This is a genomic window from Pseudomonas sp. OTU750018, assembly GCF_011636575.1.
Classification (GTDB): Bacteria; Pseudomonadota; Gammaproteobacteria; order Pseudomonadales; family Pseudomonadaceae; genus Aquipseudomonas; species Aquipseudomonas peli.
Map to the genome: position 1 here is coordinate 856,562 of NZ_JAAPAU010000002.1, position 229,644 is coordinate 1,086,205.

Genomic DNA, 229,644 nt, shown 5'->3' on the forward strand with positions numbered 1-229,644 from the left:
ATGGTGCCGGAGGTGACCATCAGGGTCGAGAACAGCGTCGTCGGGGCCAGGCGGTAGGGTTCGCCGGAACGGCGCAAGGTGGCCAGCACGTCGAATTCCCAGGCGGTCAGGCCAAAGCTGCTGAACAGTTTGTCCAGTTCACGCCGCAACAGCGCCGCGCAGCGCCCCAGCCGACCGATAACGCCCATCGGGCTGACATCCAGGTCCGGCCGCTCGCGGTGCCACTGCTGAAGAATTGCATCGACCGCATCCATCTGTCGCTGGACTGCCATTGGCTTACCTCTGGAAATTTATCTTGAACTCAAGACAAGTTGCTAATAGCCTCGCATTTTATCTTGAATGCGAGACAAATGCATGGACCGCTCAGCATCGCGTAGCACCTGGATGGATGTGTTGATCACCGCTCTGGCGCCTGCCATCTGGGGCTCGACCTATATCGTCACCACCGAGATTCTGCCGCCGGACCGGCCGTTTACCGCCGCGCTGCTGCGCGCCCTGCCCGCCGGTCTGTTGTTGGTGCTGTACAGCCGCTACCTACCCTGGCGCAGCGAGTGGCCACGCCTGCTGGTGCTGGCAGCGCTGAATATCGGCTTCTTCCAGGCGTTGTTGTTTGTCGCCGCGTATCGCTTGCCGGGTGGCTTGGCCGCGGTGGTCGGAGCGATTCAACCGCTGCTGGTGATGGGCTTGGTGTGGTCGATGGATCAGCAGCGTCCGGCCTCTGTGGCGGTTGCTGCCAGTGTGGTGGGTATCGCCGGGATGGCTGCATTGCTGCTGGCACCGGGGGCGAGTTGGGACCCGATCGGGATTGCCGCCGCCTTTGTCGGCACCGCCTGTATGGCCAGCGGCACTTACCTGACGCGACGCTGGCGGCCGACTGTGCCGCTGCTGGCGTTTACCGGCTGGCAGTTGCTGATTGGCGGTTTGCTCCTGCTGCCGGTGGCCTGGCTGATCGACCCACCGCTGCCGCCACTCAGCCCAGTGCAGTGGCTGGGCTACGCCTACCTGTCGTTGTTCGGCGCGCTGCTGGCTTATGTGTTGTGGTTTCGCGGTATCGCTCGCCTCGCACCGGTGGCGGTGTCGTCCCTGGGCCTGCTTAGCCCGCTGGTGGCGGTGCTGCTGGGCTGGGCATTGCTCGGGCAGAGCATCACCGGTGTGGCGCTGCTGGGGCTGATCGCGGTACTGGGCAGCATCCTGGCGGTGCAATGGGCCGCAGCGGCCAAGCCGGCAGTTGCCGCGCCACATGTTAAAGTCGCACGCTGCACAACCCCGACGGCCCAAGGCGACAACTAGCGATTATGCAAACCCCGGCATTTACTGGCGAACTGGAAGACTGGAACACCCTGAACAGCAGCATCGGCTTCCCCGAGCTGCTGATCGGCAATGGCGCGAGCCTGGCGGTATGGCGCAAGTTCGCCTACTTCTCGTTGTTCGATGAAGCCCAGACCACCCGTAATCGCCCGCTTAGCGCGACCGAGCTCAGCGTGTTCCGCGCCCTGGATACCAGCAACTTCGAACAGGTGCTCAGCGCGCTGAAGAACAGCATCCGGGTCAATGCCGCTCTGACCATCAACTCCTCGTCGCCGCGCCATCGCTACTTCGCCATCAAGGAAGCGCTGATCCACGCCGTGCGTTCGGTGCATATTCCCTGGAGCCAGATGCAGGCCGCTAGCCTGGCGCGGATCAACACTGCGCTTAGCCAATTCCAAACGGTGTATTCCGGCAATTACGACCTGCTCAACTACTGGGCCGCGATGCAAGCGCCGGACGCGTTTGAAGATATGTTCAGGGGTGCGGATTCAACCTTCGCCCCCGGCGACTGCCAGCGCCAGGGCAACGCCACGCGCATGCTCTACCTGCACGGCGGCATGCACCTGGTGAAGAACATCGATGGCAGCACGCGCATTCTCAATTCATCGGAAAGCACCTTGCTGGCCAGTTTCGCCATCAACCAGCTGGGCGATATTCCGCTGTTCGTCAACGAAGGCAGCAGCGCGGACAAGCTCAAGGCTATTCGCAGCAGCGACTATCTATCGTTCTGCTACAGCCAGCTGGCGCAACCCAAGGACAAGCTGTGCATCTTCGGCCACAGCCTGGCTGCGCAGGATCAGCACCTTATCCAGGCCTTGCAGCAGGCCGGATTGAAAACCCTGGCGATCTCGATCTACCCGCACAACCCGCTGTTTATCACGCAGCAGAAGCAGCACTACGCGAGCCTGTTCGCCGAGCAGCAGGTGGAGCTGCGCTTCTTCGATGCAATCAGCCACCCGCTGGGTGACCCTGCGCTGCGCATCCCCACTGGCGTTTAAACCTGGATCGAACGCACCAGACTTAGCTCAGCCGGCGCACGGCGCTGGCTGAGGTAGCGGGTGCAACTGACGCGCAGGAACGAAGCGAAATTCACCACTTCACCGCGGTAGTCCATGACCTCGTCATACAGCTTGGTAATCAGCTGATTGGTGGTCATGCCATCGACTTCGGCGATTTCGCGCAGGATGTCCCAGAACTGGTTTTCCAGGCGCAGGGTGGTGACCACACCACGAATGCGCAGCGAGCGGGCACGGGATTCGTAAAGAATCGGATCGGCTTTGACATACAGCTCGCACATGGCGGCTCACCTCCCTGAATGTTGGGGCCTAACTGGCCCCAGCAGTTTACAGCGTGATCTGCGTACCCAGCAGGCCGAGGAACGCCGCCAGCCAGTTGGGATGCGCCGGCCAGGCCGGCGCGGTGACCAGGTTGCCCTGCACATGGGCCTGGTCTACGGCGATATCCATATAGCGCCCGCCGGCCAGGGTGACTTCCGGGCCACAGGCCGGGTAAGCGCTGCACTCGCGACCTTTAAGCACGCCAGCAGCGGCGAGTAACTGCGCGCCATGACAGACCGCCGCAATCGGTTTGCCGGCCTTATCGAAGGCCTGTACCAGCGCCAGCACCTGAGCATTCAGGCGCAGGTACTCAGGGGCGCGGCCACCGGGGATCAGCAGGGCGTCGTAGTGTTCGGCTTTGACCTGGTCGAAGTCGAAGTTAAGGGCAAAGTTATGCCCCGGCTTCTCGCTGTAGGTCTGCTCGCCTTCAAAATCGTGGATGGCGGTGCGTACGCTCTGCCCGGCGGTCTTGTCCGGGCACACCGCGTGCACCTGATGACCGACCATCAGCAGTGCCTGAAACGGCACCATCACTTCGTAGTCTTCGACGTAGTCGCCGACCAGCATGAGAATCTTCTTCGCTGCCATGTGCCTGCTCCCTTCAATGAATTGAGAAGCACAGAGTGTTATCCCGATCCGTCAGGCGCGGGTAATAACCCGGTACTACAGGGCAAAAAGCGAATTAGCGAGAATATGGAGCAAGGCAGGTTGTGGCTGGGCTTCAGCAAGAAGCCCAGCGCGGTGGCCGGATTATTCCAGCACCTCTTCATCACGCAGCAGCACATAGGTGCAGCCGGTGTCGTCTTCCAGATAATCGTGCACATAGAACATGACGACTTCCCCCAACCCCGGCTGGGCGGCCACGTAGTCACCGATGTCCACGGTGAAATGGCTGCTTGAGCCCGGTTTGGCTTCACACTCGATGCGTGCATTGACGAACAGCTCAGGCGCGCTTTCACCGAAATAATCTTCACGTTCTGCCGCATCCCAATCGGCCGGGGCTTCGAACGGGCCACAGAACAGCACCTTGGCATCACCCAGATCCACTTCCTCGGCGTCCGGGTCCTGATCATCGGCGCGGTAGACCGTGCAGTCCTGCGCTTCAGGGTTTTCCAGGATGGCCAGACGGGCCGCCAGTTGTTGCTCAGTATCCATAGGGGGCATAACTATCTCCGAGCGTTTGGCGATTAAGGTCAGGGCTGATCAACTTACCGTCATTCGGCAAGTCAGGCTTTGCAGGCTATGAGCTGTGGTGGCTGCAACGCAAGCAATGAAATGCCTGCGACCGTCTCACGGCTGAATATTGTGTGACTTAATTTAGCGTTAAGACTGGCGGCAGACACTCACACCCAAGTTCTCAGATGAGGTTCCGGTTATGGAGCTGCCTTGGGTGTATCACAACACTGCACTTGCACAGATCGGCCGCGAGCAGCCGCTCAGCCTTTTCCTGGCCAACGCCGACAGCCCGCGCCGAGCAGGAATTGAGGCGTTTATTGGCGAGCGCTTTGCCGCTCAACATCAGGCGCGCATCCGTCACTTCATGCCCTGCCTGCTCAGCCTGGAAGACAGCAGCGGTCAGTTGCTCGGTGCGGTGGGCCTGCGCAGTGCCGCCAGTGGGCCGCTGTTTCTGGAACGCTACCTTGAGCAACCGGCGGAGCACGTTATTGCCGCACGCCAGGTGGCCAATGCACCGCAGCGGGCGCAACTGGTCGAGGTCGGCAACCTGGCGGCGGGCAGCCCAGGCGCCGCGCGCTTACTGATCGTGGCCCTGACCGACCTGCTGGTGGCGCTGGGTTATCGCTGGGTGACCTTCACCGGCACCCTGGCCCTGCTCAACAGTTTTCAGCGCCTGGGCCTAACGCCCGTACCGCTGGGCCCGGCCAATCCGGATTGCGTGGGCGATGAGCTGGCGGACTGGGGCAGCTACTACGACAACCAACCGCACGTGATGGCTGGCGACATCTACGCCGGCCATCAGCGTTTGCTGCAGTTGGGTGCTTACCCACGCCTGGCTCATCAAGCCTTTTATGCCCTGGAGGACATGCCTGATGTGGCCTGCCGCTGAATCCCTGTTTAACCGCCTGGCCGCCTTTGGCGAGGCGATTGCCTTGCGCGAAGGTGAGCAACAGTTGAGCTACGCCCAGCTGCTGAGCGAGATCGCACAGCGCAGCGTATACCTGCAGCACCTCGGCGCCCGACGTGTCGCCCTGGCGCTGGATAACGGAATCGACTGGGTGCTATGGGACCTGGCCACTCTGCATGCAGGGCTGGTCTGCGTGCCACTGCCAGGTTTCTTTTCCAGCGGCCAGCAGGTGCATGTCCTCGACAGCGCGGGCATCGACTGCCTGATCGGCCCGGCCAGCCCGCTTTTCAGCGCACTGGGTTTCAACGCAAGCGCAGCGGCGAATGCAACAACCGCTACCACCACTGTGCTGCAACGCCCGCGGATGCAGGTCAGCGCGTTGCCGGTCGGCACCTGCAAAATCACCTACACCTCCGGCACCACCGGGCAACCCAAGGGGGTGTGCCTGGATATCGCCACGCAACTGGCGGTGGCGCAGAGCCTGGTGCAGGCCAGCGCCAGCTGCGCGGTCGAACGCCACCTGTGTGTCCTGCCGCTGGCCACCCTGCTGGAGAACATTGCCGGGGTCTATGCCCCTCTGCTGGCCGGCGCACGGATTGAATTGATGCCGATGGCGCAGATCGGTCTGCTCGGTGCCAGCCAGTTCGATCTGCCGCGCTTTCTCGGCGCCCTGGCTCAGGCGCAGCCCAATAGCCTGATCCTGCTGCCGCAACTGCTGCTGGCGCTGGTCAGCGCCGGTGAAAATCGCCTACCCCTGCCGAGCAGCCTGCGTTTTATCGCCGTCGGCGGTGGCCGCGTCGCCAGCCAATTGCTGCAACGTGCTGACGCCCTGGGGCTGCCAGTGTTCGAGGGCTACGGCCTGTCCGAGTGCGCCTCAGTGGTGTGCCTGAACACCCCGGAAAACCGCCGTATCGGCACCGTCGGCCTACCGTTGCCACACCTGCAGGTACGCCTGGCTAAAGACGGCGAGGTGATGGTCCAAGGCCCACGCCTGCTTGGTTACCTGGGCGAACCATGCCCTGACGAGGAGTGGCTGGGCACCGGTGATCTGGGCCATTTCGACGGGCCGTTCCTGGTGCTGCACGGGCGCAAGAAACACCAGTTCATCACCGCCTTTGGCCGCAACGTCAACCCGGAATGGGTCGAGGCCGAGTTAGTCCAGCAACTGCCAATCGCCCAGGCCTGGCTGCATGGCGAAGCACTGCCCGGCAACGTTGCCGTGCTGGTGCCGCGCTTCCCGAATACCCCTGACAGCCAATTGGCCGAAGCCGTGGCGACGGCCAACCAGGCCCTGCCCGACTACGCCCGCGTGCACCACTGGCTGCGCGCCGAACAACCTTTCAGCAGTGCCAATGCGCTGGCCACCAGCAATGGCCGCCTGCGGCGTACAGCCCTGCTTAACCACTACCAGCACGCCATCGAGCAATTGATGGCCACCGAATCCTGCTATGGAGATGCCTGATGAGCTTCTACGAATCCCTGCTTGAACACACCAGCGCTGAGCGCAATTACCTGCTCAGTGCGCCGATCATTGCCCAGGCCATGGCTGGCACCGTCAGCCTGAACAGCTACGTGGCCTTTCTCACAGAGGCCTATCACCACGTCAAACACACCGTGCCCTTGCTGATGGCCTGCGGCGCGCGTTTGCCAGAACGGCTGGAGTGGTTGCGCGAAGCTATCGGCGAATACATCGAGGAAGAAACGGGCCACCAGGAATGGGTGCTCAACGACATCGCCGTGTGTGGTGCAGACAAAGAAGCGGTGCGCCACGGCACGCCCAAGCTGCCGACCGAGCTGATGGTCAGCTACGTCTACGACCGCATCGCGCGGCACAACCCGGTGAGTTTCTTCGGCATGGTCAATGTGCTGGAAGGTACCAGCATTGCCTTGGCTACCCAGGTGGCCGGAGTGATTCAGGACAAGCTGCAACTGCCGAACAAGGCCTTCAGCTACCTGAGTTCCCACGGCAGCCTGGACCTGGAACATATCGAATTCTTCAAAAAACTGATGAATCAGCTCGACAACGACGACGACAAAGCTGCCGTGGTGCACACCGCCAAAGTGGTCTATCGCCTCTACGGCGATATGTTCCGCAGCTTGCCGCTGAGCGCCTGAGGACTAGCGATGAACATTCCTGAATGCCGCGCCGTGATAACCGGGGCCAGTGGTGGAATTGGCCAGGCACTGGTCGCCGAACTGCTGCGCGACGGTGCCCACCTGCTGCTGGTTGGCCGCCAGCCCGAACCCCTGCAAGCGCTGGCCGAGGCCCATGCCGGCAAAGTCACGCTGGTGACTGCGGACATCCGCGAACGCAGCGGCCGTGAAGCCGTGGTCGCCGCCGCTCAGCGCTTTGGCGGCATCAACACGCTGATCAATGCTGCGGGGGTCAATCACTTCGGCCTGCTGGAGCAGCATGATGAAAGCGCCATCGCCGAGCTGATCGAACTCAACGTAACCGCCACCTTGCAGCTGACTCACCGCCTGCTGCCACTGCTGCGGCAACAGGGCCGAGCCCTGGTGGTCAACCTGGGCTCGACGTTCGGCTCCATCGGTTACCCCGGCTTCACGGCCTACTGCGCCAGCAAATTTGCCCTGCGCGGGTTTTCAGAAGCGCTGCGCCGCGAGTTGGCCGACACCCTGGTCAAGGTTCTCTACTTCGCCCCACGCGCCACTCAAACCCGCATGAACGGCGCCCAGGTGGTGGCCATGAATGACGAGCTGAACGTCGCCATGGACGACCCACACAACGTTGCTCTGCAATTGCTGGCAGCCATACGCCGTGAGGAAGAGGAGCGCTACCTGGGCTGGCCGGAGAAACTCTTCGTGCGCCTCAACAGCCTGCTGCCGCGCCTGGTCGATCAGGCCCTGCGTAAACAACTGCCCATCATCCAGCGCTTTGCGCGCAGCAAACCTTAAAAGGACACACCCCATGACGCTTTTCCGCACCGCCGCCTGCACCCTGCTCTGCCTCATCAGCCTGCCCAGTTTCGCCTTGAGCGAACAAGGCCAGGCGCAGCTGCAAAGCCTGCAAGACCGCTGGGCCGAGATCAATTATCAGCTGCCCCAGGAACAGCGCGAGAAAGCCTTCGCCAGCCTCAGCGAGCAGGCGCAAAAAGCCGTCGCCGCCGAGCCTAACGCCGCCGAACTGCAGATCTGGAACGGCATCATTCTCAGCACCTACGCCGGCGCCAAAGGCGGCCTGGGGGCGCTGGGCCTGGTCAAGGAAGCCAAGGCCAGCCTGGAGCAGGGCCTGGCGCTCGACCCCAAGGCGCTGTCCGGCTCGGCCTACACCAGCCTCGGCAGCCTGTACTACCAGGTGCCTGGCTGGCCGGTAGGCTTTGGCGATGACGAAAAGGCCGAAGCCATGCTCAAGCAGGCCTTGGCGATCAACCCGGACGGCATTGATCCCAACTATTTTTACGCGGACTATCTGACCCGCGCCAAACGCTACGCTGAGGCTAAAGTGGCACTGGAAAAAGCCTTGCAAGCGCCTGCACGGCCTAATCGCCTGTCTGCCGACGCCGGGCGCAAAGCGGAAATTCAGGCGCTGCTGGCCAAGGTCAACGCCGAATTGGAGTAATCTCGCCCACGCGAGTTTGGATAGAACACACCGGGAATCACTGCATGCGCATTCTGCTGGTCGAAGACGACAACGCCCTGGGCGAAGGTATTCGCACCGCCCTCAAACCCGAGGGGTACACCGTCGACTGGGTACAGGATGGCAGCAGTGCGCTGCATGCCCTGACCAGCGAGAGTTTTGAACTGGCGATCCTCGACCTGGGCCTGCCACGCATGGACGGCCTGCAGGTGCTCAAGCACCTGCGCGCGGCCGCCAACCCGGTGCCCGTGCTGGTACTGACCGCCCGTGACTCCACCAGTGATCGCATCGCCGGGCTGGATGCCGGCGCCGACGATTACTTGGTCAAACCCTTTGATGTAGCTGAACTCAAAGCCCGCCTGCGCGCCCTGCTGCGGCGTAGCTTCAACCGTCCGCAGCCGGCGCTGGAATACCGTGGCATTAGTCTTGACCCGGTCAGCCAGGCCGTCAGCTATCAAGGCCAGCCGGTCAATCTGCCGCGCAAGGAGTTTCTCCTGCTGCACGAACTGCTCGCCCAGCCGGGCCGGGTGATGACCCGCGACAAGCTGCAACAGGCGCTCTATGGCTGGGACGAAGAGTTGGAGAGCAACGCCCTGGAAGTGCACGTGCACCACCTGCGCAAAAAATTCTTTCCCGAGCTGATCCGCACCGTGCGCGGCGTCGGCTACCTGGTGGATAAATAACATGCCGAAGGTGTTGCGCTCGATCCGTGCGCGTTTGCTTGTCCTGCTGCTGTCACTGTTGAGCGTCGCCCTGGGGCTGATCAGTCACAAGATCTACAGCGATGCCAGCCATGAAGTGGAAGAGCTGTTCGACGCCCAACTGGCGCAGACCTCACGCGTGCTCATGGGCCTGGTGCGTCATGAGCTGTCCGCCGACTCGCGCCGCGACCTGCAGACTGCGCTGGATGAAGCCCTGCTGCTGAAAAACAGCCCGCGTAACCTCGACGGCCTGCTCGGGCACAGCTACGAAAGCAAGCTGGCCTTCCAGATGCTTAACGACAACGGCGAGCTGGTGTTCCAATCCGCCAGCGCCCCGAAAGGCCTGCTGATGGAGATGATCGCCCAGCTCGGCCTCAACCTGCCGGCCGACTCACAACCGATCAGTGAACGCCTCAATCGTCTAGCCAAGTACCTCAGCGGCTATCACACCCTGACCTTGGGCGAGCACCGCTGGCGGGTGTTTGTGCTGCACGACAACGTCGATCACCACTGGGTGCTGGTGGGTGAGCGTGAAGACGTTCGCGGCGAACTGTCTGGCAAGATTGCCCGGCGCACCCTGCAACCGCTGCTGATCGGTTTGCCGCTGCTGGCTTTGCTGCTCTGGCTGGCCGTGGGCTTTGGCTTGCGCCCACTGCAGCGCATGGCCGAATCGATCAAGGCCCGCGCCCCTGACAACCTCGCGCCGCTGACTTTTGGCCCGTTGCCACACGAGCTGGAGCCCATGGGCGCCTCGCTCAACCGTTTGCTGATGCAGGTCAACCACCTGCTGGACCAGGAAAAACGCTTTATCGCTGATGCGGCCCACGAGTTGCGCACCCCCTTGGCAGTGCTGCGTATTCACGCCCAGAACGCCCTCGACGCGCCTGACCCGCAAGACCGTAACGATGCCCTGCGCCAGCTCGGCAGCGGTGTCGAACGTGCCACTCGGGTGGTGGCTCAACTGCTGACCCTGGCGCGCCTGGAACCCAATGTGGCGCAACTGGCCATGCGCGAGCTGGACCTGCTCGGGTTTGTGCGCAACGAGCTGGCAGAGCTGATTCCACTGGCGCTGGAGCGTCATCAGGAACTTGACCTGGATGCCCTCGAGCCAGCGGACTATCAGTTGCTGGCGGATGGCCCAAGCCTCGGCACCCTGCTGCAAAACCTGATCAGCAATGCCGTGCAATACACCCCTGACGGGGGCCGTATCCGGGTTCAGCTAGAGGCTCAGGCAGATGCCATCGTGCTGCGCGTGCAGGACAGCGGACCCGGCGTCGCGCAGGTGCAGCGGGAAAAACTCTTCGAACGGTTCTATCGCCTTGGCGCCGGCCAGGGCGCTGGCCTTGGGCTGTCCATCGTGTTGCGCGTGGTGGAACTGCACCGCGCCAGCATCAGCCTGGGCGACTCCCTCCTCGGCGGCCTGGAAGTCGCGGTGCGCCTCCCCAGACGACGCTAGCGCGTAATGCCTCGGCGCTGCGCCCGCTCTTCGCGGCGGGCCTGTTGCTGCACGTCGGCGAGCACTTCCTGCACGTAGTCGATGTGCCGGTTGGACAGCGCACGGGCGTCCTCGGCACGGCCTTCGATAATGGCCTGGAACAAGGCGCGATGCTGCTCAATCAGCATGTCGCGGGTTTCATCACGCTGGGCATACATGCCGCCGATGTTGGTCACCACGTTGCGCTTGAGCAGGTCGAACAGCCCACGAATGGTGTGCAGCAGCACGGCGTTATGGCTGGCCTCGGCAATCGCCAAATGGAAGTTGGCATCGGCGGCACCCTCTTCGGCGCGGGTCACCTTGCCACTGCGGCTATAGCAATCCTGCAGCGCAGCGAAGGCGTCAGTCAGGCGCTGGCGATCCAGTTCGGTGGCGCGCTGGGCAGCGTAAAACGCGCAGGAACCTTCCAGGGTGTGGCGAAACTCGAGCAGGTCGCGCTGCGCTTCGGGGTTGCTTTCCAGTAGGTGCAACAGTGGATCACTGAAAGTCGAGCCGAGGGTTTCCGCCACATAGTTGCCGCCGCCATGGCGGCTGACCAACAGGCCCTTGGCCGCCAGCTTCTGAATCGCTTCACGCAGCGACGGCCGGGAGACGCCGAACTGCTCGGCCAGTACCCGCTCCGCCGGCAGGCGTTCACCGGCCTTGAGCGTGCCTTCGAGGATCATGGTTTCCAGTTGGCTGACGATATCGTCCGACAAACGGCGCTGCCGCACCGATCCCACTTCCATAGCCCGCACTCCACTGGTTTGACCACCTGCTATGGGCCTTTGCGGCCCGCTGCCGGCAAGCCTATCGCCGCCATCACAGCCAAGCAAGACGCACCCTTACGACCAAAGTCGTAAGGCAGCTAATTGACAGGCTGGAGGCCGCACTTTTACCCTGACCGCGCAGTCTTGTAAATTGGTATTACCAATTAACCAAACTAAAACAATTCCAAGAATCCAACGAGGTGTCCCCATGCCGGCTCTATTGCTTATACCCGCCGCAACGCTGCATCACGATGCGCACCCGCATTCACCCATGCGCAACGCGCAGCGTTAAGGGGAGACCACCATGTCGACAGGTCTTCTTGCTCTACTGGCGTTCTCGCCCATCCTGCTCGCCGCTGTGCTGCTGATCGGCCTACGCTGGCCGGCCAAACATGCCATGCCCCTGGTCTACCTGCTGACCGCCGGTGTCGCACTGTACGCCTGGGACATGAGCTTTAACCGCGTGCTGGCCTCCACGGTGCAGGGGCTGCTGATCACCCTCGGTTTGCTGTGGATCATCTTCGGCGCGATTTTGCTGCTTAACACCCTCAAGCACTCCGGCGGTATCACGGCGATTCGCGCCGGCTTTGCCACCATCAGCCCGGATCGGCGCATTCAGGCGATCATCATCGCCTGGCTGTTCGGCTGCTTTATCGAGGGCGCGTCTGGCTTCGGCACGCCTGCGGCCATCGCCGCACCACTGCTGGTGGCCATCGGCTTCCCGGCCATGGCGGCGGTCATGCTCGGCATGCTGGTGCAGAGCACGCCGGTGTCCTTCGGCGCGGTGGGTACACCGATCATCGTCGGCATCAACACCGGTCTGGATAGCGCCACCATCGGCGCGCAGCTAGTTGAACAGGGTTCATCCTGGGCGCAGTTTCTGCAGCTGATCACCAGTGAAGTGGCGATCATCCACGCCATTGTCGGCACCGTGATGCCGCTGGTGATGGTGCTGATGCTGACGCGCTTCTTCGGCGCAGAGAAAAGCTGGAAGGCTGGATTTGAAGTGCTGCCATTCGCGATTTTCGCCGGCCTGGCCTTTACCGTGCCTTATGTGCTGACCGGAGTGTTCCTCGGGCCTGAGTTTCCGTCGCTGGCCGGTGGTCTGATTGGTTTGGCGATTGTCACCAGCGCTGCGCGCCTGGGCTTTCTGCTGCCAAAAACCACCTGGGACTTCGCCCCGGCGGACAAATGGCCAGCCGAGTGGTTGGGCACCGTGGAAATGAAGCTCGACCAACTCACCGCCAAACCGATGAGCGCCCTGCGCGCCTGGTTGCCCTATGTGCTGGTCGGAGTGCTGCTGGTGATCAGCCGGGTATTCCCCGAGGTCAGCGCCGCGTTGAAAGCGGTGATGCTGAACTTCCCCGACCTGCTCGGCGAAACCGGGATCAGCGCCAACTTCCAGCCGCTGTACCTGCCGGGCGGGATTCTGGTCACCGTGGTCATCGCCACCTTCTTCTTCCATGGCATGAAACTGCGCGAGCTGGGTACAGCGGTGAAAGAATCATCCAGCGTGCTGCTGAGCGCCGGCTTTGTGCTGCTGTTTACCGTGCCGATGGTGCGCATCCTGATCAACTCCGGGGTCAACGCCGCCGAGCTGTCGAGCATGCCGATCCTGATGGCGCGCTGGGTGGCTGACAGCGTGGGCGGTATCTATCCGCTGCTGGCGCCGAGCGTGGGTGCCCTGGGCGCCTTTATTGCCGGCTCCAACACCGTCAGCAACATGATGTTCAGCCAGTTCCAGTTCGGCGTGGCCAGCAGCCTGGGCATCTCCAGCGCGCTGGTGGTCGCGGTGCAAGCGATTGGCGCTGCAGCCGGCAATATGGTGGCGATCCACAACGTCGTCGCCGCCTCGGCTACGGTTGGCCTGCTGGGCCGCGAAGGCAGCATCCTGCGCAAGACCGTCTGGCCTACCCTGTACTACGTGCTGTTTACCGGCTTGATCGCATTGTTTGCCGTGTATGTGCTGGGCGTTAGCGACCCGCTGATGGCGAGCTGATACACGCCTGAATGCGCGCCGCTTGGGCGGCGCGCATTGACGTTTCGCTGCAACCCTTTTTCCTGCTTGGGTGATTCCATGATCATTTCTGCCTCCACCGACTACCGCGCCGCCGCGCAACGCCGGCTGCCGCCGTTTCTGTTTCACTACATCGACGGCGGTGCCTATGCCGAGCACACGCTCAAGCGCAACGTCTCCGACCTGGCGGACATTGCCCTGCGCCAGCGCGTGCTGCGCAATATGTCGGAACTGAGCCTGGAAACCCGCCTGTTCAATGAGACCCTGAGCATGCCGGTGGCCCTGGCCCCGGTCGGCTTAACCGGCATGTACGCCCGCCGTGGTGAAGTGCAGGCTGCCAAGGCCGCCGCCGCCAAGGGCATTCCCTTTACCCTGTCCACCGTGTCGGTGTGCCCGATTGAAGAAGTCGCACCGGCCATCGACCGGCCGATGTGGTTTCAGTTGTATGTTCTGAAAGACCGCGGCTTTATGAAAAACGCTCTGGAGCGGGCCAAGGCCGCGGGCGTCACCACTCTGGTATTTACCGTGGATATGCCCGTACCCGGCGCCCGTTACCGCGATGCCCATTCCGGAATGAGCGGCCCGAATGCGCCCGTGCGGCGCATGCTGCAAGCCATGACCCACCCGCGCTGGGCCTGGGATGTCGGCCTGCTCGGCAAACCCCATGACCTCGGAAATATCTCCGCTTACCGGGGCAACCCCACCGGTCTGGCCGACTATATCGGCTGGCTGGGCAACAATTTCGATCCTTCGATCAGCTGGAAGGACCTGGAATGGATTCGCGAGCTCTGGGACGGCCCGATGGTGATCAAGGGCATCCTCGACCCGCAGGACGCCAAGGACGCGGTGAGCTTCGGCGCCGACGGCATCGTCGTGTCCAACCACGGCGGCCGCCAACTCGATGGCGTGATGTCCAGCGCCCGCGCCCTGCCGGCGATTGCCGATGCAGTGAAAGGTGAGCTGGCAATTCTCGCCGACTCCGGCATCCGCACCGGTCTGGACGTGGTGCGCATGATCGCCCTTGGCGCCGACACGGTGATGCTCGGCCGCGCCTTTATCTACGCCCTAGCCGCTGCCGGTGGCGCGGGGGTGAGCAACCTGCTGGACCTGATCGAGAAGGAAATGCGCGTGGCCATGGTGCTGACCGGGGCCAAGTCGATCAGCGAGATCACTGCCGACTCACTGGTGCGCGAACTGCACCACGCCGCATCCTGACTTTCGGAGCCTGCATGAGCCTGCCTGCCGCCTTTCTCACCGCCGTCGAACGCCTAATCCCTGCCGAGCGGCGCTTCGACGATCCGCTGTCGACCCTGGCCTTCGGCACCGATGCCAGCTTCTACCGGCTGATTCCCAAACTGGTGGTACGCGTCGAGGCGGAGCTGGAAGTGGTTGACCTACTCAAGCTGGCCAGCACCCATCAGGTGCCTGTGACCTTCCGCGCCGCCGGCACCAGCCTGTCCGGCCAGGCCATCAGCGACTCGGTGCTGATCGTGCTGGGCGACAACTGGAACGGTCGGGAAGTCCGTGGGCAGGGCAGCCAGATCCGCCTGCAACCGGGCGTAATTGGCGCTCAAGCGAATGCCGTACTGGCGCCCTTCCAACGCAAGATCGGCCCTGATCCGGCGTCGATCAACGCCTGCAAGATCGGTGGCATCGTTGCCAACAACGCCAGCGGCATGTGCTGCGGCACGGCGCACAACACCTACCACACCCTGGCTGGCATCCGCCTGGTGCTGGCCGATGGCACGGTGCTGGACACCGAAGATCCTCTCAGCGTCACACGTTTTTTCGCCACCCACGCCGACCTGCTGGCACAGCTGAACGAGCTGGGCAAACAGACCCGCGCGAATAGCGCGCTGGCGGCCAAGATCCGCCACAAGTACCGGTTGAAGAACACCACCGGCCTGTCCTTGAATGCACTGGTGGACTTCGACCAGCCGCTGGATATCCTCAGCCACCTACTGGTCGGCTCAGAAGGCACGCTGGGCTTTATCAGCGCAGTGACCTACAACACCGTGCCCGACCACCCGCACAAAGCCAGCGCCTTGTTGGTGTTCCCCGATGTGGAGAGCTGCTGCCGTGCGGTGACGGTGCTCAAGCAGCAGCCGGTGTCCGCCGTGGAGTTGCTGGATCGCCGCAGCCTGCGCTCGGTGCAGAACAAGCCCGGCATGCCGGAATGGGTCAAGGGCTTGTCCGACAGCGCCTGCGCGTTGTTGATTGAATCGCGCGCCGCCAGCCAGAGCCTGCTGCATGAACAGCTGCAACTGATCATGGCGTCCATCGCTGACTTCCCGCTGGAAAAGCAGGTGGATTTCAGCGAAGACCCGGCCGTTTACAACCTGCTGTGGAAGATCCGCAAAGACACCTTCCCGGCCGTCGGTGCCGTGCGCCAGACAGGCACCACGGTGATTATCGAGGACGTGACCTTCCCCATCGAACAACTCGCCGAAGGCGTCAACCGCCTGCTCGCGCTGTTCGATAAACACGGTTACGACGAAGCGATCATTTTCGGCCATGCCCTGGAAGGCAACCTGCACTTTGTGTTTACCCAGGCCTTCGAAACGCCTGAGCAGATTGCCCGCTACTCGGCCTTTATGGACGACGTGGCGCAGCTGGTGGCCGTGGAATTTGGCGGCTCGTTGAAAGCCGAGCACGGCACCGGACGCAATATGGCGCCCTTTGTCGAGCTGGAGTGGGGCAATGACGCTTACCAGCTTATGTGGCAGATCAAGCGCCTGCTCGACCCCCAGGGCATCCTTAATCCGGATGTGATCCTCTCCGAAGATCGTGACATCCACCTGAAAAACCTCAAGCCGCTGCCGGCCGCCGACGACATCATCGACAAGTGCATCGAGTGCGGTTTCTGTGAGCCGGTCTGTCCATCGAAAGGGCTGACCCTGAGCCCACGCCAGCGCATCGTGATCTGGCGCGATATCCAGGCGAAAAAGCGCGCCGGCATCGACACCCGCGAGTTGGAAGCTGCCTACCAGTACCAGGGCATCGACACCTGTGCTGCCACCGGCCTGTGCGCCCAACGCTGCCCGGTGAGTATTAATACCGGCGATCTAGTGCGTCAACTGCGCTCCCGCGACGCTAAAAGCCCACGCAGTGCCGACTGGCTGGCGAATAACTTTCGCCGCGCCATGCAGGGTGCACGGGTGATGCTGCATGTGGCCAACGGTGCACGCATGCTGATGGGTGCACCGCTGCTTAGCCGCACCTCGGCGGCGCTTAGCAAGGCCAGCCAGGGTCGCGTGCCGCAGTGGACGCCAGCTATGCCGCAACCGGTGCAGCGCCTGCAACTGCCCAAGACGAATGATGATGCGCGGCCACGGGTGGTCTACCTGGCCGCCTGCGTATCCCGTGCCATGGGCCCGGCGGCCAGCGATAGCGAGCAAATGCCATTGCTCGACAAGACCCGCGCACTGCTGGAGAAAGGCGGCTTTCAGGTGGTGTTCCCGGATGAGCTGGACAACCTCTGCTGCGGCCAGCCGTTTGCTTCCAAGGGCTATGCCGAACAAGCCGAGCGCAAGAAGCAGGAGCTGATCGACGCCCTGCTCAAGGCCAGCCGTGGCGGCCTCGATCCGATCTACTGCGACACCAGCCCCTGCACCCTGCGGCTGATTCAGGACGGCCTAGACGCCAGATTGAAACTGCATGACCCGGTGAAATTTATCCGCGAGCAGTTACTCGACCGCCTGCACATCACCCCGCAGGACAAACCCGTCGCGGTGCATGTCACCTGCAGCACCCAGCACCTAGGCGAGGCACAAGGTTTAATCGATATCGTACGGCGCTGTACGTCAGAAGTGGTCATCCCGGAAGGCATTCACTGTTGCGGCTTTGCCGGCGACAAGGGCTTCACTACGCCCGAGCTGAACGATCACGCCTTGCGCAGCCTGAAGTCCGCCGTCCAGTACTGCGAGGAAGGCATCAGCACCAGTCGTACCTGCGAAATTGGCTTGAGCCAGCACGGAGGCATTGATTACCACGGGCTGGTATACCTGCTGGATAGGGTGAGCAGCGCCAGGGTTTGAGTGACCAGCGGCCCAGTCAATGAGTGAGGGTTTTCTATACTGAATACCCTACACACTCGCTGGAGCCACGCCATGCGCCGTCTTGCCACTTTCCTTGCTACCGCACTCCTCAGCACCTCGCTCTGGGCCATGCACTGCCCGGCGGATATGGCCAAGATTGATGGCCTGCTGAAAACTGACCCGCCGAGCGATGCCGCAGTACTCGCGCAAGTACAAAAGCTACGCGCCGAAGGCGAAACCCTGCACAAGGCCGGCAATCACGGCGAGTCGGTCAAGGTGCTGGGTGAGGCTTTGCAATTGCTCGAAGCCAGCGAATAGTCCGGGTAGCTCAACGCCTTCGGCAGAACTGCCGAAGGCACTTTTTAGAGCGCCTGCCCCAGAAGACTGAGCGCCACGCGGCGCACCTGAGCCAAGTCAATCGGTTTAGCCAAACAGGCTTGCGCACCGCGCCGACGAGCCTCGGCAAACACCGCCTCATCTGCCGCCGCACTGATCACCAACACTGGCACCGCCTGCAACCGCGGGTTGAGGCGCATGGCATCCAGCACCTGCATGCCGTTGCCATCGGGTAGATCCAGGTCCAGCAACAACAGGGTCGGCGTGCATTGCTCCAGCTCCGCCAGTGCCCGCTGCACCGAGCCAGCGCCACGTACCTCGGCAAATTCACGCAGGGCTTCCTGAACCACCTTGAGGCAGGCAGGGTGATCTTCCACGCACAGCACTTCGGCCAGCTGCCTGGGCTGCTCTGACACCGACTCCTCATCAGCCGCCGGTTGTGCCGCCGGAGCCGCGGCGCCGGGCAGGTCAATCCAGAAGCGACTGCCCACACCGGCACTGCTACTAAAGCCCATTTCACCGGCCATCAAAGCTGCCAGCTCGCGGCACAGCACCAAGCCAATTCCGGTGCCAGGAATGCTGGAGTTCTCCCGGCCCAAGCGCTGGAACGGCTGAAACAGATTGGCTTGCTGCTCGGCTGTCAGTCCTGTGCCGTTGTCCTCAACCCATAACCGCACGCAACTGGGACGCACCTCATAACCCATGCGGATCAGGCCCTGCGGGCTATTGTACTTGATCGCGTTGGACAGCAGGTTAAGCACTACCTGGCGCACCCGGCGCATATCCGCCTGCACATACAGGCCGGCGTCGGCGTCAGCCAGCACCTGCAGCTGTAACTGACGTTGCTGCACTTCAGGCTGCACCAGCTCAGCGCAACCGTGCAGCAGCGCGCCCACCTCCACAGACTCCAGCTTGAGTTGCTGACGGCGGCTTTCGATGCTCGACAGGTCGAGAATGTCATCCACCAGTGAAGTCAGGTGCCGACTGGCATTGACGATCTCACGGGCGTAATCGCTCTCCAGCTTGGCTTCGGGTTTGTCCTGCGCCTCCATCTCTATCAACTGACCAAAGCCATAAATCGCATTAAGCGGCGTACGCAACTCATGGCTCATGCTCGACAGAAAGCGACTCTTGGCCTGGCTGGCGGCCTGAGCGTCCAGGCTCGCGCGGCGCAGGTCCTCCTGCACCTGTTTAAGGCGGGTGATATCCACATGGGTGCCGGCCACGCGCAGGGCTCGGCCCTCGCTGTCACGCTCCAGCACCTTGCCGCGGCTCAGCAGCCAGACGTAATGGCCGTGGGCATCGGCGTAGCGGTATTCGGCCTCAAAACGGTCCTCGCCACTGCTGGCGAACAGTTGACGCAGGTGGCGAATACGCTCCAGATCATTGGAGTGCACACGCTGATTGAACTCACTGAAGGTGATGCTCGGCTGCGTGAGACCGAAGCGCTTGAGGAAGCGCTCACTCAGCGTGATGCTCATGCTGTGCGCTTCAACTTCCCAGAGGCTTTCCGTGGTGCTTTCCAGTACCAACTGAAGAATCCGCTGCGCTTCTAATCGCTGCACTTCACTGGCCTGCAGTTGCTCACCCGTCTGCTGCACCGCTGTGGCCATACTCATCAGTTCATCAATCTGGCTGGACGGCGCACTGGGCTGGTAATGGCCCTGCCCCAGCTCGCGCATCATCCCGACCACCCCATCCATCGGCTGCACCAACTGATCACTGAGCCGCCGTGAACGCACCCACATCAACGCGAAGAACAGCAGATAGAACAGCCCTAAACCGACAATCAGCAGGTAACCGATGTGCAGGTAACGCTCCGCCAGGCGATTGGTCTCACTGAAAATATTGGCCTCATCGACCACCAACAGCAGCTGCCAACCCGTTTGCGGAATCTCGCTCCAGGCAATCAACTGTTTGCGACCACCAAGTTCAACTTCCTGCACATTGCCCTGGCCTGCCGCCATGGCCTTCAGCAACGGCTGCATCTCGGTGCGTTTGGCCAAGTTAAAGTCTTCAGGCTTGAGCACTTCACGCCGCACCGCCTCGGCATAGGAGTACTCGGTCAGCTCGCGCAGGCCAAAATCCTCTTCGCCTGCGCGCGGCAAGGCCATGATGTTGTGATCGCGGCTGACCAGCATGGCGTAACCGTTCCAAGGCACATCCAGCTCACCGATTTCCGCGAGCATCTGCCCAACCGTGATATCCAGGCCCACAACCCCTTCGAGAAAATCATCGCGGTACACCGGCGCCACGGCCGACATCATCCAGCCCATGCCTGCCGGGTCGAGGTAAACGTCGGTCCAGGCCACCTTGCGCTCAGGATTGTGCTTGGCGTCAGCCAGGTAATAGAAGTTGTAATCGGGTATCACCATGTCATGGGGATACTGCTCGGGCGTCATAAAGAAGGGGTAAATGCGGTTGTAGCTGTCCCAGGTATTGAAATAGGCCGCTGCCACCCGTGGGTTGGCAGCCTGAATTGAGCGCATCAACGGGTCGAGCTGCGACAGGCGTAACGCCTTGGCGTGGTCCTGCTTGGCCAGCGGCGTGCTGTTGGCATAAAACGAGGCCGCGCGGCCATCATCGCTGCGGCTGTAGAACACTCCGCTGTCTGTCAGCGCATGCCGCTGACGCTCCAGCGCATCAGGTTCAAACGTGCGGTTATCCAGAGCATTGAGTGCCGCATCACGGAAAATCTGTACCTGCGCTTCAACTGAACGCAAACGGCCATCGATCACCTGACCTTCACGCACCACCGCGGCCGACAGGTCATCCAGTGCGCTCTGCTGCAAATGCTCAATTTGCGCATCGCGAATTGCGGCATTACTCAACAGGTACACCGTGATCAACACCGACTCGACCAGAATCAGCGGTATCAGGGCACTCTGCACAAAAGCGCGCCAGATCCACTGACGCAAAGGGTAACGCGACGCGCGCGGCATACGAGGGTCTCATCCTGAAGGCAAGGCGAATGTGCAGGATGCAATCATAGCCGGCAAGCACCCTAAACGTCCGCCAGGCAATTGCCGGGTCGACGCTGTGGAACCTTTGGCGTAAACTCACGTCCCAGTACCAGCAACACAAGTTTCGGGGCCGATTAGGATTCGACGCCGGTAGCGAAGCTCTAGGTGCATGCCGACTTGGTAACAGAAGTCGTAAATCCACTGTTGCAACTTTCTATAGTTGCCAATGACGAAAACTACGAGGGCTACGCTCTCGCTGCGTAAGCGGCGCGACTAGTCCTTCTGGTAGCTTCGGCTCCAGCGATCACTAGGGGATGCCTGTAAACCTGAAGTGATTGTCATGCAGAACAGGATCGCCGCGTAGTACGTTGTGGACAAAGCGGCTAAAACTTACACAACTCGTCCAAAGCACCCTGCCCGTCGGGCGGCTGCGGATTAACTCAATAGACACGGCTAAGCATGTAGTACCGAAAGTGGAGAACTGGCGGACGGGGGTTCAAATCCCCCCGGCTCCACCAATTTGAAACACCTTAAGCCCCTGATTTTCCTAGAGAAAGTCAGGGGTTTTTGCTTTCGACACTTATCGACTGTCCCGAAAGTGTCACTCTTCAATCAAGAGCTGCTGATTGAACGATCACTAGTGAGTGAGCAGGACGCGATGCCAGGAGGCGATTATTTATGTTCAGTGTGATGATTCTCGGCTTTTTCTGCCTGCTGCTAGGCATCGGCATTGGCATTTCCGCCTTTCTGGATATATCAAGCGGCTCCGTCCATATCCCCGGATACCGCGGCTCACCTTCGGCTTGGTACAGCGCGGAGCACAATCCCGAAGAGTTTGCATCAGCTATCCAGCTCAGCATTGGATTCGCCAGTGTTTCGGCCATCATTGGTCTGGTGCTGATCGCGGTCGCGGTCAGAATGGCATTCCCTAAGCGCAAACAGTACCGCGGGCTGATTTGACCATCGCAAGGAGGCAAAACTGACGAGCTACAGCGTTGGGTCGTTCGCTGACAGCCAGAGCTACATAGCATGAAGCCCAAGCTAGAAATGAAGGGCATGGCAATCTAGTGAGAGCGAAGGATGTGCCCTGCCAACGGACTCAACCTCACCGCCTCCGCCAGATGCTCTGGAGCCAGATGCGAATAGCGCATTGTCATAGCCAAGCTGGAGTGACCCAGGATCTTTTGCAGGGTGAGGATGTTGCCGCCCTTCTGTATGAAGTGACTGGCGAAGGTGTGGCGTAGCGCATGGCTGGCCTGCCCTTTCGGTAGCTGGATTCCTGATCGAACCAGGGCACGACGAAACGAGCTGATTGAGCCAGTGAACGGGCCATGACGCTTCCAGTGATCCCTTATAAATGTCTCCAGGGCTGGATCGATGGGCACCGTGCGGACGCGGCTGGATTTGGTCTTGCTGTAAGTCACTGAGCCATTACGCAACCGGGCCGGGATTAACCCTTCTGCCTCAGACCAACGCGCACCCGTTGCAAGACAAAGCAGAGTGATCGGTTCGACATGCGGGTTGTCGGAGTGCTTGCGGATGGCGTCCAGCAGAATGGTTACCTGATCATCTGTGAGCCAGGACAATTCACGCTCATCAATGCGGAATGGCTTCACCAGCTCCAATGGGTTGGCGTAGTCGATCTGGCCAAGGCCGCGAAGCTCATTGAACACCGCACGCAGGTAGCCCAACTCGTTGTTGAGGGTCTTAGGACTGGTGCCGTTTTCAGAGCGTATATGCCGATCATGGGCGTAAACCGAAGCATCGAGCTTGGCAGCTGCCGGGTTACGAAGCCGAACGCACAGAGCATCGAGCTTAGATTTTCTACGCACACCATCCTTGAGCATGTGACCGTGCAGGTCATACCAGAGCGTCACCAGTTCAGAGAGCTTGCGACGGTCTGAAGCCTTAGGGTTCCAGCCGGCATCCTTGGCTTTGTTGGCCAGAATGAACGTCTCGTAACGCTGGGCTTCACCCTTGGTATCAAAGAGCTTGCGGAAGCGTTGACCACGGATCGGCTGAACATCTGCCAACCAACGGCCATCATCGCGCCGTTTCACACTCATACAGCACGGCCCCAACGGACGTTGCGCTCTTCCAGCAGCTTCTTAATGTGCTTGTAGATGTCGTGCTCGGTCATGTCCTTGGCGGCATAGTGATCACGAATGACCGGCCAGCATTCCCAAGTTTGCAGCCGATCAAACGCCTTTTTTGCGCCCACTCGCTCCCTTGCCAGCAGGCTTACGAAGTTTCCCAGGAAGAGTTCGACGTTTTTGCCCGAGAAGCCACGGGAGGTCTTGTAGTAGCGCTTGTATTCAGTGTTCTCAAGCAGGGAATCAACTGGTAGGTCCACACGTACGTCCTCGCGAATAAGTGTCCAAATAGGGGCGAAGTAGCCCGGTCGGCTTAACAACTTGAATTGCCCCAGCCCATAGCGCCACAGGCCGTCCAGATGCCCGGAGAAAGCCGCAAACGAGCGGGTGTCGATGGCTTCACCGGTTTTCACATCCAGGGAACCGCTGGCAAATTGCTGGATGATCGAATGGTGATAACGCAGCTCTACGCGCCATACCGGCTGGGCTGGCTCATAGTTCTCGGGGTCGTTGTCGTCGAAGCTGTCACGGCGCTTCCAGACGCTTTCCCAGTAGTCGAGCTTGTCCGTGGCCTTGGCCTGCTCGGTCTTGTTGTAGATACACAGCTGGATGCCACTGGCTGAACCAAACATCGAGGTTTCACCGCGGCCATAGGTGCTGGATTTGGTCGCCCAGTTGATTTCACTGATACCCGATATGTCGCGTTGAGTCCGGGCTTTGCAGTGCATGCGGGCCACCAGATCGGCGGGAGGCGTCCAGCCCTGCAGGTCTAATGCAAGGTGGACGGCACACTGGTTGATTTCCACATGCGTCATCACCTGGGACGCATAGAAGTCCAATCGATCCTGCAGACGCTCAGGCGACAGGCTGTCGATTGCATGAGGTGACACTTCGATTTTCAGATGGGGGCCGATGTTCTCCAGCTTGGCGTTGAAGTTCTTCACCAGCAGGATGATGCCCAGGTCTGCATTCTGCAGCTTGTACTGGTAGCCGGAGTCACGCCCTACCCGTCCCGAGTGCCAACGCTGGCCCGCGAAATCAACCAGGGTGCCCGGCACCTCAAACAGCGCCATGACCTCGGGGCGGATCAGCCCCTTGTACAGCTGGCGCACGGTATCGACGCCGCAACGGAGCAGGCGAACGCCTGACAGGTCGGTGAACGTGACGTTGCCAGGGTCAACAAACAGACGTCCGTGTTTGTCATCCTCTGCCGTCAGAAGATTCAAACGCTGATGATCTTTTACCATTGTCATTTCTTCACCTAATGCCAGTTATTGCGGAAGTTCTAAAGTCGTTATCTGACGTGTTACAGGGACGTCAGCGCACCGGCGCGAGCCTCGCTCGCGCCGTCGTTCTGAACCGAGCCACTCCCGCGCTCGCGAGTACGCGCCTCACCGCTGTCGCGCGCTCGCGCGCCTCGTGCCTCGGCGTGCGAACGAACGACAGCCGTGGCGCACAGCTCTTGCTCAATAAGGGTTATGGGGTTTGTTACGAGGTTGGTCGGTTGTTCTGGGCAGGCGTGTTCCAGGGTGATTGGGAACAGCTGCGGGCGACCATCGGGCGGCAGGTTGGCAAACCACAGAAAGGCGCTGAGCAGCACCAGAAACAGCATGTGCAGGCAGTCAGCGAAATGCAGCGGTGCGGGCTGGGCAAAGCACACCAAGGGCGCAGCCCTTGTCATCCCGCTCTTGCCGCCGAGGGCTCGGGAGCATGGGGTGATAAAGCTACCCCACACTCCCGTTGATAGGCTGTTCATAGGCATTCCGCGTCAAGGGTGCGCTACGCCCGTGCTTCCGTTCGACGGAACGGTGGAGCTGTTCCGACGAGCCGGGAGCGCGGCCCCTGACTCAGCCGAGTTAGGGTGGGCGATGCAGCCCAGTACGTTGCCGGAACCATGCCGGTCGCGGTGCTGCACCACCCAAATGTTGCGGATTTCATGAAAGAAGACCCGCTCGGGGTAGGGATCAGTCGTGTCGAAATACACGGCCATGAAGCAGGCATGGTCACAGACACCTTCCATCGGCAGGACTACGCCAACAATGTGCATGACCTGAAATATCGATTCCGGCTCATCATCCCAGCGCAATTCCATGAGCGCGGTTTTGCCGATGTAGCTGATAGCAGTGGCAGCATCGGGAGAGAGGCAGGGGCTAGGCATGGCTGAAGCCCTCAATCTGATCGGCAATGCGGATGGAACGTATGTCCTCTAGGTAGGCTTCCACGGGGAAGTCTTCGCCAGGGCTCATGACCATCAAATAGGCCTGTTCCTGCACACCTTTAACCGGCAGGACGATGCCGATGACATAGCCCGAGCGGCAGAACGGCTCGGGGTCGTTGTCCCACTCCAGCTCAACGTGGACAGGCTTGCCGATGTAGCCAACAGCGGTGACGGCATCCAGGGTATGACTTGGGCTAGGCATGGCTGTAGTCCCCCGCTTTGAACTCGGTTTTTCCCTTGAGCAAGTCAGCACGCAGGCGAGCTAGGTTGACCATGCGGAAGTCGGCCAGGCGCATGCTGGGGACGGTGCCGTTATCCACCCAGTCGATTGCCTCTTCGATGGATATACCGCTCATTTCGGCGAAGGTCTTCACGCTGCAAAGGTCCAGGCTGTCATCACTGATCATGGGGTTTCTCCTGCAGGGGCTGTTCCTTGGCGAAGCTGGCTTCCAGGCGCACGACCATTTCGGCGTTCATTGAACGGCGCGAAGCGTGGGCGGCTTGTTCGATCTGCAGGCGCAGTGCGGCAGGCACACGCAGCTTGAATTGCGGGTCAGTTCGGCTCATGTGCCTTACTCCTCATCAAGCAGCTGCTGCACCAGCCGCACGACGTTAACCATGGTGCGTTTGCCGACCTTCTTCGAAGGCAGGTAACCGCGCTCCACCCAGGTGCGGACGACGATTGGCTCATCGCCCATGCCGATCCACTCGGCGAACTTTGGCCAGGGCATCAGGGGTGGCGCACCGTGCAGCTTTTGAGGGTCGAGACCTTCCGTATCCATAAGCTTTAATCCACTATGTTCGGCAATACACAGAATTGGCACTGCAATAATTGCAGTGCATTAAGTGAAATGCACTATGCCCCCACGGCGGGGCTCACTGCAATAGTTGCAGTGCACTTTATTTAGATCAAAATGGAATCAATACAAGCTAGAGCTAGGCTGCTTATAGATAAGGCAGGATTTGAGAAGCTGATCAGGGAAAGCCAGATCGGCTTAGTACGTTGGCAAACGGTTCGCTACAAAGCGATAAGGATGAGCACGGAGGAAATTGAGGAGCTGGTGAAGCTATTTCCTCAATACACCATGTGGCTAGCAAGCGGCCAGATCGCACCAGAAGTCGGGCAGACCAGTCCGGAATACGACGAAGCCAACCGAAACTTGAGCCAACCCAACGCGGGATAGCGATCACCAAGGAAGTGACTAGGCGCTGGTATGCCCGAGCATAGGGAACCAAGTTCAATAAGAGATCTGAAGGAAGAAGGACTGTCCAATGAAAGATAAATTTCCAGGCCACTTCGCCACCGCCATATCAACCCAAGATATATGGAACAGCTGCATTTTTGTTTTTGATGCCAATATCCTTCTAAACCTTTACAGATATTCTGACGAAACCAGAGCTTTATTTCTTAAAACACTTGAAGGAATAAAAGACAGAATATGGATACCCAACAGGGTAGCCATGGAGTACCTAGAGAACAGATTAGACGTAATCCATGAGCAGCAAGAGGAGTACGAAAAAGCAATTGCTGAAATAACAAAGCTAAAAGCTAAACTGGAGAATTCTAGACAACACCCATTCGTATCCACAAAAACAATGAAAGAAGTAAGCTCAAGTTTAGAAAAAGCATGCAAAGAGCTTAGTGAAAACAAAGAAATCCATAACAAGAGAATAAATTTTGACGAGATTAAAGACGCCATCTCGGAGATATTTAATGACAGTCGTATAGGTGATAAATTTGATAGCAACAAATTAGAAGATATAATAAAAGAAGGTGCAGGAAGGTATGCGCAAAAAATACCTCCTGGCTATTCAGATATAAAAAAGCAAAGCACTGAAGAGTCATTAGCAGCCAGATGCCGCCCTTACGGCGATCTAATAATCTGGAAGGCTATCCTTGAGAAAGCCAATGAGCGCAACTCATCTGTAATATTTGTAACAGACGATGGGAAAGAGGATTGGTGGCAGCGCTTCAAAGGAAAAACACTAGGTCCTAGACCAGAGCTGATTGAAGAGTTCAAGGCGGAGGTAGATAAAGAGTTCCATATGTATCTGCCAGAACGATTCCTATCGTTTGCTAGCCAAAACAACAATAAGCCATCAAAAGAAATACTCGACGAGATCGTCGACATAAGAAAAAAAGAACAAGCTGCAGGGGCGGTACTCCCTTCATTCAAGGTGAGCAGCAAGAACGCCAGCAAACTCCGCGTACCCAGCCTGGACGATATTAAATTTTATCTCCGTGACGAACATAAAAATAAAGAAGACAGTATCGTCATATCGTGGAAGGATGAAACAGCAAACATAAGACAAGAGCTTGAAGCCATATCAGCCAAAATAAACTATCTAACCATAAAATCAGATAACCTCAGGAGAGATGGGCTAAGGCTCATCGAGGAGTATGGCGACGCTACAGACCCTGAGGACGAGCCAAACTATTTAAGCATAAAATCTGAACACGCATATATTTTGGGCGAAATAAGATCTCTAAACGCTAAGCGAAGCAGGCTTGTAGAGCGGATTATAAACCTAGACAACAACAAAGCTGACTGGCGAGATATTTAGTCTTATTAAAACTCTATCAACCAGCAGTACATATATTCCGATAAAGCGGACATGGCTACTGAGCTATGTCACAAGAAAACAAAGCACCTAAACGCTGCTTGACCTATTTGCTAGCAGGAAGTCAAAACCAAGGAGGGTTCAATATGTCGCTCGCACTCAGACGTCGCTCCGGCGAAAGCATTTACCTACACCTGAAGCCCGGCTCAGATGTAGAGCAGTTATTGAAAGTACTCGCTACTAAAGGAATTGAAATTAGACTAGGCGAGATCAGGGATTCAAAAGCGATCATAAGCATTGATGCGCCTGAGTCTATTTCGATCCTCAGAGAAGAGTTATTATGGGAGTAGTCTATACAACCAAGAGACTCCTAGTGCAGTTAGGCGTACTCTGTCACACAGGCGCTCGACTCCCCTCGTACTCGACGATATTTTCCAAAAGCTCAGGATACTTATCTTTCAATTCTAACAATTTCCCATAGAATGCATCATCCTTAGTGTTAGGGAACATATAATCTGGGGTCCTTACCCCGTCATAATCAAAATCCTTGTCGAGATAGATTATAAAATCCAAGTCCGTAATTGCTATATTTCGGTCATATTCACTAAACAATGGCAATCCGCAATTCTGCCTTAGAATCCGTTCCGGCTTATATGTTCTAAATAAATCAAAATCCCTTACCAAAAACTCCGTCTTCTTAACTGGCGGATCTCTAAAGCAAAATCCATAGATAACTCCTTTGTGGTCGCCTTTTTCAATTTTTGTATGATAGGCCCGGCCAGCCGTGTTTAATTGAAACTTGTAAGTCGCAAAAAATATTGCTGTTTCAATATCAAATGAAACATCCAGCCCGGATGTTTGTGTAGCGTAATGCTGCTCCACACGCATAATGTCATATGCGTATGCGCTATCCAAATACACACTAGGATTATTGGGCTCTAGCTCGCGAAGCAAGTATTTAAGGCTTCTTCTTTCCCTATGCTCGACATTAAAAGAGTAAAACTCCCCGCTTTGTCGGAACACACCAGGAAATATGGATATTTCTCTGCCATGCTTATCGGCCCTAACAGGGCTAGGTATTTTTCTTTTATATGTATATTGTGATGTCTGACCTCGAAATGACATTCTTCCTTCATCTATATAAAACTTACGCCTAGGCTCATCAAGTATATCTTCAATCTCCTTGAAGCTCTTAACAGTATATTCCACAAAAGGCGGAAGCTGAGGGAATTCATAACAACCATGGATATATGAAACAAATTTATCTATATCAAAAATACTAGAAAATTGTTTGCTTCCAAACATTTTATCACTTACTGACTCGACAGATTCAGAACCAAACCCACCGAAACGCCTAATTATATACCCAGAATCAACTACATCTCTTATAAGCTCTTCCGATACATTTCTTTCTTGTAGTACTTTTACAAGTCTTTCTGTAAACAAAATTTATCACCCCTATTTATTACGCGATATATCTATTGATGTTTAGCGCTCGACAAAGTTACTACTGCACACACTCACGATTTGAGCCGATTGTTAGACGCTACTGATCGGCTTCAAGGCTGTCTAGCGTACGTGTCGAAATTACTGCAAGGCATAGCGAAAAAATGCAGTAAGGATCAGAAAAGAAGGCCAGAAAAGCAGGGCTTTGCGGGATAAGCAGACAGAGGCAGAGGGTTCGACTTCCTCGGCGTAAACGAGGGCGTCCCAAAAGTGTCACAGTCACAGCAAGGGTAAGCCGACCAATGCGGGATAGCGCGAAGCGTAACCATCTGATTTACTTGGTATAGCGGATTTTAGCGGTGTATTGCGTGGTGCTTGGAATGGGTTCAAATCCCCCCGGCCCACCATTACAACATCTAGAGACGTCCACGGACGTCTTTTTTTGTGCCTGAAATCCAGTAAATACGGGCTTTCAGCGCCATAACCATCCCGTAGCGTCCAGCACAAGCCATGGCCATCGGCATTCCAAGACTACTGATGTTAATTTTTGGAATGCCAAACCACGCTCGGAACCACCATGTGCGCTCAAGCAACCCGTCTATCTGAACTTAGAGTGAAATCTGCCAAACCATCAGAGAAGGACTATGTCCTATTCGATGGAGCCGGCCTTCAACTGAGAGTGAGAAGCAATGGCTCTAAGCTGTGGAACTTCAACTATCGGCATCCGATAACGAAGAAGCGGATCAACATGGGCTTGGGAACCTTCCCCGAGGTTTCATTAGCACAAGCGCGCAAGAAAACTCTTGATGCCAGAGAGGTGCTTGCTAATGGCACTGATCCGAAAGAGATACGTGATGCTGCAATACAAGCTAAAAAAGCAGCGACAGAGCACACGCTCCAGAACGTAGCGACGTCCTGGTATGAGCTCAAAAAAGATGTGGTGACGCCCGCCTACGCCGAGGACATTTGGCGCTCGCTTACGCAGCATGTCTTTCCCGATCTGGGCGGTACACCGATAACATCCATCACAGCACCGAAGGTCATCAACCTTCTCAAGCCGCTCGAAACTAAAGGCAGCCTGGAAACCGTCAAACGCCTTACGCAGCGCCTCAACGAGATCATGACGTACGGGGTCAACTCTGGCCTGATGCCTGCCAACCCACTCAGCGGGATTGGTAGCGTGTTCAAGAAGCCGAAGAAAAAGAACATGCCGGCCTTACACCCCGATGAACTCAAAGAGCTCATGGTTGCAATCGCGAACGCCAGCATAAAAAGAACCACTCGATGCCTGATCGAGTGGCAACTGCACACGATGACTCGCCCCGTTGAGGCTGCCACTACTCGCTGGGCCGAGATCGATTTCGAGAAAAGGATCTGGACGATCCCGGCTGAGCGCATGAAAAAACGTCGCCCGCATGCAGTACCGCTTACAGATCATGCATTGGCCATTCTTGCAGCAATCAAACCCTACAGCGGGCAGCGTGAATACGTGTTCCCTGCTGACCGCAATCCGCGCACTCACTGCAATAGCCAAACGGCCAACATGGCCTTGAAACGTATGGGCTTTGAAGGACGCTTGGTCAGCCACGGAATGCGCTCAATGGCCAGTACAACGCTCAACGAGCACGGCTGGGAGCCAGAGCTGATTGAAGTAGCGCTGGCGCATGTGGACAAGGACGAAGTGCGCAGTGCCTACAACCGTGCGGACTATATCGAGCGCAGACGCCCGATGATGGCCTGGTGGGGTGAGCATATTCAAAAGGCTGCAACCGGCAGTCTTTCAGTATCTGCGACCCAGGAGAGAAAAGTCGTTTCGATACGCTGACAACTGGCGGCTATCGGCCAAAAGCAGCCAGTCATTGGGAGCATTGTCTAGCTAGTTCGTTTGACACGACTGTGAGGATTTATCTTACGAGTGACAGCTCGCTTCGCGCGTTAGCCGATTGCGCAATGAGATTGCCATCATTAGAATGAGAAAAATTCGCATTTACTCAGCTAGGCAACTCTCCGGATTACCCCGTGCGCCCATTCAGTACAGCAGTTACGCACCCTCAGAGAGCACTGCACGCCCTTTACAGTGATCACCATTCCTGGCTTTACGGATGGCTGCGTAAACGCTTGGAAAATCGCTGCGATGCGGCTGATCTGGCGCAGGATACCTTTATGCGCATCCTGGTCAGCCAGCATCCGAACACAGAACTGCAATTGGCTGAGCCCCGTGCCTATTTGGTCACTGTGGCTAAACGGCTGATGTTCAATCATTTTCGCCGGCAGAGTCTGGAGCGCGCCTACCTGGAAGCACTGGCGCAGCTGCCTGAGCAAGCCACGCCAAGCCTTGAAGATCACGCGCTGATTCTTGAAGCCTTGAACGAAGTGGATGCTGTGCTCAACACCTTACCCACCAAGGTGCGTAAAGCATTCCTGCTGTCCCAACTCGAAGGTCTGACGTACGCACAAATTGCCGATGCGCTGAAGGTTAATGTGCGCACCGTCAACCGCTACATGGTGCAGGCCGTTGAAGCCTGCATCATGCTTTCCGCCAAGACGGACGTTGCCTATGAGCGCTAAGCAACTGGATAGGCACATCGCCCATCAAGCCGCGCAGTGGTTCGTCAAACTACACGATGACCCGAAAAACGCAGTCAATAATGAGGCGTGCGCACAATGGCGGGCCAGTAACCCGGATCATGAGCGCGCCTGGCAGCTTGCTCAGCGGTTTAGTTGCCATGTGCAAAGCATCCCTCAAAACGTTGGTATGCACACGCTGGATCGGCCACAAGGTATTGATCGTCGCTCTACCATCAAGGCTTTAGCGATCTTGGTCAGCGCAGGGCCGGCCGCTGTTCTTGCATACCGCGCCACGCCTTGGCAAACCTGGCTGGCAGAGCAGCGCACGGCTACAGGCGAACAGCGCCAGATGGTGCTTCCAGATGGCACGCATGTTCACCTCAACACCAGCAGCGCCATGGATGTGCGCTTTGATGACGAGGCGCATCGAGTAAGGTTGTTCGAGGGTGAGATCCTTGTAAGCACTGCTCAACGCTCTGACTCAGCACGTGATCTGGTCATCGAAACACGTGACGGTAGTATCCGACCAGTTGGTACCCGCTTTCTGGTGCGCCAGCGCGAGGACTGCACGGACGTTGCTGTATTCGAAGGCAGAGTGGCAATCCAACCCTCCCACCTGCAACTACCACAGTGGGTTGAGGCCGGCCAACAGCGCCGCTTTACCCAACGAGCGATCAACCCAGCACAAGCCAACGACCGCAACGCGGATGGCTGGTCGCAGGGTGTTTTACGCGTAGAAAATATGCCGCTGGCGCGTTTCTCTGAGGAGTTGAGCCGTTATCGTCCGGGCATTCTGCGTTGCGACCCAGCTGTTGCCAGCGTACAAATTTCAGGTGTATTTCAGCTCCGCGACACGGATCAGGCCCTTGCGGCGTTGACCAAAACCTTACCTGTCGATGTCCTCTATCGCACCCGTTACTGGGTCACCATCGCCCCTAGAAACGCCGCGTACCCATCTTAAATACGCCACTGCGAATTATTTTCGTAAAGTAATACGAATTAATGTCATCTTCTTCGGCGCTCGCGTGTCATCCCCCTAAACATCACATTTTTATTACTGTATCGGGGGAGAAAAGCACATGCAGTACCAGCCGACTTCAATTGGGCATTCAACCACTCCACTCGCCAGGGCGGTACGCAGCGCTGCGCTCGCGTTGCTCGTGGGTTCATTCGGCGCGATCAGCACTATCGCACTGGCAGAGAACCAACTTGCCGAGCAGCAAAGCCAGGCGTTCAACATTCCCTCAGGCCCTCTCAGCGATGCACTCGCCAGTTTTGCGGCCACGGCTGGAATTAGCGTTCCATTTGACACCAGCATGGTCGAGGGGCGCACTTCGCCAGGCTTAACCGGCAGTTGGTCGGTATCTCAGGGCCTTGAGCAACTGCTGCGCGGGACGGGCGTGGTGGCCGTTAGTGAGGGGCCAGGTATCTATACGCTTCGTAGCGCCCCCTCAACTGAGGGCGCGGTGACGATTGATCCTGTGACTGTTATCGGCAATAAGGCCGATCAACTGCCGCCTGCCTATGCGGGCGGGCAGGTTGCAACAGGCGGACGTGTGGGCATATTCGGCAACCGAGATATTTTTGATATTCCCTACTCCCTGGTTTCATTCACCCGCGAAACCATCGACAACCAGCAGGCACGCACTGTCGCAGAGGTATTGCGCAACGACGCATCGGTGACCATCACGCAAAACACTAACTCCGGCGGCACCGACGATGTCTACAACATCCGTGGATTTCTAAGCGCCAGTGGCTCGTCGACGTTTGATGGCTTGGCTGCACTCACGGGACGCTCACAAGCCATGGAAGCTATAGAGCGCGTTGAGTTGCTCAAAGGGCCTAGTGCATTCGTTAACGGGGCTCCTGGGCTTGTCGTAGGGGGCTCGGTGAATTTTGTGCCCAAGCGTGCCACTGACACTCCGCTGACCCAGCTGACTACCCGTTATTACTCCGACAGTGTGGTCGGCACCCATCTTGATGTAGGCAGGCGTTTTGGCGATGAGAACCAGTGGGGGGTTCGCTTCAACGGTGCATACCGAGAAGGCGACACAGCCATCGACCACGGCAACAAACAGAACAAGGTCTCTACGCTTGCACTGGATTATCGTGGTGAAAGCATCCGTCTCTTTGGCGACTTTGAGTATTCCTACTCTGCCACCGAGAACTATATGGGGGGTACAGGAATTGCTGCCGGGGTTGATGTCCCTTCTGCGCCTGAAAACACCAATAACTGGATGCAAGCTTGGGGGTTTAGCTATCCGCAAACCAAAAAGCGTGCGGTCGTGCGCGGTGAGTGGGACTTTGCTGAGAACTGGACTGCGAGTGCAGCCTATGGACAGCTCGATCAACGCGATGGCACTTACACCTACTGTGGTTCGACCATTGCAAACGAACGCGGTGATATTAACTACGACTGCTATGTAGGCGGTTCGCAAGGTGACTTTCAATCGGGTGAAGCCAAGCTAAATGGCCTGGTTGTCACCGGTCCGGTCACGCACCGGATTGCACTAGGCGCGACTCGTTACAAACAGGAGTTTGGTGGGCCATTTGTCAACTTCACCATTCCTGGCAGCACAGGGTCAAACCTATACAACCCTATCTATTACCCTCGCCCAACTACTCCTGAGGTTACCTATGATGGAAAATCCTCCGAATCCATTCTGGAAACCAAATTCATTGCCAACGAAATGGGCTTTCTGGACGACCGCCTACTGATCTCAGTTGGCTTGCGTCGGATGGAGTTCGACTTTGGCAATTTCAACGCCATTACCGGAGCGAGAACTTCTCAAACCACCAAAGCAGCAACCACCCCGGCATACGGCATTGTTTATAAGCTGAACTCCTATGCATCGCTTTACGGCAATTATGCCGAAGCCATTGAGCAAGGCGGCACCGCGCCAAACAATGGCACGGTGGACAACCCTGGTGAGGTGATAGAGCCCCTGCGCTCAGAACAGCTGGAGGCCGGCATCAAGCTCGATTTCGGCAGCTACGGAACAACCCTGGGCGTCTTCCAGATCACCAAAGCCAACACAGCCATCGTCAATCGGATATATGGCAACAATGGCGAGCAGGTCAATCGGGGGGTCGAGTTGTCGGTATTCGGTGAGCCGGCAACGGGAGTACGTGTGCTTTCCGGTATGAGCTACATCGATGCAGAGCAGACCAAAACCCAAGGCGGTTTGACTGACGGGAAAACTGCGATTGGCGTGCCCAAGTTCCAGGCTCGTCTTGGTGGGGAGTGGGATATTCCCTCGGTCATGCAGGGCCTGACATTAACCGGCCATGTGGCGCATAACGGCAGCAGTTATGTCGACGCCAACAATAGCCGTTCAATCCCAAGCTGGACCCGGTTGGATGCAGGGGCCCGCTACACCACTCAGGTCAGCAATCTGCCAACAACGCTGCGGCTTAACGTAGAAAACCTGACCAACAAAAATTATTGGGGCAGCGTTGATCGTGGGTTTCTGTACGTAGGGCAGCCGCGCACCCTCTCTCTGTCCGCGACGGTGAACTTCTGAAACCCGTGTTAGCCACCAGTGCACGAGTAGTCTTGGCGTTAGTCGTGGGCTACTTCCTGGCTGCCGGCAGCGTTGCGCTGCTGGCAGCTGGTTTCCATACCTTAGGGATGGCACGCAGTGAAGCCGTGGTGTTGAGCGCAATGCTCGGCTTCCTAATCTACCTGGCGCTGCTAATTTGGGCCTTTGCCGAGCCACGCTTGTGGCGCATTGCGCTGTTGCTGATTGGCGGTGCGCTGGTGACACAGCTCGCCGCACTGTTTATGGCGGGATTTTGAAATGCAGGGCACCTTTCGCAAGTCCATGACCTGGTTGCATACCTGGGCTGGTGTCGTCATCGGCAGTGTGTTGTTCGCGATTTTCTGGATGGGCACGCTAAGTGTCTTCGACCGTGAAATTGATCGCTGGATGCAACCCGATACTCGCCTGCAACTACCAGTAAGTGCTGCTCCACTGGATACGGGAGTTGTACCCGTGGCCAGTGAGCTGGCACGCGGGTCTACTCAGTGGGGGCTCACTCTTCCTACCGAGCGGGTACCGGTCTATCGGTTGTTTTATGCAACCGCCGACGGGGAGCGCAGTACGCGTCATCTGCACCCTGAAAGCGGCGCTTTGATTGACGACCAAGGCAGTGAAGCCGGCACCGGCTTTATCTTTCCGTTCCACTTTATGCTGCACCTCAAGTGGCTCGATATTGGCTATTGGCTCGTCGGTTTGGCAGGCATGAGCATGCTGGTTTTGCTGGTTTCTGGGGTGGTGATTCACAAGAAGATTTTTGCTGACTTCTTCACCTTCAGGCCGCGTAAGGCACTGCAACGCAGCAGCTTGGATTTGCATAACCTGAGCGGAGTCGTCGCGCTTCCTTTTCACTTTATGATTGCCCTCTCGGGGCTGATCATTTTTATGAATATTTATTTTCCGCAGCCTCACTTAGCGACCTACGGAAAACAGGCACAGGCGCGCGCCGAGTTCCAATCGGAGGCTTACGGTCAGTACATCCGAGACAAATCTGAACAGCCTGGGGCAGTGGGCTCAATAGATTCGATGTTGGCTCAGGCCGAACACGAGTGGCAGGGAGGCAAACCCTACTTCATCAGGGTCTGGCATCCGGGTGATGCAAACAGCTATGTCGAGGTGCGGCGCGCGTATGCAAACGACATCACCATGCACCTGGACACTCTTTACTTTGATGCGAGTAGCGGTGAAGTGCTGAAGCGCTTTGCTGCTGGCCCAGTAATGACCGTTCAACGATTTATATCTGGCCTGCATTTCATCCAGTTCGAGCATTGGCCTTTGCGTTGGCTCTACTTTATTGCCGGCATAGCGGGCTGCGTGATGATTGCCACCGGCTTTCTGTTCTGGCTTGGCGCACGCCGTGCCAGCCATGCCAAGAAAGGTTTGCCGGGCGTGCGAATTGTTGAAGGTCTGACCATCGGCAGCGTCAGCGGTATTGTCTTGGCAACATTGGCCATGCTGGTTGCCAATCGTTTGCTACCACTTGGCTTTAGTGTCGCCGGCATGGAGCGGGCAGAGGTGGAAATCTTGGTGTTCTACTTGGCCTGGCTGGCGACATTTGCCCATGCATGGTTATGGCCGGCTAAAGCATGGCGTGAACAGGTCTGGGGAATTGCTGCTTTATCCCTGGCATGCCCGCTGCTTAATGCTTGGAGTACGGGCGATCATATTCTGCGAAGCCTGGCGGATCGCCAATGGGCGGTCGCAGGAGTAGACATCGCCTTGATACTGACTGCCGTATTGGCGGTTTGGGTCGCTCGCCGCTTGGGCCAACCCGCACGTGAGCCTCTTCGCAGGACTCGTAAGCAAGCAGCGGAATTACGTCATGAATAGCGTGCTGGAGTTATTACTGTCCGGGTTCGTAGGCTATGCCGGGTTCGCTTGTTTGGCGCTGGCTATGCCGCGTCACTGGAAGGATTTAATGGCGCAACGCTTCGGTCCGATACCCCCTAGGCGCTGGCTTCGTCCTGCCGGCTTTAGCCTGCTTGGAGTTGCCTACCTCCTCTGCATCATGCGCGACGGTCCGAGCTTCGGGTCGCTGCTCTGGCTGATGTTGATCAGTGCTTCGGCAGCCTGCGTGGCCTTCAGTTTGAGCCTGAAGGCGGATGCAGGAAAAAGGTAGAGCGTGTCTCTAGGAAGCACTCATTGTCGTTAGTGCGCGCTGTACTTCTCCGTTTCTTTGAATGGCCGCTATTTGGCCGACAGCTGCCGGTCATGAAAGGCAGGAGTCGGCCAAGTCCTCCACGTGCGGGAGAACAAGCATGGCTAGCCTAAGCAGTGGTCGCTAACCCACCAGAATCGACCATTAAAACTAGGTACGAAACTAGAGGCGACTCACAATACATATACCTCTTATTCTATTTAGATCTATGCATAGAACAGAATAAACATGTAGCCTAGATCTCAAATAAATACCCCTAGGGGTATATTGAGGAGACGGCCATGCAAGTCAATGTCGAAGCGTTTTTTGACCCCGCCACGTTCACCTACAGCTATGTAGTAATCGACCCCAGCAGCCAGCGCTGCGCCATTATTGACTCGGTGTTGGATTATGACCCGGCCTCCGGGCGCACTTCCTTCGCCAGCGCTGATCGGATGATCGCGTTCGTTAAAGAGCATGACTTAAAGGTGGATTGGCTGCTAGAAACCCATGTGCATGCAGACCACCTCTCGGCTGCGCCCTACCTGCAACGCGAACTGGGCGGCCAGTTGGCGATTGGTGAAAACATCACCGTAGTGCAAGACACATTCGGCAAGTTGTTCAACGCCGGCACCGAGTTCGCCACCGATGGTCGCCAGTTCGACCACCTGTTTAAAGATGGCGATACCTTTCAAATAGGCAACATCGCTGCCCAAGCCATGCACACCCCGGGGCACACGCCGGCCTGTATGACCTACCTGATCGGCGATGCCGGCTTTGTGGGTGATACGCTGTTTATGCCGGATTACGGTACGGCGCGGTGCGACTTCCCCGGTGGCGATGCGCGCACCTTGTTCCAATCAATTCGCAAGCTGTTCACCTTGCCGGGTAGCACTCGTCTGTTTATGTGCCACGACTACAAGGCACCGGGGCGCGATGATTTCCGCAACCAAACGACCGTTGCCGAAGAGCGCGCGCACAACGTGCATGTGCATGAGGGCATTGATGAAGCCAGCTTTGTCGCCATGCGTAGCAGCCGTGATGCGACGCTGAGCATGCCCACGCTGATTCTCCCGGCGGTGCAAATAAACATGCGCGCGGGGCAACTGCCACCCGCCGAAGACAATGGCACTCGCTACTTGAAAATCCCCCTCGACGTGCTCTGAGGTGCTGACCATGGATGCACTAAAACACCTCAGCCCGTTTATCGCCGTCGCTGGGCAGTTGCAACCAGCAGACATGGGCACACTCGCCGCGGCAGGGTTTCGCAGCGTGATAAATAACCGCCCCGACGGCGAAGGTGAAGACCAACCCAGCTCAGCCGAAATTCAAACGGCAGCGCTGGCGAGTGGCCTTGAATACTTCTTCCTGCCAGTGACGGCGGGGCAGATCAGCGATGAACAGGTGGCGGCTTTTACTGAGCTGCTCGGCCACGTGCGCGGCCCGGTGCTGGCGTTCTGTCGCACCGGCACACGCTCCACAACGCTGTGGGCATTGAGTGAAGCGCGCCACTTAGACCCGCACGCGCTGCTTAAAACGGCGCAGAACAACGGCTATGACCTCAGCGGCCTGGCGCCGCGCTTAGAGCAGCGTTGGCAGAATGCCCCCCTCGCCACAGCGCAACGCAGCACGCCGCCTACCCAGCGCTATGACGTGGTGGTGGTTGGCGGTGGCGCCGCCGGTTGCGCGGTGACGGCCAGCCTGCTACGGCGAGACCCGCACTTGCGCATCGCCGTAGTCGATCCAAGTGAACATCACTACTACCAACCTGGCTGGACGCTAGTTGGCGCTGGTATTTTTGACCGAGCCCACACCGAACGGCCGATGGCCCGTTGCATTCCCCGAGGTGCGCAATGGATTTGCGCCGCAGTGGCCGGCTTTGAGCCCGAGCAGCAATGTGCGGTGCTTGAAGACGGCAACCGGATTGGCTACCGCGCCCTGATCGTCTGCCCCGGTTTAAGCCTGCACTGGGATGCCGTCGAAGGCCTCAAAGAGACGCTGGGGCAGAACGGCGTCACCTCCAATTATCAATTTGAGCTGGCGCCCTACACCTGGCAACTGGTGCAAAATTTACGCAAAGGCAACGCGCTTTTTACCCAGCCTCCAATGCCGATCAAGTGCGCCGGTGCGCCGCAGAAGGCGCTATACCTGTCGTGTGACTGGTGGCAAAAACAAGGGGTACTGCCTGACATTGACGTCGAGTTTTGCACCGCTGGTGCGGTGTTATTCGGCGTGCCGACCTTCGTTCCGCCGCTGATGAAATACATCGAGCGCTACAACGCCCAGCTTCACTTCAACACCACCCTAACGGCAGTGGACGGCCCGGCGCGCAAAGCATGGTTTAACCAGGTGGATACGGCAGGCAACAGCCAAACCATCGAAAAATCCTTTGACATACTGCACGCCGTGCCGTCCCAACGCGCGCCTGAGTTTATTCGCCAAAGCTCTTTGGTTAATGCCGAGGGCTGGGTTGAGGCAGACGCAGAAACCCTGCGCCATCCGCGCTTCGGCAATATCTTCAGCTTGGGTGACGTTTGTGCATCACCCAACGCCAAAACCGCTGCCGCCGTGCGCAAGCAAGCGCCGGTGGTCGCGGAAAACGTGATCTCTGTTCTCGCCGGAAAAGGGCCACGCGCGCTGTACGACGGTTACGGCTCATGCCCGCTGACGGTTGAGCGTGGCAAAGTGCTACTGGCGGAGTTTGGCTACGGCGGCAAACTGCTGCCTACCTTCCCGTTAGACCCCGCCATACCGCGCCGCTTGGCTTGGGAGCTGAAAGTTAAGCTGATGCCCAGCATCTACTTCGACATGATGCTACACGGCCGTGAATGGCTGGCCGCACCCAAACGTTTGCAGCATGAACCCGCTGCCGTTCAAGCAGCAGCGGCCTGTGATTTTGGAAAGGACCAGGCCAAATGAAACTGAGCCACTGGCTGCCCTGCCTCGAGTGGGGGCGCTGTTATGACCGCAGCAGCGCGGCCCAAGACGGCCTGGCCGCACTGATCGTAACGCTGATGCTGATCCCGCAGAGCCTGGCCTACGCCATGCTCGCCGGTTTGCCGCCGGTGACGGGCCTGTATGCGAGCATTTTGCCGCTGTTGGCTTATGCCGTTTTTGGCTCCAGCCGCACCTTGGCCGTAGGCCCAGTGGCGGTGGTGTCGCTGATGACTGCCGCAGCGCTCGCGCCACTGTTCCCTGCGGGCAGCGAAGCCTATATCGGCGCGGCGATGCTGCTGGCGCTTTTGTCTGGGTTGCTGCTCAGCAGCATGGCGATGTTGCGGCTGGGCTTTTTAGCGAATTTCCTCAGTCACCCTGTCGTGTCTGGTTTTATCAGTGCCTCCGGCATTCTTATCGCTGTGGGTCAGCTTAAGCACCTGCTGGGCATCAGCGCCTCGGGTGAGAGCCTGCGGCAGATAATCCCGCAGCTGTGGTTAGGGCTGCCGAGTGCGCACTGGCAAACCGTGCTGATCGGTGTGTTCAGCCTGGTATGGCTGTGGTGGGCGCGGGCGCGCCTAAAACCTGTTCTGCAACGGATGGGGCTGTCTGTGCAAATGGCCGGCAACTTAGCCAAGGCCGGGCCGGTGATGGCGATTATTGCCGCCATTACCGCGGTGTCACTGCTGCAACTGGAGCACGCTGGGGTGAAAGTGGTCGGGGCCATCCCACAGGGCTTACCAGGGCTTATGTTGCCCACACTGGATATCGCTTTAGCCATGCAACTGCTGCCCGCAGCGCTGTTGATCAGCTTGGTAGGTTTTGTTGAGTCGGTGTCGGTAGGCCAAACGCTCGCAGCAAAACGGCGCCAACGTATCGAGCCCGACAATGAGTTGCTCGGCTTGGGGACAGCCAATCTGAGTGCAGCCTTTAGTGGTGGCTTTCCTGTTACCGGTGGTTTTTCTCGTTCGGTGGTCAACTATGACGCCGGCGCGCAAACTCCCATGGCCGGAGTGTTCACCGCCGCCGGTATCGGCCTCAGCGTCATGCTGCTGACCCCGCTGCTGCATAACCTGCCGCAAGCCGTATTGGCCGCGACGATTATTGTCGCGGTGCTGAGTTTGGTTGACCTTGGTTCGCTGAGCCGCACCTGGCGATATTCGCGCCCTGACGGCGTCGCGCAGTTGGCGACGATTATCGGTGTGCTGTTGATCGGTGTTGAGGCTGGCATCCTGATCGGCGTGGGGCTCTCACTGTTGCTGTTTCTTTGGCGCACCAGCCAGCCGCACATGGCGGTTGTCGGCCAAGTACCGGGCAGCGAGCATTTTCGCAATATCGAGCGTTTTGCGGTTATTGAGTCGCCCAACGTGCTGTCGCTGCGGGTCGATGAAAGCCTGTACTTCCCCAACGCCCGCTACCTCGAGGATCGGATTGGCGAACTGATAGCCAATCGACCTCAAGTTCGCCATTTGGTGCTGATGTGTTCGGGCGTCAACCTGATTGATGCCAGCGCCCTTGATTCGCTGGAAGCCGTTGTTGAACGCCTAAAAACCGCCAACATTCAGCTGCACCTGTCCGAAGTTAAAGGCCCGGTGATGGATCAGCTGCGCCGCTCAAGCTTTCTCCAGCACTTTGGTGGCCAGGTGTTTATCAGCCAGTTCGAGGCCCTAAAAGCTTTAGCGCCGCAGCTTACCCAGCAGACCTTACTGCCGAGCAATCTGCGCGCCGACACCCAACCCCATGCATAAGGACATTCTGATGAAAACTGCCCATGACTTGGTAGCCGCCGCTAAAAAGCGCATCCATGAAATTGACCTGCAGGAGGCTGACGCTGCTATCAAGGCGGCTGATGTAGTGATCGATGTGCGCGAAGCCGATGAATTTCACGCCGGGCACATCCCCGGTGCCATCAACATCCCCCGCGGCTTGCTGGAATTCAAACTGAGCAATGAACCTGAGCTGGCGCAACGCGACCAGAAGCTGGTGCTCTATTGCAAAAACAGCGGCCGCGCGGCGTTAGCCGCGTGCTCATTAAAAGAGATGGGCTACCTGCACGTGCTGTCAATTCAAGGTGGCTTCGAGGCGTGGAGCGCTGCCGATAAGGCTATCGACACACCGCACCTTCCTGCATTCGATTAAGGCCATTGGCCAAAGGAGCACTCATGCAACGCCTACTGACTGCTATTTGCCTCAGCCTGCTGACCTTCGCCGCCCACGCGGTGGATCTTTCCGCCAATGCACAAGAGGTGCACAAGCGCCTGCAGCAAGACGTAACGCAACTGCTGTTTGTCGATGTGCGTGACCCAGTCGAGATCATGTTTGTCGGCTTTACCGATGACGTGCACACCAACATCCCCTATCTGCTGGTTGACCGCAGCGCGTGGGATGAAACACGCGGCACTTACTCAATCGCACAGAACCCCAATTTTATTGCCGAGGTAAAAGCTGCGTTGGCCAAGCACGGCCTAACTGCCCAAAGTGAAATTATTACCATGTGCCGTTCCGGCAGTGAGCGCGGTAAGCCAAGTGCAGATTTTCTTCGCGCTAACGGCTTCCCCAATGCCCGCTATGTGGTTGATGGCTTCCAAGGCTCGGCTCTCAAAGAGGGCCCGCAAGCCGGCATGCGCCTGCAAAGCGGCTGGCAAAACGTCGGGCTGCCATGGAGCGCAAAAATGAACCCCGCCAAGATGTATCGCCCTTAAACGCTTGCCAGCCCAGGGTTAGTCACCGCTGGCTTAGCGGCTCATGTACCCGGCCATACACCGAGTTTTAACGCTGTATTGTTTGTGCCTATGCCATCGATAGAAACGCTTCGGTTTAATCACTAGACGAATTTGCTAAGCTGGCCATATATACCCCAGGGGGTATTCATGGCGACTGCAGGAGGACTATGTTGATGACCACTGACGTCGCTACCTTTTCATCCGGCCACATCGCCCAAATACGACCGCTGCACCTAATCGTATTCATCAAAAGGAAATGCACCATGGAAAATAGCCCGCAGATGAGCTTCCCTCGCCTCAACGAGCCAGCACCTCCGTTCACCGCTCGCACCACGTCCGGTGACCGTTCGCTGGAAGACTACCGTGGCAAGTGGCTAATTCTGTTCTCCCACCCGGCAGACTTCACGCCGGTGTGCACCACTGAATTTATTGGCTTTGCTAAAGCCGCACCAACGTTCGCTGAAATGAATTGCGAGCTGCTGGGTCTGTCCATCGACAGCCTGTTTTCGCACTTGGCCTGGATGCGCAACATCAAAGAAAAGTTCGACGTCGAAATCCCCTTCCCGATCATTGAAGACATCTCCATGAAGGTGGCCAGTGCATACGGCATGGTTCACCCGGGCGCGGCGGATACCCAAGCGGTAAGGGCGACCTTCTTTATCGACCCCAACGGCATTCTGCGCGCGATGGTGTACTACCCAATGAGCAACGGCCGCAGCATTGATGAGTTCGTGCGTCTTCTGCAAGCCATGCAAACAGCCGACGACAACAGCGTGGCAACTCCGGAAAACTGGCGTCCGGGCCAGCCGGTTATCGTACCGCCGCCAAAAACTGCAGAAGCTGCCGAGAAACGCGCCGCTGAAGGCTACGAAACAGTGGATTGGTACTTCTCCACTAAAACGCTGTAACGCTTAGCAAAAGGGCTTTACTGCCCTCAAACCGCTGCATATGCCTTCGCATATGCAGCGGTTTTCTGCATCTCAAGTCGAAAAGGATTCTCCGGTCATGCGTACAGAAATCACCGTCGACGTTGCCATTATTGGTGCCGGTACAGCCGGACTCTATGCACTGCGTGAGGTGCGCCGCGCCGGGCGAAGTTTTGTCCTTATCGACCACGGCCCGCTCGGCACCACCTGCGCCAGAGTGGGTTGCATGCCCTCCAAGTTGGCGCTGCATGCAGCCGATCTATGGCAGTCACGCTTGGACATGCCAGCCATCGGTGTGGCGTATAGCGAGGAGCTACAGCTTAATAACGCCATCACTTGGGCAGCTCTGCGTAAGCAGCGTGATTTCTTCTCTAACAACGCCGCTAACAAAGCCCGCGCCGCGGCGGGCAAACAGCTGATCGAGGGGCGCGCACGCTTTCTTGAACCCACCTTGCTGGAAGTTGAAAGCGCTGAAGGTACGCACGTCATCCGCGCAGGCGCGGTGATTATCGCCACCGGCTCGCGCCCGTTTATCCCCGACTGGCTGGCTCCGTTTGCAGACCGGATTGTCACCACGGACACGCTGTTTGAGATGGCAGAATTGCCGGCACGCATCGGGGTGTTGGGTTTGGGCGCGCTGGGGCTGGAAATGGGTCTGGCGCTCAGCCGGCTCGGCATTGAAGTCACAGCGGCTGGCGGTTCAAGCCTGGCAGGTATTGACGACCCACAGGTGGCCGCCCGTGCAGTCGAGGTTTTCTCGCAAGAGATGCCAATCTGGCTCGGCCAACCCGCCAGCGTTGAACGTGCAGAGCATGGGCTGGTGCTGCGTTCAGGTGAGCGCTGCGTAACTATTGACCTGCTATTGGTGGCAACCGGCCGGCGCGCGAACACCGATGAGCTGAATCTGCAGGCTGCAGGTTTTACCCTGCAAGAACGTGGCGAGCCGCTGTTTGACCCGGCCACTCTGCGGCTGGACGATTGGCCGGTGTACATTGCCGGTGACGCTAACGGGCAGCGCGCTTTGATGCATGAAGCGGCTGACGAAGGTGCGATAGCCGGCTATAACGCAGCGCGGACCACTCCCACACGCTTCCGGCAAAAAACTTCGCTGTCCATCGCCTTCGCTAAACCTGATGTCGCGACCATTGGTAAACGCTTGAGCGAGCTAGAACCCAGCCGGATTATCGTTGGCAGTGCGTCGGGCGAAGCGAATGGCCGTTTGCGCATCTTGGGCGGTGAACGCAGCCTGCTGAATATTTACGCCGATAGCACCAGCGGTTTACTACTCGGCGCCTCGCTTCTCAGTATCGACGGCGAACACTTGGCGCATCAACTAGCGTGGGCCATACAGCGCGGTGAAACGGCGCAAAGCCTGCTGCAAATGCCGTTCTACCACCCTGTGGTGGAAGAGTTGCTGGCCACAGCATTGCAAGAAATCGCCAAACACTTCACTGACCCTCAAGGCTTGCCCCTTGGGCTCTCGGCCGAAGAGTGAGGCGCTACGACGGCTGCGCCAATTTTTGGCGTACGCAGCCGTTAGGTGTACTTGGTGAAGATGGCCCTGACTTGCGCCAGCTTGTCTTGGTTACTGTGGTCAGGGGTGAGGATGGCCTCTTCGGCCAAGCAGATCAGCATCTCCTGATAAGCCTTATCCAGCGCCTTACGGGCGGCGCTGAACTGCTGAGCAATAGACTCGCATTCATCGCCGCGCTTGATCATGGCTTGAATGCCACGCACCTGGCCCTCGACGCGGGCCAGACGCTTTAACAGAGAGTCACGATGTTCTAACTGCGTTAATTCAATCATTTCCAACTTCTAAAGTACGCCGCAAAGTAAAAGCACCTCGCAATTCACCCAAAGCGAATCCACGAGCCTCATCCTCTGGGTAGCGTACATCAATCACCGCGGCAAGAGACGGCTGAATGTTTTTGCCATGACAGGCTAGGCATGGCTCACCAGTGGCAATGGCTTTCATCATGCGGAACTCGCCGCCAACAACCTCGGCATGACTGAGCTCAGTCACCGGTTCACCTGCAGCTGCACGCTCGGCAAATTGCTCGAGGACCTGTTTTTCCCAGGCATCTGCAGTATTGGCCGGGTTACGTACCTTCAATGAGGTACGTCCAACCTTCCAAGGTTGCTTGCTGTGCTGCCCAGCAATCTCTGGAGCCAATAACTGGCAAGCCTCTACGGCCTTTACAGGCCCGCCGGACTCCATCGCAGACTTTACGGTAGACATCAAATGCTGCCCGAAAGGTGGTATTAGCGCTGCGCCCTCTGCCTTTAAAGCCTGAAAATCCTCAGCGTAAGCAGCCATGCTCAACGAACCTATAAGAACTGCAGTGATCAATCGCATAACGTCTCCAGAGAAATAGCCTTCCACATACCCATGGGAGTATAGCCATGACTTAGCCAAGGTGACTACTCAGAATCAACTAAAGGGACGCGCCATTGCATGCAGAAAAACCATGTCGTGTTCATGCCAATGACTAAACACACAAAATTACTGGCCTGAAGACGGGATAGCTGAAGACTCACTGACAAACAGATACGCTTTTCATCTGCATGAAGTGATTACCTGACGGTGGCAGAAAGTGTGCTGCGCAAGGGAGTGCGGCATTTCGCCCACATACCCCCAGGGGTGTTATGAGTTAGACTGAAATGGCCGAAAAAGGCGACTGCTTAATCGGTTTTCAGTCAGTTCCAAACACAGGATCGACTCAGATGGAATTAGACCCGCTCTTCCTCTCGCGACTGCAATTTGCCTTTGTGGTTTGCTTCCACGCCATCTTCCCGGTGTTCACCATCGGCTTGGCCTCATTCATCGCCTTTTTGGAAACCATGGCCTTTCGAACGGGTGATCTCGTTTGGGTAAGGCTGTCGAAGTTCTGGACGCAGGTTTTTGCCGTGGTATTCGGCATGGGGGTAGTGTCGGGCATCGTCATGGCCTTCCAGTTCGGTACCAACTGGAGCAACTTCTCATATGCGGCGTCTAACTTCCTCGGCCCAGTGCTGAGTTATGAAGTGATCACTGCATTCTTCCTTGAAGCGGCGTTCCTCGGTGTGTTGCTGTTTGGCCGCGATAAAGTACCGCCAGGCGTACACCTGCTGGCTGCCTGCATGGTGGCGTTGGGCACCTTTATCTCCTCGTTCTGGATTCTCTCGGCCAACAGCTGGATGCAAACGCCGGTTGGCACCGAGCTGCGTGACGGCATGATCCATGTCGTGTCCTGGTCGCAGGCGCTCTTCAGTCCCTCGTTTATCTACCGTTTTATGCACATGGGCCTGGCCTCGTTCCTCACCGGTGCCTTTGTGGTGGCGGGCGTTAGCGCCTGGTATTTACTGCGCAAGCGCGAGGTGGAGGTGAACCGCAAAGCCCTGTCGGTCAGCCTGTGGATGATCCTGGTTATCGCCCCTACCCAAGCGGTTGTAGGTGATTACCATGGTTTGAACACGCTGCAACATCAGCCGACCAAAGTGGCAGCCATGGAGGGTAACTGGGAGCGCGCTTCTGGCGTGCCGCTGCTGCTGTTTGCCTGGCCGGATCAAGAGGCGCAAACGAACCACTTTGAGATTGCCATTCCCAAACTAGCCAGTCTTATTTTGACTCATGACTGGGAAGGTGAGCTGCCTGGTATTTCCGAAGTGCCCTATGCCGAGCAACCGCCTGTGTTTGTTGTGTTCTGGGCGTTCCGAGTGATGGTGGGTATTGGGTTGCTAATGATTGCCTTCGGTTTGACAGGGTTCGTACTGCGCCGTGGCGGTCGTTACTGGCAAACCCCTTGGTTTCTCAATGGCATGCGCTGGATGAGTGTTACTCCTTTTCTGGCTGTGCTCGCCGGCTGGGTTGTAACTGAGGCCGGGCGTGCGCCCTGGCTGATCTACGGAGTGATGACACACGCGCAAGGGTTAACGCCTTCACTTACTGGCGGCATGGCGTTGTTCACTCTGATTGGTTACATCCTGGTCTATGCCGTGGTCTTCAGTGCCGGGCTGTATTACCTATTCCGCGTGTTGCAGGACGGACTCGAAGAAGACTTAAGTGCCGAAGAAACCCACGAAGTGGAACGCCCAGCACGTCCGCTGTCGGCCACCCATGTACGTCTAGAACAGGGGGACAATTGAAATGGTGCCTTTTGACCTTACACTCATTTGGGCAGGGATCATTGCCTTCGGCATCATCATGTATGTGTTGATGGACGGTTTTGACCTGGGCGTGGGGATTCTCTTCCCCTTCGCCCCGGACGAGCAGGCCCGCGATGTTATGATGAACTCGGTGGCACCGGTCTGGGACGGTAACGAAACCTGGCTGGTGCTAGGCGGCGCGGGCCTGTTAGCGGCCTTTCCGCTGGTGTACTCGGTGTTGCTGCCGGCCATGTACATCGGTGTGTTTTTGCTGCTGGCGGGTTTGATCTTCCGTGGCGTGGCGTTTGAGTTTCGCTTCAAAGCAAACACCTCGCGCTACCTGTGGAACTGGGCCTTTGCCGGCGGTTCGATCATTGCTTCGTTCGCCCAAGGTGCGGTAGTGGGCGCCTACATTCAGGGCTTCAATACCGAGGGGCTGGTGTATGTGGGCGGTGCGCTGGATTGGTTGACGCCGTTCACCGTGCTCACCGGCATCGGCCTGCTGGCCGGTTACGCCTTGCTCGGCTGCACCTGGTTGATCATGAAATCCGAAGGCTACATTCAGGACTGGGCCTTCACGCTGGCACCGAAGCTATTAGCGGCGGTGTTGGTGGTGTTTGTCGCCATCAGCGTCTGGACGCCATCGGTAGACCCGAACGCCTATGCTCGCTGGTTCACCTCAATTAGCCTGATCTGGGCCTTCCCTGTATTGGCCGGCTTGTGCGCGCTACAGATTTTCCGCAGCCTGCTCAAGCGTCGTGAAGCCATGCCGTTTATGGCAACCATGGGCCTATTTATCTTCACCTATTTGGGGTTGTTGATGACCAAATGGCCATACATTATCCCGCCTAATCACACTATCTGGGACGCTGCATCGGCACCCGAGTCGCAATTATTTCTGCTGCTGGGTCTGTTGTTCGTCATCCCTATCGTGCTGACCTATACCGCGTGGACCTACTGGGTGTTCCGCGGCAAGGTAAAAGCAGGTGTCGGCTATCACTGATAAAACCCGCAGCCAGCGCAGCCGCCACTGGCTGACCCGCCAGCAGCATGCCGTTCGCCCGTTGCTGCATGGCGCGGTGGCGGCCGGCATGCTGGGCGGTGTGGCGATTGCGGCGCAAATGGGATTGATGGCCTGGCTGGTGCACGCCTTGCTGATCGACGCGGCCCCGGCGCATAGCCTGTGGCCAACGATGGCTGCGTTGCTGTTGGCGGTGTTGCTGCGCGTGCTAGCGGCTGCCGTGCAGGAGCGACTAGGCCAACTGGCTAGCGCCAAGGTTCGCCAACAGGTGCGGGGGGAATTGAGCGCCTTGTGGGCCCGGCTCGGGCCGGTGCGTTTGGCAGCGCTGCCCAGTGCAAGCCTCACCAACCAATGGGTCGAGCAAGTCGACGCCCTCGATGGCTATTACGCCCGTTACCTGCCGCAGCAATGGCTGGCGGCGCTGGTGCCGTTGATGCTGGTGGCGCTGGTGTTCTGGCTGGATTGGCTTGCGGCGCTGTTTCTCTTGCTGGCCGCACCGCTTATTCCGTTATTTATGGCCCTGGTCGGCATGCACGCCGAACGCATTAGCCAGCGCCATGTGCTGCAGGCCGGGCGCATGGCCGGACAGTTTCTCGACCGGGTGCGCAACCTCACCAGCTTGCAATTATTCGGTCAGGTTGAGCGCTCAGTCAGTCGTATCGAAGAAGCTACTCAGGCGTACCGTAAGGTAACGATGGAGACGCTGAGGGTGGCGTTTCTCTCGTCGGCGGTGCTGGAGTTCTTTGCCTCGGTGGCCATTGCGGTGGTGGCCATGTACATCGGCTTTGGCTTGCTCGGCTACATCAGCTACGGCCCATCGCCGTCGCTGACCCTCTTTAGCGGCTTGTTTATCCTGCTGCTGGCACCGGAGTTCTTCCAGCCGCTGCGCAGCTTGGCCCAGCATTATCACGACCGCGCAGCGGCGTTGGCAGCAGCTGATGCATTGGCGGAACTGGAGGCACTGGGTAGCACCATCCCGGAACTAACCGCGCAACAGCCAGGCGGCGACGCCAACGGCATCACCGTGCAGAACCTGCAGCTTGGTTATGTCGGTCGCGGCTTAATCCTGCGTGACGTAAACCTGAGCATTAAGGCCGGTGAGGTGGTGGCTCTGGTCGGCCCCTCTGGGTCAGGCAAGTCGAGTCTGCTGCATTGCCTAGCCGGTTTTATCCAGCCAGATGCCGGTCATATCAGCCTGTTCGGCCGCCCGCCGGGTGAGCAACCACTGGCGTGGATGGGCCAGCGGCCGTTTCTGATTAAGGGCAGTTGGGCCGATAACCTGCGCCTCACCGCGCCCCATGCAGACGCGGCCGCCTTGCAGCGGGCACTGGCGGCTGTGGGCTTGAGTAAACTGTTGGCCGCTCAACCACAGGGCCTCGATAGCCTGCTGGACGAAAGCGGTCGCGGGCTTTCAGGCGGCCAAGCGCAGCGCTTGGCGTTAGCGCGGGTGTGGCTGAACGACGCCGCCTTGGTGCTGCTAGATGAACCCACCGCGAGCCTGGATGAAGAGAGCGAAGCTGACGTGGTCAAAGCCTTACAGGCGCTGGCAGCAGCCGGCCGCACAGTGGTCATCGCCACCCACCACCCGGCCCTGATGCACATGGCTGATCGCGTTGTACGCTTGAACAACGGAACGTTGGCCGATGACTGAGTTATTGCCCTGGCTGCGCGACATGCGCCATTGGCGCGGGCGCCTGTTAGCAGGCGCCCTGCTAATGCTGCTGACCGTACTAAGCGCTATCGGCTTGCTGGCCTTGTCGGGATGGTTTATTACCGCCACCGGAGTCACTGCATTGCTTTGGGCCGCGGGGCAAAAAGTATTTTTTGATATTTATGTGCCGGGCAGCGGCATCCGTTTTTTTGCCCTGTCGCGCACGGTAGCGCGCTATGCCGAGCGGGTGTTTAACCACAACACCGTGCTTGGCTTGCTGGCCGATCTGCGCGTTCGCCATTTTAGCGCCTTGGCGAAATTGGACGGTGCCACCTTGGGTCGGCTGCGCGCAGCGCAGTGGCTCAACCGCTTGACCGCCGATATTGATGCGCTGGATACGCTCTACCTGCGCCTGCTGGCCCCACCAGCTGTGGCTTTACTGGCGATTGTGCTGGTGTGCGGGCTGGTCGCGCTTTTTCATCCGATGCTGGCGCTAACGCTGCTGTTAGTGCTGCTGGCGCTGTTGCTACTGGTAACCGCCGGCATGGCCACCGCCGGTCTGCGCCTGAGTGCTAACCGCGTCGAGCAGTTGGATGGCTTGCGCGTGCAGTGCATCGAGCAACTGCAGGGCTTAGCTGAGTTGTCTGCTGCCGGTAGTCTGGCCATGCATCAACAAGCTCTACTTAGCCGCAGCCAACAGTTATTGACTGAGCAACTAAGCCTGCAAGGCCGTGTGGTGCTGTTTCAAACACTAGGGTTATTCGGTGTCTTAGGGGCCAGTCTGCTCGGCCTGTTCGCTGGCGTATTTGCCTACCAGCAAGGGCTGCTCAGCGGACCGCTGATGGTGATGATCGCCTTGGCGCTGATGGGGCTTAACGAAGCCTTTAGCGTGTTACCCGCCGCCTTCGCCCAGTGGGGCGCAACCACCGCTGCCGCAGCACGGCTGAACCAACAGGTGGCGATTGTTGGACGCTTGCCCCGCGCTATAGCGCCGCTACCGGTACCTGCGGTCATGGTCCTGAGCTGGAAGGCGGTAAACGTGGCGTATGCCGGTATTAGCCAACTGAAATTGAACATAGCGGCGGGTAAGCGCCTAGCGGTAATTGGACCATCCGGTTGCGGAAAATCAACCTTAGCTGCACTGGCCGCACGCTTGATCGACCCCGACAGCGGCGAGGTGTGCGTAGCTGATATAGCGTTAACGGCGCTTGATCTCGACGCTTGGCGCAGCAAAGTAGCTTACCTGACCCAAGAGACCGAACTGCTACACGGTAGCATCGCCGACAACCTGCTGCTCGGCCAGCCCGATGCAAGTGATGACCGAATGTGGTGGGCACTGGAGATGGTCGACCTCGCCGACACGGTTGAAGGCACGGCTAACGGCCTGAATACCTGGGTAGGCGAAACCGGCAAACAACTCTCGGGCGGTGAAGGTCGGCGCTTAGCGCTGGCCCGTGTGCTGCTACGTAACGCGCCGTTGGTGATACTCGACGAGCCCTACTCCGGGCTTGATCTGGCCACACGCGAACGCATCAAACCGCGCATTGACGCGTGGTTACAGGGCCGCACAGTGCTGCTTCTGGGCCATAGTGAGCAAGCACTACCCAAGGCCGATCACCTAATAAGCTGGCGCGATATTTAAGTTACTCAGCACGCTCCGTTAGCGATTGGTATTTGATTCGATTTCGTTCACGCATCGCTGAAGTATAGCTCTGGTAGCTACGATCCAATTTTTCACCGCCTCAGGCCTGCCACCTGAATCGCCCATAATTTTGTATAAGCCGGATGACTGCTGTTGGCCGACTGCTGCCGATTGAGACCGGCCAATATCAGCCAAAAGCGCCCGTTGAGCGATAGCCCAACATCAGGGGCACGTCATCTTTCACAGTATTCACGACGCAGATTGACCCAACGGAACCAAGCTGCGTGTACAGCAGGTAATCCACCCCAAAAAGTTTACTGTCACGCTAGGCACACCAAGCTATCGACGGTGCTGGATAATCTCGTAAAGCGTCGCTAGAATTGCGCACTTTTTGATCAGCGGTGCCACACAGAGCACCCGATGAGGTAAGCCCAATGTCAACTACCACACCCAAAGTGGGGTTTGTAAGTCTCGGTTGCCCCAAGGCGCTGGTGGACTCTGAGCGCATCCTGACTCAGCTGCGCATGGAAGGTTATGAAGTGGTGTCGACTTATCAGGACGCTGATGTGGTGGTGGTCAACACCTGCGGCTTTATCGACAGTGCTAAAGCCGAATCCCTGGAAGTGATCGGCGAAGCGATCAAAGAAAACGGCAAAGTGATCGTCACCGGCTGCATGGGCGTGGAAGAAGGCAGCATCCGCGACGTGCACCCCAGCGTGCTCTCGGTGACAGGCCCGCAGCAGTACGAGCAAGTGGTCAACGCCGTGCATGAAGTCGTGCCGCCGCGCCAGGACCACAACCCGCTGATCGACCTGGTGCCGCCGCAGGGCATCAAACTCACCCCGCGTCACTATGCCTACCTGAAGATTTCCGAAGGCTGTAACCACAGCTGCAGCTTCTGCATCATCCCGTCGATGCGCGGCAAACTGGTCAGCCGCCCGGTTGGCGAAGTACTCAGCGAAGCTGAGCGCCTGGTCAAAGCCGGCGTCAAAGAGCTGCTGGTGATTTCTCAGGACACCAGCGCCTATGGCGTCGACATGAAATACAAGACCGACTTCTGGAACGGCCAGCCGGTGAAAACCCGCATGACCGAACTGTGCGAAGCACTCTCCAGCCTGGGCGTATGGGTGCGCCTGCACTACGTCTACCCCTACCCACACGTCGACGAGCTGATCCCGCTGATGGCCGCTGGCAAGATCCTGCCGTACCTGGATATTCCCTTCCAGCACGCCAGCCCGAAAGTGCTCAAGCTGATGAAGCGCCCCGCCTTCGAAGACAAGACCCTGGCACGCATCAAAGCCTGGCGCGAGATCTGCCCGGAGCTGACCATCCGCTCGACCTTTATCGTCGGCTTTCCCGGCGAAACTGAAGAAGACTTCCAGTACCTGCTCGACTGGTTGACCGAAGCGCAGCTCGATCGCGTCGGTTGCTTCCAATACTCCCCCGTAGAAGGTGCGCCGGCCAACCTGCTCGACAACCCGGTACCCGATGACATCAAACAGGATCGCTGGGACCGTTTCATGGCACACCAGCAAGCCATCAGCACCGCCCGCCTGCAACTCAAGGTCGGCAAGGAGATGGACGTGCTGATCGATGAAGTCGACGACCAAGGCGCCGTTGCCCGCTGCTACGCTGATGCGCCGGAAATCGACGGCAGCGTGTTTATCGCCAGCACCGACGTCAATCCGGGCGACAAGGTCCGCGTGCGCATCGTCGATGCCGATGAATACGACATGTGGGCCGAGCTGATCTGACCCAACGGATAGTTGCCCGCCACACAAAAACGCCCCGCATTGCGGGGCGTTTGCGTTCAACTGTCAGTGCAGCAGCTAGACCCGGAAACGACTCACCATCATCTGCAGCTGATTACCCAGACGCGCCAGTTCAACGCTGGCCCGTGCCGTTTCATCACTGGCAGAGGCCGTCTGCTCGGACACATCCCGCACGCTGATGATGCTGCGACTGATCTCTTCAGCCACCGCACTTTGCTGCTCAGCCGCCGCTGCAATCTGCTGATTCATCGACTGAATATTCGACACTGTACGGGTAATGCTTTCCAGCGAATCACCCGCGCGCCGGGTCAGCTCGACACTGCTGTCCGTCAGGGTACGGCTGCTCAACATGATGCTGGCCACCTGCTGCGTGCCATTCTGCAGCCCCGCAACCAAGCCCTCGATCTCCTCAGTGGACTTCTGCGTGCGTTGAGCCAAACCACGCACCTCATCCGCGACCACCGCGAAACCTCGACCCGCCTCACCGGCGCGCGCAGCCTCAATAGCCGCGTTGAGTGCGAGCAGGTTCGTCTGCTCAGCCACGGCCTTGATGACATCCATCACACTGCCAATCTTCTGACTTTCTTGCTGCAGAGCCGTCATGGCGCCAGTGGAGCGCCCCACTTCCTCAGCCAGACGCTCAATTTGGGCAATGGCCTGGGCTACCACTTTGTCACCTTTACGCGCCTCACTGTCAGCGTCCGTCGCGGCGTGAGACGCCTGCTCGGCATTGCGCGCAACCTCCTGCACGGTGGCAGACATCTCGTGCATGGCGGTGGCCACTTGATCGGTTTCACTCTTCTGGTTATTGGCCCCAGCACTGGTCTGCGCGGTTACGGCAGACAGTTCCTCGGCAGCACTGCTGATCTGGCTCACACCGTCACGAATTCCGCCAATCAACTCACGCAAGGTGCTGGCCATACGCTGCACGCCTTGCTGCAACACACCCAACTCATCCTGACGCACCACTGCGGCACTCGGTGTCAGATCGCCACTGGCAATGCGCTCAACGTCCAACAGCGTCGCACGCAGTGGGCGAATGATCTGCCGTGTAATCAGCCATGCAGCAAGCAGCCCAAGCAGCAAAGCCAGCGCTGTAGCCGTCACCTGCAGGTAGCGCGCCGCCGCACTTTCGACCGCCAGACGGTCAAGCTGGAAGCTGTAAAGCTCGTCGCTGATTTTGACAATCTCAGCCCCCTGCACGGTCATTTCCTGACGCGCACGCGCAATGGCCTGCGTGGCATCACGCAACGCCAACACCGCATCCCGGTACTGCGCCAAACTACGCTCAACCTGCAACACAGCGGCTTGCTGTGACCCGACGAATGCACGACTCACCTCCGCCAGCCCTGCCATGATCGCCTCAACCCCCTGAATCATCGCCGACTCATTTGCGGGGCTGGCATTGTTACGGAACACACTGACCAGGTGTTGCACCTGTAGCAACTCGGCCCTGCTGTCAGTAATCGCCTGATACTGAACAAAGCGCTGCGGATCAAATTCGGGTAATTGCACGACAATCGCCATGATCTGGCGAACTTGCTCAACGGCCTCGGCCGCCCTCAGGGCCAACACCTCATTAGCTGCATTGGCTTCTTTATAAGCGACCTTCATGGCATTCAAGGACACTTGGTACTCATCGTTGATCGCACCCTGCTTCTTGAGTAACGCCACATTGACCGGATTCTTGAACGAAGCCTGAAGCGCCTCTTGCTTGGCAATGTAAGTGCTTAAGGTCGACTGTAGGCGTTCAGCGGTGGGCAAATCGCCGTTAGCGATCATGTACTGCAACCGCGCAATACGCAGATTGGTGAGGCTGCTGTTCAGGTAAGTAATGTCGCTCATCCAGTTAGCGCGCTGAATCACACTGCCCAGCCCACTCCAGCCCGTCCAGGCCATCAACACTGTCATCGCCAGCACAACGCCAAAACCTATCAGCAACTTGCGGGTGACGCTGATATTGGCAAACCAGGTATTCATAAAACGGCCTCTCTCCAACGTACGTATCAAAAGCCAAATCAGCAGCTGGAGTTATTGTTGTGGCAGCGCGTCTGGACGGGATTGCCGAGGACTCGGCGAACTGTAGCTAGAAAGGAATCAGCAAGTATCACGCTGAAACCACACGCCAGGGATTACCCGGAGTGCACAGCATGACGACGAGACTCACCAGAGCGTCACATTAATAGCGCCAAATTTATAACGCGCAGATTAAATCGATGACAACACATGCAGACGCCGATGCTGCGGGGTTTTAGCTCGCTCGCCACTCAGGCCCTATCGAGCGGACTTAACACGGCGAGTCCGCCACAAACGCGGCTGAAAATGCCGTCGTCAGGGGCGGCATGCCCTTGTGATACGCCAGGGGCCTAGGTAACGTGAGCGCACTTTTCAGGAGTGCCACAATGCGTTTCAGCCGCCCTTTTTGCTTTGCCTTGTTGCCACTGCTCGCCAGCTGCCAGGTGTTTACCGATAAACCCGCCGAGCCGGTGATCGAGCAGACGCGCATGCAGGGCGAGCTCAGCCTGAATGCGGGCCAATTGCTGTTTCGCCCCTGCCAGGAACAACGTCAATTTATCCTCAAGGAAGACAGCGCCGCCGAGCTGAGCAGCGATGCCAGCACGCTGTTCGCTGACGGCCACGCCACGCTGTATGTCGATATGCGCGGCCAGCTGCAGGCCAATGCGCAGAAAGGTGTCGATGGCCAGTTCGTGCCGAGCCAGGTGTACCGGGTACAGGCTGAAGGCCATGGCTGCACAGACATCAACTTTGCCCGCACCCTCCTGCGTGCCAGCGGCCACGAGCCGGACTGGAATATCGCGGTAAGCAATCAGGGCCTGATCCTCAACCGCCCCGGCCAGGAGCCACAGGCGCTGCCGTATCTGGAAGAGCAATTGCCCGAAGGCCGCCTCAACCTGAGCAGCGAAGCCAACGGCCAACGCCTTGATTTGTGGGTTGCCCGCCAGCGCTGCGTCGACGGCATGAGTGGCGCGGTGCAACACCTGAGCGCCGAGTTGCGTCTTAATGGGCAAGTCCTGCGGGGCTGCGCCTACCTCGGCGGCGCGCGCAACGATTAGCAATCAGATAGCTGAGATAGATCAGCCGAGCGGCAGACGATTGGCCTAAGCTGCAAGTGAAGACAGCCAAAGGGATATCGTTATGCTGCGCATTGCTATCAATGGATATGGACGGATCGGTCGCTGCCTGGTGCGCGCGTTGTTCGAGCGCAAACTGGAGCAGCAGATCCACCTCACCGCGATCAATGACCTGGGTGAGCAAAGCACCCTCGCCCACCTCACCCGCTTCGACTCCACCTTCGGCCGCTTTCCTGGCGATATCAGCCTGGACGGCGACACCTTGCGGGTAAACGGCCACCCGATCCAGCTGCTGCGTGAGCGCGAAGTGACTAATCTGCCCTGGCGTGAGCATGCGGTGGATCTGGTGCTCGAATGCACCGGCAAACTGAAAAAGCGCGAACAGGTCGAACAGCACATCAGCGCCGGCAGCCCGCGCGTGCTGCTCTCACACCCACTGGACAGCGCCGACCTGACCGTGGTCTACGGCGTTAACCATCAACTGCTGGGCGATCAAAAGATCGTATCCAACGCTTCCTGCACCACCAATTGCCTGGCGCCGATGGCCAAGGTGCTGCACGAAGCCGTGGGCATTCGTCAGGGGCTGGTCAACACCATCCACTCTTACACCAATGACCAGAACCTGCTGGACAAGACCCACAGCGACCTCTACCGCGCCCGTGCCGCCGCGCTGTCGATGATCCCCACCAGCACCGGTGCGGCCAAAGCCATCGGCCTGGTCATGCCGGAGCTGATCGGCCGCTTGGATGGGCTGTCGATACGCGTACCGACGCCCAACGTGTCGCTGGTCGATCTGACCTTTACCAGCGAACGCCCGACCAGCCGTGAAGCGATCAACGCCGCGCTGCAGGCCGGCGCGGCGCAGTTGCCGCCTGGGGTGATGGAGTGCAACGAGCTGGCACTGGTGTCCACCGACTTCAACGGCTACCCGGTGTCCTGCGTGGTCGACCTCAGCCACACCCGCGTGCAGGGCGATCTGGTCAAGGTCTTGGCCTGGTATGACAACGAGTGGGCCTTCGCCAACCGCATGCTCGACGTGATGCTGGCTTGGGTAAAGCCTGAGGTGCGCTAGCACTATGGGTTGAGCGCGCCCCATGACGGGTCGCTGCCGTTTATCGGCAGCGGCCTTTAACCACTGATCAGGCGTATAATCGCCGCCTTTTAAAAGCTGCCGGGTTGCCTCCGGCCCTGAAAGTGGATCGTCCCTCATGCTTCGTATCACCGAACTCAAGCTGCCCCTCGACCATCCCGACGAGGCCCTGCGCCCGGCCATCGTCCAGCGACTGGGGATTGCCGACAGCGAGCTGCTCGACTTCACCTTGTTCAAGCGCAGCTACGACGCGCGCAAGAAATCCACTGAAATGCACTTCATCTACACCATCGACTGCGAGCTGCGCGATGAAGCGGCGCTGCTGGCCACGTTCAGCGATGACCGGCATATCAGCATCACCCCGGATACCGCCTACAAACCAGTCGGCATGGCGCCCGAGAACCTCGCAGAGCGTCCGCTGGTAGTCGGCTTTGGCCCGTGCGGGATTTTCGCCGCGCTGATTTTGGCCCAGGCCGGACTCAAACCCATCGTGCTGGAACGCGGCACCGAAGTGCGCCAGCGCACCAAGGACACCTGGGGCCTGTGGCGCAAGAACGTGCTCAACCCCGAGTCCAACGTGCAATTCGGCGAGGGCGGTGCCGGCACCTTCTCCGACGGCAAGCTGTACAGCCAGATCAAGGACCCCAAACATTACGGACGCAAGGTGCTGCAGGAGTTCGTCAAAGCCGGCGCGCCAGAGGAAATTCTCTACGTCAGCAAGCCACATATCGGCACCTTCCGCCTCACCGGCGTGGTCGCCACCATGCGTGAAGAGATCAAAGCGCTGGGCGGCGAAGTGCGTTTTCAGCAGCGCGTCAGCGATGTGCTGATCGAGGATGGCCAGCTCAAAGGCGTGGTGCTCGACAGCGGCGAGCAGATTCTCAGCCGCCAGGTGATCCTGGCCCTGGGCCACAGCTCGCGTGACACTTTCCGCATGCTGCACAAACGTGAAGTATTTATGGAAGCCAAGCCGTTCTCGGTGGGTTTTCGTATCGAGCACCCGCAAGGTCTTATCGACCGTGCTCGCCTCGGTAAATACGCCGGCCACCCTAAGCTCGGCGCTGCAGACTACAAACTGGTGCACCACGCCAAGAACGGCCGCTCGGTCTACAGCTTCTGCATGTGCCCGGGCGGCACCGTAGTCGCGGCCACCTCGGAGCCGAACCGCGTGGTGACCAACGGCATGAGCCAGTACTCACGTAACGAACGCAACGCTAACGCCGGCATTGTCGTCGGCATCACTCCAGAGCAGGATTACCCAGGCGGCCCACTGGCCGGTGTGGAATTGCAGGAGCGTTTAGAGTCTCAGGCCTATCTGCTCGGCGGCAGCACCTACGAAGCGCCGGGGCAACTGGTTGGCGACTTTATCGCGGGCAAACCATCGAGCGCGCTGGGTAGTGTTGAGCCCTCGTACAAGCCGGGTATCAAGCTGGGCGATCTGGCCCTGGCCCTACCTGACTTCGCCATCGAAGCGATCCGCGAAGCGCTGCCGGCCTTCGGCAAACAGATAAAAGGCTTCGACCTGCATGACGCGGTACTCACCGGCATCGAAACCCGCACCTCCTCGCCGCTGCGCATTACTCGTGGCGCGGATATGCAAAGCCTCAACGTTCGCGGCCTATACCCGGCTGGTGAAGGTGCCGGCTACGCCGGCGGCATTCTCTCTGCCGGGGTGGATGGCATTCGTGTGGCCGAAGCGCTGATTCGCGACTTGCTCGGGATTGCAGAAGCCTGATACGCCGCTGCTGGTTACTGATCAGCCCATGGCGCAACTCAGACCGCCCGCCGGTTTAAGCTACAGACCGGCGGTGGGCAGGTCAGCAGGCAAAGGAATGCCACGCTCGGCACAGTCCGCAACAGCAGTTATTAACGCGGCCAAATCGAACCCCAGAGCACTGAGCCAGGCGAAGTCGTAGTAGGTGTCGGCATAGCGCTCGCCACCATCACAGAGAATCGCCACCACCGAACCCGACTCCCCCGCCGCGACCATCCGCTGCGCAACCAGCAGCGCGCCGATCAGATTAGTACCGCTGGAGCCGCCCACTTTCCGACCCAGGCGCTGCGCCAGGTAATGCATGGCGGCCAACGACAAGGCATCCGGCACCTTGCACATGGCATCGATCACCGTCGGCAGAAAGGACGCCTCGACCCGTGGCCGGCCAATACCTTCGATACGCGAACCATGGTTCAGGCACAGGCTGGCATCACCGCTGCGGTAGTAATCGAAAAACACCGAACGCTCGGCATCCGCGCACAACACCTGGGTGTTGTGGCGGCGATAACGCACATAGCGCCCTAGGGTCGCCAAGGTGCCGCCAGTGCCGGGACTGGACACCAGCCAACTCGGCTCAGGGAAACGTTCACTGCGCAGCTGCTGGAAGATCGACTCGGCGATGTTGTTGTTGGCGCGCCAGTCGGTGGCGCGCTCGGCGTAGGTGAACTGATCCATAAAATGCCCGCCGGTCTCTCGCGCAAGGCGCTCAGACTCGGCGTAGATTTGCGTCGGATCCGTTACCAGATGGCTCTGGCCGCCGTAGAAAGCGATCTGTGCGATCTTCTCCTTCGAAGTGCTGGCCGGCATCACCGCGATAAACGGCAGCCCCAGTAAGCGGGCGAAATAGGCCTCGGAAATCGCCGTGGAACCGCTGGACGCCTCGATCACCGGTGCGCCGGGTTTGAGCCAGCCGTTACACAGCGCGTAAAGAAACAACGATCGCGCCAGCCGGTGTTTGAGGCTGCCAGTGGGATGACTGGACTCATCCTTGAAATACAGCTCGACGCCGGGCAAGCCCGGCAGCGACAGGGGTATCAGGTGGGTGTCGGCGCTGCGCTGAAAATCCGCCTCGATGATGCGGATTGCTTCGCGCGCCCAGCTTCTTGAATCGCTCATACCTTATCCCCTAATCCAGAACACCAGCGGGCACCACGCGCGCGCCTCGCCACTGACTCAACAACACGCCGGCAAACACAAAGGCGGCTGCCAGCATCTGCATGCCATTCAGGCTTTCGCCCAATAACAGTATGGCGAACAGCAAGGTGAACACCGGGATCAGGTTGGTAAAACCAGAGGCCTGGCTGGCCGGCAAGCGGCTGACGCCGAAGTTGTACAACCCGTAAGCGCCCACCGTGACCAGAATGCCCAGATAGGCCACCGCGCCCAGGCCCATGGGACTGATGCTGGTTGGCAACGGCGCGCTGAACCAAGCCAAAGGCAGAAAGAAAATAGTGCCGACAAAGGCCACCATGGCGGTCAGCAGAAAGGGCGAATAGCGCGATGACAAGTGCTTGAGCAGCAGGGTGTAACCCATGGCGCAGAGCATCGCGAGCAGCTCGTAGAAGTTGCCGAGGATGGGGTTACTGGCGTGCTCGTCGGCGCTGCCGGCCAGGCTCAACCATACGGCGCCGACCAGGGCGATCAGAAACCCCAACAGGGTGATGCGACTGATCCGTTCACGCAGGAAGACAAACGCCCCCACCGCCACCAGCAGCGGCAGCAAAGCCGTGACCATGCCCGCTTGCGCGGCGCTGGTGTGCTGCAGCGCCAGGGCTTCAAAGAGGAAATACAGGCAGGGTTCGCAGGCCGCCAGGCCAAGCAGGTACTTCCAGTCACCGGCGCGATAATGCATCTGTCCGCGCCAGCGCCAGGCCAGCAGAAACACCATGCTGCCTAGGGCCATACGGCCGAAGATCACCCACAGCGGCGGCAATTCGGCAAAGGCCAGTTTCAGCGCAATAAAGGAACTGCCCCACAGCGCCATGGCGATCACTAGGCAGATGATCGCGATGCCCCTTTCCCGCTCTTGCATACCCAAGCCCCTGACTAAAGGCTGCAGTGTAGAGAGGCATACGCGACGCCGACAGATACAGTCAGCGCCTTGAACTGTGTGGGCTTATTGTTCCCAGGGCTTACCGCGAGTTTGCTCGCTGATTCGCAGCTTCTGCTGCAGTGCGGCTTTGGCCAACATGTGGGCGCTGACCGGTGCGGTGATAAACAGAAACAGGGCAATCAGCAGCTCATGCAAGCTAATGCCCTCACCGCGAAAGCTGAAGTAGATCAGCGAAGCGATCACCATGCCGCCCACGCCCAAGGTGCTGGCTTTGGTCGGGCCGTGCAGGCGCATAAAAAAGTCCGGCAGGCGGTACAAGCCAATCGCACCGATCAAGGCGAATAGGCTGCCGATCAGCAGAAACAGCGCCACCAGCGCTTCGATCCAGGTATCCATTCAGCAGTCTCCGTAGAACGTTGTTACTCGATGATGTCGCCGCGCAACAAATACTTGGCCACTGCCACTGTGCCGATAAAACCCATCACCGCAATCAGCAGGGCGGCTTCAAAATACAGGTCCGATCCCAGCCAGATACCGAGCAATACCAGCATGGCAATCGCGTTGATATACAGGGTATCCAGGGCCAGGATACGGTCGGGCAAATCCGGGCCGATGATCAGGCGCGCCATGGTCAGCACCAGGGCCACGCCAATGATCATCAGGCACAGCGGGATCACGTAGGCGAGCATGTGAATACCTCCAGCAGGGGGGCTTCGTAACGCTGTTTGATTTCTGCGACCAAGGCGTCAGGGTCCGGCACATCCAGACCGTGCACCAGGAGCATCTTGCGGTCGTCACTGAGGTCGGCAGAGACCGTGCCCGGGGTCAGAGAAATAATGCTGGTGAGCATCGTCAGGGCCAGTTCATCTTCCAGCAGCATGGGAATTTCCACGAAGGCTGGGCGCAGCTTGGCGGTCGATCCAAGGATCAGCTTGGCCACCTGCAGGTTGGCCGTGATGATATCGCCGAGGATGCGCAGCAGAAACAGGCACAACTTGAACGGTTTGTGCACCCGTGGCGGGTTGATCCAGAACACCTGGGTCAACAGCGGAATGGCCCAGCCGAGCAGCGCACCGAGTAGCCAGTGCCCCAGGCTCAGGTCATTCATCAGCAGCAGCCAGACCAACAGCAGGCACACGCTCAGCAGCGGATGGGGTAACCAGCGACGTGCTTTCATCGTGCAGCTCCCGATTCGATGATTTGCCGGTACAGCGCCAAATCATGCAGTTGGCTGGCGGTAGCCTCGACATAACTCAGCAGCGGCGCGGCACCAACCATCAGCACCAGGCTGAGCAGCAGCAAACCAGCGCAGGCTGACAGCCGACCGTAATCCAGCTCGGCACTGTCCAGCTGGCTCAAGCCGACACGCCAGAACAGCATGCTACCGGCACGACTCAGGGCCACCAGGGTCAATAGGCCGCCGCCCAGCACCACGGGCCACAGCATGAGCGCCTGCACGCCCGGCTCCAGCGAGCGCAGCAGCAACAGCTTGCCGAGAAACCCAGACAGCGGCGGCAGGCCGGCCACGGCAATCGCGCCGAAGAAGAACAGGCCGCCGAGCAGGTGCGGGTTCTGCAGCGCCGGACCTTGCACCAGCAGCGCCTGCTTATCGCCGCGCTGACGGGCAATCAGATCCGCCAGCAGGAACAGTCCACCGGCCACCCAGGTGCTGTGCACTAGGTAATAAAGGGCTGCGGCCAGGGCTTGCTCAGTGCCGATGGCAATGCCGGCGAGCAAAGTGCCCACCGATACCACCACCAGATACGCCAGGAGCCCCTGCAAGCTAACGGCTGCCAGTGCACCGATCACACCCAATGCCAAGGTCAGCAAGGCAATCGGCCAGAGCCAGTCGTTGGCCATGTTGGCCAGGCTGCCGGCCTCATCACCAAAGATCAGTGTGTACACCCGGATGATCGAATACAGGCCAACCTTGGTCATGATCGCAAACAGCGCCGCGACCGGCGCAGTGGCCGAGGCATAAGCCTTGGGCAGCCAGAAATACAGTGGCAGAAACGCCGCTTTGAGGCCGAATACCACCAGCAACAGCAAGCCAGCAGCGCCCAGCAGCGCCGCATCATCCGGCCCGGCAGCCGCCACGCGAATGGCCATATCAGCCATGTTCAGGGTGCCGGTGATGCCATACAGCACGCCCACGGCGAGCAGGAAGAACGCCGAGCCCACCAGGTTCAGCACAACGTAATGCAGCCCCGCGCGCACTCGTTCTGCCCCACCGCCATGCACCAGCAGCGCATAGGAGGCAATCAGCAGAATTTCGAAGAACACGAACAGGTTGAACAGATCACCCGTGAGGAAGGCGCCGTTGATGCCCATCAGCTGGAACTGGAACAGCGCATGAAAACTCTGCCCGCGCTCATCGTCGCCACGCACCGCATACAACAGAGCAAAGCTACCCAGCACCGCCGTGACCATCAGCAACAAGGCGCTCAGCCGATCGAGCAGCAGGATGATGCCAAACGGCGCCGCCCAGTTACCGGCGGCATACACCTGCAGCACGTCCTGATCAGCCAGCCAGAGCAGATAGCCGCTCAATGGCAGCAGCAACAGGGTTGCCACCAGCGACAAGCTGCGTTTAACCCGCAGGCTCAAGCCCGCACCGAGCAGCAACAGGCTGCCGGCAAACATCGGCAGCAGGATGGGCAGGATCACGCCATGATTCATTGTGCAGGCTCCTGGCCGTCAACATGGTCGGTCTGGGTTTCACCCACGCTGCGCAGTGCCAGCACCACAACGAAGGCGGTCATGGCAAAGCCGATCACGATGGCGGTCAGCACCAGCGCCTGCGGCAGTGGGTCCGCGTAGACACTGCCCTTGCCAATCACCGTGACCACACCGCCCTGCAAGCGGCCCATGGCAAACAGGAACAGGTTGACCGCGTAGGAAATCAGCGTCAGCCCCAGCACCACTGGGAAGGTCCGCGCACGCAGCAGCAGATAAACACCGCTTGCGGTGAGGAGGCCCAAGGTTGCGGCAAATATGGCTTCCATTTCAAAGCACCTCTTCTACAGCTTTTTCCTGGGTCAACTTGCCCAGGTTGGCGAGAATCAGCAGGGTCGCGCCGACAACTGTCAGGTACACGCCCAGGTCAAACAACAGGGCGGTAGCCAGCTCAATTTCTCCGACCAGCGGGATATGGAAATGACCGAAGGCCGAGGTCAGGAACGGCCGATCAAACAGCCAGCTGCCCAAACCCGTCAGGCCGGCGATCATCACGCCGAGGCCCGCCATGCCTTGGTAATTCAGCGGCAGGCGCGATTGCGTCCACTGCACGCCGCTGGCGACGTATTGCAGGATCAGCGCCACGGCCGTCACCAAACCGGCAATAAAGCCGCCACCGGGCAGGTTGTGGCCACGCAGGAAGATAAATACAGAGACCAGTAGCGCCATCGGCAGTAGCACCCGCGACAAGGTGGCGAGGATCAGCGGATGGCGGTCCCGCGCCCAGTTGCGGCCTTGTGCATCGACCTTGGGTTGGAACAGGCGCAAACCATCAAGCAACGCAAAGATGCCCACGGCCGCAATCGCCAGCACAGTGACCTCACCGAGGGTATCGAAGCCACGGAAGTCCACCAGAATCACGTTGACCACGTTGGTGCCGCCGCCGCCCGGTACGCTGTTCTCCAGGAAGAACGCTGAAATGCTGTCGTACGGCCGCGTCAGCACGGCGAACACCAGCATCGCCACCATCACCCCACTGCCAACCGCCAGGGTGAAATCGCGCAGGCCGCGCAGGCTGCTGGACTCGATGCGCGTCTGCGCCGGTAGGAAGAACAAGGCGAGCATCAACAGGATGATGGTCACCACCTCGACCGAGAGCTGGGTCAGGGCCAAATCTGGCGCCGAATAGCGGGCGAAGGCCAAGGCCACCATCAGACCGACCACGCTAAGCATCAACAACGAAACCAGACGCTGCCGGTGGAACACCACCGTTACCAGCGCGGCAAACGCCATGATGCCCAGCCCCAGAGCAGTGATGCCGTCAATCTCGGTCATCGCCACCGGCCCACTGATCTGCGGCAAGGAGCTCAGCCCCTGAGTCACCACCAACAAGGCGGCCGCCAGCAACAGTGCCAGATAGCGCTGCAGCGAAGCATTCTCCAGCCATTGGGTAAAGCCACTGCACGCCTTGACCAGCAACTGTATGCCGCGCTCAAAGATCAACTTGGCATCCACACTCGGCAGCCCGGCATACCAACGGAATAGCGGCTGGCGGAACACGTACACCAAAATCCCGCCGAACAAGGCAATAAAGCTCATCAGCAGCGGCAGGTTGAAACCATGCCAGATCGCCAGACTGTAACTTGGCACATCACCGCCCAGGGTGGCGGAAGCGGCAGCAGCCAGCAACGGTGCCACGGTATAGGCCGGAATAATCCCCACCAGCAGGCAGAGGAACACCAGAATCTCCACCGGCACTTTCATGTAGCGCGGCGGTTCATGCGGCGGGTAATGCGGCAGGTCGACCGGCTCGCCGTTGAAGAACACGTCGTGGATAAAGCGCAGCGAATAGGCCACCGAGAACACCCCGGCCAATGTGGCCGCCGCCGGAATTACCCAGTTGAAGCTGCCCAGCAGGTGCTGATTGAGCGTTTCGGTAAAGAACATCTCCTTGCTCAAGAAGCCATTGAGCAACGGCACCCCGGCCATCGCCGAGGCTGCCACCATCGCCAGAACCGCCGTGTGCGGCATGTACTTCCACATACCGTTGATGCGCCGCATATCGCGGCTACCGGTTTCGTGGTCGATGATCCCTGCCGCCATAAACAGCGAGGCCTTGAAGGTGGCGTGGTTGATGATATGGAACACCGCTGCCACAGCGGCCAAGCGGGTATCGAGGCCGAACAGCAAGGTAATCAGACCCAGGTGGCTGATCGTTGAATAGGCCAGCAGCCCCTTGAGGTCATGCTGAAACAGAGCCATCCCGGCACCAACCAGCAAGGTCACCAGGCCGGTGATACTGACCAGGTAGAACCACCACTCCGACCCTGCCAACGCCGGATACAGACGCGCCAGGAGAAACACCCCGGCTTTGACCATGGTCGCCGAATGCAGATACGCCGACACCGGCGTCGGCGCGGCCATGGCATGGGGCAGCCAGAAATGGAACGGGAACTGCGCCGACTTGGTGAATACGCCCAGCAGCACCAGAATCAGCGCCAGCGGGTACAGCTCATGAGCGCGGATCGCATAACCGGCCGCCAGCACCTGGGACAACTCGAAACTGCCGGCGATATGGCCGATCAGCAGAATCCCGGCAAAAAGCGCCAGACCACCGCCGCCGGTCACGGCCAAGGCCATGCGCGCGCCTTTGCGGGCATCCGAACGGGCGCCCCAGAAACCAATCAGCAAGAACGACGACAGACTGGTCAGCTCCCAGAACATCAGCATCAGCAGCAGGTTTTCCGACAGCACCACGCCGAGCATGGCGCCCATAAACAGCAAGAGGAAGGCGAAGAAGCGCCCCATCGGCTCCTTCTTCGACAGGTAGTAACGCGCGTAAAGAATCACCAGCAGGCCAATGCCGAGAATCAGCAGGGCAAACAGAAAGCCCAAGCCATCGAGCCGCAGGCTGAGATTCAGGCCCAGGGACGGTAACCACTCCAGCTTGACCTTCAGCAGCTCGCCAGAGAACACCGCCGACTGCTGCGAAAGCAGCAGTACCAAAGCCGTAAGCGGCGCCACACCAGCTGCCGCTGCGCAGGCGGAACGGCCCAGACGCTCGGCCAGTAATGGCAGAAAAATGCCGAGAAATGGCAAGGCGATGATCAGCGCAAGCGTCATAGAAAAACCCCTTAATACGAACCCGGCACGTTACCGTGCCCGGCTGACTCCCTAACTTGCTTACTGGCGGCCCGCCATAGCACTGACCGAAGCCGCACTCACACAAAAGTATTGCACCGCGGCGTTACGAGCGCCTGCCGGGACAACAGCGAGCGCGATTATCCATAACTATCGGCTAACCGTCATGAATAGAATTATTACTAAACACTCCGTTTTCCGCGAAGTCACCTGAAAATCCCTTAAAACACGGATAACCATCTGGTTTATCTAGAAAAAAGGCAATAAAAAACCGGATCAGTCAGCACTGATCCGGCCTTTTCAAAACTCAGTGAGAAACGCGGCTGGTGCCATTTACCGTCAGGATGCGCACGCGCTCGCCAACGCGGAAGACCTGATTTTCTTCAACGGCCTGAACATAGGCACGCATGCTGCCATCGTCTTCGCGGACGGTGATTTCCACACCTTGGGTGCGGGTCAGCCCTTCCTCGGTCATCGCGCCGAGCAAACCACCGGCCACTGCACCGATCACGGCCGCCACGGCACTGCCGCGACCACCGCCCACACCACTGCCGGCGACACCGCCGATAACCGCACCGGCACCGGCGCCGATTGGGGTCTTGGTGCCTTCGATCTTGACTGGGCGCAGTGCTTCGATGGTGCCCATGCGCACGGTCTGCACGGTTCGCGCCTCATCACGCGAATAGGTGTCACCAGTCAGGCTGGAGGCGCAGCCGCCCAACAGGGTCAGCACGGCGAACGAAGCGGCCAACAGAACAGGGTTACGCATGATCATTTCTCCAGTTAGGCAGGTGTTCATTAAACCGCCTGCGCAGCTTAGCTGTCACCCGCCAATATGCAGCAAATCTTTACCCAAGCTGCGATGCTGAGCGTTAGCGCGACACCACGCCGCGTGCAACCTCAATACCCAATCAGCCTAAGCTAAGACTTGGCTTGGAGGACTTATGGATTACTTTATCGTCGCCATCACCAGTGTGGCTGGGCTGTACTTCCACTGGTGGCTGTATGTGCGAATCAAACGCTGGATGGACCGCGACCTGGCGTTATCACTGGCGGGCGACTGCGCAGCCAAACGCAGCTATATGCTTACTTGCCTGGCTGAAGCCCAGGCCGCCGGTATCACGCGCAGTAACCTACCCGCCTGGCTTGAGCAAGCCGCCGGAGAATATGCCGGCGACTGATGAGAACTCAGGGAGCCAAGCGCTCGCGGAGCCAGTCGGCGCCCTGCAAACGGAAGTTGAGGCGGTCATGCAGACGACTGGAGCGACCTTGCCAGAACTCGATGCGCTCCGGCAGCAGGCGATAGCCACCCCAGTGCGGCGGGCAATGTGGCGCGCGATCCAGGAAGCGTTGTTCGGTCTCGGCCAGCAGGGCTTCCAGTTCAGCACGATCAGCGATCACCCGGCTCTGCGGCGAAGCCCAGGCCCCCAGCCGACTGCCCAGCGGACGCACCTGAAAGTAAGCATCGCACTCATCGGCCGTGACCCGCTCAACACGCCCCTCAATGCGCACCTGACGCTCCAGGCTGGGCCAGAAGAAGGTCATGGCGGCAAAGGGGTTGGCAGCCAGATGCTGACCTTTGGCGCTGTCGTAGTTACTGAAGAAGGTGAAGCCGCGCGCATCCAGCCCCTTGAGCAACAGCACCCGGCAGTGCGGGCGACCGTTGGCATCAACGGTCGCCAGGGTCATGGCATTGGGTTCGACCGGTACCTGCTCGGTTTTCACCGCCTCGGCAAACCACTGCTCAAATAATGCAAACGGCTCGAGCGGCGCCTGCGTTTCGCTCAAGCCATCACGGGTGTAGTCACGGCGCATATCAGCCAGGGTTTGAGTCATGGGCACATCCTCTCGAACAGATGGTGCCTAGCTTACCCGCGAGCGCTCTATTTGGCTTGATCTGCGGCAACACGCCGCGACACTGCCCTTACTGGCTGCTGGCAGGCTTGTCGGCCTTAGCAACAGTTTTGGCGTTTTTGTCTGCTACGGGTTTGCTGGCCGCAACTGCTGGGGCGGGAGCCGCTGCCGGCTGGCTGTATTTGGCGATCAGCGCGTTCAGGGTGGCTTTCGAGGTCAGGAGAATTTCCACCCGGCGATTCAGCGCACGGCCTTGTTGGCTGTCGTTGGCGGCACGCGGCATGTCCGAGCCCAGGCCCTTGACCATTAAACGGTTCTGCTTGAGCCCGCTAAGGCGGAAAATCGAGGTAAATGCACGGGCGCGCTGCTGGCTAAGGTCACGGTTGGCGTTTACTTCACCGCTGCTGTCAGCATGGCCGAGAATCAACACCCCGATGGTTTCATCACTTTCCAGCAACTTGGCCATGCGGCTCAGCGGGGCCAGGGTGGCTGGCAGCATCATGTGCGGACGGTCCGGATTGAAGGAGCCCTGCACCGGCGCAGTGACCACCAGCAGATTTTCCCGACGCTCAAACTCGAAATGGGTACCTTTGATCGCTTCACGCACCTTCGGCTCGTACACATCCAACCAGGCCTGAGTCACTGCCGGCGGCGGCATTGGCACTGCTTTCGGCGCGGGCTTTTCAGATTTCTCGAAAAGGCTGCAACCGCTGATCAGTACACACAAAGCGATGGCGAGAGTTTTGTTGGCGAGCATCGGGTATCCACACGTGGTAAGCAAAAAGAAGCCGGTCAGTGGCCCGCGCGGGCGGCGGGCCATGCCATGTTGCGCAGCAGTTTAGCCGAGCTGGCTATAAACAATCAGCCAATAGACGCGCAAGTTTCTGCGCACGAGGGTCCATCAAGACGAACGGTCCTAGGTTGTTGGTGACAAACCCGAAGGCCACATCCCGATCCGGGTCGGCAAAGCCAATGGAACCGCCGGCTCCAGGGTGACCAAAAGCGCGCGGCCCCATGCCATAGGTGGCGTTGGCAACCTCGGGCTGATCCAGCATGCAGCCCAGACCGAAGCGGGTGCGGGTCAGCAGGGTCTTGTCTTCACCTACCGCGTGTTCACGGGTCAGCTCGGCCAGCAACTCGCTTTCCAGCAACTGACCATCCAGCAGACCGCTGTAGAAACCGGCCAGACTACGGGCATTGCCATGGCCATTCGCCGCAGGCTGCTGCATGCGCCGCCACTCAGGCTTATTGGTACTGGTCATGATCGACGGCGGGTTGGTGAAGGCCCGCGTGCTCATGGCCGCTGGTTCGCTCATCATGGTTTTGAGCAGACGCTGGGCTGCGGCGTCGCCAAAGTTACCCTTGCCACGGGAGATGATCGCCACCCGGTCGAACTCTTCATCCGCCAGACCGACATGGAAATCCAGACCCAGTGGTTTGGCCGTACGCGCGACGATGGACTCGCCCGGCCCGCGCCCTTCGACCCGGCGCAACACCTCACCCACCAGCCAGCCATAGGTGATCGGCGCATAACCGTGGCCCTCACCCAATAGCCACCAAGGCTGTTCAGCGGCCAGAGCCGTGGTCATCGCATGCCAGTCGTATAAGGCTTCGGCCGGCAACATCTCGCGCAAGGCAGGCAGCCCGGCCTGATGGCTGAGCAAGTGACGCAGGGTGATCTTGTCCTTGCCGGCGGCGCCGAACTCGGGCCAGTAGCGTGCGACTGGCGCATCTAGTTCGAGCTTGCCCTCACCCACCAGCTGCAAGGCGGTGACTGCAGCAAAGGTCTTGGTACAGGAGAACAGGTTAAGGATGGTGTCGCTGTGCCAGGCCTGCTGACCCTCCTTGTCGGCAACCCCGGCCCACAGATCAACCACGGTTTCACCGCCGACCTGCACGCAGAGCGCCATCCCGCGCTCTTGCGGCTCATCGAACAGTGCCGCAAAGGCGTCTCTCAGCGCTTCGAACTTGAGGTCGAAATAACCCTGTATCTGCACCACCCTGCCCCCTTTTTATACTCGGCCAAATGTTCAGCAGATTGTTTCAGCTCTGACGCCTGCGGTGAACCCAGCACAAGGCTGGTAATCCTACTATCAGCTAGGCGAATAGCCCTTTACGGAGCCGCAGGAACTGGCGCAGTTACAGGCTTGAGCAGCGTTTTAGGCACATCGAGGTTGGCTTTGCGCACGGCTTTGACAAAGCCATTCCAAGGCCGGTCGGTAATGGCGACCAGACCCAAATGACCATTCTCGCCATCCAGCAAACGCCCGGTAACCGGCTGATCGAGGTACTGGAACCAGTGCAAACCGACGATCTGCGGCTCTTCCAGGGCCTTGGCCAGGAAATGCGCATAGGCCGGGCCACGCTCTTCTTCCTTATAAACCTCGGCAACACCGCCCCAGAACGGCCCACGGTCACGCGAGCCGAAGTGAAACTCGGTGACCATCAGCGGCTTGTCCAACTCGCGCAGTGCAGCAAAGTCATACCCGTGCTGCGGCTCACGGGTATAGAAGTTGAAACTCAGCACATCGCAGAAGGTCGCACAGGCATTCACCGCCTCGGGAATACTGCTGGCGAAACGACCACCCAGCAGCAAATGATTGGGCGCGTGCCAATCAAGCGAGTCGGCGATGGTTTTGAAGTAGGTCTCGGCATATAGACGCAAGAATGCCTGCATGTCTTTCTCGATGGCCGGGTACTCGGCGCTTGGCAGCGGCGCCTTAAAGCCAGGGTCTTCCATCAGCTCCCAGGCCGGCAGCTCGATACCCCAGGCGCGAGACAGGCCATTCTGATTGCGATACTTGTCGCGCAGCTGCTTGAGGAAGGCGCGCTTGGCCGGCACATCGGTGGTCAGGCGCAGCGTGGCGTACGCCAGGGCGTAACGGCCGTTGGGGTCATCCGCCGGGCCAGCCCAGGCCAGTTCGTTATCAGCGAAATAACCGAGCAGCCAGGGATTGTCGCGGTGATCGCGCGAAGCAATCGCCACTGCGCGCTCGGTGGCCATGGCAAAACGCGGGTCGAATGGATCAGGCATCGCGCCCCACCAATCGACGCCGGTGCTGATGGTGGCGTAATCGCCATGAATCGACAGCGGGATGCTGAACGGCATGCGGGGATCGCTGCCAAAGGCCGGCTCGCTCCAGTTCCCTAGGGTATTGAAACCCCAGGCCTGCAAACGATCCTGGCTCAGCGTACGCCAGGCCGCGGGGTCAACCTGGCCATAGCTGCGCTGCAGGTTGGCCTTGTAGAAATCGAACCAGCGCCCGCTGGCAAAAGCCCGGCCCTGGTTGGCGCCGGTGTCGCTGCGGCTGTCGGACGTGCCGAAATAGGCAGCCAGCGCCTCACCCGGTTGCGGCAAGCCGGCAAACATCGCCTCACGCCCCTCAACGTAAGTAGCGCTCTGCTGCGCGGTGACCGCATTGACGCCTAGCGAGTAGAACGGATGGCCCTCTGGCGTTACCAGATACCAACGGCCGTCGCGTTTCTCGGTGCGAAAGAAGCCGCTCGCCTCAAACGGCATCCCACCGGTCCAGCCTGCAAACTTGTCCTGCGCAGGGCGTTCAGCCAGCCAGGTATGCAATTGCTTCTGCTCCTGGGCTACAGCCTGCTGCAATTGCTCGTCGTTCTTGACCTTGCCCGGCCAATCGGCCCGTGTGTACTGGCCATAACTATCGACAATACCGGCATAGGCCGCCGCCGAAAACTTCTCAGTGCTCACGCCAAACTGGCTGATCAGAATATGTTGCGCGGCTTTCGGCTGCGGCATGGACAGGGTAACCGCGCTGACCTTGCTCAGGTCCAGCGCTCCCGTGACGGTGTCCGCCAACAGCAGCCGCTGGCCCTTGTGCGTCCAGGGCATCGGTACACCGGCGCGCATGCCGTGATCACGGGGCGACGTGGCTTGTAAGGGTATCAACAGGGTTTGCGCGGGACCGGCAGGCAGGGCAATGCGCGAACTCAGGCGTTGACCATCCGTGCTCTCGATCAGCACATCCAGGGTCAGCGCCCAATCCATGGCGTTCTGCACACGCAGGCTCATTTGAGTTTGCTGCGACCAGTCCCAGCTGCCGCCTTGCGGAGTCAGCTTCACACTCGGCTGTGCAGCGGGGTGAAAGGTCACACGGCGCAGCACCTCGCCTTGCGGCGTCGGTTCGCCAATCCGATTAGGCAGGTCAGCATCTTGCGTGGTGACCTGCACAACATCCATCGGCCGCACAAAGTTGAACAGCTCCTGCGGCTCTTTCGCCATGGCTGCACCGATAAAGCCCGCGAGCGCTGATACCAGAACAGCCGTTTGCAGCCTGCGCTTACCCTTCACGAACCACACTCCCCCATTGCTTCAACCACCTTGGGCAGTAATGCCCAAGGCCAAATTCAGGTCCTGATGTGTACCAGGACGTTGTTTACGCGTCACTTGGAACCGACATGGCGTGATGAGTTGCCAAGCCAGTGAAGTGTTAACTGATTTCCCGACGAAATGGCGGCAAAGCATTAAGAATCGACTTGCCGTAGCGCTGGGTGACCACACGCCGGTCCAGCAGCGTAATAATGCCGCGATCCGCTTCGGTGCGCAGCAGTCGACCGCAGGCCTGCACCAGACGTAGCGAAGCATCCGGCACGGCAATTTCCATAAAGGGATTGCCGCCACGCGCTTCGATCCACTCGGCCAGGGCCGCTTCCACCGGGTCATCTGGCACGGCGAAGGGTATCTTGGCGATCACTACATGCTCGCAGTAGGCACCCGGCAGGTCGACACCCTCGGCAAAACTGGCCAGGCCGAACAGCACGCTTTCTTCACCGCTGTCGACCCGCGCCTTGTGCTTGTTCAAAGTTTCCTGTTTGGACAAATTGCCCTGGATAAACACCCGCTTACGCCAGTCACGCTCTAGGCCGTCGAAGACTTCCTGCATCTGCTTGCGCGACGAAAACAGCACCAGGGTGCCGCGTGAACCCTCTACCAGACCAGGCAGCTCGCGAATAATCGCAGCCGTGTGCGCCACCGCATCACGCGGATCGGCGTTCAGGTTGGGCACCCGCAGCACACCGGCGTCGGCATGATGGAACGGGCTCGGCACCACCGCTGTGACCGCTACTTTCGGCAAGCCGGCGCGCATACGGTAGCGATCAAAGGTGCCCAGCGCCGTCAGGGTGGCCGAAGTCACCAGGGCGCCATAGGCGACATTCCACAGATTACGCCGCAGGGTTTCCGCCGCCAGGATCGGGCTGGCGTTAACCTCGATATCAAACAGTGCACCGCTATCGGCCAGGGTCAGCCAACGCGCCATGGGCGGGCTTTCCTCCGGGTCTTCAGCGGTAAAGGCCAGCCACAGCTCCCAATTGCCCTTGGCCCGCGCCAGCAGGCTGCCGAACAGCGGGTACCATTCCTCGGCCTGGTGACTGGCGATACCGACAGAGCCCTCACCATCCATGGCCTCCTTGAGCTGTTCTGTTACGCCAGTGAACAGATCATTGAGCTTGGAAAAACCCTTTTTCAGCTCCAGGCCCAGCTCGGTCAAGTGCTCCGGCACCACCCCGCCGATAAAGCGATGGCGCGGCCGCTCGCGGCCCTGCATATCTTCGCCCGGTTTGAAGTCGGCCACCTGCTCACAGGCGGCGAACATAAATTGCTGCTGGGTTTTAAGCTCCCGCGCCAATTCCGGCACCTGCTCGATCAGCCTACCTAGATCCCCGGGCAGCGGGTTCTGCGCCAGCAACTTGGTCAGATTCTTGTCGATCTGGATCAGCCAATCGGCAGTCGAACGCAAACGGGTAAAGTGGGCGAAATGGCCAATGGCTTTATCAGGCAGGTGATGGCCTTCGTCGAACACGTAAAGGGTGTCGCGCGGGTCCGGCAGCACCGCCCCGCCGCCGAGGGCCAGATCGGCCAGGACCATGTCGTGGTTGGTGACGATGACGTCGACCTTACCCATGCCCTCGCGTGCCTTGTAGAAGGCGCATTGTTGAAAGTTCGGACAATGGCGGTTGGTGCATTGGCTGTGATCTGTGGTCAATTGCGACCAGCGCGTGTCTTCCAGCTCTTCCGGCCAGCTGTCACGGTCGCCATCCCATTTATTGCCGGCGAGTTTTTCGATCATCGTGGTGAACAGCTTCTGGCTCTGCTCATCCACATCGATCTTGAAGCCTTCTTCCTCGAACAGCTGGGCGGTGGCGCTTTGCGCCTGGCCTTCTTGCAGCAGAATATCCAGCTTGGACAGACATAAATAACGTCCCCGCCCCTTGGCCAGGGCGAAGCTGAAATTCAGCCCGCTATTGCGCATCAGGTCCGGTAGATCCTTGTGCACGATCTGCTCTTGCAGAGCCACGGTGGCCGTGGCGATCACCAGGCGCTTACCTGCGGCCTTCGCCGTGGGGATCGCCGCCAGGCTGTAGGCCACTGTTTTGCCCGTACCGGTGCCAGCCTCAACCGCTACGACGGCAGGGTCACCCAGGCGACGGCCTTCATCGTCCGTTTTAATCGCCCCCAACACTTTGGCAATTTCGGCAATCATCAGGCGCTGGCCATAGCGCGGCTTGAGCGACTTGGCCTCGAGAAAACGGGAGTAAGCGCCCTGGATCTGGGACTTGAGTTCGGTACTGAGCATGGGGATTTTGACGCGAAAAGGCTGGATAAATTTTCAGTGTTTGTAATCGGCGGCTATCATAGCGCGCTAATCGATCCAGCGCTGAATCGCTTAGGCCCTGTTTACGAACTCGCGAGCGAGAGCCTGTATCTATCGCTGCAGGGCCGACGCGCCGCAGATCGCAAATAGCGCCTCAACCAACAGGAGTGCTTGCATGACCCCATACGCTTTCGTCTACAGCCTGCATCTGCTCGCAGCCCTAATCTGGGTGGGCGGTATGTTCTTCGCGTGGATGATCCTGCGCCCAGCCGCAGTCGCCGCCCTGGAAGCCCCACCGCGCCTGAAACTCTGGCTGGAGGTCTTCCCACGGTTTTTCTACTGGGTATGGGCGGCAGTGATTGTGCTGCCGGTCACTGGTGTAGGCATGTTGCACCTGCGCTTTAGCGGCTTTGATACCGCACCGCGCTACGTGCACATCATGATGGGGCTGTATATCGCCATGCTGGCGCTGTTTCTGCGGATTCAGGCACTTCAACTGCCTGAGTTACGCCGCGCCGTGGCGGCAGAGGATTGGCCGAATGGTGGCGCCGTGCTTGGGCGTATTCGACGACTGGTTGGTATCAACTTGTTGCTGGGATTGTTGGTGGTAACAATCGCGGGCCTGCGCCCTTCGCTCTAAACCTACTTACGCAGCCGCTGCTTTCGGGCAGCGGCTAGCACTCAACGCGACTTAGAACTGCACGATATTCAGCGCACCTGCAGGGCCTGACTCACCGGCCCGCCCTGCTTGCCCTGGCTTGCCGTCGCGAGCGCCATCGGTGCTGTACAACCAGCAACCCTTGCTCACGCCGCCTTGACCGCCTGCACCAGGCGCGCCGGGCTGACCGCCACTGCCACCATCCAAACGCACCTGTACCTGCTCAACAGGGAAATCCTGTGGCACCTCCAAGCGCACCTGCGCACCGGCAGCACCTGGCTGGCCGTCGCCTCCATTCAAACCATCATGACCGCGACTGGCTTCACCCCAGGTGCAGCCACCTGGCTTGCCATCAGCACCAGCTAGACCTGCATAGCCTGGCGCACCTGTGCCGCCGCGGGCATCCAGCACTAAATTTTCCAGGGTAACGGCCTGCAGTCGCAGACTCAGGTTGCGTCCCGGCAACGCCGGCTTTTCAGCACTGCCGCGTGCGCCACGCGCGCTGATCTGTGCGCCACTGGCAATATCGGCGGTTTCAATTTCAAGGCGCAACACCTGATCACCAGGGGCAATCGCCAGCCGCGCGTCACGCCCCAGGTGCAGCTGTGCGACACGAATTTCGGTCAAGCCGGATGGAATCAGCAAGGTGCCATTATCGGCAATCGCCAGACGGTCTAACAGCAACACGCTGGTAGTGCTGGGTAGACGCATAACCGCATGGGAATCAACTTCAATCACCGCCTGGGCTAATGCCAGCGGACTGAACAGCGCAGCGAGGACGATGAGCTTACGCATTTTCGGCCTCCATCTGCTGCGCTGGCTCAGGCTCGGCTACTGGCTCAGCGGGCAGCCCCAGCAACTGAAACACACCGAACAGCATGACATGCACACGCTCGTGAGCCGGTTTGGGGCAAGCGGCGATGCGCTTGCTAAAAAGCCACAGTTCAAGGGCATGGATCAGCAGAATAAAAGCCCCAGCGCCGTTCAACAGCAGCGCAAAGGGTTGTGCAAAGGGCTGCAGCAGGTTTGCCAGTACAACCCCCCAGAATAATGCCGTCAGTACCTTACCCAACGTCAGAAATACCTTCATATCCGCCCCCGGCAGTTTTTTATTTCGCTGCACCTTATCTGCTTTGGGAGTGAGCTGCCAGAAGACCAGTAAAAACCATGGGGAACGAATGCCTTCACAGCTTTTACTGGTTTAAAACTACGCTTCGCTGTTAGGCCGTTGCGAACATGGCTGATGGGTTCGCAACGGCCTGACAGCGCATCACGTCGGTTATGGCTGCGCTTCAACCTCCGCTTCAACACGACGATTAATTGCACGCCCGGAGTCAGTATCGTTATCCGCTACCGGTCGCGATTCACCATAGCCGACCGACGAAACCCTGCTGCTGTCGATACCATGTTGATTGACCAGTACATCACGCACAGCATTCGCCCGCCGTTCGGAAAGTCCCTGGTTGTATGCATCACTGCCTACCGCATCGGTATGCCCTTCAACAGTCGTGGTGGTTTGCGGGTACTGCTTCATGAAGTCAGCAAGGCTTTTGATATCGGCCTGGCTGTCTTCTTTAACATCGGACTTGTTGAAATCAAACTTAACATCCAGCTCTACCCGAACCGACTCCACCATTTGAATGGACTCAGGCTCTGCTTCGGCAGGCGTACCGGCATATTCCTTGATCGGGCAGCCGTTATGGTGAACCGGTGTATTAGGCGGGGTTCCTGGGCAACGGTCACGGCGGTCAAACACGCCGTCGTCGTCTTCATCACCATCCTGGGCGTAGCAAATCAGCGTGCCAATGACCGCACCGGCCACCGCTCCACCTGCTGCCCACGTAGAACTTTCGATTGCACCCAGACCTGCACCGGTCAGACCGCCAATCGCACTGCACAGGGGCCAGTTCCCTTGGTTGAGCGGCGCATCTCCCGTACTGGAAGTTGTGACGCAACCTGAAAGAACACTGCTGACCAAGAGAATGGGGGCTAGCCCCACGATGGATCTAACTCTCATGGTAGGAATCTCCTGTAATACCGGCTACTGCCGGTAACTTAGGAGTAAAGACCTACCCTGGAAGCTACACAAGCCAGACCCCTAGAGGGCCTGGCTTGTTTTCTTCAGAACGTCTGGAGTCAGACGATCAAGGACGAGCTTCTACTTCTGCTTCTACGCGGCGGTTCACGGCACGACCATCAGCGCTGGCGTTGTCCGCAACCGGACGAGTTTCGCCATAGCCCACAGCGTTAACGCGATCGCTGCCTACGCCGTACTGGTTAACCAGTACATCACGCACAGCATTGGCACGACGCTCGGACAGGGTCTGGTTGTATGCGTCGCTACCGACGGAGTCGGTATGGCCTTCAACCACGGTGGTGGTTTGTGGGTATTGAGTCAGGAAGTCAGCCAGGTTTTTGATGTCACCGTAGCTTTCTGGTTTGACCTGAGCCTTGTCGAAGTCGAACTTGACGTCCAGCTCTACACGTACGGCTTCAGCTGGTTCAGCAACGACAACTTCTTCAACCACCTCTTCAACCACAACAACCTGCTCATCGCTGGCGCCATGCACCCAGCAATATGCAGCTGCCATACCCGCACCTACGACGGCACCACCACCGGCCCACGAGGAGCTTTCAATAGCGCCCAGAGCAGCACCACCTACACCGCCGATTGCGGCACAGGTTGGCCAATCCGTTTTTTGTAGCCCGGCACAACCGGTCAAAAAGGTACTCGCGACAATCAGGGGTAATGCTTTCCTGGTGATGCTCATATATACGTCTCCTATTGGTAAATCGGCAAAAACCGATACTGACGAAGTAAAGACGCCAGTAACAAAATATGCCAGAGAATATGCAAACACATTACTAGCACGATCCGCACTAGGCCGCATTACTGCAGCACGTTAGTCTCTGCACACTTGAGCGAGGAGCCGTTATGCCTGCAACCCCATCCACCCGAACACCCCAGCAAGCCCTTGCCGCCCTGTTGGCACGCTACACGCCAGAACGCCTGTTGGTAGTCGGTAGCCGAAAACTACCTGCCATTGAAGCATTTATCCAGGCTCATCCAAGTTGCCACTTGGTGCACGCGGATGCAGGCGTTCTATCTAATGAAGTAGCCGCCCAACGTTTCGATCTGGCGCTGATTGTCGACTGCCTTGAACACCTGCCAAAACGTGCCGGGCTGGAGCTGCTTGGAGGAATTCGCAACCTGAATGCCAGCCGGATGGCTGTGCTGGTCGATCTGCAGGCCTGTGAGTGGCAAGCAACCGACTTCTTTGCCTTGGCTCTTCAGGCTAGTGAGCGTTTCCAGCGCGATGAGCAGACGCTCAATCTATTCACCTACGACCTGCTGGAATACAAGCAAGTACCTGACTGGCTGAACGCTAAGTTCTGGGCCAACCCGGAAAATTTTGGCAAGTACTGGTGGTAAAGCCATGAGCAGCACACCTTGCCCATGCGGCAGCGACCAACCGCTGGCATCCTGCTGCGGTCGTTATCACGCAGGCATTCCAGCCCCTAGCGCAGAAGCGTTGATGCGCTCACGCTATAGCGCCTACGCCCTGGGACTGATCGATTATCTGGTGCGCAGCACACTTGCCGCCCAGCAAGCTGGCCTCGACCGTGACGCCATCTTGGCCTGGAGCCTGGGCAGCACCTGGCTCGGGCTTGAGGTTGAAGAAGCGCAGCTAATCGAAGGCGAACCGCAGCACGCCTACGTCACCTTTACCGCGCACTGGCGTGATGAAAGCGGCACACACAACCACCGCGAACGCTCGGCATTTGTGTGCAATAACGGCCACTGGTATTTCATTGACCCTACAGTTGAGCTGAAACTTGGCCGCAACGATACCTGCCCGTGCGCCAGTGGACTGAAATTCAAGAAGTGCTGTGCGAGTTATTTCTGATCACTGACACCCAGTGTTTCGTCGAGAGCCTCCTCCTGGACTCTCGGCGCATAGCACGCTAATCCTGCAGTTTCAGATGAGAAATATCCGGTGGTGGTCCGGCTGGGGCTTTTTTAGCCTCACCCATGTCACTGCCGGGCGGCGCCAAGCTGAACTGTGACAGGTCTAGGGCTGGCGCCTGCACCTGCGGCTTGCCGTCCTGAACGTCGTCGCCCAGTGGCGCAATGCCAAAATCCGGAGCATCAACTTCGCTAAATGCGGCCATGTACTCATCTCGCGGCGCAACCTTCAGGCGCCCAGCAGGCTGGCCACTTCCCGCCTGCACTGATGCAGCAGCCGGAGACACAACCGGCGTGACGGCCATCGCCGGCGGCGCAGTCAACTCGATTTCCTCGATCTCATCATCCAGGCAAGCCACTTCAGCAACGGCGCCCGCCCGCTCTAGGGTCGAGCGGTATTTTTCCGCACCCGCAGCATCCAAGTTGCTTTTGATCACGATCCGTCGCCCCGAGAACAGCAACGCCAGGCGCTGTTCATCCGCTTGAAACAGCTTGGCCAGGTTGGCCTTCACCAGCTCCAACTGGGCACCCGGAACCAGCTGCGCACTGAAGGCAATTTCGTAGCGAGCCATGGTCATACTCCTGTCCTATTAGTTGCTCAGTATGGCGCAGGTTTTTTTACCGTCACAACAGGTGGCAGCCAAGCACTTGCTTGTTACACTGATGCGTCATTCGGAGTATGCAATGTTTTATCAGGCGCAAACGATAAGAATTCTCAGCCTATTGATGTTTTTTGGCCTTCTGTCAGGCCTTAGCGGATGCTCCTCTCCAGGCGATCTGAAGTCGCCCGAAGTACGCCTCGTTAAAGTCGACGTCGTCAAAGCCAAGCTGTTGGAGCAGCACTTCACGCTGCGCTTTCGCATCGATAACCCCAATAATTTCAGCCTGCCTGTCCGCGGGATGGACTATTTGGTGCATCTGAACCAGGTCAAACTGGCTGAAGGCGAATCGAGCGTTTCATTTACTGTTCCGGCCCATGGCCACCACAACTTTTCCATACCGGTACGCACCAACCTTTGGCGCCACCTGCGACAGATCGTCAAGGCCCTGGATAAACCGGACCAGCCCATCCCTTACCGCCTTCAAGGTGCAGTAAAAACCGGCTGGCTTTTCGGACAGAGCGTGCACATGTCGCGCAATGGCGAGATAATTCCCGGCGATTACATTCCGGAGTAACTCGCATGACCCAGCAAGAACACGTCCACGGCCCTGACTGCAACCACGACCACGATCATGCACACAGCCATGATCACGGCCACGTGCATGGCCCGCACTGCAACCACGGCCACCAGGAACCTGCGCGCAACGCCCTGAAAGACGTTGGCCGCAACGACCCATGCCCATGCGGCAGCGAAAAGAAATTCAAGAAATGCCACGGCGCATAAGCCTGTGATGAACAACCTCACCCTGCTTGTCCTGCTTGGCAGTGCTGTATTGATTGCCGCGCTCGCGCTCTACGCCCTGCATCTGTGGCGGCGTGTCTGGGCCCAGGAAAAAATCCAGGCTCAATCACTCAATACACAGCGCGAACGCATTGGTGGTGATCTGCGCATCCTTGCCAGCAGCTTACTTGAGGGTCAGCTTCCGCTGATTGAAGGCGCTATTCGGATCAAGGTATTGCTGGATAACTACGACAGCAGCCTCAGTCAGGACCCGCGCTGTGAGGTTTTTCACTTGCTGTTTACCGCCACCGCCCAGGTGCCAACCCACGCCGACTGGAAAGCGCTTGAAAGAAGCGTACGCCGTCAGCATGAGCAACGTTTCAGTGAGCTTGAGTTGCAGCACAAGGCAGCCGCCCGCGCAGCCGCTCGCTGGCTACTAAAAGAGGCTTTACCGCCTTTTCGGCAAAGCGCCTGACTCACTCACCATGCGCCTTGTCAGGTGCATGGCGGCTGGCTAACTTAGTAACTCCTCACCTGCGCGCTTACGCTTCTGGAAAGCGCACACTCCAACCGACCGTTTTCCATCCGCAAGGAGCCTGCTGCATGCTAGCGCGCGCGTTACGCCCCATGGCCCATCTAAGCCTCGCCGCCTTACTGACGGCCGTCGTCGCGCTTACGGGCTGTCAGTCATTTCTGAACAGCCGCTACAGCGACAGCGTGCACCCTGATCAGGGCATCGTGAGGGTCAAGGGCCTGGCGCAAAGCGTGGTGATTCGCCGCAATCCGCTGGGTATGCCACTAATCGAAACCACCACCTTCCATGACGCGTTGTTCGCCCTGGGCTACGTGCACGCTAGCGATCGGCTTAGTCAAATGGTAGGCCTACGGCTGATGGCTGAGGGCCGGCTTGCCGAAATGGCCGGCCCCGGTGTGCTGGAAATGGACCGTTTCATGCGCGCGGTTAACCTGAAAAAAAGCGCTGAAGTGCTCTACAGCAACGCCTCGCCTCGGATTAAAAAATTCTTCGAAGTCTATGCCCGCGGGGTCAACGCCTACCTGTTCCGCTACCGCGACAAGCTGCCAATGGACCTGGCCGAGTCTGGCTACCGCCCGGCGTACTGGAAGGCTGAAGACTCGGTACTGGTGTTCTGCCTCCTGAATTTCGGCCTAGCGGTCAACCTGCAGGAAGAAATAGCCTCTTTGGTACTGGCGCAGAAGGTCGGGAGCGAGCAGCTTGCCTGGCTGCTGCCAACCTACCCCGATGAGCCGTTACCCCTAGAAGAAGCAGCCAAACTCAAAGGACTCGACCTTAACGGTCAACTGGCGGGCTTGAGTGATGTCAGCGCCGCTGTCAGCCAGTTTGCTGACGCTCATATGCTAGGCGTGGCTGCCTCCAATAATTGGGCCTTTGCCCCGCAACGTACGCGCAGCGGCAAAAGCCTGTTGGCCAACGATACCCACCTACCGCTATCGATGCCGTCCGTGTGGAATTTCGTACAAATTCGCTCACCCAAATATCAGGCAGCGGGCGTGTCGATTGCAGGCGTACCTGCGGTGGTCGCTGGCTTCAACGGCAAGCTGGGCTGGGGCATGACCATGGTCATGGGCGACAACCAGGATCTGTTTCTTGAGCAAGTCAAACAACAAGGTGGCCGTCTGCACTACCTGGCCGACGGCAAATGGCTACCGGCGCAGGAACGCCAGGAAACCTTCTTTATCAAAGGTGAGCGGCCGATTCGCGAAACCATTTTCGAAACCCGCCACGGCCCGCTGCTGAACTCGGTACTGGGCGAGCGTAAACACATGCTGCAGCCCATGCAGCTGACCAGTCGCTACGGTTTGGCCCTGAAAACTACGCAGTTTGAAGCTGACAAGACCCTGGATGCCTTCTTCGACCTGTCGCGAGCGCAATCAGTCGAGCAAGCCTTCGAGGCCACCCGTGAAGTGCGTGCCATGCCATTGAACATTGTCTTCGCCGATGCGCAGCATATCGGCTGGCAAGTTACCGGGCGCTTCCCCAACCGCCGCTCAGGGCTGGGCCTGATGCCCTCCCCCGGCTGGGACAGCCAGTATGACTGGGACGGCTTCGCCGACCCGATGCTGCACCCCTACGATCAGGACCCGCCAGATGGCTGGCTAGGCACCGCCAACCACCGCACTGTACCGCGCGGTTATGGCATGCAGCTGTCCAACTCCTGGTTCTACCCGGAACGCGCCGAACGTATCGCCGCGCTGGCGGCAACGGGCAGGCATGACACCCAAAGCATGATTGCCATGCAATACGACCAGACCTCGCCCTTCGTTGCCAAACTGCAGAACATGTTCAGTGCACCAGGCATGGCTGAAGGCCTGAAAGCCGCCATTGATGCATTACCCGCCATCGAGCGCAGCAAGGCACGCGAAGCGCATGACCGACTGATGAAGTTTGACGGCAAAATGGCCGCAACATCCGCGGACGCCGCGCTCTACAGTGCATTCCTCCACCAAAGCGCGCGGGAGACCTTCCTCGACGAACTCGGCCCCGACAGCACACCTGCCTGGAAAGCCCTGGTCGATACCGCTAATAACTCCTACTCCGCTCAGGCCGATCATTTGCTCGGCCGCGAAGACAGCCCGTTCTGGAATGACACCCGCACGGCGCAGCGCGAAGATAAACCGACCATCTTGGCACGCAGCCTGGCCGGCGCCGTCACCCTGCTTGAAACCAAATTGGGCAGTGAGCGCAGCGCTTGGCAATGGGGCAAGCTACACACCTACAACTGGACCACCGAAACCAGCCAACTGGCGCAATACATGAGCTCCAGCCAACGCACCAGCATCAACGCCATCAAAAGCTACCTGGATCGCGGCCCCTACCCTGCGGGCGGTGACCACGGCACACTGAATGTGGCGGCTTACAACTGGGGCGAGAACTTCGATACCTGGCTCATTCCAGCTATGCGCATCGTCGTCGACTTCGGCCGCGAAGAGCCCTTAATTGGGCTCAACAGCTCCGGACAATCCGGCAACCCGGCCAGCAAGCATTACGCAGACGGCATCGACGCCTGGCTCAAGGGCAGCTACATGAGCTTCCCGTTCCAATCGCAGAATCTCGACAAGGTCTATGGCAATAAACGTTTACTGCTGATGCCTGCAAATTGAAGCTCACCAGCGGCCGACTACCGTTCGTCGGCCGCCACTGAACCAATTCTGCGGCATAGCACTCTGATCAAGTGGACTTACTCCATAGATCATCATCGTTTTAGGGCGCTTTTTAGCGCCCTTTCTTTTGCCCGCGATTCAGTGCAACGCCTGCGCAGCCCTCTCTCATACCGTTTTCGATCACGGCTGAGCATTTTTCTTCGACTGGCTCTAAGCCTTAAAGTTATGCAGCTCTAGCGTGCACTTCACAGCCGGTTCAACGTAAGCTTTGTCATTACGCTAACGCTTGATGCCCTACCGTCAGCATTTCTGCTGCGCGACCTGCATAAGCCACTTGTTCTGCTCCCAGTGAGGACTTTGAAATGAGCAACCGCCAAGCCGAAATCGCTGCTGAACTTGACGTTGTGCCGCCCTTTGCTGACTCCGCCGCACTGGTCACGCAAATCGACAAGCGCAAGGCGTTTATCAAGCAATGCCTGCGCAACTCGGGCCTCAAGGTGCTGGTATTGGGTATCAGCGGCGGCGTCGACTCGTTGACCGCTGGCCGCCTGGCACAGCTGTCTGTGGAAGAGCTTCGGGCTGAAACCGGTGATCAGGCCTATCGCTTTATCGCCGTACGCCTCCCTCACGGCACCCAGCACGATGAACAAGACGCCCAAGACTCACTGAAATTCATTCGCGCCGATGAAGAAGACACGGTGAATATCGCGGACAGCGTATCGGGACTCGGCGAGCAAGTCACTCATCTGCAGAAGCTCAGCGATCCCCGCCGCGACTTCGTTACCGGCAATATTAAGGCGCGCATTCGCATGGTTGCGCAGTTTGCCATTGCCAACGCCAACAACGGGCTGGTGATTGGCACTGACCACGCCGCTGAAGCGGTGATGGGCTTCTTTACCAAGTTCGGTGACGGAGCCTGCGACCTCGCGCCACTGTCGGGCCTGGTTAAAGGCCAGGTGCGCGCCATCGCCAAGCACCTAGGCGCACCGGAAAACCTAGTATTTAAAGTACCGACAGCTGATCTGGAAGAACTGCGTCCCGGCAAGCCGGACGAAGAAGCGCATGGCGTCACCTACAGCGAAATTGACGCTTTCCTGCACGGCCAGCCAGTTCGCGACGAGGCATACGCCATCATCGTGCGCACCTATGACGCCACTCGCCATAAGCGCGAACTGCCACTGGTTCCCTGAGTTTCCGATACACATGAAAAAGCCGGGCATTGCCCGGCTTTTTTCGTTCCATCAACCGCTTAGGCTCTAGGCAGGGTTACACCCAGCTGCCCTTGGTACTTACCGCCGCGATCCTTATAGGACACTTCGCAAGGCTCATCGGACTGCAGGAAAAGCATCTGTGCCACACCTTCGTTGGCATAGATCTTCGCTGGCAAAGTGGTGGTGTTGGAGAATTCCAAGGTCACATGACCTTCCCACTCTGGCTCCAGCGGAGTGACGTTGACGATGATGCCGCAGCGCGCATACGTGCTCTTGCCCAGACAGATGGTCAGTACATCACGCGGAATACGGAAGAATTCAACGGTGCGAGCCAATGCGAACGAGTTAGGCGGAATGATGCAAACATCGCTTTTCACATCGACAAAACTCTTTTCGTCGAAGTTCTTCGGGTCGACAGTTGCCGAGTTGATGTTGGTAAACACCTTGAACTCATCGGCGCAGCGTACATCGTAGCCGTAGCTGGAAACGCCATAGGAAATCAGCGGCTGGGCACCTTCAGCGCGCACTTGGCGCTCAACAAAGGGCTCAATCATGCCGTGCTCTAGCGCCATGCGGCGAATCCACTTATCCGATTTGATGCTCATGGCGGCTGTCCTGCTGTAGCGAAGGGTGAAAAGTGCACGCATCTTACCGGGGCCGGCGGCAGGGTTCAAAGGCTCTTGAGCAAGCACGGGACGTAAAACGGTAAACCGTCTATCTGTCGCCAAATAACAGAAAGATGCACAGAGCATTCGCGCTTAGCGTTAAAAGCGAGTATGGTTGGCCCACTGTGCTGCATGTGTCACCGCGAATCGCTACTTGATGCCTAGATTTCGATCCAAACATCGTCCGACTCCTAGTACTCGTTGCACTCAGTCCCGGCCTGGGCTTTTCCAGGGCTGTTAATAAATTTGTTAGGAGACATAACATGTCGAATCGTCAGAATGGCACCGTCAAGTGGTTCAACGATGAAAAAGGCTACGGCTTCATCACCCCACAGTCCGGTGACGACCTCTTCGTACACTTCAAAGCTATCCAGAGCGATGGCTTCAAGAGCCTGAAAGAAGGCCAGCAAGTGACTTTCGTTGCCACCCGTGGTCAGAAAGGCATGCAAGCTGAGGAAGTTCAGGTTGTATAACCTGCACTAACCCGCTTGAGAAAAAGCCCCGCCTAGTGCGGGGCTTTTTTATGGGCGCTTGTTTATCTGTGAGCAGCATGTGGCGCACCTGCGTGCGCCACACCCGATTTAGTCTTCACTGATCACGATGGTTGGCATTACCTGTTGCACACCACCCTGAGCAATGCGCGCACCGACGTTGCGTGCGGTTTCCTGGTAGATCATCGCGATCTGGCTTTCCGGATCGGCGATGGTAGCTGGCTTACCGCCATCGGATTGCATGCGAATGGCCATCGACAGCGGCAGCGAGGCCAGCAGATCGACACCGAACTGCGCCGCCAGTTTCTCGCCGCCGCCTTCGCCAAACAGATGCTCGGCATGCCCGCAGTTCGAGCAGATATGCACGGCCATGTTTTCCACCACGCCGAGCACAGGGATATTCACTTTACGGAACATCTCCACGCCCTTCTTGGCATCCAGCAGCGCCAGATCCTGCGGAGTGGTTACAATCACCGCACCGGCCACCGGCACCTTCTGCGCCAAAGTCAGCTGGATATCGCCGGTACCTGGCGGCATATCGACCACCAGGTAATCCAGGTCATCCCATGCGGTCTGGGTGATCAACTGCAGCAGCGCGCCAGACACCATTGGCCCACGCCATACCACCGGAGTATTTTCGTCGGTGAGAAAAGCCATGGACATCACTTCCACGCCATGCGCCTTGAGCGGCACAAACCACTTCTGATCCTTCACCTGCGGCCGCGTACCTTCCGGGATACCGAACATGATGCCCTGACTCGGCCCATAGATATCCGCATCGAGGATGCCGACCTTGGCACCTTCACGAGCCAGTGCCAGCGCCAGATTGGCTGCGGTGGTAGATTTGCCCACACCGCCCTTACCGGACGCCACGGCAATCACATTCTTCACATTGGCCAGCGCCGGCACTTGATCCTGCGCCTTGTGCGCCTCGATCACGCAGTCGACCTGCACCTGCGCACGCTCGACGCCGTCGAGGCTTTCCAAGGCCATCTGCAGCATCTGCGCCCAGCCGCTCTTGAACAGCCCTGCGGCATAACCCAACACCAGACGCACCTTGACCTGCCCGCCCTGAATATCCACCTCACGCAGGCAACCGGCGCTGACCGGGTCCTGATTCAGGTGCGGGTCGGTGTATTGGGACAAGGCGGCTTCGACCGCTGCGCGGGTAACGACACTCATGGAAGGCTCCGAAAGGCTGAGTAAAGCAGGTGGGCATCTTACCCCAGGCCAACCGCATCGGGTCACACCGGCAGGCATTGCCTGCGCAAGGATGAAAAATATCCGCCGCACCTATATAGTTGCCGGCTTCCCTGAGTTACCAGTGCAGCCGATCCCATGAGCCAAGCCCGCAAAATTCTCGTTACCAGCGCCCTGCCTTACGCCAACGGTTCGATCCACCTTGGCCATATGCTCGAGTACATCCAGACCGACATGTGGGTGCGTTTCCAGAAGCTGCGCGGCAACCAGGCCATCTACGTCTGTGCGGACGATGCGCACGGCTCAGCCATCATGCTGCGCGCCGAAAAAGAAGGCATCACCCCCGAGCAACTGATCGCCAACGTGCAGGCCGAACACACCGCCGACTTTGCCGATTTTGGCGTGGCGTTCGACAACTATCATTCAACTCACTCGGACGAAAACCGCGAGCTGGCCTCTTCGATTTACCTCGCGCTGCGCGACAAAGGCCATATCGCCACCCGTTCGGTGACCCAGTATTTCGACCCTGAAAAGGGCATGTTCCTCGCCGACCGCTTTATCAAAGGCACCTGCCCCAAGTGCGCGGCCGAAGATCAATACGGCGACAACTGCGAAAAGTGTGGCGCGACCTACGAGCCAACCGAGCTGAAGAATCCGCGTTCGGCCATCTCCGGCGCCGTACCTGAACTACGCGACTCCAAGCACTTCTTCTTCAAGCTGCCGGACTTCGAGGCCATGCTCAAGCAATGGACTCGCAGCGGCGCTCTGCAAGATGCCGTGGCCAACAAAATTGCCGAATGGCTAGATTCCGGCCTGCAGGAATGGGACATCAGCCGCGACGCGCCTTACTTTGGCTTTGAAATCCCCGACGAGCCGGGCAAGTACTTCTATGTCTGGCTGGACGCGCCGATCGGCTACATGGCCAGTTTCAAGAACCTCTGCGCCAAGCGCCCGGAGCTCGACTTCGATACGTTCTGGGGCAAAGACTCTACCGCCGAGCTGTACCACTTTATCGGCAAAGACATCGTCAACTTCCACACCCTGTTCTGGCCAGCCATGCTCGAAGGCGCGGGCTACCGCAAACCTACCGCCGTGGCCGTACACGGTTACCTGACCGTCAACGGGCAGAAGATGTCGAAGTCGCGCGGCACCTTTATCAAGGCGCGCACCTACCTTGATCACCTGAACCCCGAGTACCTGCGCTACTACTACGCAGCCAAGCTGGGTCGTGGCGTGGATGACCTCGACCTGAACCTGGAAGACTTCGTACAGAAGGTCAACTCGGACCTGGTCGGCAAGGTGGTGAATATCGCCAGCCGTTGCGCCGGCTTTATCCACAAAGGCAACAACGGCCTGCTGGTGGCTGGCAATGCCGCACCCGAGCTGACTGAAGCCTTCCAGGCCGCCGCACCGAGCATTGCCGAAGCCTACGAGGCCCGCGATTTCGCCCGTGCCATGCGCGAGATCATGGCCCTGGCCGACCGCGCCAACGCCTGGATCGCCGACAAAGCGCCCTGGTCCCTGGCCAAACAGGACGGCAAGCAGGACGAAGTGCAGGCCATCTGCGCCTTGGGCGTAAACCTGTTCCGCCAGTTGGTGATCTTCCTGAAACCAGTCCTACCGCAGTTGGCCAGCGACGCCGAGGCCTTCCTCAATGTCGCGCCGTTGACCTGGGACGATCACCAGACGCTGCTGGCCGACCACCAACTGAACCCGTTCAGCGCTCTGCTGACCCGTATCGAGCCTGCGAAAATCGACGCCATGATCGAAGCCTCCAAAGAAGACCTAGCCGCCAGCGAAGCCGCTCCAGCACCCACTGGCAATGGCGAGCTGACGAAAGACCCATTGGCCGCCGAAATCGCCTTCGACGCCTTTGCTGCGGTCGACTTGCGCATCGCCCTGATCGAGAAGTGCGAGTTCGTTGAAGGTGCCGACAAGCTGCTGCGCCTGACCCTGGATATCGGTGACGCCAAGCGCAACGTGTTCAGCGGCATCAAGAGCGCCTACCCGGACCCGAGCAAACTGGAAGGCCGCCTGACCCTGTACGTGGCCAACCTGGCCGCGCGTAAGATGAAGTTCGGCATCAGCGAAGGCATGGTCCTGGCGGCCGGCCCTGGCGGCGAGGAAATCTACCTGCTCAGTCCGGACAGCGGTGCCAAACCAGGCCAACGGGTCAAATAAACCTGCGACCCAATAGCGCAGCCACTCTGATCAGGCTGCGCTAGCCTTATGGCAGCACCTCAGGAAGGCTGATCCGGCTTGTATGGCAGGATCGGCTTACCGATAATAGCCACCACTTTCCTGCGGCCTTTGCCCGTCCATCAATGGAACCCGCAATGACCGAACTCGCCTTGATCATGGTCAGCGCCATCCTGGTCAACAACTTCGTGTTGGTCCAGTTCCTTGGCCTGTGTCCCTTTATGGGCGTCTCGAAGAAAATCGAGACGGCTATTGGCCTGTCGCTGGCCACCACCTTCGTGCTGACCCTGGCCGCCATGTGCAGCTACCTGGTGCAGCAGTACGTGTTGAAGCCGCTGGATATCGAATACCTGCGCACCATCAGCTTTATTCTGGTGATTGCCGTGGTGGTGCAGTTCACCGAAATGGTAGTGAACAAGACCAGCCCGCTGCTGTACCGCGTACTGGGCATCTTCCTGCCCCTGATCACCACCAACTGCATCGTCCTCGGTGTGGCCCTGCTCAACGCCAACAAGGCCGAGTTCACCTTTATCACCGCCACCGCTAACGGCTTTGCCGCCGGCCTCGGCTTCTCCCTGGTGCTGGTATTGTTCGCCGCCATGCGTGAGCGCATCGCCATCGCCGATGTGCCGAAATCCTTTCAGGGCGCGGCCATCGGCATGATCACCGCCGGGCTTATGTCCCTTGCGTTTATGGGCTTTACCGGGCTGATCAAGCTATGAGCCTGGTGCTGATCGCCGTTCTCGCCCTGCTCGCCCTGTGCCTGGTGGCCGGCGCCATCCTCGGTTTCGCCGCAGTGCGCTTCAAGGTAGAAGGCAACCCGATTGCCGAACAGATCAATGCCCTGCTGCCGCAAACCCAGTGCGGTCAATGCGGCTACCCCGGTTGCAAGCCCTACGCCGAGGCGATTGCCGGCGGCGACAAGATCAACAAATGCCCACCCGGCGGCGAAGCGACCATCCAGGCGTTGGCGGATCTGCTCGACGTTGAAGCCGAGCCGCTGGACGCCGTAGAAGGCGAAAAGCCGCAAATGGTCGCCTATATCCGCGAAGCTGAGTGCATTGGCTGCACCAAATGCATCCAGGCATGCCCGGTGGACGCCATCGTCGGCGCGGCCAAGCAAATGCATACGGTGATCGTCAGCGAGTGCACCGGCTGCGACCTGTGCGTCGAACCCTGCCCGGTGGACTGCATCGACATGCTGGAAGTCGGCAGCACCGTACAAAGCTGGAAATGGGAAAAGCCCCTGCTACCCGGCCAACTGATTGCCAGCGACCGGGAGCAAGCGGCATGAGCGCATTGCACAAGGCAGAAGCACTGATCTGGGATATTCCCGGCGGCATTCATCCGGCCGAGCGCAAGGAGCTGTCCAACCGCACGCCGATCCAGTCGGCGCCGCTGCCCAAGCGCCTGACGCTGCCGCTCAACCAGCATATCGGCGCGCCCGCAGAACCTGTGGTCGCCGTGGGTGAGCGCGTGCTGAAAGGCCAGCTGATCGCCGCCGCCAATGGTTTTGTCAGCGTGCCTGTGCATGCGCCGACCTCTGGCACCGTGAGTTTTATCGGCCCGCAGCCTTACCCGCATGTCTCGGGCATGCTCGCTCCAGCCATCGTCATCGACAGCGATGGGCTGGATGAGTGGATCGAACTGACGCCCTGCGCAGACTATCGCCACCTGGAAAACAGCGCCCTGCTGGAGCTGATTCGCCAGGCAGGGATCAGCGGTCTTGGCGGCGCGGGCTTCCCCACCGCAGTGAAACTCAACGCGCGGCCGACGCAAAAGATTCACACGCTGATCATCAACGGCACCGAGTGCGAGCCCTATATCAGCGCCGACGATCTGCTCATGCGCGAACGCGCCAACGAGATGATCAGCGGCATCGACATTCTGGTACAGCTGATCCAGCCGGATCAGGTGCTGATCGGCATCGAAGACAATAAGCCCGAAGCCATCGCCGCCGTGCGTAACGCGCTGAACGAGCGCAGCTATCAGCTCAAGGTATTCCCCACCAAGTACCCCTCCGGTGGCGAAAAACAGCTGATCCAGATTCTCACCGGCGTGGAAGTGCCCAGCGGTGGCCTGCCGGCGGATATCGGCATGCTCTGCCAGAACGTCGGCACCTGCGTAGCCATCCATGACGCGGTGATGCACGGCAAACCGCTGATCTCGCGCATTACCACCCTGACCGGTGAGGCCCTGGCCCGACCGATGAACGTCGAGGTATTGCTCGGCACGTCGGCGGGTGAATTGCTGGAGTTTGCTGGCCTCGATCGCGGCAAGCTGAACCGCCTGATCATGGGCGGGCCGATGATGGGCTTTACCCTGCCCGACTTCGCCGTACCCGTGATCAAGACCACCAACTGCCTGCTGGCCTCGACCACAGCCGAGCTGCCGCCACCACCGCCAGCCATGCCGTGCATTCGTTGCGGTGAGTGTGCCGAAGCCTGCCCGGCCAGCCTGTTGCCGCAGCAACTGCACTTCTTCGCCATTGGCCAGGAGCATGAGCAGCTCAAGGCACATAACCTGTTCGACTGCATCGAGTGCGGCGCCTGCGCATATGTCTGCCCGTCGAGCATTCCCCTGGTGCAGTACTACCGCGCGGCCAAGGGTGAGATTCGCGACCTGGAGCAGAAACAACTCAAGGCCGAGCAGTCGAAGCAGCGCTTCGAGCTGCGTCAGGAACGCCTGCGCCGCGCTGAAGAACAGAAAGAAGCCGAACGCCAGGCCCGCGCAGCTAAAGCAGCCCAAGCCAAGGCAGCTCAGGCCCAAGCCACACCCGCTGCAGCCAGCAGCGATGTAGCAGCGGCCAAACCGACCGGTCTAAGTGACGAGCAAAAGAAACTCAAGATCGAAGCCAGCATGGCCCAGGTAGCCCTGAAAAAGGCCGAAAAGCAGCTGGCAACCCACGCCAGCCCCGAGCTACAGGCCCAGGTCGACGAGCTGCGCAGCGCAGCGGCCATCGCCCAGCAAGCGCTCGACATGGCCATGGCCGCCAACCCACCTGCCATGGCGGCGGCCACCCCAGTTGCCGACGATGGTGCAGTGAAAAAAGCCAAGATCGACGCCGCCATGCTCCGCGCCCAAGTTCGCAAACTGGAGAAGCTTGAAGCACCCAGCGATGAGCAGCAAAGCGAACTGCAACAACTGCGCAGCCAGCTGGAAGCCGCAGAAAAACTGCTGGCCAGCCTGGAAGCTCAGGCGCCAGCACCAATCGCCAAACCGGCTGCCGACGACGGCGTATTGAAAAAGGCCAAAATCGACGCTGCCATGCTACGCGCGCAAGTACGCAAGCTGGAGAAGCTCGAAGCACCCAACGACGAGCAGCAAAGCGAATTGCAGCAGCTGCGCAGCCAGCTGGAAGCCGCCGAAAAACTGCTGGCCAGCCTGGAGGCCCAGGCACCGACCGCCCCCGCAAAAGCGCCCGATGCAGAAGCCTCCGATCCGCTGAAAAAAGCCAAGGTCGAACTGGCGATGAAACGCGCCGAACTGAAAAAGGCCGAAAAAGCCGGCAGCGATGAGGTCACGCTTGGCAGCCTGCGCGAAGCATTAGTGGCCGCCGAGCAGGCGCTACACCAGGCCGAGGACGCCTCCGGCAAGCCGGCACCTGAGCTGGTGCGCACCGACAAAAAACCGATTGATGAAACCACTCGTGCGTTGAAGACCGAAGTAGCCTTTGCCCGTGCGGATCTGCGCAAGCTTGAACGTGACGCCAACAGCCCAGCAGACGCCCTGACGGCTGCATGTCAACGCCTGGCCGATGCCGAACGCCAATTACAGGAGCACGCAGGCAGCTGATAACAGCCCTGCGTAGCCAACTCAACAACCGGAGTGCCAATGGCCCTGCCCCGCATCACATCGCCCCACGCCAAGGGCAGCAATCACACCCAGCAAGTGATGCTGCAGGTGCTGCTGGCTACGGTGCCGGGGATTCTCGCCCTGACCTGGCTGTTCGGTGCCGGCACGTTGATCAACCTGCTGTGGGCCAGCGCCTGCGCACTGGGTTTTGAAGCGGCTATCCTGGCCCTGCGTAAACGCCCGGTGCTGTTCTTCCTCAAGGACTACAGCGTACTGGTGACCGCTGTACTGCTGGCCCTGGCGCTGCCGCCCTATTCGCCCTGGTGGCTGACCTTGGTGGCGACCGGGTTTGCCGTGGTGTTCGGCAAGCAGCTGTATGGCGGCCTCGGGCAGAACCCCTTCAACCCGGCCATGCTCGGTTATGTGGTGGTGCTGATTTCTTTCCCGGTGGAAATGACCAGCTGGCCAGCGCCGCATACGGTCGGCCTGCTTGAAGGGCTGCAACAGATTCTCGGCATCGCCAACCTGCCTGACGGCTGGGCCCAGGCCACTGCGCTGGATGCACTGAAGGTCAATAAAAGCCTGACCATTGACGAGCTGTGGGCGCAGAACCCCGCGTTCGGCTACCTCGGCGGAGCCGCCACGGAAGCGGTCAATCTGGCCTTCCTCGCCGGCGGCCTGTACCTGCTGCACAAGCGTCTGTTCACCTGGCATGCGCCAGTGGGCATGCTCGCGGGCTTGGCCGTGGTGAGCCTGCTGTTCTGGAACGGCTCGGGCTCGGACTCTAACGGCTCGCCGCTGTTTCATCTGCTGACGGGCGCGACCATGCTCGGCGCCTTCTTTATCGTCACCGATCCGGTCAGCGGCGCCACCAGCAACCTCGGCCGGCTGATTTTCGGCATAGGCGTTGGCGTGTTGGTCTATGTGATCCGCGCCTGGGGCGGTTACCCGGACGGCGTCGCCTTCGCCGTGCTGCTGATGAACCTGGCCGCCCCGACCATCGACTATTACACGCGGCCGCGCACCTACGGCCACCGCAAGCCGACTCGCGGCTTCAAGTTGGGAGAGTAACCGTGGCCCTGCCTGAAATTAGCCGCTCGATGCTGAAGAACGCCCTGGTGCTCGGGCTGTTTGCCATCGCCACCGTGGGCCTGGTGGCCGTGCTGCAACAAGCCACTGCCGGGCGCATCGCCAACGCCGAGCGCGAAGCTCAGGTGCGCGCTCTGAGCGAAATCCTGCCCCAGGGCAGCTACGACAACCACCTGCTGGACAACAGCATCCAGCTGCACGACCCGCTGCTCGGCAGTAAATCGCCGCAGACCGCCTATATCGCCCTGAAAGACGGCAAACCCAGCGCGGTGATCCTGCGTGCCACCGCGCCGGACGGCTACAGCGGCGCGATCCATTTGCTGATCGGTATCCAGGCAGATGGTCGCCTGGCCGGTGTGCGCGTCCTCGGCCATCGGGAAACCCCAGGCCTGGGTGACAAGATCGAGCTGGCCAAGAGCGCCTGGATTCGCAGCTTCGACGGTAAGTCACTGAGCAATCCCGGCGAGGATGGCTGGGCGGTGAAGAAAGATCGCGGCGAGTTTGACCAGTTTGCCGGTGCCACCATCACCCCGCGCGCGGTGGTCAAGGCCGTGCATAAAGCCCTGCAGTATTTCGATGCCAATCAAGAGCAGCTGTTCGCAGCCCAGGTGAAGTCCAATGGCTAGTCCCAGCTACCGCGAAATCACTCTTAACGGCCTGTGGAAGAACAACCCGGCGCTGGTGCAGCTGCTAGGCCTCTGCCCGCTGCTCGGGGTAAGCAACTCGGCGGTCAACGCCCTCGGCCTGGCGCTGGCCAGTGCCGTGGTGCTGGTGTGCTCCAACACCGCCGTATCGCTGGTGCGCGGCGTAGTCAACACGGCGGTGCGGCTGCCGGCCTTTGTGATGATCATCGCCGCCCTGACTACCTGCATCGAACTGCTGATGCAGGCCTTTACCTACGAGCTGTACCAGATTCTCGGCATCTTTATTCCGCTGATTACAACCAACTGCGTAATCCTCGGCCGCGCCGATGGCTTCGCAGCGAAGAACGACCCGGCCCGCGCCGCCTATGACGGCTTGATGATGGGCCTGGGTTTTGGCATGGTACTGGTGATGATAGGCGCGCTGCGCGAGCTGTTCGGTACCGGCGCGGTGTTCGCCAATATGCACCTGCTGTTCGGGCCTATCGCCGCCAACTGGCAGCTGACACTGATCCCCGAATACAAGGGCTTCCTACTGGCCATCCTGCCGCCAGGCGCCTTTATCGTGCTGGGCCTGCTGATCGCCTGCAAAAACCGCGTGGACGAAGTGCTGGCCGAGCGAGCCAAGGCACAACAGGTTGATGCTCCAGTGCAGAGCCGCCGTGTGCGGGTGACCGGAGTGATCGAGTGAACGCCGCCAAGCGCTACGAGATCTTCCGCCGCCTGCACGAAGACAACCCCGAACCGAAGACCGAGCTGGCCTACAGTTCGCCGTTCGAGCTGCTAGTAGCGGTCACCCTGTCCGCCCAGGCCACCGACGTCAGCGTCAACAAGGCCACCGCCAAGCTATTCCCGGTCGCCAATACCCCGGAGGCGATCTACGCCCTGGGCGTCGAGGGGCTGAGCGAATACATCAAGACCATCGGCCTGTACAACAGCAAGGCCAAGAACGTCATCGAAGCCTGCCGTATCCTGATCGAGAAGCACGGCAGTCAGGTGCCGGACAACCGCGAAGACCTCGAAGCCCTGCCCGGGGTCGGGCGCAAGACCGCAAACGTGGTGCTCAATACGGCCTTCCGCCAGCTTGCCATGGCGGTGGACACGCATATTTTCCGCGTCAGTAACCGCACCGGCATCGCCCCCGGCAAGAATGTCGTGGAAGTGGAAAACAAGCTGATGAAGTTTGTGCCCAAGGAATTTCTCCTCGACTCACACCACTGGCTGATCCTCCATGGCCGCTATGTGTGTCAAGCGCGCAAGCCGCGCTGCGGCAGCTGCCGCATCGAAGACCTGTGCGAATACAAACATAAAACCTCCGACGATTGAGCCACTATTTAGTCGCTCAATAAGCTCATTGAAAAAATCTTTTTTACCCGCCCAGGTTTTGCCGTTATAAGGTGCGCAAATGGCCCTTGTAGCCTGGAGCAGAACTAATGAGCACTGACAAAGAAGAACTTGAGCTCGACGAAGATTTTGTTGCTGAAGAAGCGGACGATGCCGAAGCACCGGTCGAGGTGGCCAAGACCAACCTGACCAAGCGCCGCATCATCGATAACTTCCTTGAAGAGCGCCGCCTGCACAAGCAATTGGCCGAATACGACTTCGACCTTTAACGATATAGCCAACAAAAAAGCCCCGCTATACTGCGGGGCTTTTTTGTGGCTCAGTTGACTCAGCCGGCCTTAATCGGCGCGCGACGGCGACAACAGCTCAATCTTGTAACCATCCGGATCTTCGACGAACGCCAGAATGCTGGTGCCGTGCTTCATCGGCCCGGGCTCGCGAGTGATCTTGCCGCCGCGGGTGCGAATGTCTTCGCAGGCCTTGTACACATCGGCCACTTCCAGGGCGATATGGCCATAGCCAGTGCCCAGCTCGTAACTTTCCACGCCCCAGTTCTGGGTCAGTTCGATCACGCTGTTGTGCGCTTCATCGCCATAGCCGACAAAGGCCAGGGTGAACTGCCCTTCTGGGTAGTCTTTGCGGCGTAGCAGGGTCATGCCGAGCACTTCGGTGTAGAACGCGATGGATTTATCCATATCGCCGACGCGCAGCATGGTATGCAGCAGTCTCATCAGGTGTCTCCTCATCAATGCCCGGCTGTGTGGGCTTATAAATGCAAACCCCGGCTTATGGCCGGGGCTTGGTGTGGCTCAGGTGCTCAAGTCTATCAGAGCATCTTGCGGCCTTTGCCCGCAGCGATGCGCATGCGCAGAGCGTTGAGCTTGATGAAACCGCCGGCGTCCGCTTGGTTGTATGCACCGCCATCTTCTTCAAAGGTGGCGATATTGGCATCGAACAGCGAATCATCAGACTTGCGACCAGTGATGATCACGTTGCCTTTATACAGTTTCATCCGTACCACGCCGTTCACGTTGGCCTGAGACGCATCGATCATCTGTTGCAGCATCAGACGCTCAGGGCTCCACCAGAAACCGTTGTAGATCAGGCTGGCGTATTTCGGCATCAGCTCATCTTTGAGGTGAGCGACTTCACGGTCCAGGGTGATCGACTCTATGGCGCGGTGACCTTTTAGCATGATGGTGCCGCCAGGGGTCTCGTAGCAGCCACGGGACTTCATGCCAACAAAGCGGTTTTCAACGATATCCAGACGACCGATGCCGTTTTCGCCGCCGATGCGGTTCAGCTCAGCCAGGACGGTGGCCGGGCTCATGGCCTTGCCGTCGATGGCGACGATGTCACCGGCGCGGTAGGTCAGCTCGATATAGGTTGGGGTATCCGGCGCGGCTTCTGGCGACTTGGTCCAACGCCACATGTCTTCTTCGTGCTCGGTCCAGGTGTCTTCCAGCACGCCGCCTTCATAGGAGATGTGCAGCAGGTTGGCATCCATGGAGTACGGCGACTTTTTCTTACCGTGACGCTCAATCGGAATGGCGTGCTTCTCGGCGTAGTCCATCAGCTTCTCGCGCGACAGCAGGTCCCACTCGCGCCATGGGGCAATCACTTTTACGCCGGGCTTGAGCGCGTAAGCGCCCAGTTCGAAGCGCACCTGGTCGTTACCTTTGCCGGTGGCGCCGTGGGAAATGGCGTCGGCGCCAGTTTCGTTGGCGATTTCAATCAAACGCTTAGCGATCAGCGGGCGAGCGATGGACGTGCCCAGCAGGTACTCACCTTCGTAGACGGTGTTGGCGCGGAACATTGGGTAGACGAAATCGCGGACGAATTCTTCGCGCAGGTCGTCGATATAGATTTCCTTGACGCCCATGGCCTGTGCCTTGGCGCGTGCCGGCTCGACTTCCTCACCCTGGCCGAGGTCAGCGGTGAAGGTCACCACTTCGCAGTTATAGGTATCTTGCAGCCACTTGAGGATCACGGAAGTGTCCAGGCCACCGGAATATGCCAGGACTACCTTGTTTACGTCGGCCATGCCATCAACTCCACGGGGTTGTGCGGGAAAACCGACGATTCTACTGCCCATGCCGCCTGATTTACAGAGGCGCGACAGCTTGTGACGACCAAGCGACGGATAATTGTTGGACAACAGACGAGTTGCAGGTGCTAGGAGGTGGCCGCAGGATCCGCAGCAGCAGGCGCCGGCTCCGCTGCTGGCGCAGGAGGCACTGCAACTTCCGGCACCCGGTCAAGCAGAATGGTTACTCGGCGGTTCTTCGCCCGATTGGCTTCGTTGTTATTAGGCGCCACCGGGTAGCGCTCACCATGAAAACGCATGGTGATCTGCTCGGCAGGAATGCCGTTGGCCTTGAGGTACTCCATCACAGCCAACGCACGGCGGCGCGACAAATCGCGATTAGTCAGGCGATTACCGCCATTGTCGGCATGGCCGTCTAGCTGAATGCGATTGACGCTGGGGTCGGCCTTGAGAAAGCTGAGGATGATATCGAGTTTGGCCTGGGCCAGCGGTTCCAGCGCCACCCCCCCACCTGGAAAGCCGACCTGGCTCTTGCGCACTTGATCGAAATTCACCGGCAGCAGCTTGGCCGTGCAATCCAGGTACTCGTGGTAGGCCTTATTGAATTTGGCCGGCAGCAGGCGCACCTCAACCGCGTCACCACCCATGGCTGCGCGGTGGCGTACCAGAGGACTGCGCCCCTCCAACAGACCAGTCAGCAAGCGCGTGCCTTGCTCTTGCGAACTGTTGAACAGCACTTCGGCCGGCATCACATTGACTGAGCCCAAGTTGATATCACCGCGCCCCGGCTGCCAGGGCGCCGCCGCCGCCAGCAAGGTTGCATTGCCGGACCCCAGCCAGCGCTCACGGGCTTTTAGGCTGAAGGTGACCTGTTCGCCCGCACGGCGTACAAACACCCCAGAACCGAAATCGGTGATCGGTTGCGACAGGCGGCACTCGAACTGATCGCCTTCGACCTGCCACTCAATCTTCTCCAGACGAGTCTGGAAGCTGATGGCTAGGACAGGCTGGCTTGCCAGCAGGCAGAGCACCGCGAGTGGGTAGGGTCGCACGACAGACTCCAGGGAATACGGCTTACCTTCTGTCTATCGGTGCCACGGCGGAAAACTTGAGCAGTGCTTTATGGCTATTGCTCGGGGCGGACCATAAACCAACCCCGCCTTCAATCCGCTTTACCCGCGACAGCCGCTTTCAGCGTGCTGCCAAGGGGCTTTTCCGGTAGCATTCTCACTACGTTTTGCCCGCCTGGAAGCTTCCATGACTGACCGCCTTACCCTGCTGCGTCCCGACGACTGGCACATCCACCTGCGCGACGGTGGCGTTCTCCCGCATACCGTCGCCGATGTTGCCCGCACCTTCGGCCGCGCCATCATCATGCCCAACCTGGTACCGCCCGTGCGCAATGCCAGCGAAGCCGATGCCTATCGCCAGCGCATTCTCAGCGCCCGCCCTGCCGGCAGCCGCTTCGAGCCGCTGATGGTGCTGTACCTCACCGATCTGACCCAGCCTGACGATGTGCGCACGGCCAAGGCCTCGGGCTTTGTGCATGCAGCCAAGCTCTACCCGGCCGGCGCGACTACCAACTCCGATTCTGGCGTGACCAGCATCGACAAGATTTTCCCGGTGCTCGAAGCCATGGCCGAAGTCGGCCTGCCGCTGCTGGTGCACGGTGAAGTGACGCGCAGTGAGATCGATGTATTCGACCGCGAGAAGATCTTTATCGGCGAGCACCTGAGCCGTGTGGTCGAGCGTTTCCCGACCCTGAAAGTGGTGTTTGAGCACATCACCACCCGTGATGCGGTGGAGTTTGTGCAAGGCGCTTCGGCCAACGTCGGCGCCACCATCACTGCCCATCACCTGCTGTACAACCGCAACCACATGCTGGTTGGCGGCATTCGCCCGCACTTCTATTGCCTGCCGATTCTCAAGCGCAACACCCATCAGGACGCCCTGCTGGATGCTGCCACCAGCGGCAACGCCAAGTTCTTCCTCGGCACCGACTCGGCGCCACATGCCAAGCATGCCAAAGAAGCCGCTTGCGGCTGCGCCGGTTGCTACACCGCCTATGCGGCCATCGAGCTGTATGCCGAGGCTTTTGAGCAGCGCAATGCGCTGGACAAACTGGAAGCCTTCGCCAGCCTGAACGGCCCGGACTTCTACGGCCTGCCGCGCAACACCGACAGCATCACCCTGGTGCGTGAAGACTGGACCGCACCGGCCAGCTTGCCATTGGGCGAGCAAACCGTTATCCCGCTGCGCGCCGGTGAAACCCTGCGCTGGCGTCTGCTGGAGAACCACGCGTGAGCGAAGACCTGTACGACGACGAACTCGAGAGCAGCAGCCACTCCGGCCCGCGCCACCCGATGGCCGCGCGCTTTCGTGGCTATCTACCGGTAGTCGTGGACGTGGAAACCGGTGGTTTCAACTGCGCCACCGATGCCCTGCTGGAAATCGCTGCTACCACCATCGGCATGGACGAAGGCGGCTTCCTCTACCCTGAGCACACCCAGTTCTTCCGTATCGAGCCGTTTGAAGGCGCGAATATCGAACAAGCGGCGCTGGACTTTACCGGCATCAAGCTCGATCACCCGCTGCGCATGGCCGTCACTGAAGAGCACGCACTGACGGAAATATTCCGTGGCCTGCGCAAATCGCTGAAAGCCAACAGCTGCAAGCGGGCGATCCTGGTTGGCCATAACAGCAGCTTCGACTTGGGTTTCCTCAATGCCGCGGTAAACCGCACCGGCATCAAGCGCAACCCGTTCCACCCATTCTCCAGCTTCGACACCGCCACCTTGGCTGGTCTGGCGTACGGTCAAACCGTATTGGCCAAAGCCTGCCAGGCCGCCGACATCGACTTCGACGGCAAGGAAGCACACTCGGCACGTTACGACACAGAGAAGACTGCCGAGCTGTTCTGCGGCATCGTAAACCGCTGGAAAGAGATGGGCGGCTGGATGGATTTCGACGACTAAAACCCATAGTCGCCGCATAACCATCGCTCATAAAAAAGCCCCGCACTAGGCGGGGCTTTTTATTGGGTCAGGAACAGCGCAGGCCAAGCCTGCGCTGCCTTTATCAGGCGCTTTGCGCCAGGTCCATCAACTCGCGGTTCGCCACAGCGTACATGGCGTAATCGGTGTTGGTGGCCGCGCGCAGCTCGCCGAGCATGACCTTCCAGCGATCCACCAGACGGCGGTGCTGATCCAGCCAAACGCCGACCCGCTCTTCGATATCCGCCGGGCCTTCGGCCATTTGCAGTACCGACACGGTGATGGCGCGCTGCTGCCAGTCCAGGTCATCGCGGAAGGCTTCACGGGCCAGCGCTTGCCAGTTGTTTTCCACCGGCAGGCTGGTGATCTGCTGCAGATACCAGGACAGCTCCAGCGACCCGCCAATGGCAAAGTACGCCGCCGCAACCCGAGCCGGCTCCTGCCCGGTCACGTCCGACGCTTCGATGATCGGCAACAGGGTGTACAGATGGCTGGTACCGGCGACCACACGCGCCAGCTCTTCCGGCACGCCGGCCTCGACATAACCCTGGAAGCGCGCCAGCCACTGTTCACGGGCTGGGCCTTCGAGCAGTTCGTCGAGCCGGCCGACCAGGGCCTCGATACGCGGTGCGAAATGCGCCACGTCACGGGCCGCATCCAGCTCGTTGCGGCGGCTGCGCAGGAACCAGCGCGTCGCACGGCGGCCCAGACGCATCAGCTCATCCATCAACTGCAGTTGCAGCTCAGCTGGGACCTGGTAGTCCAGGGCCTCGATCTGTTTCCACCAATGCGGCAAGCGGAACAGGTCACGCACAATCACATAGGCGCCGGCGACATTCGCCGCGCTCATGCCGGTGGACTCCTTCAGGCGCTGCACAAAGGTGATGCCCATGTGGTTAACCAAGTCGTTGGCAATCTGCGTGCTGACGATTTCGCGCTTGAGGCGATGGCGACGCATCGGCTCACCGAACTTCTTCGCCAACAGCGGCGGGAAGGCGGTTTCCATCTCACGCGCCAGGTACTCATCGTCCGGTACCAAGGATTTCAGCAGCGATTCCTTGAGGTCAATCTTGCTGTAGGAGATCAGCACCGACAGTTCAGGACGAGTCAGACCCAGACCATTGGCGGCACGTTCGTTGAGCTCGTCGTCGGTAGGCAGAAACTCCAGGGCACGATCCAGCTTGCCGGCCGCTTCCAGAGCCGTCATCAGGCGCTTGTACTCACTCACCCGCTCACGCGCACGGCGCTCAGCCAGCGACAACGCCTGGGTCTGCTTGTAGTTGTTGCCCAAAACCAGGCCACCAACAGCATCGGTCATTTCCACCAGCAGCTTGTTGCGCTGCTTGCCGGTCATGTCACCCGCGCCGACGATTTCGCCGAGCAAAATCTTGATATTCACCTCATGGTCGGAGCAGTCCACACCACCGGCGTTGTCGATAAAGTCGGTGTTGCTCTTGCCGCCATTGAGGCCGTACTCGACACGACCCAGCTGGGTCATGCCGAGGTTACCGCCCTCACCCACCACTTTGGCACGCAGTTCGCGGCCATCCACGCGCAGCAGGTCGTTGGCCTTGTCGCCGACATCGGCGTGGCTTTCCTTGCTGGATTTCACGTAGGTGCCGATGCCGCCGTTCCACAGCAGATCCACCGGTGCTTTGAGCAAGGCGTTCAGCAGTTCGTTTGGCGCCAGCTTGTCAGCGCTGATGTCGAAGCGCTCTTTCATCTGCGGGCTGATGGCAATGCTCTTGGCGCTACGCAGGAAGATCCCGCCACCCGCCGAAATCAGCTTGGCGTCGTAATCGGCCCAGCTGGAGCGCGGCAGATCGAACAGGCGCTGACGCTCAACAAAGCTCTTGGCCGCATCCGGGTTGGGGTCGATAAAGATATGCATGTGGTTGAAGGCTGCGACCAGCTGCAGGCTTTCCGACAGCAGCAAGCCGTTGCCGAATACGTCGCCAGCCATATCGCCGATGCCGATTACGGTGACGTTGTCTTTCTGCACGTCGATGCCGCGCTCGCGGAAATGGCGCTGTACCGAGACCCAGCCGCCCTTGGCGGTGATGCCCATGCCTTTGTGGTCGTAACCGGCCGAGCCGCCCGAGGCGAAGGCATCGTCTAGCCAGAAGCCGTATTCGGCAGCAATGCCGTTGGCGATATCGGAGAAGGTCGCGGTGCCTTTGTCGGCCGCCACCACCAGGTACGGATCGTCGCCATCGTGACGCACCACGTTCTGCGGTGGCACCACGGCGCCGTCTTTCAGGTTGTCGGTGATATCCAGCAGGCCGCTAATAAAGATCCGGTAGCAGGCAATACCCTCGGCCAACACATCATCACGGCTGCCGCCAACCGGCAGGCGTCGTGGGATAAAGCCGCCCTTGGCACCCATCGGTACGATGACCGCGTTCTTCACCTGCTGCGCCTTGACCAGGCCCAGCACCTCGGTGCGGAAGTCTTCCTCACGGTCCGACCAGCGCAGGCCGCCACGGGCGACGTCGCCAAAGCGCAGGTGCACCCCTTCGACACGCGGCGAGTAGACGAAGATTTCGAACTTCGGCGTCGGCCGTGGAATATCCGGAATCGCCCGCGGATTGAGCTTGAAGCTGAAGTAGGACTTGTTCTGCCCGGCCGCATCGGTCTGGTAGAAGTTGGTGCGCAGTGTGGCTTTGATCAAGTCCAGGTAGCGGCGCAGGATGCGGTCTTCGTTAAGCACCGCAACGTTGTCCAGCGCGGCGAGAATCGCCTGCTCGAGCTTCTGCTGCTTGTCTTCCAGGTCATCAGCGGTGAGCTTGCGCGCCAGGTAGAAACGCGTTTTGAACAGGCGCACCAGCTCCTTGGCGATATCAGCGTGGTTGACCAGGGTGCTGGCGATATAGCTGAGGTCGAAGCCCAGTCGAATCTGCTTGAGGTAGCGGGCGTAAGCACGCAGCAACGCCACATCACGCCACGGCATGGCGGCCATCAGCACCAGACGGTTGAAGCCGTCGTTCTCCGCTGCGCCGCCAACGATATTGACGAAAGCGCCCTGCAGGGTGTCGTTGAGCTGCTGGATATCAACATCCAGGCCTTCGGCATAGGTGAAGGCGAAGTCGTGAATCCAGAACTCGCGGCCATCAGCGCGGCGCAGTTTGTAAGGGAACTCGCCCAGTACGCGCAGGCCGAGGTTTTCCAGAATCGGCAGCACGTCCGACAGCGGCAGCGGCGTATCAGCGTGATACAGCTTGCAGTGCAGCTGCTGCTCACCCTGGGTCAGCGGCTGGTAGAAGCTCATCACCAGCTGACGCTCATTGTTCAGGCTAAGCAGATGCTGCATGTCCACCACCGCCGAGTGCGGGGCGAAACGCTCGCGGTAACCGGCCGGGAAACCGCCGGGGAATTCGCTGAGCACTTCGGTGCCCTGGGCTTCGCCGAGGCTTTCGACGATCAGGCTGGTGTAATCGTCCTTCCACGAACGGCAGGCCTGAATGACTTCTTTTTCCAGGCGCAGCGGGTCGATCTGCACGCGGTTCTTCGGGTCGACCTTGAGGATGAACTGCACCCGCGCCAGTACCGACTCGGAGAAGAAGGTCCAGAACTCGCAATCGGTGGCCTGCAGACGCTCCATCAACACCTGCTGGATCTTCATGCGGGTTTCGGTGGAGTACACGTCGCGTGGCACATAAGCCAGGCAGTAGCAGAAACGGCCGTACGGATCGCGGCGCAGGAACACGCGAATCTTGTTGCGTTCCTGAATCTGCACGATCGCCATGGTGGTGTTGAACAGCTCGTCCACCGGGGTCTGGAACAGATCGTCACGCGGCAGCACTTCCAGGACTTGAGCCAGCTCTTTGCCTAGGTGCGCGCTGCTGTCGAAACCTGAACGCTGCTTGATCACCGCCACCTTGCGGCGGATAAACGGAATGTTCCACACGCTCTCGGCATACACCGCCGAGGTGTACAGGCCCATAAAGCGGCATTCCTTGATCACCTTGCCTTTGGCGTCCAGCTCGCGAATCGACACCAGGTCAGGATAAGCCGGACGGTGCACGCGGCTCGGCACGGCAGCCTTGGCGAAGGACAGCAGCTGCGGCTCGCGCAGGTAGGCCACGGCTTCCGGTTCGATATGCAACTCATCGGCCTTGAGGCCGCTGCGCAGGCGCTTGGACAAGCCCAGCAGGGACTTCTCGTCATAGACCATGCTGCCGCCGCCAGTGCTGTCGGCAACGGTGAATTCTTCATAGCCGAGGAAGGTGAAGTGGTCGTCGAGCAACCAGCTCATGAATACCTTGATCTCTTCCAGCTCGGCGCCTTCAACCTTGAGTTTGGCCTTGTCCAACCAAGCCAGCAGTTCCTTGGCCTTGGCTTTCATCGGCTGGAAGTCGGCGACGCTCAGGCGTACATCGCCAAAGACTTCTTGCAGGTCCTTTTCCAGGGTCTTCAATTCACCGGCGTTGGAGCAGCGGTCAATCTCCAGGAACATCAGGGCTTCCTGCTGCACATCCTTGCCCTGGGCACCCTTGGGCAGAATTTCCTGCAGCTCGCCGCTTTTGTTGCGGCGCACGCTGAACACGCTGTTCTGCAAGGTGTGGATGCTATAACCGCGACGGTTCAGCTCCATGCGCACCGAGTCGACCAGAAACGGAATATCGCTGTGCAGAATTTCTACGGCAGTGTGGGTGGACTGCCAGCCGTGCTTTTCATAATCGGGGTTGAATACCCGCACTTCAGGCTTGGCCGGTTCAAAACGCTCCAGCAACCGCCAGGACGACAAGGTGCAACCGACCAGATCAGAGAGACGACGCTGGGTCAGCTCCTCGAGGGCGATGATGCCGAAGAATTGCTCGGCGAACAGGGCTACTTGTGGCAAAGCCTGTTCACTGACGTGCTGCGCCAGCGCCGTTTGCAGGTGGTGCTGAAAATCGGCTTTGCTGGCCGCCGTAAAGAACGCCATGGGTTTGCTCCGTTTGGCTTGTTATTCGTCAGGGGACTCGATCAAGGCAGTCACGAGTAATGACCTTCGCCACAACCTTGTTGTTCAACGTTAGTCTAGGAGGCCGCGATTGCATTAAAGTGGCTGCCACTTAACTCTGGCGAGATTCAAGACTCGCTGGTCACATTTGCCGGATGAGCTTAACGATGGAACACCGTGAAGCGCTTGTCGCGCTGCGACATTTTCTTTCAAGTCAGATCCTCGGCCAGGAAAAACTCATCGAAAGGCTGCTGATTGCCTTGCTCGCCGATGGCCACATGCTGGTCGAAGGCGCTCCCGGTCTGGCCAAGACCAAGGCGATCAAGGAGCTGGCCGAAGGTATCGAAGCCGAGTTCCACCGCATTCAGTTCACCCCTGACCTGCTCCCGGCGGATATCACCGGCACCGAGATCTATCGCCCGGAAACCGGCAGCTTCGTGTTCCAACAGGGGCCGATCTTCCACAATCTGGTGCTGGCCGATGAAATCAACCGCGCCCCGGCCAAGGTGCAATCGGCGTTACTCGAAGCCATGGCCGAGCGCCAGGTCAGCGTCGGCCGCAGTACCTATCACCTGTCGCCACTGTTTCTGGTGATGGCCACGCAGAACCCGATTGAGCAGGAAGGCACCTACCCGCTGCCCGAAGCCCAGCTCGACCGCTTTCTCATGCACGTGAAGATCGGTTTCCCCGATGCCAGCGTGGAACGCAAGATCCTCGCTCAGGCCCGTGGTGAAGCGCTGAATGGTGAAACCAAGCCCGAGCAATTGGTTAGCCAGCAGGCAATCTTTGCCGCACGCCAGGAAATTCTCGGCCTGTATATGGCCGACGCAGTGGAAGAGTATTTGGTGCAACTGGTGATGGCCTCACGCACACCGGCCAAATTCGACCCGGAGCTGGCCGAGTGGATTGCCTACGGCGCCAGCCCGCGCGGCTCGATTGCCCTGGACCGCTGTGCACGGGCCCACGCCTGGCTCGCCGGGCGGGATTTCGTCAGCCCGGAAGATATCCAGGCGGTGCTGTTCGACGTGCTGCGCCACCGCATCATTTTGTCGTTTGAGGCAGAAGCCGCCGGCATCGACCAGGACCGCGTGGTGCAGCGCATTCTCGACGTTGTGGCGGTCGCCTAACCACCATGCACGACCAACCCACGCAGCCCGGCATTCGCGTCAGCCTCGGTGAACTGATCGAGATGCGCCACCGTGTGCGTGAGGTGCAGCTGTTTTCCACGCCGGCGCGGCGCAGCCCGCTGATTGGTCTGCACCACTCCAAACTGCGCGGGCGCGGCGTGGACTTCGACCAGGTGCGCGTGTATCAGCCCGGCGACGACGTGCGCACCATCGACTGGCGAGTGACCGCGCGCACCCAGGAACCGCACACCAAGCTGTTCCACGAAGAGCGCGAGCGGCCGATTTACATCATGGTCGAGCAGAGCAAACGCCTGTTCTTCGGCTCCGGGCTGATGTTCAAGTCGGTGCTCGCCGCACAGGCCGCCAGCCTGATCGGCTGGGCCGCGCTGGGCCATAACGACCGCATCGGCGGCTTGGTCTTTGGCGATCTGGAACACCACGAAATCAAACCACGACGCAGCAAGCAGAGCCTGCTGCAACTGCTCAGCCGCCTGGCCAAAGCCAATCAGGCCCTGAGCAACGACAGTCAGGGCGGCCGCGACAGCTTCGGCCTGGCCTTACGCCGCGCCCGCGAAGTGCTGCGCCCCGGCAGCCTGGTGGTGATTTTGTGTGATGAGCGCACACTGAACGACAGCAGCGAACAGCAGTTGCTGCTGTTGGCGCGGCATACCGACCTGCTGTTGCTGCCGCTTTCCGACCCGCTCGACCATGCCCTACCCAATGCCGGCCTGCTGCGCTTTACCGAACATGGTGCGCAACTGGAGCTGGATACCCAGGACGCCGAACTGCGCCAGGCCTACCGTAGCCTGGCCGATGCCCGCCAGGCGCGCTGGCAGCGCCTGGCGCAGAAGCTCGGCGTGCCGCTGCTGGCCCTGAACACCCAGAGCGAGATGATCGAACAACTGCGCGAGCACCTGAATGCCCAGCGGCCGAGGAAAGCCCTGTGAACCCGCTGGACCTACTCGAACCACTGATCGCCCCTGCGCCAATCAGCTGGTGGCCGCCGGCACCGGGCTGGTGGCTGCTCGCGGTGCTACTGCCGCTACTCTTGTGGGCCGCGTTCAAACTGCTTAAACGCCTGCCGCGCAAAGCGGCCGGGCAGTTGGCCGAAGCGCCGCTCGACCCATTGCGCCAGGCCGCGCTGAACGAACTCGAACGCCTGAGCAAACCTTACGACGGCGTCGATGCCGGCCCCTGGCTGCAACAACTCAATGCCATCCTCAAACGCCTGTGCCGCGAACGTTACCCACAAAGCAACAGCCATATTCTGAGCAGCCGCGCCTGGCTGGCCTTTCTCGACAGCCGCTGCCCAGCCGCCGGCCTGACTCGCTGGATGATTCTGGTGGAAGGCGCCTATCGCCCGCACTGCAACCTGGATGACAAGGCCATCGCCGGGCTCAACCAGGCCGTAGCGATCTGGATTCGCAAACATGTTTGAGTTTGCCTGGCCCTGGGTCTTTCTGGTCGCCCCGCTGCCCTGGCTGCTGCGGGCCTGGCTACCGCCTGCGGACAGCGGCGAAGCAGCGCTGAAAATCAGCTTCCTGGCCGAACTGGAAGGTTTGAGCGGCCGCCGCGCCCGCGTACGGCTACCTGCCCTGCGACAACAAGCACCGTTTGCACTGATCTGGCTGTTACTGCTGCTCGCCTGCGCGCGCCCGCAATGGCTGGGTGAGCCGCTGCCGTTGCCGGCCAGCGGCCGCGACCTGCTGCTGGCGGTGGATGTATCCGGCTCCATGGATTATTCCGACATGGTGTGGGAAGACCAGGAAGTCAGTCGTCTGACCCTGGTCAAACACCTGCTCGGTGAGTTTATCGATGGCCGTCAGGGTGATCGGGTTGGTCTGATCCTATTCGGCAGCCGCGCCTACCTGCAGTCGCCGCTGACCTTCGACCGGCAGACCGTGCATACCTGGCTGGATGAAGCGCAGAAAAACATCGCCGGACCACAGACCGCCATCGGCGACGCCATTGGCCTGGCGGTCAAGCGCCTGCGCGAGCGTCCGGCGCAGAGCCGCGTACTGGTGCTGGTGACTGACGGTGCCAACAATGGCGGCGAAATCGATCCCTTGACTGCCGCACGCCTGGCAGCAGAGGAAGGCATCACCATTTACCCGATAGGCATCGGTGCCGACCCCGAGCAAGGCGGCGTACTCGGCATGCTCGGTTTCAACCCCGGTATCGATCTGGACGAGCCTAGCCTGCGGGCAATTGCCGAAGCCACCGGCGGCGAATACTTCCGCGCCCGCGACAGTGACGAACTGCAGGCGATCGAAGCCACCCTCGATAGACTGGAGCCGGTGGCGCAGAAACCGACTCTGGCGCGGCCGACCTTGCCACTCTATCCCTGGCCGCTGGGCCTGGCCCTGCTGTTCAGCCTGCTGCTGGTCAGCCAAACACTCTGGCCAAGCCTGCAACAACGCTGGCGTACTCAGCTGACACGGCTACGGGGGAAACCGTCATGAGCGAACTGACCAGCCTCTGGCCCCACTGGCAACGCCCCTTCTGGCTGCTGCTGATACCGCTATTGGGCTTTTTGCTCTGGCAGCTTTGGCACCGGGAGAAACGCAGCGGTCGCTGGCAAGCGTTGCTGCCGGCCGCGTTCCAGTCCGCGCTGCTAACCGCCACCGGTGGGCGCAACAGTCGCCTGCCCTGGCTGGCCCTCGGCCTAGCCTGGCTCATTGCACTATTGGCGCTGCTAGGCCCCAGCTGGCAACGCATCGAGCAACAGAACCCCAAGCCGGCCGACCCGCTGGTGGTACTGCTCGAACTGACCCCTGAGATGCTCGCCAGCGACGCCTCACCCAATCGCCTGGCCCAGGCTAAGCGCAAGCTGCTCGATCTGCTGGAAGCACGGCAGGATGCGCAAACCGCCATTGTCGTGTATGCCGGTAGCGCACATACCCTGGTGCCGCTCTCCGACGACCTGGCCACCAGCCGCAACCTGCTTGATGCACTAAGCCCAGAAATCATGCCCGAGCCTGGCAAGCGCGCTGACCTGGCGGTGATCAAGGCGCTGCAACTGCTCGAGCGGGGCGCCCAGGGCAATGGCCGCCTGCTGCTGCTAACCAGCAGCCTCGACGAGACGCAACGCCAGGCCATCACCCAGGCGCTCGGCCGCCGTGGTGAGCGCCTACGCATTCTCGGCATTGGCAGCACCCAGGGCGCGCCGATCATTCAGGAGGACGGCTCATTCCTCAAGGACGCTCAGGGCACCATCCTGCTGCCACGCCTGGACAGCAACGGCCTCAAACGCTTTGCCAACGAGCTGGGTGGTCTGTATCAGGGCGTAACGCTGGATGAGCGCGATCTGCGCAACCTCGGCCTACTCGATGCGCCACAACAACTGCGCCGTGACGGTGAGCTGACCCAGCTGCAAGCCTGGGCAGACCAGAGCCACTGGCTGCTTCTGCCCCTGCTGTTACTCGCTGCCTGCGCTGCACGCCGCGGCTGGCTGCTGTGCCTGCCGCTGTTGCTGCTGAGCATGCCGCAGAACAGCTATGCCTTCAGCTTCGATGACCTCTGGCTACGTGCCGATCAACAAGGCCAGCGCCTGCTTGAGGCGCAACAACCGGCAGAAGCCGCGCAGCGTTTCCACGATCCACGCTGGCAAGGCCAGGCGCTCTACCAGGCCGGCGATTACGCTGCGGCCGCCGAACGCTTCGCCAATGGCGAAAGCGCCAGCGACCACTACAACCGTGGCAACGCCCTGGCGCGTAGCAACGAACTGGAAGCGGCCCTAGACGCCTACACCCAGGCGCTGGAACTGCAACCCGACTTGGCTCAGGCGCAAAAGAACAAAGCTCTGGTCGAAGAGCTGCTGCGCCAAAACCAGCAGCAACAGCAGAATCAAACCGACGAGCAGCAGAATCAGCCCAGCAGCCAGCCGCAGGCAGGCCAGTCCGATCCAGACGCACAACAACAGGCAGAGCAATCGCCGGCCAAGCCGTCCGAGCCAGAGGACAAGGGTGAAAAACCCGCACAACCTGGCGCAGATGAAGACGCGGATACACCGCCGAAACAACCAGAAGAAGACGACAGCGACAGCGGCGAAGAACAGATCGCCAGCGCCGAGCCGAGCCTCGACGGCGAGCGGCGTCAGGCATTGGAACAATGGCTGCGGCAGATCCCCGACGATCCGGGCGAGCTGCTGCGGCGTAAATTCAGGCTGGAACAACAACAGCGCCAGGAACAACTGCAATGAGCCGACTGCTCTGTACCCTTCTACTTGGCCTACTGGCCCTGAACGTCAGCGCGCAAAGCCTGACCGCCAGCGTCGACCGTACGCGCCTGGATGCCGGCGAGAGCGTTGAGCTGACCCTGGAATCGGATGACGCTACGCTGTTCGGCAAACCCGACCTGCAGCCGCTCAATGAGCTGTTTGAGGTGCTCGGCACCCGCCAGGTCAACCGCCTGACCAGCGGCAGCAACGGCGCCCAGGCGAGCACGCGCTGGATCGTCACCCTGCAACCCAAACACAGCGGTTATGTGGTGATACCGCCGCTCACACTCGGCCAGCTACAAAGCGAGCCGATTACCCTGCATGTTCAGCAAGCCGCGAGCGCCGAAGACAGTCGACTGGCACCGGTGTTTATCGATGCCAGCCTGGACCAGGAAAGCGTCTACGTGCAGGCGCAAACCGTGCTGACACTGCGCATCTACCACTCCGTTTCACTGTACGACGACAGCAGCCTGACCCAACTGGAGATGCCCCAGGCGCGCGTTGAAGCACTTGGTGAACCGCGCACCTACGAGAAGGACATCAACGGCATACGCCATGGGGTAATTGAACTGCGCTACGCGATTTTTCCCCAGGAAAGTGGTGACCTGCTGATCCCCTCGCAAGCCTTTACCGCCACTGCTGTTGATCGCTCCGCCAGCAATGCCTACAACCCGTTCGGTCCACGCCCCGGCAAAGTGGTGCGGGTCCGTTCGCCGGAAATTCCGCTGACGGTGAAAGCCAAGCCAGCCAGCTACCCGGCCGACGCGCCCTGGCTGCCGGCGCGCGCACTTAGCCTGAGTGAAGTCTGGAGTCCACAACCGGAGACGGCCCGCGTCGGTGATTCGCTGACTCGCAGCCTGCTGCTCAAGGTCGAAGGTTTGGCCAGCGCACAATTACCGCCCTTACCCGCCACCCAGGTTGCCGGCCTGCGCCGCTACCCCGACCAACCCCAATTAGCCAATCAGGCCAACGACAACGGTCTGGTGGCCAGCCGTGAAGAACGTGAAGCACTGGTAGCCAACCGTGAAGGCGAGATCACCCTGCCGGCAATCGAAGTGCTGTGGTGGAACACCACGACCGACCAACTCGAACGCAGCAGCCTGCCCACGCGTAAGCTGCAGGTGGCCGCAAATCCTAACCTGGAAACCCTACCGATCGAGGTAGCAAGCCCAACCGTGCGCGAGGTGGACAATGCCCACCTCTGGCCCTGGCAACTCAGCACTGCACTCCTAGGCCTGACCACCCTGCTCGGGTTTACCCTGTGGTGGCGCGCGCGGCGCCAGCCTCCAGTGCTGCCTAGCCAGCAGACGGGGCCAAGCCAGCGCAACCTGCTCGATGACCTTAAGCGCAGCTGCCTGGCGAATGACTCGCAGGCCACGCGCCATGCGCTGGACGCCTGGGCCCGGCAGCAGCCGGAAACCCTCGCCGATATGGCCGCGCGTTTTATCCCACTGTCTGAAGCCCTAGACGGCCTGAACGGCGCACTGTACAGCGAAAGCGGCCAGCACTGGCAGGGCCGTAACCTGTGGCTGGCGATTCGCAGTCTGCCCCCCACAGAAGACCTTGAGAGCACCACCAATCCGGATACCAGCGCTCTGCCTCCGCTGTATCCGCGCTAACAGCGGCACGCTTTGCCGGATGCGGGCCGGTCATGCATTCACCATCCCACGACATCCTCTTGGTGGCTCACCCGTATAGAGCTCATGCGATTCTGGAGGAATAATCATTAATAGGGTGGAGCGTGGCATAGAGCCCGACTTGGGCATCAATTGCGCAATATTTTCACCGCCTAACCTAGCAAGCACTCATCGACTTATCCTTTCCGGTGGACTACAAGTCCGGCCATATAGGAGCAGACTTGTCCGCGAAACTGCCGGAACCAGGCACGAAGCGCGGGCAAGTCCACACCACAAAGGCCATCTGCAAACCTAACCCTTAGACAATAAAAAACCGCGACCCTAAGGCCGCGGTTTTTCGTGTTGCGACTGCGTATCAGACTTAGGCCTTGTTGCGCAGCTTCTCAGGGTTAATCAGGAAGCGGGCAAGTGCAGGCAGCAGCCAGATAGCGCCAATCATGTTCCAGAGGAACATAAAGGTCAGCATCAGGCCCATGTCAGCCTGGAACTTGATTGCCGAGAAGATCCAGGTGGCCACACCGATCGCCAGGCAGATACCGGTGAACAGCACCGCTTTACCGGTCGACTTGAGGGTCTCGTAGTAAGCCTCCTGCAGCGACAAACCCTGACGCAGGTAGGTTTCCAGACGGCTGTAGATGTAAATGCCGTAGTCGACACCAATACCCACACCCAAGGCGATTACCGGCAGAGTCGCCACCTTCACACCGATGCCCATAAAGGCCATCAGGGCGTTACCCAGTACCGAGGTCAGCACCAGCGGCAGCATCACGCAGAGCGTCGCAGCGAAGGAGCGGAAGGTCAGCAGACACATGATGCCTACTGCGGCGTATACCGCGAGCAGCATGGTGGTCTCGGACTTGGCGATCACTTCGTTGGTAGCGGCTTCAATACCCGCGTTACCCGCTGCCAGGATGAACTCCAGACCGTCCTTGTTGTTTTCCTTGGCAAAGTCTTCAGCAACTTTCACCGCACGCGACAGGGTTTCTGCCTTGTGGTCGGTGAGGAACACCAGCAGCGGCGCCACCGAGCAATCACCGTTGTACAGGCCATCAGCTCGGGCAATGGAGTTGTTCAGCACGTCTTGGTTGCGCGACAGGGTTTCCCATTTCAGGTTGCCCTCGTTCATGCCTTTGATCACCTGACGCGACACGGTGACCATGGAAATGGCCGACTGCACGCCTTCGGTGTTCTCCATCTTCCACATCAACTCATCCATGGCCGACAGCGTCGGATAAGTCGAGCAACCTTCAGCTGCCGTCTTGACCATGATCACCAGTACATCGGAGCTGGTGGAGTAATTACGGATGACGAAGTCGTTATCCAAGTTGTAGCGCGAATCCGGGTGCAGCTCAGGCGCACCCTGGTCGAGGTCACCGATCTTCAGGTTCTGCCCGTACCACACACCACCGGCCAGCGCCGCGACCGCAACCACCACGGAAATCGGCGCTACCATCGGATGCGCGCAGTTGGAGATAAAGCGCCAGAACGGGTGCTCCTTGTCGGCTTCTTCGCGGCTGATCTTCACCGCCTTCTTGCTGATGCCGACATAGGAAATCATGACTGGCAGCAGAATCAGGTTGGTCAGAATGATCACCGCTACACCCATGGATGCGCCGATGGCCAGCTCACGGATAACACCGATATCAATCAGCAGCAGGGTGATAAAGCCCACGGCGTCCGACAGCAATGCCACCAGGCCAGGAACAAACAGCTGACGGAAAGCCATACGTGCAGCGGACAACGAATCAGTTGCTTCGCCGGAGGCCATGGCGATGCCGTTAATCTTCTGTACACCGTGGGAAATGCCAATGGCGAAGACCAGGAATGGCACCAGCATCGAGTAAGGGTCCAGCCCAAAGCCCAGGGTGTGCAGCAGGCCCAGCTGCCAAACCACGGCGATCAAGGTTGCCACGACCACCGCCAAGGTGCTCTTGAAGCAGTGGGTGAACCACAGCAGCAGCACGAAGGTAATGGCGATTGCCACAGCAAAGAACAGCGCTACGCCGATCAGACCATCAATCAAATCACCCACTTTCTTGGCAAAGCCAATGATATGGATTTTGACGTTGGGGTTTTGCGCCTGGTACTTATCGCGGATCTTCTCTTCCAGCTCGTGGGAGAACTTCTGATAATCCAGCGGGATCTGCTTGCTCTGATCGTTCGGATCGGCATAGGTCTCCAGCAATGGCAAGTCAACAATACTCGACTTGAAATTGTTGGCGACCAGACGGCCGATCTGCCCGGATTTGAGGATATTGCTGCGCAGTTCCTCAAGGCTTTCGGAAGAGCCATCGTAAGTTTGCGGGATCACTTCGCCGCCGGCAAAACCCTCTTCAGTCACTTCGGTCCAGCGTACGCTTGGGCTCCAAAGTGACTTCAGCCCGGAACGGTCAACGCCCGGAATATAGAAAGCTTCGTCGTTGATCTGACGCAGCGTCTCCATGTATTCCTTGCTGAAGATATCGCCATCCACCGCTTCCACCGAGATACGCACGGTGTTGCCCAGGTTAGCCAGGTCATTGCGGTGTTCGAGCATCTTCTGGATGTACGGATGCCCCAGCGGAATCATCTTCTCGAAGCTGGTCTGCGGACGCACCTGCGCCGCTTGGTAGAACAGAAACAGACTGATCAACAGGCACAGCAGAATCACGGCCGGGCGATTGTTAAAGATCAACCGCTCCAGGAAGGAGGCAGATTGTTGTTGATGCTTACTCATGCAAAGGCTCCCGGCTTATTGTTGTTGGCCCAGATCGGCGCCAGTAGGCGTAGCAGCATGGACGCCACCCTGCCCTACCAGAATCAGATTGCCGTTTTCCATTGCTGCAACGCCTGCCAGCGAGAGCCGGTCGGCACGATTGGTCACATTGAAAGTGCGGCCGCTGTCGGTGCTCTTGAGTACGGTACCGCCATGCCCAACCACCACGATGGAACCGTCAGCCAGACGATTACCGTCAGCCAGACCAAACTCCAAAGGACCGTTGTTAGCCGTGTTCAAGCTGATTGCCTGCCAGGTCGTACCAAAATCTGCCGAACGGAACAGATGCCCGCGCAGGCCATAGACCAGCAACGCACCGGCTTCATCAGTGCCCAGGGCACCGAATAGCGAACCCTCGTAAGGGCCTTCCAGGGTTTCCCAGGTCTGCCCCCAGTCCGGGGAACGGAACATCGCGCCTTGCTCGCCCACGATAAACAGGCCGGAGTCTTTGACTTCAACAATGGCGTTGAGGTGGTAGGCGTCTTCGTTGTCCATACGGTCGCTGACGTCTTCCCAATTGGCGCCACCGTCAGTGGTTTCCAACAAGGCACCGTAAGCGCCTACTGCATAACCGTTATTGCGATCCTTGAACCAGACATCCAGCAACGGCGCTTCACGCTCAAGGTCTTCAAACTGTTTGACCCAAGTGGCGCCGCCATCAGTGCTGGCGAGAATCTGCGCATCATGGCCGACAGCCCAACCGTGGGTGTCATCAATAAAGAACACGGCCGTCAGCATTTGCTTGGTCGGCACTTTGGCCTGAACCCAGCTCGCGCCATTGTCGTCGGACAGCAAAATATGCCCGCGATCACCGACAGTGACCAAGCGCTTACCTAGACTGGCAACATCCAGCAGCAGAGTTTGATGGGCTTTGGCAGAAGTGACCGAGTAATGACTGGCGTCATCGCTGGCCGCTTGCAGTGGCGCACTGGCGAACATCAGCGCGGATAGCACACTACACAGCGACAGCGCTTTGGCTATCGGTGAGTGGACGCGGAGCACCGGTGCGCGGGACGATCCCACAACACGACCGGCCTGGGTGCGCCGCATGACGGGCTCACTCATATACCTTCCCCCTTATTCTTATAGGTAGCACTACACTTTTAGCAGTGCGCCTATCCTACTGAGCTTTCAAAAGGCCTGACAATCGGCGCGACGTTATGTTTTGTTAAACCCGCCCGTCTACCATGCCCTGTTCGACTGATAAATAGCAAAAGGCCGCTACAACAGTAGCGGCCTTTTGCTCAACCGACACGCGTATTAACGCGTACCGCGACGACGCAGTGCAGCAGGCTTAAAGTAGCCGTCATCCGGCACAGCCTGGCTGAAGTCGATGGTGCTTGGTTCTTCGTTATCCAGGTTCTGCACGTGGTAACGACGGGCTTGCAGATCGTGGAAAGAATCCAGTGCAGACCAGGTGGTTGGCAGGTCGTAGTAGTTTTTCAGGTAGGCAATCGAAACGCGCCACAGCTCGCCTCGACCGTCGTACTGATCAACCACTGCTGCTTGCCAGCTGTCCTCGTCGAGGAACAGGGTGCGCTTGGAGTAGATGTGACGCGAACCCGACTTCAGCGTGCCCTCAACTACCCACACACGGTGCAGTTCGTTGCGCGTAAACACTGGGTTCAAGTGACCAACTTGCAGCAGGTCCTTGTACTTCACGTCCGGGCTAGTGACCTTGTAGCTGTTGTAAGGAATATAGATTTCCTTTTTGCCGATCAGCTTCCAGTCATAACGATCTGGCGAACCGTTGATCATGTCGGTGTCGTCTGCTGTGCGCAGGCCGTCAGCGGCAGCGATCGGGGTGTCATAAGCCAGGTTCGGCGCACGACGTACGCGGCGCTGACCAGCGTTGTAGCCCCAGGCCTGACGCGGCTCTTTTACCTGATCCAGCGTTTCGTGCACCAGCACCGCACCACCGGCCAGTCGCGCAGGGCTCTTGGTGAAGGACAGGTAGTAGAACATGATGTTGTTCAGGTCAGCTGCAGTCCCTTTCGGGTTGTAGAACTTGAACATGGCTTCCTGCTGCGAGGTCACCAGGGAGTAGCTGCCGTTACGCTGCACTGCTACTTCCGAAGCGCGACGCACAATGTACGTACCACGGTAGCGTGCGATGTGGTTCCACAGCGCTTCTACGCCATTTTGCGGGATCGGGAACGGGATGCCGCCGTAAGCGTCGGAGAAGCCGTTACCGCCATCCAGCAATTTTGCAGTAGTAGCGTTCTTGATGGTGTTGTCATACACCCACTGCGGCGCAGAACCGGAGCGACGGGTCTGATAGACCGGCATCTGGTAGCTGTTCGGGTAGGTGTTGAACATCGCAATCTGACCTGGGGTCAGGTTGTCTTTGTACTGATCCAGGTTGGCTTTGGTGATGGTGAACAGCGGCTTGTCATCAGCAAACGGATCGACGTGGTGCTGGCCTGGCGTGGTGTAACCCGCCGGAGCCTTGGTGATACCACCGTTCCACTCAGGAATAGTCCCCGCCGCGTTGCCGGCTTTCTCGGCACCGAACGGGGTGAGGTTTGCGCCCAATTTGGCTGCTTCTGCAGGCGAAACCGCAGCGAACGCGCTGCCAGCGGACAGTGCCAGCGCAATCGCGGCCCCCATCAACGTGTGCTTTTTCAGCATCTTGATTCTCCGTGAAATAAGTCAGCAACCGAGTGCCCGCAGGCACTCGATATTTTCTAGTTATGTTTAGAAGGAATACTTGACGTTCAAGCCAACGTTGTCGCGGTCGCGACCCGAGTTGCTCTGACCGGCGCCCATAAACTCGGTGTATTGAATTTCAGCTTCCAGGCTGTTCAGGTAACTGGCGCGAAGACCTACGGTGTAAGCCTTGCGGTCTTCAATAAAGTTACCAGTCTGATGGCCATTGCCCTGGAAGTCATGTTTGAAGACAGTAAATGGCGACAGGTTTACGCCTGCGTAAACGTCGTTCCAAGTACCTGACAGCACCAGGGTATAACCATATGCATCACTGGAAGCGCAATCCTGCTTAGCCATGGCCGCATCGGTGGCGTAAGAAGTGTTGGCACGCCCCGCGATACAACGCTCGCCATTGACAGAGTTATATTTCAGGCTATCACCACGCAGGTGCTCCGACGCGATTTCTGCAACACCGAACAGCGAATCAAAGCTAATTACGTTACCAAAATTGTGGATAGCACCAATAGAAGCATTAAACGCTTCAACACGGCGAGAGTTACTGACCTGCGAATTGCGATTAACTTGTTGACCCGAAATCAGACCACTTCCGAGACTACCATTGAAATTGTTAGCCAGAGATCCGCCCTGCAGAACGATATCACCCAACAGGTCATTCGTAGCAGAGATACCCACAGGCAGATTCGGGCGATATGCAAGCTCACCGAATACTGAAGTTTCATTCAGCGTGGTATTGAAGCTGAAGCCGTACATCCGGATATCTTCGGCATACTCACGTTTAGCCTGGGTGGAACCAAGCATATCAACAGTAGCCAAGCCACCAGCCAAAGTTAGGCATGACGGCACGCCTGGAATACCAGAGTTACAACCTTGAGTACCTGCAACTTGAGGAACCAGATCTACACCAGTAAGAGCAGGGCTCCGAGCCAACTGGGCAAGATTAACACCCTTATATCCATTCAGATCAGCATAAATAGTCGGCTCTTTGGCATGGTAGTTAACCAAATAAGCACCGAACTCAGTGGAGTTCAGCTCTTCAGCGATATATTTGAATGACAATCCGTACTGACCATCATTCTTCGCGTTCAAATCTTCCGTAACATCAGCAACCTTCAAGATGTTGCCAAATGATGTATTGACACCGTTTTGGAACAGACCAGTCCCACGAAGCAGCGGCAACCCGGGGTTCAGGGGATTGGCTACACCGTTATATACCGGAATTACACCCGCCAGCGCTGTGCCCGCGAAATTGTTATAGGCAGTATTACCACCCTCACCGAAAAGGTCAGTTTCAGAAAAGAAAGTACCTACTGGATCAATCGCTGACTCTTTCCAATTGAACTGGTAGAAAGCATCCATGGAGATGTTATCAGTCAGGCCAACGCTAAAGCTCAGCGCCTCAACCGGAACCAAGACTTCTTTAACTTCTGCACCAGGCAAACGGAACTTACCGGCATCTACCGGGTTGGTAGTGTTTACCCCACCGCGATAGAACAGGCCTTCACCCCAGTTGAATACCTGCTTACCGAAGCGCACGCCAACCGGCATGTCGGCGACATCCCAATTGCCATATACATAGGCATCGAGAATTTCTGCGTTACGGCCGGCCGAGTGACGGGTTCCGCGAGTAAAGCTGTCGTCTTTCGGTACATTCTGGCTTGGCTGATACGCCAGGCTGGAGTCGTAGTAGTCGTTACGCTTGTCCATGATTTGGGTGTCATAGAACGCCGTGCCGCGCACAAAGGCACCGTAATTCTGGTAGGTCACTTCCATATCGGAAGTGACTTTGAAGACTTCAGAAACCAAGCCAGTACCGAAGTTACGGTTACCGTCGTTGGTATTGATATCGTTGTTGGTCTTGTCCTGACCTTGTACGCGCCAGAGCTGACCGTAGGACACGGTGGTATCGATGGAGCCGCTGATTTCATTGTCTGCGAAGCTGAATTCCACAGCTTGGGCATGGGCCGCCACCAGGAGTGGAAGAATGCCGACAAAAGCAAAACCTGCTTTAGCAGGTGCGAAACGCAATACGGGCTTACGGGACTTAATTTCCATCGAAACATTACTCCGTGGACAGATCATCTTTTTTGTACCCCAACCGCTGAGGCACGTTATGGCCATACTGATGACGGCCTTAAATGTTGATTGGAAGGCAATCCCCCAACGCGCTTACACGCACCTCACTGTTTGGCGTGCACCATGACGAGGTCAAATCAATTTAGTTCCTTGCAACCATGGTGCCAATTCAAACGGCCGTATAAAAAAATCAGCAATACACAACTCAAACCATAAAACCATTTCATGACTGATCATTCAGCAACCAATCAACTGTATGCAGTGATGTATTTTTCCTATTTTGTCCTACCATCTGGCGTGATCAGTCACCCCACCCGGGATTAAGCATCCAGACGCTTCAAACAAATCGGCCAAGGTCAAGCCAAGCAGGCCAATTCAGATTGTGCAAACTTTGCTTACATCTAATCGGGTAACACAAAAAGTGTTACCCGATCGAAACGGGTAACACTTTTATGCGACTCGGAAGGACTTCGTGAAGAGCATCTAACCCCGCGCATTGCACACAGGCCTGTTTGATCGGTCTTTAGTATTAACGAATTGATCGAAAAACGATCAAACACATACAGATTTAAGTAGGGGCAACATGACCGCCCCTACTTTGTTACCGCTGATCAATTAACCAGCCAGACTCTTGCTGACCACTTCATACACGTCGCTAGACAGCTCACCCGCAGCCAGAATGCGTTGCAGCTGCTCCTTCATTTGAGCCTGACGTGCGCTGCCATATTTGGCCCAACGAGTCAGCGGCGCCAGCAAACGCGACGCGATCTGCGGGTTGAGGGCATTCAGGGTAATAACCTGGTCGGCTAGGAAGCGATAGCCACTGCCATCAGCCTGATGGAAACCCAGCAGGTTCTGCCCAGCAAACGCACCGATCAAGGAACGAACCTTATTCGGGTTCTTCAGGGTAAACGCCGGATGCTGCATCAGTTGCTCAACACGCTGTAGCGCACCCGGCAAGGCGCAAGCTGCCTGCACGCTGAACCACTGATCCATAACCAGCGGGTTATCCTTGAAGAAATCGGCGAAGCTGGCTAGGGCAGTTGCCTTTTCGGCTTCGAACGGCGAATTAACCAGCACCGCCAACGCAGTCAAACGCTCGGTCATGTTGTCAGCGTTCTCGAACTGCTCCAAACAAGCTGCCAACACCTCAGCCTTGCCGCTGAGCATCAGGTAAGACAACGCGATGTTCTGTAGGCTGCGCCGGGCGAAGTGCTCGGCCTCGGCCACATAAGTGCTGGTACGGGACACCTCACGGTTACGCTGGTAGCGCGCCCACAACAGCTCGAACAACGCATCCGACAGTTGCTTGCGAGCAAATTCACGGGCGGCATGGATGGCTTCGACATCGGCCACCGCGCTGATTTCTGTCAGATAGGCTTCACCTGGCAGCGAGAGCATCTCGGCAACCATGGCTTGATCCAGCGATTCATCGGCCAGCAGCGTACGGCAGGCCTCGACCAGGCGCTGATCAAGCACCAGCGGCTCACCACGTTGATGCTGACCAATCAGCTCCTGCAGCACTTGCACGGACAGTTGCTGCCCAGCTTCCCAGCGGTTGAAGCCATCACTGTCGTGCTGCATCAGGAACATCAGTTGATCACGGCTGTAAGGGAAGCTCAGCTTGATCGGTGCAGAGAAACCGCGCAGTAAGGACGGCAGCGGTTTTTCCGCCAGATTGACAAAGGTGAACGCCTGTTCGGCTTCAGTTATTTGCAGCACGCGGGAAGTGCCCAAGGCGACGTTTTCACTGACCAGTTGCAGCGGCAGCTCACGCCCCTGAGCATCGAGCAAAGCCAGCTCGACCGGGATAACAAACGGTAGCTTCTCAGCCTGCCCGGGTGTGGCCGGGCAGCTCTGGCGAAAGTGCAGGCGATAACTGTTGGCCGCCGCGTCGTAGCTTTCAGTGACCTCCAGCCGCGGTGTGCCAGCCTGGCTGTACCAGCGTTTGAACTGGGTCAGGTCGATGCCATTGGCCTCTTCCATCGCGCGGATAAAATCGTCGCATGTCACAGCCTGACCGTCGTGGCGCGCGAAGTACAAATCGCTGCCTTTGCGGAAGCCCTCTGCACCAACCAGGGTGCGGATCATGCGCACCACTTCCGAGCCTTTTTCGTACACCGTCAGGGTGTAGAAGTTGGAGATTTCCATAAAGGCGTCCGGACGCACAGGATGGGCCATGGGGCCAGCATCTTCGGCAAACTGGTGAGTGCGCAGGTACGCCACGTCTTCAATGCGTTTAACCGTGCGCGAGTGCATATCGGCGCTGAACTCGGCATCGCGGAAGACGGTAAAGCCTTCTTTCAACGACAGCTGGAACCAGTCGCGGCAAGTCACGCGGTTGCCCGACCAGTTGTGGAAGTATTCGTGAGCTACAACCGCTTCAACGCGCTGGTGGGCGGCGTCTGTAGCCGTTTCAGCCTTGGCCAGCACGCAGCTGGAGTTGAAAATATTCAGGCCCTTGTTTTCCATGGCGCCCATGTTGAAGTCGTTGACCGCGACGATCATAAAGATGTCCAGGTCGTATTCACGGCCGTAGACCTCTTCATCCCACGTCATGGATTTCTTCAGGCTGTCCATGGCGTGCTGGCATTTGTCGATGTTTTCCGGCTCGACATAAATACGCAGTGCCACGTCGCGTTTGCTCATGGTGGTAAAGCTGTCTTCCACACACCAAAGATCGCCGGCGACCAAGGCGAACAGATAAGCCGGTTTCATGAACGGGTCTTCCCAGGTCGCCCAATGACGGCCGCCTTCATCGCTGCCGCTGGCAATCGGGTTGCCGTTGGACAGCAGCACCGGGTAGTCATGCTGCGCGGCGCTCAGGGTAGTGGTGAACTTGCTCATCACATCCGGGCGGTCGAGGTAATAGGTGATCTTGCGAAAGCCCTCGGCCTCGCACTGGGTGCAGAACATGCCGCTGGATTTGTACAGACCCTCAAGCGCGGTGTTGCTTTCCGGATGGATGCGCACGCTGCTGTCGATCACGAAGCTGGCGCTAGTAGGCTGCAAGGTCAGATGGCTGTCGCTCAACTGGTAATCGCCAGCACTCAGCTCGCGGTCGTCGAGCGCCACACTGAGCAGCTCAAGCTGCTGACCGTCCAGCACCAGAGGCGGCAAACCAGTACCCGCCGCCGGATTACGGCGCATCACCAGTTGCGCATGCACCAGGGTATGGTCCTCGAACAACTCGAAGGTCAGGTGCGTTTCATCAATCAGATAATCCGGGGCCTGGTAGTCCTTGAGGTAGATCATCTTCGGCTGTTCGGTGCGCATGGCTTGTAGCCCTTTGTCTGCGGCGCGCGGGCGCCGGGTTCGCGAATAAGTAACTCAGGCGGCCAGTTCGTGGACGGCCAGCTGGTAAGCGGTGTATTTGCGGATGTTGATCACGCCGGTATCGAACATCAGGTACTGGCCCTTGATGCCCAGCAAGGTGCCTTCGACCAGCGGATTCTTGTCCAGATTGAAGCTGGTGATCTTGGCCGGGTAGGCGTCAATCGGATAGCTGATCTGCACCACCGGCTGATCACAGAGCGGCTGAATGGCCTGGATGCCAAAGCGCTGCTGCAACTCGGTCAGCCCATAGCTGCACGTGGCAAACAGCTGCTCGCGTACGGCAAGCAGATCCACCGGCGCGGCATCGCCCTTGAGCAAGGCGCGCCAATTGGTTTTATCCGCCACCTGGCTACGCAATAGGTCTTCGACAAAGCCAGACTGCTGACGGGTGGCGACCCGCAGAATCGGCAGCGCTTGCGTCGCGCCCTGGTCGATCCAACGCGTAGGGATCTGCGTGGCCCGAGTAATGCCGACTTTAATGCCGCTGGAGTTAGCCAGATAGACCACATGATCAGTCATGCAGAACTGCTCGCCCCAGCTCGGCTCGCGGCAGGTGCCTGCGTCATAGTGGCAGCGCTCCGGGCTCATGATGCAGATATCGCACTGCGCCAGCTTCTGCATGCAGGGGTAGCAATAACCCTGGCTGTAGCTGCTCTTGGTTTTACGCCCGCAGTGGGTGCAGTGGATCGCGCCTAAAAATTCCAGACGCAGGGTCTTACCGATCAACGGATTAACCGGCAGCAACTCATCGCCCAGGCGAAAGCTGTATTGCACCGGCGCATCCAGCTGCGCCGCCATTTTGCTCAGGGCACCACGGGCCAACTCACTCATTAGTGCAGGGTATCCGAGGATTTGAACAACAGATTGGGGATAGGCGCGGATTTGCTGCTGCACTCCTGCGGGCCCATATAACCGATGCGCTCTTCTTCCGGCAGGTTGTGCGTTTCCCAGGCGATCAGCGCCTGCAGGGTCAGCTCCTTCTGCTCCTGAGTCAGCTTGCGGCCATCGGGCCATTTGCCGATTTCCACAGCCAGCTTGAGGCTCTGGTAGATCTCCGGGGTGATGTTTTCAATCGCTTCAAGAAAGGACGACATGGCGCCTCCAAATGCAAAGTGGCAGTTTACCAGCCTGAAGAACAACTAACTGTGTCGCCGACGCGCCAGCACACCGCCCACCAGCCCGGTCAGACAACCGGCCAGCAGGCCGCCGACATGCGCCGCGTTGGCAATAGCGCCGAATTGCAGCAGCTCGAAGATGCCGGTCATGCAGATCAGCAGCCAGGCCAGCATCATCACCAATACGCCCGGCGGCAGCCGATACGCCGGAGTAGGCGCCAGGCGCTGGAAAATCCAGCAATGCCCGAGCAAGCCGTACAGCACACCGGACAGGCCACCAAACAGCGAGGGGCCAGCATGCAGGTACTGGGCAAAATTGGCCGCGAGGCTAAACAGCAGGGTCAGCCCCAAGAGCATCACGCCCCCCTGACGCGCCTCGATCCGCCGGCCCAGCTCCCAATACCAGAGGCTGTTCATCGCCAGATGGAGGATGCCAAAGTGAATCAGCATCGGCGTCAGCAGCCGCCACCATTGACCGTTGGCCAGTGTGTCATTGAGGTAGCTGAAGTAGATGTAATCGCCCTGAAGGCGGTAGTCGACAAAGCTCAGCCAGCTCACCGCCGTCAGGTTGTCGCCCAGCAAGGTAATGGCCGCGACAATAAAGGTCAGCGCCAGGACTACTGAGGTCGTCCAACTGTTTTTAATCTGCTGGACAAAGCCCGGAGCTGGCGCCACATAAGCCTGCGACGGCTCAAGCAACACGTCGGCATCGCCCTGCGGATAACGCCCATAAAGCTCGCGCACCTGCTCGGCCAACACCTCACCGGGCACCCAGAGCACCTGTTCGCCCGCCTCTTCCGCGACCCGATGCGGCACCTGCAAGCGCTGCAGCAAGGTAATAAAACCACTCAGATCGACATGCTCAGGCAAACGCATTGCCGCGACTGCGCTCATGGCCGCGCCTCCGGACTGTCAACATCGACCCACACAAACTTATTGGCCTCCAGACGCGTCTCTTGATCCAACCGATAAGCCACCAGTTTGCCGTTCAACACGGCGCTGTAATCTAGGCAGGCCAGGTTGCTGCGAATCGGCGCTGGTTTGCCGCTGCGCCAGTAATGGCCAACAAACAGCAGCGGCTGATCAGCACCGTATTTAAGCAGTTCGGTTTTCTGCATCTCGCTGAGCGGCATCTGCGCTGCCAGTTCCGGCAGAGCATCAGGCTGGAAGACGATATCGCCGTAGGTTTGTGGGTCTTCTTCCCAGAATTTGGTGCGAAAGTGCGCGCGGGTAAAGCCGTCATCGCTGGTCAGGGTCATGCCATGTGGCAAACGCATATCAGTGCCGCGCAGCAGTCGATCCAGCGCGGTATTGGCAAAACTGCCATGCACGGCAGCGGCTTGGAGAAAATGCTCATCGATGCAGCCATCGGCAAACTGCGCACGCAGCGGCTCAATCAGGCTGTCATCCCAGCAGGCGTGCACCACACGGAAATGCCCGGCATCGATAAACAGCGGTAACTCGTAGAACCAGTCGAGAAAACCCTGCCACTCCGCCGGGTAAGCATCGAACTGCTCCAGGGTTTCCTTGATCAGCCGAGCATGCCGTGGCGTGTGCTCTCGGACAAACTGCCGACCGCTGCCAGGCGCGGCCGGTGTACTCCAGGCCAAGGCATTGAACTCATGGTTACCCATGATGCAAAGCGCCTGTCCGGCCGTGACCATATCGCGCACCAGATGCAACGCTTCACGGATGCGCGGGCCACGATCGACCAGATCCCCTAGAAAGATCGCCATACGCTTAGGGTGCTGCCACACCCCCGCCTGCTGGCGGTAGCCCAGGGTGCTGAGCAGGCGTTCCAAGGTTTTTGCGCAGCCATGGATATCGCCGATCAGGTCGTAACCGCGAGCGGGATCGAGGTGCATCAAGCCCCCCCGCCAAGCCGGCTACCCCAGCCCAACTTGTTCCGACAGACTTCGTAATAGTTGTGATCCAGCGGATGAATCAGGCGCAGCTTCTGCGGCCGTTTGGCCACGGTGACGGTGTCACCGGGGGCGCAGGTGAAGTGGTTTTGTCCGTCACACGAGACCTGTGGGTACAGCTGCAGATCTTTGGATACGACGATTTTCAGCTCGCTGTTGCCATCCACCACAATCGGTCGACTGGACAGCGTGTGCGGGTACATCGGCACAATCACGATGGCGTCCAGCTTGGGGTGCATGATCGGCCCGCCAGCGGACAGCGCATAGGCCGTGGAGCCGGTCGGTGTGGCTACAATCAAACCGTCGGCCTTCTGACTGCAGACGAACTGGCCATCAATAAACAGCTCGAACTCGATCATCCGCGTGGACTTACCCGGGTGCAGCACCACATCGTTGAGTGCATCGCCCTGGCCGATGGCCTCGCCATTACGGCGCACCTCGGCCTCCAGCAGAAAGCGGTTCTCGGTCAGGTAATGCCCTTCAAGCACCTGGGCCACTTTGACTTCCAGTTCATCGGGGCGAATATCGGTGAGAAAGCCCAGGCTGCCGCGGTTGACGCCCAGCACCGGCACCTTGTGCCGCGCCAACGCACGCGCTGCGCCAAGCATGCTGCCATCACCGCCGACCACGATCACCAGGTCACACACTTCGCCGAGAATTTTGCGCGACGAGGTCTGCAAGCCATGACCCGGCAGCACTTCGGCGATGGTGTCTTCGAGGATCACATGCAGGTGACGAGCGAGCAGAAATTTCTTCAGCCGGCGAATGGTGTCCAGAACCTGGGTGCTGCCCAGTCGACCGATGATGCCGATATTACGAAACTGCTCCATGGTGCTCCCGCCAGGCTCTGGATCTAGTGGTTCGGATTATGGGCGAAAGCCCATGGCAGCGGCAAACCGCAGACTGCCTATGGCATCGATTAACAACCCGTTGAGAACGCGTGAATGGTTTTTAAACCCGCCGTATAAATGCACAGTCGACGCCAATTAGCCTTGAAGCGCTATGCTCGCAACATGACGCCCTTTCCTCTGCTCACCGACCTGCCTTCGCAGTTGCGCCAGCCTGCTGTGCGCGACCTGGCCTGGGCGCTGCTCTCGCCGCCGTTGCTGGCACAGACGCCCTGGCCACAGCGTCATCCACTCAAAGCCAGTCGCTGGAGCCAGCAACCCGACGCTTTGGCGGACTGGCTGCTGAGTCTGGATACCGACAGCCATGATTTGCAGCAGTGGCTAAGCCAACGATCAATCCGCCGCCTGGGGCTGTATTACGAACGGCTCTGGCAGTTTGCCCTGAATGCCGCACCGGGTGTCGAGGTACTGGCCGCCAACCTGCCCATCCGCCAACAGGGTCATACCCTAGGTGAGCTGGACATACTGCTGCGCGACGAGGAAGGCGTGCATCACCTGGAGTTGGCCATCAAGCTGTATCTGGGTCAGCCGTCGTGCAATGGCACGGATCTGGCGCACTGGCTGGGCCCCGGCAGCCACGACCGCCTGGATCTCAAGCTGACGCATCTAGGCCAGCACCAGTTGCCATTGTCGACCCGCGCCGAAGCCCAACAGCGCTTAACCGAGCTGGATATTCATCGGCCACAGGCGGCGCTGTGGCTGGGCGGTTATCTGTTTTATCCCTGGCAGCAGCTTTCCTATGCCGCGCCAGCAGAGGGCAACCCTGAACACCTGCGTGGGCGTTGGCTGCATCGTGCTGACTGGAGCGATTTTGCCATGCACACCCCCGGTCAATGGCAGCCATTGGACCGTCACGCCTGGCTAGCACCTGCGTGTATTGAAGAAGCGTATTTATGGTCGCGGGAGCATTTCAATCAATGGCTTGCGGCACTACCGAGCGATGCTAACGCACAGCTGCTCGTACGCCTGATTGAAGGCCCACAGAATGATTGGCTGGAAGCCGAGCGAGTATTTTTGGTCAATGACCACTGGCCCGCGCAACCGGGCGACTAGCTCAGAGGCTGCGCTCGGTTCGACCGCCCGAGCGCGCGAGATAGCCCGAACCACTCTCACAGAGCAGCGCATCACGCTGGACCGCCGGCAAGGCATCCACCCCATCACGCAGTGCATAGGCGCGATAGCCAAGCTGCGAAAGTAGAAATACTGCACTGCTGCTGCGCTTGCCGCTGTCGCAGTAACACAGATAAGTACGCGTCTTATCCAGTAAGCGCGCTTTCAGACGCAGCAATTGCAACGGCATATTCAGCGACTGCAGCGCATGGGCACGCTCGTATTCTTCCTGCAGACGCACATCCAACCACTGCGCACCCGCCGCCAGCAAACGTGATGCTTCGCCGAGCGACACCTCATCGACCACCGGAGCCTTCAGCAACGCAAAGAAATCCTGACGATCCAGACGCAGTACCACACCATCTTCCAGCATGGTTACCGTGGCATTGCGCGGGCTGTCGGCCAGCAAGGCCTCCTCACCAAAGCAGGCGCCGATCTCCAGCTCGGCCAACACCTGCTGAGCGCTGCCCGCACCGCGGATCACCTCAGCCCGACCATTTTTCAGGAAATAGCAGCTGTCACCGACATCACCCTCCTGCAGCACGGTACTGCCTGCGGCCAGCTCGACACGCTGCAGGCGTGCCAACATAGCGCGCACGTTAGACGGCGGCACCTTGGCAAACAGTGGGTTTTCCAGCAGGCGTTCCAACCATTCGACTTCGGCATGATCCTGCCCCAGTTCGAGTAGCAAGTCCTGATAAGCCAGGCGCCAGGTCAGCAGCCGATTGAGGGTCGCGGTGTCCAACGCCAGCACACTGACATCAGTCAGCGCCCGCGCTTCGTGCAAGCGCGGCAGGCTCGGCGACAACGGGTGACAACTGGCCTCACTGCCAGCCTGCAAGCGCTGCGCCTGGCCATCGACCGATTGCAGCAATAGCTCACCCGCCAGCAGGTAATAGGTCAGGCGCGCCTGATCCCCCGGACGAAACAACAACTGACCCGCCAACAACGGTTGCGGCACTAACTGCGCACGCAATTCGCGCCATTGCTGTTCAGACAGCACATTGAGTGGCGTCAGGCTGCGCAACTGTTCGGGGTTAAGAGGTTCGCTCATGGAGTATCCAGGCTCCGCTGGTGAAATTCAGTGTAGCTGGGTTAATCGGCCGATCATGCTTTCGCCGCCTGCTGCAAGGCCGCGGCACGGCCCTGCAAGCCGCCCGTGTGCACAAACACCAAACGACTGCCGCGAGCAAAGTAACCGGCCTCGACCTGCTGGCGCAACGCCATTAATGCCTTGGCGGTATACAGCGGCTCCAGCGGCACACCACTCTGCGTTTCTGCCGCCTGCATAAAATGGAGCAATTCAGCATCCACCTTGGCAAATCCACCACGGCTGGCCTCATGCAGCTGATAAGACCCCACCGGCATATCGGACGCCTGAATAATCGTTTGCACCTGCTGCTCGACGCCATGATCAGCCGGTACAGCGAGCGCCGCATGCACCGGATGCGCAGCCGCTTCACCGAGCAGCAAACCGGCCAGCGTGGTGCCCGTGCCTGCTGCCAACCACCAGGCATCGTAATCAGCCCACCCCAGAGCTGGAAGCTGCTGGCGAACGTGCTGCACCAAGCCCATACACCCCAGCGCACCCGGCAGACCACCACCGCCCTCTGGCACTGGATAGAAACCCGGATAAAGCGCTTGCCATGGCAACCAGAAATCAGCCGCATGCCGAGCCCGGTAGCCCGCATAACCCAGCCAGTGCAGCTGCATACCGAAGGCCTGCAGATCATCCACAGTCGGAGTCTGCTGCGGATGGCCGCGCATGAGCCCGACCGTCTGGAAATTGAAACGTTTACCGGCAGCGGCCAGGGCATGCAGATGATTGGAGTGCGCGCCGCCCAGGCTGATCACGCCCGAGGCGCCAGCGACCTCTGCAGCGCGCAGATGATGGGTGAGCTTGAACCATTTATTACCGCTGATAAGTGGGTCGAGCAGGTCAAGGCGCAGCACCGCCAGCTCAACTCCAGCAGCCACCGACCAATCCAGCGGGAAGTGCCGTAACGGGGCATAAGGCGCCCACTCAGGCAGGACAACAGACAAGGTTAACTGACAGTGCGCAAACGGCTACTGGCTTTGTGCCGCGCACAGCAATTGGATTCACCCAAAACAAAACGGCTCGGCGTATCGATACGGTCGATGGGGATGGCGCAACGCTCGCCACTGGGCAAAGAAGCCTCACAACTCGGTTTCTGATAATGCGCCAACCAGTGACGGTATTGCTCTTCACTGACAAAACACTTGGCAGCGGCATAAGCCAGCGGGTTGTCCTGGTAGGCAGCGATGTCCTGCAGCGGGATGGTCAGGTGACCCGCGCCTGGGTGATAGACCACAAAGACCACACCGAGCTTGGCCAGGCGCTCGAGAATCTGATCACCGCCCTGACTGGCCAGATCGGCGTATGCGCGTTTGAGGCGATTGATCTCCTGCAACGCTTGCGTGTCCTGCTCGCCGCGATAAGCCAGCTCAACATCGCGAATGGCAATCTGCTCTTTGTATTCAGCCACTGCAGAAGCAATCTTGGCCTGCATCTCGCCTTCGAACTGCGCGCGCAAGCTGTCGCTCTCACTGCGACCATCACGTTCCAGCGCCCGCAGTTGCTCGGTCATCTCCTCACGGGAGGTCTGGAAACTGGCCGCCTGGGCAGCCAGCTGCGCCTTCAACGCAGCATTGTGCTCTTCTTGCTGACGCAAGGCCTGATGCAGACCGTGGATTTGCGCCTGCAAGTTCTTGCTCTGCTCGTCGCTGGCCAACTTGAACTTGGCCAGCTCTTCCTCATGCTGCTGGGTCAGGCTGCTGATGCGCAGACGTTGCTGCTTGATCAGTTGTGCAGCTTTCAGACGTTGTTCCTGATCAAGCTTCTCGGTGGCCTTGGCAGCTTCTTCCTGAGCGGGATCAGGTGCGTACCACTTATCCTCCGAAGCCATTTGCAAGCGCTCAGGGGCCACCGCCTGAGTGCTTTCATCTTCGGCGAGAAGCCCCAAGCTGTTGCGTTTGACCACATCGCGCAGCAGTGCCAGGTCGTTATTGCCTGGGGTCAGGCTGGGGTCCCACAGGTGCATCTGGTGCCAGGACACCGGACACTGGCTGCGGCACGCCAGGCGAATCGGTCCTGCGCCCAGATCAGGGCCGCGCCCTGCCCGCTCGGCCAAAGCCTGCAAGGGGATATTCCAACCGGAATCCGGCGCACCTTTTTCGTCGAAATCGAGGTAGAAAAACACCAGCGCCTTGATCAGCAAGCGCGGGTTGATCAGCACATAGGCCACCCGCATCTGCTCGTCGGCGAACTCCGGCATATTCACTACGCCATCGAGCAACGCTTCGAACTCAGGGAAAAACATTTGCTTGCAGATGCCACCGCGCTCACTGAAGAACAGTACGGCCTCAACCATCTGTGGCTTGTTCTGCATGCTCATCGCTTTTCCTCTAGGCCGAAACGGGGCTCCGCTCAGCGGTGACTCATCTTGATCACGCTGCGCAAAAAATGGCGCACATGACAAGACTGCCAACAATCTGACGGACTAAGCAATACCTATGTTGCAGGCGCTATACCCTTGTTCAGGCAAGTCTAGGGGAAAAACCAAGCCCAGCAATGTGACTGGGTTGGCAGTCAACCTGCCAGCAGACCGCTAAAAACAGGCCGACAGGGCGAAACTGTGATGGGTTTGGTGCAACGTATCAGGCTTTTGCCGCGGCCAAAAAAGGGGCCAGCCGCCGGCCCATTTCTTCACCCAGGGCCTGCAGACCGCTCATGGGGCGCACCATCACTTCAAATTCGACAATTTTGCCTGCCTCATCGAAGCGAATCATGTCAATACCCTTCAGCTCGCGCTCACCCACTTTGGCACTGAATTCCAGCACCACATTGAGACCATCAGCGCTGGCTAGCTCGCGGTGGTAGGCAAAGTCGACAAATACCTTGCTCACCGTGTTGAGGATGAGCGACACCATGGGCGCACCGGCATAGGGCTTGTAGGCCATGGGCGATCGGAACACCGCCTGCGGATGCAGCAATTCCGGCAGGCTGCGCAGGTCGTTGTTCTGCATCAATGCGTGCCATTGCGCGAGCGTAGCGGCGGCGGCCGCTTGTAGTTGAGAATTTTCAGACATAGGCTTCTCCTTATTCTTGTAAGCCGTATGCAAAACGCCCCGCACTAGGCGGGGCGTCGATTGCTTTAGAGTTCGGCGGCGAGGCGCGAGCCCTGGTTGATTGCACGTTTGGCGTCCAGCTCACTGGCGACATCGGCACCACCAATCAGGTGTACGCTCTGTCCGGCGTTTTCCAGGCCTTCCTGCAGTTCACGCAACGGGTCCTGACCAGCGCAAACAATCACCGTGTCCACCGGCAACACCTGCGGCTCGCCACCGGCGATGCTTATATGCAGGCCGGCGTCGTCGACCTTGAGGTACTCGACCGAGTTGAGCATCTGCACGTTCTTGTTCTTCAGACCGGTGCGATGGATCCAGCCCGTGGTCTTGCCCAAGCCATCGCCGACCTTGGATTTTTTGCGCTGCAGCAGGAACACTTCACGCGCCGCCGGATGCGGATGGGCCTGCACGCCCGCCACGCCGCCGCGAGCTTCCAGCGCAGTGTCGATGCCCCACTCTTTCCAGAACTCCTCGCGGTTGAGGCTGGTGGCCTCACCCTGATGGGTAATGAACTCGGACACGTCGAAGCCGATGCCACCCGCGCCAATCACCGCGACCTTCTGGCCAACCGGCTTGCGCTGCAGAATGGCGTCCAGGTAGCTGATTACTTTGGCGTGTTCGATACCCGGAATAGCAGGGGTGCGTGGCGCAATACCGGTGGCCAGGATGATCTCGTCGTAGCCACCCTTAGCCAAATCGTCAGCCGATACGCGGGTGTTCAAGCGCAGATCAACGCCGGTGGTTTCCAGCTTGCGTTTGAAGTAGCGCAGGGTTTCAAAGAACTCTTCCTTACCCGGCACACGCTTGGCCACGTTGAATTGGCCGCCGATTTCGCTGGCCGAATCGAACAGAGTCACGCTGTGACCACGCTCGGCGGCCACAGTGGCCGCTGACAGGCCAGCAGGACCAGCACCGACCACGGCAACCTTCTTCACCGTGGTGGTCGGAATGTAGTTGAGCTCGGTCTCGTGGCAAGCACGTGGGTTGACCAGGCAGCTGGTCAGCTTGCCACCAAAGGTGTGGTCCAGACAGGCCTGGTTACAACCGATGCAGGTGTTGATCTCATCACTGCGACCCTCGGCCGCTTTGTTGACGAAGTCTGGGTCGGCGAGGAATGGACGCGCCATGGAGACCATGTCAGCGTCACCCTCAGCCAGCACTTGCTCGGCCACTTCCGGGGTGTTGATGCGGTTGGTGGTGATCAGCGGAATACTGACCTCGCCGCGCAGCTTGGCGGTGACCTTGGTGAACGCGGCGCGCGGCACCTTGGTGGCGATGGTCGGAATACGCGCTTCGTGCCAGCCGATGCCAGTATTGATCAGGGTCGCGCCGGCTTTTTCGATGGCTTTGGCCAACAGGACGATCTCGTCCCAGGTGCTGCCGCCTTCAACCAGATCCAGCATCGACAGGCGATAGATGATGATGAAGTTCGGGCCGACGGCCTCACGTACGCGACGGACGATCTCCACCGGCAAACGCATGCGGTTCTCGTAGCTACCGCCCCAACGGTCGGTACGGTGGTTGGTGTGGGCGGCGAGGAACTGGTTAATGAAATAACCTTCCGACCCCATGATCTCCACACCGTCGTACTCGGCCTGCTGGGCCAGCACGGAGCAGTTGATGAAATCCTGGATCTGCTTCTCGATGCCTTCCTCGTCCAGCTCTTTCGGCTTGAACGGGTTGATCGGCGCCTGAATGGCGCTCGGCGCTACCGATTTAGGGCTGTAGGCGTAGCGACCGGCGTGGAGAATCTGCATGCAGATCTTGCCGTCCGCAGCGTGCACGGCGCGGGTGACGATTTTGTGCTTTTCGGCTTCTTCCGGGGTGGTCAGCTTGGCTGCGCCGGAATACACACCGCCCTCATCGTTCGGGCCAATACCACCGGTGACCATTAAGCCAACGCCACCACGGGCACGCTCGGCGAAATATGCCGCCATGCGCTCAAAACCATTAGGCTTTTCTTCTAACCCGGTGTGCATCGAGCCCATCAGGGTGCGGTTCTTCAGCGTGGTGAAGCCCAGATCAAGCGGGGCCAGCAGATTGGGGTAAAGAGCAGTCATGGATATCTCCACATCGGGTGTTGGCTTTCACGGATGCCGAAACCTCTTAGCGGGTCGCGGTCGAATATGGTCTAGACGATAATCAGCCGCGCCGAACAGCTCAATGACTAAAAGTAACAACCTAATGATCAAAAAGAGCAGCAGCTCTTGGCAAAACCCATACGCCTGCCTACCCTGGCGGCCTTGTCTAAATGCCCAACACGATTGGGCGCAGTCGGGATAACGACACAATGCTGAAAAGCACACGGGTCAAACTCGGTGACCTGTCGGTAGGATTTGTCGACAGTCTGGCCGACGCCATGCGCCATTGCGACGAGGACCCACAACCGCTGCTCGACAGTTATGGCCTGGATGCCGCACGCCTGGCCGAGCCGCGCGCACGGCTGTCGATTCCGCGTTATATGCGCCTGGGTCATAGTGCCATCCAGCAATGCAGCGAACCCGGCCTGGGCCTGCTGATGGGGCAAACCAGCCGCCTGAGCCAACTGGGCCTGGCTGGCGTGACGGCCATGCAGGCACCGACCGTGCGGGAAGCGGCGCGCGCGCTGATTCGCTTTGAACCGCTGTATGCCAGCAACTACCGTGGCCAATCCAGCCTGCATGAAGACGCTCAGGGGGCCTGGCTGCGCTTCTATTCGATAAGCCCATACAACGCTTACAACCGCTTCGTGGTCGACTCAGTGCTGGCCAGCTGGGCACAGCAACTGTGCAAGCTGGCGCAACAGGCCCTGCCCGTGGAGAAAGTGCAGATCGAATTTCCTGCACCTGACTATGCGGTGCAATACACCGCGCTGTTTGCCTGCCCGGTGGAATTTGCCAGTGAACACAACCAGCTGCGCCTGAGTCAGCAAAGCTTGAACCTACGCAACCCGGAACACTGCCCAAGCACCTGGCGGCACCTGCTGGAAATCTGTGAGCGGGAACTCACGCAGCTGACACGCACCCGCAACCTGCGCGAGCGCATTACTCAGTTGCTCGGCCCATTGCTGCACGGCTGCGAACCGGACCTCGCAGAAGTAGCTGCGCGTTTGCAGCTACCGACCTGGACCCTGCGACGCAAGCTGGCCGAGGAAGGCACACAGTTTCGCAGCATTCTCAACGACACCCGCCGTGACCTGGCCATGGCCTATATCCGCGACACCGAACTGGCCTTCGGTGAAATCGCCTACCTGCTCGGCTTTGCCTCGGCCGAAGCCTTCCAGCGCGCGTTCAAACGCTGGAACCAGCAAACCCCAGGCGAATATCGCCGCGAGCAGCGCCGAGCGCTCTAGCAGCGCTAAAAGGATCAGAGCTCGGTGGCGTCTTCGTCACGCTCCGGCACATCCTGCTCGGTGGCGCGAGCTTCCAGCAGCTCTTCTTGATAATCGTCCATTGCCTATTCCTCCCACTCGATATGTCAGCAACTGCTCATTGCATAAACAAAGAGCATGCCAATAAAGCTAGAGCAGGCAGATGAACGCAAGATGACAGGTTGTCGCGCGACAGCTCCAGCGACGCATGACAAGGAATTGCAGGCAATAAAAAACCCGCTGATATCGCTATCAGCGGGCTTTCTAATATGGCGCAGCGGACGGGACTCGAACCCGCGACCCCCGGCGTGACAGGCCGGTATTCTAACCGACTGAACTACCGCTGCATGTCGGTGGACTTACGTCCGTACAACTCTTGCTTCATCTGATGGATCAGCCTTAAGGGCTTCTTCATCTCAGCCTGAGTGAACCCAAGCTGGAAAATATGGCGCAGCGGACGGGACTCGAACCCGCGACCCCCGGCGTGACAGGCCGGTATTCTAACCGACTGAACTACCGCTGCGCGTCGGTGGACTTTCGTCCGGTTTCACAAGAGTGGTGGGTGATGACGGGATCGAACCGCCGACCCTCTGCTTGTAAGGCAGATGCTCTCCCAGCTGAGCTAATCACCCGCTGCTTGCGAGGCGCGAAATTTACGCAAGGGCCGCACCTAAGTCAACACCCTGCTTCAAGTTTTTCTAAAAAAGTGTAAAAACCGCTGCCCTTGCCAGGTGCTATCACAGGGCACGCTGCACCCTTATTGCGCCACCCGCAGACTGAGCCGAGCAGCCACCTTATTGTCTTCGACGCGATCCAGCCCAGCTTCGGCAATGTTCACGCCCTGCTCCTGCAGCACAGTGAACCACCGCAGCAACTGGGCAAAAGGCGCCGGTTGCAGATTGAGCTGCACAGCGCCATCGCCGGAATTGTCCAAGCGCTCGATGGTCAGCCCCTGGGTTGCCGCCGTGGCCGTGACCATGCCTTGCAGACGCTCCGGATCAATCGCCTGCTGCGGGGTACTGGCTAGATTGCGCGCCGCCGGCGCCTGGCTATGCAGGTAGGCGTTCAACTCGCGCTGCGCTTCAAACGCATTGCGCGCAGCGGCCAGGCGCTCCTGCGTCGGTTGCCAGAGTGTCAGGTAGAGCAACACCAGCAGCAGAAACGCGCCCAAGCTACCAAGCGAGAACTGCTCACGCGGCGCCAGAGCACGCCAGCGCTGCAGCAACAGCGAATTATCCAACTGCGCGGTAAAGCCTTTGCCTTGCGGAACCATACTCATCCTCCGATCACCACACGCGCACTGACGCCACTGCCTTCACGACTAGCCGAGCCCAACTGCACCGCTAAGCCAGTTTCTTGCAAGCGCTCACGCAGACGCTCCAGTTCGGCAAAACCGGCAGCCTGCACTTGCATGGCCAGATCGCCACGCACCTCACTGAAATCCACCTGACTGATCTGCACCTGGCCGCCCTCAGCAGCCAACGCGCCGCTGACCTGGGCGAGCAAGCCGAGCAAGCGGGTTTGTCCGCTGCCCGCACCGGCCTGAAGATGCTGATCAAACTGCGCACGCAAGTTGACCAACTTGCTGTCCTGCGGGAACAGCTCCTTGTACAACGCGGCGCTGGAGGCAGCGTATTCATCGGCCTGACGCTGCAGGTGCCAGCCCTGCGCCAGATTGAAGCCCCACTGCAGCACCAGCCACATGCCGACCAGCCCCAGCAAGGGCCGCCAGCGTTGCCAGTGGCCATTACTGCTTTGCACGGCGAACTCGCCCTGGGCCAGGTTATTGCGCAGCGGCTGTTGAGCGAGCCAAACAAAGGGCTCGGTCACCGCCATGCGTTCATCTACCGGCTGTGGCGCTTGATGCTTAGAATCACACCAGGCCACCTGCGGTTGCACACACAAGGGGCTCAGCTGCGGCCAGTCCTGCGCCTGCAGCGCCATTTGCGAGACATTTTCGCCGCCCAGCAACCAGCGGCCATGCAGCGGCAAGAGCGCAGTACCCGGCCCGGGCAACAGATCGGCATCCACCACAATCGCCTGCGGCGCTGCGGGGCACAACGCCAGCCAGCCGGCCAACCAGCTGCGGCGCACGGCAAACACCCGGTGACGGCCATCGGCCAATTGCTCGCCCAACGCCAGGTGCATCAGTTCGACTTCTTCGGCAAGCAGCTCTTCCACCGCAAACGGCAACGCCTGACGCAGCCAGCGGGCTTTGCGCGTCGGCAGGTTAACCGCGCAGGCCGTTACCGCCTCAACGGGCAGGACCAGGGTCCAGCTAGTGGCAAGCTGCATCTGCGCGTCACCAAACGCCAGGGTTTCACTTACCCCGTCGGCCACCCTGTGCACGGGTAGATCCGCCTGCGCGCCAGCACAGGCGGCGGGAGGCAGAAATACATAGGTCTGACTCATGGTTCGACTTCCTCAACGGGCGCCGGCGGCATACCGCCCTGCCCCAAATCACGGGCTAGAACATACAACTTGCCATCGCTGGCGCGCTGCAAGGTACTGCGTAAAACCTGACGGCGCTCACCCACAGTGACCTCGCTGAGCACCTGAAAATATTGACTACCCACAGCCAACCCTTGGCTCTGCACCTGCAAGCCGCTCAGCTGCGCGGTAAAGCTCGGTAAATCACGATAGCCCTCACTGCCCCGCGCGGCGACCAGGCCCTGAGCAGTACTCAGCGGCAACCCTTCAGCCACGCTGGCCAGCACGTGCGCGCTGGCGGTATTGACGTTAAGCGTGGCATCCGCCGGCAAGGCGCTGACATAAGGTAATAAGCGCTGGTAATCCGCCTCGGTCATTTCCAGCAACAGGCGCAGCTCGGAGACATCCTTCAACTCGCGGTTGCCTGCGCGATAAGGTGGCTGCGCGAGCAGGTACTGATTGTCTTCCGCACCGTAACCGCCGCCTGGCTGATCATCGGCATCCAGCCAATCGAGCAGCCGCTCGGCGTAAGGCGCTTCGATCTGCAACCCCAGCAGCAGACGACGAAATTGCGCCACGGCGGCCTCATTAGGCTGGCCCTGACGCAGCAAGCTGTTGAGGTTGAAACGTGCGGTCAGATCGGTGATCTGCACCCGCAAGGCGCCGCCCTCATCCAGGGCAAAGGGCGCTCGGGCTTTGGCCCAGGCCTCGCCCGGATGATCCACCGGCGCACGCGGGTCACCTTCGCGCAGGTCGCGCTGCAGAATGGCCTTGGCCAGGGTCTCGCCACCCAGGGCGTACTGCCAGGCCTGGCGCACATGCAGCTGATTAGCGCTGCTGCGGATCGACAGTTGCTGACGGGCGATAATCCCGGCGCTGACCACAGTGACCACCGCTACCACCAGCAACACGGTAATCAGCGCCATGCCGCGTTGCCGACTCATGAGCGCGGCTCCTCGGGAATATCGCCGCCGGGCTCCGCAGGATCGTCCGGGCTAGGCTCGGGCGCCTGTTGCAGACGCTCCGGCAAGCCTTCGGGCAGGCGCAGCACACGGCGCAGCTCACCATAACGGCGATGCTCCAGCACCAGTTCAACGGCCTGCGGCAACAGCTTGAGTGCATCGTCCGGGTTGTTGCCCAGGGGCGGCCAACTGGTCTGCCAGCTGCCTTCCTGATCCAGATAACGCAACTGCAGTCGGGTCACCCCATCCAGCGCCTGTTGCACCTGCGGCTGACTGTCTTGCGCCTGATCCAGCACCGTCCAGTACTGACGCTGCCATTGCTCACCACTGAGTTGCCAGCGCACGCGCTGCAGGCCAGAACGCGGCTGCCCCAGGGGATTGCGCCAGCCGCTGCGGGTCAGTTCCAGGGCAGGGTTATCGAGGTCTTCGCCAAGCAACGCGGCGCGCGGATCACCAAAGGGATCACGCGTGGGCCTGGCCTGAACCTGCAACACATCGCGCTCGAATGCGCCCATGGCGCGCACCAGCTCGCGCAGTTGCAGTTCATGGGCACGGGTGACCCTGTCGGTTTGCAGCACGCTGTCGAGCATGCGGTAGGTGCCCAGCCCCAGCAGGGCAAAGATGGCGATGGCGATCAGCAATTCGAGCAGGGTAAAACCGCGCGCAGCCCTCATTGCATCACCCCGAGAAAACCATTCAGGCTGACCACCGCGCGCTCACGCACATCTCCGCCTAAACGCCCCTGCTCTGCGGGCGCGACCCACAGGGTGACGCGGCGCATATCTGCCTCGCTCGTGGCCAGCACCTCGCTTTGCCACTGCCAGCGACGCCCGGCGAAATCCACCTCGCCCTGGTCGCGGCCATCAGCAACCGGAGTCTTCGACAACTGCAATTCAGCCAGCTGATTGTCGGCGATCCACATAGCCAGAGTCTTTTCTTCCAACCGCGAGGCGGTTTGCAGGCTGCGCGAGGTGGCCGTCAGCACGCTAGCGGCGACCAGCGCGAAAATTGCCAAAGCAACCAGCACCTCAAGCAGGGTAAAACCGCCCGCGCGTCTCATCGTTTGCGCCCTGCCGGCTGCTCGCTCTCAACCTTGGGCAGCTGGAAACCATCGCTAACCAATTGCAGGCGCAGTCCATCAGCGCGGCGCTCGGCCAAGCGCAAACGAAACGGACTGATTTCCCCGCTCGAGAGCAACAACAACTGTGGCGTCAGTGCACCTTTGCTGGGTTCTTCGCCCTCAGGCAGCGGTAGCTCCAGCGCCGCACCTTCCAACTCAACACTCAGCTCGGCCCAGCCCGGCAGCTTATGGGGCTTGGCCGACAAGGCCTGCCAACTCTGCTTCGCCGAGTCGTAACGCAGCACTTGGTAGGCCTCGCGGCTGAGCAACAAGCCGTACTCCTGGTTATCCAGCACCGCTTCCTCGGCCAGCACGCCAATCAACCCGGCCAGCCGTTCGGCTTCGTTATGCAACTCGCGCCCCGGACCGGCGATGCCCACGCTGAGCACCGCAATACCGATCAGGCTGCCGAGAATCACCAGCACCACCAGCAGTTCGATCAGGGTAAAGCCCCCAGCCTGGCTCGGTTGCTGGCGCATGGGGATCAGAGGTCCCAGTTACCGATATCGGTATCCTGATCACTGCCGCCTTCCTTGCCGTCGGCGCCCAAGGAATACAGGTCGAAAGCCCCCTTGGTGCCCGGTGCCAGGTATTGGTAGACGTTGCCCCACGGATCGACTGGCAAGCGCTTGAGGTAACCGTCGCGGTTCCAGTTCTTCGGCTGCGGGTTACCGGAAGGCTTTTTCACCAACGCTTCCAAGCCCTGCTGGGTGCTCGGGTAGGCATGGTTATCCAGCTTGTACATATCCAGCGCGGCGGCCACGGCCTTGATATCACCCTTGGCCACGGTGACCTTGGCCTGATCGGGCCGGCTCATCACCTGTGGCACCACCAACGCGGCGAGGATGCCGAGGATCACCACCACCACCATGATTTCGATCAGCGTAAAACCGGATTGACGCTTGTTCACTGCTTACCCCACCAACTGATTGAGAGACAGAATCGGCAGCAGAATGGCCAGTACGATCACCAGCACCACTGCCCCCATAAAGACCAGCATAAAGGGCTCGAACAGCCCCACCAGCAGCGCCACCTGGGCACCCAAATCGTTTTCCTGATTGCGCGCGGTACGCGCCAGCATCTGATCCAGCTCGCCGGAGCGCTCACCGCTGGCGATCATATGCAGCATCATCGGCGGAAACTGGCCGCTAGCCTCCAGCGCGCGGGTCAGGCTGCCGCCCTCGCGCACCTTCTGCGCAGCAATCACCACATCAGCGCGAATCACCCGGTTGGCAATCACCTGTGCGCCGATGCCCAGGGCTTCAACCAACGGCACACCGCTGCGGGTCAGAATGGCCAGGGTCGAAGCAAAACGTGCGCAGTCAGTGGCACGAATCAAGCGCCCGACCAGCGGGATACGCAGCAGGAAGCCATGCCAGCGCGCCTTGACCGCATCATCACGCAACGCCCAGCGCAGGCCGAACACGACAAAGATGACGAGAATCACCGCCAGCCAGCCCCAGCCTTTGACCCAATCGCTCAGGGCAATCAGACCGCGAGTCAGTGCCGGCAGGGTTTGCCCGGAGTCGACAAACACCCGCACCACGTCAGGCACCACATAACCGAGCAGGAAGCCGACGATCAGCAAAGAAGCGCACATCAGAATCAGTGGATAAAGCAGCGCCAGTTGGATTTTCTGCCGCGACTGCTGACGTTGTTCGGTGTAATCGGCCAACTGCTCCAGCACCGGGCCGAGATGGCCGGCATGCTCGCCCGCCGCCACGGTGGCGCGGTACAGCTCAGGGAAGGCCGAGGGGAATTCTTTCAGACTACTGGCCAAGTCATGACCTTCCAGCACGCGCGCACGCACCGCCAGCAGCATGCTTTGGATACGTGGCGAACTGGCTTGAGCGGCGGCCGCGCGCAAAGACTCCTCAATAGGCAAGGCCGCCTGCACCAATGTCGCCAACTGCCGGGTAATCAACGCCAGATCGCGGGCGGAAATACCCCGAGCAAAACTGAAATGCGAGCCTGCACCAACATGTTCACGGGTGCGCGTGGCCTTCACATCCAGCGGCGCCAGTTGCCGTTCACGCAGAATCTGCCGCACCTGACGCGCGCTGTCGGCTTCCAGCACGCCTTTCTGCTGGCGACCTTTGCCGTCGAGGGCGAGGTATTCGAACGCGGCCATTATTCTTCCCCGCTCATTCTTCGCGAGTCACGCGCAGCACTTCCTCAACCGTGGTCGCGCCTTCCAGCACCTTGCGTCGGCCATCCTCACGAATGCTCGGGCCGAGGCTGCGGGCGTGGCGAGTCATGTCCTGCTCGGAGGCGGCGTTGTGAATCAGGGTACGCAGGTGGTCATCGAACACCACCAGCTCGTAGATACCGGTACGGCCGCGGTAGCCCTGCTGGTGGCACTCGGCGCAGCCGCGGGCGTGATACAGCGTCGGTGGCTGTGCAAACGGCACGCCGAGCAATTTGCACTCGGCTTCGTCGGCCTGATAGGCCTCTTTGCAATGTGGGCAGAGCACCCGCACCAGGCGCTGGGCCAGCACACCGAGCAAGGATGACGACAGTAGAAACGGCTCGATACCCATGTCCACCAGACGGGTAATCGCACCGATGGCACTGTTGGTGTGCAGGGTCGAGAGCACCAGGTGGCCGGTCAATGAGGCCTGCACGGCGATTTCAGCGGTTTCCTTGTCGCGAATCTCGCCGACCATCACCACGTCCGGGTCCTGACGCAGGATCGCGCGCAAGCCCCGGGCGAAGGTCATATCGACCTTGGAGTTGACCTGGGTCTGACCGATGCCCTCAAGGTGATATTCGATGGGATCTTCGACTGTCAGGATATTGCGCGTGCGGTCATTCAGGCTGACCAGGCTGGCGTACAAGGTGGTGGTCTTACCCGAACCGGTAGGCCCGGTGACCAGCAGAATGCCGTGGGGCTTGCGTACGGTGGTTTCCATTAAGTCGCGGTCACGCGCACTCATGCCCAGGTGTTGCAGGTTGAGCCGGCCGGCCTGCTTGTCGAGCAGACGTAACACCACCCGCTCGCCATTAGCCGACGGCAGGGTCGAAACCCGCACATCCACCTCGCGGCCGCCAACCTTCAGGGAAATCCGTCCATCCTGAGGAATGCGTTTTTCGGCAATATCCAGCCGCGCCATGACCTTTATCCGCGACACCAGCAACGCCGCCAGTTCGCGCTTAGGCTCCAGCACTTCACGCAGAATGCCGTCCACCCGGAAGCGCACGACTAAGCGTTTTTCGAAGGTTTCCAGGTGGATGTCCGAGGCGTTTTCCTTGATCGCCTCGCCGAGGATGGCGTTAATCAGGCGGATGATCGGCGCGTCGTCCTCCTGCTCCAGCAGGTCTTCGGTTTCCGGCACCTGCTCGGCCAATGCCGCCAGGTCCAGGCTGCCGCCGATGTCTTCAGCCAACTGCATGGAGGCTGAATCATGCTGATAGGCCTTGGCCAGGGCCTGCTCGAAGGCCTCTGCCGACAGCGCCTGCAACGGCAGCTGTGCACCGACAAACCGCTGCGCCTCGCTCAGCGCCACAAGTTCGACGCCTGGGCGATAAACCAGGCTGGATGCGCCCTCAACGCTTAACAGCACCACACCATGGCGCTTGGCAAAGCTGAAGGGCAAACGCCGTAAGGGCACTTCGATAAGCAGCGCATTCATTCGTAACATGCCTTTGTCACAATAACCCGACACCACGCAACAGGCGCCAAACGCAGGACAGCTAGCCAGGGTTCTGTGAATTAATTGTTGTAAGTTGGCGGAAACAGCATGAAAACAGCGCACTATCTTTAGCACATTGAGCGGATCGACACACTACCCCAACGGGGGGCTGCCAAATGCCCGGCAAGTGTCTATGATCAGCGCGCGATCCACGCCACATAATAATAAGTTCCGGAGTGACGCCCCTTGCCCCTTTTGGCCTCCCAACGCTGGCTGCAGCGCCATGCCACCACTCTGGTGGGCTTTGCGCTGGTGATCGCCATGAGCGTTAGCCTTGCCTGGCAAAGTGCCGATTGGCTGCGCCTGTTGCGCACCCCGATCAGTGCGAATGACACTTCGGCTACCACCGTGCAAACCGCTGTACAGCCTACTGAAATCGGCCAGCTATTTGGCACCAGCAGCGCAACCAGCGACAGTCCAGCACCCAGTACTAACCTGCGTCTGACCCTGCTTGGCAGTTTTGTTCATGCTGATCCACAGCGCTCCACTGCGATTATTCGCAGTGAAGGCAGCACCGCCCAGCGCTACACCCTCAACAGCGAGATCAGCAGCGGTGTGCGCCTGCATGCGGTAGCTGCCGACCACGTTGAACTGCTGCGCAATGGCCGCCGCGAAAGCCTTAGCTTCCCGCTGAATAACTCGAGCACCAGCAGTCTGCAGAGCAATACCTCGGAGGCCATAGCGGACCCACTTGAGCAGCTCAGCGAAATGGAATCCGATGACCTGAGCCAATTACGTGAACGAATGGATGCGTTGCGCCAGCAGATGCAGGACTCCAGCACACTGCCGGGTACTGCAGAATCCTCCGAACAGCCCTTGGAAACCAACTGACACGATGACTCCGACTCTCTCGCGCCTCACCTTCGCCCTGCTGGCCGCCGGCCTTGCCTTCAGCTCGCTGCCACTGAGTGCTGCCGTTACTGCTGTAGCGCCCAGCGCCAGCCAGCAGGAAGAAAGCTGGACCATCAACCTCAAAGGCGCCGATATCCGTGAGTTTATCGATCAGGTCGCGCAGATCAGCGGACAGACCTTCGTCGTCGACCCACGGGTCAAGGGCCAGGTCAGCGTGGTATCCAACAGCCCGCTGACGCTGACCGAGGTTTATCAGCTGTTTCTCTCGGTGATGGCCACCCACGGCTTCAGCGTGATCACCCAGGGCGACCAGGCGCGCATAGTCCCCAACGCCGAGGCCAAGGCCGATGCGGACGCCGGACGCAACGCACCAGACCGCCTGGAAACCCGACTGATTCAGGTACAGCATGGCTCGGCCACCGAACTGATTCCGCTGATCCGCCCACTGGTGCCGCAGTACGGCCACCTGGCGGCGATCAGCAGCGCCAACGCCATCATCATCAGCGACCGTACAGCCAATATTGAACGCATCGAAGACCTGCTGCGTCAGCTCGACCAGAAAGGCCAAAACGACTACAGCGTGCTCAACCTGCAACACGCCTGGGTCATGGACACCGCCGAAGTGCTGCGCAATGCCGTAGACCGTGGCCAGGCCAAGGGCGCGTCAGGCACTCAGGTGATTGCCGACGGCCGCACCAACCGCCTGATTCTGCTCGGCCCGCCGGCCGCACGGGCCAAGTTGGTGGCCCTGGCACAGTCGCTGGACACACCCACCAGCCGCTCGGCCAATACCCGCGTGATTCGCCTGCGTCATGGTGATGCCAAGAGCCTGGCGGAAACCCTCGGCGAGATTTCCGAAAAACTCAAACCTGAAACCGGTGGTGAAACCACTGGCAAGCCGCAGACCATCCTGATCCGCGCCGACGAGAGCCTCAACGCTCTGGTGCTGCTGGCCGAACCTGATGTGGTGGCGACCCTGGAAGACATCGTGCGCCAGCTGGATGTGCCACGCGCTCAGGTTATGGTCGAGGCCGCGATTGTCGAAGTCTCCGGCGATATCACCGACGCCCTCGGTGTGCAGTGGGCCGTGGATGGCCGCGGCAGTACCGGTGGCCTGGGCGGCACCAACTTCAGCGGCACCGGATTGTCTGTGGGACGTGTATTACAAGCCATTCAGGACAGCGGCAGCGACACAGATAACAACACCCTGGCCAACCTGCCGGATGGCGCCATCATAGGCCTGGGCACAGACAGTTTCGGGGTACTGATTACTGCGCTATCGGCAAATAGCAAAAGCAATCTACTGTCCACGCCCAGCTTGCTGACGCTGGATCACCAGAAAGCGGAAATTCTGGTCGGGCAGAATGTCCCCTTCCAGACCGGCTCCTTTACCACCAGCGGTTCGGGCGCGGACAACCCCTTCACCACCATCGAACGCCAGGATATCGGCGTGACCCTGAAAGTTACCCCTCACATCAACGAAGGCGCCAACCTGCGCCTGGAAATTGAGCAGGAAATTTCCTCCATTGCCCCCACCAGTCAGGGCGTCAATGCCGTCGACCTGATTACCAACAAGCGCTCGATCAAGAGCACTATCCTTGCCGAAAATGGCCAGGTTATCGTGCTGGGCGGGTTGATTCAGGATGACGTGACCCAGGCTGACTCCAAGGTGCCACTGCTCGGCGATATTCCGCTAGTAGGCGCCCTGTTCCGCTCAACCAAGGAAACCCGCATCAAGCGCAACCTGATGGTCTTCCTGCGTCCAACCGTGGTGCGCGATGGCGCAGGCCTGGCGGCGTTGTCTGGGAAGAAATACAGCGATATCCGGGTACTGGGCGACGTACGTGAGGACTACCGTCCTGGCATTTTGCCGCGCGACCCTGTGCAGCTGTTTGACCAGAACACTCCTGAGGCGATCGACCTGCGCGAGTGATGGTTACGTGTACGTAATCAGGCGACATAGCAATAAAAAAGGCCTCGGTGGATACCGAGGCCTTTTTGTTTACCGCGATGAATCCTTACTTATCTTCGTTACGCTGGTGTTTGAAGAACACACCGCTGTCACCGAAGGTAGACGCGATAAAGGCCGAGGTCAGTTCCATCTCGCCAATCTTCACCGCGCTGTTGCGCCGTTGCGCGGCGTAGTTGCGGCTGATGGATGGAATGATCGAACTTTTGATTTCCATCGAGGTGGCATACACGTCGTAGACCTTGGTGCCGGCATTCAGGGTCAGCAGGTCCGTACGGAAGTCATGGGCTGTGCTGGCGAATCGATTACGCAGCTCGGTGCGCGGCACAAAGTAAATCTGCGTCGGCGCTTTGGGTTTAGCCACGGCGGCGCCTGCCTGGGTGACTTCTGCCAGGTCGTTGAGCAGCAGCAACGTCGGTTTGAGGCTCACCGCGGAGAACAGGATGGTTGTGCCCAGGGTGTCATTGGCTTCCGGCACCACGTACTGCGACAGCTCGTTGGCGAAGAAGTTATGGTTAGCGCCCTGCCCGCTCAGGGTGTACAGCGCGGACACGTTCTCCGACGGCTTGCCATCGACAAAGGCCTTCCACGCCAGCCCCGGTGCGAAACCGCGATCCGCCGGATCACCGGTAACCGACAGCCGCAGCAGGCCGCTGTCAGAGCCCTGGAACAGACCGCTGTAGGGGTTATTGGGCACCGCGACGAACTTGACCTTGGCCATCACACCATGCGGATGAATCGGCTTCTCATAACCGGCCGGGGCCACGTCGCTGCGCACCTTGACCTTGTTCCAGAGGATTGAGCCGATCAACCCGCCAACATTCACCGGCTGCAACGCTGGCAGTTTGTCCGCCGCATACTGGGTGCGCAGCGCGCCGTTGACCCAAAGGTTTTCCTGCTTGTTGGCCCCAGGCCAGCTTTCGTAGTCCGCCGGAATATTCAGCCCCCAGGGTTTGAAGGCATTTTCCACACCGGCCAGGCTGGCTTGCAGCTGCGGGTTATGCCGACGCAGCACATCCACCATGGTGGTGTGTTCGACCCAGTCGATCCCTTCCGGGGTGTAAACCTCGGGGCGGTAATCCTTGGTGTAGAAGCGGTCAGCCATCAGGCGGCGCGAGGCGTTCATGATAAAGATCTGGAATGCCGTTTCACCGAAGGCAAAGCCCTCAGGACGTACGGTTTCCGCCAACTGACCGACCAGGGTGTCGATCTTCTCGATGTCGTTGTTGTACAGGCGCTTGAGCTCAGCCAGGGTCGCGGCATCCTTGGTCAGGTCCTCGAACTTGGTGATCGGGTTGAGGCCGATCTGCCGGCGGAACTCGTTATAGCGCGGCACGCCACGCTCACGGTCACGCAACACATCGATGGCGGCCAGGTCGATATCACCCACCAGCGGCATCGACAGGTTACGCAAGAAGCTCGGGTAGTTGTTCAGCGTCAGTGAACCCGGGTTGGTGATACCGAAGGAGTACCACAGGCGCTCTGGGCGCTCGTCGTTGAGCAGATTTTCGGCGTCGCGGTCACGGGTGTTCTGCAGTGCGATGGTGCGCGCAACCTGGTTCGAGCCGATGTCATACACCTGCACGTTGTCGCGCATCAGCGGGTGCATGCGGTACACCGCGACAAACTCTTCGGTGAGGGTGAACGGCACGCCGTAGTTGTTCGGCGCGGTGGAGCCGACGATGCCGGTCAGGGCGTGGTCGATGGCACTGTTACCAACGCCCGGCGCCACATTCGGGTCGAAGCCGAGGATGCGTTTGACGAAGGAATCGGAGCGCGCCAGGTCCTCCTGGAGCATGCGCACTTCGGCCTGGAAGTCGTCACGCGGGCCGCCCTGGCCGAGCAGGCCCCACCAGTTGGAATACATGGCGCGCTCGGTAATGGGGTTGGCGATCACCGCTGGGGTCCACTCCACGGTGTGGATCTTGGCCATCAGCGCCGAGTTGATCAGGCGTGCGCGGTCATACAGCCACTGGTCGCTCTGCGCCGGGTACTTCTGCTTGAGCTTACTGGCGATGGCGTTGTGTTCGAGGGTGAACAGCTGATGCAGCATGCTCAGGCCCAACCACCAGTTTTCGTTGAACCCGGTGACCGGTTTACCGCTGAGCAGCTCAGTGGGCAAAGTACCGTTGGCGTTGACCTTGAGCTTGCCGTCGACAAACGAGCGCACCTTGTCGTTGGTTTCCTTGCTGCTGCCATACAGCTGCGAGCCGTCCCACCAGTGGGTGTTGTGGTTGCGGTAGGTTTGCGGTTTGCCGGCGTCACTGCTGCTGCGGCTCGGGTCCGGTTGAGTGCGCTTGACCGACATGCTGCCACTGCCCAGCACATCGCCCGGGGGCAACGGGAACTGGATCGGATCAGCGTCGGCATTCGGGCCGTGATCGAACCAGTCGTGCACCATAAATTGAATCCAGGCGGCGGCAATAAAGTTCAGGCTTGGCGCCGGCTTGAACTCATCGCGCGCCATCAGGCTGTTACTCACCTCACGCGGGTTAGGACTAAGCAAGGTGCTGGTTTCGCCCTGGGTCACCGCCGGGTTGACGTTACGGCCAAAGCGCCGATACACCGAACCCTCGGCCGGGTTACTGAGAATGTTGCAGGTACCGTCTTCGGTACGAGCCGCCTGGCTGCGCGCATCACAGGTGATGTTGGCGTTGTAGCCGGCGTAGTTTTCAACATCGAAGAGGTTGCTCTCGAACAACGCCTGGCGTTCAACCGCCAGCACCAGTAGTCCGGAGACTACGCCCAACGTTCCCAGCTTGGTCAAAGCTGGCCAAGTGACCCATACCGACATGGCTAATGCTCCCGTTTTTATTGTTGTACGGACAAGGCGGCTACTGACATAGCAGCGCAGGATCAAGCCTATCGACGGGGACAGCGGATCGCCCCCTTCCAGCGGAGGGGCTATGGCCAATCAGGTGGGCAGAGCGATCTAGTTGAGCGTGGCGCGCGGCCGTATGGCGAGAATCGCCTCGGTGCGGCTGGAGACATTGAGCTTGGAGTAGATGTTTTTCAGGTGCCATTTGGTGGTGGACAAGGCGATACCGGTTTTGTCGCTGATCTGAGTGTTAGACAGGCCGCTGAGCAGACACTCGAAAACCTCCACTTCCCTCCCGGTCAGTAGGCCACAGGCCAACGTATCAAGCGCCGGCGCAACCTGAATACCCTGGAGAAACTCTGCGTAGTGCTCACGGTAGTTGTCCGGTACCACCAATAAGCCGGCCTGCACCAGATCCAGCACACCGGCGGCAAAACCTGGGGCCTCATCGAATACCGAGCGATTGATATTGACGATGCCATAAGCCTCAACCAGCCCCGCCAAAGCAGCCAGTTGCTGGCCCTTGCTCTGGCTGGGCGCCGCCAGCACCAGGCGGTTGGCTTCGACGATCAGCAGCCGCGCACGCATCTCACTTTGCCGCAACGAGGCCGCCAGCACCTTGAGAATCCGCTCGGCCTGCGCCTGCGCACCGCGTGCCTGCAACCAATACACACAGGCCAACCCCTGACGTTCCCAACTTTCGTCATAGGCGCGCACGCGCTCCCATTCCCCGGCCTGCAACCGCCCAGGCAAACAGTAGCGCTGAGCTACGGCATCCATGACGGCACTCTTACCGCTCAGGTACGCCTGACGCATGCTTTCCTGGGCCACCTGGCTGACAAAACGCGCGTAGTTGCCCAGCTGCAGGATGCACGACAGCTGGTCGAGCAAGCGGCTGGAACGCGCCGTCTGCTGCTGGCGATGCAACAACCGCGACAGGGTGATGTAGACCGTGGCAATCGCTTCGGTTGCCGAGGACGAATTGACCATCGCCATCAGCTCGTTACACAGCTGCTGCGCCTCGACCAGCTGATTCTGCTCATACAGCACCACCACCATGGCCGTGGCGCGATTGACCCAGGCCGGAGAAACAGAATCGGTGCTTTGGTAGTCCAGACACACCTGCTTACGCGCATGGGTGGCGCGCCCAGCATTGCGGTGGCAAAGCGCGATAATCAGATCGGTGTAACTTTCCAGAAAGCTGTGTCCACATTGCGCGAGCAACTGCTTGGACTCGCTGGCAAAACGAATCGAATCCTGTAGACGTGCGGCCAATAGATGCTGATAGGCAATCACCGCCAGGGTGCAAGCGCGAATTTCCAGGTCCTGCCCCGCACCCAGCAAGTCGCGCCAGGCCGGCGGCGACACAAAGTCCTTGTCCTGCTCGAACAAGCCCAGCAACAGGGCAAGAAACTGCCGCGTTGCCGGCTCCAGATTTACGCCTGGCGTGGTGTGCTCGAGAGTATCGAGCAACTCAAGGTGGTAATGCGCCTGGTGAAAACGCCGCGACAGTGACAGCGCCGCAATCAGCCAGCCGAGCAACTTGGGTTGCGCCAGCAGCTGCGTCTCCGGCAGCGACTCAAGCCAGCGCAGAATGTCGCCAAACTGCCCACAGCGCACCCATGACGCGCAGCAGTGCTCCAGCAGCCCGAGGAAGATGTGCTGATCGCTACAGTGCCGGGCATGCTGCAACGCCTGCTCGTACTCGCCCAGACTCAGGTAATAGTCGGCGGCGCGGCTGTGCAGCTGATCCAGGCGCGCGTATTCCTCGACCTGCAGGCGGCGGCAGAGAAAATCCTGCAACAGGGCATGAAAACGGAACCAGCCTGGCTGATTGTCCACTGGCAACAGAAACAGCTGGCGCTCAGCCAACTCTTCAAGCAGCAACGCCGAGCCACTGCGCTGCATCACATGATCGCAAAGCGCGCCATCAAAGCGCTCGAACAGGCCACTGCACAGCAGGAATTCACGCAGGTTCGGCGGCAACTGGCGCAGCACCACATGGCCGAAGTAATCGACGATTTCTGGCTGACTGCCGTTAAAGCGCTGCAGCGCCTGAGTGCCGAAGCGCGCATAGGCCAGTAGCGCAATCTTCACCCCCGCCACCCAGCCTTCGGTCATACCCAGCAGGCTGTCGACGTACGCCTGACTCAGCACCTGACCGCCCAGGTGAGTATTGAGCTGCTGCACCTGCTCGACCGACAGGCGTAGATCATGCTGATCAATGCACAGCAGGCGGTTTTCCAGCTTCAGCTGGCTCAGGGCAAAGCCCGGGTGATTACGGCTGGCGATGATCAGGTGGACATGGGCAGGCAGCTTGTCGAGCAGCGCCGCCATCACCTCAAGAATGCTGCGCGACTCGATCCACTGAAAATCATCCAGCACGATAAACAGCGGCCCCTCGACTCGCGCCAGAGCATCAGCGAGCAGATCACCCAACAGCTGCGGCGACAGGCTGGAAGCCACCGCCAGAGGGTTGAACCAGGACGTATCGAAATCGACCACCTGGGCGCGAATGTTGTCAGCCAGACGACGGAAAAAACACAATGGGTCGCTGTCCCGCGCTTGCAGCGGGTAATGCACCACCACCGCAGCGCAACGGCCGCGCCAGTGTTGCAACAACGTCGACTTTCCCGAGCCGGCTGGGGCCAGCAATAAAGTCAAGGCAAAGCGCTCACTGCGCGCCAACAGCTCCAGCAGGCTCTGGCGGAGCACACCATTGGCAGGCAATACGCATGGCTGAAGTCGGTCCATCAGGCAGACCCTGTTCTTATTATTGTTCGCACGGTCAGACGCCGCACTTGGCCATGGATGCTAGCGCCTGCGCACCTTCAGACTTTGAAGTGCGTCATGTTTTACCCGCAGCTAACCAAAGGATTGCCCACAGCCATACGCGCCCGAGAATTTGGCGAGACAAGATAATGAATTTGGGGAGAAATGAAGCAGCCTGGCGGGCCGAGAAGGCCCGCCAGGTGGGGAGAGCGACTTAGAGTGCCGCCAGGCCGCGAGCCAGATCGGCTTGCAGGTCGGCCAGGTCTTCCAGGCCCACCGCGACGCGGATCAGGTTGTCACGAATACCGGCGTTCGCACGCTCGGCGGGGCTCAAGCGACCATGCGAGGTGGTCGCCGGGTGGGCAATGGTGGTCTTGGTGTCACCGAGGTTGGTGGTGATCGAGATCACCCGCGTGGCATCGATAAAACGCCAGGCCGCCTCTTTGCCGCCCTTGACCTCAAAGCTGACCACGGCACCGAAAGCACTCTGCTGACGCTTGGCCAACTCATGCTGCGGGTGGCTGGGCAAGCCGGCGTAGTACACATGCTCAATGCCGGGCTGTTGCTGCAGCCACTGCGCCAATTGCAGCGCGCTGGCGCAATGCGCCTGCATGCGGATACGTAGGGTTTCCAGGCCTTTGAGGAAGATCCAGGCGTTGAACGGGCTGAGTGTTGGCCCGGCGGTACGCAGAAAGCCCACCACTTCGGTCATCAGCTTGGCCGAGCCTGCAACTACACCGCCCATGCTGCGGCCCTGGCCGTCGATATATTTGGTTGCCGAATGCATCACCACGTCTGCACCGAGCTTCAGCGGCTGTTGCAGCGCAGGAGTGCAGAAGCAGTTATCCACCGCCAGTAGCGCTCCTTTGCTGTGGGCGATGTCCGCCAAGGCAGCAATATCCACCAGTTCGGCTAACGGATTGGATGGCGACTCGACAAACAGCAGCTTAGTGTTGGGCTTGAAGGCAGCAGCCCAGCCATCAAGATCAGCCAGCGGCACGTAGTCGACCTGCACGCCAAAGCGCTTGAGGTACTTCTCGAACAGGCTGATGGTCGAACCGAATACGCTGCGCGACACCAGTACGTGGTCACCGGCGCTGCACAGGCTCATGACAATGGCCAGAATCGCCGACATGCCTGATGAGGTCGCGACCGCCTGCTCAGCGCCTTCCAGGGCGGCGATACGCTCCTCGAAAGCACGCACAGTTGGGTTGGTGTAGCGCGAATAAACATTGCCCGGCACTTCGCCAGCAAAACGCGCGGCAGCATCAGCCGCGGTGCGGAATACGTAGCTGGAGGTTGGGTAGATCGCCTCGCTGTGCTCACCTTCTGGCGAGCGGTGCTGACCGGCGCGCACCGCCAGAGTATCGAAGCCGACGCCGTCGAGATCGCTGTCGAGACGCCCGGCTTGCCATTCAATCGTCATTGCCAATTTCCTCAACCGGCCCGCCGCAGCAGGCCGGACTGCAACCTAGTTGTTGTACAGGTCGATAATCGCGCTGACGGCCTGGGACTTGACCTTGGAGGCATCGTTGCGCGCCTGCTCGATCTTATCCAGGTAGGCCGCGTCGACATCGCCGGTCACGTACTTGCCGTCAAACACCGCGCAGTCGAAGTTGTCGATCTTGATCTTCTTGCTGCCACTGACCGCTTCGATCAGATCCGGCAGATCTTGATAGATCAGCCAGTCGGCGCCGATCAGCTCGCAGACTTCCTCGGTGGTGCGGCCGTGCGCGATCAACTCATGGGCGCTGGGCATGTCGATGCCGTACACGTTCGGATAACGCACCGCTGGTGCGGCCGAGCAGAAGTACACGTTCTTCGCCCCTGCTTCGCGGGCCATCTGGATAATCTGCTTACAGGTGGTGCCGCGCACGATGGAGTCATCCACCAGCATCACGTTCTTGCCGCGGAACTCCAGTTCGATGGCGTTGAGCTTCTGCCGTACGGATTTCTTACGGGCAGCCTGGCCCGGCATGATAAAGGTACGACCGATATAACGGTTCTTGACGAAGCCTTCGCGGAACTTCACGCCGAGATGGTTAGCCAGTTCCAGTGCTGCGGTACGGCTGGTATCCGGAATCGGAATGACCACGTCAATATCATGCTGCGGACGTTCACGGAGGATCTTGTCGGCGAGCTTCTCGCCCATGCGCAGGCGCGCCTTGTACACCGAGATGCCATCCATGATCGAGTCCGGACGCGCCAGATAGACGTGCTCAAAGATGCACGGCGCGTATTTGGGATTCGCCGCGCACTGACGGGTAAACAGCTTGCCTTCTTCGGTGATGTACACCGCTTCGCCCGGCGCGAGGTCGCGAATCAGGGTGAAGCCGAGCACGTCGAGCGACACACTTTCCGAGGCGATCATGTATTCCACGCCTTCGTCGGTATGACGCTGACCGAAGACGATCGGGCGAATACCGTTGGGGTCGCGGAAGCCGACGATGCCATAACCGGTGATCATCGCGACTACCGCGTAACCGCCCAGGCAGCGCTCGTGCACGTCTGTGACAGCGGCGAACACGTCTTCTTCGGTGGGCTGCAGCTTGCCGCGCTGGGCCAGCTCGTGAGCGAACACGTTGAGCAGCACTTCCGAATCGGAGTTGGTGTTGACGTGGCGCAGGTCGGACTCGTAGATCTCCTTGGCCAGCTGCTCGACGTTGGTCAAGTTGCCGTTGTGCGCCAGGGTGATGCCGTACGGCGAGTTGACGTAGAACGGCTGCGCTTCAGCGGAGCTGGAGCTGCCCGCAGTCGGGTAGCGCACGTGGCCGATGCCCATGTGGCCTACCAGGCGCTGCATGTGACGCTGTTGGAACACATCACGCACCAGGCCGTTGTCCTTGCGCAGGAACAGGCGGCCATCATGGCTGGTGACAATACCGGCAGCATCCTGGCCGCGGTGCTGGAGGACGGTGAGCCCGTCATACAGCGCCTGATTGACGTTCGATTTACCGACGATACCGACAATGCCGCACATGTGACGCAACCCCTACTCAATGAAACACGATGATTCGCAATGCACTTACGGCAGTTTAGGCTGCTGCAGTGCCTCTTTGAACGGTAACTCCACCGGCGCCGTAACGCCGCTGGCCAGCCACTCACTGGACAGACCCAGAATCAGGTTTTTCGACCAATCAGCAACCATCAGAAAATGCGGTACAAGTGCTGATTCCTGCCACCAGCTGTCTTGCTCCACCGGTGCCAGGCTGATCAAACCGACCAGCACCACGACCAGCAGGCCTCCGCGCGCCGCGCCGAAAACCATGCCGAGAAAACGATCTGTCCCTGACAGTCCGGTCACCCGGATCAATTCACCAATCAGGTAATTGACCAGGGCACCCACCAACAAGGTGACCACAAATAGAATCGCGCAACCTGCAATGACGCGCGCCGAGGGCGTTTCGATAAAATCCACCAGGTGCTGCGACAGCGCGCCGCCGAACATCCAGGCGACCACGCCAGCAATGATCCAGGTAAGCAATGACAGGGCTTCCTTGACGAAGCCTCGGCTCAGACTGATCAGACTTGAAACGGCGACAACGGCGATAATCGCCCAATCGACCCAGGTGAATGCCACGATGCAGGTTACCGACAAGAAAGGCGCTGCATTTTAGCAGAGCACCTGTGCGGGGCGTAAGCAAAGGATTCGCCAACCGCTGAAATGCCCGGCCCGCCTAGTGGCGGGCCAAACAGTTCGGCTTGACGAAGAACGCCAAGCCGCTTACTCAGCTGGCTTCGGGCTGAAAACGCACCACAAAACCATTGAGCTTGTGCTGACGATTGAGCTGATCACGCAGGCGATCCGCCTCGGCACGCTCGATCAGCGGCCCAACAAATACCCGGTTCATGCCATCGACGCTGCGGATATAGGCGTTGTAGCCCTGGCTGCGCAGGGTTTTCTGTAGTTTCTGCGCGCCATCACTGCTGGACAGGCTCGCCAACTGCACCGACCAACTGATCGGCAGACTGTTGGCATCCAGCTTACTCGGCGCAGGTGAAGGCGCAGCCACTACAGGTTCAGGCTCAGCTGCTGGTGTCACTGGAGTTACGGGCGCAGCAGGCTGTTCAGCCACTACAGGTTCGCCGGACTCCATACTCTGTTCAGCATCAGCACCAATCGGCTCATCGGGCAATAGCTGCGGCTCAGGCACGACCACAGGCTGTAATTCAACTTCGGGAGCCTGGAGAGCCGCCGGCATTTCAGGCGCGTCTACCTGCACCCGCTGCGACTCATCCTCACGCGACAACAGCATTGGCAGGAAAATAACTGCCAGCGCCAGCAATACCAGCGCACCGACCATGCGCTGCTTCAATCCCTTATCCAGCAAAGCCATCCTGCACGCCCCCATTGGCTTGGCGGGCCAGCCAATCCAGGGCCTCGGCCACGCAGTAGAAAGATCCAAACAGCAGCACTTCATCCCCATCCGAAGCCTGCTCACACTGAGCTTCAAGCGCTGCCTGCACACTGGTGTAAGCAGCCACTTGCGCACCGCTGTTATGCAGATGCGCCTGCAGCTCGCTGGCTGCACGCGTGCGACTGGTCGGCAAAGCCGCCACCGCCCAACTGTCCACTTCGCTTAACAACGGCGCCACTACACCGGGCAGGTCCTTGTCAGCCAGCAAACCAAACACGGCCAGGCGCTGACCTGCTAGCGAACGGCTGGCCAAACGCTGAGCGAGATACTCGGCAGCATGGGGATTATGCCCAACATCGAGCAGCAGTGTGAGTGACTTACCCTGCCAATTGAGGCTTCTGCGATCTAGACGCCCGGTCACCCGGGTCTGCTGCAACGCCTGACTGATTACCTCAGGCTGCCAGGGCAGCTGCATCACTGCATACGCCTGCAGAGCTAGGGCAGCGTTTTCCATGGGCAGGTCGAGCAGCGGCAAGTGGGCCAGCTTCAGCACTTCGCCTTGATGATTGAGGCCGTACCAGGACCAATCCTGCGCATTCAGACTCAGGTCATAGTCACGGCCACGCAGAAAGAATGGAGTATCGAGCAGTGCCACTTGATCAAGCAGCGGCTGCGGCGGCTCAAGATCGCCACACAGAGCAGGTTTTCCAGCACGGAAAATACCAGCCTTCTCAAAAGCCACCGACTCACGGGTATCACCCAGCCAGTCGGCGTGGTCGATGCCGATGCTGGTAACCAGAGCGATATCGGCGTCCAGTAGATTCACTGCGTCCAGGCGCCCGCCTAGTCCAACTTCCAGCACCAGCGCATCCAAACCAGCTTGCTGGAATAACCAGAAGGCGGCCAGGGTGCCCATTTCGAAATAGGTCAGTGAGGTGTCACCACGCGCGGCCTCGACCACAGCGAAGGCCTCACAGAGCATGGCGTCAGTGGCTTCGACGCCAGCGATCTGTACTCGCTCGTTGTAACGCAACAGGTGCGGTGAGCTGTAGACACCGACTTTGAGGCCCTGCGCTTGCAGCAGCGAGGCAATAAACGCACAGGTCGAACCCTTGCCATTGGTTCCAGTGACGGTAACCACATGCGGAGCCAGCTTGGACAAGCCAAGACGCTGCAAAACGATCCGCGAGCGCTCCAGCCCCATATCAATGGCGCTGGGGTGCAGCTGCTCCAGATAGCTCAGCCAATCGGCAAGGGAGCGCTCGGTCATGCAGTCGCCGGCAGTGCTACAGGCGACGGTAGACCCGTCAGCTGAGCCAGCAAACGCGCGAGACGCGGACGCAGTTCAGCGCGGTGAATGATCATATCTATGGCGCCGTGCTCCAACAGGAATTCACTGCGTTGGAAGCCTTCCGGCAGCTTCTCGCGCACGGTCTGCTCAATAACCCGCGGGCCAGCAAAGCCAATCAGAGCGCGGGGCTCGGCAACAATCACATCACCGAGCATGGCCAGACTGGCCGACACGCCGCCGTACACGGGGTCAGTCAGCACGGAAATAAATGGAATACCTTCCTCACGCAGGCGCGCCAGCACGGCCGAAGTCTTGGCCATCTGCATCAGCGAGATCAGCGCTTCCTGCATGCGTGCACCGCCGGATGCGGAGAAGCACACTAGTGGGCAACGCTGCTCCAAAGCGGCATTGGCGGCGCGGACAAAGCGCTCACCCACAATGGCGCCCATCGAACCACCCATAAAGGAAAATTCGAACGCGCAAGTCACAATCGGCATACCTTCCAGGGTGCCGCGAATCGACACCAGGGCATCTTTCTCGCCGGTCTGCTTTTGCGCGCCAGCAAGGCGATCCTTGTACTTCTTGCTGTCGCGAAACTTCAGGCGATCAACCGGCTCAAGATCGGCGCCCAGCTCTTCACGTCCTTCAGCATCTAAGAAGATATCCAGGCGCGTGCGGGCATCGATACGCATGTGGTGATTGCACTTGGGGCAAACATCCAAGGTCTTTTCGAGCTCGGGCTTGTACAGCACCGAATCGCAGGACGGGCACTTGTGCCACAGGCCTTCGGGCACCGAACTCTTTTTGACCTCGGAACGCATGATCGATGGGATCAGTTTGTCTACCAACCAGTTGCTCATGCTCTTGACTCTCCAAAGCTGTTAACCGGGCGGGCTGCGCTAAATGCGACCAAGCCTAACCGGGAAAATTCATGGGTACAGTCGTTTCAGGGGCCGGTGAAGCTATCCGCAGTACACACCCGCCACCTCAAACGCCCGCCTGCAGCGTTTATCAAACCTGCAACAGGGGTATGGACGGCCAAGCCAGCAGCGTCGTCACATCAACCCTGCGCACCTTAAGCAGTCTTTACCGCCTGCATAAAAGCGCGAATCTTCTCAGCATCCTTGATGCCCTTGGTCTTTTCGACTCCACCACTGACATCCACGGCATAGGGGCGAACCTGAGCGATGGCCTGGGCAACATTCTCAGCCGTCAGGCCGCCCGCCAGAATAACCGGCTTGCTCAAGCCTTGAGGCACCAGCGACCAATCGAAGGCCTCCCCCGTCCCCCCAGGAATGCCTGGCACATAGGTGTCCAGCAGGACACCACTGGCATTCTTGAACAGCGCCACCTGCGCAGCAATGTCATCGCCCGGCTTGACCCGTAACGCCTTGATATAGGGGCGATGGTAGCCATCACAGTCTTCAGGGTTCTCGTCGCCATGGAACTGCAGCAAATCCAGCGGCACTGCATCGAGAATCTCACCCAGCTCACAGCGACTGGCATCGACAAACAGGCCCACCGTGGTCACAAAAGGTGGCAAAGCAGTAATGATCGAGCGCGCTTGCTGCAGCGTGACCGCGCGCGGGCTCTTGGCATAGAACACCAGGCCAATTGCATCAGCGCCAGCCTCGACAGCCGACAATGCGTCCTCTATGCGGGTAATGCCACAAATCTTGCTGCGAACGGCTGACAACAGGATGACCTCGATAAATTCAGTGGAAGCCGGATGCTAGCAAATAGCCTTTCAGGCGTCAGCCGCCACATCAGGCAAGCCGGAAAGAAAGTGCGGCCCCAAGTAGCGCTTGGGCAAGTCGAACTCCTCGGGGTAATCAACCTGCACCAAATACAAACCATAAGGGTGCGCAGTCACTCCACCGGTACGTCGCACACGGGTTTCCAGCACTTCCTGCGCCCACTCCACCGGCCGCTCGCCCGCGCCAATGGTCATTAGCACCCCGGCGATATTGCGCACCATATGATGCAGAAAGGCATTGGCGCGGATATCCAGCACGATAAACCGTCCGTGCTGCAATAACTCGAGGTGATGCACCGTTTTGATCGGCGACTTGGCCTGACATTGCCGCGCGCGGAACGCACTGAAATCATGGGTACCGATAAAACACTGCGCGGCTTGGCGCATGCGCTCGATATCAAGCGGCCGATGATTCCACGTGACCTCTTCAGCCATATGCGCCGGGCGAATCTGGTCGTTATAGATCACATAACGGTAACGCCGCGCCTGGGCACAGAAACGCGCATCAAAGTGCGCCGGCATCGATTTCGCCCACGTCACGCTGATATCACCGGGCAGATTCATGTTCGCGCCCATGACCCAGGCATGCATAGAACGATCGACCGGCGTATTGAAATGCACCACCTGGGCACTGGCATGCACCAGAGCATCGGTACGCCCGGCACAACTCAGGGTTACGGGAACGCCGCCAGCGACTTTCGCCAAGGCTTTTTCCAGCGATTCCTGAATTGAAGGCACACCTGCACGCTGACGCTGAAAACCGCGATAGCGCGAACCTTTGTACTCGACACCCAGGGCTATCTTGAAAACGCCAACGGCAGCCGATTCGGCTGCCGTTGTAGTAAGACCATCAGACATGTATCAAACCAATTTAGCGATCAGCTCACGCGCTTCACTTTGCTGACCTTCGTTACCTTCGGTGATGACTTCATCGAGGATATCGCGAGCACCTTCGGTATCACCCATATCGATGTAGGCACGCGCCAAATCGAGCTTGGTTGCTGTCTCGTCGGTACCCGAGAGGAAGTCGAAGTCATCGTCATTATCCATGCCAGACGAAGCAGTGCTTGCCGGCATACCCAGATCCGCTGGCTGATCCAAGTCATCAGACAACAGGTCCAGCTCAGCGCTAACTTCATCCAACTGAGCAGCGAAACTGTCGCTTGATGGCTGCGCAGGCGCCTCATCATTCAGCGACAGGTCGAAATCAGCCGACAAGTCGAAATCACCACCCGCTTGCTCACTCGGCAGATCAAAACCTGGCTCAGCTACGACCGGCGCTGCACTTAGCTCATTATCCAGACTCAGCAGGAAGTCATCTTCGGCAGCTGCCGCAGGCTTGGCCGGAGTATCCAGATCCAGACTGAAATCAGCAAGATCACCGCTCAGATCCAGACCAGTATCGCCGCTATCAGCCAGGCTCAGGTCAAAACCCAGGTCGTCGTCTTTGTTATCGGCTTGCTCAACCGGCGAGCTGAAGTCCAGATCGTCATCAAGTGACAAGCTATCCAGATCGTCCAGCGAAGCCGTGTTACCGGCTGCCTGAAGATCACGATCCAGCTCAGACTCGAGATCATCCAGGCTCAGATCGAATGCATCGTCTTGATCGCCAGCAGCGGCTTTCGGGCTAGGCTCGTCCAGAGCAAGATCGTCCAGACTGAAGCTATCTAAATTCTCTTCTGCAGCTGCGGCGGCGACAAAGCCAGCACCGGCTGCAACTGCCATGGCCGGATAGCGCGCCTTGATCTGATCAAGCTCTGCAGCACTACCACCAATCTCGCGCAGCTCGCTGTCCTGACGGGCGAAACCATTACGGTCACCCATCTCGGCATAGACTTCCATCAATTTCAAACGCAGATCACTGCGCTGAGGTTCATCATTGATGGCACTTTGTAGTAGTTCAGCAGCCTGAGGGAAGCGACCGTAGGCAATGTAGATATCAGCCTCGCCCAACGCATCGCCAGTTTGCGCAGTCACGCGTTCTTCGCTCGGCAGATCGGTTTGCTGACCATCCAACTCATCAGCCATGCCAGCAAAGCTGTCATCCTGAAGGTCCAGACCAGCATCCAGATCAGACGGGGCGTCATCAGCTGCCAAGCTTTCCTGCAGCTCGGCTTCTTTCAGTGCATTGCGGCGCGACAGCATCATCAGCGCCACCAGCAGTATCAGCAGTGCACCACCACCTGCAGCGCCCAGCAAAATCGGGTTAGCCAACAAATCATCAAGGGTACTGCTTTCAGCTTGCGGCTCAGCCACTACCGGTGCTTCAGCAACAGGGGTGACCGGAGCTGGCTCAGGAGCAGCAATCGGCGCGGGCTCTACCGCAACAGGCGCTGCGGTCTCCGGCTGGGTAGCGGGCTCTTCGCTGTAGTTAAAATCCGTTTCAGGTGTAGCAGCCGGCACTATGGGAGTAGCAGCAGCTGGATCCTGTGGCGCGGCCTCTGGCGCAGGCTCAACCGGAGTAGCCGGGGTTTCAGCTACCGGTGCTACGGGGGCGGCAGGTGCAACAGCTGGGGCTTGGCCTTGAGCAGCAAGATCAGCCTGCAGCTTGGCCATTTGGTCGTCTTTCAACTGAATCAGACGCTGTAGCTTGTCGAGCTGGCTCTGCAGGTCTGTCATGCGGCCTTTCAGCTCATCATTTTCACGACGACTGGAATCCAGGCTTTCCTGGGTCACGGCTAATTTGTCAGTCAGCGCTTTGCTGTCAGCTGCGCCCTTGTCGCTGCCAGTAGTGGCTTTACCGCTGTCAGCAGCAACCAGTTTCAGGCTATCGCCAGTTTCAACCTTGGCTGGAGTCGCGGCGGCGCTGGTGCGTTTGGTGGCATCCAACTGGCGAGCGCTGGCGGCAACACTGCGACCTTCACGCCAGGCTGCATTCTGCTCGGTAACCTGAGCGAGAGCTTCGCCCTGGGCACGGCTCTTGACTTGTTGCTCATCGGGTAGACGCAGCACCTGACCACTTTTAAGGCGGTTGATGTTGCCGCCGATAAAGGCATCTGGATTCAAGTCCTGAATCGCCAACATGGCCTGATGCACGCTGCCACCAGCACGCGCTCGCTGGGCAATTTCCCAGAGGGTGTCGTTGGCGGTGGTTTTGTATTCATTGCCTTCCAGCGGTTTGGCAGCAGGTGCAGCCGGAGCCGCAGGCGCTACTGGCTTAAGTGCAGCTGGGGCCGGACGCTGAGCAGGAGCAGGAGCAGGAGCTTGCACACGTGGCGCAGGCGCTGGTGCAGCTACAGGCATTTGCGCTGCAGCAGGAATGACGCTCTGCGGGGTATACAGCGGCGGATCCAGCAACACGGTGTATTCACGCAACAAGCGGCCATTCGGCCAGAGCACTTCAACCAGGAAGTTCAGGTAAGGCTCACGCATGGGTTTGCTGGAGGTCACCCGAATGACGCTTTTGCCATTGGGCTTGAGCACCGGGGTGAATTTCAGGTCAGTCAGGAAGAACTGACGATCAACGCCGGCTTTAGTGAATGCTTCCGGGGACGCTAGGGTCGGTATAACTTCGTTGGAAGCCAGGTCACGCACTTCCAGCAACTCAATCTCAGCCACTAACGGCTGATTGAGCGCCGATTGCAGGGTCACCTCACCCAGCCCCAGCGCGTGCGCCATACCGGATGACAGCGCCGAAGCAGCTGCGATTGCCAGCACCAGTTTGCGAACCCGAACCATAGCGTTATCCCTTGTTTTATCTTTTTTTCTCGACCAGCGAGAGGATGTTGATAATTGCTGCCTACCACGCCCGAAGACGCAACCCCATCCAGCAATTAACTCAGCCAGTATTGCCAAGCTCGAAAGATTCTTCAAATTTCTTGGTAAGTATCTTTTACAGATAGTGTTTTATCAACAACTCGGCTAATTGCACAGCGTTTAGCGCTGCGCCTTTTCTCACGTTATCAGACGTAATCCACAAATTGAGTTCGGCTGGATCGGCCAAACCGGCGCGCACTCGGCCAACATAGACCACATCCTGGCCGACGGCGTCGCCGACCGCGGTCGGATAATCATCCATTTGCACCAATTCCAGAGCCGGCGCGGCGTCCAGAGCGGCGTATACATGCGTCAGGTCGATGGCCGACTCGGTCTGCACTGAAACACTCAGGCTGTCGCCAAAGAACACCGGAACCTGAATACAGGTCACCGCAACCTGCAAATCGGGCAAGGCCAGCAACTCCTTAAGCTCGCCGGCAATCTGCTGCTCCAGCGCCGAGTGCCCCGAACTGTCAGTCTGTTCGACCTGCGCCAGTAGATTAAACGCCATTTGCCGATCAAACAGCTTCGGCTCGAGCGCCCGCCCGTTGAGCAGCTCGGCAGTCTGCCGCGCCAATTCGGACACCCCATCCCGCCCGCGACTGGAAACCGCCAGGCAGGCCGTCACGGTCACCCGCTGAATGCGCACTTGCCCAGGCAAAGCAGCCAGCACCGCGGCCAGTGCAATACCCGGGGCACTTGGGCTGGTCAACAGATAAGGCGCCGTCAAGCTCGCTAAGACGGCAGGATTGACCTCGGGGATCACTCGTGGCGCCTGCGCGGCTGGCAAACCGCTGGCCAGATCAATCACTGCGCAGCCAGCCGCAGCAGCTTGCGCGGCATACTTCTGCGTCACCTTGCTGCCAGCAGCGAAGAACACCAGCCGCACACTGGCAAAATCAAAGGTTTCCAGATCACGTACGCGCAGGTTCTTGCCCTTGTAGGACAAGGAACGCCCGGCTGACTCACCGCTGGCTACCAGATGCAGATTGGCCACCGGGAACTCACGTTCCTCTAGCAGCTGCACCAGGGTTTCGCCAACGCTGCCGGTGGCGCCAATGACGGCAATATCGAAGGAAAGAGTCATGACAAGGCTCGAAGAAATAAGCCCAGCACTGTATAGACGCACCCGCCAAATGCAAAGGAGCGGACTATTGAGCACTCGATTTGACTCGAACGCCCAACAGCCCGCCCCTCTTAGCCAGCCTGTTTAGTAGTCAGCGCCGCGCGATTAACGCTCCAGCAGGATGCGCAGCATGCGTCGCAGCGGCTCGGCCGCGCCCCACAGCAGCTGGTCACCGACGGTGAACGCGCCGAGGTACTGCGAGCCCATGTTGAGCTTGCGCAGACGGCCGACAGGTACGCTCAGTGTACCGGTCACAGCAGTCGGACCCAGCTCGCGGATGCTCGCTTCACGCTGGTTCGGCACCAATTTGACCCAAGGGTTGTGCTGGCTGATCAGGCCTTCGATGTCCGACAGCGGCACATCCTTGTTCAGCTTGATGGTCAGCGCCTGGCTGTGGCAACGCATGGCACCGATGCGCACACACAGGCCGTCGACCGGGATCGGGTTCTTGAAGCGACCGAGGATCTTGTTGGTTTCTGCCTGGCCCTTCCACTCTTCACGGCTCTGACCATTCGGCAGTTCCTTGTCGATGTAGGGGATCAAGCTGCCGGCCAGCGGCACACCAAAGTTATCGACCGGGAAGGATTCGCCGCGCATGGCTTCGGCCACTTTACGGTCGATATCCAGAATGGCGCTGGCCGGGTCGGCCAGTTCATCGGCTACCGAGGCGTTAATCGCGCCCATCTGCTTGATCAGCTCACGCATGTTCTGCGCACCAGCACCGCTGGCCGCCTGATAAGTCATGGCGCTCATCCACTCGACCAGGCCAGCCTCATACAGGCCGCCCAGCGCCATCAGCATCAGGCTGACGGTGCAGTTGCCGCCGATGTAGTTCTTGGTACCGGCATCCAGCTGCTGATCAATCACCTTGCGGTTGACCGGATCGAGCACGATGACCGAGCTGTCATCCATGCGCAGCGACGAGGCGGCGTCGATCCAGTAGCCCTGCCAGCCGGCTTCGCGCAGCTTCGGGAAGACTTCACTGGTGTAGTCGCCACCTTGGCAGGTGAGAATCACGTCCAGGCTTTTCAGCTCGTCAATGCTGTAGGCGTCCTTCAAGGGCGCCGTTTCCTTGCCAATAGCAGGGCCTTGGCCGCCGACATTGGAGGTGGTGAAGAACACGGGCTCGATCAAGTCGAAATCCTGCTCTTCCAGCATGCGTTGCATCAGCACGGAACCGACCATGCCGCGCCAACCGATCAGACCTACACGTTTCATAACCACTACACCTATATAAGCTGACCGTCGGAGATCTCCGACGGGCCAGGAAGATTACCAGGCTGTTGAAAAACCACCTACGTTGCCATCACTGCGTTAAAAGCCGGCTCAAAATGCTCATTTACAGCTCGTAAACTCCGCTTTCTCGCCTGTTTTTGCCTTGCGCTGGCTGCCTCGCCAACGTTTTTCAACGGCCTGTTACAGACTAAGCAGCGCTTCGACTACCGCATCACCCATTGCCGCCGTGCCGACCTTGGTCGTACCGGCACTATGGATATCGCCGGTACGCAGGCCCTGATCCAGCACCTTGCTTACAGCCAGTTCGATGGCATCGGCTGCAACCGTCTGATTGAAGCTGTAACGCAGCATCATCGACACCGAGAGGATGGTCGCCAACGGGTTGGCAATGCCCTGCCCGGCGATATCCGGCGCGCTGCCGTGGCACGGTTCGTACATGCCCTTGTTGTTGGCGTCCAGCGACGCCGACGGCAGCATGCCGATGGAGCCAGTGAGCATGGAGGCTTCATCCGAAAGAATGTCGCCGAACATGTTGTCGGTGACCATCACGTCGAACTGCTTCGGTGCGCGCACCAGCTGCATGGCGGCGTTATCGACGTACATGTGGCCGAGCTCGACGTCCGGGTAGTCCTTGGCCACTTCAATGACCACGGCACGCCAGAGTTGGCTGGAAGCCAGCACGTTAGCCTTGTCCACCGAGCAAAGCTTCTTGCCACGCACGCGGGCCATGTCGAAGCCGACGCGGGCGATACGGCGGATTTCACTCTCGCTGTACGGCAGGGTGTCGTAGGCCATGCGCTCGCCGTTTTCCAGTACTTTGCTTTCACGCGGCTGACCGAAATAGATACCGCCGGTCAGCTCACGCACGATGAGGATATCCAGACCAGCGACGATTTCGCGCTTGAGACTGGAGGCATCGGCCAGTTGCGGGTAGAGAATCGCCGGACGCAGGTTGCCGAACAGCCCCAGCTGCGAGCGAATTTTCAGCAGGCCGCGTTCTGGACGGATCGCCGGATCAATGGCGTCCCACTTCGGGCCGCCTACGGCGCCGAGCAGAATGGCATCGGCAGCCTTGGCGCGGGCCAGGGTTTCGTCGGCCAGTGGCACGCCGTACCGGTCGATGGCCGCCCCACCTAGGTCATCGAAGCTCAGCTCGAAACCCAGGTTGTACTTATCGTTGGCCAGGTTCAGCACCTTGACCGCTTCGGCCATGATTTCCGGGCCAATACCGTCACCGGGGAGAATCAGAATCTGCTTGGACATGCTTTTCTCAACTCATTAATCGGCGAGTGATGGATGCACTCGCCCGCTGATTATTTGATTGCGCCGAACAGCCAGGGGCTGCGCTGCTGATAAGTGGTTTCAAAGGTCTTGATGGCGTCACTGTCCTGCAGGGTCAGGCCGATATCGTCCAGGCCATTGAGCAGGCAATGCTTGCGGAAGGCATCGACCTCGAAGCTGTACTGCACGCCATCCGGACGGGTCACGGTTTGCGCGGCCAGGTCGACGGTCAGCTGGTAGCCGACAGTGGCTTCCGCCTGCTGGAACAGCGCATCGACCTCGTCCTCTTTGAGGATGATCGGCAGCAGGCCGTTCTTGAAGCTGTTGTTAAAGAAGATATCGGCAAAGCTCGGCGCGATGATTGTGCGGAAGCCGTATTCTTCAAGCGCCCAAGGGGCGTGTTCACGGGATGAACCGCAACCGAAGTTCTCCCGAGCCAGCAGCACGCTGGCACCCTGGTAACGCGCGAAGTTCAGTACGAACTCCTGATTCACCGGGCGCTTGGAGTTGTCCTGATTCGGCTGACCGACATCGTGGTAGCGCCACTCATCGAACAGGTTCGGGCCGAAGCCGGTACGCTTGATCGACTTCAAGAACTGCTTGGGGATGATCTGGTCGGTGTCGACGTTGGCGCGATCAAGCGGTGCAACCAGGCCGGTGTGTTGGGTAAAGGCTTTCATCGTCAGCTCCTTAGGCCTGGATCAATTCGCGCACATCAATAAAACGACCAGTCACCGCCGCCGCAGCAGCCATCGCCGGGCTGACCAGGTGAGTACGCCCACCGGCACCCTGACGGCCTTCGAAGTTACGGTTAGAGGTGGATGCGCAATGCTCGCCACTGCCGAGTTTGTCCGGGTTCATCGCCAGGCACATGGAGCAGCCAGGCTCGCGCCATTCAAAACCGGCTTCAATAAAGATGTGGTGTAACCCTTCCTGTTCCGCCTGGGCTTTGACCAAGCCGGAGCCCGGCACCACCATCGCCTGCTTGATGGTGCTGGCGACCTTGCGGCCCTTGGCCACTTCAGCAGCGGCGCGCAGGTCTTCGATGCGCGAGTTGGTGCAGGAGCCGATAAATACGCGATCCAGCTGGATATCGGTGATCGCTTGATTGGCCTGCAAGCCCATGTATTTCAGGGCGCGGATGATCGAATCCTTCTTCACCGGGTCGCTTTCGGCAGCCGGATCCGGCACGTTCTGGTCAACCGCCAAGACCATTTCCGGCGAAGTGCCCCAGCTGACTTGCGGCTTGATGTCTTCGGCGCGCAGCTCAACCACGGTGTCGAAATGCGCATCGGCGTCGGACACCAGGTCCTGCCACTGCGCCACAGCGGCGGCCCAATCGGCGCCTTTCGGGGCAAACGGACGACCTTCGACATAGGCAATGGTTTTTTCATCCACCGCCACCAGGCCCACGCGGGCACCGGCTTCGATGGACATGTTGCAGATGGTCATGCGCCCTTCCAGCGACAAGTCGCGGATTGCGCTGCCAGCAAACTCCAACGCATGGCCGTTACCGCCGGCGGTGCCGATTTTGCCGATCACGGCCAGCACGATGTCTTTGGCGGTCACGCCGAACGGCAGCTTGCCTTCGACCAGCACCTGCATGTTCTTCATCTTCTTGGCCACCAGGCACTGGGTGGCGAGCACATGCTCGACCTCAGAGGTGCCGATGCCATGTGCCAGCGCGCCGAATGCGCCGTGGGTGGAGGTGTGCGAGTCGCCGCAGACCACGGTCATGCCCGGCAAGGTCGCGCCCTGCTCTGGGCCAACTACGTGAACGATGCCCTGGCGAATATCGTTCATCTTGAATTCGAGGATGCCGAAGTCATCGCAGTTCTCATCCAGGGTTTGCACCTGAATCCGCGACACTTCATCGGCGATGGCTTCCAGGCCACCCTGACGCTCGGCCTTGGTGGTCGGCACGTTGTGGTCCGGGGTGGCGATGTTGGCGTCGATGCGCCACGGTTTACGGCTGGCCAGACGCAAGCCCTCAAATGCCTGGGGCGAGGTCACTTCGTGGAGGATATGCCGATCAATGTAGATCAGCGACGAACCATCGTCGCGGCGCTTCACTTCATGCATTTCCCAGAGCTTGTCGTACAGCGTTTTGCCGGCCATCCGCTATCCCTCATCAACCTGTTTCTATGCCTGGGCAAATAGCCCTTTGGCTTATGGGGTAATCCTATGGGCTTGAGTTAAATTACTCAAATTCATATTTTTCATTCAAAGCATTCCCCAGTGGAATACAAGTGCGATTAAGTTGCGCACACTGCACGTCACATGTCGCACGTCGCCCATCCCAGGAGCAGCACTATGGACCTCGCCACCCTCAATGCCTTTATTGCCATCGCCGAGCTGGGCAGCTTCTCCGAGGCGGCGGAACGCTTGCACCTGACTCAACCAGCCGTAAGCAAACGCATCGCCAGCCTGGAACAACAACTGAGTGTGCGCCTGTTCGATCGCCTGGGCCGCGAGGTCAGCCTGACCGAGGCCGGCCGCGCCCTGCTGCCACGGGCTTATCAGATTCTCAATGTGCTCGATGATACGCGCCGCGCGCTGACCAATCTGAATGGCGAGATAAGCGGCCGCCTAACCCTGGCCACCAGCCACCATATCGGCCTGCACCGCCTGCCGCCGCTGTTGCGCGCCTTTACCCGGGCGCATCCGCAGGTGGCACTGGATATCCAGTTTCTCGACTCCGAGGTGGCCTATGAAGAAGTCCTGCATGGCCGCGCCGAGCTGGCGGTGATCACCCTGGCTCCGGAAACCCGTGAGCCGGTGCATGCCGTGGCCGTGTGGGACGATCCGCTGGATTTCGTCGCTGCCCCCGAGCATCCACTGGCACGTAGCAAGGCGATCAGCCTGGCCGATGTGGCACACCACCCGGCGGTATTTCCCGGCGGCAACACCTTTACCCACCATATCGTGCGGCGCCTGTTCGAGGCCCAGGGGCTGACGCCGAATATCGCCATGAGCACCAACTACCTGGAAACCATCAAGATGATGGTTTCCATCGGCCTGGCCTGGAGCGTGCTGCCGCGCACCATGCTCGACGAACAGGTCGCGCGCCTGCCCTTGCCGGGCATTCAACTGATCCGTCAGCTGGGCTATATCAGCCACACTGAGCGCACCCTTTCCAACGCCGCGCGGGCCTTTATGAACCTGCTGGATGCTCAGCGTGATGGCCTTGCAATGGCCAGCGACTAGGGGCTAACGTGGGCTTATAACGATAAGAAAGGTTTCTGCATGACTCAGCCCCGTAGCTCAGCCAGCGACCAGGAAACCCACGCATACAAAGGAAGAGTTGGTCGTGGCTAAATCCAGTGATCGCCGTCCGCCACTGCCGTTTATCCCGGCACTGGATCCTGCCGAATTCGAAAGCGCCTGGAACGATGCCCCGCGCCTGTTGCGCGCCCTTAACGGCGCCAAACTGGGCACTTGGTACTGGGACATCGAAAGCGGTCGGGTCAGCTGGTCACGCGGAGCACAGGCGCTGTTCGGCCTCGACCCCAAGCAACCGCTGAAAAAACGCATCGACTATATCGAGCTGATTCCCGAGGAAGACCGCCCAGATGTGCTGCGCCTCTTCGAGCAGTTGCTTGCCGGCAACCCCAGCAACCGTGCCTTCCGCCACCGTATTCGCTGGCCGGACGGCAGCTTGCACTGGCTGGAGATCAGCGGCAGCCTGCAACTGGACGCCGATGGCAAGCAGCGTGTCATTGGTGTCATCCGCGACATCAGCAACCAGCAAGCACGCGAACAGGCACTGCGCAGCAGCGAGGAAAAGTTCGCCCAGGCCTTCAATTACAGCCCGGACGCGGTGGTTATCACGGAGAAATCCAGCGGCCGCTTTATCGAAATCAACGCAGGTTTCGAACGTCAATTCGGCTGGACCAGCGAACAGACCCTAGGCCGCACCTCGCTAGAAATGGGCATCTGGGCCTGCCTCAAAGATCGCCAACGGATGATGGATGCGGTCAAAAGCAACACTCTCAACGGCCTGGAAGTACCGCTCTACCACCGCGATGGCAGTATTCGCCGGAACCTGCTGTTTGGCGGCGAAATTATCCTGGATGGCATTCCATGCCTGGTTCTGTCGCTGCGTGACATTACCCAGCAACGCCAGCAGGAGCGCGATCTTCATGACAGCCAGGAGCGCCTGAATCTGGCCCTGGATTCGGCCGACCTCGGCACGTGGGACTGGCACATCCCCAGCAATATGCTGTTTGGCTCCGCGCGCGCCTCAAAACTACACGGTTTGGCAGATGAGCCCTTCCATGATGATTTTCGCAAGTTCTTCAGCTGCGTCCCATTGGAAGATCGTCACGCAATGCGCAAGCACTTCAATAACTTGGCGCAGGGACTCACCGAGGATTACCAGGTTACCTACCGCGCGGTATACGGCAACAAGGAGGTGCATTACCTGGAAAGCACCGCCAAGCTCTACCGCGACGCCGACGGCAAACCTGAACGCATGGCCGGCATCCTCATCGATATCAGCGAGCGTGTGCGCCGCGAACAACGCCTGGCCGCTTCTGAAGCCAAATTCGCCAACCTGTTCCAAGCCAGCCCCGACCCCGTCGCCCTGACCACCCTGCCGGACGGCGTGGCTATGGAAATCAACTCAAGCTTCAGCCAGGCCTTCGGCTGGCAGCCCGAGGAAATTATCGGCCGGCGCATGACCGAGCTGAACTTCTGGGCCAACCTCGACGTGCGAACCGCGCTGTACGACAAGCTCGAACGCGATAAGAGCCTGCATAACGAAGTGGCGGATTACCTCGATAAACAAGGGCGCGTGATCACCTGCGTGGTGTCCACCAGACCCCTGCTGCTGAATAACCAACCCTGCATCCTCACCACCTTCCGTGACATCAGCGAACGGCAGAAAGCCCAGGCCGAGCTGCAGGCCAGCCAGGAAAAGTTCGCCCTGGCGTTCCACTCAAGCCCCGACGCCATCACCATTACCGAACGCGACAGCGGCCGCTATATCGAAGTCAACGAAGGTTTCGGTCGCCTAACCGGCTACAACATTGACGAGGTGATCGGGCGCAGCGCCATGGAGCTCAATGTCTGGGCAGACCTGGCTGAGCGTGACGCGATGATCCAGCGGCTGCAGCGCGACGGTCATGTCTACCACATGGAAATGCACGGCAAGCACCGCGACGGCACGATCAAGCTGGTTGAGGTGTCGGTTGAACCCATCGAGCTAAACAACACGCCCTGCCTGCTGCTCACCGCCCGAGATATCAGCGAGCTCAAGGAAGCCCAGGCTCAGGTGCAGCACCTGGCTTACCACGACTCGCTGACCAACCTGCCCAACCGTGCACTGCTGCTTGATCGCCTGACCCAGCAAATCGCCCTGCTCAAACGCCACGAACTGCGTGGCGCCCTGCTATTTATTGATTTGGACCACTTCAAACACATCAACGACTCACTCGGCCATCCCGTCGGCGATGCGGTGCTCAAGCTGGTGACGGCGCGCTTGGAATCCAGCGTACGTCAGGAAGACACGGTGGCACGCCTGGGTGGCGACGAGTTTGTCGTGCTGATTTCCGGCCTGGAAGGCAAGCGTTCAAAGGTCGTGCAACAGGTCCGCGCCCTGGCGGAAAAACTGCGCCACTTACTCGCCGAACCCATGCTGCTCGACGGCCACCAACTGCAAGTCACGCCCAGCATTGGCATCGCCCTGGTGCCTGACCACGGCGATACACCATCCGATGTGCTCAAGCGTGCGGATATCGCCCTGTACAGGGCCAAAGATTCGGGCCGCAACTGCATCCAACTGTTTCGCAACACCATGCAGAAGGCTGCCAGCGAGCGCCTGCGCCTGGAAAACGACCTGCGCCTGGCGCTCGCCCGGGGTGAATTCGAGTTGTACTTTCAGCCTCAGGTGGATGCACGGAACAACCAGATTATCGGGGCCGAAGCCCTCTTGCGCTGGATGCACCCAACCCTCGGGCCGCAGTCGCCGGCGCTGTTTATCCATGTGCTCGAAGAAAGCGGGCTGATTCTTGAAGTCGGCGCATGGGTGCTTGCCGAAGCCTGCCACGCCTGCGCCCGCCTGATTGAGCAGGGCATGGTCAACGCCGCGCAGTTCAGCCTGTGCGTCAACATCAGCCCTCGACAGTTCCGTCAGCATGACTTTGTTGACCGAGTAGAAAGCAGCCTGACCAACAGCCACCTGCCGCCGCAGATGCTCAAACTGGAAATCACCGAAGGCATCGTGATCCAGAACATCGACGACACCATCGCCAAGATGAACCGCCTTAAGCGCCTCGGCGTGACCTTCGCCATGGACGATTTTGGCACCGGCTACAGCTCGCTGACCTACCTCAAGCGCCTGCCGGTGGATGTGCTGAAGATTGATCAGTCGTTCGTGCGCGACGCCACCCTGGATGCCAACGATGCCGAGATTATCCGCGCAATCGTCGCCATGGCCCGCAGCCTGGGCTTGGGCATGATTGCAGAAGGGGTTGAACAGGTCGATCAGTTGGAGTTTCTCCAGCAACAGGGCTGTCACCACTATCAGGGCTACCTGTTCAGCCGGCCTGTGCCACTGCAGCAGTTCCGCCAGTTGCTGCACGACAACCGCATACCGGCGCCCCTGTAAAACAACAAGGGCACCCGCAGGTGCCCTTGTTGTTAACCGCAACGCTGCTTAGCTCTGCAGCACAGTGCGACCAGCACCAATTGGAATTCGCTTGGCTTTTGCCTCTTCCGGCACGATACGCACCAGGTCGATATTCAGCAGGCCGTTGACCAGGCTGGCAGCCTTGACCTCGATATGGTCGGCCAAGCGGAACGACAGCTTGAAGGCGCGCTGAGCGATGCCCTGGTACAGGTATGTGACGTTCTCGGCGCTGGTATCGCGCTTGCCACCGCTAACGGTCAACACGCCGCGCTCGACCTGCAGCTCCAAATCGTCTTCTTGGAAGCCCGCAGCCGCAACCACGATGCGGTATTGATCGTCGGCATACTTCTCGACGTTATAGGGTGGATAGCTGCTACCTGCCTCGTTGCGCATGGCCGACTCGAACAGATCATTAAACCGGTCGAAGCCAACGGACTGACGGAACAGCGGTGTCATGGAAAATGCAGTGCTCATAAAAATCTCCTGAGGTTCAGCGAGTGAATAAGCGCAGGACCCGACTTCGGCATCCCACACCACTGAACATGTGGTGACTCAGAAAAATTTCAAGTGCAGCATGTTATGCACAGCGCCAGAACGGCAGTAAGGGCTGGCAGATCGTTAGGCACTGGCCTGCTCGACAGGCTCTACCTCGGCAAACTGGATACCGAGCAAGCCATCAATGCGCAGACAGTCGTTTTCGCGGCGCAGCAGATTGAACAGCTCGGTGGCTTCGGGGTAGCTGCGTGTCAGCATAGCCAACCACTGTTTGAGCCGACCCGGTGCGTAGCGTGGTGACATTTTGCGCCGCGCCTGCAGCCAGAAATCCGCAAGCAGCGGCTGCAACTCAGCCCAACTCATGGCAACCACGTCCTGCCCTGCCCTGGCAGCGGCAATCTGCCGGGCCAAGTCAGGACGCGCCACCAGGCCACGACCGAGCATGATGTCCTCAACCCCACTGACCTCACGGCAACGCCGCCAGTCATCCAGTGTCCAGATCTCGCCATTGGCAAATACCGGCACCTTGACCACGTCCTGTACCCGGGCCACCCACTCCCAATGTGCCGGCGGCTTGTAGCCTTCAACCTTGGTTCGCGCGTGCACCACGATCTGCGCCGCGCCGCCCTCGGCCAGCGCCTCGGCACACTCCAGGGCATAGTCCTTGTGATCAAAACCCAGGCGCATTTTCGCCGTGACCGGAATCGCGGCTGGCACCGCACGACGCACTTCACGGACGATGGCATGCAGCAACTCGGGCTCTTTGAGCAATACCGCGCCGCCACGGGACTTATTCACCGTCTTGGCCGGGCAGCCGAAGTTGAGGTCGATCACAGGCGCGCCGAGGGTGCAGGCAAACGCCGCGTTGTCGGCCAGGCAGGCTGGATCGGAGCCGAGGAACTGTACGCGCAGCGGCGTGCCGGCGGCCGTTTGCGCGCCGCTGAACAATTCCGGTGCGAGCTTCTCATAGGTGCTGACGGGCAAGACCCGCTCGGTCACCCGGATAAATTCCGTCACGCACCAATCGATGCCACCCACCTGAGTGAGCACATCGCGAAGGATTTCGTCGACCAACCCCTCCATCGGGGCCAGGGCGATTTGCATAGGCAGTCTCTTGAAGATGCTGTGCCGCGCGTTAGCTAAAGGCCGCAGCTAGAAAAACGCCGCGTAGTGTACGCGGCGTGATGGTGAAACGCTCAGGCATTAGCCCAACGGCGCGTCACAGCTCCATGGGAAATGGGGGTTGCAAGGCCGCGCCATAACCCTCAACAAACTCTGGAGGCATACGCTTGGGCTTACCGCTGGACAGCTCGATGCAGACAAAAGTGGTTTTCGCGCGCAACAGGGTCATGCCATCTTCCGGGCGAATCAGCTGGAAGCGTCGGTCCATCTTCAGGCGCTGGTCGGACTCGACGATCCAGGTAGCCATCTGCAGCTGCTGGTCTTCGTAGGCGCTGGCCAGGTAGTCGATCTCATGGCGCAGCACGGCCATGGCGCGGTCGAGGCGGCGGTACTCAGCCAGGTCCAGCCCCAAAAACTGCGAATGGCGCCAGGCGCAGCGCTCCAACCAGCTGACGTAGACCGCATTATTGGCATGGCCAAGGCCGTCGATGTCCTCGGCCGTGACCTGAATATCAATGACAAAGGGGTTGCTCAGCTCCCAGCTCATGCCGACTGCTCCAGGCTACCGGCCAAGGCGCGCGCCTCGGCTGCCAGCTGGGTGATCTGATCCCAGGCACGTGCGCGCACCAGGTTACTTGGCGCGATCCAGGTGCCGCCGACACAAGCCACGTTGGGCAAGCGCAGGAAGCCCAACAGGTTATCCGGGGTTACCCCGCCGGTTGGGCAGAAGCGAATACCAGTAAACGGGCCTTTAAAGCTCTTGAGCATCTTGATGCTGGTGGCGCCATCGGCCGGAAACAGCTTGAGCGAGCGGTAGCCGTATTCCAGCGCCAGCAGCACCTCGGACGGCGTCATCACACCCGGCAGATACGGCAGGCCGGAATCCTCTGCGGCCGCAGCCAGACGTTCAGTGCAGCCAGGGCTGACGGCAAACTGCGCACCGGCATCGCGGGCTTCGAGAAACTGCTCGGCGTGGATCACTGTGCCGGCGCCAATCAACAGATCCGGCAGTTCCTTGCGCATCGCCGCCAGGGCATCCAATGCCCGCGGCGTGCGCAAGGTCACTTCCAGCACGCGGATGCCACCGGCGTGCAGCGCACGGGCCAGGTCCACCGCCAGGCTGATGTCTTCAATCACCAGCACCGGCAACACCGGGCGGGCCTGCTGCAGCACCACATCCATCGTCAGGCTCATGCCTTGTTCCCCGCTCTCAAATTCAATTGTCGCGTTCAGTCTTCAAACAGGCTGCTGGCGCCCTGCTCAGCCGACCCGACCAGGCGGCGCTGGGCAGCAAACATTTCCAGACCATAACCCAATTCCAGCTCGGTACTGGCAGATGCCAATGGCCGCGCGGCCAATTGCTGCTCACTCAGTTCCACCTGCAGCAGACCATTTTGCGCATCCAGTACCAACCAATCACCGTCCTGCAACCGCGCCAAGGGACCACCGGCCGCCGCCTCCGGGGTGACGTGCAAGGCGGTGGAAACCTGCCCCGAAGCACCAGACATCCGCCCATCGGTCACCAGGGCCACCCGCTGGCCGGCTTGCTGCAAATTGGCCAACAACGGCATCAGCTTGTGCAGCTCAGGCATGCCATTAGCTTGTGGGCCTTGGAAGCGCACCACCAGCACCAGGTCACCTTGCAGCTCGCCGGCGCTGTAGGCCGCCTGCACAGCTGCTTCCGAATCGAAGATGCGCGCCTGGGCGTGGATGTGCCAGAACGCCGGATCCACCGCTGAGGTTTTCAGGATGGCGCGCCCCAGGTTGCCTGCCAGCAGCACCAGCCCGCCCTCCTCAGCAAAAGGCTCAGCCACATGCCGGACAATATCCGGCGCCGGGCTCTGTGCCGGCAGGTCACGCCAGGCCAGACGTTCGCCCTCCAGCCAGGGCTCGCGGGTGTAGGCACGTAAACCATGTCCGGCGGCGGTGGCTACATCGTCATACATCAAGCCGGCGCCAAGCAGTTCACGCAGCAGCCAGGCCGGTCCACCGGCGGCCTGAAACTGATTCACGTCCGCCGCGCCATTCGGATAAACCCGCGCCAGCAGCGGCACCACCTTGGATAACGCGGCGAAATCATCCCAGCTCAGTTCATAGCCCGCTGCTCGAGCGATGGCCGGCAGGTGCAAGGTGTGATTGGTTGAGCCGCCGCTGGCAAGCAAAGCCACCACCGCATTGATCAGCGCCCGCGCATCAATCTGCTGACCGACCGGCAGATAGCGCTCGCCCTGGCGGCTGTTATGCGCCACAAGGCGTGCGGCCTCATCGGTCATGGCATCGCGCAGCGGTGTATAGGGGTGAATAAAGGCGCTGCCCGGCACGTGCAGGCCCATGGCTTCCATCAGCAACTGATTGGTATTGGCCGTGCCATAGAAGGTGCAGGTGCCGGCCTGGTGGTAGGCAGCCAACTCGGCAGCCAGCAGCTCATCACGACTGGCTTCGCCACGAGCATAACGCTGGCGGACCGCGGCTTTTTCCTTGTTCGGCAGCCCCGATTGCATGGGCCCGGCCGGCACGAATACGGCCGGCAGATGACCGAAATGCAGCGCGCCAATTAGCAGACCGGGGACGATCTTGTCGCACACTCCCAAATACAGCGCGCCATCGAAAATACCGTGGGTCAACCCGATGCCGGCAGCCTGGGCAATCAGGTCGCGGGAGAACAGCGACAGTTGCATGCCGCCTTCGCCCTGGGTAATGCCATCGCACATGGCCGGTACCCCAGCCGCGAACTGCGAGGTCGCGCCGGCCTTGGCCAGCGCCACTTTCAAACGTTCGGGATAGTCCCTGAGCGGCGCATGGGCCGAGAGGAGATCGTTGTAGCTGGAAATGATCGCGACATGCGGCGAGCCGCCCTGTTTCATGATCAGCCGCGCATCATCGGGTTGCGCCGCCAGGGCATGAGCCAGGTTGGAGCAGCCCAGGGCCTGATGTGCGGTGCGCGCGGCAGCCTGGGTCAAGCGCTGTAAATAGCGCTCGCGGCGTTTGGCCGAGCGTTTTTCCAGTGCGGCGGTCACCTGCTCAACAACCGGATGCAACATGACTATTCCCTTTCTCGATGAGGTATAGGCTTGCAGTGTAACGGCTTAGCCACTGCTCTAACGCGGCAGCGCCTATATGCAGCAGACCTCAACATGCTCTCAGGGTGCCCAGTAGATATTTACCGGCAACGGACTGCGCTGCAGCCAAGCATACAGCGGTAACTCGCGAGCCGAAGGTTGATCCGCCAGCACGGCATCAATCAGCTTGCGCTTGCGCTCGCCGAACGCCAGCAAGCCGAGCCACTGGCCACGCTGCAGCATCGCCAGGTTCAGCGACAACCGCTCGCGTGGCTCTTGCGGGGCCAGGGCTGGCAAGGCTGCGGGTTGAGCTTGCGGATCCAGCGCAGCAGCCAGGCCGGGCATACCGGGAAACAGCGAGGCGACATGCGCGTCTTCACCCATGCCCAGCAACACTGCACTAAACGACGGCCACTGCGCCAACTGCTCGCCCCAGCTCAATGCCGATTGTTCAAGCGTTGCGCCTTGGCGTGGGTCAAGGCAATTAGCCTGCGGCAGACCCTGATGCAACAACTGCCAATTACTTTCGGCCGCCTGCGATGGCACCCAGCGCTCATCACTGGGACTGAGGTCAATCCGCTCGCTGTCCAACTGCTGCGCCAAGAGGGGCAATAAGGCCTGCGGGCTACTGCCGCCGGGCAGGATCAGACCGGCGCGAGGCAGCTGCCCCAGTGTGGCCCGAATCTGCGTTGACAGATCAGCAGCCAGCGCATGCAGACAAGCGTCGCGCTGAGCATAGCAATGCAACAAATTTTGGCTCATAAGCGACCCCGGAGAAGCTATCGGTATGTCATAAGGCCGCGTAATAATGCACCTTTGTCGTGTCGCCAACATCCTTGCCATGGAATGCCTCTTTTGATTGTGTTGCTGCGCGTACTCCTACTGCTGTTGCTGCCGACACTGGCGCAGGCCTCCAGCCTGCCGCTTCTAGCCAGCGATACCCCGCTACTGCCAGGCCCGGCCATGCATGTCTGGGCTGACCCCGAAGGCCTGGCGGACATTCACAGTGTTCGCCAGCTGCCTGAATCGGCCTGGCAACCGGTAGCCCGTCGCGATGCCAGTTTCGGCTACAGCACACACGCCTACTGGTTGCGTTTCAGCCTGCACAACCCGGCTGATAACGCCATCAACTGGGTGCTGTTGATCGGTAATCCGCTGCTCGACACCCTGGACGCCTACGGCCTGGACGACGGCCGGGTGTACCAGGCGGGCGATCAGCGGCCGTTCCACCAACGCTGGGTCAATCACCGCCAACTGGTGTTGCCATTCAGCCTGGCTGCCGGGGAAGAACGTGAGCTGATCTTGCGCATGCAGACCGACGGCTCGGCCAACCTCAGCGCAAGCCTGATGAGCAGCCAGGCTTTCAACCAGTATGAACAACGCATGCTGCTGCTCCAGGGCCTGTTCTTTGGTGCGCTGCTGGTGATGATGATTTACAACCTGTCGATTTTTATCATCACCCGCGACCGTAACTACCTCTGGTACAGCCTGTTTGTCGCCAGCTTCAGCTTTTACCAGTTCATCCAGTTAGGCTTCGCCCTGCAATGGTTCTGGCCCGAGTCACTGACTTGGCAGCAGATGAGTTTCCCGTTCAGTTCGGCGCTGGCGACACTGTTCGGCGTACTGTTCACCCATGGCGTGCTCGACCTCAAAAACCACCATCGGGCTTACAGCTGGATTTGCCACGGCCTAATTGGCTGCAGCCTGCTGGTGATGGCACTGGCTGTGGCAGCGCCCTACCTCGTCGCGTTAATCGGCAGTTTCGTGCTGCTTCTGGTCTGTGCAATTTTCGGCTGCATCTTCACCGTGCTGCGCTGGCGCGATGGCTACCCGCCGGCCAAGCTGTTTGCCCTGGGCTGGTCAGCACTGATTATCGCCAGCCTGCTCAGCGTGATCAGCGGCACCGGCTTGCTCGCCAATTCGCTGCTAACCCTGCACGCCCAGCAGATCGGCAGCCTGCTTGAGCTGGTGATCTTTTCAATTGCCCTTGGCTTACGCATTCGGCTTGCGCAAAACGCCCAGCAAGAAGCTCAAGCTCAGCTATTTGCCAACGAGCACCAGCTGCGCTTGGAGCAGGCCAAGAGCCTGAACCTGCAACAACAAATTAACGAAGGCTTGGAAGCCCGCGTGCAGGAGCGCACCGCCTCCCTGCAACAGGCCCTGCAGGAACTATCGATTGCCAACCGTCAGCTGGCCGAACTGAGTCGTCGCGACAGCCTGACCGGGCTCCTCAATCGTCAGGTGCTCGACGAAGAACTGGAGCGTCTGCTGGCCCAGGCCAAACGCAGCCAGCGGCCGATTTCAATGCTGATGATGGACCTGGATCACTTCAAGAAGGTCAACGACCTGCACGGCCACCTGGTCGGCGATGCCTGCTTGCAGCACGCCGCCCTGCGCATGCAGCAGCGCATGCGCAGTAATGACCTACTGGTACGTTTTGGCGGTGAGGAGTTTGCAGCCGTGCTCTGCGACACCCACCAATCTGGCGCCATGGACCTGGCCGAGCAGCTTCGCGCAGACCTGGCCAGTCATCCCTGCATGCACCAGGGTTTGAGTATCGACATGAGCCTAAGCATCGGCGTGTACACGCTCACGCCAGGCCCCAACAGCGAACGCGAGCAGCTGTTACGGCACGCTGACCAAGCGCTCTATCAAGCCAAGGCCGCCGGGCGTAACCGGGTTATTGGCTACGAGGCGAGCGCCTTGGACGATGCCTGATTCAACGACGCCAACAGCGTCAGCACGGCCTGCACCACCTGCGGATCAGCCAATACGCGCTGATGCCCACCACACTCGAGGCGCAGCAGACGACTGTCGAACCAGCTCTGGTGAATGGCCTCTGCCTCGCTGAACGGCACCATCGGATCGTCCACCGCATGCACGACCAGTCCGGGAAAATCCAGTTGATAGTGCGCGCTATCAAGTTGCCCTGCAGGAATCCCTGCCTGCTCTTCGACCAACTGGACAAAGTGCGCGCGGGCCTGGCGCGGCAGCCCCATGTAGTGCGAGAAGCGCCGCAGCATGGTCAGAATTCGGCTGGGCGCGGCAATGCTGACGAGCGCCTCAGTGCGCAAGCCCAACTGAGTGGCCAGCAAGGCGCTAGCGCCGCCCATGGAGTGACCAATCACTGCTTTGAGTGGTGGCAACTCACTGGCAGCCTCCAGCAAGGCACGGGCAAACAGCACCACATTGGCCTCGCGCCCAGGCGAACGGCCATGAGCCGGAGCATCCAGCGCCACCACGCCGTAGCCAGCATTGACCAAAGCCTTGATCAGCTCGGCAAACTGCGTCGGCCGCCCTTCCCAGCCATGCATCAACAACACGGCTGGCCCACTGCCCCAACGCAGCGCGGACAGACCGAAACGCAGGGTGATGCGCTCGGCCTGCGCCAGCAGCGGCAATTCCCAATCCCGCGGCGGCAAGGTGTGTGGCGTCATAAACTCCCGGCGCAACTTGCTGGCCAGGGCATGTGGCGCCAGCAGACCAATCGATGCGTTGAAACCACGAACCCAACTCATGCTATTCATTGCCATATCCTCAGACGATTGCCGATTTAGCGGCACGCAAGACTCGATCAGACAACTCACCAGGGCCCAGCGCACGTGCCAGCGCCAGCCCTCCGACCATCAAGGCAATATCGGCCAGCGCCTGCTCAGCCTCTTCAGGACGGCCCGCCAGCTGCGCTGTCATCAACTCGACATGCTCGGCCAGCACAGCACGAAAGTCTTCCGGCATACGCGCCAGCTCGCCTATCGAACTGGGCAACGGACACCCTTGCTCGCTGGCATCACGGTGCTTACGTGAGAGATAAAAGGCAGCCAGCAACACCCGACGCTCATGGCCAGGCAGCACGGAATCAAACTGCGCGACTCGCTCGCGGCGTTGACAGAGCATCTGCTGGAATACTTCCAACATCAGCGCGTCCTTGCTCGTGAAGTGCGCATAGAAGCCACCGACTGTCAGGCCTGCAGCGCCCATCAACTCCGCCAGACCAGACTCAGTCGGACCGCGCTGCAACAACGCCGCACGAGCGGCTGCGAGGATGCGCTCGCGGGTTTGCGCCTTCTTATCGCTCATGCCTGCCTCCTTAACATTACGACCATAATATTAAGGTCGAAATATAATTAAGCAAGCCTCTTGGGCAGCCGCTGATCGGCTGGAGAATACTGTTCAGGAGGTAGAAAAATTGCTTGGCGCAATTTTTAACGTCGCGTAGCAACGGTCCGTAGGGTGGCCGACAGGGATGTCGGACCACAAAAACAAAAGGGCCATTCACTAATGAATGACCCTTCAAAATCCCGCAGAGCGGGCAAAAATGGCGTCCCCTAGGGGACTCGAACCCCTGTTACCGCCGTGAAAGGGCGGTGTCCTAGGCCACTAGACGAAGGGGACGAAACCTTCGAAGAACAAGGCCAGCTTTACGCTGGCCCCGTGGCAGTTGTTACTGCTACAAATTTGGTGGAGATAAACGGGATCGAACCGTTGACCTCTTGCATGCCATGCAAGCGCTCTCCCAGCTGAGCTATACCCCCAGATTTATCGCCTCTCGGCTCACAGCCCAAACCAGCACTGCTTTTTGAAACTGGCGTCCCCTAGGGGACTCGAACCCCTGTTACCGCCGTGAAAGGGCGGTGTCCTAGGCCACTAGACGAAGGGGACGTAACCCTTCAACAACCAACCAGCTACAAGAGCTAATTGTGCCAAGCCTTACGGCTTTGAAGATGGTGGAGCTAAACGGGATCGAACCGTTGACCTCTTGCATGCCATGCAAGCGCTCTCCCAGCTGAGCTATAGCCCCATCTCAAGGACGGGGCGCATGTTAAGAGTGCGCCCCACACCTGTCAACAAAATTTTTACCAGCATCTGCATTCTTTATGCTGACAGAACAACCACTTACCCCATACCGGCACGCCAAAACGACGGCCGGACGGGGCATTCAGCTGCTTAGGCAATGGCAGCCAGCAGCTTCTCCCACTCTTTGTTTTCTTTCTTCGACACACCACCGAGCAGCTCAATGGCCTGACGCAGACGGAAGCGAGTCAGATCCGGGCCGAGGATTTCCATGGCATCAAGTACGGATACCGAGCTGGCCTGACCGGTGACAGCAGCAAACATCAACGGCATGGCGTCACGCAACTTCAGCTCCAGGTGCTCCACCACGGCCTGAATGCAACCAGTGATCCTGTCCTTTTCCCACTGACGCAGCGCTTCAAGCTTCCACAGGATCAACTGCATGACCTGGCGTACCTGATCGGCACTGAGCTTTTTGCTCTCGAACAGCTTGGCGTCCAGCGTCAAGCCGCCCGCAAAGAAGAAACTGGCCAGCGGGGCAATCTGGCTAAACGTCTCTACCCTGCCCTGTACATGCGGGGCGATCTGCATCAGGTAGTTGCTGTTGAACGCCCATTTCTGCGCGCCAGCGGCGAAGTCTTCGACGCTCAGTTCGCGCATCCACTGGCCGTTGAGCCAGGACAACTTCTCCAGATCGAAGATCGGCCCGCCGAGGGAAACCCGGTTGATATCGAAGTGCGCAACCATCTCGTCGAGGCTGAACTTCTCGCGCTCATCCGGCATCGACCAGCCCATACGCCCGAGGTAGTTGAGCATCGCCTGCGGCAAAAAGCCCATGCGCTCGTAGAAAGTGATCGAAGTCGGGTTTTTGCGCTTGGACAGCTTGCTCTTGTCCGGGTTACGCAGCAGCGGCATGTAGCACAGCTGCGGTTTTTCCCAGCCGAAGTACTCGTACAACAGGATCAACTTGGGTGCCGACGGCAGCCATTCTTCACCGCGCAGCACGTGGGTGATACCCATCAAGTGGTCGTCGACTACGTTAGCCAGGAAATAGGTCGGCAGGCCATCGGTCTTCATCAGGACCTGCATATCCATGCGATCCCATGGGATCTCCACTTCGCCACGCAGCATGTCCGGCACCACGCACACGCCTTCGGTCGGCACCTTCATCCGCACCACATTCGGCTCGCCAGCCGCCAGGCGCTGTTGCACTTCGTCGGCGGACAGGTGCATGCAATGGCCGTCATAACGCGGCGTCTGCTTGGCTTCCATCTGCTCGGCACGCACTTTGTCCAGACGCTCAGCACTGCAGAAGCAGTGGAAGGCATGACCCTTCTCCACCAGCTCGGCGCTGTACTTCTGGTAGATGTGGCCGCGCTCGCTTTGCCGATACGGGCCATGCGGGCCGCCGACATCCGGACCTTCACTCCACTCGATGCCCAGCCAGCGCAGGGCGTCGTAGATCTGCTGCTCAGACTCACGCGTCGAACGCACCTGATCGGTATCTTCGATACGCAGGATAAATTCGCCACCGTGCTGACGGGCAAAACACAGGTTGAACAGGGCGATATAGGCGGTGCCTACGTGCGGATCACCAGTGGGCGACGGCGCAATACGGGTGCGGACGGTGGTCATGGAAAGTCTCGAAGAGTTGCAGTGAACGCGGATTAAGACGGCGATGGTAACAGGCCAGCCGTGGGCGGCTCCAGCAGGTGACCACCCGACAACGACAGACTGCGTATCAGAAAATCCAGGAAAGTTTTCACCTTCATGGCCTGGAACCGCCGTGATGGATAGACCGCATAGAGTTCGCCGACCGTCAGCCGCGCTTCGGGCAACAGTTCAATCAGTTGCCCCGCCTCTACCGCAGCACCGCAGATCATCACGGGTAGCCCGGCGATACCAGCCCCCGCCATGACGGCTTCTCGGGCAAAGGTGATGTTGTTGCACGACAGCACGCTCTGGCAGGTGATGTTTTCGCCCGCCAACGGCCAATAACGCGACGAGTCACGCGGCAACATAACGGCGCGATGCCCCGCCAATTCCTCGACCGTTCGCGGCGTACCGTGCCGAGCCAGGTAATCCGGACTGGCATACAGACGCCGACTGGTCTCGAACATCTTGCGTGCAATCAAGGTGGAGTCCTGCGGCTGCCCCACCAGAATGGCGATATCCACCCCTTCCTCAACGGGGTCGACATGCCGCGAGGTCAACTCCACCTCGGCGCTGATCTGCGGGTACTGGCGCATGAAGTCACCCAGTACCCTGCCAAGGAACAGCTGACCAAATTCAATCGGTGCAGTGATGCGCAGCAATCCCGAGGGCTCCAACTGCAATTGCATCACCGCCTGCTCGGCCTCGGCAAAGTCGAGCATGATCTGCCGACAGCGCTCGTAATAGGCCTGTCCGACTTCCGTTAGGCGCAGCTTGCGTGTGGTGCGGTTGAGCAGGCGCACACCAAGACGCTCTTCGAGCAGAACAATGCGCCGACTGACGGTCGACTTCTGCATGCCCAACCCCTGCGCTGCCAGGGTGAAGCTGTGGCACTCGACCACCCGCGTGAAGATCAGCGCATCATCCAGCCCCATGATTGTTCCTCATAAGCAACAAAGTTTCCGAAGTCTAACGACTACAGGCACGAAAGGAACACTGTTAGATTTGCTTACACTTTTGCCCGAGCTTCGAGCGCCCACCATGCCTGCCCAACTGCAACGCCGCCTGTTTGTCTTCCTGCTTCTTCTCAGCCTCATCGCTGCCGCCTTTTTCGGCCATTGGTGGCTGATCGGCCGACACCTTGAAAGCACCGACAACGCCTATGTACAAGGTGAAATCACCCGTGTGTCCAGCCAGCTGGGCGCACGCATCGACAAGGTATTGGTGCAAGACAACCAGCATGTCGAGCAGGGTGAGCTGCTGTTGGTGCTGGAAAGCGCCGACTTTGAGCTGGCCAAGCAACGCGCCGAAGCCACCCTGGCCACCCGCGAGGCCGAACTGAGCCAGGCACGCAGCACCCTGAACCAACAGGACAGCCTGATTGCCGCCAGCCGTGCCGATGTGTCGGCCAGCGAAGCCACCCTGGGCCGCACGCAGATCGACCTGTCACGCGCGCAAACCCTGCGCAAGCCCGGTTTCGTCTCGGAGGAGCGTGTCACCACCCTGGCCGCCGACAGCCGCATTGCCCGATCGCAAGTGAGCAAAGCGCAAGCCGACCTACAAGCCCAACGTCAGCAGGTCAGCACCCTGCAAGCCGAGATCAAGCGCCTAGAAGCGCAGATCAGCAGCGCCCGTACCGACCTTGCCCAGGCTGAGCTGAATATTGCCCGTACTGAAATTCGCGCGCCCATCAGCGGTTTTATCGGCCAGCGCGCCGCACGCCACGGCCAATATGTGCAGACCGGCGCCTACCTGCTGTCACTGGTACCGGATCAGGACATCTGGATTCAGGCCAACTTCAAAGAAACCCAGATCGGCCACATGCGCCCTGGGCAGAGTGCCGAACTGACCTTCGACAGCTTCCCTGACACGCCGATCGAAGGCCGCATCGAAAGCTTATTTGCCGCCTCAGGTGCGCAGTTCAGCCTGCTGCCGCCGGATAACGCCACCGGCAACTTCACCAAAGTGGTGCAGCGCATCCCGGTGAAACTTACCTTTGCCGCCGACAACCCACTCAAGGGGCTGATTCGTCCAGGCATGTCGGTCGAGGTAAAGGTCGACCTGCAGTCCGAGCCGCACCATGGCAGCTGATGCGCTGATCCGCCCGACCGGCGAGCCGAGCCGGCGCGACTGGATCGCGGTGATGAGCGTAATGCTCGGTGCCTTTATGGCGGTACTGGATATCCAGATCACTAACTCATCGCTGAAGGACATCCAGGGCGCGCTGTCGGCCACCCTGGAGGAAGGCTCGTGGATTTCCACCTCCTACCTGGTGGCGGAAATCATCATGATCCCGCTCACCGCCTGGCTGGTGCAGCTGCTCTCGGCACGCCGCTTGGCGGTGTGGGTGTCATTGGGTTTCCTCGCCTCCTCGCTACTCTGCTCAATGGCCTGGAGCCTGGAGAGCATGATCGTGTTCCGCGCCATGCAGGGTTTTACCGGCGGCGCGTTGATTCCCCTGGCGTTCACCCTGACGCTGATCAAACTGCCGGAACACCACCGCGCCAAGGGCATGGCGCTGTTCGCCCTGACAGCCACCTTCGCCCCCTCGATCGGCCCAACCCTGGGCGGCTGGCTGACGGAAAACTTTGGCTGGGAATACATCTTCTACATCAACGTGCCGCCCGGCCTGCTGATGATCGCCGGGCTGATGTACGGCCTGGAGAAAAAGCCCGCCGACTGGCAGCTACTGAAAAGTACCGATTACGCCGGCATCGTCACTCTCGGTATGGGCTTGGGCTGCCTGCAGGTGTTTCTCGAAGAAGGCCACCGCAAGGACTGGCTGGAGTCCAGTCTGATCAGCGGGCTGGGCAGCATCGCCGCAATCAGCCTGGTGCTGTTCGTCATCCTGCAAATCTCGCGCCCCAACCCGCTGATCAACCTCGGCGTGCTGCGTGAACGCAACTTCGGCCTGTCGAGTATTTCCAGCATTGGCCTGGGCATGGGCTTGTATGGCTCGATCTATGTACTGCCGCTGTACCTGGCGCAGATCCAGGGCTACAACGCCCTGCAGATCGGCGAGGTGATCATGTGGATGGGCGTGCCACAGCTGTTTCTGATTCCGCTGGTGCCGCTGCTGATGAAGAAGATCTCGCCGAAATGGCTGTGCGCCCTGGGGTTTGGCCTGTTCGGCGGTGCCAGCTTCCTCTCCGGGGTACTCAACCCGGATTTCGCCGGCGAGCAGTTCAACCACATCCAGCTGTTACGTGCGCTGGGCCAGCCGCTGGTGATGGTCACCATTTCACTGATCGCTACTGCTTATACGCTACCGCAGGATGCCGGCTCGGCGTCGAGCCTGTTCAACATTCTGCGTAACCTCGGCGGCGCCATTGGCATCGCCCTGCTCGCGACCCTGCTGGACAGCCGTACCAAGGTGTATTTCGACTACCTGCGCGAGTCGCTGGTACCGACAAACCCGCAGGTCGCCGAGCGCCTGGCGCTACTGACTGAAAAGCTCGGCAGCGAACAAGCGGCACTGGCCAAACTCAGCGAGATCACCCATCAGCAGGCGGCGATCATGGCCTACAATGACGCCTTCCACTGCATCGGCATCGCCCTCGGCATCAGCATGCTGGCAGTTCTGCTGACGCGCAAACTTCCCGCAGGCACTACCGGTGGCGCCGCGCACTAATCCATTCCGCGCGCCGCATACCGGCGCGCTGCTGTTTCAGGTCATCCATGTCCGCTTCCGCTTCGCGCACCCGCTCCCTGCTGCTGATCGGTGCCTTCGCCATTATCTATATTGGCTGGGGCACGACTTACCTGGCCAACCACTTCCTCTTGCTGGAAGTCCCGCCCTTTGTCATCGGCAGCCTTCGTTTCTCGATTGCCGGCCTGCTCGCCCTGGCCTGGGTGCTGCTCAGCGGCCAACTGCGCATCCAGCGCAGCGACTGGGGCGGCGTACTGATCGGCAGCCTGGCGCTGATTGCCGTCGGCCAGGGCGCACTGATCTACGCCAATCAATACCTGCCCACCGGCATGCTGGCCATGCTCTACACCACCCTGCCGCTGTGGAGCGTGGCGCTGGAATGGCTGCTCGGTGAGCGTCCGCCGCTGTGGGTAATGTGTGGGCTGGCGCTGGCCTGCAGCGGGATTGTCCTGCTGATGAACAACGGCCTGGACCAACGCGCGTCGACTGAGCAATGGTTCGCCGGCCTGCTGGTGGTATTCGCCACACTGCTCTGGGCCGGCGGTGCCTGGCTTATGCGCCAGCGCCCGCCGTTTCGTTCCAGTTGGCTGGGACTAAGCCTGCAGATGCTGATCGGCGCGCTATTGCTGGCGTTGTTCGGCCTGTGGCATGGCGACTGGCAAGCGCTGGACCTGCGCGCAATAAGCGGCAATGCCTGGCTGTGGCTGGCGTATCTGGTGCTACCTGTCAGCCTGGGTGTGTATCCCGCGTATTTCTGGCTGTTGCGTGAGGTGCGCCCGAGCTTGGTGTCGACCTTCGCCTTCGTCAACCCAGTGGTGGCCTTGCTGCTCGGCTACCTGCTGCTAGGCGAACGGCTCAGCTTGATGGCACTGCTGGCCTGCGGCATCACCCTCGGCGGTGTAGTGCTGATTATCTTCGGCCGGCGTTAATCGCACAGCTGAGAAAGGGGCTTTAGCCGCGGACAAACAGTCAGCCTGTCGCGGCGAAAGCCCCTTCCACACCCAGCCAATCAGACCTGCAGCAATCGATCGCGCAGCTTCTGGATTTCATCACGCAGCTGCGCGGCGGCCTCGAACTCTAGATCGCGGGCCAGGGCGTACATTTTCTCTTCCAGCTGACGAATGCGCTTGGTGATTTCGCTCGGTGAGCGCAGTTCGTTCTCGTAACGCGCACTTTCCTCGGCCGCCTGGGCCATGCCCTTGCGCTTCTTGCTGCGCGCGCCAGGCACCACGGCCCCCTCCAGGATGTCCTTAACGTCTTTGAACACGCCCTTGGGGGTAATGCCATTGGCTTCGTTGAAGGCGATCTGCTTGTTGCGCCGCCGCTCGGTTTCGCCGATGGCGCGCTCCATCGAACCGGTCATGCGGTCGGCATACAGAATCGCCCGACCATTGAGGTTACGGGCAGCGCGGCCAATGGTCTGGATCAACGAGCGTTCGGAACGCAGGAAACCCTCTTTGTCCGCATCAAGAATCGCCACCAGCGACACTTCCGGCATATCCAAGCCTTCGCGCAGCAGGTTGATACCCACCAACACGTCGAACGCGCCGATGCGTAAGTCGCGGATGATCTCGACGCGCTCTACGGTGTCGATATCGGAGTGCAGGTAACGCACCTTGACCCCGTGATCGCCCAGGTAATCGGTCAAGTCTTCGGCCATGCGTTTGGTCAGGGTGGTGACCAATACGCGCTCCTCAATGGCCACGCGCTTGTGAATTTCCGAGAGCAGGTCGTCGACTTGGGTCAACGCCGGGCGCACCTCGATCTGCGGGTCAACCAGACCGGTCGGCCGCACCACTTGCTCGATCACCCGGCCGGCATGCTCGGCTTCATAGTTGCCTGGCGTGGCGGAAACGAAGATGGTCTGCGGGCTGGCGGCCTCCCACTCTTCGAAGCGCATGGGGCGGTTGTCCAGCGCCGACGGCAGGCGGAAACCGTATTCGACCAGGGTTTCCTTACGCGAACGGTCGCCCTTGTACATCGCACCGACCTGCGGCACCGAGACGTGGGACTCGTCGATCACCAGCAGCGCCTGGTCTGGCAGGTAGTCATACAGCGTCGGCGGCGGCTGGCCAGAATCTCGGCCCGAGAGGTAACGCGAGTAGTTTTCGATGCCGTTGCAATAACCCAGCTCGATGATCATCTCCAGGTCAAAACGGGTGCGTTGCTCCAGGCGCTGCGCTTCCACCAACTTGTTATTGCTGCGCAGGTACTCCAGGCGCTCAACCAGCTCGACTTTGATCTTCTCCACCGCCTCCAGCAGCACTTCACGCGGGGTGACGTAGTGACTCTTGGGATAGAAGGTGAAGCGCGGCAGCTTGCGGATGACCTCGCCAGTCAGCGGGTCAAAGGCCGAAATGCTTTCCACCTCGTCATCAAACAGTTCGATGCGGATGGCTTCCAGGTCAGATTCGGCCGGGTAAATATCAATCACATCGCCGCGCACGCGAAAGGTGGCACGAGCAAAGTCCATGTCATTGCGGGTGTATTGCAGGTCGGCCAGGCGGCGCAGCAAGGCGCGCTGGTCCATTTTGTCGCCGCGATCGACGTGCAGCACCATCTTCAGGTACGACTCGGGGCTCCCCAGGCCGTAGATGCACGACACGGTGGTGACGATGATCGCGTCCGGCCGCTCCAGCAGCGCTTTGGTCGCCGACAGGCGCATCTGCTCGATGTGGTCGTTGATCGACGCATCCTTCTCGATAAAAGTGTCCGAGGACGGCACATAAGCTTCTGGCTGGTAGTAGTCGTAATACGACACGAAATACTCCACCGCGTTGTTCGGGAAGAAGCTCTTGAACTCCCCGTATAACTGCGCAGCCAAGGTCTTGTTCGGCGCCAACACCAGCGTCGGCCGCTGGACTTGGGCAATTACGTTGGCGATGGAAAACGTCTTACCCGAGCCCGTCACGCCTAACAGTGTTTGGTGTGACAAACCTGCTTCAAGGCCTTCGACCATCTGCCGAATCGCCTCGGGCTGATCGCCGGCAGGCTGGAAACGGGTGACCAGTTGAAACTCGGACATGACGGACCTCGACAAGCGGATGTGACGCGGCCTGAAAGCCTACGTCAAAACCGGTGAAAAGCGTGTGCCTGTTGTCGCAGCACAGGTTATGCGCCGGTATACTACCGCCGCACTTACGCAACCCCTAGTCGGGTGTTGCCTGATCCCCACTTCTCCTCTTCAGAGCTGCCGCATCCATGAGTCTGTTCTCTGCCGTCGAAATGGCTCCGCGCGATCCTATCCTGGGCCTCAACGAAGCCTTCAACGCCGATACCCGCACGACCAAGGTCAATTTGGGCGTAGGCGTTTACTACAACGAGGAAGGCCGCATTCCGCTGCTACGCGCCGTAGCCGAAGCCGAGAAAGCCCGCATTGAAGCCCATGCCCCACGCGGCTACCTGCCGATCGAAGGCATTGCTGCCTATGACAGCGCCGTGCAGAAACTGTTGCTGGGTGCTGACTCTGAACTGATCGCCGCTGGCCGGGTGATCACCACCCAGGCCGTTGGCGGTACGGGCGCACTGAAGACCGGCGCTGATTTCCTCAAGCGCTTGCTGCCCAACACGGTGGTTGCGATCAGCGACCCAAGCTGGGAAAACCACCGCGCCTTGTTTGAATCAGCGGGTTTCCCAGTACAGAACTACCGCTATTACGACGCAGCCAGCCACGGCATCAACCGTGCCGGCATGCTCGAAGACCTGAAAAATCTGCCTGCGCGCTCGGTTGTCGTGCTGCACGCCTGCTGCCATAACCCGACCGGTGTCGACCTGTCGCTGGACGACTGGAAAGCTGTGTTGGACGTGCTGCGCGAGCGTGAGCATGTACCGTTCCTCGACATCGCCTACCAAGGTTTTGGCGACGGTATCGAGCAAGACGCCTTTGCTGTGCGCCTGTTTGCTGCCTCCGGTATCCCGTTCTTCGTTTCCAGCTCGTTCTCCAAGTCCTTCTCGCTGTACGGCGAGCGCGTCGGGGCCCTGTCGATTGTCACCGGCAGCCAGGAAGAAGCCGGCCGTGTGCTCTCGCAAGCTAAGCGCGTGATCCGCACCAACTACTCCAACCCGCCGACCCATGGCGCCACAGTGGTGGCCAGTGTGCTGAACAGCCCTGAGCTGCGCGCCCTGTGGGAAGAAGAGCTGGCCGGCATGCGCGAGCGTATTCGCGGCATGCGCATGGCCATGGTTGAACAGCTGGCTGCATTGAACTGCAAACGCGACTTCAGCTTTGTCGCTCAGCAGCGCGGTATGTTCTCCTACTCGGGCTTGACCGCCGAGCAGGTAGAACGCTTGAAAACCGAGTTTGGCATCTACGCGGTCAGCACTGGCCGCATCTGCGTCGCCGCGCTGAACCAGCGAAACCTGCCTGCGGTGACCCAGGCCATCGCCCAGGTGCTGTAAACCTGCTAAAAGGAAGTCAGCATATGCTTGACTTCCCTTTTTGAATCAGTAGGATACGCGCCATCGTTCCGCGATAGCTCAGTCGGTAGAGCAAATGACTGTTAATCATTGGGTCCCTGGTTCGAGTCCAGGTCGCGGAGCCAGTAGTTCATCGGGGTATAGCGCAGTCCGGTAGCGCGCCTGCTTTGGGAGCAGGATGTCGGGAGTTCGAATCCCCCTACCCCGACCATTTTTGGGTCGCACGTGGTGCGAAATGCAGCTGTATTTACGCAGCTGTTCGCAGAACACGCAACTCGCATGTAACACCATTTAAGTTCGCTTGAATGTAAAAAACCCGCCTTGTGCGGGTTTTTTATTGCCTATCTTATGGCGCGCACCACGAACAGAAATCACCAAAAACTATTAAAGCCATTCAATCCAAACATTTTACCAATCAAAACCTTACCACTACGCTACACCTCAATGAAGAATAATTCTCACTCGAGGTGCGCCATGCTCAAGACCCTGACCTTCACCCTCATGCACTTCTGCATCGCCTTTGGTGTCACTTACGCCCTGACCGGCAGTATCGCAGCCAGTGGCCTGGTGGCGGCTATCGAACCGCTGTGCAACTCGGTGGGCTTCTACTTTCACGAGAAGGTCTGGCAGCGTATTGAGGGGCGCTCTAAAGCCGCCAATGAACGCCCCACACATGCCTGGCTGCATCACCAGGCATAAGGCCTGGTGCGAGGGTAAAAACCTGAACAGGGCATAAAAAACAGCCAGCGTGGCACTGTGCCAATCCGCTACTATGCGCGGCTCAGCCACCATACGCGCCCGATCATGCCTGCTACCTCTCGCTTTCCTACCGCTCCTTTTGCATTTGCCTGCCTGCTTGGCCTCCTTGCGCTATTCGGCCTGTGGTATGGCATTGGTCAACCCGTCACATTGGCAGATGCCGCAACGCCCACGCACAAACTGCAGTGCGCGTCTTACACACCGTTCGACAAAGACCAATCACCTTTCGATCAACCGATGCAGCTGCGTCCAGAGCGAATGGACGCCGACCTGGCGCTGCTCGCCGAGCGCTTTGAGTGCCTGCGCACCTATTCGGTGACCGGCCTGGAAGAGTTGCCGAACATGGCGCGCAAACATGGCTTGAAGCTCATCGTCGGCGCCTGGGTCAGCCGAAACCCAGCCGACACCGCGGTTGAGATTGCCGGCCTGGTTAAAATCGCCAATGCCCACCCTGATGTGGTGCAAGCAGTGATCGTCGGCAACGAAGCGCTGCTACGCAAGGAAGTGACCCCACAGCAACTGGTGGTGTTGATTGAACAGGTCAAGGCACAGATCAAGCAGCCGGTAACCTATGCCGATGTCTGGGAGTTCTGGCTCAAGCATCCGGAAGTTGCTCCAGCAGTGGACTTCATCACCATCCACTTGCTGCCTTATTGGGAAGACAACCCAGCGAGTATCGAGAATGCGCTGCATGAAGTCGCCGAAGTCCGCCAGACCTTTGGCAATGCCTATGCCCCCAAGGACATCCTAATCGGTGAGACCGGCTGGCCAAGCGAAGGTCGCCAACGCGAAACCGCCGTACCCAGCCTGGTCAACCAAGCGAAATTCATTCGTGGCTTCGTCGCCATGGCCGAGCAAAACGGCTGGCGCTACAACCTGATCGAGGCCTTTGACCAGCCGTGGAAACGCGTCAGTGAAGGTGCCGTCGGGGGTTATTGGGGGCTCTATGATGCGGATCGCCAGGACAAATCAATCCTCGCCGGCCCGGTGTCCAACCTGCCGCACTGGCCGACCTGGCTGATGATCAGCCTGGCACTTGTAGCCGCCACCCTCTTGTGGGCTGGCCGCCCCCATTCACCCCGCGCCGCGCTCTTGTTACCGCTGTTCGCGGCAGTGGGTGCTGCCTGTATCGGCCTGTTTGCAGAACTAACGCTGATCACCAGCCGTTACGTGGGCGAATGGCTCTGGGCTGGTGCACTGATCGTGCTCAACCTCGTGGTGCTGAGCCATGGCGCACTGTTACTCAGCAGCCGAAATGGCTGGCGTGCACGCACCTTCAACTGGCTGCATAGCCGGGGCGCACTGTGGTTGACCCTGAGCGGCTTTGCCGGCGCAGTGATGATGCTCGCGCTGGTGGTGGATGCGCGCTACCGCAGCTTCCCCAGCGCGGCACTGTTGCTACCGGCACTGGTCTACCTGTGCCGCCCAGTAGGCGGCTACCGCCGTGAAGTTGCATTGCTTGCCTTACTGATCGGCGCCTGCATTGCACCGCAGCTGTACCAGGAAACCCTGAGCAACTGGCAAGCCATCGGCTGGGCGATGACCTGCGTGCTACTGGTGGCGGCGCTGTGGCGTAGCCTGCGGGTTAAAGCGCAAGCCGCCTAATCAGGCGATTTGCGGCGCACGCACCCAACGCAGCAGCGCCAGCACGACGGCAAAAACTGCCAGGCTGGCGCTGTACAACACCAGCGCCGGCAGGCCGAGCAGCAAGGCCGGCACTGCCAGTCGCTTGCCCCAAGCGCCGGGCAACACAAATGCCAACACCGCACAGACCAGCGCAGCCCAAGCCAATACACGGAAATGGATCAACCAGCCAAGGCTGGCACGCACCTGGCAAGCCATCTGCTGCGGGTCATCAACGCATAAACCAACCCACTGTGCGCCTTCCATCAGTTGGTAACGCAGCACAAAGCTCAGGGCCAGACACAGGGCCGCGGCGATCAGCAGAGCAGTCAGAGGCAAATAACGAGACATGGGTAACTCGGGCAATTGAAAAGGCTGCGTAGGATAAGCCGCCGCGGCGCGGATAACACCCCCGAGATCGCCTACTCACCGCCGCTGCGGCTAGAATCCAGCCATGCTGATACGTCGCCTGATACTGATCGTCGCAAGCTTGCTCGGCCTCTGGATGCTGTGGGTCATTGTGCTGCCCACGCCCAGCGGCCCGCCTGCCAGCACGCCATCACACAGCGGCAGTTGGCGCTTAGCCGCGCACACCGTCAGTACGTTGCAGCCGTTCCAACTGGAAGCGCGCATCCTCGGACGTGAAGACTATTACTTTGACCGCGGCGCCAAGCTCTCGCCAACCGATCTGGCGCTCGGCTGGGGGCCGATGGCTGATCCGGAGGTGCTGCGCCATATCACCATCAGCCAGCGTAACCGCTGGTACTTCTGGCGCGCCGAACAACTGCCAATCGAACGCCGGCAAATCGAGATTCACAGCGCCAATATGCACCTGATACCCGCCAACCCGGCGGTAGCCAGCACCCTGGCCGGGCTCAAAGAAGGTCAGCAGATTCGCCTGAGTGGACAGCTGGTGCGAATCGACGGTGACGATGGCTATCGTTGGATCAGTTCACTCAGCCGCGAAGATACCGGTGACGGCGCCTGCGAACTAATCTGGGTTGAACAATTAGCCGTATTGCCTTGACGCACCCAGTTTCAAATGGCTCTTTTGCCTGAAAACTGACAGTTCTATAACTAAACGGCACTTAACCACGCTTATGTGGTCAAATCGACCCGCACCTGAAGCACTGCATCAGCCCTAGCTCTCAAGAGATTTAGCCATGTCGCCTGTCCCTCGTCTGCTTGCCCTTCTCAGTTGCCTTGCGCTGGTGGCTCCCGTCAGCGCCGCCGATATCGACGCCAGCAGTTATGGCTACCCGATCAGCAACCCTTTCGAAGCCACGCTGGCAACCACCCCACCCGAGCTACGTCCGAAACTGCCGGCTGACGCGGACATCAACCAAAGTGACCACCAGATCAAACTGCGCCCGGAGCGCGAGTTTGAGTTGCCAGAAAACTTCTGGCCGGTGACCAAGATGCACTACCGCATTGCCAAACAGTCCGGCGAAGCGCCGCTGATCTTTATCATTGCCGGCACGGGCGCGCATTACGCCAGCAGCACCCCGGAATACCTGAAGAAGCTGTTCTACGGTGCGGGTTATCACGTGGTGCAATTGTCATCGCCGACCAGCTATGACTTCATGACCTCCGCCTCACGCTTTGCCACGCCCGGCATTACCCGTGAAGACGCCGACGATCTGTACCGCACCATGCAGGCGGTGCGCGCCCAGCATCCGCGCTTGAAAGTCAGTGAATATCACCTCACCGGCTACAGCCTGGGTGCGTTGCAGGCGGCCTTTGTCAGCGAGCTGGACGAAACCCGTCGCAGCTTCAACTTCAAACGCGTGCTGTTGCTCAACCCGCCGGTCAACCTCTACACCTCGACCACTAATCTCGACCGCCTCGTGCAGACCAAGGTGGATGGCATCGACAACAGCACCACATTCTATGAACTGGTGTTGGGCAAGTTGACCCGCTACTTCCAGAACAAGGGCTACGTCGACATCAATGACGCCCTGCTCTATGACTTCCAGAACTCCGGCGAGCAGCTCAACGACGAGCAGATGGCCATGCTGATTGGCGCGGCTTTTCGCTTCTCAGCTGCCGATATCGCCTTTACCTCTGACCTGATCAACCGCCGTGGACTGATCACCCCGATCAATTACCCGATCAGCGAAGGCACCAGCCTCACGCCATTCTTCCGGCGCGCCCTGCAGTGCGACTTCGACTGTTACCTGACCGAGCAGCTGATCCCCATGTGGCGCGCACGTACTGACGGTGGCAGCGTGGCGCAGCTGATTGACCAGATCAGCCTGTATGGCGTCGCCGATTACCTGAAAAACAGCAGCAAGATCGCCGTTATGCACAATGCCGATGACCTCATCCTCGGCCCGGGTGACCTGGGCTTTTTGCGGCGCACCCTGGGGGATCGCCTGACCGTTTATCCGCTGGGTGGCCATTGCGGCAACCTCAACTACCGCGTCAATAGCGACGCCATGCTGGAGTTCTTCCGTGGCTAAGCCAACCTTTATTGCCGTGTTTTTCACCCTTGCGCTCGGTAGCGGCCTGGCGCATGCCCAGCACACCGTTGATGACGACGGTTTCAAACAACCGCTGCAGCACCTGCAGTTCAATCCGGGGCTGGACCAGCGCGAGTTTGAACGCTCGACCCTCAACGCGCTCGACGTCTATGACCCGTTGGAGTCGTGGAACCGTCGCGTCTATCACTTCAACTACCGCTTCGATGAATGGGTGTTCTTACCGATTGTCGATGGCTACCGCTATATCACCCCCAACCTGGTGCAGACCGGCGTCAGCAACTTTTTCAGCAACCTGGGTGATGTACCCAACCTGCTCAACAGCGCGCTGCAGCTCAAGGGCAAGCGCGCCATGCAGACCACCGGGCGCCTGCTGCTCAACACCACCCTGGGGGTCGCCGGCCTTTGGGACCCTGCTACGCGCATGGGCCTACCTAAGCAGCGCGAAGACTTCGGTCAGACCCTTGGCTATTACGGCACACCTGCCGGGCCTTACCTGATTCTGCCGCTGCTGGGGCCATCGAACCTGCGTGATACCGGCGGTCTGGTGGCAGACTTTACCGCCAAGAGCCAGGTCAATTGGTTGAATGTCGCCGAAGCCAGTGTCAGCCACCCAGAAATTACCCTGCTGGAAGTGGTCGACCAGCGCTCCACGGTGAACTTCCGCTACGGTCAGCTCAATTCACCGTTCGAGTACGAGAAAATTCGCTTCTTCTACCACGAGGCGCGCAAGCTGCAGATCGCCGAATAAGCCTGCGAGCTTGACCCAAGGGCCGCCCCCAGGTTTTAACCTGGCGCGGCCTTTAGTTTTTCGGAGTGTTTATCGATGCGTGTCGCCCAACTGGCCAAAGCCGCCGTCGTCAGCAGTGAGACCGTGCGTCACTACACCGATCTCGGCCTGCTCAGGCCTACGCGCAACCCGGATAACGGCTACCAGGAATACTCCAGCACCGACCTGCAACGCCTGCGTTTTATCGCGCGCGCCCGGCGCCTGGGCTTTAGCCTGAAAGACACACAACAGATTCTCGCCAGTGCCGATAACGGCCATGCGCCCTGCGCCGAGGTCCGTGACCTACTCAGTGAACGCTTGGCGGCGCTACAAGCACATATCGAGGAGTGCCAACGCCTGGCGCTGGTGATGCAGAACGCTTTCGACGATTGGGCCGACAAGGGCGAATGCGCGCCAGATGGTCAGGCCATCTGCCGGTTGATCGAAGATTTCGAGCCGGATATCGAACGCCGCCCAGCGACGCCCTGCCCAGCGCACTAAAAACGCTTACTGAGCGTAACGACGATATAAACCCGGCGGCACACCGCTGCTGTCGGTAGGCAACCAGGGGCCCTGCGGATTACCGGCAAAACTCCAGCCAGAGTTCCAGCGGTAATAGGTGCGCTCACGGTAATAGAGGTGAGAAGCACCACCCACCACGTACACCCCTAACTGCGCATTCCACTGGCTGTCCACCCCAGGTGGCGGGGCAAAGCGTGGGTGGTTGCTGCTGCCACTTGGACTGGTAACGGGCGCGGTAGCCGTTGGTGTTTGCACGCAAGCACCGAGTCCCAGCAGGCCAATCAGCACGACGCCACGCAGTAACGACTTCATGGCGCTTTGCTGTCGGCACTGTCGATCCGCAGCTGCTGCAATTCCGTGGTCTTGCTGGCCAGCGGCTGGCTGCTACCTACCCATTCACCGGCCGTAGCGTTACCACTGCGCGAAATGCGCGCGACCAACTGCACCTGTTCGAAGCCGGATATCTTCAGCTGCGGCATCATCGCATCGCTATCTGACAGGCTGACCTCAGCCGGCAAATCAGCCACGCTCAGACGCTTGACCGCGAGCGGCATCGGCGGCCCGGAGACCGCTCGAGCAAACACGAATACCGCATCGCCCGGTTGCACCTTGCCCTGCAGCGCAGGGTCCAACTCAACCCGAACGGTCAGACCTGGAGAGGTAGCGGGTGTTGACTGAGTGGCGGGCTCGCCCAATTGCTCCTGAGCACGCTCAATACCACCCTGAATAGCCTGGCGAGACGGGTCTTCCGCCGGCAACACCGCTACCAGCTGCTGCCAGTGACCGATGGCTTTCTGGAACTGGCCGCTTTCATAGGCCGCAATCCCTAACAGCCCAAGACTGGTGACCTCCGCCGGATCGGCTTTCAGTGCTTCATCTGTCAACGCCTGCAATTGCGCGGTCCACTGCTTGTCACCGGCGAAATACAGCGCCTGTGCCCACTGCCCGAGCAACTCCGGCTCACGCCCAGCCACACCCACAGCACGTTCAAACGCCACGACGGCGTCGGCAGCACGTTCCTGCGCCATGTAGGTACGCCCCAGGAAGTACCAGCTTTCCGCCGACTCAGGGTTACTCTTTACTGCGGCCTCTAAGCGTGCAGTCATTTCCTCGATGGTCTTCGGCTGCGCTGCAAAAACCTGTGCGCGCTCAACATCCCCAATAGCGCCCCAGTGCTGATAAAGGCCATAACCCAGCAGCGGCATCAGCAGCGCGGCAATCAACGGGACCGTGCTGCCCAGCTTGCGCTGGGTCGGCTGCGCCAGCGCACCCTCAGTATCCGCGAGCAGCTCGCGAGCAGCCTCGTCACGGCCACTGGCCAACTGCTCAGCATTCAGCGCCCCGGCAGCGTGCTGGCTTTGCAGATCCAGCAAGCGCTCCTGATAAAGGGTCACGTTGAGTGCAGTACGGTCTTCCTCAGCCTGAACCTTGCGTGCACGCAGCACCGGGATCAGCAGAAACGCCAGGGCCGTCAGCAACAGCAGGCCAGCGCACAACCAGAATTCAATCATCAGTCTTTCTTATCCACAGGCGTTTGATTTAGCAAAGCAGCCAGACGTTGCTGTTCATCGGCAGACAGGCCGCTGGCGATAACGCCCGGCTTGCTGCGACGGCGCAACAGGATGACCCCCAGCAGGACAAAACCACCGGCCAACAAGCCGGCCGGGCCATACCACAGCAGCAAGGTGCGCGCGTTGACCGGCGGTTTGTAGAGCACAAAATCGCCATAACGGCTGACCAGAAAATCAATGATCTGCTCGTTGCTCTGCCCCTCTTCCAGCATGCGGAAGATCTGCGCGCGCAGGTCCATGGCAATCGGCGCATCGGAGTCGGCAATGTTCTGGTTCTGGCACTTGGGGCAACGCAGCTCTTCGACCAGGTTGCGGTAACGCTCACGCTCCGCCTCACTGGCAAACTCGTAGGTGTCGATAGCTGCCTGGGCGGTGCCCAACAACGCTAGGCCCAATACAACGGCAACCAGCAAACGCTTGAACAAGCCGCTTGAGAGCGTAGCGAGCGAAGGGTAGGCAAGGCGAAAGCAGGCGAGGAAGCGGAGTTTACGGGTTGTAAATGAGCATTCCGAGCCTGCTTTCAACGCAGCATGGCCGAGCGCAGTAGCTCTCATGCGACTTGTCATGGCTGCACCTCATCGACCAGTTCCTGATACAGCGGCGCCAGCTGTTCCCGCCAGACACGCTCATCGATCACCCCGACAAACTTGTGGCGGATGATGCCGTCCTTGTCGATCAGGAAGGTCTCGGGTGCGCCATACACGCCCAGGTCCAGGCCCAGGGTGCCGCGCGCATCGTTGATGTTCAGCTGATAGGGGTCATGGAACTCCACCAGCCACTTCTGCGCGGCGGCGTTGTCATCCTTGTAGTTGACCCCGTAGATGGTCACACCCAGCTTGGCCAGTTTGTTCAACACCGGGTGTTCCACGCGGCAGGCCACACACCAGGTGGCCCAAACGTTGACCAGCGCCGGCTTGCCCTTGAGATCAGCCTCGGTAAGCGGCTTGCCATCCTGCACCGCCGGCAGGGAGAACGCCGGCAGGGGTTTACCGATCAACGCCGACGGCAGTTCGGAAGGGTCTAAGAACAAGCCGCGGTAGAGAAACACCGCGACGCCCAGAAAAACCACTAACGGCAACAGCAGCAGTAAACGCTTCATGCCTGCGCCCCCGCCATACCCAGGGCATCACGCACACGGGTGCGCACCTTCATCCGGTAGCGCTTATCCGCTGCGGCCAGGAAGCCACCGAGCCCCATCAACAAGGCGCCAAACCAGATCCAACGGACGAATGGTTTGATGTGGACACGCACCGCCCACGCCCCGTCTTCCAACGGCTCACCCAAAGCAACGAACAGGTCACGGGTGATACCGGCATCAATGCCCGCCTCGGTCATCACCGATTGCTGCACGGTGTACAGGCGTTTCTCGGGGTGCAGCACGGCAATTTGCTTGCCCGCTTCGAGGATCCGCACCGTGCCTTTATCCGACGTGAAGTTCGGCCCTTCAAAGTGCTCAGCCCCTTCGAAGATAAACTGGTAACCGCCGATTTCGACCGACTCGCCCGGCGCCATGCGCATGTCACGCTCAAAGCTGCCCACGCTGGTCAACACCACACCGAGGGCACACACCGCCATGCCCAGGTGCGCAGTTTGCATGCCCCAGTAGCTACGGGTCAGGCTCGGCAGCCCTTTGAGCAGGCCTTTGTGACGGGTTTTCTCAAGGATGTCGCGCACACCCGCCAGCACCACCCAAGCGGACAACAGGCAAACAGCGAGCACCGCCCAGTTGAAATCACCGACCAGGAACGTCGCGATAACAGCCAGCACCACGCTGCCGATCAGCACTGGGGCGAGCATGCCAAGCAACCACTGCACCGGTGTGTCCTTCCAACGCACGATCACACCGACGGCAATTACGGCCATCAGCAAGCCCATTAGCGGCACAAACAAGGCATTGAAGTAAGGCGGCCCAACGGATAATTTCGCGCCAGTAGTGGCATCCAGCACCAAGGGGTAGAGAGTGCCGAGCAGGATCATCGCAGCGGACACCACCAGGATCAGGTTGTTGACCAGCAGCAAGGTTTCCCGCGACCACAGGGCAAAGCCAACTTGGCTTTTCACCACCGGCGCGCGGATGGCAAACAGCGCCAAGGAGCTGCCCACCACGATCAACAGGAACACCAGAATAAACACGCCGCGCTCAGGGTCGCTGGCGAAGGCATGCACCGAGGTCAGCACCCCGGAACGGACCAGAAAGGTGCCCAGCAGGCTCAAGGAGAACGCGGCAATCGCCAGCAGTACGGTCCAGCTTTTGAACACGCCGCGTTTTTCCGTCACAGCCAGGGAGTGGATCAACGCGGTGCCGACCAACCAGGGCATAAAGGAGGCGTTTTCCACCGGATCCCAGAACCACCAACCACCCCAGCCAAGTTCGTAGTAGGCCCACCACGAGCCCAGCGCGATACCGATGCCAAGGAAGGCCCAAGCGACGATGGTCCACGGCCGCGACCAGCGCGCCCAAGCCGCGTCCAGCTTGCCGCCCAGCAACGCCGCAATGGCGAAGGCGAAGGCCACGGAGAAGCCGACATAGCCCATGTAGAGCATCGGCGGGTGGATGATCAGACCGAAGTCCTGCAACAGCGGGTTGAGGTCGCGGCCGTCAGCCGGGGTGTCAAACAGCAGCCGCTCGAACGGATTGGACGTGATGATCAAAAACAACAAAAAGCCGATGCTGATGATGCCCATGATCGCCAGCACACGGGCGAGCATCTCTTCCGGCAACTGCCGCGAGAAGATCGACACGGCAAAGGTCCAACCGGCAAGGATCAGCCCCCACAGCAGCAGCGACCCTTCGTGGGCACCCCACACGGCGCTGAATTTGTAATACCACGGCAGTGCACTGTTGGAGTTATTGGCCACATAGGCGACGGTGAAGTCGTCGATCATAAAGGCATAGGTCAGGCAGACGAACGCAAACAGCATAAAGGCGAACTGCCCCCAGGCAGCCGGCTGCGCCAGGCTCATCCATTGACGGTCACCCCGCCAGGCACCGATCAACGGCAGTGTTGCCTGCACCAGTGCCATGCACAGCGCCAGAATCATCGCCAGATGGCCGAGTTCAGGAATCATTGTGCGTACTCCGATGGGGACGCTTGCTTAGCCGCTTTGGCCGCGTCGTGCTGCTGCTTCATGCCGCTCTGCTCCAAGGCCTGCATGACTTCCGGCGGCATGTAGTTTTCATCGTGTTTGGCCAGTACTTCATCGGCAATCAGCACGCCGCTGGCGTCGAGCTTGCCCATGGCGACGATGCCCTGCCCTTCGCGAAACAGGTCCGGGAGGATGCCGCTGTAGCGGATGGTCACGCTCTTGGCGCCGTCAGTGACGACAAAATCGGTGTCCAGTGAGTCGCTGGAGCGCTTCACCGATCCCTCCTCAACCAGGCCGCCGGCACGGATGCGGGTGTCCTGCGGGGCTTCGCCGTTGGCGATCTGGGTCGGGGTGTAGAACAGGTTGATGTTCTGCTGCAACGCGCTCAGGGCCAGGGCCACAGCGATGCCGACACCGGCGATGATTGCCAGGACGATATACAGGCGTTTTTTACGCACGGGGTTCACTTCGACTCCTCCCGGCGCAAACGACGCGCCTCGTCTTGCAGATAACGGCGACGCGCCAGGATTGGCAACGCCACATTCAGCCCCAGCACAGCCAGGCTGATGGCATAACAGGACCAGACATAAGGCCCGTGGGTGCCCATGGCGAGAAACTCGCTGAAGCTGGCAAAACTCATAGCCCCTTCTCCACCTGCGCCTTGATCTCAGTTTTGGCCCAACTACTGCGGGCCTCGCGCTTGAGCACTTCCAGGCGCATGCGCATCAGCAGCACGGCCCCAAAGAAACAGTAGAAGCCCAGTACCATGATCAGCAGCGGCATCCACATCTCAAACGGCATGGCCGGCTTGGCCACCACACTGAAGGTGGCCGGCTGGTGCAGGGTGTTCCACCACTCCACCGAGTATTTGATGATCGGGATGTTCACCACACCCACAATGGCCAGCACCGCACAGGCCTTGGCCGCGCTGTCACGGTTGGTGATGGCATTGCCGAGGGCGATTACACCGAAATACAGGAACAGCAGAATCAGCATCGAGGTCAGGCGGGCATCCCACACCCAGTACGTGCCCCAAGTCGGCTTGCCCCACACCGCACCGGTCACCAGAGCGATCGCCGTCATCCAGGCGCCGATGGGTGCGGCCTGCTGCAAGGCGACATCGGCCAGTTTCATTTTCCACACCAGCCCGACAACGCCGGTCACCGCCAACATCACGTAGATCGACTGAGCGAGAAACGCCGCAGGCACATGGATGTAGATGATGCGAAAGCTGTTGCCCTGCTGGTAATCCGGCGGCGCAAAGGCGAGGCCCCAAACCAGGCCGACCGCCAACAGCACAGCGGCGGCCAGGGCCAACCAGGGGAGCCAGCGGCTGCTGATTTCATAAAACCATTTAGGCGAGCCGAGCTTGTGAAACCACGTCCAGTTCATCAGGTTACTCATCAGTGCTAGGGCTGATCAGGGCGCAGGCAGGCACCACGATCAACCGGCCATTCAGGCTTATTGTCTACTCAGCGACACTGATCGTCAGACCAGCGGCGATGGCAAAAGGTGTCAAGGTCACCGCCAATGCGGTGAGGCTGGCCAGCCACAACAAGTGACCAACCGCCGGCAATCCTTGCAGGCTGGCTTGTAGCGCACCGCTGCCGAGAATCAGCACCGGGATGTACAACGGCAAAATCAGCAACGCGAGCAACAGGCCGCCACGCTTCAGACCCACCGTCAGCGCCGCACCGACTGCGCCCAGTAAGCTCAGCACCGGCGTACCGAGCAGCAGCGAGATCAGCAGCACCGGCAGGCAGCGCCCCGGCAAACCCAACATCAACGCCAGCAGTGGCGCCAACAACACCAGCGCCAGGCCAGAGAACAGCCAGTGTGCCAGCACCTTGGCCAGAACCAGAAGAGCCAGGGGGTGCGGCGAAAGGACCCACTGCTCCAGCGAGCCGTCCTCGAAATCACTGCGGAACAGCCCGTCCAGCGAGAGCAGCACGGCCAATAGGGCCGCAACCCACACCAGCCCCGGCGAAAGGCTTTGTAACAACTGCGTCTGCGGCCCCACCGCCAATGGGAACAACGCAATCACAATGGCAAAGAACACTAACGGATTGGCCAGCTCGGCCGGGCGGCGAAACAACAGGCGCGCCTCACGGGCGAGCAATAGGTTAAAGACATTGCTCATAACGGACGCTGCCCCAGATCAAGCTCGCGGTAACCGGCCGGCTTGACCGTCAATTCATGGTGCGTGGTCAGCACCACCAGGCCACCTTGCTGACAATGCGCGGCGAGATGGTTCTCCAGCTGCGCCACTGCCGCCTTGTCCAGCGCAGTAAACGGTTCATCCAGCACCCACAGCGACGGGCCTGGCAGATACAAACGCGCCAACGCGACACGGCGCTGTTGCCCGGCGGACAGGGTGTGGCAAGGCACATCTTCAAACCCTCGCAGCCCCACCGCCGCCAGAGCCTGCCAGATGGTCTCGCGCTCTACCGGCTGATGCAGGGCGCAAAGCCAGGTGAGATTTTCCTCAGCGGTGAGCAAGCCCTTGATGCCGGCGGCATGTCCAATCCACAGCAGGTTGCGCGCAAGCTCGGCGCGCTGCGCGGTCAACGGGCGACCATTCAGACGAATCTCACCAGCAGTGGGCTGCATCAACCCAGCCAGCAAGCGCAGCAGGCTGGTTTTACCACTGCCATTGGGGCCCGCCACCTGAAGCATTTCACCGGGAACCAGACGCAGCTCCACACGCTCGAAGAGCATGCGCCAGTCTCGCTCACAGGCGAGCGCAACGGCTTCAAGAAGAGGGCTGGTCAAGGCATCGGCACCTAAGATGGATGGCAAAAGCGGTTCAAGTCGGCAGCGTCTTGGCCGCTATACTGACGCAAATGAAATGCGCAGCCGAACCAGACGGGGCGCGATTATACATGCCCAGCTCCGCCTGCCGCAGCGGGCATTTTCGACAGGGTGTAACCCGCCAATGAGCGAAATCAGCAGCCCGCGGCCTATTGCGCCAACTCCCCCCAGCAGCCGCCCCAGCGCTGTCGCGGCGGACCTGGCAGTGAAACTGTTACAGCCCATGCAAGGCTTGCTGACCAGTGGCGAAACCGCCAAGGCCGAAGTCATCGCACTCAAGGAAGTGGCGCAGAGTTTTCAGGTGCTGCTCAAGCTGACCCTGAATAATGGAAATCAGGCGACCCTTGAGGCCAACAGTCCGCGCCCGTTGGCTCAGGGCACATCCCTGGCCGTAACAGCCCTGTCGGAAACCCGCCTGGCCCTGTCCCTGCTGATGGGAGGGGACAAACCTCTGACCAGCCTGGACCTCGACCAATTGCCCGTCGGCACCCTGCTGCAGGGCAAGGTAGTGGCCCGCGAACAATTGCTGCAGGGCCGCTCGCAACAGGTGATCTACAAGGTGCTGGTCAGCTTGCTCAATACGCCACTGGCTGGCAGCAAGCTGTCTCTGGAAACCCCACTGGCACTGCCTTTGGGTAGCCTGCTCAGCGCTCAGGTACAGGGCAGCCAGGCACTGAATTTCCTGCCCCTGAGTGGTCGCCTTGACCAACTTGCCCTGAGCCAGCAACTGGGCAATCAAAGCAACCGTCAGGGCTCATTGGAAGGGCTGTTCAGCGCCCTGCAAGGTATGCGTGGCAATTCCGACATGAGTGAAGGCCTGCGCACCAGCATCGATAAACTCTTCGGCATCATGCCCGACGTCGCGCAGTTGAGCAGCGCCAAAGGCCTGGCTGCCGCCCTTGAAAACAGTGGCATCCTGCTGGAAAGCAAATTACTTGGCGGTCAGGGCCAGGCACTGCCGAACGACCTGAAGGCCAACCTGCTGCGCCTGATCACTCAATTACTGCCGAACCTGTCTACCGGCACACCACTGGCCGCAACCACAGCAGGAACCTCGCTGGCCCAGGCGATGCCCGCCCTCGCACGCGACCTGCTCGGCAACCTGGGCAAAGCCACGAATCGCCAGCAAGCGCTGAATTTCCCCCTGCCTTCACGCCTGCTACAGGCCATGGAAGGTGAGGCCGACCTAGAAACCATGCTGAAGCTCGCCGCGGCTGCCCTCTCTCGCCTGCAGACCCACCAACTTTCCAGCCTTGCGCAGAGTCAGGTAGGCCCGGACGGCAACCTGCTCACCACCTGGCAACTGGAACTGCCGATGCGCAATCAGCAGGAATTGATTCCACTGCAGGTAAAAATCCAGCGCGATGAAAGCAACCCACAAGGCAAACCCGATAAAAAGGAAACCCTGTGGAAAGTCGAACTGGCCTTTGATCTTGATCCACTAGGTCCCTTGCAGGTGCAGGCGCAATTGGCCCATGGCCGCCTTTCTAGTCAGTTGTGGGCTGAGCGCAGCAGCACCGTCAACCTGATCGATGCGGAGCTGGATAACCTGCGTCAACGCCTGAATGCCGCCGGCGTGCAGGTTGGCGAGCTGGCCTGCAACCAAGGCACGCCGCCACGCGGGCCGCGCACGACGTTGGAACAGCGCTGGGTGGATGAAACCGCATGAAGAACACCGCCCCCCGCCAAGCCATCGCCCTCACCTACGACGGCCAGAAAGCGCCCGTACTCAGTGCCAAAGGCGATGACGAACTGGCCGAAGCCATTCTGGCGATTGCCCGCGAGTACGAAGTACCGATCTATGAAAATGCTGAGCTAGTGCGATTATTGGCGCGACTGGAACTGGGTGATGCAATTCCCGAGCAGCTGTATCGCTGTATCGCGGAAATCATCGCCTTTGCCTGGTATTTGAAAGGTAAGGCACCGGCCGGTAGCGGGCGGGATACCGACATCACACCGCCGCTGCGTTTATTGGCAGGACCGCCAGAGTGAAGGGAGCCTCAGGAGCGCTGCAGTTTGGCCTGCTGCATCTTGCTGACCAACTCAGCCTCGGCCTTACTCAGACCGCATGACTGGGTCAGATCATCCACGCTGGCACCCATACCCGCCAAACGTGCAGCCTGAGTAAATGACAGGCTGCTGGGATCACGCTGCTCAATCTGATTAAGTTTGTCCGGCAAAGGCGCAACAACCCTGCGCAATTCGTGCAACTCCTCACCCATCTGCACGCTACCAGTCAGGTAGGCATCCAGTCGCCGGCTAAGTTCTTTGAGCCGGCGATCACGCACTGCGTCACGCTCACCTTGCAACTTGATAAAGTCGCGCAACTGCCTGACAAACCAGATACTGACGCATACCAGCCCCAGGCACACTAGGGCTAATGCGACCAGCAGCGCTTCGAGCATGACTTAGATGCTCTCCAGATCGGACCACTCTTCTTCGCTCATCATCTTGTCCAGCTCAACCAGAATCAGCAGCTCGCCGTTCTTGTTGCACACGCCCTGGATAAACTTGGCAGATTCGTCATTGCCCACGTTCGGAGCAGTTTCCACTTCAGACTGACGCAGATAAACCACTTCGGCGACGCTATCGACCAAGATACCGACCACTTGCTTGTCGGCCTCGATAATCACGATACGGGTGTTATCGGTCACCTCGGTGGAGTCCAACCCGAAACGCTGACGTGTATCGATGACTGTGACCACATTGCCGCGCAGGTTGATGATGCCCAGCACATAGCTCGGCGCACCCGGCACAGGGGCAATTTCGGTGTAGCGCAGGACTTCCTGAACCTGCATCACATTGATGCCATAGGTTTCGTTATCCAGGCGGAACGTTACCCACTGCAGAATCGGATCATCAGAACCTTGTGCAGAACTTTTCTTCATGTCCCTAGCCTCGTCATGAACCGCTCGCGGCGGCGATCGCGGGTGTATACCCCGCTGTGATTACTATAGATGCAAAGCTGCGCACCTCGCACAGCCCCGCGTTATTCAATGCACCTGCTTGGCCGCCATGCGCTTGGCAGCACCACTGGCAATCAACTCAGCCAGGGATGCGACATCCAGCAAGGCGCACATGTGTTCAATCACCGTACCCGCGAGCCACGGACGCTGCGTACGCTGGCTGCGCCATTTAACCTCGTCGGGATCCAGCCGAATCGAGCGGCTGACTTGATGCACAGCCAGCCCCCACTCATAACCTTCAACGGAAATTACATACTGCAACCCTTCGCGAAAATCATCGCGATAACGGTCAGGCATCACCCAGCGCGCTGTATCCAACACTTTCAGGTTACCGGCCTGGCTTGGCAGTATGCCGAGAAACCAGTCAGGCTGACCAAATAATGGTGTCAGCTCCTGACCCTCCAGGGGATAAATCGAACCCAGGCACACCAGTGGAACGGCCAAGGTCAGCCCAGCCACATCAAATAACAGGCATTCGAAAGACCCTTGCGCCCATTCAGGCCGCCCCTGCGGTACCGCCTCAGGTACCACCAACATCTGCGGCTCTGACTGCACCGACTCAGCCACTACAACAGTTTCTACAACCTCTGGCAGCGACTCGACGTGAACTTCAACGTGCGCAGTGGGCATCACGAAAGTGGGCAGCACCAATGGACGCGGCGCCAACTCAGCCAGGGGCTTGACCTTAGCGGCGCTCACCTGCGGCATGCTGCGCGCATCGCGCACCTGCTCTTCCAGCACCGCGGCCTCGAACTCATCCAGCGTGATGCTATCGACAAACTCGACCGCAGCCTCCTGCAACAAGCCATCCAAATAGGACTGCAAGACCTGTTGCGAACGTGTAGCAGTGGCTAAAGGACGACTCATCAAGACAACTCGCAATAACAATCTGTACAGACTATCGGCCGCGCTAGCGACAGACTTGAGCCCATATCTTCAGCATAGTCGTTCATCTCAAGCGACCTGAGCAGCAATCTGCTGAGAAAGCAGGTGTTTGAGTAAGGCGCGATAAGCCAGTACACCGCGGCTGTTGCTGTCAAACGTTGACGGGGTCACCCCTGCCCGACTGGCGTCACGTAAACGCGTATCAACCGGAATATAGGCCGGCCACAGGTGATCAGGGTAACTGTTGCGCAACACACGCAGCGTGCCCATCGACGCTTGGGTACGACGGTCGAACAGGGTCGGTACGATGGTGTACGGCAACGCCTGCTGACGCGAACGGTTGATCATCGCCAGGGTATTGACCATCCGCTCCAAGCCTTTTACGGCCAGAAATTCAGTCTGCACAGGAATTACCAGCTGCTGACTTGCCGCCAAGGCATTGACCATCAGCACGCCAAGTAAGGGCGGACTGTCGATCACCGCATGATCAAAATCCTGCCAAAGCTGCGCAAGGCTCTTGGCTATCACCAAACCCAAGCCACTCTGCCCGGGTGACTGGCGCTCCAGGGTGGCCAGTGCAGTGCTGGACGGCAGCAGGGAGATACGCTCATCACTGGTAGGCAGGAGCAGCTGCTGGGGCAAACCGCGCGGTACAGCGCCTTTATGTTGGAACAAATCGAAGCTGCTGTGTTCCAGGCTGTCCGGGTCGTGCCCGAAGTAGCTGGTCATCGACCCATGGGGATCGAGATCAACGATCACCACACGCTTGCCGGCATCTGCCAACAGGCCTGCCAGAGCGATTGATGTGGTGGTCTTACCGACTCCACCTTTTTGATTGGCTACTGCCCAGACTCTCATCGTTATCATCCTCCCGGTTCAGCTGCAGCCTGACCGAGAACGGGGCCACCCTATGGGACCGGCGACGGGGGATTGACGGCACCCGCTTGCGGGACCGGCGCTGCTGGGGCTTTTGCAGGTTGCGTGCCAGCACGTTGCAACGCCGCATCAGGCTTAGCATTGGCACTGCCCACACCGCTAACGCTGCGACGTACGTCTAGATTACGCGAGATCACTAACACGACGCGACGATTGCGCCCGCGCCCTTCAGCGGTGGTGTTATCCGCGACGGGCTGGAACTCACCATAACCGACCGCTGCCAGGCGGCTGGGGTTGACCCCATCCATCGTCAGCATACGCACGATACTCGCAGCCCTTGCGGTAGAAAGCTCCCAGTTGGTCGGGAACTGAGCCGTCTGAATTGGCAGATTATCGGTAAAGCCTTCCACGTGTATTGGATTCTCGTACGGCGCCAGAATTTTGGCTACCTTTTCGATAATATCGAACGCAGCATTGTTAGGAATGGCATCGCCGCTGGTGAACAACAGGCTAGAGCTGAGCTCAATCTCGATCCACAGCTCATTTCCACTGACCTTCAGCTGATCCGACTGAATCAAGTCGCCGAAAGCCTCGCGCACACTGTTGGCAATATTCTGCAGATCATCAGCCGAAGACTGAGCGCTTTCCTCATCCACCAAGGAACGGTCCGGCTCCGTGGTCCGCGGACGCTCGTCACCAACCGGAATCGGTTTGATAGCGCGATCAGGTTGATTGAACACCCCGGTCAGGCTGTCAGAAAGAATTTTGTACTTGCCTTCATTGAGCGAGGAAATCGAGTACATCACCACAAAAAAGGCGAACAGCAGAGTAATGAAGTCGGCGTAAGAGACTAGCCACCGCTCATGATTTTCATGCTCTTCTTGATGACGCCGGCGGGCCATAAGGTGTCCCCATCAATCCATGAAGCCTTGCAGCTTCAGTTCGATGGAGCGCGGGTTTTCACCCTCCGCAATCGACAGGATGCCTTCAAGCAGCATCTCGCGATAACGGGATTGACGCTGAGCGATAGCTTTGAGCTTGTTACCAATGGGCAATAACAGCAGGTTGGCAAAGCCAACACCGTAGATGGTTGCCACGAACGCCACGGCAATTCCACTGCCGAGCATGCTTGGGTCGGCCAGGTTACCCATCACATGGATCAAGCCCATCACTGCACCGATAATGCCGATGGTCGGCGCATAACCGCCCATGCTTTCAAACACTTTGGCCGCCTGAATATCACGGCCTTCCTGGGTGTACAGATCGACCTCGAGAATACTGCGAATAGCCTCAGGCTCGGCGCCATCGACCAACAGCTGCAAGCCTTTGCGCGCATAGGGATCGGGTTCGGCATCTGCCACGGCCTCAAGACCGAGCAAACCCTCCTTGCGCGCAGTCATGCTCCAACCAACCACCCGGTTAATACCACCGGCCAGGTCCACGCGCGGCGGAAAGAATATCCAACTAATAATGGCCAGGGCCCGTTTGAACACATGCACGGGCGCCTGCAAAAAAGCCGCACCCAAGGTACCGCCAATCACAATCAATGCAGCCGGCCCATTGAGCAGGGCCGCAGCATGGCCCCCTTCGAGGTAGTTGCCGCCAAGAATGGCGACAAACGCCAGGATGACCCCAATAAGGCTCAGTACATCCATTAAGTACAGGTCTCCGCCAGGTGCCTGCCGATATCATCCAGCGGGTAAATCGCATCAGCCAGGTTGGCTTTTACAATAGCCATCGGCATACCGTAGATCACGCAGCTGGCTTCGTCTTGCGCCCACACTTGGCTTCCACTCTGCTTGAGCAGGCGAGCGCCCTCACGGCCGTCCGCCCCCATACCTGTGAGCACCACCGCCAGCACCTTGTCACCATAAGACTTGGCGACGGAACCGAAAGTGATATCGACACAGGGTTTGTAATTCAGGCGCTCATCGCCAGGCAGGATTTTCACCACGCCCCGCGCATCCACCATCATCTGCTTGCCACCCGGTGCGAGCAGTGCCAGACCGGGACGCAAGACATCACCGTCCTCAGCTTCCTTGACACTGATACGGCAGAGCTTGTCGAGACGTTCGGCAAAGGCTTTGGTAAAGGCAGCCGGCATGTGCTGGATCAGCACGATTGGCGCTGGAAAATTCACCGGCAATTGAGTCAGTACCCGCTGAAGCGCAACCGGCCCACCGGTGGAAGTACCGATCGCAACAAGCTTGTAGGATTTACGTTTTGGCGCCGCACTGGCAACCACGGGGACAGGCGCCACAGCTTGACGGCCTGGAGTGCTGGCAGAGGTTACTGGACGCGCCGCAGGCTTGGCTGCGGCAGCGGGTATAGCTGCGGAAGTGGAGACAGGTGATGGGCTGAAACTGCGACGATTACTGCGGGCAATCGTGTGAATTTTCTCGCAAAGCAGTTGCTTAACCCGCTCTGGATTGCGCGAAATGTCCTCAAAATTCTTTGGTAGAAAATCTACCGCACCGGCTTCCAGCGCATCCAACGTCACTCGCGCACCTTCATGGGTTAGCGAGGAGAACATCAGTACGGGTGTCGGACAGCGCTGCATGATGTTACGTACAGCGGTGATGCCATCCATCATCGGCATCTCGTAATCCATGGTAATCACATCGGGCTTGAGCGCCTGCGCCTGCTCGATGGCTTCACGGCCGTTAGTGGCGGTGCCGATTACCTGAATATTCGGGTCGGCTGAAAGAATTTCCGACACGCGCCGGCGGAAAAAACCGGAGTCATCAACCACCAACACCTTAACAGCCATAAACACTCCTAAACGGCGCCACAGATAGCTGCGCCGCTAACAATCAGATGCGCCGCGCGTAACGCTTGAGCATGCTCGGCACGTCAAGAATCAGGGCAATACGACCATCACCGGTAATGGTTGCACCCGACATGCCTGGCGTACCCTGCAGCATTTTGCCCAGCGGTTTGATGACCACTTCTTCCTGTCCGACCAGTTGATCGACCACGAAGCCAATACGCTGACTGCCAACAGTGAGGATCACCACATGCCCCTCACCCTGCTCCACGTGTGCTGCACTGCCGATCAACCAACGCTTGAGATAGAACAGCGGCAACGCCTTGTCGCGCACGATCACCACTTCCTGGCCGTCAACCACATTGGTTCGCGACAGATCGAGGTGGAAAATCTCATTCACGTTGACCAGCGGGAAAGCAAACGCTTGATTGGCCAACATCACCATCAGTGTCGGCATGATCGCCAGGGTCAGCGGCACCTTGATAACGATTTTTGAGCCCTGTCCCTTGACCGAAAACACATTGACCGTGCCGTTGAGCTGGGAAATCTTGGTTTTCACCACATCCATGCCCACGCCGCGCCCAGACACATCGGAAATCTCAGTCTTGGTCGAGAAGCCCGGGGCAAAGATCAGGTTGTAGCATTCGAACTCATTGAGACGGTCGGCCGCGTCTTTGTCCAGCAAGCCTTTTTCCACGGCTTTGGCGCGCAGTACATCCGCGTCCATGCCCTTGCCATCGTCAGAGATCGACAAGAGGATGTGATCACCTTCCTGCTCAGCGGACAATATCACCTTACCGCCACGCGCCTTACCTGAGGCTTCGCGCTCTTCCGGGGTTTCAATGCCATGGTCAACCGCGTTGCGCACCAAGTGGACAAGCGGATCAGCCAAGGCTTCAACCAGGTTCTTGTCGAGGTCAGTTTCTTCACCGACCAACTCCAAGTTGATCTCTTTCTTAAGGTTTCGCGCCAAATCGCGAACCAGCCGAGGGAAGCGCCCGAACACCTTCTTGATGGGCTGCATGCGGGTTTTCATCACCGCTGTCTGCAAGTCAGCCGTCACCACATCTAGGTTCGACACCGCTTTAGACATTGCCTCATCGCCACTGCTTGATCCAAGTCGCACCAAGCGATTTCGCACCAGCACCAACTCGCCAACCATGTTCATGATTTCGTCGAGCCGTGCGGTATCGACCCGCACAGTGGTTTCCGCTTCACTGGGCGGCGCAGCCTTCTCAGCAACAGGCGCAGCGACCGGAGCTGCAGGAGCTTTTGCAGGCTCAACCTTAGCGGCAGGTTTTGCCGCAGGTTTGGCGGCTGCTTTAGCAGGTTCCACAGGCTTGGCAGTCGGCGCAGGCGTTACAGGTTTGATCGCTTCAGGCTCAACAAACTTGCCTTTGCCATGCAGCTGATCAAGCAGTGCTTCAAACTCGTCATCCGTGATGTCGCCACTCGGCGCAGCAGCGGACTCAGCCACAGCTTCAGGTGCAGCAGGCGTCGATACAGGAGGAGGCGCAAACTGACCTTTACCGTGCAACTGATCGAGCAATGACTCAAATTCATCGTCGGTGATTTCATCACCGCCCGTGGCCGTTGCAGCAGGTGCCGCCACAGCAGGCACAGCGGGAGCTACAGCTACATCAGGTGCTACAAATTGGCCTTTGCCATGCAGCTGATCAAGCAACGACTCAAACTCATCATCGGTGATTTCATCACTGCTGGCAGCCGCGGAAATTGGCGCCGGAGAGTCCCCCAAGGCGCCTAATAACTGCTCGAATTCAGTGTCTGTGATATCGCCAGCGGCCTCTTCAAACTCGACTGCAACCTCAGGTTCAGATTCCAGCTCAGGCTCAGCGTGTGCTTCAACGGGTGCGGCAACATCAGCACCCGCCGGTTCAGCCAAACGCGCCAAGGCGGCAAGCAGCTCAGGCGTAGCCGGAGTGAGATCGGAACGTTCACGGACCTCGGTAAACATGCTGTTGACGGCATCCAGTGCTTCCAGCACCACATCCATCAACGCGGAGTCGACGCGCCGCTCACCCTTACGCAGGATGTCAAAGACGTTTTCTGCGATATGGCAGCATTCCACCAGCTCATTGAGCTGGAGAAAGCCAGCACCACCTTTGACGGTGTGAAACCCGCGAAAAATGGCGTTGAGTAGATTCATGTCGTCCGGGCGACTTTCCAGCTCTACAAGCTGCTCAGACAGTAGTTCAAGAATCTCGCCGGCCTCTACCAGGAAGTCCTGGAGGATTTCTTCATCGGCGCCGAAGCTCATAAGACGTGCTCCTAAAATCCCAGGCTGGAAAGCAGGTCGTCGACATCATCCTGATTGGATGCGACGTCTTCACGCTTATCGGCATGAATCTGCGGACCTTCACCACGCGAAGGCTCTTTTTGTTTTTCTTGTTCGGCGCGGAGCAACTCATGGTTGTGCTCAATGCCGGCAAACTGATCGACCTGACTGGCCATCAGCACCAGTTTCAGCAAGTTGCTTTCCACTTCGGTAACCAGCTGCGTTACACGCTTGATCACCTGGCCGGTCAGGTCCTGATAATCCTGAGCCAACAGGATGTCATTGAGGTGTGCAGAAATCTTGGCACCGTCGCGTTCGCTTCGCGCGAGAAACAGCTCCACACGCTTGGCTAACTCGCGAAAGCCATCGGCACTCATTTCGCGGCGCATGAAGCGCCCCCAATCACCGCTGAGGCTTTGCGCTTCATCGCTGAGGTCATTTACCAGCGGGGCACTTTGCTCGACCAGATCCATGGTGCGATTGGCCGCTTTTTCGGTCATCGTCACCACATAATTCAGGCGCTCAGTGGCATCGGTAATTTGCGAAACCTCAGTGGCATGTGGCACACGGGGGTCGAGCTGGAAATTGACGATGGCGTTATGCAGCTCACGAGTCAGCTTACCGACTTCATGGTAAAGACCACGGTCACGTGCCTTGTTGAGCTCATGTATCAGCTGTACCGCTTCACCAAAGTTGCCTTGTTCCAGGCTATCTACCAGTTGGCGAGCGTTGTATTTCAGGGTCGACTCAAGGTCACCTTGAACGGAATCTTTATGCTCCATAGCACCCTCGTGGCAAACATCAGCCGTTGACCCGCTCGAAGATCTTTTCAATCTTCTCTTTCAGCACTTGGGCTGTGAACGGCTTGACCACATAACCGTTAACCCCCGCCTGGGCTGCTTCGATGATCTGATCACGCTTGGCTTCTGCCGTGACCATCAGCACCGGCAAGGTTTTCAAGCGATCATCCGCACGCACTGCGCGCAACAGATCGATACCCGTCATGCCAGGCATGTTCCAGTCAGTCACGAGGAAATCGAAGCTACCGCTTTGCAGCATGGGCAGCGCGGTTACGCCATCATCCGCTTCCGCGGTATTGGTGAACCCCAAGTCACGCAGAAGGTTCTTGATGATCCGTCGCATCGTTGAAAAGTCATCAACGATGAGGATTTTCATGTTCTTGTCCAAGTCGACCTCCGTACAGTCCCAAACGCAGGCAGCAACCTGCATGCGCTTTTAATCGTGAAACCGGCCCAGCATCAGCGAATACAACTCAATGTGCGCGCCACTCACCCAGTCGAGCACGTAAACGTGCGGCACACTGACTGTGTAGTTGGCTTACACGTGATTCGCTAACCCCTAACACCTCGCCGATCTCTTTAAGATTCAGTTCTTCATCGTAATATAGCGCTAACACCAAGCGCTCGCGCTCCGGCAGGTTGGCAATGGCATCTGCCAGGGCCGCCTGAAAGCGTTCATCTTCCAGATCACGAGAAGGTTCGAGGTGGTTGCTGCCAGCGTCTTCACCCAGCCCACCGTGTTCGCCGTCCTGCAACAGGTCGTCGAAACTGAACAGGCGGCTGCCTAAAGTGTCGCCAAGAATGCCGTAGTAATCCTCGAGACTCAATTGGAGTTCGGCCGCAACCTCTTGATCTTTAGCGTCTCGACCCGTTCTGGCCTCAATTTTTCTAATTGCATCACTGACCATGCGGCTATTGCGATGCACCGAACGTGGCGCCCAGTCGCCTTTGCGCACTTCATCGAGCATCGAACCGCGAATGCGAATACCCGCAAACGTTTCGAAACTGGCGCCTTTACTGGAGTCGTATTTTTTTGACGCTTCGAGCAAGCCGATCATTCCGGCCTGAATCAGATCGTCGACCTGTACATTGGCCGGCAGGCGGGCCAACAGGTGATAGGCAATGCGTTTGACCAGGGGCGCGTAGCGCTCGATCAACTGGTGCTGGGAATCCTGCGCCTGCGCCTTGCTATACATACGAAGTCCAGAGGCTGCTGTCATATAGCCGTGTCCGCGATCGGTTGCTGCACCAGACGCTCAACGAAAAACTCCAAATGGCCACGCGGATTGGCCGGTAACGGCCAGGCGTCAACTTTCTGGGCTATCGCCTTGAACGCCAGCGCACACTTCGAACGCGGAAAGGCTTCGTAGACCGCACGCTGCTTCTGCACGGCCTTGCGCACTGACTCGTCGTATGGCACCGCGCCTACATACTGCAGGGCAACATCAAGGAAACGGTCAGTCACTTTAGTCAGCTTAGCAAAGAGGTTGCGACCTTCCTGCGGGCTATGGGCCATATTGGCCAATACCCGGAAACGGTTCATGCCGTGATCGCGATTAAGCAATTTGATCAGTGCGTAGGCATCGGTAATCGAAGTCGGCTCATCACACACCACCACCAGCACTTCCTGGGCAGCGCGCACGAAGCTCACAACACCGTCACCAATACCCGCGGCGGTGTCGATGATCAACACGTCGAGGTTGTCACTGATATCGCTGAACGCCTGGATAAGCCCCGCATGTTGCATGGGTGACAGCTGCACCATGCTCTGAATACCCGAGGCTGCCGGCACGATACGAATGCCGCCAGGGCCCTGCAGTAACACATCGCGCAGCTCGCACTCGCCACTGATAACGTCTTCCAGGGTGCGTTTGGCGCTGAGGCCCAACAACACGTCGACGTTGGCCAAGCCAAGGTCGGCGTCCATCAGCATCACCCGACGGCCGAGATCAGCCAGGGCCAACGCCAGGTTCACCGAGACGTTGGTCTTACCGACGCCACCTTTGCCGCCGGTCACCGCAATCACCTGTACGGGATGCATACCCATATTTCTACACACCTTGTCTAACTTCGACTGGAGCCACTTGGCTGGCTAAGCGCGGTTCATTGCCAACAGCAGGACGCTTAACTGACGCGTCGTGCGGGTTGCTGGTAAAGCCCGGCAAACATCTCCGCCATCGTATCTTCGCTTGGATCCTGGGTCGCCTGCAGCCCTACGGCCCGGCTAACCAATTGATGACTGCGTGGAATCTGCAAATCATCGGGAATGCGTGGCCCATCAGCGAGATAGGCTACCGGTAGACGCTGGCTAATAGCCAGTCCTAAAACCTCACCCAGGCTGGTGGCCTCATCCGCTTTTGTCAGAATGCAGCCAGACAAGCCGCAACGCTTATAACTATGGTAGGCGGCTTTCAGCACTTGGCCCTGGCTGGTAGCGGCCATAACCAGATAATTTTTTGCGTTGACGCCACGGCTGGCCAGCGTTTCCAGCTGCATGCGCAGGGCTGGGTCATTGGCGGGCAGGCCGGCGGTGTCAATCAGCACCACTCGCTTACGCGCCAGCGGTGCCAAGGCTTGAGTCAACGATTGGCCAGGGTCAACCAGGGTCACCGGGACATTGAGAATACGCCCCAAGGTCTTGAGCTGCTCCTGAGCACCAATGCGGTAGCTGTCCAGGCTGACCAGGGCAATATGCTGCGCGCCGTACTTGAGCACGTAACGCGCGGCCAGCTTGGCCAAAGTAGTGGTTTTGCCCATGCCAGCGGGGCCTACCAAGGCGATTACGCCGCCCTCTTCCATCGGTTCCTGCTTCGGCGTTTTGATCGCGTGAGCTAGATGCGCCAGCACCATGCGCCAGGCCTGGCGAGGTTCAGTCACCGTATTCACACGCTCCAGCAGCGCTTTCGACAATTCGGCCGACAAGCCCATGCGCTGCAGGCGACGCCACAAATTGGCTTGCTGCGGGCGACGGTTCTGCAACTGACCCCAGGCAATCGAGCCCAGCTGCACTTCAATCAGCTCACGCAGGCCATGCAGTTCGAAACGCATGGCATCCAGAGCGCGCTGATCGGTTGCCGCAGCTGGCACTGCCTGCGATTTGCGCATCACGGCCGCCAAGCTGTCAGCAGGCAGGCTGTCTGCCGCGCCAAACAGCTGACGATCTTTGCCGGCATCGACCTGAGTGCGGGTGGTCAGCTCGGCCTGGGCCGTGGCAATTTTCGCCTGAGTCTTGCGCAGCTCTGCTTCCAACGCAGGGTTGGGCTGACGGGCCGGTGCGGCTGGCACCTGATAATCCAGCGCGGCGGTCAATTCGACACCACCGGCTACCCGGCGATTGCCAATGATCGAGGCATCGGCACCCAGCTCATCACGCACCAATTTCATGGCGGTACGCATATCAGCGGCGAAAAAGCGTTTGACCTGCATGGCCTGTAACCTCGGTTAGTTCTGCCCCACCGTCGCAACGATGGTGACCTGCTTGTTATCCGGAATTTCCTGGTATGCCAGTACATGGATACTCGGAACCGCCAGCCGCGCGAATCGCGAGAGCATCGCCCGGACCGGACCGGCAACCAGCAGAATCACTGGCTTGCCGAGCATCTCCTGGCGCTGCGCCGCTTCCACCAGGGAACGCTGCAGCTTCTCGGCCATGCCAGGTTCCAGGAGGATGCCCTCCTCGGAGCCTTGACCGGCCTTCTGGATACTGTTGAGCAATATCTGTTCCAACCTGGGTTCCAGCGTGATCACAGGCAGCTCCAGCTCTAGTCCCACAATGCTTTGCACGATTGCGCGAGCCAACGCGACGCGTACCGCCGCCACCATCGCGGCGGGATCTTGACTCTTCACCGCAACATTGGCGATGGCCTCGGCGATGGTGCGGATATCGCGTACCGGCACCTGTTCCTGCAGCAGGCTCTGCAGCACCTTGAGCAGGGTTGACAGGGAAATCATTCCTGGCACCAGCTCTTCAGCGAGCTTCGGCGAGCTCTTGGCCAAGAGCTGCATCAACTGTTGCACTTCCTCATGACCCAGCAGCTCGTGGGCATGTTTGTGCAGGACTTGGTTGAGGTGGGTCGCCACTACGGTACTGGCGTCTACCACGGTGTAGCCAAGCGACTGCGCCTGATCGCGCTGAGTCGGGTCGATCCACACCGCCTCCAGACCGAATGCCGGATCCTTGGCGGCGATGCCATTGAGCGGACCGAACACCTGGCCCGGGTTGATCGCCAGCTCGCGATCCGGGTACACCTCGGCCTCGGCCACGCTGACCCCCATCAGCGTCAGGCGATAGGCATTGGGCTGCAGGTCCAGGTTGTCGCGGATATGCACCGAGGGCATGAGAAAGCCCATCTCCTGGGAGAGCTTCTTACGCACGCCCTTGATCCGCGCCAGCAGCTGGCCACCCTGGTTACGGTCAACCAACGGAATCAGCCGATAACCCACTTCCAGGCCGACCATATCCACCAGTGTTACGTCGTCCCAGCCCAGCTCCTTGACCTCTTGAGCCTTCTGCGCCGGCAGCAATTCCTGTTGGCGCTGCACTTCCTTGATTTCGTTTTCCTTGGTTGTACGCTGTTTGTTGGCAATCCAGTACGCGGCACCCGCAGCCACCAGGCCCAGGCTGATAAAAGAGAAATGTGGCATGCCGGGCACCAAGCCCATGGCGATCATCACCGCAGCCGTCACCGCCAGCGCCCGCGGCGAGGCAAACATCTGCCGATTGACCTGGGCGCCCATGTCTTCCGAGCTGGAAACACGGGTCACCATGATCGCCGCTGCAGTCGACAGCAGCAGCGATGGAATCTGCGCCACCAGGCCGTCACCGATGGTCAGCAAAGTGTAGATACGGCCGGCGTCGGCGAAACTCAGGTCATGCTGGAAAATACCGATGGCGATGCCACCGATCAGGTTGATAAACAGAATCAGCAGGCCGGCAATCGCATCGCCGCGTACAAACTTGCTGGCACCGTCCATGGAGCCGTAGAAGTCGGCTTCCTGGGACACTTCGCTGCGACGCTTCTTGGCCTCCGCCTGGTCGATCAACCCGGCATTCAGGTCCGCGTCGATGGCCATCTGCTTGCCCGGCATGGCGTCCAAAGTGAAACGCGCACTGACCTCGGAGATACGTCCGGCACCTTTGGTGACCACCACGAAGTTGATGATCATCAGGATCGCGAACACCACGATACCGACCACGTAGTTACCACCGATCACTACCTCACCGAAGGCCTGGATCACCTTACCCGCAGCGTCGTGACCGTCCTGACCGTTAAGTAGCACCACCCGCGTGGAGGCGACGTTAAGCGCCAGACGCAGCAAGGTTGCCGCCAGCAGAATGGTCGGGAATACCGCGAAATCCAGCGGGCGCAGGGCGTAGATCGCTACCAGCAGGACGACGATCGACAGGGCAATACTGAAGGTAAACAGCACATCAAGGAGAAACGGTGGAATCGGCAGCATGACCATGCCGAGCATGACCAGCAGCAACAGTGGGATGCCCAGGTTGCCCTGTTTCAACCCCGACAGGTTACTGCGCACATCACCGATCATTTGTGAGCGATCTATTGCCACACCACTACCCCAGCCAATTCAATCTTTTGACGCGAGTCGCGCCTTTGGGAGGGGTTTTGCAAGAAGCTGTCCAACTTTGTCAGAGCCCGTCAAACAGCCAACGCGCCAAAGCAATGTGGCTGAGCGTTACTCGTCGCGGCGTAAATCTGGCGGGATGGGCATATCCGGCAACGGGCCAGGACGTTTGCCCTTGCCCGCCTGGTACTGACGCAGCTGGTAGACGTACGCCAAGACCTGAGCGATGGCCAGGTACAGGCCGGCCGGGATTTCCTGATCCAGCTCAGTGGAATAGAACACCGCCCGCGCCAAGGCTGGTGATTCCAGCACCATGACCTTGTGCTCGTTGGCGATTTCGCGAATCTTCAATGCGGTGAAGTCACCGCCCTTGGCCAGCAGCACCGGCGCACTGCCTTTGGCCGGGTCGTACTTCAAGGCCACGGCAAAGTGCGTCGGGTTGGTGATGACCACATCAGCGTCGGGCACCGACTGCATCATGCGTCGCTCGGCCATTTCACGCTGCAACTGGCGAATACGCTGCTTGACCTCGGGCTTGCCCTCGCTGTCCTTGTACTCGTCGCGCACTTCCTGCTTGGTCATCATCAGCTTCTGCTTACTGCTCCAGAGCTGAAACGGCACATCCACGGCGGCAATCAGAATCAGCCCGCAAGACATCCACAATGCACTCCAGCCCACCACCGTGGCGGAGTGCAGGATGGCCGCTTCAATCGGTTCATGGACGATCGCCAGCAGGTCTTCTTGCCAGGCCGAAAGCACCGCTACGCCCACCAACAGAATCAGGGTGAACTTGGCAAACGCCTTGAGCAGCTCAACCAAGGCATCGGTCGAAAACATGCGTTTAAGCCCTGCCAGAGGGTTCATGCGACTGAGTTTGGGCGCCATGGCTTCGGCCGAGAACAGCCAGCCACCGAGAGAGATCGGCCCCACAATCGACACAATCAACAACAACACGAACAGCGGGAACAGCGCTTCCAGAGCGATCTGCCCAGAAGCCGCCAGCCATAGCGACATGCTGCGCTCATCCATGATCACCTCGCGGGTCAGCGAGAAATTACCCCGCATGATATCGAGCATGGCGTTAGCCATGCTGCCACCAAACGCGAGCATGCCGCCAAAACCACCGAGGGTAACCGCCAAGGTATTGAGTTCTTTAGAACGGGCAATCTGCCCCTTTTCACGGGATTCGCGTAGGCGTTTCTCCGTGGGTTCCTCGCTTTTATCGGCACCGCTCTCGGATTCGGCCATGGCTTAACTCGCCCCCGCCATTTCACGCAGAAACTGCAACGCCTCAGTGGCAAATACCTGGTACTGCGCGAGGATATCGGCCATGCCAATCCATACGATGACCATGCCCAACACCAGGGTCAGTGGGAAACCAATGGAGAAGATATTCAGCTGCGGCGCGGCGCGGGTCATTACCCCGAATGCCAGGTTGATCACCAACAACGCGGTAATCGCCGGTAATACCAGAAGCAGAGCCGCCCCCAATACCCAGCCTAGTTTGTTGGCAATTTCCCAGTAGTTTTCCACCAGAAAGCCACCACCTACTGGCAGGGTGAAGAAGCTCTCAGCCAGCACTTCAAACACCACCAGGTGGGCGTTCATGGCGAGAAACAGCAAGGTCACCAAGATCATGAACACCTGACCGATCACTGGCACCGAGATCCCATTGGCCGGGTCAATCATTGAGGCAAAGCCAAGGCCCATCTGGATGGCCACAATCTGACCGGCAATGACAAACACCTGAAAGAACAGTTGCAGGACAAACCCGAACATCAAGCCAATCAGGATTTCCTGGGCAATCCAGATAAAGGCTTGCAGGTTGATGGCATCAATCACTGGCATCGGTGGCAAGGTCGGCATAATCACCACACAGATAGCCAGGGCCAGGTACAGGCGTACCCGCGCCGAAACCAGCTGGGTACCAATGATCGGCATAAACATCAGCAGGGCCGAAATGCGAAACAGCGGCAGCAGAAAGCTACCCACCCACGCACCGATCTGCTCGTTGCTTAGCTCGAGCATGTCAGCCGATCAGCATCGGAATGTTCATGATCAGATTCTCGGTGTACTCCATCAGCTCACGCACCAGCCACGGCCCGAGCACAATCAAACAGACCAAAATCACCAACAGCCTGGGCAGAAAGCTCAAAGTCTGTTCGTTGATCTGTGTGGCGGCCTGAAACATGGCTACCAACAGCCCTACCAGCAGGCTCGGCACCACCAAAATGGCCACAATCATGGCGGTCAGCCACAGCGCATCACGAACCAAGTCCACCGCAACTTCAGGCGTCATGTCTAAGTACCTCCGAAGCTGGCCGCCAGCGTACCCATGATCAGCGCCCAGCCATCAATCAACACAAACAGCATGATTTTGAATGGCAGAGAAATGATCAACGGCGAGAGCATCATCATACCCATCGCCATCAAGATACTGGCCACCACCATGTCGATGATCAGGAACGGAATAAAGATCATAAAGCCGATCTGGAAGGCGGTTTTCAGCTCGGACGTGACAAACGCCGGCACCAGAATGGTCAGCGGCGCCTCTTCCGGGCTGGCGATATCCGTGCGCTTGGACAGGCGCACAAACAATTCAAGATCGCTTTCACGGGTCTGTGACAGCATAAAATTCTTTATCGGCCCTTCGGCCTTGAGAATCGCTTCCTGCGCAGGCAGTTGCTCGTTCAGGTAGGGCTGCAGCGCCTCGCGGTTAATCTGATCGAACACCGGCGCCATGATAAACATGGTTAAAAACAGCGCCATACCAACCAGGATCTGGTTAGACGGTGTCTGTTGCAACCCCAGGGCCTGACGCAGAATCGAGAAGACAATGATGATCCGGGTAAAACTGGTCATCAGCATGACAAACGCTGGAATAAAGCTCAGCGCAGTCATGATCAGCAGGATTTGCAGGCTGACCGAGTACTCCTGCTGCCCAGCTGTGTCGGTACTCAGGGTGATTGCCGGGATCGACAGCGGGTTATTGCCCGACTGAATCAAGGTACTGGCAGTCGGCGGATCGGCAGCGAATGCCAGTGACGCACCCAGACTAAAAACCAGTATCAGCAGCAAACGCAGCATCACGACTTGTCCTTCTGGTCTTTACCCAACAGCTCCATCAGGCGCTGAGCAAACTCGGTCGAGGCAGGCTCAACATCCGGCATATGCACCGGCTCTTTCAGCACATGCAACGACGTGATGGTGCCCGGGGTCAGACCCAGCAATACCTGCTCGTTACCCACCTGCACCAGCACCAGGCGATCACGCGGCCCCAGCGCCTGGGTGGCCAGCACTTTGATGACCTGGCCACCCCGCGGCACGATTTGCTGCACGCGGCGCACCAGCCAGGCCAGCAGAAAAATCAGGCCAATCACCAACAGCAGGCCCAGCAGCAGCTGTACAAGTTGCCCGCCCATACCTGTTCCAGCAAGGGGTACAGCCGCTTGCGCGGCCGGTTCGGCAGCCAGAGCCGCAACCGGTAGCAGCAAGCCCAACACTAGGGTTCTAAGCATGGTTAGCGCAGCTTCTTGATGCGTTCACTTGGACTGATCACGTCAGTCAGGCGAATGCCGAACTTCTCGTTCACCACCACCACTTCGCCGTGGGCGATCAGGGTGCCGTTGACCAGCACATCCAGCGGCTCACCGGCCAGACGATCCAACTCGATCACCGAGCCCTGGTTGAGCTGCAGCAGGTTACGGATGGTGATATCGGTATTGCCGACCTCCATGGAAATGGACACCGGAATATCCAGAATCACATCCAAATTCGGCCCATCCAGATTCACCGGCAGGTTCATCTTCGGCGCACTGTCAAACTCTTCCATTGGCGCACGCGGCGCTGATGGAGCAGGGTCGCTGGCGGCGAGCATGGCGTCGATATCATCCTGCCCGGCATCGCCGGCTTCAGACAATGCAGCCGCCCACTCATCAGCGAGTGCCTGCTCCTCGGGCGAGCTGGCTTCGTTTTCGTTTTCGTCTGCCATCGTATTTCCTCGGCTGGCGTTGAATAGGGGAATTAGCGGTTACGCTCAATGGGGCCGAGCACCTGCAAAGCCAGCTTGCCTTTGTGCGCCCCCATCTTGACCTTGAAAGAGGGCACACCGTTAGCGCACAGCACCACGCTTTCCGGCAGCTCCACCGGGATCACGTCACCGGGCTGCATATGCAGAATGTCGCGCAGTTTG

General features: G+C 59.3%; 209 protein-coding genes, 9 tRNA genes, 1 other RNA gene and 2 pseudogenes (2 of these 221 only partly in view). 87 read left to right on the forward strand and 134 right to left on the reverse strand.

All coding sequences use genetic code 11. The features are described 5' to 3' along the window. Positions 1-272, reverse strand: partial view of a MarR family winged helix-turn-helix transcriptional regulator gene (locus HCI85_RS12905; RefSeq protein WP_160088768.1) — the 5' portion only. It extends 241 nt beyond the left edge of the window; the window shows 272 of its 513 coding nt (coding positions 1-272); the start codon lies at positions 270-272; its stop codon lies off the left edge, out of view. Between the two features lie 82 nt (positions 273-354). Between HCI85_RS12905 and HCI85_RS12910 the strand changes: the two genes are divergently transcribed. Both HCI85_RS12910 and HCI85_RS12915 read left to right on the forward strand, forming a co-directional pair. Beyond that, entirely contained in the window at positions 355-1,290 is a 936-nt protein-coding gene (locus HCI85_RS12910) for an EamA family transporter (protein ID WP_167145019.1), read from the forward strand. A gap of 5 nt (positions 1,291-1,295) precedes the next feature. Next, positions 1,296-2,306 (forward strand): DUF4917 family protein, encoded by a 1,011-nt coding sequence (locus HCI85_RS12915; protein ID WP_167145021.1) that lies wholly within the window; start codon positions 1,296-1,298, stop codon positions 2,304-2,306. Here HCI85_RS12915 and HCI85_RS12920 read toward each other — a convergent pair. The 3 genes from HCI85_RS12920 to HCI85_RS12930 all read right to left on the reverse strand — a co-directional run bounded on the left by HCI85_RS12920 (position 2,303) and on the right by HCI85_RS12930 (position 3,809). Then, positions 2,303-2,605 carry a ribbon-helix-helix domain-containing protein gene (locus HCI85_RS12920; protein ID WP_167145024.1) on the reverse strand — a complete coding sequence of 101 codons (303 nt, stop codon included), beginning with the start codon at positions 2,603-2,605 and terminating at the stop codon, positions 2,303-2,305. The two genes, HCI85_RS12915 and HCI85_RS12920, sit on opposite strands and share 4 nt — an antisense overlap. Positions 2,606-2,651: 46 nt before the next feature. Beyond that, the gene (locus HCI85_RS12925; protein ID WP_167145026.1) at positions 2,652-3,233 is read right to left on the reverse strand and encodes a DJ-1/PfpI family protein; all 582 of its coding nucleotides are present in this window, start codon (positions 3,231-3,233) and stop codon (positions 2,652-2,654) included. 162 nt (positions 3,234-3,395) lie between these two features. Further along, the gene (locus tag HCI85_RS12930) at positions 3,396-3,809 is read right to left on the reverse strand and encodes a hypothetical protein (RefSeq protein WP_167145028.1); all 414 of its coding nucleotides are present in this window, start codon (positions 3,807-3,809) and stop codon (positions 3,396-3,398) included. A 211-nt stretch (positions 3,810-4,020) separates the two neighbouring features. Here HCI85_RS12930 and HCI85_RS12935 point away from each other — a divergent pair, with 211 nt between their 5' ends. Genes HCI85_RS12935 through HCI85_RS12965 form a run of 7 tightly spaced genes read left to right on the forward strand, consistent with a single transcriptional unit; the run spans position 4,021 to position 10,483 of the window. Beyond that, a complete protein-coding gene (locus HCI85_RS12935) occupies positions 4,021-4,710 on the forward strand; it encodes a thermostable hemolysin (protein WP_167145030.1) in 690 nt (229 codons plus the stop codon). Beyond that, positions 4,694-6,190, forward strand: a complete 1,497-nt coding sequence (locus HCI85_RS12940; RefSeq protein WP_167145032.1) for an AMP-binding protein — start codon at positions 4,694-4,696, stop codon at positions 6,188-6,190. The genes HCI85_RS12935 and HCI85_RS12940 overlap by 17 nt, the downstream gene beginning before the upstream one ends. Next, positions 6,190-6,843: a TenA family transcriptional regulator gene (locus HCI85_RS12945; protein ID WP_090255284.1), complete on the forward strand. Its 654-nt coding sequence runs from the start codon at positions 6,190-6,192 to the stop codon at positions 6,841-6,843. The genes HCI85_RS12940 and HCI85_RS12945 overlap by 1 nt, the downstream gene beginning before the upstream one ends. 9 nt (positions 6,844-6,852) lie before the next feature. Continuing rightward, positions 6,853-7,644, forward strand: a complete 792-nt coding sequence (locus tag HCI85_RS12950) for an SDR family oxidoreductase (protein WP_167145034.1) — start codon at positions 6,853-6,855, stop codon at positions 7,642-7,644. 13 nt (positions 7,645-7,657) lie between these two features. Beyond that, positions 7,658-8,308 carry a hypothetical protein gene (locus HCI85_RS12955; RefSeq protein WP_167145036.1) on the forward strand — a complete coding sequence of 217 codons (651 nt, stop codon included), beginning with the start codon at positions 7,658-7,660 and terminating at the stop codon, positions 8,306-8,308. Between the two features lie 44 nt (positions 8,309-8,352). Beyond that, positions 8,353-9,009: a response regulator gene (locus HCI85_RS12960; RefSeq protein ID WP_167145038.1), complete on the forward strand. Its 657-nt coding sequence runs from the start codon at positions 8,353-8,355 to the stop codon at positions 9,007-9,009. 1 nt (position 9,010) lies between these two features. Then, positions 9,011-10,483 (forward strand): sensor histidine kinase, encoded by a 1,473-nt coding sequence (locus HCI85_RS12965; protein ID WP_167145040.1) that lies wholly within the window; start codon positions 9,011-9,013, stop codon positions 10,481-10,483. Here the strand turns inward: HCI85_RS12965 and HCI85_RS12970 are convergent. Next, complete coding sequence (locus tag HCI85_RS12970; RefSeq protein ID WP_167145042.1) at positions 10,480-11,250, reverse strand: FCD domain-containing protein; 771 nt, start codon at positions 11,248-11,250, stop codon at positions 10,480-10,482. The genes HCI85_RS12965 and HCI85_RS12970 overlap by 4 nt on opposite strands. A gap of 325 nt (positions 11,251-11,575) precedes the next feature. Between HCI85_RS12970 and HCI85_RS12975 the strand changes: the two genes are divergently transcribed. From HCI85_RS12975 to HCI85_RS12990, 4 genes are all read left to right on the forward strand, one after another. Beyond that, positions 11,576-13,270 carry an L-lactate permease gene (locus HCI85_RS12975; RefSeq protein ID WP_167145044.1) on the forward strand — a complete coding sequence of 565 codons (1,695 nt, stop codon included), beginning with the start codon at positions 11,576-11,578 and terminating at the stop codon, positions 13,268-13,270. A 78-nt stretch (positions 13,271-13,348) separates the two neighbouring features. Continuing rightward, positions 13,349-14,503, forward strand: a complete 1,155-nt coding sequence (lldD, locus tag HCI85_RS12980; RefSeq protein WP_167145046.1) for an FMN-dependent L-lactate dehydrogenase LldD — start codon at positions 13,349-13,351, stop codon at positions 14,501-14,503. 14 nt (positions 14,504-14,517) lie between these two features. Then, positions 14,518-17,325 (forward strand): FAD-binding and (Fe-S)-binding domain-containing protein, encoded by a 2,808-nt coding sequence (locus tag HCI85_RS12985; protein ID WP_167145048.1) that lies wholly within the window; start codon positions 14,518-14,520, stop codon positions 17,323-17,325. 72 nt (positions 17,326-17,397) lie between these two features. Continuing rightward, positions 17,398-17,643, forward strand: coding sequence for a hypothetical protein (locus tag HCI85_RS12990; RefSeq protein WP_090255302.1), 246 nt, complete (start codon positions 17,398-17,400; stop codon positions 17,641-17,643). A gap of 44 nt (positions 17,644-17,687) precedes the next feature. Here HCI85_RS12990 and HCI85_RS12995 read toward each other — a convergent pair whose 3' ends face one another. After that, positions 17,688-20,603 (reverse strand): hybrid sensor histidine kinase/response regulator, encoded by a 2,916-nt coding sequence (locus HCI85_RS12995; protein WP_167145050.1) that lies wholly within the window; start codon positions 20,601-20,603, stop codon positions 17,688-17,690. A gap of 147 nt (positions 20,604-20,750) precedes the next feature. Here HCI85_RS12995 and ssrA point away from each other — a divergent pair. Further along, positions 20,751-21,142: a transfer-messenger RNA gene (ssrA, locus tag HCI85_RS13000) on the forward strand. Between the two features lie 160 nt (positions 21,143-21,302). Continuing rightward, entirely contained in the window at positions 21,303-21,584 is a 282-nt protein-coding gene (locus tag HCI85_RS13005; RefSeq protein ID WP_167145052.1) for a hypothetical protein, read from the forward strand. Between the two features lie 104 nt (positions 21,585-21,688). Here the strand turns inward: HCI85_RS13005 and HCI85_RS13010 are convergent, their stop codons facing one another. The 8 genes from HCI85_RS13010 to HCI85_RS13050 are packed head-to-tail and all read right to left on the reverse strand — an operon-like array spanning position 21,689 to position 25,717. Beyond that, the gene (locus tag HCI85_RS13010) at positions 21,689-22,690 is read right to left on the reverse strand and encodes a phage integrase (RefSeq protein WP_167145054.1); all 1,002 of its coding nucleotides are present in this window, start codon (positions 22,688-22,690) and stop codon (positions 21,689-21,691) included. Next, the gene (locus HCI85_RS13015; protein ID WP_167145057.1) at positions 22,687-23,970 is read right to left on the reverse strand and encodes a hypothetical protein; all 1,284 of its coding nucleotides are present in this window, start codon (positions 23,968-23,970) and stop codon (positions 22,687-22,689) included. The genes HCI85_RS13010 and HCI85_RS13015 overlap by 4 nt, the downstream gene beginning before the upstream one ends. 53 nt (positions 23,971-24,023) lie before the next feature. After that, complete coding sequence (locus HCI85_RS13020) at positions 24,024-24,473, reverse strand: hypothetical protein (protein WP_176600636.1); 450 nt, start codon at positions 24,471-24,473, stop codon at positions 24,024-24,026. Positions 24,474-24,485: 12 nt separating this feature from the next. Continuing rightward, on the reverse strand, positions 24,486-24,875 hold the full coding sequence (locus HCI85_RS13030) for a hypothetical protein (protein WP_167145061.1): 390 nt from the start codon (positions 24,873-24,875) through the stop codon (positions 24,486-24,488). Further along, positions 24,868-25,137 carry a hypothetical protein gene (locus tag HCI85_RS13035; RefSeq protein ID WP_167145063.1) on the reverse strand — a complete coding sequence of 90 codons (270 nt, stop codon included), beginning with the start codon at positions 25,135-25,137 and terminating at the stop codon, positions 24,868-24,870. The genes HCI85_RS13030 and HCI85_RS13035 overlap by 8 nt, the downstream gene beginning before the upstream one ends. Continuing rightward, on the reverse strand, positions 25,130-25,342 hold the full coding sequence (locus HCI85_RS13040) for a hypothetical protein (protein ID WP_090255319.1): 213 nt from the start codon (positions 25,340-25,342) through the stop codon (positions 25,130-25,132). Before HCI85_RS13040 ends, HCI85_RS13035 begins: the two co-directional genes overlap by 8 nt. Next, positions 25,332-25,502, reverse strand: coding sequence for an Arc family DNA-binding protein (locus tag HCI85_RS13045; protein WP_167145066.1), 171 nt, complete (start codon positions 25,500-25,502; stop codon positions 25,332-25,334). The genes HCI85_RS13040 and HCI85_RS13045 overlap by 11 nt, the downstream gene beginning before the upstream one ends. Before the next feature lie 5 nt (positions 25,503-25,507). After that, on the reverse strand, positions 25,508-25,717 hold the full coding sequence (locus HCI85_RS13050) for a hypothetical protein (RefSeq protein ID WP_090255323.1): 210 nt from the start codon (positions 25,715-25,717) through the stop codon (positions 25,508-25,510). 490 nt (positions 25,718-26,207) lie between these two features. On the opposite strand from HCI85_RS13050, the gene HCI85_RS13055 reads away from it, so the two are divergent. Continuing rightward, a complete protein-coding gene (locus HCI85_RS13055) occupies positions 26,208-27,500 on the forward strand; it encodes a PIN domain-containing protein (RefSeq protein WP_167145068.1) in 1,293 nt (430 codons plus the stop codon). 143 nt (positions 27,501-27,643) lie between these two features. After that, positions 27,644-27,847, forward strand: a complete 204-nt coding sequence (locus HCI85_RS13060; RefSeq protein ID WP_167145070.1) for a carbon storage regulator — start codon at positions 27,644-27,646, stop codon at positions 27,845-27,847. A 43-nt stretch (positions 27,848-27,890) separates the two neighbouring features. On the opposite strand, the gene HCI85_RS13065 is transcribed toward HCI85_RS13060, so the two are convergent. Continuing rightward, complete coding sequence (locus HCI85_RS13065; protein ID WP_167145072.1) at positions 27,891-28,943, reverse strand: FRG domain-containing protein; 1,053 nt, start codon at positions 28,941-28,943, stop codon at positions 27,891-27,893. Positions 28,944-29,520: 577 nt separating this feature from the next. On the opposite strand from HCI85_RS13065, the gene HCI85_RS13070 reads away from it, so the two are divergent. From HCI85_RS13070 to HCI85_RS13135, 14 genes are all read left to right on the forward strand, one after another. Next, positions 29,521-30,768 carry an integrase domain-containing protein gene (locus tag HCI85_RS13070; protein ID WP_167145075.1) on the forward strand — a complete coding sequence of 416 codons (1,248 nt, stop codon included), beginning with the start codon at positions 29,521-29,523 and terminating at the stop codon, positions 30,766-30,768. A gap of 194 nt (positions 30,769-30,962) precedes the next feature. Then, a complete protein-coding gene (locus tag HCI85_RS13075) occupies positions 30,963-31,511 on the forward strand; it encodes a sigma-70 family RNA polymerase sigma factor (protein WP_167145077.1) in 549 nt (182 codons plus the stop codon). After that, positions 31,501-32,472 (forward strand): FecR domain-containing protein, encoded by a 972-nt coding sequence (locus HCI85_RS13080; RefSeq protein ID WP_167145079.1) that lies wholly within the window; start codon positions 31,501-31,503, stop codon positions 32,470-32,472. The genes HCI85_RS13075 and HCI85_RS13080 overlap by 11 nt, the downstream gene beginning before the upstream one ends. A 118-nt stretch (positions 32,473-32,590) precedes the next feature. Then, positions 32,591-35,035 carry a TonB-dependent receptor gene (locus tag HCI85_RS13085; RefSeq protein ID WP_167145081.1) on the forward strand — a complete coding sequence of 815 codons (2,445 nt, stop codon included), beginning with the start codon at positions 32,591-32,593 and terminating at the stop codon, positions 35,033-35,035. 32 nt (positions 35,036-35,067) lie between these two features. Beyond that, complete coding sequence (locus HCI85_RS13090; protein WP_167145083.1) at positions 35,068-35,310, forward strand: iron uptake protein; 243 nt, start codon at positions 35,068-35,070, stop codon at positions 35,308-35,310. Position 35,311: 1 nt separating this feature from the next. Next, a complete protein-coding gene (locus tag HCI85_RS13095; RefSeq protein WP_167145085.1) occupies positions 35,312-36,880 on the forward strand; it encodes a PepSY-associated TM helix domain-containing protein in 1,569 nt (522 codons plus the stop codon). Then, positions 36,873-37,169, forward strand: coding sequence for a DUF3325 domain-containing protein (locus HCI85_RS13100; RefSeq protein WP_167145087.1), 297 nt, complete (start codon positions 36,873-36,875; stop codon positions 37,167-37,169). Before HCI85_RS13095 ends, HCI85_RS13100 begins: the two co-directional genes overlap by 8 nt. A 320-nt stretch (positions 37,170-37,489) precedes the next feature. Continuing rightward, positions 37,490-38,353 carry an MBL fold metallo-hydrolase gene (locus HCI85_RS13105; protein ID WP_099776461.1) on the forward strand — a complete coding sequence of 288 codons (864 nt, stop codon included), beginning with the start codon at positions 37,490-37,492 and terminating at the stop codon, positions 38,351-38,353. Between the two features lie 10 nt (positions 38,354-38,363). Beyond that, the gene (locus HCI85_RS13110; protein ID WP_099776459.1) at positions 38,364-40,106 is read left to right on the forward strand and encodes a bifunctional protein tyrosine phosphatase family protein/NAD(P)/FAD-dependent oxidoreductase; all 1,743 of its coding nucleotides are present in this window, start codon (positions 38,364-38,366) and stop codon (positions 40,104-40,106) included. After that, positions 40,103-41,869: a SulP family inorganic anion transporter gene (locus tag HCI85_RS13115; RefSeq protein WP_167145089.1), complete on the forward strand. Its 1,767-nt coding sequence runs from the start codon at positions 40,103-40,105 to the stop codon at positions 41,867-41,869. The genes HCI85_RS13110 and HCI85_RS13115 overlap by 4 nt, the downstream gene beginning before the upstream one ends. A gap of 10 nt (positions 41,870-41,879) precedes the next feature. Further along, positions 41,880-42,260 (forward strand): rhodanese-like domain-containing protein, encoded by a 381-nt coding sequence (locus HCI85_RS13120; protein WP_099776455.1) that lies wholly within the window; start codon positions 41,880-41,882, stop codon positions 42,258-42,260. A gap of 23 nt (positions 42,261-42,283) precedes the next feature. Then, the gene (locus HCI85_RS13125; protein ID WP_167145091.1) at positions 42,284-42,823 is read left to right on the forward strand and encodes a sulfurtransferase; all 540 of its coding nucleotides are present in this window, start codon (positions 42,284-42,286) and stop codon (positions 42,821-42,823) included. 284 nt (positions 42,824-43,107) lie between these two features. Continuing rightward, complete coding sequence (locus tag HCI85_RS13130; RefSeq protein ID WP_099776450.1) at positions 43,108-43,752, forward strand: peroxiredoxin; 645 nt, start codon at positions 43,108-43,110, stop codon at positions 43,750-43,752. Positions 43,753-43,849: 97 nt separating this feature from the next. Beyond that, positions 43,850-45,265, forward strand: coding sequence for a dihydrolipoyl dehydrogenase (locus HCI85_RS13135; RefSeq protein WP_167145093.1), 1,416 nt, complete (start codon positions 43,850-43,852; stop codon positions 45,263-45,265). Positions 45,266-45,306: 41 nt separating this feature from the next. Here the strand turns inward: HCI85_RS13135 and HCI85_RS13140 are convergent, their stop codons facing one another. Together HCI85_RS13140 and HCI85_RS13145 are read right to left on the reverse strand one after the other, a co-directional pair. After that, positions 45,307-45,576: a metal-sensing transcriptional repressor gene (locus tag HCI85_RS13140; protein ID WP_065760708.1), complete on the reverse strand. Its 270-nt coding sequence runs from the start codon at positions 45,574-45,576 to the stop codon at positions 45,307-45,309. After that, on the reverse strand, positions 45,569-46,126 hold the full coding sequence (locus tag HCI85_RS13145; protein ID WP_099776446.1) for a Tll0287-like domain-containing protein: 558 nt from the start codon (positions 46,124-46,126) through the stop codon (positions 45,569-45,571). The genes HCI85_RS13140 and HCI85_RS13145 overlap by 8 nt, the downstream gene beginning before the upstream one ends. Before the next feature lie 368 nt (positions 46,127-46,494). Here HCI85_RS13145 and HCI85_RS13150 point away from each other — a divergent pair, with 368 nt between their 5' ends. From HCI85_RS13150 to rimO, 5 genes are all read left to right on the forward strand, one after another. Then, positions 46,495-47,895: a cytochrome ubiquinol oxidase subunit I gene (locus tag HCI85_RS13150; protein WP_167145095.1), complete on the forward strand. Its 1,401-nt coding sequence runs from the start codon at positions 46,495-46,497 to the stop codon at positions 47,893-47,895. A 4-nt stretch (positions 47,896-47,899) separates the two neighbouring features. Continuing rightward, the gene (gene cydB, locus HCI85_RS13155; RefSeq protein WP_241693790.1) at positions 47,900-48,898 is read left to right on the forward strand and encodes a cytochrome d ubiquinol oxidase subunit II; all 999 of its coding nucleotides are present in this window, start codon (positions 47,900-47,902) and stop codon (positions 48,896-48,898) included. Beyond that, positions 48,882-50,567 carry a thiol reductant ABC exporter subunit CydD gene (cydD, locus tag HCI85_RS13160; RefSeq protein ID WP_099776440.1) on the forward strand — a complete coding sequence of 562 codons (1,686 nt, stop codon included), beginning with the start codon at positions 48,882-48,884 and terminating at the stop codon, positions 50,565-50,567. The genes cydB and cydD overlap by 17 nt, the downstream gene beginning before the upstream one ends. Further along, positions 50,560-52,209, forward strand: coding sequence for a thiol reductant ABC exporter subunit CydC (gene cydC, locus HCI85_RS13165; protein WP_099776438.1), 1,650 nt, complete (start codon positions 50,560-50,562; stop codon positions 52,207-52,209). The genes cydD and cydC overlap by 8 nt, the downstream gene beginning before the upstream one ends. Positions 52,210-52,643: 434 nt before the next feature. Further along, complete coding sequence (gene rimO, locus HCI85_RS13170) at positions 52,644-53,963, forward strand: 30S ribosomal protein S12 methylthiotransferase RimO (protein ID WP_167145097.1); 1,320 nt, start codon at positions 52,644-52,646, stop codon at positions 53,961-53,963. Positions 53,964-54,038: 75 nt separating this feature from the next. On the opposite strand, the gene HCI85_RS21370 is transcribed toward rimO, so the two are convergent. Continuing rightward, positions 54,039-54,902 carry a methyl-accepting chemotaxis protein gene (locus tag HCI85_RS21370; protein ID WP_446730792.1) on the reverse strand — a complete coding sequence of 288 codons (864 nt, stop codon included), beginning with the start codon at positions 54,900-54,902 and terminating at the stop codon, positions 54,039-54,041. Further along, positions 54,894-55,961, reverse strand: a pseudogene (locus HCI85_RS21375) (methyl-accepting chemotaxis protein); the annotation flags it as partial. The pseudogene HCI85_RS21375 and the gene HCI85_RS21370, both read right to left, overlap by 9 nt. A 422-nt stretch (positions 55,962-56,383) precedes the next feature. Here HCI85_RS21375 and HCI85_RS13180 point away from each other — a divergent pair. From HCI85_RS13180 to HCI85_RS13190, 3 genes are all read left to right on the forward strand, one after another. Beyond that, positions 56,384-57,055 (forward strand): COG3650 family protein, encoded by a 672-nt coding sequence (locus tag HCI85_RS13180; RefSeq protein WP_167145101.1) that lies wholly within the window; start codon positions 56,384-56,386, stop codon positions 57,053-57,055. 82 nt (positions 57,056-57,137) lie between these two features. After that, positions 57,138-58,145: a type I glyceraldehyde-3-phosphate dehydrogenase gene (gap, locus tag HCI85_RS13185; RefSeq protein ID WP_167145103.1), complete on the forward strand. Its 1,008-nt coding sequence runs from the start codon at positions 57,138-57,140 to the stop codon at positions 58,143-58,145. Between the two features lie 136 nt (positions 58,146-58,281). Next, a complete protein-coding gene (locus HCI85_RS13190) occupies positions 58,282-59,898 on the forward strand; it encodes an NAD(P)/FAD-dependent oxidoreductase (RefSeq protein WP_167145105.1) in 1,617 nt (538 codons plus the stop codon). 60 nt (positions 59,899-59,958) lie between these two features. Here the strand turns inward: HCI85_RS13190 and HCI85_RS13195 are convergent, their stop codons facing one another. From HCI85_RS13195 to HCI85_RS13235, 9 genes are all read right to left on the reverse strand, one after another. Next, the gene (locus tag HCI85_RS13195) at positions 59,959-61,053 is read right to left on the reverse strand and encodes a PLP-dependent cysteine synthase family protein (RefSeq protein ID WP_167145107.1); all 1,095 of its coding nucleotides are present in this window, start codon (positions 61,051-61,053) and stop codon (positions 59,959-59,961) included. A 10-nt stretch (positions 61,054-61,063) separates the two neighbouring features. Next, positions 61,064-61,969 (reverse strand): DMT family transporter, encoded by a 906-nt coding sequence (locus HCI85_RS13200; protein ID WP_167145109.1) that lies wholly within the window; start codon positions 61,967-61,969, stop codon positions 61,064-61,066. A gap of 84 nt (positions 61,970-62,053) precedes the next feature. Next, positions 62,054-62,386: a Na+/H+ antiporter subunit G gene (locus tag HCI85_RS13205; protein WP_167145111.1), complete on the reverse strand. Its 333-nt coding sequence runs from the start codon at positions 62,384-62,386 to the stop codon at positions 62,054-62,056. Between the two features lie 23 nt (positions 62,387-62,409). Beyond that, positions 62,410-62,679 (reverse strand): K+/H+ antiporter subunit F, encoded by a 270-nt coding sequence (locus tag HCI85_RS13210; RefSeq protein WP_090252444.1) that lies wholly within the window; start codon positions 62,677-62,679, stop codon positions 62,410-62,412. Next, on the reverse strand, positions 62,664-63,167 hold the full coding sequence (locus HCI85_RS13215) for a Na+/H+ antiporter subunit E (protein WP_090252441.1): 504 nt from the start codon (positions 63,165-63,167) through the stop codon (positions 62,664-62,666). Before HCI85_RS13215 ends, HCI85_RS13210 begins: the two co-directional genes overlap by 16 nt. Then, positions 63,164-64,669, reverse strand: a complete 1,506-nt coding sequence (locus tag HCI85_RS13220) for a monovalent cation/H+ antiporter subunit D (protein WP_167145113.1) — start codon at positions 64,667-64,669, stop codon at positions 63,164-63,166. Before HCI85_RS13220 ends, HCI85_RS13215 begins: the two co-directional genes overlap by 4 nt. After that, positions 64,666-64,995 (reverse strand): Na+/H+ antiporter subunit C, encoded by a 330-nt coding sequence (locus HCI85_RS13225; RefSeq protein WP_167145115.1) that lies wholly within the window; start codon positions 64,993-64,995, stop codon positions 64,666-64,668. The genes HCI85_RS13220 and HCI85_RS13225 overlap by 4 nt, the downstream gene beginning before the upstream one ends. A 1-nt stretch (position 64,996) precedes the next feature. Next, positions 64,997-67,789, reverse strand: a complete 2,793-nt coding sequence (locus HCI85_RS13230; protein WP_167145117.1) for a monovalent cation/H+ antiporter subunit A — start codon at positions 67,787-67,789, stop codon at positions 64,997-64,999. A 325-nt stretch (positions 67,790-68,114) separates the two neighbouring features. Then, positions 68,115-68,576 carry a glycine zipper domain-containing protein gene (locus HCI85_RS13235; RefSeq protein WP_090254068.1) on the reverse strand — a complete coding sequence of 154 codons (462 nt, stop codon included), beginning with the start codon at positions 68,574-68,576 and terminating at the stop codon, positions 68,115-68,117. Positions 68,577-68,751: 175 nt separating this feature from the next. Between HCI85_RS13235 and HCI85_RS13240 the strand changes: the two genes are divergently transcribed. Further along, positions 68,752-68,988 carry a hypothetical protein gene (locus HCI85_RS13240; protein WP_167145119.1) on the forward strand — a complete coding sequence of 79 codons (237 nt, stop codon included), beginning with the start codon at positions 68,752-68,754 and terminating at the stop codon, positions 68,986-68,988. A gap of 7 nt (positions 68,989-68,995) precedes the next feature. Here HCI85_RS13240 and pdxH read toward each other — a convergent pair whose 3' ends face one another. From pdxH to dinG, 5 genes are all read right to left on the reverse strand, one after another. Next, entirely contained in the window at positions 68,996-69,643 is a 648-nt protein-coding gene (gene pdxH / locus HCI85_RS13245) for a pyridoxamine 5'-phosphate oxidase (protein ID WP_167145121.1), read from the reverse strand. Between the two features lie 88 nt (positions 69,644-69,731). Next, positions 69,732-70,418: an OmpA family protein gene (locus HCI85_RS13250; protein ID WP_167145124.1), complete on the reverse strand. Its 687-nt coding sequence runs from the start codon at positions 70,416-70,418 to the stop codon at positions 69,732-69,734. Positions 70,419-70,512: 94 nt separating this feature from the next. After that, positions 70,513-71,658 (reverse strand): serine hydrolase domain-containing protein, encoded by a 1,146-nt coding sequence (locus HCI85_RS13255; RefSeq protein WP_167145759.1) that lies wholly within the window; start codon positions 71,656-71,658, stop codon positions 70,513-70,515. 116 nt (positions 71,659-71,774) lie between these two features. Beyond that, positions 71,775-73,910, reverse strand: a complete 2,136-nt coding sequence (locus HCI85_RS13260) for a beta-agarase (RefSeq protein ID WP_167145761.1) — start codon at positions 73,908-73,910, stop codon at positions 71,775-71,777. Positions 73,911-74,118: 208 nt separating this feature from the next. Continuing rightward, positions 74,119-76,263 carry an ATP-dependent DNA helicase DinG gene (gene dinG / locus HCI85_RS13265; RefSeq protein WP_167145126.1) on the reverse strand — a complete coding sequence of 715 codons (2,145 nt, stop codon included), beginning with the start codon at positions 76,261-76,263 and terminating at the stop codon, positions 74,119-74,121. A 193-nt stretch (positions 76,264-76,456) separates the two neighbouring features. Between dinG and HCI85_RS13270 the strand changes: the two genes are divergently transcribed. Further along, on the forward strand, positions 76,457-76,921 hold the full coding sequence (locus tag HCI85_RS13270; RefSeq protein ID WP_160087757.1) for a CopD family protein: 465 nt from the start codon (positions 76,457-76,459) through the stop codon (positions 76,919-76,921). Positions 76,922-76,972: 51 nt separating this feature from the next. Here HCI85_RS13270 and HCI85_RS13275 read toward each other — a convergent pair whose 3' ends face one another. The 4 genes and pseudogenes from HCI85_RS13275 to HCI85_RS21025 all read right to left on the reverse strand — a co-directional run. Then, positions 76,973-77,734 carry a collagen-like protein gene (locus HCI85_RS13275; protein WP_167145128.1) on the reverse strand — a complete coding sequence of 254 codons (762 nt, stop codon included), beginning with the start codon at positions 77,732-77,734 and terminating at the stop codon, positions 76,973-76,975. After that, entirely contained in the window at positions 77,727-78,029 is a 303-nt protein-coding gene (locus tag HCI85_RS13280) for a DUF1145 domain-containing protein (protein ID WP_167145130.1), read from the reverse strand. Before HCI85_RS13280 ends, HCI85_RS13275 begins: the two co-directional genes overlap by 8 nt. A gap of 189 nt (positions 78,030-78,218) precedes the next feature. Then, positions 78,219-78,956, reverse strand: coding sequence for an OmpA family protein (locus HCI85_RS13285; RefSeq protein ID WP_167145132.1), 738 nt, complete (start codon positions 78,954-78,956; stop codon positions 78,219-78,221). Between the two features lie 127 nt (positions 78,957-79,083). Further along, positions 79,084-79,437, reverse strand: a pseudogene (locus HCI85_RS21025) (OmpA family protein); the annotation flags it as partial. Positions 79,438-79,874: 437 nt separating this feature from the next. On the opposite strand from HCI85_RS21025, the gene HCI85_RS13295 reads away from it, so the two are divergent. Beyond that, a complete protein-coding gene (locus HCI85_RS13295; protein ID WP_167145134.1) occupies positions 79,875-80,372 on the forward strand; it encodes a DUF6231 family protein in 498 nt (165 codons plus the stop codon). A 4-nt stretch (positions 80,373-80,376) separates the two neighbouring features. Beyond that, complete coding sequence (locus tag HCI85_RS13300) at positions 80,377-80,847, forward strand: YchJ family protein (RefSeq protein ID WP_167145136.1); 471 nt, start codon at positions 80,377-80,379, stop codon at positions 80,845-80,847. Between the two features lie 58 nt (positions 80,848-80,905). On the opposite strand, the gene HCI85_RS13305 is transcribed toward HCI85_RS13300, so the two are convergent. After that, entirely contained in the window at positions 80,906-81,478 is a 573-nt protein-coding gene (locus HCI85_RS13305; protein ID WP_167145138.1) for a hypothetical protein, read from the reverse strand. Positions 81,479-81,590: 112 nt separating this feature from the next. On the opposite strand from HCI85_RS13305, the gene HCI85_RS13310 reads away from it, so the two are divergent. The 5 genes from HCI85_RS13310 (at position 81,591) to nadE (ending at position 86,619) form a co-directional block, all read left to right on the forward strand. Continuing rightward, entirely contained in the window at positions 81,591-82,082 is a 492-nt protein-coding gene (locus HCI85_RS13310; protein ID WP_090252400.1) for an LEA type 2 family protein, read from the forward strand. A gap of 5 nt (positions 82,083-82,087) precedes the next feature. Next, positions 82,088-82,291, forward strand: coding sequence for an SEC-C metal-binding domain-containing protein (locus HCI85_RS13315; protein WP_160087773.1), 204 nt, complete (start codon positions 82,088-82,090; stop codon positions 82,289-82,291). Positions 82,292-82,298: 7 nt separating this feature from the next. Further along, positions 82,299-82,763 (forward strand): DUF2489 domain-containing protein, encoded by a 465-nt coding sequence (locus tag HCI85_RS13320; RefSeq protein WP_167145140.1) that lies wholly within the window; start codon positions 82,299-82,301, stop codon positions 82,761-82,763. A gap of 152 nt (positions 82,764-82,915) precedes the next feature. Beyond that, entirely contained in the window at positions 82,916-85,429 is a 2,514-nt protein-coding gene (locus tag HCI85_RS13325; RefSeq protein WP_446730793.1) for a penicillin acylase family protein, read from the forward strand. 362 nt (positions 85,430-85,791) lie between these two features. Beyond that, a complete protein-coding gene (nadE, locus tag HCI85_RS13330; protein ID WP_167145144.1) occupies positions 85,792-86,619 on the forward strand; it encodes an ammonia-dependent NAD(+) synthetase in 828 nt (275 codons plus the stop codon). Between the two features lie 59 nt (positions 86,620-86,678). Here the strand turns inward: nadE and dcd are convergent, their stop codons facing one another. Further along, positions 86,679-87,245, reverse strand: a complete 567-nt coding sequence (gene dcd, locus HCI85_RS13335) for a dCTP deaminase (protein ID WP_090252387.1) — start codon at positions 87,243-87,245, stop codon at positions 86,679-86,681. Between the two features lie 323 nt (positions 87,246-87,568). Between dcd and HCI85_RS13340 the strand changes: the two genes are divergently transcribed. Then, a complete protein-coding gene (locus tag HCI85_RS13340) occupies positions 87,569-87,778 on the forward strand; it encodes a cold-shock protein (RefSeq protein ID WP_090498617.1) in 210 nt (69 codons plus the stop codon). A 108-nt stretch (positions 87,779-87,886) separates the two neighbouring features. Here HCI85_RS13340 and apbC read toward each other — a convergent pair whose 3' ends face one another. Continuing rightward, on the reverse strand, positions 87,887-88,978 hold the full coding sequence (gene apbC, locus HCI85_RS13345) for an iron-sulfur cluster carrier protein ApbC (protein WP_167145146.1): 1,092 nt from the start codon (positions 88,976-88,978) through the stop codon (positions 87,887-87,889). Between the two features lie 156 nt (positions 88,979-89,134). Between apbC and metG the strand changes: the two genes are divergently transcribed. The 9 genes from metG (at position 89,135) to HCI85_RS13390 (ending at position 98,333) form a co-directional block, all read left to right on the forward strand. After that, positions 89,135-91,177, forward strand: coding sequence for a methionine--tRNA ligase (gene metG, locus HCI85_RS13350; RefSeq protein ID WP_167145149.1), 2,043 nt, complete (start codon positions 89,135-89,137; stop codon positions 91,175-91,177). A gap of 155 nt (positions 91,178-91,332) precedes the next feature. Continuing rightward, a complete protein-coding gene (gene rsxA / locus HCI85_RS13355) occupies positions 91,333-91,917 on the forward strand; it encodes an electron transport complex subunit RsxA (RefSeq protein WP_090252381.1) in 585 nt (194 codons plus the stop codon). After that, positions 91,914-92,489 (forward strand): electron transport complex subunit RsxB, encoded by a 576-nt coding sequence (rsxB, locus tag HCI85_RS13360; protein WP_167145151.1) that lies wholly within the window; start codon positions 91,914-91,916, stop codon positions 92,487-92,489. The genes rsxA and rsxB overlap by 4 nt, the downstream gene beginning before the upstream one ends. After that, a complete protein-coding gene (gene rsxC / locus HCI85_RS13365) occupies positions 92,486-94,990 on the forward strand; it encodes an electron transport complex subunit RsxC (protein ID WP_167145153.1) in 2,505 nt (834 codons plus the stop codon). Before rsxB ends, rsxC begins: the two co-directional genes overlap by 4 nt. Positions 94,991-95,029: 39 nt before the next feature. Further along, positions 95,030-96,061: an RnfABCDGE type electron transport complex subunit D gene (locus HCI85_RS13370; RefSeq protein WP_167145155.1), complete on the forward strand. Its 1,032-nt coding sequence runs from the start codon at positions 95,030-95,032 to the stop codon at positions 96,059-96,061. A 29-nt stretch (positions 96,062-96,090) separates the two neighbouring features. Continuing rightward, entirely contained in the window at positions 96,091-96,705 is a 615-nt protein-coding gene (rsxG, locus tag HCI85_RS13375) for an electron transport complex subunit RsxG (RefSeq protein ID WP_176600645.1), read from the forward strand. Continuing rightward, a complete protein-coding gene (locus HCI85_RS13380; protein WP_167145158.1) occupies positions 96,698-97,411 on the forward strand; it encodes an electron transport complex subunit E in 714 nt (237 codons plus the stop codon). The genes rsxG and HCI85_RS13380 overlap by 8 nt, the downstream gene beginning before the upstream one ends. Then, complete coding sequence (nth, locus tag HCI85_RS13385; protein WP_167145160.1) at positions 97,408-98,046, forward strand: endonuclease III; 639 nt, start codon at positions 97,408-97,410, stop codon at positions 98,044-98,046. The genes HCI85_RS13380 and nth overlap by 4 nt, the downstream gene beginning before the upstream one ends. Before the next feature lie 107 nt (positions 98,047-98,153). Next, positions 98,154-98,333, forward strand: coding sequence for a PA3496 family putative envelope integrity protein (locus HCI85_RS13390; RefSeq protein ID WP_090252365.1), 180 nt, complete (start codon positions 98,154-98,156; stop codon positions 98,331-98,333). Positions 98,334-98,402: 69 nt separating this feature from the next. On the opposite strand, the gene gloA is transcribed toward HCI85_RS13390, so the two are convergent. The 3 genes from gloA to HCI85_RS13405 form a co-directional block, all read right to left on the reverse strand. Then, a complete protein-coding gene (gene gloA / locus HCI85_RS13395; RefSeq protein ID WP_160087797.1) occupies positions 98,403-98,795 on the reverse strand; it encodes a lactoylglutathione lyase in 393 nt (130 codons plus the stop codon). A 95-nt stretch (positions 98,796-98,890) separates the two neighbouring features. Continuing rightward, positions 98,891-100,108 carry an argininosuccinate synthase gene (locus HCI85_RS13400; protein ID WP_090252361.1) on the reverse strand — a complete coding sequence of 406 codons (1,218 nt, stop codon included), beginning with the start codon at positions 100,106-100,108 and terminating at the stop codon, positions 98,891-98,893. A 131-nt stretch (positions 100,109-100,239) separates the two neighbouring features. After that, complete coding sequence (locus HCI85_RS13405; protein ID WP_167145162.1) at positions 100,240-101,163, reverse strand: flagellar protein MotY; 924 nt, start codon at positions 101,161-101,163, stop codon at positions 100,240-100,242. A 205-nt stretch (positions 101,164-101,368) separates the two neighbouring features. On the opposite strand from HCI85_RS13405, the gene pyrC reads away from it, so the two are divergent. Further along, the gene (gene pyrC, locus HCI85_RS13410; RefSeq protein ID WP_167145164.1) at positions 101,369-102,415 is read left to right on the forward strand and encodes a dihydroorotase; all 1,047 of its coding nucleotides are present in this window, start codon (positions 101,369-101,371) and stop codon (positions 102,413-102,415) included. After that, complete coding sequence (rnt, locus tag HCI85_RS13415; RefSeq protein WP_167145167.1) at positions 102,412-103,086, forward strand: ribonuclease T; 675 nt, start codon at positions 102,412-102,414, stop codon at positions 103,084-103,086. Before pyrC ends, rnt begins: the two co-directional genes overlap by 4 nt. Positions 103,087-103,189: 103 nt before the next feature. On the opposite strand, the gene HCI85_RS13420 is transcribed toward rnt, so the two are convergent. Further along, the gene (locus tag HCI85_RS13420) at positions 103,190-108,031 is read right to left on the reverse strand and encodes an NAD-glutamate dehydrogenase (protein ID WP_167145169.1); all 4,842 of its coding nucleotides are present in this window, start codon (positions 108,029-108,031) and stop codon (positions 103,190-103,192) included. A gap of 185 nt (positions 108,032-108,216) precedes the next feature. Here HCI85_RS13420 and HCI85_RS13425 point away from each other — a divergent pair, with 185 nt between their 5' ends. From HCI85_RS13425 to HCI85_RS13450, 6 genes are read left to right on the forward strand one after another with little or no spacing between them, the layout of a single operon-like run. After that, positions 108,217-109,176: an AAA family ATPase gene (locus HCI85_RS13425; protein ID WP_090252347.1), complete on the forward strand. Its 960-nt coding sequence runs from the start codon at positions 108,217-108,219 to the stop codon at positions 109,174-109,176. A 5-nt stretch (positions 109,177-109,181) separates the two neighbouring features. Continuing rightward, positions 109,182-110,123, forward strand: a complete 942-nt coding sequence (locus tag HCI85_RS13430; RefSeq protein WP_167145171.1) for a DUF58 domain-containing protein — start codon at positions 109,182-109,184, stop codon at positions 110,121-110,123. Beyond that, on the forward strand, positions 110,120-110,614 hold the full coding sequence (locus HCI85_RS13435; protein WP_167145173.1) for a DUF4381 domain-containing protein: 495 nt from the start codon (positions 110,120-110,122) through the stop codon (positions 110,612-110,614). The genes HCI85_RS13430 and HCI85_RS13435 overlap by 4 nt, the downstream gene beginning before the upstream one ends. Further along, positions 110,607-111,638: a vWA domain-containing protein gene (locus HCI85_RS13440; RefSeq protein WP_167145175.1), complete on the forward strand. Its 1,032-nt coding sequence runs from the start codon at positions 110,607-110,609 to the stop codon at positions 111,636-111,638. Before HCI85_RS13435 ends, HCI85_RS13440 begins: the two co-directional genes overlap by 8 nt. Before the next feature lie 5 nt (positions 111,639-111,643). Continuing rightward, the gene (locus HCI85_RS13445) at positions 111,644-113,377 is read left to right on the forward strand and encodes a VWA domain-containing protein (protein WP_167145763.1); all 1,734 of its coding nucleotides are present in this window, start codon (positions 111,644-111,646) and stop codon (positions 113,375-113,377) included. Beyond that, a complete protein-coding gene (locus HCI85_RS13450) occupies positions 113,374-115,014 on the forward strand; it encodes a BatD family protein (protein ID WP_167145177.1) in 1,641 nt (546 codons plus the stop codon). The genes HCI85_RS13445 and HCI85_RS13450 overlap by 4 nt, the downstream gene beginning before the upstream one ends. Before the next feature lie 379 nt (positions 115,015-115,393). Here HCI85_RS13450 and HCI85_RS13455 read toward each other — a convergent pair whose 3' ends face one another. The 10 genes from HCI85_RS13455 to HCI85_RS13500 form a co-directional block, all read right to left on the reverse strand. Continuing rightward, positions 115,394-117,748 carry an efflux RND transporter permease subunit gene (locus HCI85_RS13455; RefSeq protein WP_160087813.1) on the reverse strand — a complete coding sequence of 785 codons (2,355 nt, stop codon included), beginning with the start codon at positions 117,746-117,748 and terminating at the stop codon, positions 115,394-115,396. Between the two features lie 15 nt (positions 117,749-117,763). Then, entirely contained in the window at positions 117,764-118,837 is a 1,074-nt protein-coding gene (locus HCI85_RS13460; protein ID WP_167145765.1) for a YCF48-related protein, read from the reverse strand. Between the two features lie 210 nt (positions 118,838-119,047). Further along, entirely contained in the window at positions 119,048-120,418 is a 1,371-nt protein-coding gene (locus tag HCI85_RS13465) for a DUF1329 domain-containing protein (RefSeq protein ID WP_167145179.1), read from the reverse strand. Between the two features lie 66 nt (positions 120,419-120,484). Further along, entirely contained in the window at positions 120,485-122,509 is a 2,025-nt protein-coding gene (locus HCI85_RS13470; protein WP_167145181.1) for a DUF1302 domain-containing protein, read from the reverse strand. A gap of 636 nt (positions 122,510-123,145) precedes the next feature. Then, positions 123,146-125,806: an aminopeptidase N gene (pepN, locus tag HCI85_RS13475; RefSeq protein ID WP_167145183.1), complete on the reverse strand. Its 2,661-nt coding sequence runs from the start codon at positions 125,804-125,806 to the stop codon at positions 123,146-123,148. 54 nt (positions 125,807-125,860) lie between these two features. Then, positions 125,861-126,697, reverse strand: a complete 837-nt coding sequence (locus tag HCI85_RS13480; protein ID WP_167145185.1) for a DUF2797 domain-containing protein — start codon at positions 126,695-126,697, stop codon at positions 125,861-125,863. After that, positions 126,697-126,960, reverse strand: a complete 264-nt coding sequence (locus HCI85_RS13485) for a YeaC family protein (protein ID WP_090252318.1) — start codon at positions 126,958-126,960, stop codon at positions 126,697-126,699. The genes HCI85_RS13480 and HCI85_RS13485 overlap by 1 nt, the downstream gene beginning before the upstream one ends. Before the next feature lie 45 nt (positions 126,961-127,005). Further along, positions 127,006-127,875, reverse strand: coding sequence for a rhomboid family intramembrane serine protease (locus HCI85_RS13490; protein ID WP_167145187.1), 870 nt, complete (start codon positions 127,873-127,875; stop codon positions 127,006-127,008). Then, on the reverse strand, positions 127,872-128,846 hold the full coding sequence (locus tag HCI85_RS13495) for a metallophosphoesterase (RefSeq protein ID WP_167145189.1): 975 nt from the start codon (positions 128,844-128,846) through the stop codon (positions 127,872-127,874). Before HCI85_RS13495 ends, HCI85_RS13490 begins: the two co-directional genes overlap by 4 nt. Next, complete coding sequence (locus tag HCI85_RS13500; RefSeq protein ID WP_090252309.1) at positions 128,846-129,733, reverse strand: NAD(+) kinase; 888 nt, start codon at positions 129,731-129,733, stop codon at positions 128,846-128,848. Before HCI85_RS13500 ends, HCI85_RS13495 begins: the two co-directional genes overlap by 1 nt. Before the next feature lie 183 nt (positions 129,734-129,916). Here HCI85_RS13500 and HCI85_RS13505 point away from each other — a divergent pair, with 183 nt between their 5' ends. Then, on the forward strand, positions 129,917-130,864 hold the full coding sequence (locus tag HCI85_RS13505) for a DUF1853 family protein (RefSeq protein WP_167145192.1): 948 nt from the start codon (positions 129,917-129,919) through the stop codon (positions 130,862-130,864). Position 130,865: 1 nt separating this feature from the next. On the opposite strand, the gene HCI85_RS13510 is transcribed toward HCI85_RS13505, so the two are convergent. From HCI85_RS13510 to HCI85_RS13530, 5 genes are all read right to left on the reverse strand, one after another. Beyond that, positions 130,866-131,975 carry a cyclic nucleotide-binding domain-containing protein gene (locus tag HCI85_RS13510; RefSeq protein WP_167145194.1) on the reverse strand — a complete coding sequence of 370 codons (1,110 nt, stop codon included), beginning with the start codon at positions 131,973-131,975 and terminating at the stop codon, positions 130,866-130,868. A 53-nt stretch (positions 131,976-132,028) separates the two neighbouring features. Then, a complete protein-coding gene (locus HCI85_RS13515; RefSeq protein ID WP_167145196.1) occupies positions 132,029-132,964 on the reverse strand; it encodes a 1-aminocyclopropane-1-carboxylate deaminase/D-cysteine desulfhydrase in 936 nt (311 codons plus the stop codon). A 2-nt stretch (positions 132,965-132,966) separates the two neighbouring features. Next, positions 132,967-134,337: a chromosome partitioning protein ParA gene (locus HCI85_RS13520; RefSeq protein ID WP_167145198.1), complete on the reverse strand. Its 1,371-nt coding sequence runs from the start codon at positions 134,335-134,337 to the stop codon at positions 132,967-132,969. A 262-nt stretch (positions 134,338-134,599) separates the two neighbouring features. Beyond that, the gene (locus tag HCI85_RS13525) at positions 134,600-135,031 is read right to left on the reverse strand and encodes a nuclear transport factor 2 family protein (RefSeq protein ID WP_167145200.1); all 432 of its coding nucleotides are present in this window, start codon (positions 135,029-135,031) and stop codon (positions 134,600-134,602) included. Positions 135,032-135,096: 65 nt separating this feature from the next. After that, on the reverse strand, positions 135,097-137,130 hold the full coding sequence (locus tag HCI85_RS13530) for an NADPH-dependent 2,4-dienoyl-CoA reductase (protein WP_167145202.1): 2,034 nt from the start codon (positions 137,128-137,130) through the stop codon (positions 135,097-135,099). Between the two features lie 230 nt (positions 137,131-137,360). Here HCI85_RS13530 and HCI85_RS13535 point away from each other — a divergent pair, with 230 nt between their 5' ends. Beyond that, positions 137,361-138,401 (forward strand): AraC family transcriptional regulator, encoded by a 1,041-nt coding sequence (locus tag HCI85_RS13535; protein WP_446730782.1) that lies wholly within the window; start codon positions 137,361-137,363, stop codon positions 138,399-138,401. Positions 138,402-138,689: 288 nt separating this feature from the next. Here the strand turns inward: HCI85_RS13535 and HCI85_RS13540 are convergent. The 12 genes from HCI85_RS13540 to gspE all read right to left on the reverse strand — a co-directional run bounded on the left by HCI85_RS13540 (position 138,690) and on the right by gspE (position 146,563). After that, positions 138,690-138,766 (reverse strand) — tRNA-Asp (locus HCI85_RS13540). Positions 138,767-138,865: 99 nt separating this feature from the next. Continuing rightward, positions 138,866-138,942: transfer RNA gene (locus tag HCI85_RS13545), tRNA-Asp, on the reverse strand. A gap of 33 nt (positions 138,943-138,975) precedes the next feature. Continuing rightward, positions 138,976-139,051, reverse strand: a tRNA-Val gene (locus tag HCI85_RS13550). A gap of 125 nt (positions 139,052-139,176) precedes the next feature. Then, positions 139,177-139,698 carry a type II secretion system protein M gene (locus HCI85_RS13555; protein ID WP_167145204.1) on the reverse strand — a complete coding sequence of 174 codons (522 nt, stop codon included), beginning with the start codon at positions 139,696-139,698 and terminating at the stop codon, positions 139,177-139,179. Continuing rightward, positions 139,695-140,831, reverse strand: a complete 1,137-nt coding sequence (gene gspL, locus HCI85_RS13560) for a type II secretion system protein GspL (RefSeq protein ID WP_167145206.1) — start codon at positions 140,829-140,831, stop codon at positions 139,695-139,697. Before gspL ends, HCI85_RS13555 begins: the two co-directional genes overlap by 4 nt. Continuing rightward, on the reverse strand, positions 140,828-141,793 hold the full coding sequence (gene gspK, locus HCI85_RS13565; RefSeq protein ID WP_167145208.1) for a type II secretion system minor pseudopilin GspK: 966 nt from the start codon (positions 141,791-141,793) through the stop codon (positions 140,828-140,830). The genes gspL and gspK overlap by 4 nt, the downstream gene beginning before the upstream one ends. Then, positions 141,790-142,485 (reverse strand): type II secretion system minor pseudopilin GspJ, encoded by a 696-nt coding sequence (gspJ, locus tag HCI85_RS13570; protein ID WP_167145210.1) that lies wholly within the window; start codon positions 142,483-142,485, stop codon positions 141,790-141,792. Before gspJ ends, gspK begins: the two co-directional genes overlap by 4 nt. After that, a complete protein-coding gene (gene gspI / locus HCI85_RS13575; protein WP_167145213.1) occupies positions 142,482-142,871 on the reverse strand; it encodes a type II secretion system minor pseudopilin GspI in 390 nt (129 codons plus the stop codon). Before gspI ends, gspJ begins: the two co-directional genes overlap by 4 nt. Further along, a complete protein-coding gene (gspH, locus tag HCI85_RS13580) occupies positions 142,868-143,410 on the reverse strand; it encodes a type II secretion system minor pseudopilin GspH (protein WP_090252280.1) in 543 nt (180 codons plus the stop codon). Before gspH ends, gspI begins: the two co-directional genes overlap by 4 nt. 5 nt (positions 143,411-143,415) lie before the next feature. Beyond that, a complete protein-coding gene (gene gspG, locus HCI85_RS13585) occupies positions 143,416-143,841 on the reverse strand; it encodes a type II secretion system major pseudopilin GspG (protein ID WP_160087847.1) in 426 nt (141 codons plus the stop codon). 3 nt (positions 143,842-143,844) lie between these two features. Further along, entirely contained in the window at positions 143,845-145,062 is a 1,218-nt protein-coding gene (xcpS, locus tag HCI85_RS13590) for a GspF family T2SS innner membrane protein variant XcpS (RefSeq protein WP_167145215.1), read from the reverse strand. 13 nt (positions 145,063-145,075) lie between these two features. Continuing rightward, entirely contained in the window at positions 145,076-146,563 is a 1,488-nt protein-coding gene (gspE, locus tag HCI85_RS13595) for a type II secretion system ATPase GspE (protein WP_167145217.1), read from the reverse strand. Positions 146,564-146,809: 246 nt separating this feature from the next. On the opposite strand from gspE, the gene HCI85_RS13600 reads away from it, so the two are divergent. Both HCI85_RS13600 and gspD read left to right on the forward strand, forming a co-directional pair. Then, a complete protein-coding gene (locus tag HCI85_RS13600) occupies positions 146,810-147,454 on the forward strand; it encodes a type II secretion system protein N (protein ID WP_167145219.1) in 645 nt (214 codons plus the stop codon). A gap of 4 nt (positions 147,455-147,458) precedes the next feature. After that, a complete protein-coding gene (gene gspD, locus HCI85_RS13605; protein WP_167145221.1) occupies positions 147,459-149,408 on the forward strand; it encodes a type II secretion system secretin GspD in 1,950 nt (649 codons plus the stop codon). Between the two features lie 85 nt (positions 149,409-149,493). Here the strand turns inward: gspD and HCI85_RS13610 are convergent, their stop codons facing one another. The 16 genes from HCI85_RS13610 to leuC all read right to left on the reverse strand — a co-directional run bounded on the left by HCI85_RS13610 (position 149,494) and on the right by leuC (position 171,956). Further along, on the reverse strand, positions 149,494-152,238 hold the full coding sequence (locus HCI85_RS13610; RefSeq protein ID WP_167145224.1) for a peroxidase family protein: 2,745 nt from the start codon (positions 152,236-152,238) through the stop codon (positions 149,494-149,496). A 138-nt stretch (positions 152,239-152,376) separates the two neighbouring features. Continuing rightward, on the reverse strand, positions 152,377-155,016 hold the full coding sequence (locus HCI85_RS13615; RefSeq protein WP_167145226.1) for a LuxR C-terminal-related transcriptional regulator: 2,640 nt from the start codon (positions 155,014-155,016) through the stop codon (positions 152,377-152,379). A gap of 232 nt (positions 155,017-155,248) precedes the next feature. After that, positions 155,249-156,460, reverse strand: a complete 1,212-nt coding sequence (locus HCI85_RS13620) for an O-succinylhomoserine sulfhydrylase (RefSeq protein WP_090252258.1) — start codon at positions 156,458-156,460, stop codon at positions 155,249-155,251. A gap of 45 nt (positions 156,461-156,505) precedes the next feature. Beyond that, positions 156,506-158,014: an amidophosphoribosyltransferase gene (gene purF / locus HCI85_RS13625; protein WP_090252254.1), complete on the reverse strand. Its 1,509-nt coding sequence runs from the start codon at positions 158,012-158,014 to the stop codon at positions 156,506-156,508. Positions 158,015-158,059: 45 nt separating this feature from the next. Beyond that, positions 158,060-158,614, reverse strand: coding sequence for a CvpA family protein (locus tag HCI85_RS13630; RefSeq protein WP_160087864.1), 555 nt, complete (start codon positions 158,612-158,614; stop codon positions 158,060-158,062). 148 nt (positions 158,615-158,762) lie between these two features. After that, positions 158,763-159,371: an SPOR domain-containing protein gene (locus HCI85_RS13635; RefSeq protein WP_167145228.1), complete on the reverse strand. Its 609-nt coding sequence runs from the start codon at positions 159,369-159,371 to the stop codon at positions 158,763-158,765. Next, positions 159,355-160,662 carry a bifunctional tetrahydrofolate synthase/dihydrofolate synthase gene (folC, locus tag HCI85_RS13640; RefSeq protein WP_167145230.1) on the reverse strand — a complete coding sequence of 436 codons (1,308 nt, stop codon included), beginning with the start codon at positions 160,660-160,662 and terminating at the stop codon, positions 159,355-159,357. Before folC ends, HCI85_RS13635 begins: the two co-directional genes overlap by 17 nt. Further along, positions 160,659-161,543 carry an acetyl-CoA carboxylase, carboxyltransferase subunit beta gene (gene accD / locus HCI85_RS13645; RefSeq protein WP_167145232.1) on the reverse strand — a complete coding sequence of 295 codons (885 nt, stop codon included), beginning with the start codon at positions 161,541-161,543 and terminating at the stop codon, positions 160,659-160,661. Before accD ends, folC begins: the two co-directional genes overlap by 4 nt. Positions 161,544-161,758: 215 nt before the next feature. Next, positions 161,759-162,379, reverse strand: coding sequence for a phosphoribosylanthranilate isomerase (locus HCI85_RS13650; RefSeq protein WP_167145234.1), 621 nt, complete (start codon positions 162,377-162,379; stop codon positions 161,759-161,761). 51 nt (positions 162,380-162,430) lie between these two features. Further along, positions 162,431-163,297 (reverse strand): tRNA pseudouridine(38-40) synthase TruA, encoded by an 867-nt coding sequence (truA, locus tag HCI85_RS13655; RefSeq protein WP_167145236.1) that lies wholly within the window; start codon positions 163,295-163,297, stop codon positions 162,431-162,433. Between the two features lie 3 nt (positions 163,298-163,300). After that, positions 163,301-166,117 (reverse strand): FimV family protein, encoded by a 2,817-nt coding sequence (locus HCI85_RS13660; protein WP_167145238.1) that lies wholly within the window; start codon positions 166,115-166,117, stop codon positions 163,301-163,303. Between the two features lie 154 nt (positions 166,118-166,271). After that, entirely contained in the window at positions 166,272-167,282 is a 1,011-nt protein-coding gene (locus tag HCI85_RS13665; protein ID WP_167145240.1) for an aspartate-semialdehyde dehydrogenase, read from the reverse strand. Positions 167,283-167,426: 144 nt separating this feature from the next. Beyond that, positions 167,427-168,539, reverse strand: coding sequence for an aspartate-semialdehyde dehydrogenase (gene asd, locus HCI85_RS13670; protein ID WP_069521323.1), 1,113 nt, complete (start codon positions 168,537-168,539; stop codon positions 167,427-167,429). Positions 168,540-168,737: 198 nt separating this feature from the next. Next, positions 168,738-169,820 carry a 3-isopropylmalate dehydrogenase gene (leuB, locus tag HCI85_RS13675; RefSeq protein WP_167145242.1) on the reverse strand — a complete coding sequence of 361 codons (1,083 nt, stop codon included), beginning with the start codon at positions 169,818-169,820 and terminating at the stop codon, positions 168,738-168,740. Positions 169,821-169,870: 50 nt separating this feature from the next. Next, positions 169,871-170,518 (reverse strand): 3-isopropylmalate dehydratase small subunit, encoded by a 648-nt coding sequence (leuD, locus tag HCI85_RS13680; protein WP_160087874.1) that lies wholly within the window; start codon positions 170,516-170,518, stop codon positions 169,871-169,873. 10 nt (positions 170,519-170,528) lie between these two features. Next, complete coding sequence (gene leuC / locus HCI85_RS13685; RefSeq protein ID WP_160087875.1) at positions 170,529-171,956, reverse strand: 3-isopropylmalate dehydratase large subunit; 1,428 nt, start codon at positions 171,954-171,956, stop codon at positions 170,529-170,531. A gap of 195 nt (positions 171,957-172,151) precedes the next feature. Between leuC and HCI85_RS13690 the strand changes: the two genes are divergently transcribed. Beyond that, entirely contained in the window at positions 172,152-173,045 is an 894-nt protein-coding gene (locus HCI85_RS13690) for a LysR family transcriptional regulator (protein WP_167145244.1), read from the forward strand. A 103-nt stretch (positions 173,046-173,148) separates the two neighbouring features. Further along, on the forward strand, positions 173,149-176,448 hold the full coding sequence (locus tag HCI85_RS13695) for a bifunctional diguanylate cyclase/phosphodiesterase (RefSeq protein ID WP_167145246.1): 3,300 nt from the start codon (positions 173,149-173,151) through the stop codon (positions 176,446-176,448). Positions 176,449-176,496: 48 nt separating this feature from the next. Here HCI85_RS13695 and HCI85_RS13700 read toward each other — a convergent pair whose 3' ends face one another. From HCI85_RS13700 to HCI85_RS13725, 6 genes are all read right to left on the reverse strand, one after another. After that, entirely contained in the window at positions 176,497-176,943 is a 447-nt protein-coding gene (locus tag HCI85_RS13700) for an Hsp20 family protein (protein ID WP_090252221.1), read from the reverse strand. A gap of 144 nt (positions 176,944-177,087) precedes the next feature. Then, entirely contained in the window at positions 177,088-178,068 is a 981-nt protein-coding gene (locus HCI85_RS13705) for a tRNA dihydrouridine synthase (RefSeq protein ID WP_167145248.1), read from the reverse strand. 115 nt (positions 178,069-178,183) lie between these two features. Beyond that, positions 178,184-178,633 carry an acyl-CoA thioesterase gene (locus HCI85_RS13710; protein ID WP_090252215.1) on the reverse strand — a complete coding sequence of 150 codons (450 nt, stop codon included), beginning with the start codon at positions 178,631-178,633 and terminating at the stop codon, positions 178,184-178,186. Further along, positions 178,630-179,280 (reverse strand): bifunctional 4-hydroxy-2-oxoglutarate aldolase/2-dehydro-3-deoxy-phosphogluconate aldolase, encoded by a 651-nt coding sequence (locus HCI85_RS13715; protein WP_090252212.1) that lies wholly within the window; start codon positions 179,278-179,280, stop codon positions 178,630-178,632. Before HCI85_RS13715 ends, HCI85_RS13710 begins: the two co-directional genes overlap by 4 nt. Before the next feature lie 35 nt (positions 179,281-179,315). After that, positions 179,316-181,124: a phosphogluconate dehydratase gene (gene edd, locus HCI85_RS13720; RefSeq protein WP_206677996.1), complete on the reverse strand. Its 1,809-nt coding sequence runs from the start codon at positions 181,122-181,124 to the stop codon at positions 179,316-179,318. A gap of 102 nt (positions 181,125-181,226) precedes the next feature. Then, the gene (locus HCI85_RS13725; RefSeq protein WP_167145252.1) at positions 181,227-181,907 is read right to left on the reverse strand and encodes a 6-phosphogluconolactonase; all 681 of its coding nucleotides are present in this window, start codon (positions 181,905-181,907) and stop codon (positions 181,227-181,229) included. Between the two features lie 84 nt (positions 181,908-181,991). Here HCI85_RS13725 and HCI85_RS13730 point away from each other — a divergent pair, with 84 nt between their 5' ends. Further along, positions 181,992-183,863, forward strand: a complete 1,872-nt coding sequence (locus HCI85_RS13730; protein WP_176600637.1) for a sensor domain-containing diguanylate cyclase — start codon at positions 181,992-181,994, stop codon at positions 183,861-183,863. On the opposite strand, the gene HCI85_RS13735 is transcribed toward HCI85_RS13730, so the two are convergent. The 8 genes from HCI85_RS13735 to HCI85_RS13770 all read right to left on the reverse strand — a co-directional run bounded on the left by HCI85_RS13735 (position 183,833) and on the right by HCI85_RS13770 (position 188,524). After that, positions 183,833-184,672, reverse strand: a complete 840-nt coding sequence (locus HCI85_RS13735) for an alpha/beta fold hydrolase (RefSeq protein WP_167145256.1) — start codon at positions 184,670-184,672, stop codon at positions 183,833-183,835. The two genes, HCI85_RS13730 and HCI85_RS13735, sit on opposite strands and share 31 nt — an antisense overlap. A gap of 10 nt (positions 184,673-184,682) precedes the next feature. Then, entirely contained in the window at positions 184,683-185,222 is a 540-nt protein-coding gene (locus HCI85_RS13740) for a TetR/AcrR family transcriptional regulator (RefSeq protein ID WP_167145259.1), read from the reverse strand. 239 nt (positions 185,223-185,461) lie between these two features. Continuing rightward, a tRNA-Glu gene (locus HCI85_RS13745) sits at positions 185,462-185,537 on the reverse strand. A 64-nt stretch (positions 185,538-185,601) separates the two neighbouring features. Further along, positions 185,602-185,677 (reverse strand) — tRNA-Ala (locus HCI85_RS13750). Between the two features lie 51 nt (positions 185,678-185,728). Then, positions 185,729-185,804: transfer RNA gene (locus tag HCI85_RS13755), tRNA-Glu, on the reverse strand. Between the two features lie 63 nt (positions 185,805-185,867). Next, positions 185,868-185,943, reverse strand: a tRNA-Ala gene (locus tag HCI85_RS13760). A 146-nt stretch (positions 185,944-186,089) separates the two neighbouring features. Then, positions 186,090-187,571, reverse strand: coding sequence for a glutamate--tRNA ligase (gltX, locus tag HCI85_RS13765; protein ID WP_167145261.1), 1,482 nt, complete (start codon positions 187,569-187,571; stop codon positions 186,090-186,092). A 32-nt stretch (positions 187,572-187,603) separates the two neighbouring features. After that, complete coding sequence (locus tag HCI85_RS13770) at positions 187,604-188,524, reverse strand: LysR family transcriptional regulator (RefSeq protein ID WP_167145263.1); 921 nt, start codon at positions 188,522-188,524, stop codon at positions 187,604-187,606. A 106-nt stretch (positions 188,525-188,630) separates the two neighbouring features. Between HCI85_RS13770 and HCI85_RS13775 the strand changes: the two genes are divergently transcribed. The 3 genes from HCI85_RS13775 to HCI85_RS13785 are packed head-to-tail and all read left to right on the forward strand — an operon-like array spanning position 188,631 to position 192,167. Continuing rightward, a complete protein-coding gene (locus tag HCI85_RS13775) occupies positions 188,631-189,680 on the forward strand; it encodes an HlyD family secretion protein (RefSeq protein ID WP_167145266.1) in 1,050 nt (349 codons plus the stop codon). Positions 189,681-189,729: 49 nt separating this feature from the next. Beyond that, positions 189,730-191,220, forward strand: coding sequence for an MDR family MFS transporter (locus tag HCI85_RS13780; RefSeq protein WP_176600647.1), 1,491 nt, complete (start codon positions 189,730-189,732; stop codon positions 191,218-191,220). A gap of 47 nt (positions 191,221-191,267) precedes the next feature. Continuing rightward, on the forward strand, positions 191,268-192,167 hold the full coding sequence (locus tag HCI85_RS13785) for an EamA family transporter (protein ID WP_167145270.1): 900 nt from the start codon (positions 191,268-191,270) through the stop codon (positions 192,165-192,167). Positions 192,168-192,247: 80 nt separating this feature from the next. Here HCI85_RS13785 and uvrB read toward each other — a convergent pair whose 3' ends face one another. Continuing rightward, positions 192,248-194,263 carry an excinuclease ABC subunit UvrB gene (gene uvrB / locus HCI85_RS13790; protein ID WP_090252181.1) on the reverse strand — a complete coding sequence of 672 codons (2,016 nt, stop codon included), beginning with the start codon at positions 194,261-194,263 and terminating at the stop codon, positions 192,248-192,250. Positions 194,264-194,439: 176 nt separating this feature from the next. Between uvrB and HCI85_RS13795 the strand changes: the two genes are divergently transcribed. The 5 genes from HCI85_RS13795 (at position 194,440) to HCI85_RS13815 (ending at position 198,018) form a co-directional block, all read left to right on the forward strand. After that, positions 194,440-195,636: an amino acid aminotransferase gene (locus HCI85_RS13795; RefSeq protein WP_167145272.1), complete on the forward strand. Its 1,197-nt coding sequence runs from the start codon at positions 194,440-194,442 to the stop codon at positions 195,634-195,636. Positions 195,637-195,703: 67 nt separating this feature from the next. After that, positions 195,704-195,779, forward strand: a tRNA-Asn gene (locus tag HCI85_RS13800). A gap of 9 nt (positions 195,780-195,788) precedes the next feature. Further along, a tRNA-Pro gene (locus tag HCI85_RS13805) sits at positions 195,789-195,865 on the forward strand. Positions 195,866-196,128: 263 nt separating this feature from the next. Further along, a complete protein-coding gene (locus HCI85_RS13810) occupies positions 196,129-196,353 on the forward strand; it encodes a DUF2061 domain-containing protein (protein WP_167145274.1) in 225 nt (74 codons plus the stop codon). A 105-nt stretch (positions 196,354-196,458) separates the two neighbouring features. Then, the gene (locus HCI85_RS13815; protein WP_167145276.1) at positions 196,459-198,018 is read left to right on the forward strand and encodes a glycoside hydrolase family 17 protein; all 1,560 of its coding nucleotides are present in this window, start codon (positions 196,459-196,461) and stop codon (positions 198,016-198,018) included. Here the strand turns inward: HCI85_RS13815 and HCI85_RS13820 are convergent, their stop codons facing one another. Beyond that, on the reverse strand, positions 198,019-198,387 hold the full coding sequence (locus HCI85_RS13820) for a hypothetical protein (RefSeq protein WP_090252173.1): 369 nt from the start codon (positions 198,385-198,387) through the stop codon (positions 198,019-198,021). A 103-nt stretch (positions 198,388-198,490) separates the two neighbouring features. On the opposite strand from HCI85_RS13820, the gene HCI85_RS13825 reads away from it, so the two are divergent. The 4 genes from HCI85_RS13825 to HCI85_RS13840 all read left to right on the forward strand — a co-directional run bounded on the left by HCI85_RS13825 (position 198,491) and on the right by HCI85_RS13840 (position 201,786). Continuing rightward, a complete protein-coding gene (locus tag HCI85_RS13825) occupies positions 198,491-199,063 on the forward strand; it encodes a hypothetical protein (RefSeq protein ID WP_167145279.1) in 573 nt (190 codons plus the stop codon). Positions 199,064-199,199: 136 nt separating this feature from the next. After that, the gene (locus tag HCI85_RS13830; RefSeq protein ID WP_167145281.1) at positions 199,200-200,498 is read left to right on the forward strand and encodes a serine/threonine protein kinase; all 1,299 of its coding nucleotides are present in this window, start codon (positions 199,200-199,202) and stop codon (positions 200,496-200,498) included. Between the two features lie 10 nt (positions 200,499-200,508). Further along, positions 200,509-201,267, forward strand: a complete 759-nt coding sequence (locus HCI85_RS13835; RefSeq protein WP_167145769.1) for an MlaA family lipoprotein — start codon at positions 200,509-200,511, stop codon at positions 201,265-201,267. 75 nt (positions 201,268-201,342) lie between these two features. Continuing rightward, positions 201,343-201,786 carry a MerR family DNA-binding protein gene (locus tag HCI85_RS13840; RefSeq protein ID WP_167145283.1) on the forward strand — a complete coding sequence of 148 codons (444 nt, stop codon included), beginning with the start codon at positions 201,343-201,345 and terminating at the stop codon, positions 201,784-201,786. A gap of 6 nt (positions 201,787-201,792) precedes the next feature. Here HCI85_RS13840 and HCI85_RS13845 read toward each other — a convergent pair whose 3' ends face one another. The 10 genes from HCI85_RS13845 to ccmA all read right to left on the reverse strand — a co-directional run bounded on the left by HCI85_RS13845 (position 201,793) and on the right by ccmA (position 209,237). Beyond that, positions 201,793-202,119 (reverse strand): hypothetical protein, encoded by a 327-nt coding sequence (locus tag HCI85_RS13845; protein ID WP_167145285.1) that lies wholly within the window; start codon positions 202,117-202,119, stop codon positions 201,793-201,795. Next, complete coding sequence (ccmI, locus tag HCI85_RS13850) at positions 202,116-203,318, reverse strand: c-type cytochrome biogenesis protein CcmI (protein ID WP_090252157.1); 1,203 nt, start codon at positions 203,316-203,318, stop codon at positions 202,116-202,118. The genes HCI85_RS13845 and ccmI overlap by 4 nt, the downstream gene beginning before the upstream one ends. Then, positions 203,318-203,791, reverse strand: coding sequence for a cytochrome c-type biogenesis protein (locus HCI85_RS13855; protein ID WP_241693781.1), 474 nt, complete (start codon positions 203,789-203,791; stop codon positions 203,318-203,320). Before HCI85_RS13855 ends, ccmI begins: the two co-directional genes overlap by 1 nt. Before the next feature lie 149 nt (positions 203,792-203,940). After that, positions 203,941-204,477, reverse strand: coding sequence for a DsbE family thiol:disulfide interchange protein (locus HCI85_RS13860; RefSeq protein ID WP_167145289.1), 537 nt, complete (start codon positions 204,475-204,477; stop codon positions 203,941-203,943). After that, complete coding sequence (locus tag HCI85_RS13865; RefSeq protein WP_167145291.1) at positions 204,474-206,447, reverse strand: heme lyase CcmF/NrfE family subunit; 1,974 nt, start codon at positions 206,445-206,447, stop codon at positions 204,474-204,476. The genes HCI85_RS13860 and HCI85_RS13865 overlap by 4 nt, the downstream gene beginning before the upstream one ends. Beyond that, the gene (gene ccmE / locus HCI85_RS13870; protein ID WP_090252147.1) at positions 206,444-206,932 is read right to left on the reverse strand and encodes a cytochrome c maturation protein CcmE; all 489 of its coding nucleotides are present in this window, start codon (positions 206,930-206,932) and stop codon (positions 206,444-206,446) included. The genes HCI85_RS13865 and ccmE overlap by 4 nt, the downstream gene beginning before the upstream one ends. Next, entirely contained in the window at positions 206,929-207,105 is a 177-nt protein-coding gene (gene ccmD / locus HCI85_RS13875) for a heme exporter protein CcmD (RefSeq protein ID WP_090244811.1), read from the reverse strand. Before ccmD ends, ccmE begins: the two co-directional genes overlap by 4 nt. Further along, positions 207,102-207,860 carry a heme ABC transporter permease gene (locus HCI85_RS13880; RefSeq protein ID WP_176600648.1) on the reverse strand — a complete coding sequence of 253 codons (759 nt, stop codon included), beginning with the start codon at positions 207,858-207,860 and terminating at the stop codon, positions 207,102-207,104. The genes ccmD and HCI85_RS13880 overlap by 4 nt, the downstream gene beginning before the upstream one ends. 73 nt (positions 207,861-207,933) lie before the next feature. Continuing rightward, positions 207,934-208,605 carry a heme exporter protein CcmB gene (gene ccmB, locus HCI85_RS13885; protein ID WP_167145295.1) on the reverse strand — a complete coding sequence of 224 codons (672 nt, stop codon included), beginning with the start codon at positions 208,603-208,605 and terminating at the stop codon, positions 207,934-207,936. Continuing rightward, positions 208,602-209,237: a cytochrome c biogenesis heme-transporting ATPase CcmA gene (ccmA, locus tag HCI85_RS13890; protein ID WP_090254051.1), complete on the reverse strand. Its 636-nt coding sequence runs from the start codon at positions 209,235-209,237 to the stop codon at positions 208,602-208,604. The genes ccmB and ccmA overlap by 4 nt, the downstream gene beginning before the upstream one ends. Before the next feature lie 163 nt (positions 209,238-209,400). On the opposite strand from ccmA, the gene fliK reads away from it, so the two are divergent. Next, positions 209,401-210,945, forward strand: a complete 1,545-nt coding sequence (gene fliK / locus HCI85_RS13895; protein ID WP_167145297.1) for a flagellar hook-length control protein FliK — start codon at positions 209,401-209,403, stop codon at positions 210,943-210,945. Next, positions 210,942-211,268 (forward strand): EscU/YscU/HrcU family type III secretion system export apparatus switch protein, encoded by a 327-nt coding sequence (locus HCI85_RS13900; RefSeq protein WP_167145299.1) that lies wholly within the window; start codon positions 210,942-210,944, stop codon positions 211,266-211,268. The genes fliK and HCI85_RS13900 overlap by 4 nt, the downstream gene beginning before the upstream one ends. Before the next feature lie 8 nt (positions 211,269-211,276). Here HCI85_RS13900 and HCI85_RS13905 read toward each other — a convergent pair whose 3' ends face one another. The 21 genes from HCI85_RS13905 to fliM all read right to left on the reverse strand — a co-directional run. Further along, positions 211,277-211,681: a DUF2802 domain-containing protein gene (locus HCI85_RS13905; RefSeq protein ID WP_167145301.1), complete on the reverse strand. Its 405-nt coding sequence runs from the start codon at positions 211,679-211,681 to the stop codon at positions 211,277-211,279. 3 nt (positions 211,682-211,684) lie between these two features. Continuing rightward, positions 211,685-212,164, reverse strand: a complete 480-nt coding sequence (locus tag HCI85_RS13910) for a chemotaxis protein CheW (RefSeq protein WP_090252131.1) — start codon at positions 212,162-212,164, stop codon at positions 211,685-211,687. Between the two features lie 105 nt (positions 212,165-212,269). After that, positions 212,270-213,109 carry a CheW domain-containing protein gene (locus tag HCI85_RS13915; protein WP_167145303.1) on the reverse strand — a complete coding sequence of 280 codons (840 nt, stop codon included), beginning with the start codon at positions 213,107-213,109 and terminating at the stop codon, positions 212,270-212,272. A gap of 87 nt (positions 213,110-213,196) precedes the next feature. Further along, positions 213,197-213,985, reverse strand: a complete 789-nt coding sequence (locus tag HCI85_RS13920) for a ParA family protein (RefSeq protein ID WP_167145305.1) — start codon at positions 213,983-213,985, stop codon at positions 213,197-213,199. Positions 213,986-214,035: 50 nt separating this feature from the next. Continuing rightward, positions 214,036-214,905 (reverse strand): flagellar motor protein MotD, encoded by an 870-nt coding sequence (gene motD, locus HCI85_RS13925; RefSeq protein WP_090252123.1) that lies wholly within the window; start codon positions 214,903-214,905, stop codon positions 214,036-214,038. Positions 214,906-214,917: 12 nt separating this feature from the next. Continuing rightward, positions 214,918-215,658, reverse strand: a complete 741-nt coding sequence (locus HCI85_RS13930) for a flagellar motor protein (protein ID WP_090252121.1) — start codon at positions 215,656-215,658, stop codon at positions 214,918-214,920. Further along, positions 215,658-216,773 (reverse strand): protein-glutamate methylesterase/protein-glutamine glutaminase, encoded by a 1,116-nt coding sequence (locus tag HCI85_RS13935; protein WP_167145307.1) that lies wholly within the window; start codon positions 216,771-216,773, stop codon positions 215,658-215,660. The genes HCI85_RS13930 and HCI85_RS13935 overlap by 1 nt, the downstream gene beginning before the upstream one ends. Positions 216,774-216,816: 43 nt before the next feature. Next, positions 216,817-219,048, reverse strand: coding sequence for a chemotaxis protein CheA (locus tag HCI85_RS13940; RefSeq protein WP_167145309.1), 2,232 nt, complete (start codon positions 219,046-219,048; stop codon positions 216,817-216,819). Positions 219,049-219,059: 11 nt separating this feature from the next. Beyond that, positions 219,060-219,848 (reverse strand): protein phosphatase CheZ, encoded by a 789-nt coding sequence (locus tag HCI85_RS13945; RefSeq protein ID WP_160087926.1) that lies wholly within the window; start codon positions 219,846-219,848, stop codon positions 219,060-219,062. 19 nt (positions 219,849-219,867) lie between these two features. Continuing rightward, a complete protein-coding gene (locus tag HCI85_RS13950; RefSeq protein ID WP_090254048.1) occupies positions 219,868-220,242 on the reverse strand; it encodes a chemotaxis response regulator CheY in 375 nt (124 codons plus the stop codon). A gap of 97 nt (positions 220,243-220,339) precedes the next feature. Further along, positions 220,340-221,086: an RNA polymerase sigma factor FliA gene (fliA, locus tag HCI85_RS13955; RefSeq protein WP_167145311.1), complete on the reverse strand. Its 747-nt coding sequence runs from the start codon at positions 221,084-221,086 to the stop codon at positions 220,340-220,342. Continuing rightward, positions 221,083-221,913 carry a flagellar synthesis regulator FleN gene (fleN, locus tag HCI85_RS13960; RefSeq protein WP_090252106.1) on the reverse strand — a complete coding sequence of 277 codons (831 nt, stop codon included), beginning with the start codon at positions 221,911-221,913 and terminating at the stop codon, positions 221,083-221,085. The genes fliA and fleN overlap by 4 nt, the downstream gene beginning before the upstream one ends. Positions 221,914-221,990: 77 nt before the next feature. Further along, positions 221,991-223,292, reverse strand: coding sequence for a flagellar biosynthesis protein FlhF (flhF, locus tag HCI85_RS13965; protein WP_167145314.1), 1,302 nt, complete (start codon positions 223,290-223,292; stop codon positions 221,991-221,993). Positions 223,293-223,307: 15 nt separating this feature from the next. Further along, on the reverse strand, positions 223,308-225,431 hold the full coding sequence (flhA, locus tag HCI85_RS13970) for a flagellar biosynthesis protein FlhA (RefSeq protein ID WP_167145771.1): 2,124 nt from the start codon (positions 225,429-225,431) through the stop codon (positions 223,308-223,310). Positions 225,432-225,563: 132 nt separating this feature from the next. Continuing rightward, complete coding sequence (gene flhB / locus HCI85_RS13975) at positions 225,564-226,700, reverse strand: flagellar biosynthesis protein FlhB (RefSeq protein ID WP_167145316.1); 1,137 nt, start codon at positions 226,698-226,700, stop codon at positions 225,564-225,566. Positions 226,701-226,703: 3 nt separating this feature from the next. Next, positions 226,704-227,480 (reverse strand): flagellar biosynthetic protein FliR, encoded by a 777-nt coding sequence (fliR, locus tag HCI85_RS13980; RefSeq protein ID WP_090252099.1) that lies wholly within the window; start codon positions 227,478-227,480, stop codon positions 226,704-226,706. Between the two features lies 1 nt (position 227,481). Next, positions 227,482-227,751, reverse strand: coding sequence for a flagellar biosynthesis protein FliQ (gene fliQ / locus HCI85_RS13985; protein ID WP_167145319.1), 270 nt, complete (start codon positions 227,749-227,751; stop codon positions 227,482-227,484). Positions 227,752-227,753: 2 nt separating this feature from the next. Further along, positions 227,754-228,539 (reverse strand): flagellar type III secretion system pore protein FliP, encoded by a 786-nt coding sequence (gene fliP / locus HCI85_RS13990; RefSeq protein WP_167145321.1) that lies wholly within the window; start codon positions 228,537-228,539, stop codon positions 227,754-227,756. After that, positions 228,539-228,970 carry a flagellar biosynthetic protein FliO gene (fliO, locus tag HCI85_RS13995; protein ID WP_160087936.1) on the reverse strand — a complete coding sequence of 144 codons (432 nt, stop codon included), beginning with the start codon at positions 228,968-228,970 and terminating at the stop codon, positions 228,539-228,541. The genes fliP and fliO overlap by 1 nt, the downstream gene beginning before the upstream one ends. Before the next feature lie 2 nt (positions 228,971-228,972). Next, a complete protein-coding gene (gene fliN, locus HCI85_RS14000) occupies positions 228,973-229,443 on the reverse strand; it encodes a flagellar motor switch protein FliN (protein ID WP_090252089.1) in 471 nt (156 codons plus the stop codon). 32 nt (positions 229,444-229,475) lie between these two features. Then, a protein-coding gene (fliM, locus tag HCI85_RS14005; RefSeq protein WP_090252087.1) for a flagellar motor switch protein FliM crosses the window boundary here: on the reverse strand, positions 229,476-229,644 show its 3' portion. Its footprint extends 803 nt past the window's final position; the window shows 169 of its 972 coding nt (coding positions 804-972); the start codon falls outside the window, past its right edge; the stop codon is at positions 229,476-229,478.

What these genes read in the sequence shown, in the direction of transcription:
- gspK (WP_167145208.1), bottom strand. Translation starts at nt 141,793, where the DNA reads ATGAGTCGGCAACGCGGCATGGCGCTGATTACCGTGTTGCTGGTGGTA.
- pyrC (WP_167145164.1), top strand. Translation starts at nt 101,369, where the DNA reads ATGACTGACCGCCTTACCCTGCTGCGTCCCGACGACTGGCACATCCAC.
- HCI85_RS13020 (WP_176600636.1), bottom strand. Translation starts at nt 24,473, where the DNA reads ATGAACAGCCTATCAACGGGAGTGTGGGGTAGCTTTATCACCCCATGC.
- gap (WP_167145103.1), top strand. Translation starts at nt 57,138, where the DNA reads ATGCTGCGCATTGCTATCAATGGATATGGACGGATCGGTCGCTGCCTG.
- HCI85_RS13200 (WP_167145109.1), bottom strand. Translation starts at nt 61,969, where the DNA reads ATGCAAGAGCGGGAAAGGGGCATCGCGATCATCTGCCTAGTGATCGCC.
- HCI85_RS13905 (WP_167145301.1), bottom strand. Translation starts at nt 211,681, where the DNA reads ATGCTCGAAGCGCTGCTGGTCGCATTAGCCCTAGTGTGCCTGGGGCTG.
- HCI85_RS13205 (WP_167145111.1), bottom strand. Translation starts at nt 62,386, where the DNA reads ATGGATACCTGGATCGAAGCGCTGGTGGCGCTGTTTCTGCTGATCGGC.
- HCI85_RS12940 (WP_167145032.1), top strand. Translation starts at nt 4,694, where the DNA reads ATGTGGCCTGCCGCTGAATCCCTGTTTAACCGCCTGGCCGCCTTTGGC.
- HCI85_RS13525 (WP_167145200.1), bottom strand. Translation starts at nt 135,031, where the DNA reads ATGTCTGAAAATTCTCAACTACAAGCGGCCGCCGCCGCTACGCTCGCG.
- HCI85_RS13005 (WP_167145052.1), top strand. Translation starts at nt 21,303, where the DNA reads ATGTTCAGTGTGATGATTCTCGGCTTTTTCTGCCTGCTGCTAGGCATC.
- HCI85_RS13555 (WP_167145204.1), bottom strand. Translation starts at nt 139,698, where the DNA reads ATGAGTATGGTTCCGCAAGGCAAAGGCTTTACCGCGCAGTTGGATAAT.
- ccmI (WP_090252157.1), bottom strand. Translation starts at nt 203,318, where the DNA reads ATGATTGAATTCTGGTTGTGCGCTGGCCTGCTGTTGCTGACGGCCCTG.
- HCI85_RS12995 (WP_167145050.1), bottom strand. Translation starts at nt 20,603, where the DNA reads ATGCCGCGCGCGTCGCGTTACCCTTTGCGTCAGTGGATCTGGCGCGCT.
- gspI (WP_167145213.1), bottom strand. Translation starts at nt 142,871, where the DNA reads ATGAGACGCGCGGGCGGTTTTACCCTGCTTGAGGTGCTGGTTGCTTTG.
- HCI85_RS13120 (WP_099776455.1), top strand. Translation starts at nt 41,880, where the DNA reads ATGAAAACTGCCCATGACTTGGTAGCCGCCGCTAAAAAGCGCATCCAT.
- leuC (WP_160087875.1), bottom strand. Translation starts at nt 171,956, where the DNA reads ATGGCCGGCAAAACGCTGTACGACAAGCTCTGGGAAATGCATGAAGTG.
- HCI85_RS13180 (WP_167145101.1), top strand. Translation starts at nt 56,384, where the DNA reads ATGCGTTTCAGCCGCCCTTTTTGCTTTGCCTTGTTGCCACTGCTCGCC.
- HCI85_RS13825 (WP_167145279.1), top strand. Translation starts at nt 198,491, where the DNA reads ATGCTGATACGTCGCCTGATACTGATCGTCGCAAGCTTGCTCGGCCTC.
- pdxH (WP_167145121.1), bottom strand. Translation starts at nt 69,643, where the DNA reads ATGACTCAAACCCTGGCTGATATGCGCCGTGACTACACCCGTGATGGC.
- rsxA (WP_090252381.1), top strand. Translation starts at nt 91,333, where the DNA reads ATGACCGAACTCGCCTTGATCATGGTCAGCGCCATCCTGGTCAACAAC.
- HCI85_RS21370 (WP_446730792.1), bottom strand. Translation starts at nt 54,902, where the DNA reads ATGGCCAGCACCTTGCGTGAGTTGATTGGCGGAATTCGTGACGGTGTG.
- HCI85_RS13305 (WP_167145138.1), bottom strand. Translation starts at nt 81,478, where the DNA reads ATGGCTCGCTACGAAATTGCCTTCAGTGCGCAGCTGGTTCCGGGTGCC.
- HCI85_RS13700 (WP_090252221.1), bottom strand. Translation starts at nt 176,943, where the DNA reads ATGAGCACTGCATTTTCCATGACACCGCTGTTCCGTCAGTCCGTTGGC.
- HCI85_RS13840 (WP_167145283.1), top strand. Translation starts at nt 201,343, where the DNA reads ATGCGTGTCGCCCAACTGGCCAAAGCCGCCGTCGTCAGCAGTGAGACC.
- HCI85_RS12945 (WP_090255284.1), top strand. Translation starts at nt 6,190, where the DNA reads ATGAGCTTCTACGAATCCCTGCTTGAACACACCAGCGCTGAGCGCAAT.
- HCI85_RS13425 (WP_090252347.1), top strand. Translation starts at nt 108,217, where the DNA reads ATGGAACACCGTGAAGCGCTTGTCGCGCTGCGACATTTTCTTTCAAGT.
- fleN (WP_090252106.1), bottom strand. Translation starts at nt 221,913, where the DNA reads ATGGGTATGCATCCCGTACAGGTGATTGCGGTGACCGGCGGCAAAGGT.
- HCI85_RS13400 (WP_090252361.1), bottom strand. Translation starts at nt 100,108, where the DNA reads ATGGCCGACGTAAACAAGGTAGTCCTGGCATATTCCGGTGGCCTGGAC.
- HCI85_RS13340 (WP_090498617.1), top strand. Translation starts at nt 87,569, where the DNA reads ATGTCGAATCGTCAGAATGGCACCGTCAAGTGGTTCAACGATGAAAAA.
- HCI85_RS13490 (WP_167145187.1), bottom strand. Translation starts at nt 127,875, where the DNA reads ATGAGCGCAGTCGCGGCAATGCGTTTGCCTGAGCATGTCGATCTGAGT.
- HCI85_RS13430 (WP_167145171.1), top strand. Translation starts at nt 109,182, where the DNA reads ATGCACGACCAACCCACGCAGCCCGGCATTCGCGTCAGCCTCGGTGAA.
- HCI85_RS13510 (WP_167145194.1), bottom strand. Translation starts at nt 131,975, where the DNA reads ATGAGCGAACCTCTTAACCCCGAACAGTTGCGCAGCCTGACGCCACTC.
- ccmB (WP_167145295.1), bottom strand. Translation starts at nt 208,605, where the DNA reads ATGAGCAATGTCTTTAACCTATTGCTCGCCCGTGAGGCGCGCCTGTTG.
- flhB (WP_167145316.1), bottom strand. Translation starts at nt 226,700, where the DNA reads ATGGCCGAATCCGAGAGCGGTGCCGATAAAAGCGAGGAACCCACGGAG.
- HCI85_RS13915 (WP_167145303.1), bottom strand. Translation starts at nt 213,109, where the DNA reads ATGAGTCGTCCTTTAGCCACTGCTACACGTTCGCAACAGGTCTTGCAG.
- HCI85_RS13035 (WP_167145063.1), bottom strand. Translation starts at nt 25,137, where the DNA reads ATGCCTAGCCCAAGTCATACCCTGGATGCCGTCACCGCTGTTGGCTAC.
- HCI85_RS13470 (WP_167145181.1), bottom strand. Translation starts at nt 122,509, where the DNA reads ATGGAAATTAAGTCCCGTAAGCCCGTATTGCGTTTCGCACCTGCTAAA.
- lldD (WP_167145046.1), top strand. Translation starts at nt 13,349, where the DNA reads ATGATCATTTCTGCCTCCACCGACTACCGCGCCGCCGCGCAACGCCGG.
- HCI85_RS13225 (WP_167145115.1), bottom strand. Translation starts at nt 64,995, where the DNA reads ATGGAAGCCATATTTGCCGCAACCTTGGGCCTCCTCACCGCAAGCGGT.
- HCI85_RS13495 (WP_167145189.1), bottom strand. Translation starts at nt 128,846, where the DNA reads ATGCACCTCGATCCCGCTCGCGGTTACGACCTGATCGGCGATATCCAT.
- HCI85_RS13665 (WP_167145240.1), bottom strand. Translation starts at nt 167,282, where the DNA reads ATGACTCTTTCCTTCGATATTGCCGTCATTGGCGCCACCGGCAGCGTT.
- HCI85_RS13865 (WP_167145291.1), bottom strand. Translation starts at nt 206,447, where the DNA reads ATGATTCCTGAACTCGGCCATCTGGCGATGATTCTGGCGCTGTGCATG.
- HCI85_RS13380 (WP_167145158.1), top strand. Translation starts at nt 96,698, where the DNA reads ATGGCTAGTCCCAGCTACCGCGAAATCACTCTTAACGGCCTGTGGAAG.
- cydC (WP_099776438.1), top strand. Translation starts at nt 50,560, where the DNA reads ATGACTGAGTTATTGCCCTGGCTGCGCGACATGCGCCATTGGCGCGGG.
- HCI85_RS13285 (WP_167145132.1), bottom strand. Translation starts at nt 78,956, where the DNA reads ATGAGAGTTAGATCCATCGTGGGGCTAGCCCCCATTCTCTTGGTCAGC.
- HCI85_RS13935 (WP_167145307.1), bottom strand. Translation starts at nt 216,773, where the DNA reads ATGGCTGTTAAGGTGTTGGTGGTTGATGACTCCGGTTTTTTCCGCCGG.
- flhF (WP_167145314.1), bottom strand. Translation starts at nt 223,292, where the DNA reads ATGCAGGTCAAACGCTTTTTCGCCGCTGATATGCGTACCGCCATGAAA.
- HCI85_RS13195 (WP_167145107.1), bottom strand. Translation starts at nt 61,053, where the DNA reads ATGAGCGATTCAAGAAGCTGGGCGCGCGAAGCAATCCGCATCATCGAG.
- HCI85_RS13830 (WP_167145281.1), top strand. Translation starts at nt 199,200, where the DNA reads ATGTCGCCTGTCCCTCGTCTGCTTGCCCTTCTCAGTTGCCTTGCGCTG.
- HCI85_RS13220 (WP_167145113.1), bottom strand. Translation starts at nt 64,669, where the DNA reads ATGAATCATGGCGTGATCCTGCCCATCCTGCTGCCGATGTTTGCCGGC.
- HCI85_RS12930 (WP_167145028.1), bottom strand. Translation starts at nt 3,809, where the DNA reads ATGCCCCCTATGGATACTGAGCAACAACTGGCGGCCCGTCTGGCCATC.
- HCI85_RS13130 (WP_099776450.1), top strand. Translation starts at nt 43,108, where the DNA reads ATGGAAAATAGCCCGCAGATGAGCTTCCCTCGCCTCAACGAGCCAGCA.
- leuB (WP_167145242.1), bottom strand. Translation starts at nt 169,820, where the DNA reads ATGTCCAAGCAGATTCTGATTCTCCCCGGTGACGGTATTGGCCCGGAA.
- HCI85_RS13450 (WP_167145177.1), top strand. Translation starts at nt 113,374, where the DNA reads ATGAGCCGACTGCTCTGTACCCTTCTACTTGGCCTACTGGCCCTGAAC.
- HCI85_RS13095 (WP_167145085.1), top strand. Translation starts at nt 35,312, where the DNA reads ATGCAGGGCACCTTTCGCAAGTCCATGACCTGGTTGCATACCTGGGCT.
- HCI85_RS13785 (WP_167145270.1), top strand. Translation starts at nt 191,268, where the DNA reads ATGTCCGCTTCCGCTTCGCGCACCCGCTCCCTGCTGCTGATCGGTGCC.
- HCI85_RS13190 (WP_167145105.1), top strand. Translation starts at nt 58,282, where the DNA reads ATGCTTCGTATCACCGAACTCAAGCTGCCCCTCGACCATCCCGACGAG.
- gspD (WP_167145221.1), top strand. Translation starts at nt 147,459, where the DNA reads ATGACTCCGACTCTCTCGCGCCTCACCTTCGCCCTGCTGGCCGCCGGC.
- HCI85_RS13280 (WP_167145130.1), bottom strand. Translation starts at nt 78,029, where the DNA reads ATGAAGGTATTTCTGACGTTGGGTAAGGTACTGACGGCATTATTCTGG.
- HCI85_RS13295 (WP_167145134.1), top strand. Translation starts at nt 79,875, where the DNA reads ATGCCTGCAACCCCATCCACCCGAACACCCCAGCAAGCCCTTGCCGCC.
- fliR (WP_090252099.1), bottom strand. Translation starts at nt 227,480, where the DNA reads ATGCTCGAGCTAAGCAACGAGCAGATCGGTGCGTGGGTGGGTAGCTTT.
- HCI85_RS13740 (WP_167145259.1), bottom strand. Translation starts at nt 185,222, where the DNA reads ATGAGCGATAAGAAGGCGCAAACCCGCGAGCGCATCCTCGCAGCCGCT.
- HCI85_RS13300 (WP_167145136.1), top strand. Translation starts at nt 80,377, where the DNA reads ATGAGCAGCACACCTTGCCCATGCGGCAGCGACCAACCGCTGGCATCC.
- HCI85_RS13315 (WP_160087773.1), top strand. Translation starts at nt 82,088, where the DNA reads ATGACCCAGCAAGAACACGTCCACGGCCCTGACTGCAACCACGACCAC.
- gspH (WP_090252280.1), bottom strand. Translation starts at nt 143,410, where the DNA reads ATGCGCCAGCAACCGAGCCAGGCTGGGGGCTTTACCCTGATCGAACTG.
- HCI85_RS13845 (WP_167145285.1), bottom strand. Translation starts at nt 202,119, where the DNA reads ATGAAGTCGTTACTGCGTGGCGTCGTGCTGATTGGCCTGCTGGGACTC.
- HCI85_RS12935 (WP_167145030.1), top strand. Translation starts at nt 4,021, where the DNA reads ATGGAGCTGCCTTGGGTGTATCACAACACTGCACTTGCACAGATCGGC.
- gspL (WP_167145206.1), bottom strand. Translation starts at nt 140,831, where the DNA reads ATGAGTCAGACCTATGTATTTCTGCCTCCCGCCGCCTGTGCTGGCGCG.
- HCI85_RS13060 (WP_167145070.1), top strand. Translation starts at nt 27,644, where the DNA reads ATGTCGCTCGCACTCAGACGTCGCTCCGGCGAAAGCATTTACCTACAC.
- HCI85_RS13810 (WP_167145274.1), top strand. Translation starts at nt 196,129, where the DNA reads ATGCTCAAGACCCTGACCTTCACCCTCATGCACTTCTGCATCGCCTTT.
- HCI85_RS13460 (WP_167145765.1), bottom strand. Translation starts at nt 118,837, where the DNA reads ATGCGGCGCACCCAGGCCGGTCGTGTTGTGGGATCGTCCCGCGCACCG.
- fliA (WP_167145311.1), bottom strand. Translation starts at nt 221,086, where the DNA reads ATGACAGCAGCCTCTGGACTTCGTATGTATAGCAAGGCGCAGGCGCAG.
- HCI85_RS13420 (WP_167145169.1), bottom strand. Translation starts at nt 108,031, where the DNA reads ATGGCGTTCTTTACGGCGGCCAGCAAAGCCGATTTTCAGCACCACCTG.
- metG (WP_167145149.1), top strand. Translation starts at nt 89,135, where the DNA reads ATGAGCCAAGCCCGCAAAATTCTCGTTACCAGCGCCCTGCCTTACGCC.
- HCI85_RS13045 (WP_167145066.1), bottom strand. Translation starts at nt 25,502, where the DNA reads ATGAGCCGAACTGACCCGCAATTCAAGCTGCGTGTGCCTGCCGCACTG.
- HCI85_RS12920 (WP_167145024.1), bottom strand. Translation starts at nt 2,605, where the DNA reads ATGTGCGAGCTGTATGTCAAAGCCGATCCGATTCTTTACGAATCCCGT.
- HCI85_RS13480 (WP_167145185.1), bottom strand. Translation starts at nt 126,697, where the DNA reads ATGAGTGAGTTGGCCCGTGGTGCCCTGAGCAAAATGGCGGCGCAGCTG.
- fliO (WP_160087936.1), bottom strand. Translation starts at nt 228,970, where the DNA reads ATGCTTAGAACCCTAGTGTTGGGCTTGCTGCTACCGGTTGCGGCTCTG.
- HCI85_RS13125 (WP_167145091.1), top strand. Translation starts at nt 42,284, where the DNA reads ATGCAACGCCTACTGACTGCTATTTGCCTCAGCCTGCTGACCTTCGCC.
- HCI85_RS12975 (WP_167145044.1), top strand. Translation starts at nt 11,576, where the DNA reads ATGTCGACAGGTCTTCTTGCTCTACTGGCGTTCTCGCCCATCCTGCTC.
- HCI85_RS12950 (WP_167145034.1), top strand. Translation starts at nt 6,853, where the DNA reads ATGAACATTCCTGAATGCCGCGCCGTGATAACCGGGGCCAGTGGTGGA.
- HCI85_RS13145 (WP_099776446.1), bottom strand. Translation starts at nt 46,126, where the DNA reads ATGCGATTGATCACTGCAGTTCTTATAGGTTCGTTGAGCATGGCTGCT.
- HCI85_RS13250 (WP_167145124.1), bottom strand. Translation starts at nt 70,418, where the DNA reads ATGCTCGCCAACAAAACTCTCGCCATCGCTTTGTGTGTACTGATCAGC.
- HCI85_RS13730 (WP_176600637.1), top strand. Translation starts at nt 181,992, where the DNA reads ATGCCTCTTTTGATTGTGTTGCTGCGCGTACTCCTACTGCTGTTGCTG.
- HCI85_RS13230 (WP_167145117.1), bottom strand. Translation starts at nt 67,789, where the DNA reads ATGACGCTTGCGCTGATCATCGCCTTGCCATTTCTCGGCATTTTTCTG.
- HCI85_RS13390 (WP_090252365.1), top strand. Translation starts at nt 98,154, where the DNA reads ATGAGCACTGACAAAGAAGAACTTGAGCTCGACGAAGATTTTGTTGCT.
- HCI85_RS13775 (WP_167145266.1), top strand. Translation starts at nt 188,631, where the DNA reads ATGCCTGCCCAACTGCAACGCCGCCTGTTTGTCTTCCTGCTTCTTCTC.
- HCI85_RS12990 (WP_090255302.1), top strand. Translation starts at nt 17,398, where the DNA reads ATGCGCCGTCTTGCCACTTTCCTTGCTACCGCACTCCTCAGCACCTCG.
- fliK (WP_167145297.1), top strand. Translation starts at nt 209,401, where the DNA reads ATGAGCGAAATCAGCAGCCCGCGGCCTATTGCGCCAACTCCCCCCAGC.
- HCI85_RS13465 (WP_167145179.1), bottom strand. Translation starts at nt 120,418, where the DNA reads ATGCTGAAAAAGCACACGTTGATGGGGGCCGCGATTGCGCTGGCACTG.
- HCI85_RS13370 (WP_167145155.1), top strand. Translation starts at nt 95,030, where the DNA reads ATGGCCCTGCCCCGCATCACATCGCCCCACGCCAAGGGCAGCAATCAC.
- HCI85_RS13105 (WP_099776461.1), top strand. Translation starts at nt 37,490, where the DNA reads ATGCAAGTCAATGTCGAAGCGTTTTTTGACCCCGCCACGTTCACCTAC.
- HCI85_RS13705 (WP_167145248.1), bottom strand. Translation starts at nt 178,068, where the DNA reads ATGCAAATCGCCCTGGCCCCGATGGAGGGGTTGGTCGACGAAATCCTT.
- HCI85_RS13215 (WP_090252441.1), bottom strand. Translation starts at nt 63,167, where the DNA reads ATGAAAGCACGTCGCTGGTTACCCCATCCGCTGCTGAGCGTGTGCCTG.
- HCI85_RS13620 (WP_090252258.1), bottom strand. Translation starts at nt 156,460, where the DNA reads ATGACGATTGAATGGCAAGCCGGGCGTCTCGACAGCGATCTCGACGGC.
- HCI85_RS13920 (WP_167145305.1), bottom strand. Translation starts at nt 213,985, where the DNA reads ATGAGAGTCTGGGCAGTAGCCAATCAAAAAGGTGGAGTCGGTAAGACC.
- fliN (WP_090252089.1), bottom strand. Translation starts at nt 229,443, where the DNA reads ATGGCAGACGAAAACGAAAACGAAGCCAGCTCGCCCGAGGAGCAGGCA.
- HCI85_RS13270 (WP_160087757.1), top strand. Translation starts at nt 76,457, where the DNA reads ATGACCCCATACGCTTTCGTCTACAGCCTGCATCTGCTCGCAGCCCTA.
- gspJ (WP_167145210.1), bottom strand. Translation starts at nt 142,485, where the DNA reads ATGAGGGCTGCGCGCGGTTTTACCCTGCTCGAATTGCTGATCGCCATC.
- truA (WP_167145236.1), bottom strand. Translation starts at nt 163,297, where the DNA reads ATGTCTGATGGTCTTACTACAACGGCAGCCGAATCGGCTGCCGTTGGC.
- HCI85_RS12925 (WP_167145026.1), bottom strand. Translation starts at nt 3,233, where the DNA reads ATGGCAGCGAAGAAGATTCTCATGCTGGTCGGCGACTACGTCGAAGAC.
- fliQ (WP_167145319.1), bottom strand. Translation starts at nt 227,751, where the DNA reads ATGACGCCTGAAGTTGCGGTGGACTTGGTTCGTGATGCGCTGTGGCTG.
- apbC (WP_167145146.1), bottom strand. Translation starts at nt 88,978, where the DNA reads ATGAGTGTCGTTACCCGCGCAGCGGTCGAAGCCGCCTTGTCCCAATAC.
- HCI85_RS13710 (WP_090252215.1), bottom strand. Translation starts at nt 178,633, where the DNA reads ATGAGCTGGGAGCTGAGCAACCCCTTTGTCATTGATATTCAGGTCACG.
- HCI85_RS13860 (WP_167145289.1), bottom strand. Translation starts at nt 204,477, where the DNA reads ATGAAGCGTTTACTGCTGCTGTTGCCGTTAGTGGTTTTTCTGGGCGTC.
- HCI85_RS13070 (WP_167145075.1), top strand. Translation starts at nt 29,521, where the DNA reads ATGTGCGCTCAAGCAACCCGTCTATCTGAACTTAGAGTGAAATCTGCC.
- motD (WP_090252123.1), bottom strand. Translation starts at nt 214,905, where the DNA reads ATGGCCCGCCGGCGTCATCAAGAAGAGCATGAAAATCATGAGCGGTGG.
- HCI85_RS13615 (WP_167145226.1), bottom strand. Translation starts at nt 155,016, where the DNA reads ATGGACCGACTTCAGCCATGCGTATTGCCTGCCAATGGTGTGCTCCGC.
- HCI85_RS12910 (WP_167145019.1), top strand. Translation starts at nt 355, where the DNA reads ATGGACCGCTCAGCATCGCGTAGCACCTGGATGGATGTGTTGATCACC.
- HCI85_RS13050 (WP_090255323.1), bottom strand. Translation starts at nt 25,717, where the DNA reads ATGGATACGGAAGGTCTCGACCCTCAAAAGCTGCACGGTGCGCCACCC.
- HCI85_RS13325 (WP_446730793.1), top strand. Translation starts at nt 82,916, where the DNA reads ATGGCCCATCTAAGCCTCGCCGCCTTACTGACGGCCGTCGTCGCGCTT.
- accD (WP_167145232.1), bottom strand. Translation starts at nt 161,543, where the DNA reads ATGAGCAACTGGTTGGTAGACAAACTGATCCCATCGATCATGCGTTCC.
- HCI85_RS13260 (WP_167145761.1), bottom strand. Translation starts at nt 73,910, where the DNA reads ATGGCGAAAGAGCCGCAGGAGCTGTTCAACTTTGTGCGGCCGATGGAT.
- HCI85_RS13320 (WP_167145140.1), top strand. Translation starts at nt 82,299, where the DNA reads ATGAACAACCTCACCCTGCTTGTCCTGCTTGGCAGTGCTGTATTGATT.
- HCI85_RS13455 (WP_160087813.1), bottom strand. Translation starts at nt 117,748, where the DNA reads ATGAGTAAGCATCAACAACAATCTGCCTCCTTCCTGGAGCGGTTGATC.
- HCI85_RS13135 (WP_167145093.1), top strand. Translation starts at nt 43,850, where the DNA reads ATGCGTACAGAAATCACCGTCGACGTTGCCATTATTGGTGCCGGTACA.
- HCI85_RS13150 (WP_167145095.1), top strand. Translation starts at nt 46,495, where the DNA reads ATGGAATTAGACCCGCTCTTCCTCTCGCGACTGCAATTTGCCTTTGTG.
- HCI85_RS13820 (WP_090252173.1), bottom strand. Translation starts at nt 198,387, where the DNA reads ATGTCTCGTTATTTGCCTCTGACTGCTCTGCTGATCGCCGCGGCCCTG.
- pepN (WP_167145183.1), bottom strand. Translation starts at nt 125,806, where the DNA reads ATGCGCACCGAACAGCCGAAGATGATCTACCTCAAGGACTACCAGGCC.
- HCI85_RS12915 (WP_167145021.1), top strand. Translation starts at nt 1,296, where the DNA reads ATGCAAACCCCGGCATTTACTGGCGAACTGGAAGACTGGAACACCCTG.
- HCI85_RS13815 (WP_167145276.1), top strand. Translation starts at nt 196,459, where the DNA reads ATGCCTGCTACCTCTCGCTTTCCTACCGCTCCTTTTGCATTTGCCTGC.
- HCI85_RS13275 (WP_167145128.1), bottom strand. Translation starts at nt 77,734, where the DNA reads ATGCGTAAGCTCATCGTCCTCGCTGCGCTGTTCAGTCCGCTGGCATTA.
- asd (WP_069521323.1), bottom strand. Translation starts at nt 168,539, where the DNA reads ATGAAACGTGTAGGTCTGATCGGTTGGCGCGGCATGGTCGGTTCCGTG.
- HCI85_RS13040 (WP_090255319.1), bottom strand. Translation starts at nt 25,342, where the DNA reads ATGATCAGTGATGACAGCCTGGACCTTTGCAGCGTGAAGACCTTCGCC.
- xcpS (WP_167145215.1), bottom strand. Translation starts at nt 145,062, where the DNA reads ATGGCCGCGTTCGAATACCTCGCCCTCGACGGCAAAGGTCGCCAGCAG.
- dinG (WP_167145126.1), bottom strand. Translation starts at nt 76,263, where the DNA reads ATGCTCAGTACCGAACTCAAGTCCCAGATCCAGGGCGCTTACTCCCGT.
- HCI85_RS13940 (WP_167145309.1), bottom strand. Translation starts at nt 219,048, where the DNA reads ATGAGCTTCGGCGCCGATGAAGAAATCCTCCAGGACTTCCTGGTAGAG.
- HCI85_RS13505 (WP_167145192.1), top strand. Translation starts at nt 129,917, where the DNA reads ATGACGCCCTTTCCTCTGCTCACCGACCTGCCTTCGCAGTTGCGCCAG.
- HCI85_RS13310 (WP_090252400.1), top strand. Translation starts at nt 81,591, where the DNA reads ATGTTTTATCAGGCGCAAACGATAAGAATTCTCAGCCTATTGATGTTT.
- gltX (WP_167145261.1), bottom strand. Translation starts at nt 187,571, where the DNA reads ATGACCACCGTCCGCACCCGTATTGCGCCGTCGCCCACTGGTGATCCG.
- HCI85_RS13110 (WP_099776459.1), top strand. Translation starts at nt 38,364, where the DNA reads ATGGATGCACTAAAACACCTCAGCCCGTTTATCGCCGTCGCTGGGCAG.
- HCI85_RS12970 (WP_167145042.1), bottom strand. Translation starts at nt 11,250, where the DNA reads ATGGAAGTGGGATCGGTGCGGCAGCGCCGTTTGTCGGACGATATCGTC.
- HCI85_RS13690 (WP_167145244.1), top strand. Translation starts at nt 172,152, where the DNA reads ATGGACCTCGCCACCCTCAATGCCTTTATTGCCATCGCCGAGCTGGGC.
- HCI85_RS12960 (WP_167145038.1), top strand. Translation starts at nt 8,353, where the DNA reads ATGCGCATTCTGCTGGTCGAAGACGACAACGCCCTGGGCGAAGGTATT.
- HCI85_RS13100 (WP_167145087.1), top strand. Translation starts at nt 36,873, where the DNA reads ATGAATAGCGTGCTGGAGTTATTACTGTCCGGGTTCGTAGGCTATGCC.
- HCI85_RS13235 (WP_090254068.1), bottom strand. Translation starts at nt 68,576, where the DNA reads ATGCGTAACCCTGTTCTGTTGGCCGCTTCGTTCGCCGTGCTGACCCTG.
- HCI85_RS13795 (WP_167145272.1), top strand. Translation starts at nt 194,440, where the DNA reads ATGAGTCTGTTCTCTGCCGTCGAAATGGCTCCGCGCGATCCTATCCTG.
- HCI85_RS13535 (WP_446730782.1), top strand. Translation starts at nt 137,361, where the DNA reads ATGCTGAAAAGCACACGGGTCAAACTCGGTGACCTGTCGGTAGGATTT.
- HCI85_RS12955 (WP_167145036.1), top strand. Translation starts at nt 7,658, where the DNA reads ATGACGCTTTTCCGCACCGCCGCCTGCACCCTGCTCTGCCTCATCAGC.
- folC (WP_167145230.1), bottom strand. Translation starts at nt 160,662, where the DNA reads ATGACCGAGCGCTCCCTTGCCGATTGGCTGAGCTATCTGGAGCAGCTG.
- HCI85_RS13010 (WP_167145054.1), bottom strand. Translation starts at nt 22,690, where the DNA reads ATGAGTGTGAAACGGCGCGATGATGGCCGTTGGTTGGCAGATGTTCAG.
- HCI85_RS13770 (WP_167145263.1), bottom strand. Translation starts at nt 188,524, where the DNA reads ATGGGGCTGGATGATGCGCTGATCTTCACGCGGGTGGTCGAGTGCCAC.
- rimO (WP_167145097.1), top strand. Translation starts at nt 52,644, where the DNA reads ATGTCAACTACCACACCCAAAGTGGGGTTTGTAAGTCTCGGTTGCCCC.
- ccmD (WP_090244811.1), bottom strand. Translation starts at nt 207,105, where the DNA reads ATGAGTTTTGCCAGCTTCAGCGAGTTTCTCGCCATGGGCACCCACGGG.
- HCI85_RS12985 (WP_167145048.1), top strand. Translation starts at nt 14,518, where the DNA reads ATGAGCCTGCCTGCCGCCTTTCTCACCGCCGTCGAACGCCTAATCCCT.
- nadE (WP_167145144.1), top strand. Translation starts at nt 85,792, where the DNA reads ATGAGCAACCGCCAAGCCGAAATCGCTGCTGAACTTGACGTTGTGCCG.
- HCI85_RS13485 (WP_090252318.1), bottom strand. Translation starts at nt 126,960, where the DNA reads ATGTCGTCCTTTCTTGAAGCGATTGAAAACATCACCCCGGAGATCTAC.
- leuD (WP_160087874.1), bottom strand. Translation starts at nt 170,518, where the DNA reads ATGAAAGCCTTTACCCAACACACCGGCCTGGTTGCACCGCTTGATCGC.
- HCI85_RS13500 (WP_090252309.1), bottom strand. Translation starts at nt 129,733, where the DNA reads ATGGAGCAGTTTCGTAATATCGGCATCATCGGTCGACTGGGCAGCACC.
- HCI85_RS13080 (WP_167145079.1), top strand. Translation starts at nt 31,501, where the DNA reads ATGAGCGCTAAGCAACTGGATAGGCACATCGCCCATCAAGCCGCGCAG.
- purF (WP_090252254.1), bottom strand. Translation starts at nt 158,014, where the DNA reads ATGTGCGGCATTGTCGGTATCGTCGGTAAATCGAACGTCAATCAGGCG.
- HCI85_RS13440 (WP_167145175.1), top strand. Translation starts at nt 110,607, where the DNA reads ATGTTTGAGTTTGCCTGGCCCTGGGTCTTTCTGGTCGCCCCGCTGCCC.
- gspE (WP_167145217.1), bottom strand. Translation starts at nt 146,563, where the DNA reads ATGAATGCGCTGCTTATCGAAGTGCCCTTACGGCGTTTGCCCTTCAGC.
- rsxC (WP_167145153.1), top strand. Translation starts at nt 92,486, where the DNA reads ATGAGCGCATTGCACAAGGCAGAAGCACTGATCTGGGATATTCCCGGC.
- HCI85_RS13715 (WP_090252212.1), bottom strand. Translation starts at nt 179,280, where the DNA reads ATGAGCCTGACGATGGATGTGGTGCTGCAGCAGGCCCGCCCGGTGTTG.
- HCI85_RS13945 (WP_160087926.1), bottom strand. Translation starts at nt 219,848, where the DNA reads ATGGAGCATAAAGATTCCGTTCAAGGTGACCTTGAGTCGACCCTGAAA.
- HCI85_RS13610 (WP_167145224.1), bottom strand. Translation starts at nt 152,238, where the DNA reads ATGTCGGTATGGGTCACTTGGCCAGCTTTGACCAAGCTGGGAACGTTG.
- HCI85_RS13910 (WP_090252131.1), bottom strand. Translation starts at nt 212,164, where the DNA reads ATGAAGAAAAGTTCTGCACAAGGTTCTGATGATCCGATTCTGCAGTGG.
- HCI85_RS13900 (WP_167145299.1), top strand. Translation starts at nt 210,942, where the DNA reads ATGAAGAACACCGCCCCCCGCCAAGCCATCGCCCTCACCTACGACGGC.
- HCI85_RS13015 (WP_167145057.1), bottom strand. Translation starts at nt 23,970, where the DNA reads ATGACAATGGTAAAAGATCATCAGCGTTTGAATCTTCTGACGGCAGAG.
- HCI85_RS13950 (WP_090254048.1), bottom strand. Translation starts at nt 220,242, where the DNA reads ATGAAAATCCTCATCGTTGATGACTTTTCAACGATGCGACGGATCATC.
- HCI85_RS13635 (WP_167145228.1), bottom strand. Translation starts at nt 159,371, where the DNA reads ATGGCTTTGCTGGATAAGGGATTGAAGCAGCGCATGGTCGGTGCGCTG.
- fliP (WP_167145321.1), bottom strand. Translation starts at nt 228,539, where the DNA reads ATGCTGCGTTTGCTGCTGATACTGGTTTTTAGTCTGGGTGCGTCACTG.
- HCI85_RS13725 (WP_167145252.1), bottom strand. Translation starts at nt 181,907, where the DNA reads ATGAGCCAAAATTTGTTGCATTGCTATGCTCAGCGCGACGCTTGTCTG.
- HCI85_RS13240 (WP_167145119.1), top strand. Translation starts at nt 68,752, where the DNA reads ATGGATTACTTTATCGTCGCCATCACCAGTGTGGCTGGGCTGTACTTC.
- HCI85_RS13210 (WP_090252444.1), bottom strand. Translation starts at nt 62,679, where the DNA reads ATGCTCGCCTACGTGATCCCGCTGTGCCTGATGATCATTGGCGTGGCC.
- HCI85_RS13660 (WP_167145238.1), bottom strand. Translation starts at nt 166,117, where the DNA reads ATGGTTCGGGTTCGCAAACTGGTGCTGGCAATCGCAGCTGCTTCGGCG.
- dcd (WP_090252387.1), bottom strand. Translation starts at nt 87,245, where the DNA reads ATGAGCATCAAATCGGATAAGTGGATTCGCCGCATGGCGCTAGAGCAC.
- HCI85_RS13930 (WP_090252121.1), bottom strand. Translation starts at nt 215,658, where the DNA reads ATGGATGTACTGAGCCTTATTGGGGTCATCCTGGCGTTTGTCGCCATT.
- HCI85_RS13030 (WP_167145061.1), bottom strand. Translation starts at nt 24,875, where the DNA reads ATGCCTAGCCCCTGCCTCTCTCCCGATGCTGCCACTGCTATCAGCTAC.
- uvrB (WP_090252181.1), bottom strand. Translation starts at nt 194,263, where the DNA reads ATGTCCGAGTTTCAACTGGTCACCCGTTTCCAGCCTGCCGGCGATCAG.
- HCI85_RS13055 (WP_167145068.1), top strand. Translation starts at nt 26,208, where the DNA reads ATGAAAGATAAATTTCCAGGCCACTTCGCCACCGCCATATCAACCCAA.
- HCI85_RS13140 (WP_065760708.1), bottom strand. Translation starts at nt 45,576, where the DNA reads ATGATTGAATTAACGCAGTTAGAACATCGTGACTCTCTGTTAAAGCGT.
- HCI85_RS13530 (WP_167145202.1), bottom strand. Translation starts at nt 137,130, where the DNA reads ATGACTGCTCTTTACCCCAATCTGCTGGCCCCGCTTGATCTGGGCTTC.
- rsxG (WP_176600645.1), top strand. Translation starts at nt 96,091, where the DNA reads ATGCTGAAGAACGCCCTGGTGCTCGGGCTGTTTGCCATCGCCACCGTG.
- HCI85_RS13085 (WP_167145081.1), top strand. Translation starts at nt 32,591, where the DNA reads ATGCAGTACCAGCCGACTTCAATTGGGCATTCAACCACTCCACTCGCC.
- gloA (WP_160087797.1), bottom strand. Translation starts at nt 98,795, where the DNA reads ATGAGACTGCTGCATACCATGCTGCGCGTCGGCGATATGGATAAATCC.
- HCI85_RS13520 (WP_167145198.1), bottom strand. Translation starts at nt 134,337, where the DNA reads ATGAGCATGCAGAACAAGCCACAGATGGTTGAGGCCGTACTGTTCTTC.
- HCI85_RS12965 (WP_167145040.1), top strand. Translation starts at nt 9,011, where the DNA reads ATGCCGAAGGTGTTGCGCTCGATCCGTGCGCGTTTGCTTGTCCTGCTG.
- HCI85_RS13115 (WP_167145089.1), top strand. Translation starts at nt 40,103, where the DNA reads ATGAAACTGAGCCACTGGCTGCCCTGCCTCGAGTGGGGGCGCTGTTAT.
- HCI85_RS13735 (WP_167145256.1), bottom strand. Translation starts at nt 184,672, where the DNA reads ATGAATAGCATGAGTTGGGTTCGTGGTTTCAACGCATCGATTGGTCTG.
- rsxB (WP_167145151.1), top strand. Translation starts at nt 91,914, where the DNA reads ATGAGCCTGGTGCTGATCGCCGTTCTCGCCCTGCTCGCCCTGTGCCTG.